General features: G+C 66.3%; 213 protein-coding genes and 6 tRNA genes (1 of these 219 running past the window's edge). 93 read left to right on the forward strand and 126 right to left on the reverse strand.

All coding sequences use genetic code 11. The features are described 5' to 3' along the window. Positions 1-310: prepilin peptidase (locus AX676_RS08715; protein ID WP_197417796.1), on the forward strand; the 310-nt coding region annotated here is incomplete at its 5' end. 15 nt (positions 311-325) lie between these two features. Here AX676_RS08715 and AX676_RS17770 read toward each other — a convergent pair. Together AX676_RS17770 and AX676_RS08720 are read right to left on the reverse strand one after the other, a co-directional pair. Then, positions 326-1,567 carry a hypothetical protein gene (locus tag AX676_RS17770; RefSeq protein WP_156437731.1) on the reverse strand — a complete coding sequence of 414 codons (1,242 nt, stop codon included), beginning with the start codon at positions 1,565-1,567 and terminating at the stop codon, positions 326-328. A gap of 23 nt (positions 1,568-1,590) precedes the next feature. Next, complete coding sequence (locus tag AX676_RS08720) at positions 1,591-3,528, reverse strand: S9 family peptidase (protein ID WP_156437730.1); 1,938 nt, start codon at positions 3,526-3,528, stop codon at positions 1,591-1,593. 131 nt (positions 3,529-3,659) lie between these two features. Here AX676_RS08720 and AX676_RS08725 point away from each other — a divergent pair, with 131 nt between their 5' ends. Next, positions 3,660-5,075, forward strand: a complete 1,416-nt coding sequence (locus AX676_RS08725; protein ID WP_066479807.1) for a coniferyl aldehyde dehydrogenase — start codon at positions 3,660-3,662, stop codon at positions 5,073-5,075. 235 nt (positions 5,076-5,310) lie between these two features. On the opposite strand, the gene AX676_RS08730 is transcribed toward AX676_RS08725, so the two are convergent. From AX676_RS08730 to hppD, 4 genes are all read right to left on the reverse strand, one after another. After that, a complete protein-coding gene (locus AX676_RS08730; RefSeq protein WP_066479801.1) occupies positions 5,311-5,901 on the reverse strand; it encodes a DUF1989 domain-containing protein in 591 nt (196 codons plus the stop codon). Further along, positions 5,901-6,608, reverse strand: a complete 708-nt coding sequence (gene gntA, locus AX676_RS08735) for a guanitoxin biosynthesis heme-dependent pre-guanitoxin N-hydroxylase GntA (protein WP_066479800.1) — start codon at positions 6,606-6,608, stop codon at positions 5,901-5,903. The genes AX676_RS08730 and gntA overlap by 1 nt, the downstream gene beginning before the upstream one ends. A gap of 57 nt (positions 6,609-6,665) precedes the next feature. Then, complete coding sequence (gene hmgA, locus AX676_RS08740) at positions 6,666-7,943, reverse strand: homogentisate 1,2-dioxygenase (protein WP_066479793.1); 1,278 nt, start codon at positions 7,941-7,943, stop codon at positions 6,666-6,668. Positions 7,944-8,138: 195 nt separating this feature from the next. Next, positions 8,139-9,185 carry a 4-hydroxyphenylpyruvate dioxygenase gene (hppD, locus tag AX676_RS08745; RefSeq protein WP_197417197.1) on the reverse strand — a complete coding sequence of 349 codons (1,047 nt, stop codon included), beginning with the start codon at positions 9,183-9,185 and terminating at the stop codon, positions 8,139-8,141. Positions 9,186-9,509: 324 nt separating this feature from the next. On the opposite strand from hppD, the gene AX676_RS08750 reads away from it, so the two are divergent. The 9 genes from AX676_RS08750 to AX676_RS08790 all read left to right on the forward strand — a co-directional run bounded on the left by AX676_RS08750 (position 9,510) and on the right by AX676_RS08790 (position 24,816). Continuing rightward, positions 9,510-9,962: a MarR family winged helix-turn-helix transcriptional regulator gene (locus AX676_RS08750; protein WP_066479791.1), complete on the forward strand. Its 453-nt coding sequence runs from the start codon at positions 9,510-9,512 to the stop codon at positions 9,960-9,962. Between the two features lie 81 nt (positions 9,963-10,043). Beyond that, positions 10,044-12,152, forward strand: coding sequence for a malate synthase G (locus AX676_RS08755; RefSeq protein WP_066480174.1), 2,109 nt, complete (start codon positions 10,044-10,046; stop codon positions 12,150-12,152). Between the two features lie 80 nt (positions 12,153-12,232). Further along, complete coding sequence (locus AX676_RS08760) at positions 12,233-14,452, forward strand: autotransporter assembly complex protein TamA (RefSeq protein ID WP_231726157.1); 2,220 nt, start codon at positions 12,233-12,235, stop codon at positions 14,450-14,452. Next, the gene (locus AX676_RS08765) at positions 14,452-18,681 is read left to right on the forward strand and encodes a translocation/assembly module TamB domain-containing protein (RefSeq protein WP_066479788.1); all 4,230 of its coding nucleotides are present in this window, start codon (positions 14,452-14,454) and stop codon (positions 18,679-18,681) included. Before AX676_RS08760 ends, AX676_RS08765 begins: the two co-directional genes overlap by 1 nt. Before the next feature lie 64 nt (positions 18,682-18,745). After that, positions 18,746-20,224: a flavin-containing monooxygenase gene (locus tag AX676_RS08770; protein WP_197417196.1), complete on the forward strand. Its 1,479-nt coding sequence runs from the start codon at positions 18,746-18,748 to the stop codon at positions 20,222-20,224. A 91-nt stretch (positions 20,225-20,315) separates the two neighbouring features. Then, positions 20,316-21,089 carry a trehalose-phosphatase gene (gene otsB / locus AX676_RS08775; protein WP_231726156.1) on the forward strand — a complete coding sequence of 258 codons (774 nt, stop codon included), beginning with the start codon at positions 20,316-20,318 and terminating at the stop codon, positions 21,087-21,089. Then, entirely contained in the window at positions 21,086-22,885 is a 1,800-nt protein-coding gene (locus tag AX676_RS08780; RefSeq protein ID WP_066479786.1) for a glycoside hydrolase family 15 protein, read from the forward strand. Before otsB ends, AX676_RS08780 begins: the two co-directional genes overlap by 4 nt. Then, on the forward strand, positions 22,882-24,279 hold the full coding sequence (locus AX676_RS08785) for an alpha,alpha-trehalose-phosphate synthase (UDP-forming) (protein WP_066480162.1): 1,398 nt from the start codon (positions 22,882-22,884) through the stop codon (positions 24,277-24,279). Before AX676_RS08780 ends, AX676_RS08785 begins: the two co-directional genes overlap by 4 nt. Before the next feature lie 84 nt (positions 24,280-24,363). Next, positions 24,364-24,816 carry a hypothetical protein gene (locus AX676_RS08790; RefSeq protein WP_197417195.1) on the forward strand — a complete coding sequence of 151 codons (453 nt, stop codon included), beginning with the start codon at positions 24,364-24,366 and terminating at the stop codon, positions 24,814-24,816. A 7-nt stretch (positions 24,817-24,823) separates the two neighbouring features. On the opposite strand, the gene AX676_RS08795 is transcribed toward AX676_RS08790, so the two are convergent. Together AX676_RS08795 and AX676_RS08800 are read right to left on the reverse strand one after the other, a co-directional pair. Continuing rightward, positions 24,824-26,326: an anthranilate synthase component I family protein gene (locus AX676_RS08795; protein WP_066479784.1), complete on the reverse strand. Its 1,503-nt coding sequence runs from the start codon at positions 26,324-26,326 to the stop codon at positions 24,824-24,826. Between the two features lie 4 nt (positions 26,327-26,330). Then, positions 26,331-28,283: a peptidylprolyl isomerase gene (locus AX676_RS08800; protein WP_066479781.1), complete on the reverse strand. Its 1,953-nt coding sequence runs from the start codon at positions 28,281-28,283 to the stop codon at positions 26,331-26,333. Positions 28,284-28,407: 124 nt separating this feature from the next. Here AX676_RS08800 and tpiA point away from each other — a divergent pair, with 124 nt between their 5' ends. Beyond that, positions 28,408-29,157, forward strand: coding sequence for a triose-phosphate isomerase (tpiA, locus tag AX676_RS08805; RefSeq protein ID WP_066479778.1), 750 nt, complete (start codon positions 28,408-28,410; stop codon positions 29,155-29,157). A gap of 176 nt (positions 29,158-29,333) precedes the next feature. Here the strand turns inward: tpiA and AX676_RS18455 are convergent, their stop codons facing one another. From AX676_RS18455 to AX676_RS08865, 13 genes are all read right to left on the reverse strand, one after another. Continuing rightward, entirely contained in the window at positions 29,334-29,567 is a 234-nt protein-coding gene (locus AX676_RS18455; protein WP_051035681.1) for a helix-turn-helix domain-containing protein, read from the reverse strand. 4 nt (positions 29,568-29,571) lie between these two features. Beyond that, positions 29,572-29,784, reverse strand: a complete 213-nt coding sequence (locus AX676_RS08810) for a DUF2274 domain-containing protein (protein ID WP_017499928.1) — start codon at positions 29,782-29,784, stop codon at positions 29,572-29,574. After that, a complete protein-coding gene (locus tag AX676_RS08815) occupies positions 29,777-31,015 on the reverse strand; it encodes a TrbI/VirB10 family protein (RefSeq protein ID WP_017499929.1) in 1,239 nt (412 codons plus the stop codon). Before AX676_RS08815 ends, AX676_RS08810 begins: the two co-directional genes overlap by 8 nt. Further along, positions 31,012-31,863, reverse strand: coding sequence for a P-type conjugative transfer protein TrbG (gene trbG / locus AX676_RS08820; protein WP_006635655.1), 852 nt, complete (start codon positions 31,861-31,863; stop codon positions 31,012-31,014). The genes AX676_RS08815 and trbG overlap by 4 nt, the downstream gene beginning before the upstream one ends. Continuing rightward, entirely contained in the window at positions 31,860-32,702 is an 843-nt protein-coding gene (trbF, locus tag AX676_RS08825) for a conjugal transfer protein TrbF (protein ID WP_026108910.1), read from the reverse strand. The genes trbG and trbF overlap by 4 nt, the downstream gene beginning before the upstream one ends. A gap of 3 nt (positions 32,703-32,705) precedes the next feature. Continuing rightward, a complete protein-coding gene (gene trbL / locus AX676_RS08830) occupies positions 32,706-34,013 on the reverse strand; it encodes a P-type conjugative transfer protein TrbL (RefSeq protein WP_017499931.1) in 1,308 nt (435 codons plus the stop codon). 136 nt (positions 34,014-34,149) lie between these two features. Beyond that, positions 34,150-34,902: a P-type conjugative transfer protein TrbJ gene (trbJ, locus tag AX676_RS08835; protein ID WP_017499932.1), complete on the reverse strand. Its 753-nt coding sequence runs from the start codon at positions 34,900-34,902 to the stop codon at positions 34,150-34,152. A gap of 6 nt (positions 34,903-34,908) precedes the next feature. Beyond that, positions 34,909-37,377: a conjugal transfer protein TrbE gene (gene trbE / locus AX676_RS08840; protein ID WP_017499933.1), complete on the reverse strand. Its 2,469-nt coding sequence runs from the start codon at positions 37,375-37,377 to the stop codon at positions 34,909-34,911. Further along, on the reverse strand, positions 37,371-37,601 hold the full coding sequence (locus AX676_RS08845; RefSeq protein WP_051035683.1) for a VirB3 family type IV secretion system protein: 231 nt from the start codon (positions 37,599-37,601) through the stop codon (positions 37,371-37,373). The genes trbE and AX676_RS08845 overlap by 7 nt, the downstream gene beginning before the upstream one ends. A 50-nt stretch (positions 37,602-37,651) precedes the next feature. After that, complete coding sequence (locus AX676_RS08850) at positions 37,652-38,005, reverse strand: TrbC/VirB2 family protein (RefSeq protein ID WP_017499935.1); 354 nt, start codon at positions 38,003-38,005, stop codon at positions 37,652-37,654. Then, complete coding sequence (trbB, locus tag AX676_RS08855) at positions 38,002-39,024, reverse strand: P-type conjugative transfer ATPase TrbB (protein ID WP_017499936.1); 1,023 nt, start codon at positions 39,022-39,024, stop codon at positions 38,002-38,004. The genes AX676_RS08850 and trbB overlap by 4 nt, the downstream gene beginning before the upstream one ends. Beyond that, entirely contained in the window at positions 39,021-39,446 is a 426-nt protein-coding gene (locus AX676_RS08860) for a hypothetical protein (RefSeq protein ID WP_017499937.1), read from the reverse strand. Before AX676_RS08860 ends, trbB begins: the two co-directional genes overlap by 4 nt. Before the next feature lie 2 nt (positions 39,447-39,448). Then, a complete protein-coding gene (locus tag AX676_RS08865) occupies positions 39,449-41,476 on the reverse strand; it encodes a conjugal transfer protein TraG (protein WP_038292469.1) in 2,028 nt (675 codons plus the stop codon). 342 nt (positions 41,477-41,818) lie between these two features. Between AX676_RS08865 and AX676_RS08870 the strand changes: the two genes are divergently transcribed. From AX676_RS08870 to AX676_RS08890, 5 genes are read left to right on the forward strand one after another with little or no spacing between them, the layout of a single operon-like run. Then, positions 41,819-42,157, forward strand: a complete 339-nt coding sequence (locus AX676_RS08870; protein WP_017499939.1) for a hypothetical protein — start codon at positions 41,819-41,821, stop codon at positions 42,155-42,157. Then, on the forward strand, positions 42,154-42,528 hold the full coding sequence (locus AX676_RS08875) for a helix-turn-helix domain-containing protein (RefSeq protein WP_017499940.1): 375 nt from the start codon (positions 42,154-42,156) through the stop codon (positions 42,526-42,528). Before AX676_RS08870 ends, AX676_RS08875 begins: the two co-directional genes overlap by 4 nt. Before the next feature lie 42 nt (positions 42,529-42,570). After that, positions 42,571-43,542: an ImmA/IrrE family metallo-endopeptidase gene (locus AX676_RS08880; RefSeq protein WP_231734708.1), complete on the forward strand. Its 972-nt coding sequence runs from the start codon at positions 42,571-42,573 to the stop codon at positions 43,540-43,542. Positions 43,543-43,548: 6 nt separating this feature from the next. After that, complete coding sequence (locus AX676_RS08885) at positions 43,549-44,229, forward strand: C1 family peptidase (RefSeq protein WP_017499942.1); 681 nt, start codon at positions 43,549-43,551, stop codon at positions 44,227-44,229. Beyond that, complete coding sequence (locus AX676_RS08890; RefSeq protein ID WP_017499943.1) at positions 44,201-44,980, forward strand: hypothetical protein; 780 nt, start codon at positions 44,201-44,203, stop codon at positions 44,978-44,980. The genes AX676_RS08885 and AX676_RS08890 overlap by 29 nt, the downstream gene beginning before the upstream one ends. Here AX676_RS08890 and AX676_RS08895 read toward each other — a convergent pair. The 6 genes from AX676_RS08895 to AX676_RS08920 all read right to left on the reverse strand — a co-directional run bounded on the left by AX676_RS08895 (position 44,947) and on the right by AX676_RS08920 (position 50,200). Continuing rightward, on the reverse strand, positions 44,947-45,651 hold the full coding sequence (locus AX676_RS08895; RefSeq protein WP_017499944.1) for a uracil-DNA glycosylase: 705 nt from the start codon (positions 45,649-45,651) through the stop codon (positions 44,947-44,949). The two genes, AX676_RS08890 and AX676_RS08895, sit on opposite strands and share 34 nt — an antisense overlap. Continuing rightward, a complete protein-coding gene (locus tag AX676_RS08900; protein WP_017499945.1) occupies positions 45,648-46,826 on the reverse strand; it encodes a nucleoside triphosphate pyrophosphohydrolase family protein in 1,179 nt (392 codons plus the stop codon). Before AX676_RS08900 ends, AX676_RS08895 begins: the two co-directional genes overlap by 4 nt. Further along, a complete protein-coding gene (locus tag AX676_RS08905; protein WP_017499946.1) occupies positions 46,823-47,023 on the reverse strand; it encodes a hypothetical protein in 201 nt (66 codons plus the stop codon). Before AX676_RS08905 ends, AX676_RS08900 begins: the two co-directional genes overlap by 4 nt. A gap of 51 nt (positions 47,024-47,074) precedes the next feature. Beyond that, a complete protein-coding gene (gene rlxS / locus AX676_RS08910) occupies positions 47,075-49,039 on the reverse strand; it encodes a relaxase/mobilization nuclease RlxS (RefSeq protein ID WP_017499947.1) in 1,965 nt (654 codons plus the stop codon). A gap of 346 nt (positions 49,040-49,385) precedes the next feature. Then, a complete protein-coding gene (locus tag AX676_RS18060) occupies positions 49,386-49,547 on the reverse strand; it encodes a hypothetical protein (protein WP_168196079.1) in 162 nt (53 codons plus the stop codon). Positions 49,548-49,879: 332 nt separating this feature from the next. Then, positions 49,880-50,200 (reverse strand): DUF736 domain-containing protein, encoded by a 321-nt coding sequence (locus tag AX676_RS08920; protein ID WP_017499949.1) that lies wholly within the window; start codon positions 50,198-50,200, stop codon positions 49,880-49,882. Between the two features lie 360 nt (positions 50,201-50,560). Between AX676_RS08920 and AX676_RS08925 the strand changes: the two genes are divergently transcribed. Next, positions 50,561-50,788 carry a hypothetical protein gene (locus tag AX676_RS08925; RefSeq protein WP_017499950.1) on the forward strand — a complete coding sequence of 76 codons (228 nt, stop codon included), beginning with the start codon at positions 50,561-50,563 and terminating at the stop codon, positions 50,786-50,788. 53 nt (positions 50,789-50,841) lie between these two features. On the opposite strand, the gene AX676_RS08930 is transcribed toward AX676_RS08925, so the two are convergent. From AX676_RS08930 to AX676_RS08995, 14 genes are all read right to left on the reverse strand, one after another. Continuing rightward, positions 50,842-51,345: a hypothetical protein gene (locus AX676_RS08930; RefSeq protein WP_017499951.1), complete on the reverse strand. Its 504-nt coding sequence runs from the start codon at positions 51,343-51,345 to the stop codon at positions 50,842-50,844. Then, the gene (locus tag AX676_RS08935) at positions 51,338-51,805 is read right to left on the reverse strand and encodes a hypothetical protein (RefSeq protein WP_017499952.1); all 468 of its coding nucleotides are present in this window, start codon (positions 51,803-51,805) and stop codon (positions 51,338-51,340) included. The genes AX676_RS08930 and AX676_RS08935 overlap by 8 nt, the downstream gene beginning before the upstream one ends. A 110-nt stretch (positions 51,806-51,915) precedes the next feature. Next, positions 51,916-53,727 (reverse strand): ParB/RepB/Spo0J family partition protein, encoded by a 1,812-nt coding sequence (locus AX676_RS08940; protein WP_017499953.1) that lies wholly within the window; start codon positions 53,725-53,727, stop codon positions 51,916-51,918. Between the two features lie 85 nt (positions 53,728-53,812). Further along, positions 53,813-54,247 (reverse strand): DUF2958 domain-containing protein, encoded by a 435-nt coding sequence (locus AX676_RS08945; protein ID WP_017499954.1) that lies wholly within the window; start codon positions 54,245-54,247, stop codon positions 53,813-53,815. Next, entirely contained in the window at positions 54,244-55,215 is a 972-nt protein-coding gene (locus tag AX676_RS08950) for an ArdC family protein (protein WP_017499955.1), read from the reverse strand. Before AX676_RS08950 ends, AX676_RS08945 begins: the two co-directional genes overlap by 4 nt. A 515-nt stretch (positions 55,216-55,730) precedes the next feature. Next, positions 55,731-56,174 carry a hypothetical protein gene (locus tag AX676_RS08955; protein WP_136175471.1) on the reverse strand — a complete coding sequence of 148 codons (444 nt, stop codon included), beginning with the start codon at positions 56,172-56,174 and terminating at the stop codon, positions 55,731-55,733. A 66-nt stretch (positions 56,175-56,240) separates the two neighbouring features. Then, positions 56,241-56,882, reverse strand: coding sequence for a lytic transglycosylase domain-containing protein (locus AX676_RS08960; protein WP_017499957.1), 642 nt, complete (start codon positions 56,880-56,882; stop codon positions 56,241-56,243). Continuing rightward, positions 56,870-57,391: a S26 family signal peptidase gene (locus AX676_RS08965; RefSeq protein WP_017499958.1), complete on the reverse strand. Its 522-nt coding sequence runs from the start codon at positions 57,389-57,391 to the stop codon at positions 56,870-56,872. Before AX676_RS08965 ends, AX676_RS08960 begins: the two co-directional genes overlap by 13 nt. Next, positions 57,384-57,695, reverse strand: a complete 312-nt coding sequence (locus AX676_RS08970) for a helix-turn-helix domain-containing protein (protein ID WP_081095412.1) — start codon at positions 57,693-57,695, stop codon at positions 57,384-57,386. Before AX676_RS08970 ends, AX676_RS08965 begins: the two co-directional genes overlap by 8 nt. Positions 57,696-57,725: 30 nt before the next feature. Then, positions 57,726-58,607 carry a phytanoyl-CoA dioxygenase family protein gene (locus AX676_RS08975; protein ID WP_017499960.1) on the reverse strand — a complete coding sequence of 294 codons (882 nt, stop codon included), beginning with the start codon at positions 58,605-58,607 and terminating at the stop codon, positions 57,726-57,728. Between the two features lie 5 nt (positions 58,608-58,612). After that, positions 58,613-59,227, reverse strand: coding sequence for an acyl-homoserine-lactone synthase (locus AX676_RS08980; protein WP_017499961.1), 615 nt, complete (start codon positions 59,225-59,227; stop codon positions 58,613-58,615). A gap of 92 nt (positions 59,228-59,319) precedes the next feature. Beyond that, complete coding sequence (locus tag AX676_RS08985; RefSeq protein WP_017499962.1) at positions 59,320-60,066, reverse strand: LuxR family transcriptional regulator; 747 nt, start codon at positions 60,064-60,066, stop codon at positions 59,320-59,322. A gap of 86 nt (positions 60,067-60,152) precedes the next feature. Beyond that, positions 60,153-60,479 carry a helix-turn-helix domain-containing protein gene (locus tag AX676_RS17260; RefSeq protein ID WP_017499963.1) on the reverse strand — a complete coding sequence of 109 codons (327 nt, stop codon included), beginning with the start codon at positions 60,477-60,479 and terminating at the stop codon, positions 60,153-60,155. A 487-nt stretch (positions 60,480-60,966) separates the two neighbouring features. Then, positions 60,967-62,112 carry a CaiB/BaiF CoA transferase family protein gene (locus tag AX676_RS08995; protein ID WP_026108913.1) on the reverse strand — a complete coding sequence of 382 codons (1,146 nt, stop codon included), beginning with the start codon at positions 62,110-62,112 and terminating at the stop codon, positions 60,967-60,969. A 116-nt stretch (positions 62,113-62,228) separates the two neighbouring features. On the opposite strand from AX676_RS08995, the gene AX676_RS09000 reads away from it, so the two are divergent. Further along, positions 62,229-63,194: a LysR family transcriptional regulator gene (locus AX676_RS09000; protein WP_208598042.1), complete on the forward strand. Its 966-nt coding sequence runs from the start codon at positions 62,229-62,231 to the stop codon at positions 63,192-63,194. 164 nt (positions 63,195-63,358) lie between these two features. Here AX676_RS09000 and AX676_RS09005 read toward each other — a convergent pair whose 3' ends face one another. Further along, on the reverse strand, positions 63,359-65,506 hold the full coding sequence (locus tag AX676_RS09005) for a TonB-dependent receptor (RefSeq protein ID WP_208598043.1): 2,148 nt from the start codon (positions 65,504-65,506) through the stop codon (positions 63,359-63,361). 158 nt (positions 65,507-65,664) lie between these two features. On the opposite strand from AX676_RS09005, the gene tnpA reads away from it, so the two are divergent. Genes tnpA through tnpC form a run of 3 tightly spaced genes read left to right on the forward strand, consistent with a single transcriptional unit; the run spans position 65,665 to position 68,043 of the window. After that, on the forward strand, positions 65,665-66,120 hold the full coding sequence (gene tnpA, locus AX676_RS17265) for an IS66-like element accessory protein TnpA (protein ID WP_066045783.1): 456 nt from the start codon (positions 65,665-65,667) through the stop codon (positions 66,118-66,120). A gap of 26 nt (positions 66,121-66,146) precedes the next feature. After that, on the forward strand, positions 66,147-66,473 hold the full coding sequence (gene tnpB / locus AX676_RS09010) for an IS66 family insertion sequence element accessory protein TnpB (RefSeq protein ID WP_110300478.1): 327 nt from the start codon (positions 66,147-66,149) through the stop codon (positions 66,471-66,473). 31 nt (positions 66,474-66,504) lie between these two features. Beyond that, positions 66,505-68,043: an IS66 family transposase gene (tnpC, locus tag AX676_RS09015; RefSeq protein ID WP_066110541.1), complete on the forward strand. Its 1,539-nt coding sequence runs from the start codon at positions 66,505-66,507 to the stop codon at positions 68,041-68,043. 145 nt (positions 68,044-68,188) lie between these two features. Here tnpC and AX676_RS09020 read toward each other — a convergent pair whose 3' ends face one another. From AX676_RS09020 to AX676_RS09080, 13 genes are all read right to left on the reverse strand, one after another. Beyond that, positions 68,189-69,091, reverse strand: coding sequence for an SDR family oxidoreductase (locus AX676_RS09020; RefSeq protein WP_011415065.1), 903 nt, complete (start codon positions 69,089-69,091; stop codon positions 68,189-68,191). A gap of 105 nt (positions 69,092-69,196) precedes the next feature. Further along, positions 69,197-70,342, reverse strand: coding sequence for an acyl-CoA dehydrogenase family protein (locus AX676_RS09025; RefSeq protein WP_017499968.1), 1,146 nt, complete (start codon positions 70,340-70,342; stop codon positions 69,197-69,199). Between the two features lie 37 nt (positions 70,343-70,379). Then, on the reverse strand, positions 70,380-71,618 hold the full coding sequence (locus tag AX676_RS09030; protein WP_011415063.1) for a thiolase family protein: 1,239 nt from the start codon (positions 71,616-71,618) through the stop codon (positions 70,380-70,382). Between the two features lie 43 nt (positions 71,619-71,661). Next, on the reverse strand, positions 71,662-72,456 hold the full coding sequence (locus AX676_RS09035; protein ID WP_011415062.1) for an enoyl-CoA hydratase/isomerase family protein: 795 nt from the start codon (positions 72,454-72,456) through the stop codon (positions 71,662-71,664). A 66-nt stretch (positions 72,457-72,522) separates the two neighbouring features. Beyond that, the gene (locus AX676_RS09040) at positions 72,523-74,067 is read right to left on the reverse strand and encodes a class I adenylate-forming enzyme family protein (RefSeq protein ID WP_026108915.1); all 1,545 of its coding nucleotides are present in this window, start codon (positions 74,065-74,067) and stop codon (positions 72,523-72,525) included. 129 nt (positions 74,068-74,196) lie between these two features. Next, on the reverse strand, positions 74,197-75,831 hold the full coding sequence (locus AX676_RS09045; RefSeq protein ID WP_082730782.1) for a GMC family oxidoreductase: 1,635 nt from the start codon (positions 75,829-75,831) through the stop codon (positions 74,197-74,199). A gap of 76 nt (positions 75,832-75,907) precedes the next feature. Beyond that, positions 75,908-77,332: an aldehyde dehydrogenase family protein gene (locus AX676_RS09050; RefSeq protein ID WP_157228455.1), complete on the reverse strand. Its 1,425-nt coding sequence runs from the start codon at positions 77,330-77,332 to the stop codon at positions 75,908-75,910. A 231-nt stretch (positions 77,333-77,563) separates the two neighbouring features. Then, complete coding sequence (locus AX676_RS09055) at positions 77,564-80,173, reverse strand: TonB-dependent receptor (RefSeq protein ID WP_223181513.1); 2,610 nt, start codon at positions 80,171-80,173, stop codon at positions 77,564-77,566. Between the two features lie 438 nt (positions 80,174-80,611). Beyond that, positions 80,612-81,937 carry a tyrosine-type recombinase/integrase gene (locus AX676_RS09060; protein ID WP_081095415.1) on the reverse strand — a complete coding sequence of 442 codons (1,326 nt, stop codon included), beginning with the start codon at positions 81,935-81,937 and terminating at the stop codon, positions 80,612-80,614. 190 nt (positions 81,938-82,127) lie between these two features. Next, a tRNA-Met gene (locus AX676_RS09065) sits at positions 82,128-82,204 on the reverse strand. A 58-nt stretch (positions 82,205-82,262) separates the two neighbouring features. Further along, positions 82,263-82,787 carry a 2'-5' RNA ligase family protein gene (locus AX676_RS09070; protein ID WP_066479777.1) on the reverse strand — a complete coding sequence of 175 codons (525 nt, stop codon included), beginning with the start codon at positions 82,785-82,787 and terminating at the stop codon, positions 82,263-82,265. Further along, entirely contained in the window at positions 82,784-84,688 is a 1,905-nt protein-coding gene (locus AX676_RS09075) for a potassium transporter Kup (RefSeq protein ID WP_066480160.1), read from the reverse strand. Before AX676_RS09075 ends, AX676_RS09070 begins: the two co-directional genes overlap by 4 nt. Before the next feature lie 147 nt (positions 84,689-84,835). After that, positions 84,836-85,315 carry an Lrp/AsnC family transcriptional regulator gene (locus AX676_RS09080; RefSeq protein ID WP_066479776.1) on the reverse strand — a complete coding sequence of 160 codons (480 nt, stop codon included), beginning with the start codon at positions 85,313-85,315 and terminating at the stop codon, positions 84,836-84,838. 143 nt (positions 85,316-85,458) lie between these two features. On the opposite strand from AX676_RS09080, the gene ald reads away from it, so the two are divergent. Next, positions 85,459-86,571, forward strand: a complete 1,113-nt coding sequence (gene ald, locus AX676_RS09085) for an alanine dehydrogenase (protein ID WP_066479774.1) — start codon at positions 85,459-85,461, stop codon at positions 86,569-86,571. Between the two features lie 10 nt (positions 86,572-86,581). Here ald and AX676_RS09090 read toward each other — a convergent pair whose 3' ends face one another. The 5 genes from AX676_RS09090 to AX676_RS09110 form a co-directional block, all read right to left on the reverse strand. Continuing rightward, a complete protein-coding gene (locus tag AX676_RS09090) occupies positions 86,582-88,285 on the reverse strand; it encodes an alpha-amylase family glycosyl hydrolase (RefSeq protein WP_066479771.1) in 1,704 nt (567 codons plus the stop codon). 104 nt (positions 88,286-88,389) lie between these two features. Beyond that, entirely contained in the window at positions 88,390-89,037 is a 648-nt protein-coding gene (locus AX676_RS09095) for a tetratricopeptide repeat protein (protein WP_066479764.1), read from the reverse strand. Between the two features lie 10 nt (positions 89,038-89,047). Continuing rightward, positions 89,048-90,100, reverse strand: a complete 1,053-nt coding sequence (locus AX676_RS18065; protein WP_066479762.1) for a Glu/Leu/Phe/Val family dehydrogenase — start codon at positions 90,098-90,100, stop codon at positions 89,048-89,050. 31 nt (positions 90,101-90,131) lie between these two features. Further along, positions 90,132-90,208: transfer RNA gene (locus tag AX676_RS09105), tRNA-His, on the reverse strand. Between the two features lie 77 nt (positions 90,209-90,285). Further along, on the reverse strand, positions 90,286-91,590 hold the full coding sequence (locus AX676_RS09110) for an ATPase, T2SS/T4P/T4SS family (RefSeq protein WP_066667212.1): 1,305 nt from the start codon (positions 91,588-91,590) through the stop codon (positions 90,286-90,288). 209 nt (positions 91,591-91,799) lie between these two features. On the opposite strand from AX676_RS09110, the gene AX676_RS09115 reads away from it, so the two are divergent. After that, complete coding sequence (locus AX676_RS09115; RefSeq protein WP_066479759.1) at positions 91,800-92,471, forward strand: prolyl hydroxylase family protein; 672 nt, start codon at positions 91,800-91,802, stop codon at positions 92,469-92,471. A gap of 82 nt (positions 92,472-92,553) precedes the next feature. Here AX676_RS09115 and AX676_RS09120 read toward each other — a convergent pair whose 3' ends face one another. The 5 genes from AX676_RS09120 to lon form a co-directional block, all read right to left on the reverse strand. Beyond that, positions 92,554-95,295, reverse strand: a complete 2,742-nt coding sequence (locus AX676_RS09120) for a TonB-dependent receptor domain-containing protein (protein WP_066479758.1) — start codon at positions 95,293-95,295, stop codon at positions 92,554-92,556. Positions 95,296-95,377: 82 nt separating this feature from the next. After that, a complete protein-coding gene (locus tag AX676_RS09125; protein WP_066479757.1) occupies positions 95,378-96,979 on the reverse strand; it encodes a hypothetical protein in 1,602 nt (533 codons plus the stop codon). Positions 96,980-97,308: 329 nt separating this feature from the next. Next, positions 97,309-97,383: transfer RNA gene (locus tag AX676_RS09130), tRNA-Val, on the reverse strand. 81 nt (positions 97,384-97,464) lie between these two features. Next, positions 97,465-97,737 carry an HU family DNA-binding protein gene (locus AX676_RS09135; protein WP_066479755.1) on the reverse strand — a complete coding sequence of 91 codons (273 nt, stop codon included), beginning with the start codon at positions 97,735-97,737 and terminating at the stop codon, positions 97,465-97,467. Between the two features lie 144 nt (positions 97,738-97,881). Further along, entirely contained in the window at positions 97,882-100,278 is a 2,397-nt protein-coding gene (gene lon, locus AX676_RS09140) for an endopeptidase La (RefSeq protein WP_066479752.1), read from the reverse strand. A 92-nt stretch (positions 100,279-100,370) separates the two neighbouring features. Between lon and AX676_RS09145 the strand changes: the two genes are divergently transcribed. Beyond that, positions 100,371-102,083 carry a M1 family metallopeptidase gene (locus AX676_RS09145; protein ID WP_066479750.1) on the forward strand — a complete coding sequence of 571 codons (1,713 nt, stop codon included), beginning with the start codon at positions 100,371-100,373 and terminating at the stop codon, positions 102,081-102,083. 281 nt (positions 102,084-102,364) lie between these two features. On the opposite strand, the gene AX676_RS09150 is transcribed toward AX676_RS09145, so the two are convergent. The 6 genes from AX676_RS09150 to serS all read right to left on the reverse strand — a co-directional run bounded on the left by AX676_RS09150 (position 102,365) and on the right by serS (position 109,237). Continuing rightward, positions 102,365-103,771 (reverse strand): leucyl aminopeptidase family protein, encoded by a 1,407-nt coding sequence (locus tag AX676_RS09150; protein ID WP_066479748.1) that lies wholly within the window; start codon positions 103,769-103,771, stop codon positions 102,365-102,367. 8 nt (positions 103,772-103,779) lie between these two features. Continuing rightward, positions 103,780-105,132 carry a 30S ribosomal protein S12 methylthiotransferase RimO gene (gene rimO, locus AX676_RS09155; protein WP_066479746.1) on the reverse strand — a complete coding sequence of 451 codons (1,353 nt, stop codon included), beginning with the start codon at positions 105,130-105,132 and terminating at the stop codon, positions 103,780-103,782. Positions 105,133-105,655: 523 nt separating this feature from the next. Further along, on the reverse strand, positions 105,656-106,000 hold the full coding sequence (locus AX676_RS09160) for a DMT family protein (RefSeq protein ID WP_197417078.1): 345 nt from the start codon (positions 105,998-106,000) through the stop codon (positions 105,656-105,658). Beyond that, positions 105,997-107,025 (reverse strand): potassium channel family protein, encoded by a 1,029-nt coding sequence (locus tag AX676_RS09165; protein WP_066479743.1) that lies wholly within the window; start codon positions 107,023-107,025, stop codon positions 105,997-105,999. Before AX676_RS09165 ends, AX676_RS09160 begins: the two co-directional genes overlap by 4 nt. An 8-nt stretch (positions 107,026-107,033) precedes the next feature. Continuing rightward, a complete protein-coding gene (gene surE, locus AX676_RS09170) occupies positions 107,034-107,804 on the reverse strand; it encodes a 5'/3'-nucleotidase SurE (RefSeq protein ID WP_066479741.1) in 771 nt (256 codons plus the stop codon). Beyond that, positions 107,804-109,237: a serine--tRNA ligase gene (gene serS, locus AX676_RS09175; protein ID WP_066479739.1), complete on the reverse strand. Its 1,434-nt coding sequence runs from the start codon at positions 109,235-109,237 to the stop codon at positions 107,804-107,806. Before serS ends, surE begins: the two co-directional genes overlap by 1 nt. 102 nt (positions 109,238-109,339) lie before the next feature. Between serS and AX676_RS09180 the strand changes: the two genes are divergently transcribed. Further along, the gene (locus tag AX676_RS09180; protein ID WP_066479731.1) at positions 109,340-109,816 is read left to right on the forward strand and encodes a host attachment family protein; all 477 of its coding nucleotides are present in this window, start codon (positions 109,340-109,342) and stop codon (positions 109,814-109,816) included. Between the two features lie 23 nt (positions 109,817-109,839). Continuing rightward, on the forward strand, positions 109,840-110,790 hold the full coding sequence (locus AX676_RS17785) for a hypothetical protein (RefSeq protein ID WP_066479729.1): 951 nt from the start codon (positions 109,840-109,842) through the stop codon (positions 110,788-110,790). 406 nt (positions 110,791-111,196) lie between these two features. Here AX676_RS17785 and trpS read toward each other — a convergent pair whose 3' ends face one another. The 3 genes from trpS to secB are packed head-to-tail and all read right to left on the reverse strand — an operon-like array spanning position 111,197 to position 114,331. Further along, positions 111,197-112,204 (reverse strand): tryptophan--tRNA ligase, encoded by a 1,008-nt coding sequence (gene trpS / locus AX676_RS09190; protein WP_066479727.1) that lies wholly within the window; start codon positions 112,202-112,204, stop codon positions 111,197-111,199. Positions 112,205-112,224: 20 nt separating this feature from the next. Next, positions 112,225-113,787: a murein biosynthesis integral membrane protein MurJ gene (murJ, locus tag AX676_RS09195; protein ID WP_066479725.1), complete on the reverse strand. Its 1,563-nt coding sequence runs from the start codon at positions 113,785-113,787 to the stop codon at positions 112,225-112,227. A 22-nt stretch (positions 113,788-113,809) separates the two neighbouring features. Then, complete coding sequence (gene secB, locus AX676_RS09200) at positions 113,810-114,331, reverse strand: protein-export chaperone SecB (RefSeq protein WP_066480156.1); 522 nt, start codon at positions 114,329-114,331, stop codon at positions 113,810-113,812. A gap of 166 nt (positions 114,332-114,497) precedes the next feature. On the opposite strand from secB, the gene AX676_RS09205 reads away from it, so the two are divergent. The 4 genes from AX676_RS09205 to AX676_RS09220 all read left to right on the forward strand — a co-directional run bounded on the left by AX676_RS09205 (position 114,498) and on the right by AX676_RS09220 (position 118,729). Further along, on the forward strand, positions 114,498-115,142 hold the full coding sequence (locus AX676_RS09205; RefSeq protein ID WP_066480154.1) for a Tim44/TimA family putative adaptor protein: 645 nt from the start codon (positions 114,498-114,500) through the stop codon (positions 115,140-115,142). A gap of 17 nt (positions 115,143-115,159) precedes the next feature. Next, positions 115,160-116,416: a murein transglycosylase A gene (mltA, locus tag AX676_RS09210; protein ID WP_082731303.1), complete on the forward strand. Its 1,257-nt coding sequence runs from the start codon at positions 115,160-115,162 to the stop codon at positions 116,414-116,416. Next, a complete protein-coding gene (locus tag AX676_RS09215) occupies positions 116,397-116,978 on the forward strand; it encodes a Smr/MutS family protein (protein ID WP_066479723.1) in 582 nt (193 codons plus the stop codon). The genes mltA and AX676_RS09215 overlap by 20 nt, the downstream gene beginning before the upstream one ends. A gap of 71 nt (positions 116,979-117,049) precedes the next feature. After that, a complete protein-coding gene (locus AX676_RS09220) occupies positions 117,050-118,729 on the forward strand; it encodes a putative bifunctional diguanylate cyclase/phosphodiesterase (RefSeq protein WP_066479718.1) in 1,680 nt (559 codons plus the stop codon). Here AX676_RS09220 and dapE read toward each other — a convergent pair. From dapE to rpmH, 9 genes are all read right to left on the reverse strand, one after another. Beyond that, positions 118,686-119,843, reverse strand: coding sequence for a succinyl-diaminopimelate desuccinylase (dapE, locus tag AX676_RS09225; RefSeq protein ID WP_066479713.1), 1,158 nt, complete (start codon positions 119,841-119,843; stop codon positions 118,686-118,688). The genes AX676_RS09220 and dapE overlap by 44 nt on opposite strands. A gap of 85 nt (positions 119,844-119,928) precedes the next feature. Continuing rightward, the gene (locus AX676_RS09230; protein ID WP_066479710.1) at positions 119,929-120,597 is read right to left on the reverse strand and encodes a glutathione S-transferase family protein; all 669 of its coding nucleotides are present in this window, start codon (positions 120,595-120,597) and stop codon (positions 119,929-119,931) included. Positions 120,598-120,633: 36 nt separating this feature from the next. Continuing rightward, positions 120,634-121,233, reverse strand: coding sequence for an SOUL family heme-binding protein (locus tag AX676_RS09235; protein WP_066479707.1), 600 nt, complete (start codon positions 121,231-121,233; stop codon positions 120,634-120,636). Positions 121,234-121,307: 74 nt separating this feature from the next. Then, the gene (locus AX676_RS09240; RefSeq protein WP_066479704.1) at positions 121,308-121,649 is read right to left on the reverse strand and encodes a gamma-glutamylcyclotransferase family protein; all 342 of its coding nucleotides are present in this window, start codon (positions 121,647-121,649) and stop codon (positions 121,308-121,310) included. After that, positions 121,646-122,281 carry a ribosome biogenesis GTP-binding protein YihA/YsxC gene (gene yihA, locus AX676_RS09245; RefSeq protein ID WP_066479702.1) on the reverse strand — a complete coding sequence of 212 codons (636 nt, stop codon included), beginning with the start codon at positions 122,279-122,281 and terminating at the stop codon, positions 121,646-121,648. The genes AX676_RS09240 and yihA overlap by 4 nt, the downstream gene beginning before the upstream one ends. 75 nt (positions 122,282-122,356) lie before the next feature. Next, positions 122,357-124,063 (reverse strand): membrane protein insertase YidC, encoded by a 1,707-nt coding sequence (yidC, locus tag AX676_RS09250; RefSeq protein WP_066479700.1) that lies wholly within the window; start codon positions 124,061-124,063, stop codon positions 122,357-122,359. A 28-nt stretch (positions 124,064-124,091) separates the two neighbouring features. Next, the gene (gene yidD, locus AX676_RS09255; protein WP_066479698.1) at positions 124,092-124,304 is read right to left on the reverse strand and encodes a membrane protein insertion efficiency factor YidD; all 213 of its coding nucleotides are present in this window, start codon (positions 124,302-124,304) and stop codon (positions 124,092-124,094) included. Continuing rightward, entirely contained in the window at positions 124,301-124,627 is a 327-nt protein-coding gene (gene rnpA, locus AX676_RS09260) for a ribonuclease P protein component (protein ID WP_231726559.1), read from the reverse strand. Before rnpA ends, yidD begins: the two co-directional genes overlap by 4 nt. Next, complete coding sequence (gene rpmH, locus AX676_RS17275; protein WP_010545931.1) at positions 124,624-124,758, reverse strand: 50S ribosomal protein L34; 135 nt, start codon at positions 124,756-124,758, stop codon at positions 124,624-124,626. Before rpmH ends, rnpA begins: the two co-directional genes overlap by 4 nt. 200 nt (positions 124,759-124,958) lie before the next feature. On the opposite strand from rpmH, the gene AX676_RS09265 reads away from it, so the two are divergent. Continuing rightward, the gene (locus AX676_RS09265) at positions 124,959-126,467 is read left to right on the forward strand and encodes a YifB family Mg chelatase-like AAA ATPase (RefSeq protein ID WP_066479695.1); all 1,509 of its coding nucleotides are present in this window, start codon (positions 124,959-124,961) and stop codon (positions 126,465-126,467) included. Positions 126,468-126,494: 27 nt separating this feature from the next. Here the strand turns inward: AX676_RS09265 and AX676_RS09270 are convergent, their stop codons facing one another. After that, complete coding sequence (locus tag AX676_RS09270; protein WP_197417797.1) at positions 126,495-127,661, reverse strand: hypothetical protein; 1,167 nt, start codon at positions 127,659-127,661, stop codon at positions 126,495-126,497. 211 nt (positions 127,662-127,872) lie between these two features. On the opposite strand from AX676_RS09270, the gene AX676_RS09275 reads away from it, so the two are divergent. Then, positions 127,873-127,957, forward strand: a tRNA-Leu gene (locus tag AX676_RS09275). Between the two features lie 38 nt (positions 127,958-127,995). On the opposite strand, the gene AX676_RS09280 is transcribed toward AX676_RS09275, so the two are convergent. Beyond that, positions 127,996-128,072 (reverse strand) — tRNA-Arg (locus AX676_RS09280). An 83-nt stretch (positions 128,073-128,155) separates the two neighbouring features. Here AX676_RS09280 and AX676_RS09285 point away from each other — a divergent pair. Next, positions 128,156-128,887 (forward strand): queuosine precursor transporter, encoded by a 732-nt coding sequence (locus AX676_RS09285; protein ID WP_066479692.1) that lies wholly within the window; start codon positions 128,156-128,158, stop codon positions 128,885-128,887. Positions 128,888-129,052: 165 nt separating this feature from the next. Here AX676_RS09285 and purQ read toward each other — a convergent pair whose 3' ends face one another. The 5 genes from purQ to AX676_RS09310 form a co-directional block, all read right to left on the reverse strand. Continuing rightward, positions 129,053-129,718: a phosphoribosylformylglycinamidine synthase subunit PurQ gene (gene purQ, locus AX676_RS09290; protein WP_066479687.1), complete on the reverse strand. Its 666-nt coding sequence runs from the start codon at positions 129,716-129,718 to the stop codon at positions 129,053-129,055. Beyond that, positions 129,715-129,945, reverse strand: a complete 231-nt coding sequence (gene purS, locus AX676_RS09295; protein WP_066479685.1) for a phosphoribosylformylglycinamidine synthase subunit PurS — start codon at positions 129,943-129,945, stop codon at positions 129,715-129,717. The genes purQ and purS overlap by 4 nt, the downstream gene beginning before the upstream one ends. An 88-nt stretch (positions 129,946-130,033) precedes the next feature. After that, on the reverse strand, positions 130,034-130,813 hold the full coding sequence (purC, locus tag AX676_RS09300; protein WP_066479683.1) for a phosphoribosylaminoimidazolesuccinocarboxamide synthase: 780 nt from the start codon (positions 130,811-130,813) through the stop codon (positions 130,034-130,036). A gap of 104 nt (positions 130,814-130,917) precedes the next feature. Continuing rightward, positions 130,918-132,108, reverse strand: coding sequence for a kynureninase (gene kynU, locus AX676_RS09305; protein ID WP_066479678.1), 1,191 nt, complete (start codon positions 132,106-132,108; stop codon positions 130,918-130,920). Continuing rightward, positions 132,105-133,019, reverse strand: a complete 915-nt coding sequence (locus AX676_RS09310; protein ID WP_231726065.1) for an alpha/beta hydrolase family protein — start codon at positions 133,017-133,019, stop codon at positions 132,105-132,107. Before AX676_RS09310 ends, kynU begins: the two co-directional genes overlap by 4 nt. Before the next feature lie 48 nt (positions 133,020-133,067). Between AX676_RS09310 and parC the strand changes: the two genes are divergently transcribed. Together parC and AX676_RS09320 are read left to right on the forward strand one after the other, a co-directional pair. Beyond that, positions 133,068-135,314 carry a DNA topoisomerase IV subunit A gene (parC, locus tag AX676_RS09315; RefSeq protein WP_066479677.1) on the forward strand — a complete coding sequence of 749 codons (2,247 nt, stop codon included), beginning with the start codon at positions 133,068-133,070 and terminating at the stop codon, positions 135,312-135,314. A 138-nt stretch (positions 135,315-135,452) separates the two neighbouring features. Beyond that, positions 135,453-137,120 (forward strand): putative bifunctional diguanylate cyclase/phosphodiesterase, encoded by a 1,668-nt coding sequence (locus AX676_RS09320; protein WP_197417097.1) that lies wholly within the window; start codon positions 135,453-135,455, stop codon positions 137,118-137,120. Here the strand turns inward: AX676_RS09320 and AX676_RS09325 are convergent. From AX676_RS09325 to AX676_RS09340, 4 genes are read right to left on the reverse strand one after another with little or no spacing between them, the layout of a single operon-like run. After that, positions 137,093-138,289 carry a CCA tRNA nucleotidyltransferase gene (locus tag AX676_RS09325; protein ID WP_066479671.1) on the reverse strand — a complete coding sequence of 399 codons (1,197 nt, stop codon included), beginning with the start codon at positions 138,287-138,289 and terminating at the stop codon, positions 137,093-137,095. The genes AX676_RS09320 and AX676_RS09325 overlap by 28 nt on opposite strands. A gap of 26 nt (positions 138,290-138,315) precedes the next feature. Next, on the reverse strand, positions 138,316-138,915 hold the full coding sequence (locus tag AX676_RS09330) for a CoA pyrophosphatase (protein WP_066479669.1): 600 nt from the start codon (positions 138,913-138,915) through the stop codon (positions 138,316-138,318). Then, complete coding sequence (locus tag AX676_RS09335) at positions 138,912-139,475, reverse strand: DUF1285 domain-containing protein (RefSeq protein WP_066479666.1); 564 nt, start codon at positions 139,473-139,475, stop codon at positions 138,912-138,914. The genes AX676_RS09330 and AX676_RS09335 overlap by 4 nt, the downstream gene beginning before the upstream one ends. A 41-nt stretch (positions 139,476-139,516) precedes the next feature. Continuing rightward, positions 139,517-140,053, reverse strand: a complete 537-nt coding sequence (locus AX676_RS09340; protein WP_066479664.1) for a GNAT family N-acetyltransferase — start codon at positions 140,051-140,053, stop codon at positions 139,517-139,519. Between the two features lie 100 nt (positions 140,054-140,153). Here AX676_RS09340 and AX676_RS09345 point away from each other — a divergent pair, with 100 nt between their 5' ends. From AX676_RS09345 to AX676_RS09355, 3 genes are all read left to right on the forward strand, one after another. Beyond that, on the forward strand, positions 140,154-140,786 hold the full coding sequence (locus AX676_RS09345) for a glutathione S-transferase family protein (RefSeq protein ID WP_066479662.1): 633 nt from the start codon (positions 140,154-140,156) through the stop codon (positions 140,784-140,786). 68 nt (positions 140,787-140,854) lie between these two features. After that, complete coding sequence (locus AX676_RS09350) at positions 140,855-141,226, forward strand: dihydroneopterin aldolase (protein ID WP_066479659.1); 372 nt, start codon at positions 140,855-140,857, stop codon at positions 141,224-141,226. Further along, on the forward strand, positions 141,223-142,005 hold the full coding sequence (locus AX676_RS09355; RefSeq protein ID WP_066479658.1) for an SDR family oxidoreductase: 783 nt from the start codon (positions 141,223-141,225) through the stop codon (positions 142,003-142,005). Before AX676_RS09350 ends, AX676_RS09355 begins: the two co-directional genes overlap by 4 nt. Positions 142,006-142,022: 17 nt before the next feature. Here AX676_RS09355 and AX676_RS09360 read toward each other — a convergent pair whose 3' ends face one another. Beyond that, positions 142,023-142,871 carry a hypothetical protein gene (locus AX676_RS09360; protein ID WP_231734709.1) on the reverse strand — a complete coding sequence of 283 codons (849 nt, stop codon included), beginning with the start codon at positions 142,869-142,871 and terminating at the stop codon, positions 142,023-142,025. 227 nt (positions 142,872-143,098) lie between these two features. On the opposite strand from AX676_RS09360, the gene AX676_RS09365 reads away from it, so the two are divergent. From AX676_RS09365 to AX676_RS09385, 5 genes are all read left to right on the forward strand, one after another. Further along, positions 143,099-143,773 (forward strand): energy transducer TonB, encoded by a 675-nt coding sequence (locus AX676_RS09365; RefSeq protein WP_066479657.1) that lies wholly within the window; start codon positions 143,099-143,101, stop codon positions 143,771-143,773. An 81-nt stretch (positions 143,774-143,854) separates the two neighbouring features. Then, positions 143,855-144,637: a MotA/TolQ/ExbB proton channel family protein gene (locus tag AX676_RS09370; protein ID WP_066479656.1), complete on the forward strand. Its 783-nt coding sequence runs from the start codon at positions 143,855-143,857 to the stop codon at positions 144,635-144,637. A gap of 122 nt (positions 144,638-144,759) precedes the next feature. Then, positions 144,760-145,227 carry an ExbD/TolR family protein gene (locus AX676_RS09375; RefSeq protein WP_066479653.1) on the forward strand — a complete coding sequence of 156 codons (468 nt, stop codon included), beginning with the start codon at positions 144,760-144,762 and terminating at the stop codon, positions 145,225-145,227. Between the two features lie 27 nt (positions 145,228-145,254). Continuing rightward, complete coding sequence (locus tag AX676_RS09380) at positions 145,255-145,683, forward strand: ExbD/TolR family protein (protein WP_066479652.1); 429 nt, start codon at positions 145,255-145,257, stop codon at positions 145,681-145,683. Positions 145,684-146,053: 370 nt separating this feature from the next. Beyond that, entirely contained in the window at positions 146,054-146,431 is a 378-nt protein-coding gene (locus AX676_RS09385) for a tetratricopeptide repeat protein (RefSeq protein ID WP_066479650.1), read from the forward strand. 87 nt (positions 146,432-146,518) lie between these two features. Here AX676_RS09385 and dcd read toward each other — a convergent pair whose 3' ends face one another. The 5 genes from dcd to AX676_RS09410 form a co-directional block, all read right to left on the reverse strand. Continuing rightward, on the reverse strand, positions 146,519-147,070 hold the full coding sequence (gene dcd / locus AX676_RS09390; protein WP_066479648.1) for a dCTP deaminase: 552 nt from the start codon (positions 147,068-147,070) through the stop codon (positions 146,519-146,521). Between the two features lie 83 nt (positions 147,071-147,153). Further along, positions 147,154-148,158, reverse strand: a complete 1,005-nt coding sequence (locus AX676_RS09395; RefSeq protein WP_066479646.1) for a phosphatase PAP2 family protein — start codon at positions 148,156-148,158, stop codon at positions 147,154-147,156. Positions 148,159-148,221: 63 nt separating this feature from the next. Further along, positions 148,222-148,677, reverse strand: coding sequence for a cytidine deaminase (locus tag AX676_RS09400; protein ID WP_197417098.1), 456 nt, complete (start codon positions 148,675-148,677; stop codon positions 148,222-148,224). Then, positions 148,674-149,369: a glycoside hydrolase family 25 protein gene (locus tag AX676_RS09405; RefSeq protein WP_066479645.1), complete on the reverse strand. Its 696-nt coding sequence runs from the start codon at positions 149,367-149,369 to the stop codon at positions 148,674-148,676. The genes AX676_RS09400 and AX676_RS09405 overlap by 4 nt, the downstream gene beginning before the upstream one ends. A 5-nt stretch (positions 149,370-149,374) precedes the next feature. Next, positions 149,375-149,857, reverse strand: coding sequence for a UPF0262 family protein (locus AX676_RS09410; RefSeq protein WP_066480135.1), 483 nt, complete (start codon positions 149,855-149,857; stop codon positions 149,375-149,377). A gap of 140 nt (positions 149,858-149,997) precedes the next feature. On the opposite strand from AX676_RS09410, the gene AX676_RS09415 reads away from it, so the two are divergent. Both AX676_RS09415 and AX676_RS09420 read left to right on the forward strand, forming a co-directional pair. After that, complete coding sequence (locus AX676_RS09415) at positions 149,998-151,512, forward strand: replicative DNA helicase (RefSeq protein WP_066479643.1); 1,515 nt, start codon at positions 149,998-150,000, stop codon at positions 151,510-151,512. 46 nt (positions 151,513-151,558) lie between these two features. Continuing rightward, entirely contained in the window at positions 151,559-152,509 is a 951-nt protein-coding gene (locus AX676_RS09420; protein WP_066479642.1) for a DUF808 domain-containing protein, read from the forward strand. A gap of 6 nt (positions 152,510-152,515) precedes the next feature. On the opposite strand, the gene AX676_RS09425 is transcribed toward AX676_RS09420, so the two are convergent. Further along, positions 152,516-152,899, reverse strand: coding sequence for a hypothetical protein (locus AX676_RS09425; RefSeq protein WP_066479641.1), 384 nt, complete (start codon positions 152,897-152,899; stop codon positions 152,516-152,518). 132 nt (positions 152,900-153,031) lie between these two features. Beyond that, positions 153,032-155,110, reverse strand: coding sequence for an NAD(+) synthase (locus tag AX676_RS09430; RefSeq protein ID WP_066479639.1), 2,079 nt, complete (start codon positions 155,108-155,110; stop codon positions 153,032-153,034). 145 nt (positions 155,111-155,255) lie between these two features. Between AX676_RS09430 and AX676_RS09435 the strand changes: the two genes are divergently transcribed. After that, entirely contained in the window at positions 155,256-155,903 is a 648-nt protein-coding gene (locus tag AX676_RS09435; RefSeq protein WP_082730846.1) for a L,D-transpeptidase family protein, read from the forward strand. Here AX676_RS09435 and AX676_RS09440 read toward each other — a convergent pair. The 5 genes from AX676_RS09440 to AX676_RS18275 form a co-directional block, all read right to left on the reverse strand. Beyond that, complete coding sequence (locus AX676_RS09440) at positions 155,854-156,069, reverse strand: hypothetical protein (protein ID WP_066479636.1); 216 nt, start codon at positions 156,067-156,069, stop codon at positions 155,854-155,856. The genes AX676_RS09435 and AX676_RS09440 overlap by 50 nt on opposite strands. Before the next feature lie 64 nt (positions 156,070-156,133). Further along, complete coding sequence (locus AX676_RS09445) at positions 156,134-157,390, reverse strand: N-succinylarginine dihydrolase (RefSeq protein ID WP_066479635.1); 1,257 nt, start codon at positions 157,388-157,390, stop codon at positions 156,134-156,136. Positions 157,391-157,404: 14 nt separating this feature from the next. Then, the gene (locus AX676_RS09450; RefSeq protein WP_066479633.1) at positions 157,405-158,415 is read right to left on the reverse strand and encodes an arginine N-succinyltransferase; all 1,011 of its coding nucleotides are present in this window, start codon (positions 158,413-158,415) and stop codon (positions 157,405-157,407) included. After that, positions 158,415-159,620 (reverse strand): hydrolase, encoded by a 1,206-nt coding sequence (locus AX676_RS09455; protein WP_197417099.1) that lies wholly within the window; start codon positions 159,618-159,620, stop codon positions 158,415-158,417. Before AX676_RS09455 ends, AX676_RS09450 begins: the two co-directional genes overlap by 1 nt. 51 nt (positions 159,621-159,671) lie before the next feature. Next, positions 159,672-160,589 (reverse strand): DUF481 domain-containing protein, encoded by a 918-nt coding sequence (locus AX676_RS18275; protein WP_066479630.1) that lies wholly within the window; start codon positions 160,587-160,589, stop codon positions 159,672-159,674. A 147-nt stretch (positions 160,590-160,736) separates the two neighbouring features. On the opposite strand from AX676_RS18275, the gene AX676_RS18280 reads away from it, so the two are divergent. Further along, positions 160,737-161,240, forward strand: a complete 504-nt coding sequence (locus AX676_RS18280) for a hypothetical protein (RefSeq protein ID WP_066479628.1) — start codon at positions 160,737-160,739, stop codon at positions 161,238-161,240. Here the strand turns inward: AX676_RS18280 and AX676_RS09470 are convergent. Further along, on the reverse strand, positions 161,194-161,712 hold the full coding sequence (locus AX676_RS09470) for an RNA pyrophosphohydrolase (RefSeq protein ID WP_066480128.1): 519 nt from the start codon (positions 161,710-161,712) through the stop codon (positions 161,194-161,196). The genes AX676_RS18280 and AX676_RS09470 overlap by 47 nt on opposite strands. 55 nt (positions 161,713-161,767) lie before the next feature. On the opposite strand from AX676_RS09470, the gene AX676_RS09475 reads away from it, so the two are divergent. The 4 genes from AX676_RS09475 to AX676_RS09490 are packed head-to-tail and all read left to right on the forward strand — an operon-like array spanning position 161,768 to position 166,604. Then, entirely contained in the window at positions 161,768-162,697 is a 930-nt protein-coding gene (locus tag AX676_RS09475) for a histone deacetylase family protein (RefSeq protein ID WP_066479626.1), read from the forward strand. Positions 162,698-162,710: 13 nt separating this feature from the next. Further along, the gene (locus AX676_RS09480) at positions 162,711-164,090 is read left to right on the forward strand and encodes a cryptochrome/photolyase family protein (protein WP_066479625.1); all 1,380 of its coding nucleotides are present in this window, start codon (positions 162,711-162,713) and stop codon (positions 164,088-164,090) included. A gap of 52 nt (positions 164,091-164,142) precedes the next feature. Beyond that, positions 164,143-165,399 (forward strand): SAM-dependent methyltransferase, encoded by a 1,257-nt coding sequence (locus tag AX676_RS09485; protein WP_066479623.1) that lies wholly within the window; start codon positions 164,143-164,145, stop codon positions 165,397-165,399. Next, positions 165,396-166,604 carry a serine hydrolase domain-containing protein gene (locus tag AX676_RS09490; protein WP_066479621.1) on the forward strand — a complete coding sequence of 403 codons (1,209 nt, stop codon included), beginning with the start codon at positions 165,396-165,398 and terminating at the stop codon, positions 166,602-166,604. The genes AX676_RS09485 and AX676_RS09490 overlap by 4 nt, the downstream gene beginning before the upstream one ends. Before the next feature lie 181 nt (positions 166,605-166,785). Here the strand turns inward: AX676_RS09490 and AX676_RS09495 are convergent, their stop codons facing one another. From AX676_RS09495 to AX676_RS09505, 3 genes are all read right to left on the reverse strand, one after another. Further along, positions 166,786-167,502, reverse strand: coding sequence for an SDR family NAD(P)-dependent oxidoreductase (locus AX676_RS09495; protein WP_066480126.1), 717 nt, complete (start codon positions 167,500-167,502; stop codon positions 166,786-166,788). Between the two features lie 8 nt (positions 167,503-167,510). Next, the gene (gene purF, locus AX676_RS09500; RefSeq protein ID WP_066479618.1) at positions 167,511-168,956 is read right to left on the reverse strand and encodes an amidophosphoribosyltransferase; all 1,446 of its coding nucleotides are present in this window, start codon (positions 168,954-168,956) and stop codon (positions 167,511-167,513) included. A gap of 118 nt (positions 168,957-169,074) precedes the next feature. Further along, positions 169,075-170,700, reverse strand: coding sequence for a putative bifunctional diguanylate cyclase/phosphodiesterase (locus AX676_RS09505; protein WP_066479616.1), 1,626 nt, complete (start codon positions 170,698-170,700; stop codon positions 169,075-169,077). A gap of 220 nt (positions 170,701-170,920) precedes the next feature. Here AX676_RS09505 and ffh point away from each other — a divergent pair, with 220 nt between their 5' ends. The 9 genes from ffh (at position 170,921) to AX676_RS09550 (ending at position 179,245) form a co-directional block, all read left to right on the forward strand. Then, complete coding sequence (gene ffh, locus AX676_RS09510) at positions 170,921-172,420, forward strand: signal recognition particle protein (protein WP_066479614.1); 1,500 nt, start codon at positions 170,921-170,923, stop codon at positions 172,418-172,420. A gap of 123 nt (positions 172,421-172,543) precedes the next feature. Next, on the forward strand, positions 172,544-173,023 hold the full coding sequence (gene rpsP / locus AX676_RS09515; protein WP_066479612.1) for a 30S ribosomal protein S16: 480 nt from the start codon (positions 172,544-172,546) through the stop codon (positions 173,021-173,023). A gap of 5 nt (positions 173,024-173,028) precedes the next feature. Beyond that, positions 173,029-173,505 carry a ribosome maturation factor RimM gene (gene rimM, locus AX676_RS09520; protein WP_066479609.1) on the forward strand — a complete coding sequence of 159 codons (477 nt, stop codon included), beginning with the start codon at positions 173,029-173,031 and terminating at the stop codon, positions 173,503-173,505. Positions 173,506-173,535: 30 nt separating this feature from the next. Further along, on the forward strand, positions 173,536-173,817 hold the full coding sequence (locus tag AX676_RS09525) for an AbrB/MazE/SpoVT family DNA-binding domain-containing protein (protein ID WP_066479607.1): 282 nt from the start codon (positions 173,536-173,538) through the stop codon (positions 173,815-173,817). Then, positions 173,814-174,194, forward strand: coding sequence for a type II toxin-antitoxin system VapC family toxin (locus AX676_RS09530; RefSeq protein WP_082730953.1), 381 nt, complete (start codon positions 173,814-173,816; stop codon positions 174,192-174,194). Before AX676_RS09525 ends, AX676_RS09530 begins: the two co-directional genes overlap by 4 nt. Beyond that, complete coding sequence (trmD, locus tag AX676_RS09535; protein WP_066479602.1) at positions 174,191-174,928, forward strand: tRNA (guanosine(37)-N1)-methyltransferase TrmD; 738 nt, start codon at positions 174,191-174,193, stop codon at positions 174,926-174,928. The genes AX676_RS09530 and trmD overlap by 4 nt, the downstream gene beginning before the upstream one ends. Then, positions 174,925-175,314, forward strand: coding sequence for a 50S ribosomal protein L19 (rplS, locus tag AX676_RS09540; protein WP_066479600.1), 390 nt, complete (start codon positions 174,925-174,927; stop codon positions 175,312-175,314). The genes trmD and rplS overlap by 4 nt, the downstream gene beginning before the upstream one ends. Positions 175,315-175,569: 255 nt before the next feature. After that, complete coding sequence (locus tag AX676_RS09545) at positions 175,570-177,777, forward strand: S9 family peptidase (RefSeq protein WP_156437727.1); 2,208 nt, start codon at positions 175,570-175,572, stop codon at positions 177,775-177,777. Between the two features lie 7 nt (positions 177,778-177,784). Beyond that, positions 177,785-179,245 (forward strand): ATP-binding protein, encoded by a 1,461-nt coding sequence (locus AX676_RS09550; RefSeq protein WP_066479596.1) that lies wholly within the window; start codon positions 177,785-177,787, stop codon positions 179,243-179,245. A gap of 6 nt (positions 179,246-179,251) precedes the next feature. On the opposite strand, the gene AX676_RS09555 is transcribed toward AX676_RS09550, so the two are convergent. Further along, a complete protein-coding gene (locus AX676_RS09555; RefSeq protein WP_066644463.1) occupies positions 179,252-180,166 on the reverse strand; it encodes a helix-turn-helix domain-containing protein in 915 nt (304 codons plus the stop codon). A gap of 49 nt (positions 180,167-180,215) precedes the next feature. Beyond that, positions 180,216-180,362 carry a hypothetical protein gene (locus AX676_RS17790; protein WP_156437726.1) on the reverse strand — a complete coding sequence of 49 codons (147 nt, stop codon included), beginning with the start codon at positions 180,360-180,362 and terminating at the stop codon, positions 180,216-180,218. A gap of 37 nt (positions 180,363-180,399) precedes the next feature. Between AX676_RS17790 and AX676_RS09560 the strand changes: the two genes are divergently transcribed. From AX676_RS09560 to AX676_RS09575, 4 genes are all read left to right on the forward strand, one after another. Then, on the forward strand, positions 180,400-181,428 hold the full coding sequence (locus tag AX676_RS09560) for an aspartate-semialdehyde dehydrogenase (protein WP_066480122.1): 1,029 nt from the start codon (positions 180,400-180,402) through the stop codon (positions 181,426-181,428). Positions 181,429-181,578: 150 nt separating this feature from the next. Next, positions 181,579-182,226: a 2-hydroxychromene-2-carboxylate isomerase gene (locus tag AX676_RS09565; protein WP_066480121.1), complete on the forward strand. Its 648-nt coding sequence runs from the start codon at positions 181,579-181,581 to the stop codon at positions 182,224-182,226. Positions 182,227-182,237: 11 nt separating this feature from the next. Beyond that, positions 182,238-182,993: an alpha/beta fold hydrolase gene (locus tag AX676_RS09570; RefSeq protein WP_066479591.1), complete on the forward strand. Its 756-nt coding sequence runs from the start codon at positions 182,238-182,240 to the stop codon at positions 182,991-182,993. Positions 182,994-183,051: 58 nt separating this feature from the next. Further along, complete coding sequence (locus AX676_RS09575) at positions 183,052-184,860, forward strand: M2 family metallopeptidase (protein ID WP_066479588.1); 1,809 nt, start codon at positions 183,052-183,054, stop codon at positions 184,858-184,860. 255 nt (positions 184,861-185,115) lie between these two features. Here AX676_RS09575 and AX676_RS09580 read toward each other — a convergent pair whose 3' ends face one another. Both AX676_RS09580 and AX676_RS09585 read right to left on the reverse strand, forming a co-directional pair. Next, complete coding sequence (locus AX676_RS09580; protein WP_066479586.1) at positions 185,116-186,552, reverse strand: AMP nucleosidase; 1,437 nt, start codon at positions 186,550-186,552, stop codon at positions 185,116-185,118. A gap of 82 nt (positions 186,553-186,634) precedes the next feature. Next, complete coding sequence (locus AX676_RS09585; protein WP_066479584.1) at positions 186,635-187,117, reverse strand: peroxiredoxin; 483 nt, start codon at positions 187,115-187,117, stop codon at positions 186,635-186,637. A gap of 114 nt (positions 187,118-187,231) precedes the next feature. Here AX676_RS09585 and AX676_RS09590 point away from each other — a divergent pair, with 114 nt between their 5' ends. The 19 genes from AX676_RS09590 (at position 187,232) to mtnA (ending at position 212,105) form a co-directional block, all read left to right on the forward strand. Beyond that, on the forward strand, positions 187,232-187,792 hold the full coding sequence (locus tag AX676_RS09590; protein ID WP_066479582.1) for a YqgE/AlgH family protein: 561 nt from the start codon (positions 187,232-187,234) through the stop codon (positions 187,790-187,792). A gap of 149 nt (positions 187,793-187,941) precedes the next feature. Beyond that, complete coding sequence (gene ahcY, locus AX676_RS09595; protein ID WP_066479579.1) at positions 187,942-189,354, forward strand: adenosylhomocysteinase; 1,413 nt, start codon at positions 187,942-187,944, stop codon at positions 189,352-189,354. A 326-nt stretch (positions 189,355-189,680) separates the two neighbouring features. Beyond that, the gene (locus AX676_RS09600) at positions 189,681-192,977 is read left to right on the forward strand and encodes a TonB-dependent receptor domain-containing protein (RefSeq protein ID WP_066479576.1); all 3,297 of its coding nucleotides are present in this window, start codon (positions 189,681-189,683) and stop codon (positions 192,975-192,977) included. A gap of 157 nt (positions 192,978-193,134) precedes the next feature. Then, on the forward strand, positions 193,135-195,492 hold the full coding sequence (locus tag AX676_RS09605) for a sensor histidine kinase (RefSeq protein ID WP_066479574.1): 2,358 nt from the start codon (positions 193,135-193,137) through the stop codon (positions 195,490-195,492). Beyond that, positions 195,489-195,941, forward strand: a complete 453-nt coding sequence (gene tsaE, locus AX676_RS09610) for a tRNA (adenosine(37)-N6)-threonylcarbamoyltransferase complex ATPase subunit type 1 TsaE (protein ID WP_066479571.1) — start codon at positions 195,489-195,491, stop codon at positions 195,939-195,941. The genes AX676_RS09605 and tsaE overlap by 4 nt, the downstream gene beginning before the upstream one ends. After that, positions 195,926-196,909: an aminoglycoside phosphotransferase family protein gene (locus tag AX676_RS09615; protein ID WP_066644468.1), complete on the forward strand. Its 984-nt coding sequence runs from the start codon at positions 195,926-195,928 to the stop codon at positions 196,907-196,909. Before tsaE ends, AX676_RS09615 begins: the two co-directional genes overlap by 16 nt. Then, complete coding sequence (locus tag AX676_RS09620; protein WP_066479565.1) at positions 196,906-197,667, forward strand: nucleotidyltransferase family protein; 762 nt, start codon at positions 196,906-196,908, stop codon at positions 197,665-197,667. Before AX676_RS09615 ends, AX676_RS09620 begins: the two co-directional genes overlap by 4 nt. After that, positions 197,660-200,629, forward strand: coding sequence for a double-strand break repair protein AddB (gene addB, locus AX676_RS09625; protein WP_066479563.1), 2,970 nt, complete (start codon positions 197,660-197,662; stop codon positions 200,627-200,629). The genes AX676_RS09620 and addB overlap by 8 nt, the downstream gene beginning before the upstream one ends. After that, positions 200,622-204,017: a double-strand break repair helicase AddA gene (gene addA / locus AX676_RS09630; RefSeq protein WP_066479561.1), complete on the forward strand. Its 3,396-nt coding sequence runs from the start codon at positions 200,622-200,624 to the stop codon at positions 204,015-204,017. Before addB ends, addA begins: the two co-directional genes overlap by 8 nt. A gap of 51 nt (positions 204,018-204,068) precedes the next feature. Then, complete coding sequence (gene trxA, locus AX676_RS09635; RefSeq protein WP_066479555.1) at positions 204,069-204,389, forward strand: thioredoxin; 321 nt, start codon at positions 204,069-204,071, stop codon at positions 204,387-204,389. Positions 204,390-204,741: 352 nt separating this feature from the next. Then, positions 204,742-205,998, forward strand: coding sequence for a dipeptidase (locus AX676_RS09640; RefSeq protein ID WP_066479552.1), 1,257 nt, complete (start codon positions 204,742-204,744; stop codon positions 205,996-205,998). A 41-nt stretch (positions 205,999-206,039) separates the two neighbouring features. Continuing rightward, the gene (locus AX676_RS09645) at positions 206,040-206,828 is read left to right on the forward strand and encodes a sulfite exporter TauE/SafE family protein (RefSeq protein WP_066480118.1); all 789 of its coding nucleotides are present in this window, start codon (positions 206,040-206,042) and stop codon (positions 206,826-206,828) included. Between the two features lie 34 nt (positions 206,829-206,862). Then, positions 206,863-207,984, forward strand: a complete 1,122-nt coding sequence (locus AX676_RS09650; RefSeq protein ID WP_066479550.1) for a pyridoxal phosphate-dependent aminotransferase — start codon at positions 206,863-206,865, stop codon at positions 207,982-207,984. Positions 207,985-208,119: 135 nt separating this feature from the next. Further along, complete coding sequence (locus AX676_RS09655; RefSeq protein WP_066480116.1) at positions 208,120-208,497, forward strand: c-type cytochrome; 378 nt, start codon at positions 208,120-208,122, stop codon at positions 208,495-208,497. A gap of 83 nt (positions 208,498-208,580) precedes the next feature. After that, positions 208,581-209,132, forward strand: a complete 552-nt coding sequence (locus AX676_RS09660) for a cytochrome b (RefSeq protein ID WP_231725992.1) — start codon at positions 208,581-208,583, stop codon at positions 209,130-209,132. Positions 209,133-209,195: 63 nt separating this feature from the next. Beyond that, the gene (gene mtnB, locus AX676_RS09665; protein WP_231725993.1) at positions 209,196-209,864 is read left to right on the forward strand and encodes a methylthioribulose 1-phosphate dehydratase; all 669 of its coding nucleotides are present in this window, start codon (positions 209,196-209,198) and stop codon (positions 209,862-209,864) included. Beyond that, entirely contained in the window at positions 209,861-210,406 is a 546-nt protein-coding gene (locus tag AX676_RS09670; RefSeq protein ID WP_066479547.1) for a 1,2-dihydroxy-3-keto-5-methylthiopentene dioxygenase, read from the forward strand. Before mtnB ends, AX676_RS09670 begins: the two co-directional genes overlap by 4 nt. Before the next feature lie 11 nt (positions 210,407-210,417). Further along, the gene (gene mtnC / locus AX676_RS09675; protein WP_066479545.1) at positions 210,418-211,065 is read left to right on the forward strand and encodes an acireductone synthase; all 648 of its coding nucleotides are present in this window, start codon (positions 210,418-210,420) and stop codon (positions 211,063-211,065) included. Then, positions 211,062-212,105 carry an S-methyl-5-thioribose-1-phosphate isomerase gene (gene mtnA, locus AX676_RS09680; protein ID WP_066479543.1) on the forward strand — a complete coding sequence of 348 codons (1,044 nt, stop codon included), beginning with the start codon at positions 211,062-211,064 and terminating at the stop codon, positions 212,103-212,105. Before mtnC ends, mtnA begins: the two co-directional genes overlap by 4 nt. Here mtnA and AX676_RS09685 read toward each other — a convergent pair. Next, positions 212,092-213,258: an aminotransferase gene (locus AX676_RS09685; protein WP_066479541.1), complete on the reverse strand. Its 1,167-nt coding sequence runs from the start codon at positions 213,256-213,258 to the stop codon at positions 212,092-212,094. The genes mtnA and AX676_RS09685 overlap by 14 nt on opposite strands. Beyond that, positions 213,255-214,106: a class I SAM-dependent methyltransferase gene (locus AX676_RS09690; RefSeq protein WP_197417034.1), complete on the reverse strand. Its 852-nt coding sequence runs from the start codon at positions 214,104-214,106 to the stop codon at positions 213,255-213,257. Before AX676_RS09690 ends, AX676_RS09685 begins: the two co-directional genes overlap by 4 nt. Before the next feature lie 42 nt (positions 214,107-214,148). Here AX676_RS09690 and AX676_RS09695 point away from each other — a divergent pair, with 42 nt between their 5' ends. The 7 genes from AX676_RS09695 to AX676_RS09730 all read left to right on the forward strand — a co-directional run bounded on the left by AX676_RS09695 (position 214,149) and on the right by AX676_RS09730 (position 218,331). Then, on the forward strand, positions 214,149-214,907 hold the full coding sequence (locus tag AX676_RS09695) for a ComF family protein (protein WP_066479536.1): 759 nt from the start codon (positions 214,149-214,151) through the stop codon (positions 214,905-214,907). A gap of 32 nt (positions 214,908-214,939) precedes the next feature. Beyond that, on the forward strand, positions 214,940-215,197 hold the full coding sequence (gene grxC / locus AX676_RS09700; RefSeq protein ID WP_066479533.1) for a glutaredoxin 3: 258 nt from the start codon (positions 214,940-214,942) through the stop codon (positions 215,195-215,197). Next, entirely contained in the window at positions 215,194-216,018 is an 825-nt protein-coding gene (locus AX676_RS09705; RefSeq protein WP_066479531.1) for a carbon-nitrogen hydrolase family protein, read from the forward strand. Before grxC ends, AX676_RS09705 begins: the two co-directional genes overlap by 4 nt. Further along, positions 216,015-216,500: a DUF1178 family protein gene (locus AX676_RS09710; protein WP_066479528.1), complete on the forward strand. Its 486-nt coding sequence runs from the start codon at positions 216,015-216,017 to the stop codon at positions 216,498-216,500. The genes AX676_RS09705 and AX676_RS09710 overlap by 4 nt, the downstream gene beginning before the upstream one ends. A 34-nt stretch (positions 216,501-216,534) precedes the next feature. After that, positions 216,535-216,611: transfer RNA gene (locus AX676_RS09715), tRNA-Arg, on the forward strand. Between the two features lie 814 nt (positions 216,612-217,425). After that, complete coding sequence (gene dksA / locus AX676_RS09725; protein ID WP_066479526.1) at positions 217,426-217,893, forward strand: RNA polymerase-binding protein DksA; 468 nt, start codon at positions 217,426-217,428, stop codon at positions 217,891-217,893. 66 nt (positions 217,894-217,959) lie between these two features. Continuing rightward, positions 217,960-218,331, forward strand: coding sequence for a PilZ domain-containing protein (locus AX676_RS09730; protein ID WP_066479520.1), 372 nt, complete (start codon positions 217,960-217,962; stop codon positions 218,329-218,331). A gap of 130 nt (positions 218,332-218,461) precedes the next feature. Here the strand turns inward: AX676_RS09730 and AX676_RS17285 are convergent, their stop codons facing one another. Continuing rightward, complete coding sequence (locus tag AX676_RS17285) at positions 218,462-218,617, reverse strand: YdcH family protein (protein ID WP_082730952.1); 156 nt, start codon at positions 218,615-218,617, stop codon at positions 218,462-218,464. A gap of 200 nt (positions 218,618-218,817) precedes the next feature. On the opposite strand from AX676_RS17285, the gene AX676_RS09735 reads away from it, so the two are divergent. After that, on the forward strand, positions 218,818-219,015 hold the full coding sequence (locus AX676_RS09735) for a YdcH family protein (RefSeq protein ID WP_066480109.1): 198 nt from the start codon (positions 218,818-218,820) through the stop codon (positions 219,013-219,015). Positions 219,016-219,114: 99 nt separating this feature from the next. Then, a complete protein-coding gene (locus AX676_RS09740; RefSeq protein ID WP_066479511.1) occupies positions 219,115-219,576 on the forward strand; it encodes a DUF1465 family protein in 462 nt (153 codons plus the stop codon). 21 nt (positions 219,577-219,597) lie between these two features. Here AX676_RS09740 and AX676_RS09745 read toward each other — a convergent pair whose 3' ends face one another. From AX676_RS09745 to AX676_RS17290, 8 genes are all read right to left on the reverse strand, one after another. Then, positions 219,598-220,563 carry an NAD(P)H-dependent flavin oxidoreductase gene (locus AX676_RS09745; RefSeq protein ID WP_066480106.1) on the reverse strand — a complete coding sequence of 322 codons (966 nt, stop codon included), beginning with the start codon at positions 220,561-220,563 and terminating at the stop codon, positions 219,598-219,600. 70 nt (positions 220,564-220,633) lie between these two features. Then, the gene (locus AX676_RS09750) at positions 220,634-221,158 is read right to left on the reverse strand and encodes a gamma carbonic anhydrase family protein (protein WP_066479510.1); all 525 of its coding nucleotides are present in this window, start codon (positions 221,156-221,158) and stop codon (positions 220,634-220,636) included. Positions 221,159-221,161: 3 nt separating this feature from the next. Then, positions 221,162-222,013 (reverse strand): AAA family ATPase, encoded by an 852-nt coding sequence (locus AX676_RS09755; RefSeq protein WP_066480104.1) that lies wholly within the window; start codon positions 222,011-222,013, stop codon positions 221,162-221,164. 89 nt (positions 222,014-222,102) lie between these two features. Next, entirely contained in the window at positions 222,103-222,765 is a 663-nt protein-coding gene (locus AX676_RS09760) for a DUF6975 family protein (RefSeq protein WP_066479508.1), read from the reverse strand. Between the two features lie 113 nt (positions 222,766-222,878). Continuing rightward, positions 222,879-223,772: a hypothetical protein gene (locus tag AX676_RS09765; RefSeq protein ID WP_066479506.1), complete on the reverse strand. Its 894-nt coding sequence runs from the start codon at positions 223,770-223,772 to the stop codon at positions 222,879-222,881. A 348-nt stretch (positions 223,773-224,120) separates the two neighbouring features. Next, a complete protein-coding gene (gene rpoD, locus AX676_RS09775) occupies positions 224,121-226,154 on the reverse strand; it encodes an RNA polymerase sigma factor RpoD (protein ID WP_066479502.1) in 2,034 nt (677 codons plus the stop codon). A gap of 46 nt (positions 226,155-226,200) precedes the next feature. Then, positions 226,201-228,084, reverse strand: a complete 1,884-nt coding sequence (dnaG, locus tag AX676_RS09780; RefSeq protein ID WP_066479499.1) for a DNA primase — start codon at positions 228,082-228,084, stop codon at positions 226,201-226,203. Continuing rightward, positions 228,084-228,137, reverse strand: the 3' portion of a protein-coding gene (locus AX676_RS17290; protein WP_082731223.1) for a GIY-YIG nuclease family protein. Its footprint extends 372 nt past the window's final position; the window shows 54 of its 426 coding nt (coding positions 373-426); the start codon falls outside the window, past its right edge; it ends in the stop codon at positions 228,084-228,086. The genes dnaG and AX676_RS17290 overlap by 1 nt, the downstream gene beginning before the upstream one ends.

Genomic DNA, 228,137 nt, shown 5'->3' on the forward strand with positions numbered 1-228,137 from the left:
TGATCCGCGGCTTACCGACCGCCTGATCGGCGGCGCGGCAGGCTTTGCGCTGCTGTGGAGCGTGGCCGCCGTCTATCAGCGCCTGCGCGGCCGCGTCGGCCTGGGCGGCGGCGACCCCAAGCTGTTCGGCGCGATCGGGCTGTGGCTGGGGTGGCGGGCGTTGCCGATGGTCTTGCTGGCCGCATGCCTGATCGGGCTGGCGGTGGCGCTGGTCATGCGCCTGCGCGGGCGTGACGTGACGGCGACGACGCGGCTGCCGCTGGGGACGCTGCTCGCGGTGGCGGGGTTTGGGGTGTGGGTGATGGGGTGAAGCCGATCACGGTCGTCATTGCTTCACGGCTTTCCGCAAAGCTTCACTTACTTCCGCTGGCGTTGGCGCAGGCATTGAGAAAACCCGACGCATCTTTGACCAGCAGTCAACGAAAGGCTGTCGCCATTCATCTGGATGCTTCGAAGAGACGGCAAAGTCCGACTCGAAGGATGAACGCAGGGCGACTGGCGGTTCGCCAATACTAAAGTTGTTCGTGTCCCACTGGAGGCCGCTGAGTCCCGTGACGCCGACGCGAATATGATATGGCCCTACCGCACCGCAATTCGAAAGTAATGCAAGGCTTTCGCCAATCAAATTCGCCCATTGGTGAGGAATGTAGTCACCAAAAAAAACAAGACGTCCTTTATAGTCATCCCCGACCCGATTTTGAAAAGACCAGATCTCTCCAGTATCCTCGAACCACATTGACGCTGCTTCAAGCTCTAAGGGCGCACTTGATCGTACGCTTCCAGCATAGGTCATCAAACCCTCTGCCGTATGCCCTGCCGAAAACCCCCCATAGCTACCTACTACTGGGCCGTGAGATATAGGCTCGAGCCAAGACGCGCTCCAAGCGGTTGGTATTACACGAACATACCAACGTCCACCATATGCGACAGTCTTGTATCCAGAACCCCAAGCCTCGTTGATGGCAATACTCTGGCCTGGCTTCACCCAAATCGACTTATCTTCGTCGATGGAATCATGCCAGCGGGGCTTTGCCTGCGTTGGAGCGGATGGGCTACGAAGGCAGGCGCCAACGCGCTCGGCTAATCCTTGAACGAGCAAAGCGCGAGCCTTAGCAAGCTCAGTGCGGGACGCGTCCTTATCAAGACTGTACGTTAATGGACCGCGTCGCCCTCTCAGGTCAAAGGGTAGATTTTCTGGACGGCTTTTCGTGAAAGCAATGTTCCACACCGTCACGATTTTCGATAAACCCAGCGCTTTTTTTGCGTAACCTAACTCAATGAGAACATTCGGATTAGCAACATGCTTACCACCTTTGGAAATTGCAATCGGCGTAATGTCCGCAACAAATACATCTGCACCGTCAATCTTTTCGAGTATCGATGAAACAATATCCGGCGATCCCGGCATACCTTTTGTGTCGTGATCAATTTCAATGCGCTCATCGAGGGTTGTGCGCCCGGTCAGCATGTTTAATGCTTGCACCAATGACTCGCGAATTAAATGGCGAGTCTCCCGCTCTGCTTGATCACTCTGCCACGACCAAAAAACCTTTCGGACATTTGACATATTTCGCGTAGTCCTCGAAGTCGTTAATTATCTGTTGCGAACAGCTTTTGCAAAAACACCGTCTCCACCTCACGCCGCAGGTCATTGTTCGGCTTCTTCTGGAACCCATGGCCTTCGTCGGCGAACAGGACGTACCAGGTGTCGACGCCGTTGGCGCGCAGCTTGGCGACGACCTGGTCGGACTCGGATTGGGGCACGCGGGGGTCGTTGGCGCCTTGCATTACCAGCATCGGCTTGGTGATCTTCTGGACGTTGCCGAGCGGCGAGATGCGGGCGAAGACCTCGCGCATCTTCGGGTCGCGCTCGTCGCCATATTCGGCGCGGCGATTGTCGCGGCGATAGGCCTCCGTATTGGTCAGGAACGACACCCAGTCGCTGATGCCATAGCGTTCGACACCGCCGACCAGCCGGTCGGAATAATGCGTCATCACCGCCAGCGACATGTAGCCGCCATAGGATTGGCCATAGACCGCGACGCGCTTCGGATCGAGGCCGGGCTGAGTGGCGATCCAGTCGAGCAGCGCGCCGATGTCCTTGACCGAATCCTCGCGCTTCTCCGCATTGTCGAGGTTGAGGTAGCGTTTCCCATAGCCGTCGGAGCCGCGGACGTTGGGGAGGATCACCGTCGCCTTGAGCACGTCGGCGAAATATTGCGCGCCATAGTTCCAGTTGGGACGCGTCTGTGCCTCCGGCCCGCCATGGATGTCGATGATGACCGGGGTGCGCTGGTCGGCGGGAATGCCGGTCGGGCGATAGACGAAGGCGGGGACCGACAGCCCGTCGAACGACTTGAAGCGGATCAGGCTCGGCTCGGCCAGCTTCGCGGGATCGAGTTCGCCCAGTTCGGACTGGGTCCAGCGGGTGAGCTGGCCGCCGGTCACGTCCCAGCTCCACACGTCGCCCGCGGACGCGGTGCCGCTCAGCCCGATCGCCAGCTTGCCGCCATCGGGCGAGAAGTCGAGCGCGGTCAGCACGCCGGTCGGCAGGTCGGGCTGGGGCAGCGCGCGGCGGGTGCGGAAATCCTGCACGACGACCTTCGACACGCCGTCCTGGTTGATCGAATAGGCGAGGATGCGGCCGTCGTCGCTCAGGTCATAGGCTTCGATGTCCCAGTCGAGCGGCGGGCTGACCGGGCGGGCGGCGCCGGTCTTGAGGTCGATCTCGACCAGCCGGCGGACGTCGCTGTCGCCGTCGCTGATCGTCAGGATGCGGGTACCGCCGGGCAGGAAGCGGGGATTCTCGTAACGCGCGGGCGCGGCCTTGGGTGCGATTCGGCTCGCCTTGCCGCTGGCGAGGTCGAGCAGGAACAGCTGGCTTTCACGGTTGGACAGGTTGCGCGAGAAGATGAGCTGGCCCTTGTCGGGCGACAGATCCTCCGGCTGGACCGCGCCGTCGGCCTGATAGAGCGTGCGCGCGGCGCCGCCGGTCGTCGGGTCGGTGGCGAGCAGGGTATAGGCGGCGGTCCCCTTGGTCGCGCGGGTCCAGACGAGCAGGCGACCGTCGCGGCTGAACACCGGCGATCCGTTCCGCGTCGTCCCGCCCTCGGTCAGCCGGGTGGCGGTACCGGCCAGGCCCCGTGCATAGAGCTGGAACCATTCGTCGCCGCCATTGTCGCGGGTCAGGATGAAGCGGTCGGTGCCGGGGATGACCCGCGCATCGGCGACCGGTTCGCTGCCATAGGTGATCTGGGTGCGCGCCGCACCGGGCGCGGCGACGCGGTGCAGCTGCTGGGTCGCGCCGAAGCGAGTGGTGATCAGCATGGAGCCGTCGGGCAGCCAGTCCTCGAAACTCGCCGACCGGCTGTTCTGGTAACGCTGCACCGCCTCACGGACGTCGGCCGGGATTTCCGGCACGTTCTGAAGCGTCGCGCTGCCCTGCTGGCGGGTGGTGACTTGTGCCTGCTGCGCGAGCGCGGCGGGTGCGAGCGCGATCAACGCGGCAGACAGGAACAGATGGCGCATCGAAACTCCCCGGATCATTTGATTATGCGCAACGTCTCGCAATCCCGGGGGTTTGGGTCAATGTCCGAAGCTTGCCGCGCCCTTGCAATGCGTTATTACGTGGCGAAACAAAACTGATCTGGAGAGCCGGGATGACGGAGATTCGCGAACTGCTCGAGCACCAGCGTGCCGCATTCAATGCGGAGCTGCCCGTGACGATGGCCGCGCGACGCGACCGGCTGAAGCGATCGGTCGCGATGCTGACCGACAATTCGGCGCGCTTCTGTGATGCGCTGTCGGAGGATTTCGGCCATCGCAGCCGCGAACAGTCGATGATCACCGACATCGCGGCGTCGGTCGCGCCGCTGAAACACGCCCTGGCCAAGTTGGAGGCGTGGGCGCGGCCCGAAAAGGTGCCGGTGCGCTTTCCGCTCGGGCTGCTGGGCGCAAAGGCGTGGATCGAATATCAGCCCAAGGGCGTGGTCGGCGTGATCTCGCCGTGGAATTTCCCGGTCAATCTGGTGATGTCGCCGCTCGCCGGGGTGTTCGCCGCGGGCAATCGCGCGATGGTCAAGACCAGCGAGTTTACGCCGGCGACGGCTGCCTTGTTCGAGGAGCTGGCGGCGAAATACTTCGCGGCGGATGAGCTGGTGTTCGTGAGCGGCGGGCCGGACGTGGGGAAGGCGTTTGCCGAGCTGCCCTTCGATCACCTGATCTTCACCGGCGCGACCGGTATCGGCCGCCACATCCTGCACGCCGCCGCCGACAATCTGACTCCGGTGACGCTTGAGCTCGGCGGCAAGTCGCCAGTCATCGTCGGCCAGTCGGCGGATGCGACGCGCACCGCCGAACGGGTGACGATGGGCAAGATGATGAATGCGGGGCAAATCTGCCTTGCGCCCGATTACCTGCTGGTCCCGCAGGCGCGCGAGGCGGAGATGGTCGACGCGATCAAGGGGGCGGCTACGCGCTTCTACCCGACCATCCTCGACAATCCCGATTACACGTCGATCATCAACGATCGCCACCACCAGCGCCTGACCGGCTGGATTGAGGACGCGCGCGCCAAGGGCGCGACGGTCGAGGTGGTCAACCCCGCCAACGAGGATTTCGCCAGCTCGAACAGCCGCAAGATGCCACTGCACATCGTCCGTAACGCGACCGACGAGATGACGGTGATGCAGGAGGAAATCTTCGGACCGATATTGCCGGTGCGGACCTATGACGGCATCGATTCCGCGATCGGCGAGGTCAATCGCCGCGACCGGCCGCTCGGCCTATATTATTTCGGCGAGGATGCGACCGAGCGCCGCCATGTGCTCGACCGGACGATCTCGGGCGGGGTTACGCTGGAGGACGTGGTGTTCCATGTCAGCGTCGAGGAACTGCCGTTTGGCGGTATCGGTCCCTCGGGCATGGGCGCCTATCACGGGCTGCCGGGCTTCCGCACCTTCAGTCATGCGCGCAGCATCTATCAGCAGCCGAAGATCGACGTCGCCAAACTGGCCGGCCTCAAGCCGCCCTATGGCCCGGCGACGCGCAAGGCGGTGCAGCGGTTGATGGGGTGAGTTGGATTTCCGAATTAAACCTGTTTCCGAATTAACCTGTTCGTGCCGAGCCTGTCGAAGCGCTGTTGAGCGGCAATCTTTCCACGTCACCCCGGCCTTGCGCCGGGGGCCCGCTGCCTGATCCAGCGCACGAGGGAGCGGGACCCCGGGTCAAGCCCGGGGTAACGGGCCATGGGTTGGCGGGGCGACGTAAACTCCGTCCTAATGCAGGGGCGACAGAGGTGCTGCGTGCGCCTCAGCCTTCGATGCGATAATGGATCGGCTTGAAGCTGCCGCCATTGGACGCCGGGGCCGAGCAAGCGGTCAGGCCGATCAGCAGGTCCATCTGCGCGGTCAGCGCAATATGATCGCCGGCGCGGCTGACCGGCGGCAGGACGCTTAGCCGGCCGTCGGGTGCGACGGGCACGTTCATGAAGCAGTTGAAGGCGACCGGAATCTGATCTGGCTGGATACCATGCGGTTCGAGTGCCGCGGCGAGGTTGCCGAAACAGCCGCGATGGCGGGGCAGGTCGGGGTAGAAATGGTCGAACGTGTCGACCGAACATGGCGTCAGCAGGAAATCATGGACGCCGACGGTATCGCGCACGATCTCCAGCATCACCCGCGAACGGTTGGAGTAAAGGCGGTGCCCGGTGGTCAGCCGGATCGTCTCGGCATAGTCGAGCGTGCGGCCTGACGAGAGGACTTCATCGGAATCCGCGGCGTTGAACGCGAGCAGGTCGGCGACCTGGCATCCGCGCGGATCGATGACGACAAGTGTCTGGCCAGCCCGCAGGTGAAAAGCGGTGCCGCTGCGTTCGGGGATCTCGACGACGGGTGCGTCCATTAGCGCGCGGGGCCGCTATATTCAAAGGGTGCCTGCCAATCCGTGTCGACCATCCGGCCGCTATATTGCCGCGCCTCGCTCACCTCACCGTGGCGGGCAAGCATCGGGTTGCGGCTGCCTGCGATCGCCTCGTCACGGCTCAGGATTTTTTCGCGCATCCCCTCATATTTGCCGTCGGCGCGCAGGCGTTCGAATTGGTCGTGCAGATTGAAGACCATTGCCGGCCGATCAAACCGGCGCGCGGGGCGGCTGGCATGAGGGTGGAGGCCGACGATGAAGAACGCCTCGCCACCGAAGCTCAGCGAGAAATGCGGGTTGGTCGGGTCGGGGCTGACCTTCGCATCATATTCCTGGCCGCGCCAGACATCCTTGTCCGACAGCGATTGGACCCGTCGCCACAATGCTCGCTCGAACCCGGCTTCGCTCAGGTCGCCCGGACCGTCGAAGACGACGGCGAAGCTGCGATACATCGCGCGGTCACGCTGATACGCGGCGGCGAAGCGCAGCAGGGCGTCGTGGATGCGCACATCGTCCCATGCGCTGTCGATGCGGTCGCATGCCAGCACCTCCAGCGTGCCGCGCGCCATTGCCGCCTTGGCACCGACGCACGGAAAGTCCGCTGCAGAAACATGCGCGAACATCATCGCTTCCAGCTGCTGCTGTGCTTCGTGCTGCCAGTGGAACATGAAATTTCGGCCAATCGTCATCGGGTTACAGGACACCGCGACAACGGGCCGATGCAGCCAGGGTTCCGCTGTCCCGGCCTATTCGGGCAGATGCGCCTTGGGAAAGCCCGCCCACGCCGCGTCGTAATCGCTCTGGGCGATTTCGGCCGCGAACCGCGTCGGGCGGAACGGCCAGCGGCTTTCGACCATGAACGCCATGGTACCGTCGATCTTGTGCGGCTTCAGCTCCGCCTCGCTCGCGCCTTTCCAGCTGGCGACGTCGGGCCCGTGCCCGGCCATCTGGTTGTGCAGCGACAGCGCGCCGGGAACGAAGCCGTCAGCCTTGGCATCATAGGCGCCGTGGATCAGCCCCATCGCCTCCGACATCACATTGCGGTGGAACCAGGGCGGGCGGAACGTGTCCTCCGCCACCATCCAGCGCGGCGGGAAGATGACGAAATCGGCGTTGGCGGTGCCCGGCACGTCGCTGGGCGAGGTGAGCACGGTGAAGATCGACGGATCGGGATGGTCGAAGCTGACCGTGCCGATCGTGTTGAAGCGCGCAAGGTCGTATCGGCACGGCGCGAGATTGCCGTGCCAGGCGACGACATCCAGCGGCGAGCGACCGAGATTGGTCGTCCACAGCCGGCCCATGAACTTCTGCACCAGCTCGAAATCGCCCTCGACATCCTCGAACCACGCGACCGGCGTTTCGAAATCGCGTGGGTTGGCGAGGCCGTTGGCCCCGATCGGCCCCAGGTCGGGCAGACGGAACGGCACGCCGTGATTTTCGGCGACATAGCCGCGTGCCTGGCCGTCGGGCAGCGTGACGCGGAAGCGCACCCCGCGCGGGATCAACGCGATCTGGCCGGGCGAGAGCGCGATTCGACCGAGTTCGGTCAGCAATTCGATCCGCCCCTCCTGTGGCACGACGATCAGCTCGCCATCGGCGGAGACGAAGGCGCGCGTCACCATGTCGCGGGTGGCGCGATAGATGTGGACCGCCGCGCCCGACTGGGTCTCCGGGCGGTTCGAGGCGAGCATCGTCACCATGCCGTCGATGAAGTCGGTGTCGGCGTCATAGCCGAGCGGCGACCAGCGCAGCCGGTTGGGCGCGAGCGGGGCATCGCCGGTATCGGGCGCGAACAGGTCCGCGTCGCCATAGGGGTGGAAGGGGGGATGCGTCGCCGACGGGCGCAGGCGGTAGAGCCACGAGCGCCGGTTTTCATGGCGGGGCGCAGTGAACGCGGTGCCGGACAGCTGCTCCGCATAAAGGCCGAAGGCGGGTCGCTGCGGCGAGTTGCGCCCGACCGGCAGCGCGCCGGGCACCGCCTCCGTCGCGAAATGATTGCCGAAGCCGGTCATGTAATCGGTCATAGGTCGCCTCATCGTTCCCTCTCCCCTTGTGGGAGAGGGTTGCGAAGATTTGGCCCGGACTTGGTCCGGGCCTAGTCGTAGCTGGGTGAGGGGAACGCCAAGCTGCGGGCCGCGCTTACCCCTCATCCAACCTTCGCTATCCGCTCGCGCGGCAAGCTGCGGTATCCTTCTCCCACAAGGGGAGAAGGTCTTGCTCTACTCAGCCTTCGCCGGGATGACGCCGCGGCGAATCTGGTCGAGCTCGATGCTCTCGAACAGCGCCTTGAAATTGCCTTCGCCGAAGCCGTCATTGCCCTTGCGCTGGATGATCTCGAAAAAGATCGGGCCGACCATGTTCTCGGTAAAGATCTGGAGCAGCAGGCCGCCGCCCGTCTCCGGCGCGCCGTCGATCAGGATGTGGCGCTTGCGCATTTCCTCCACGTCATGGCCGTGGCCGGGCAGGCGCTTGTCGATCAGGTCGAAATAGGTTTCCGGAGTCGTCTGGAAACGGATGCCGTTGGCACGCAGCGTGTCGACGGTCTTGAAGATATCGTCTGTGGCGAGCGCGATGTGCTGGATGCCTTCGCCCTTATAGTCGCGGATGAACTCCTCGATCTGCGAATGCTCGTCCTGGCTTTCGTTGAGCGGAATGCGGATCTTGTCGTCCGGCGCGGTCATCGCGCGGCTGAACAGCCCGGTCGCGGCTCCTTCGATGTCGAAATAGCGGATCTCGCGGAAGTTGAAGATCCGCTCATAATAGCCGGCCCAATAATCCATCCGGCCGCGCTGCAGATTATGGGTCAGGTGGTCGAGCGTATGCAGCCCGACCGAATGATCGTCGCGGCTCGCGCCCGCCACCGGCTCGAAATCAATGTCATAGATCGTTGCCGCGCCGCGCCGGTCGACCAGATAGAGGTTGGCCCCGCCAATGCCCTCGATCGCCGGGATGTTGAGCTCGGCCGGGCCGACGCGGCCCTCGACCGGCGTTGCGCCGCGCTCGACCGCCAGCTTCAGCGCCTGCGCCGCGTCCTTGACCCGGAACGCCATCGCATTGGCGGAGGGGCCGTGCTGCTCGCGGAACGCCGCGACCTGACCCGAGGGCTCCATGTTGAGGATGAAGTTGATGTCGCCCTGCGCATAATGGCGGACATGCTTCGACCGATGCGTGCCGACATGGGTGAAGCCCAGCTTGACGAACAGGTCGGCGAGCGCGTCGGGGTCGGGCCCGGTGAACTCGACAAACTCGAAGCCGTCCAGGCCCATCGGGTTGTCGCGCGGGGCGGTGGGGTCGGCGGGGCGGGTCGCGGTCATCTGGTCGGTCACAATGTTCTCCGATCGGGTTCGGGTGGGACGCGTAATCAAGCACGCCGCTGACAATCTTCTCGCACCCGCTCATCCTGAGTAGGGACTGAGCGAAGGCGAAGGCCCGTATCGAAGGACGCTCGCCCGGCCCTGGTCCTTCGATACGCCGCTTCGACAGGCTCAGCGGCTACTCAGGATGAGCGGTTGATATTCTTCACTTCAGCGGACAGTGGTTCAGCAGCAACCTATAGTATCAATTGATACCATTATTCGATCGGAGCCCAGATGCCAAGCCTCAGCCTCGACGATTTCCTGCCCTATCGCCTGTCGATCGCGTCCAACCTGGTGTCGGCGGCAATCGCGACCGCGTACCAGACCTTGTTCGGGCTGAAGATCGCCGAATGGCGGCTGATCGCGGTGCTGGCCGAGGGCGGGGCAATGAGCCAGCAGGCGCTGGGCGCGCGCACGCGGATGGACAAGGTGACGGTCAGCCGCGCCGCGATCGCGCTGGTCGATCGCGGGCTGCTGACCCGTGCGCGCGATGAACATGACAATCGCGCGCATGCCCTCTCGTTGAGCGCCGCGGGCCGCACGCTTTACGAACAGGTCGCGCCGCAGGCGATCGAGCTGGAGGCCGAGCTGTTCGCGGACTTCACCAAGGACGAGCGCGCGACGCTGCGCGCTTTTCTGGCGCGGATCGAGGCGGCTGCGGACGCGATGGCCGCGCAACGGGCTTGATCGAGCGGCGCCTTCGCGGCTAACGACGCCTCTGCCTCCCCAGGGCTGTTCGCGAACCGACGGAGGAATTGCCGCATGCCCATGTCCACCCCCCAGCCGGTCGACCGTGCGGGCCTGAAGGTCGCGGGCGTGCTTGCGCGCTTCATTGAGTCCGAAGTGCTGCCGCCGCTCGACCTCGCACCGCAGGCATTCTGGCAGGGCGCGCGCGAAATCTTCGACCGCTTCGTTCCCGAAAACCGCGCGCTGCTGGCGCGCCGGGACGAGCTGCAGGCCGAGCTCGACCGCTGGCACGGCGATCACCCCGGTCCGATCCAGAGCCAGCCGGCCTATCAGCAATTCCTGCGCGATATTGGCTATCTGGTGCCCGAGCCCGACGGCTTCACGATCACCACCGCCAATGTCGATGCCGAGATCGCCACGATGGCGGGACCGCAGCTGGTCGTGCCGTCGCTCAATGCGCGCTTCGTCCTCAATGCGGCGAATGCGCGCTGGGGCAGCCTGTATGACGCGCTCTACGGCACCGATGCGCTGCCGGGCACGCCGACGCCGGGCGGCTATGACGCCGCGCGCGGCGCACAGGTGATCGCGGCGGCCAAGGCGTTTCTGGACCAGGCGGTGCCGCTGGTCGACCTGCGCTGGGCCGAATGGGCGGGCGGCGACCTGCCGCTCGCCAAGCCCGAACAGTTCATCGGGTCGCGCGGCGACAATCTGCTGTTCCGCAATCACGGCCTGCATGTCGAGGTGGTGATCGACCGCGCGCATCCGGTCGGCGCGACCGACCCGGCGGGCATTGCCGACGTGATCCTGGAATCGGCGCTGACCACCATCGTCGACCTGGAGGATTCGGTCGCGGCCGTCGATGCCGAGGACAAGACCGCCGCCTATGCCAACTGGCTGGGCCTGATGCGCGGCGACCTGAGCGAGACATTCGACAAGGGCGGGCGGACCATGACGCGCACGCTCAACCCGGACCGCGACTATGCCGCGCCGGATGGCACGCGCTTCACGCTGCCCGGCCGGTCGCTGCTGTTCGTGCGCAATGTCGGCCATCTGATGACGACGCCTGCGCTGCACCTGAGCGACGGGTCGGAAGCGCCCGAGGGCATCCTGGACGCGATCGTCACCTCGACCATCGCGATGCACGACCTGAAGGGGCTGGGCCGCACGCGCAACAGCCGCGCCGGATCGGTCTATATCGTCAAGCCCAAGATGCACGGGCCGGAGGAAGCGGCCTTCACCAACCGGCTGTTCGACGCGGTCGAGGATCTGCTCGGCCTCACGCGTCACACGGTCAAGGTGGGCGTGATGGACGAGGAGCGGCGGACCTCGGCCAACCTTGCCGCGTGCATCCACGCCGTGCGCGAGCGGATCGTCTTCATCAACACCGGCTTCCTCGACCGCACCGGCGACGAAATCCACACCGCGATGCGTGCGGGCGCGATGATTCCCAAGGCCGAGATGAAAACGACCGCGTGGATCAAGGCCTATGAAGACCGCAATGTCCGCATCGGGCTGAAGCACGGCCTGTCGGGCCGCGCGCAGATCGGCAAGGGCATGTGGGCCGCACCCGACCGCATGGCCGACATGATCGAGCAGAAGATCGGCCATCCGATGAGCGGGGCGAATACCGCCTGGGTGCCGTCGCCGACCGCCGCCACGCTGCACGCGATGCACTATCACCAGGTCGACGTGTTCGCCCGCCAGCGCGAGATTGCCGCGGAGGCGGTGCCGGCGCTCGACGCGCTGCTGACCGTGCCGGTCGCGGTCGACGGGCGCAACTGGAGCGCCGAAGAGGTCACACGCGAACTCGACAACAATGCGCAGGGCATATTGGGTTATGTCGTGCGCTGGATCGACCAGGGCGTGGGCTGTTCAAAGGTGCCCGACATCAACGATATCGGGTTGATGGAGGATCGCGCGACGTTGCGGATCAGCTCGCAGCATCTGGCCAACTGGCTGCTGCACGGCATCGCGACCCCGGAGGAGGTCGACGCGGCGCTGCGCCGCATGGCCGCCAAGGTCGACGCACAGAATGACGGCGATCCCGCCTATCGCGCGATGGCCGGGCGCGAGACGCAGAGCCTGGCCTATCAGGCTGCGCGGGCACTGGTCGTCTCGGGCGTCGATCAACCCAACGGCTATACCGAGCCGTTGCTGCATCATTATCGCCGCGTGCAAAAAGCTGGCTGAAACCCGATCGCGATTGATGCGTTGGCATCTTTCGCGAAGTGCCTGTTCCAGCGGGGCGGGAAGAGCCGAAAGAAGGCGCGGTGCAGGCCAAGGGGTTGACGAGTTGCGCGATAGGGGTGCTGGCGGGCCTGAGCCTGGCGGCATCGCCATGCCATGCGCAGGACACGCCAGACCCGCAATCCGACAAGCCGATCGTCGCCGACAGCGAGTTCGAGGATGCGCTGCCGCCGCTGTCGGACGACCTGAACGCGCCGCTCGAACCGATGGTGCCGGCGTTGCCCACCCAGCAAGCGCCGCCGGTTCAGCCCGACGGCCCGGAGATTGCAGCGCCCGAGGCGCTTCCCGCCGAGATCGCGCAGCCGCTGCCAGGTCTCGCGCAGTTCGACGCGGAGCCGCTTGTCGAGGTGGCTGCGCCCGACGACGAAAATGTCGAGATCCGCTACGACTATGCGGTGCGCGGCCTTGATGTCGTCGGGCTGGAAAATGCGTTCGAGGAATTTTCGGCGCTGGAGAAGGGCGACGGCAAGGCGGCGAACGCGACGATGGTTGCCGCGCGTGCCCGCGAGGACGAATTGCTCGCCGTCCGGCTGATGCAGTCGCGCGGCTATTACGATGCCACCGCGACCGCCGTGCTCGAACAGGGCGCGGGACGCGACGGCCGGCTGCGCGCGGTGATCAACGCGGTGCCCGGCGAACGCTATCGATTGGGCGAGGTGAGGGTGGCCCACGATCCGGTGGTGCCGCCCGGACTGGTGCGCGACGCGTTGCCGCTGACCACGGGCGAGCCGATCGACGCCGATCGTGTGCAGGGCGCGGAGGCCAATGTCAGCCTGCAGCTGGTACAGAACGGCTATCCGTTCGCCGAGGTCGGCCAGCGCGACATCCTGCTCGACGAGGTGACGCTGACCGGCGACTACACGCTGCCCGTCGACACGGGGCCGCGATCGACCTTTGGCGGCTTCGTGTCGCGTCGCGCGCTGTTGCCGGGCGAGCCGAGGTCGCGCGAACGTGTTGGTGCGGGTCCGGGTCCGGGCGAGGAAGGCGCTGACACAGCGACCCGCGCGCGTCGCCGCGTCCCGGACGTGTTCGACGCCGAACATCTCGCGCTGCTCGCCCGTTTCGAGCCGGGCGAGCTTTACGACAGCCGGAAGGTTGACGACCTGCGCCAGGCGCTGGTCGCCACGGGGCTGTTTCGCACGGTGTCGGTCGAGCCGCAGCGGACCGGGCGGCCCGGCCCCGACGGCACCGAGCAGGTCGACCTGCTCGTCCGCCAGCGTGCCGGGCCGGCGCGGACGATCTCCGCCGAGGGTGGCTATGGCACTGGCCAGGGCCTGCGCATCGAAGGCGCGTGGACGCACCGAAACCTGTTCCCGCCCGAAGGGGCGCTGATCGCGCGCGCGGTCGCGGGCACGCAGGAACAGGGCGCGAGCGTGACGTTCCGGCGATCGAATGCGGGCCGCCGCGACCGGACATTCCAGGCGACGGTCAGCGCGAACCGGAGCAATTACAATGCGTTCGAAGCGTTCACCGGCGGAATCGCCGCGCGCTGGTCCTATGATTCCACGCCGATCTGGCAAAAGCGTTTCACTTATGCCTACGGCTTCGAGCTGATCGGCACGAACGAGGATAATTTCGACCTGGCGCGCAGCGTGCCCGATCGCGGCACCTATTTCATCGCCGCGCTGCCGCTGTTCGCCGGTTTCGACACTTCCGACGACCTGCTCGACCCGACCCGGGGCTTTCGCCTCAATGCGACGGTGCGGCCGGAGACGTCGGTGCGCGGCGCGTTCCGCCCCTATGTCGCGACGATCCTGGAGGGCACCGCCTACTACCCGGTGCGCGACGACCTGGTGATCGCGGGACGCGTGCGGGTCGGGTCGATCCAGGGCGTCGAGCGCAACGACCTCGCCCCGTCGCGGCGGTTGTACAGCGGCGGCGGCGGTTCGGTGCGCGGTTTCGGCTTTCAGGAACTCGGACCGCGGGTCGAGATCATCGAGATTGACGAGGAAACCGGCGAACCCAGCTCCACCTTCCGCTACATCGGCGGGCGCAGCCTGAACGAGTTCGCGCTGGAGGCGCGCTATCGCTTCGGCAATTTCGGCATCGTGCCGTTCATCGATGCGGGACAGGCCTATACCGGCACGCTCCCCGAATTTTCGGACATCCGTTTCGGCGTCGGGGTCGGCGCGCGCTACTATACCAATTTCGGGCCGCTGCGGATCGACGTGGCGACGCCGATCAACCGGCGACCGGGCGAGTCAACCCTGACGCTTTACCTCTCGATCGGGCAGGCGTTTTGATGGACGACGCCGCACCCGGACCCGCACCTGCCGAGGCGACGGCGCGTCGTCCGGTGGCCGGGCGCGTGCTGCGCGGGTTGGCAATCGCGATCGTCGCGTTGCTGGCGCTGCTCGTCCTCGCCGCAGTCTTGCTCAACACGTCGCCGGGTCGCCGCTTCGTCGCCGACCGGATCAACGGCTATACGCTCGCATCGGGGCTGAACCTTCAGGTCGGGCGGATCGACGGGTCGATCTATGGCGCGATGGTGCTTTACGATGTGCGGCTGCGCGATCAGCGCGGCGTCTTTGCGACGTCGCCCGAGCTGCGGCTGGACTGGCGCCCGCTGGCGTTCGCGCGCAACCATGTCGACATCCGCGCGCTGACCAGCCCGCTGATCCGCATCGCGCGGTTGCCGGAGCTGAAGGCGGTGCCGAGCGATCCCGACGCGCCGATCCTGCCCGACATCGACATCGACGTGGACCGGCTTGCCATCGACCGCATCGAACTCGCGCCGCCGGTCGCGGGCCGGCGCGCGACGTTGCGGCTGGCGGGGGCAGCGCACATCGCCGACCGCCGCGCCCAGATAAATGCGGAAGCGGTCGCGATCGCCGCGCCTGGACTGGCGGGTGGCGATCAGCTGATGCTGCGGCTCGACGCCGTGCCCGATGCCGACCGCCTCGACCTCGCGCTCGACCTGCGCGCACCCAGGGGCGGCGTGCTGGCCGGCATCACCGGTGCCGACCTGCCCCTGCAGCTGTTGGTTGGCGGGCGCGGCAGCTGGGCGCGCTGGGACGGTCGCGTGCGCGGCGTGATGGGCGGGCAGCCGCTCGCCGATCTGGGCGTTGCGGCACGTGACGGGCGCTTCGCGGTGCGCGGCATCGCCCGACCCGGACTGGTGCTGGAGGGGCCGGTCGAGCGGCTGACCCGCCCGGGCCTCAAGGTCGCGCTCGACGCGACGCTGGGCGACGCGCGCCGGGTCGATGCCGATCTGCGGCTGTCCTCCGACGCGCTGGCGATGACCGCGCGCGGGCTGCTGGATCTCGGTACCAGCCGCTTTGGCGACGTCCGCGTCGACGCGCTGTTGCGCACGCCGGGCGCGATCGCGGACAATCTGAACGGCGACGCGGTGCGCGCGACACTGGCACTCGCCGGACCCTTTGCCACGCCGACGGTCGATTATCGGGTGACCGCCGCCGCGATCGGGTTCGGCACCACCGTTGTCGAGCGTTTGCAAGCCGAAGGCCGGGCGACGGTCGATGCCGACCGCATCCTCATCCCGGTGTCGGCGCGCGCGATGCGGGTGCGCGGGCTCAACGCCGCGGCGGGCGGCTTGCTGACCAATGTCCGGGTCGACGGCGACCTGGCGGTTAACGGCGCGACGATCCTGTCGGACAATCTGCGGCTGCGATCCGATCGTATCGACGCGACCGCGATCCTGGTCGCCGATATCGCCGCGGGACGCTACACCGGTGCGCTGAAGGGGCGGGTGAACGATTATCGCATCGACAGCGTCGGCATCGTCAATGTCCAGACCGACGCCGATCTCTATACCGCCCCTGGCGGCGGTTACGGCATTCGCGGGCGCGTCGCATTGCGCACTGCGCGGATCTTCAACGACGGCGCGCGATCGTTCCTGGGCGGCAACGCCTACGCCAGCGCGCAGGTCGGCATCGCGCCCGACGGCCGGCTGACGCTGGCGCGGCTGCGGCTCAACGCGCCCGATTTCCGCATCACCGACGGGTCGGGCAGTGTGGTCGCCGACGGGCCGATCCGCTTCGCCGCCACCGGCTATTCGACGCAGTACGGCCCGGTGGCCGCGCAGGTCGAGGGGACGGTGGCCCGCCCAATCGTCCTTCTGCGCGCCGCGCGCCCGGGGGTCGGCGTCGGGCTGAGCGACCTGGTCGCGCGCGTGCGCGGACAGGGGGACGGATACGCGATCGTCGCCAATGGCGAAACCGATTACGGGCCCGTGCGCGCTGACGTGCTGCTGCGCACCGCAGGCGCGTTGAGCGTCGATGTCCTCGCCGCGCGCTTTGCCGGCATGGACATTACGGGGCGGCTTCGCCAGGCCCCGGCCGGGCCGTTTGCAGGCGCGCTCGATTTCGGCGGATCGGGCGTCAACGGCGTCGCCCGACTGTCGGCCGCGGGCGCGACGCAGCGGGTGGATGTAAATGCGCGCGCCAGCAACGCGGTCATTCCGGGCGATGCCGGCCTGACCATCGGACGGGCGACGATCACCGGCAGCGCGCTGCTCGCGGAAACCCCGACGATCACGGGTGACGCGCAGTTCGCCGACGTCAGCGCCGGCAATTTCGTGCTCGCGCGCGGGCGCGGCCGGATCAACCTGCGCGGCGGCAGCGGCACCGCGCAGCTGTTCGGCGAAGGATCGTCGGGCGTGCCGTTCCGCATCGCCGCCAATGCGCGCATCGCACCCGACCAATATGTCGTCGCGCTGGAGGGGGCGGGCAACGGCATCGACTTCCGGACCGCCACGCCGGCCCGCCTCGTCCGCAGCGAAGGGGCGTGGCGGCTGGCACCGACGCGGATCGACCTGAAGGGCGGATCGATGACGCTTGCCGGCCGCTATGGCAATGGGCTGGCGATGCAGTCGCGGATCACGTCGCTCGACCTGTCGCTGGTCAACGCATTCCTGCCGGGGCTGGGCATCGCGGGCACCGCCAGCGGCAGCGTCGACTTCACGCAAGGGCAGGGTGCCCGCGTGCCCGAGGCGGACGCGCGTTTGACGATCAAGGGGTTCCGCCGGTCGAGCCTGAGCAGCGTGTCGGCGCCCGTCGACATCGTCTTTGCGGGCAATGTCGATGCCGGCGGTGGCCAGGGGCGGGCACTGATCCGGCGCGGCGACACGACGATCGGGCGCATGGTCGCGACGCTCGCGCCGTTGCCGGCCGGGGCGGGGGGCTGGGTCCAGCAATTGCTGGCCGCGCCGCTCGACGGCGGCCTCCGCTACAACGGCCCGGCGGGCGTGCTGTTCTCCTTTGCGGGCATTGCCGACCAGCAACTGTCGGGGCCGATTGCGGTGGGCGTGGATTTCGGCGGACGGCTGGGCGCGCCGCAGCTGAACGGCGTGGTCCGGGCGACCAACCTCACCTATGACAACGAAACCTACGGCACGCGGCTGACCGCGATGCGCGTGAACGGCCGCTTCACGCGCGACCGGTTCGACCTGACCGACCTGAGCGCGCGCGCGGGCGAGGGCACGGTGCAGGCCACGGGCACGATCGGGCTGGCCGCAGACCGGGGCTTTCCGATCGACATCCGTGCCAAGCTGGCCAATGCGCGGCTGGCGCGCGGCGATTCGCTCGGCGCGACCGCCACCGGGGATATCCGCATCGTCAACGGGCCGGATGGCGGCGACATCACGGGTCAGCTGACGATCCCCGAGGCGCGCTACCAGATCGTCTATCAGGGCGCGTCGGAAGTGCCCGCGCTGACCGGCGTCCGCCGCAAGCGCGAGATTGCGCGCGCGGCCGATGCCCGCGCCCGCCCGCGCCCAACACCGCCGCCGACGCCGGGCAATTTCCGCCTCAACCTGAGGATCAACGCCGACAACCGCGTGTATGTCAGCGGGATGGGGCTCGAATCCGAATGGAGCATCAACCTGCGCGTCCGCGGCACCGCCACCGACCCGCGCGTCGTCGGGCGTGCGGAGGTGATCCGCGGCACCTACAGCTTTGCGGGGAAGCGGTTCGACCTGACGCGCGGCATCGTCAATTTCGAAGGCGGTCCGGTCAGCAACCCGCAGCTCGACATCGCGGCCAGCACGCGCGCGGACGAGGTGACGGCGACGCTCAGCATCACCGGTTCGGGTCAGTCGCCGCGGGTTGTGTTCAGTTCGACGCCCGCGCTCGCCCAGGACGAGGTGCTGTCGCGGCTGCTGTTCGGGCGGTCGGTCACCGACCTGTCGGCGACCGAGGCGATCCAGCTTGCCGCGGCGCTCAATTCGCTGCGCGGCGGTGGCGGCGGGCTCAATCCGCTGGGCAGCCTGCGCTCCGCGGTCGGTATCGACCGGCTGCGCATCCTGGGCGCGGATGAGGCGAGCAATCGCGACATCGCGCTGGCGGCGGGGCAGTACATCACCGACGACATCTATGTGGAGATCATCACCGACGCGCGGGGCTTTACCGCCACGCAGCTGGAAATCGCGCTGACCCGCGCGCTCAGCGTCCTGTCGCAGACCAGCTCGTTCGGTGGCTCCAACGTCAATGTCCGCTACTCGCGCGACTATTGACACCGATGTAAATTCTTCCCTTCCGCGCCGCGATCCCTTACGCTTCCGGGTGAAGAGGATGCGCATGACCGAGCATGTCGACGTGATCGTGGTGGGTGCGGGCCTGTCCGGCATCGGTGCGGGCTATCATCTCCGGGCGCGTTGCCCCGACCGCAGCTTTGTCATCCTGGAGGGGCGTGACCGGATCGGCGGGACGTGGGACCTGTTCCGCTATCCGGGCATCCGTTCGGATTCGGACATGTACACGCTGGGCTTTTCGTTCCGGCCATGGACCGAGGCCAAGGCAATCGCCGACGGCCCGGCGATCCTCAACTATCTCCACGAAACGGTGCGCGAGCACGACCTCGACCGGCATATCCGGCTGCAGCACCGCATGGTGCGCGCAGAATGGTCGAGCGAGGCGGCGCGCTGGACGATCGAGCTGGACATCGGGCCCGATGGCGAGAAGCGGCAAATGACCTGCGCCTTCCTGTTCATGTGCTCGGGCTATTACAACTACCAGCGCGGCTATACCCCCGACTTTGCGGGGATCGACGGCTTTGCGGGGCGCGTGGTGCACCCGCAATTCTGGCCTGACGATCTCGATTATGTTGGCAAGCGCGTGATCGTCATCGGCAGCGGCGCGACCGCAGTGACGCTGGTGCCCGAGATGGCGAAACAGGCAGCGCAGGTGACGATGCTGCAGCGGTCGCCGACCTATATCGTGTCGCGTCCGTCGGAAGACGGGATCGCCAACGCGATGCGCCGGGTGCTGCCCGCGCGCCTCGCCTATGCCCTGACCCGCTGGAAGAATGTGGCGATGCAGCAATTCTTCTATCGGATCGCCCGCAAGCGTCCGGCGGAGACCAAGCAGCGGCTGGTCGGCATGGTTCGCGACGAACTCGGCAGCGGCTACGATGTGGAAACGCATTTCACGCCAAGCTATAACCCGTGGGACCAGCGCATCTGCCTGGTGCCCGATGCTGATCTGTTTGCTGCGATCCGTTCGGGCGCGGCTGCGGTGGTGACGGGACAGATCGACCGGTTCGTTGCCGACGGCATCCGGCTGACCACGGGCGAGCTCCTGCCCGCCGACATCGTCGTTACCGCCACCGGGCTGGAGCTGCAGCTGATGAGCGACGTGCCGCTGTGGATCGACGGCAAGCGCGTCGACCCGGCGGAGACGCTGAATTACAAGGGGATGATGTTCAGCGGTATCCCCAATCTTGCCTACACTTTCGGCTATACCAACGCGTCGTGGACGCTGAAGGCGGACCTGACCTCCGAATATGTCTGTCGCCTGCTCAACACGATGCGCAAGCGCGGGCTGCGCCAGTGCACGCCGCAGCCTTCGGGCGCGATCGAGCCTGCGCCCTTTCTCGATTTCACGTCGGGCTATGTCCAGCGCGCGCTGGCGCGCTTTCCCAAACAGGGATCGCGCAAGCCGTGGCGGCTTAACCAGAATTATATGCGCGACGTAATGACGTTGCGCTTCGGGTCGGTGGACGACGAGATGGTGTTTTCCAACCCCGAACCCCGCCGGGACCGTCAACGCGCGGCGTGATCGCCGACGACCGACCTGTCGCCACGCTTTGGTGTTGCAGTGCGAAACAAATTCGCGCCGGATGCGTTCGTCATCGCGGGAGGCAGAATTCATGATCGAAGCCGATCGGAGAGGCGAGCCGATGGTCGACCTCGCGCGCCCGCCATCGGCGCTGGGCGACGGAGCCGCGCTGTTTCTCGATTTCGATGGCACGTTGGTGGCGATCGCCGCGCGTCCCGATGCCGTATGCGTCTCGCCAGATTTGCCCGCGCTGATCCAGCGCCTGCGCGATCGGCTGGGTGGGCGGCTGGCGATCATCAGCGGCCGCGCGCTCGACGATCTGGATGCGTTGCTGGAGCTTCCGGACATCGCGGCAAGCGGCAGCCATGGCGCCGAGCTGCGCTGGCCGGACGGCACGCGACGGCCGGTGGATCGTCCGGCCGCCCTCGATGGCATCACCGCCGAACTTCATGCGTTCGCCGCCAGTAACCCAGGCACGCTCGTCGAAGCGAAGCCGCTGGGGGTGGCGCTGCATCATCGCGGCGCGCCGGATGCTGCGGATGCGTGCGCAGCAATCATGCAGCATTTCGCGGAGTCGGAGGGGTTTGCGCTGCAGACAGGAAAGATGGTGCACGAGCTTCGCCTGCCCGGATCGACCAAGGGCGATGCCGTGCGCGCGTTCATGGCCGACCCGCAGTTCGCCGGCAGCGTTCCGGTGTTCGTCGGCGACGATGTGACGGATGAGGAGGGATTTTTGGCGGTGGCGGGTTTTGGTGGACTGGGTGTGCTGGTCGGCGAACTGCGCGAGACTGCCGCAAGCGCGCGGCTGGACGATGTCGCGGCGGTGCATGACTGGCTGTCCGGTCTGGCGGGAGCCGGGCATTGAGCGCGGCGACGCTCGACCTCTGGCCGATCGGCAATTGCCAGGTCAGCGCGCTGATCGACCGTGATGCGCGGATGGTATGGGCATGCGTGCCCCGCGTCGACGGCGATCCGATGTTTTCCGCGCTCATCGCCGGGCACGACCCGGGATCGGCTGACGCGACGGGACTATGGGCGATCGATCTGGAGGGATGCGTGTCGGTCGCGCAGCATTACCTGCCCAACACACCGATCCTGGTCAGCACGCTGACCGATGCGGAGGGGAGCGCGATCGAGATCGTCGATTTCTGTCCGCGCTTCGAGCGGCTGGGGCGCACCTATCGTCCGGTCGCCTTTGCCCGTCGCGTCCGCCCGCTGTCGGGACGGCCGCGGATCCGCGTTCGCCTGCGTCCCACGCGCGGCTGGGGCGATGCGGCGATTGAGCGGACCAGCGGGTCCAACCATCTGCGCCATCGCCTCGATGGCATGTTTGTCCGCCTGTCGACGACGGCGCCGGTCGGCCTGATCGAGGCCGAGCGCGCATTCCGGGTCGAGGGGCCGCTGCATTTCTTCCTGGGTCCGGACGAGAGCTTTTCGGGCGATATCGCGACCACGTTCGAGGAGATGCTGAGCTATACCACCCGCCATTGGCAGCATTGGGCGCGGGGGCTGGCGACGCCGTTCGAGTGGCAGGACGTCGTCATCCGCTGCGCGATCACGCTGAAGCTTTGCCAGCACGAGGAAACCGGCGCGATCGTCGCCGCGCTGACCACGTCGATTCCGGAACATGCCGGGTCGCAGCGCAATTGGGACTATCGCTATTGCTGGATCCGCGATGCCTATTACACGGTGCAGGCGCTCAACCGCGTCGGCGCGCTCGATGTGCTGGAGGGGTATCTCGGCTATCTGCGCAACATCGTCGATCAGGCAAAGGGCGGCGACATCCAGCCGCTCTATGGCGTCCTCGGCGAGCAGGAGCTGACCGAACGCACCGCGCCGGGCCTGGCCGGCTATCGCGGCATGGGGCCGGTTCGCGTCGGCAACCAGGCGTATGAGCAGCGCCAGCACGACGCCTATGGCCAGATCGTGCTGTCCAACGTTCAGGCGTTTTTCGACGCGCGGCTGTTCCGCGTCGCCAATGCCGAGGATTTCGAGGCACTGGAACGCGTCGGCGAGCGCGCCTGGGAGTTGTATGATCAGCCCGACGCGGGTTTGTGGGAGCTGCGCACCCGTCAAGCGGCGCACACCTATTCCGCAGCGATGTGCTGGGCAGCGTGCGACCGGCTGGGCAATGCGGCGACGCGGCTCGGTCTCGATGCGCGCGCCGACTTCTGGAACGCGCGCGCCGACGTCATGCGCGCGCGGATCGAGGATGCAGCCTGGCGCCCGGGCACCAACCGGATTTCGGCGACCTTTACGGGCGATGATCTCGACGCCAGCCTGTTGCAGCTGCTCGACCTGCGGTTCCTGTCACCCGACGATCCGCGCTTCCGCGGCACGCTGGACGCTGTCGAGACCGGGCTGCGGCGCGGATCGCACATGCTGCGTTATGATACCGAGGACGATTTCGGCCTGCCCGAAACCGCGTTCAACGTGTGCACCTTCTGGTTGATCGAGGCGCTGCATTTCACCGGCCGCGATGCCGACGCGCGTGCGCTGTTCGAGGAAATGCTGGCGCGTCGCACCGCCGCCGGCCTATTGTCGGAGGATATCGACCCGGCCAGCGGCGAACTCTGGGGGAACTATCCCCAGACCTATTCGCTGGTCGGCATGATCAATTGCGCCGTCCTGTTGAGCAAACCGTGGAGCGCGATCCGATGAACCGGCTGATCATCATTTCCAATCGCGTGTCCGCGCCGACCGATTCGAAGTCGGGGGCGCAGGGCGGGCTGGCAGTCGCGCTCGCGGCGGCGCTGCGCGAATATCGCGGGTTGTGGTTCGGGTGGTCGGGCGAGACGACGGACGTGTTCAGCGGCCATATCAACTTTCAGCGCGCGCATGGCGTCACCACGGCGACGGTCGACCTGGAGGAACAGGACGTCGACGAATATTATAACGGTTTCGCCAATCGTACGCTGTGGCCGCTGTTCCACTACCGCATCGACCTGGCCGAATATGCCCGCGACTTCGCAGGCGGCTACAAGCGTGTGAACGAGCGGTTCGCCGATACCGTCCGCCCGCTGATCGAGCCAGACGACGTGATCTGGATCCAGGATTATCACATGTTCCCGCTCGGGGGCGAGCTGCGCGACCGGGGCTGCAAGAACCGGATCGGCTTTTTCCTCCACATTCCGTGGCCGCCGCGCCGGCTGCTCAATACATTGCCCGAGGCGGGCGAGCTCGTCGCGACGCTGTTCGCCTATGACGTCATCGGCTTTCATATTGAGGAGTGGCTGGAAAGCTTCTGCGATTTCGCGGTCAAGGATCTGGGTGCCGAGCGGATCGCGCCGGACGTGCTGAAACTGGGGGCGCGCACGGTGCGCGTCGTCGCCAACCCGATCGGCATCGACACGCAGGAATTCGTCGCCGCCGCCAATTCGCCGCCCGCACGGCTCAGCTATCGGCGGATGCGCGACAGCGCGGTCGGGCGCGACATGATCGTCGGAGTCGACCGGCTGGACTATTCCAAGGGGCTGGAGGAACGCTTCCTCGGCTACGAGCAGTTTCTCAAGGATCACCCCGAGGAGCGCAAGGAGGTGTTCCTGCTCCAGATTGCACCGCCGTCGCGCGGCGCGGTCGAGAGCTATCAGAAGATTCGCGCCACGCTGGAAGGGCTGTCGGGCCGGATCAACGGCGGCTATGCCGATGTCGACTGGGTGCCGATCCGTTACGTCAATCAGGGCTATCCCCGCGACGTGCTGGCCGGCATCTATCGCGCGGCGCGGATCGGTCTGGTGACGCCGTTGCGCGACGGGATGAACCTGGTCGCCAAAGAATATGTCGCGGCGCAGGATCCGGAGGACCCCGGCGTGCTGATCCTGTCACGCTTTGCGGGTGCGGCCGCGCAGCTGGGTGAAGGCGCGTTGCTCGTCAATCCGTACAGCGCGGAGGAGATGTCCGACGCGATCCTGCGCGCGCTGCGCATGCCGCGCGACGAGCGCCAGTCGCGGTGGCGGCGGATGATGGACAATGTCGAGCAGCAGGACGTGATCTGGTGGCGCAAGCGCTTCACCGACCTGCTGATGGGCGATGTCGAGGTCTCGGCAGAGGCCTGACCGCGCTGACCCGGTTCAGCTTCTGGAAAGCCGGCTTCGTCGAGGATGCGCGGTCACCTTTGACGATCAATGCGGAGTAACGCGATGCTCTTTGCGGTTTTGGCGTTGCTCGCCGCCCCGGCGGGGCAGGATGCGGAGCCGGCTGCGGGCGGTACGCCGCCGCAACGGATCATCAACCTGATCGTTTATGGCGACGATCCCTGTCCGAGCGGCGGCCCCGACGACATCGTCGTATGCTCGCGCGAGGATCGCGACGAGCAGTACCGCATTCCCAAGCAGTTCCGTGAGCGCCCCGTCGAGCCTCCCAGCGCAAGCTGGACGCGGCGCGCCGAACTGATCGAGGAAGTCAATCGCGTCGGCCGTCCCGGCAGTTGCTCCCCGGTCGGAACCGGCGGTCAGACCGGGTGCAACAGCGCGTTGCTTCGGCTGTGGCGCGACGATCGCGACGCGAAGCGGGTCGAGGCGGGGCGGCTGGAGTCCACCCTGCGCCGCGAAGATGCCGAGGACGACGACAAGGACGACGAAAAGGACGATTGAGCGCGGTCTATTGCCCGAAGCCGGGCGCCGCCGCGCGCGCCAGCGCGTCGCGGGCGGCCGCGAGAAGCGCGCCGGCCTTGGCTTCGCACTCGCGCTGTTCATAGGCGGGGTCGCTGTCGGCGACGATCCCTGCGCCCGCCTGAACATGCATCACCCCGTCCTTGACCACCGCGGTACGCAGCACGATGCAGCTGTCCATCGATCCGTCGGGTGAGAAATAGCCGACGCCGCCGGCATAGGCACCGCGCGTTTCGGGTTCGAGCTCCGCGATGATCTCGCACGCGCGCACCTTTGGCGCACCGCTGACGGTTCCGGCGGGGAAGCCCGCGAACAACGCGTCGATCGCGTCACGCGCCGGCGCGATACGCCCGACCACATTCGATACGATGTGCATGACGTGGCTGTAGAATTCGACCATGTAGCTGTCGGTCACCCGCACGCTGCCCGCTTGTGCCACCCGGCCGACATCGTTGCGGCCCAGATCGAGAAGCATCAGATGCTCGGCGCGCTCCTTGGCATCGGCGAGCAGGCTGGCGCGGTTCGCCTCGTCCTCCGCCGCGTTCGCGCCGCGCGGGCGCGTGCCGGCGATCGGACGGATCGTCACCTCGCCGTCGCGCACCCGGACCAGGATTTCGGGGCTCGAGCCGGTCAGCGCGAACCCGGGCAGGTCGAGATGGTAGAGAAAGGGCGACGGATTGATCCGGCGCAGCGCACGATAAAGCTCGAACGGCGGCAGCGGGAAGGGGGCGCGGAAACGCTGCGCCAGCACGACCTGAAAGATGTCGCCCGCGGTGATGTAATCCTTGGCGGCGGCGACCATTGCCCGATAGCGCCCGGCGGGCAGCACGGGTTCGAGCGCGATGTCGCAGGCCGCATCGATCCGCGCGGGCGCGGGCAGCGGCCTGGCGGTGAGCGCGGCGGCGGTCGCCTCGATCCGGTCGGCCGCGCGATCGAGCGTCGCGTCGATGCCGTCGCCGGGCCAGACCGGCGCGACGATGAACAGCGCGTCCGCCAGCCGGTCGAAGATCAGGATGACGGTCGGGCGCACGAACATCATGTCGGGCACGTCGATCGGATTTGCCGGCGGGCGCGGCAGTCGTTCGACGAGGCCGACGGTCTCATAGCCGAAATAGCCGACCAGACAGGCTAGCGCGCGGGGGAGCTCGCCCGGCACGTCCATGCGGCAATCGGCGACCAGCGCGCGCAGCGCGTTGAGACTGGGCGCGTCGCACGGGATGAAGGCGTCGCGGTTGGTCAGCCAGTCGCGGTTGATCGACGCATTATTGCCTTCGGCCCTGAATACGAGATCGGGGGCCAGCCCGATCAGGCTGTGGCGCCCGCGCACCGATCCGCCCTCGACCGACTCGAGCAGGAAATCGCCGCGCCCCGGCTGCATCAGCTTGAGCGCGGCGGCGACCGGGGTTTCGGTATCCGCGACCTGGCGTTGCCACACCAGCGCGGGCACCCCGCGCGCCAGCGCGTCGCGGGCGCGATCGAGCCCCTGGATCATCGGGTCACGGCGTCGGCGCGGACTGGCCGGCAAGGTCGCTGCGGACCTTGTTCAAGGCGCCCAGGTTGCGCTTGACGCCGGCCTCTGCTTCGGCCGCCTTCACGAATTGTTCGGCATATTCGCGACCGATCACCCCGCCCAGCGCGGAGCGGCTTGCGCCGATCAGCTGCGCATTGCCCTTGGCATCGCCGGGGATGATGTCCTCCAGATACACGACGAACCAGCCGCTCGTATTGTCGCCGCGCGCAATCTTGGCGCGCTTCTCGGTCATCGCGAACATCAGCTCGATCGCCGGCGGCACCTGGGCCTCGCGGTTGCGCTGCTGCGCGGCGAGCTGCGCGCGCGAGAGCTTTGCCGGCGTCGGGGCGGGCAGCTTGAGCCCAGTCTGGCGCATCGCGTCGGGCAGCGCGGTGCCGGCATTGACCTTGGCCGCGACCCCCTCGGCAATCGTGCGCGCGCGATCGAAGGCGCGCTCGGCGACGAAATCGCGCAGCACCGCGTCGCGCACCCGCGCCAGCGGCGGCGGGGCGGCTTCCTGGATCGCGCCGAGCGCGACGAGCGCGAAGGTGCCGTCTTCACCGACCTGGACCACTTCGGGATCGTCGCCCTGGTTGGCGGCGAAGCCCGCCTGGATGATCCGGGCCAGCGCCGGATCGGGTTGGGCCGGCGCATCCGGGTTGAGCCCGTTGGCCAGCACCGACCCGGTCGACTGCGCCTTCAGCTTGGCGTCGGTGACCAACTCGTCGAAGGTCGACCCTTCGGAAATGCCGTCGTCCAGCTTGCTCTGCATCGCGTTCAGCGCAGCCACGGTCTTGGCCTGACGCAGTTCGGAAGCCAGCGCTTCGCGCGCCTGGGCGAGCGTCCGCGCAGGGACGACGCGGACCGCCTCGACCCGCACCACGTGCCAGCCGAGCGGCGAGCGCACGGGCCCCGCGACCGCGCCCTGCGCGGCGGCAAAGGCGGCGTCGGCCACGGCTGGCGCGGTCTGGCGGCCGAGATCGGCCTTGCTGACTTCGGTGAACAGCGTCGGTTCAAAGCCGGCGGTGCGCGCCGCCGCCTCGAGACTCGTGCCGCCGCGCACCTGCGCTGCCAGCCGGTTGGCGGCGGCCTGATCGGCGATCACCACCTGACGCACGGTGCGCTGCTCGCTCGCGGCGAACCGCGCGGCATCACGCTGATAGGCCTGGGCGATTTCCGCTTCGCTGGGCGTGGTCTGGCCGGCGACCGATTGCGGGGTCACCAGCGCATAACGCACGGTGCGGCGTTCCGGGATCGTGTAGCGGGGCCGGTTGCGGCCATAATAGGCCTGCAGCGCCTTGTCGTCGGGCGGGCCGCCGGCGTCCACCGCCTCGCTGGGGATGAAGCCGATCAGCGCCTCGCGCCGCTCGAGGAGGAGCGAGGCATAGGGTGCCGCCATCGCCGCCGAAATCTGCCGCGCCCCGATCGTCGGGTTGATCAGCCATCCCGCCAGCGTCTCGCGCCGGATATCGTCGCGAAGCTGTTCGGAGGTGATGCCGCGTTCACGCAGCCGCTGTTCATAGGTCTGCTGGTTGAACTTGCCGTCAAAGCCCTGGAAGGCGGGGATGCTCGCGATCTGGCCATCGACGAACTTCTGGCTCACGACCATTCCCGCGTCCGTCGCGAACTGGCGCAGCACCTGACCGGAAATCAGCTGGTCGAGCACGCTTTCGAGACCCCCCGCCGCGATGAACTGGCTCATGTCGGCGAGCGGGTTGCGCTGGCGTGCGGCCTCGACCTCAAGACGGGCGCGCTGGATCAGTTCGGTCGAGGTAATGTCTTCGTCGCCGACGCGCGCGACGCTGGTCGCCGCCGGGGCACCCGAGCGCAGGCCTGTGATGTCGCCCGCAGCAAACGCCAGCGCGATCACGACCAGGAAGACGAGCGTGACGATTCCACCGATGCGCGAGAAGATCAGGCGACGAAAGACTGAGAGCATTGACGGGAGGCCGATCGGTTGAGGTTCCGGGAAACCGGGTCCTAGGCGGGCGCGCCGGGGCTTTCAAGCTTGTGCGCGTGCCGGACTGCGCTAATCGCGGACGCAACGAGCGGGAGGGACAGGCATGACGCGACGCAAGCTGGTGGCGGGCAACTGGAAGATGAACGGGATGGCGCGCGACTTGGACGCGGTGGCGGCGATCGCGGCCGCTGCGCGCGCGCACCCCGATGTCGACGTCGCGCTGTGCGTGCCGGCGACGCTGATCGCGGCCGCGGCGAGCCGGGCCGAAGGCGTCTGGATCGGTGCGCAGGACGTCCATGCCAATGATGCGGGCGCGCATACCGGCTGCCTGTCCGCGCCGATGCTGGTCGAAGCGGGCGCGCGCGTCGTGATCGTCGGGCACAGCGAACGCCGCGCCGACCAGAACGAAACGAGCCACGACGCCTGGGCCAAGGCGGCGGCCGCGCACCGCCACGCGATGCAGGTCATCCTGTGCGTGGGCGAGACCGAGGCCGAGCGCGAGGCCGGCCGCGCCGAGCGCGTCGTCCAGGCGCAGATCGAGAAGTCGGTGCCCGAGGACGCGACCGGCGACTGGTTCACGCTGGCCTATGAACCGCGCTGGGCGATCGGCACCGGCCGGACCCCGACGCTGGAGGAAATTGCCTGCATCCATGCGATCGCGCGCGCCAAGCTGCGCCAGATGATCGGCGATACTGCGGCGGGCATCCGCATCCTTTATGGCGGCTCGGTGACGGGCGCGAATGCGGGCGCCATCCTGTTTACCGAGAATGTCGACGGCGCCCTGGTCGGCGGCGCCAGCCTGACCGCGGCGAAATTCGTGCCGATCATCGAGGCGGCGGCAGCGGGAAACTGAGCCCGCCGAATATCGCGATGGTAGCGGAGGAGGGATTCACACGAAAAACATAAGATACTGATTTATAACAACGTTCTTGATCGTCGTGCCGATAATTCCGCTCAATCCACCCCCAATTTTACCCCTTCGCGACAGGCCGTGCCGAAATATCGACAGGCCGACATGCGCGATCCCTGCTACGCCCGAGAACGCGGCTGTTTACAGTGTGATCGCAGAAAGGACCGCAGACTATCGACAAACACCACGGTTGCACGGCCGACCTTGGCTGCCTCGATGTCGCCGGAAGCGATGAGCTGGTAGATCTTGGATTTGCTGAGCCCCGTCATCCGTACTGCGTCGGGAATGCGAACGCTTATCGGCCCAATCGGGGGCGCGTCGTCGCCATTCGTTGCAGGCTGCCGGGCCGACATCGGACTATTTCTTACGTGCCCGGCTGAACGAGCGGTCGCTCGCCAGGAAGCCGCTAAGCATGAATGGAATGAGGTCCGGTACGGACTCGCGTCGGCCGTAGGCCGCCTCATAGGCCTCGGCGTAGTCGTTCAGCGCTTCGATGAGATCCGGCATGACGTTGATCGTGATCTTAGCCGGCGTCCGATCGGGCAGCCTTGGCAGCTTCAAATCAGCCATGACGGCCTCCCCAGGGTCCGGGCAATATGATGTCTTTGTGCACGACCACCCGTAGCGGCCAGCCGGGACGCACGCGCAAGGTCGGCTGGATATTGAGATTGCGCGTGACGAGCTGATCGCCGGCGCGCGCGCCGCTCTGCTGCGCTGACTCGCGGATCGCCCGGACAAGGTCGCTTTCGGTGCTGCCGAAGCTCAATTCAGTGCCGACGCCCAGCAGTGTCGACAGGGCGACGCCCTTCAGAAGTTGCCAAGTATGCCGGTCGATCCGGTCGGACAGACCCGCATAGCCCTGCGTATCGGTCGCCGGCACATTGTCGATACGAATCGACGAGCCGTCGGGCAGGATAATCCGCTGCCAGACGACCAGCGCACGGCTCTGCCCAAACGCTACAACGCTGTCGTAGCTGCCGATCAGCCGCGATCCTTGCGGAATGAGCAGACCGCGCCCGGTCACACTGTCATAGACGTTCTCCGTGATCTGCGCGGTGACGAGCCCGGGAAGATCCGAGTTGAGCCCGGTTATGAGGCTCGCGGCAATGATGCTGCCGGCCTGCAAGGTCCAAGGCGATACGGACTGCGCCAGCGCGTGCGGATTGATGTCGTCGTCGCGATTGGCGTGGCCGACCAATTCGTTCTTGCGCCCCTGGGCGTTAGGATCTCGGTCAGGGTCGAGGAGCGGCTTGGCAGTCTCGGCCGATGCTGGCGGAACACTTGCATCGGTAGTCACCGGTGCAGGGGCGGCGGCGCGACCGCCGCCCGCCAATTGCAGCATGACGCCAGACTCGCGTGCGGCCTTCTGCTCAGCGGCGATGCGCTGGCGCTCGGCTTCGGCTTCCTGCGCGGCCCGGCTCACCGCATCGGCAGCGGGGTCAGGGGGAACCATCCCGCCAAGCTGCCGCTGGCGCTCGAGGATCGGCCGCCCGAGATCACCGGGAAGCGGTAGCCCGAGCTTCGGCACGTCGCCATAGCTCGTCGGCGCGCCCGCGAGCGCATCAGGCGGCGCCTTCGCGCCAACCAGCTTTTCATCGCTTCGTGCGATCAGGCTCAGGGTCGCGGGCTTGAGCGCCAGCCAGGCGACGCCGATGATCGCGGTCGAGCCGGCGGCAGCGATGGCGACGATCGCACCGCGGCGAAAACGGGTGACGCGGCCCGGCGCCGCGCGCAGAACGAGCGTTTCGGGGTCGGCTTTGGGCGCCGCGATCGGCGCGGAAGAAGCGGTTGGATCGGTCACGCGCCCCTCCCGGCCTTGCGCTGCCGGCTCTTCGGCTGGGCGGCGGTGATACGGACAATCTGCTGTTTCTTGCCGCCAAGGCGCAGCTCGGCGACACCGAACAGGCGGTCGACCACATAATAGCGGCCGGCGACGCGATAGTTGACGAGCTGGGCCTCGCCATCCTCGCCAATCACGAACAGCGGGGGCGCCTCACCCACGGCGATCGCAGGCGAGAACTCGATGTAGGTCTGCCGCCCATCGTCGAACGCGCGCAGCGGCCGCCAGGCCGGCTTGTCGCCCGAGATCGCATAGTTGAAGTTGAGGCTTTCGACCGAGAGGCCCGACGCGATCGGCGTCGCCGCCACGGCTGCATCGCGCTGACGCCGGAGCGCGATCAGCTCGTCATGTGGATAGGTCCAGGAGATCGCCGCCATCGCGGTCGCGGGCGTGCTTTCGAGCTGGAGATGGTAGGTCCGGCGATCGGTAGCAATGACAAGGTTTGTGCGTAGGCCCGCCGAAAACGGCTTGACGAGGATGTGCACGCGCTTGCTTTCGCCGATGCCGCTGGTGGTATCGCCGACAGTCCAGCGCACGGTGTCGCCGGCGGCGACGGACACAATCGTTTCGCCCGGCTGCAAGGCAATGTCGGTGATGCGCTCGGGCGCGGCATAGAGCCGGTAGAGCACGCCTTCCGCCCAGGGATAGACCTGGACGGCATATATATATCCCGCGCTCGACGGCTCGCGCAGTGCCGCCCGGTTGGCGGCAGTGACGCGCGCGGTGGGTGACGCGGGTTCGCGGCTCTGCGCAGCGACGCCCATGGCAAGCGCCATCGCGCTCGCCGCCAGGATGAGGGCACGGATCATTGGTCGGTCCTTTCGGGGGATGGTGCGGCTGCGGGTTGAGCAAGGGTCGGATCGAGCGGCGAGCCCAGCGGAATGTCGGTGGGCGGCGCGACCGGGAGTGATTGTGCGGGATCGGGCACGGCCGATGGTTGCGGCGAAGGCGGCCGGTCCTGAGGCGTTTCCAGTTCGCGGCTCCAGTCGATCGCGTCAACATAGAGACCGAGCGGGTTTTTTCGGAGCACATCGGCCAAGCGCGGCGGCTTGATCTTCACCGTGAGCATCGCCGTCCAGCGTGACGTGCTGGCGAGGCTTCCCCGCTCATATTGCTGCTCGGTCCATTTGACCTGGAAGCTCGTATCCGACGCGCGGACGACGCTCGTCACCTGCACCGAAACCGTCTTGCGCCCGACATCGGCGAACGGATTGGAGGTGCGGGCATATTCGCCGAGGAACAGTGACGCACGTTCGGTCGCGAAATCATAGGCTGATAGCCAGTTTTCACGCATCAATACCGGATCGAGCGAGCGCGCTCGAACGCCGGTGATGAACCGGCCGAGGAACCATGCGATCTGCGGATCGGTCGGCCGATAGTCCTTGGCGGCAGGCGCGACGGCCTGTGCTTGCCCGAGTGCATCGACCTCGACCACATAGGGCACGACGCGGCTTTGCATCGATTGCCAGACCAGCGCGCCCGACAGACCAGTGGTCAGGAACAGGCCGCCGAAGGCCATCAGCCGCCAGTTCTTCGCCTGTGCGCGAGCCGAGCCGATACGCTCATCCCAAAGCTGGCCCGCTCGTTGGTAGGGTGTCTCGGGTTCGGGCGTTCGCCCATAGCGCTGCAATGCGCGTCGAAATTTCATCGCTCAGTCCCTTTCCTTGATGTCTGGAGTGGCGCCAGCGCCGCCGCGGTCGCCGCCCTGGATTGCGTGGATCGCCATCTGGCGGCGGTGGCGAGCATTCTGGCTGGCATGAAGCTTCTGCGCCCAGGCGGGTGTTCCTTCAGCTGCGCCTATCGGCGCGGCTGCGGGGGCGGCGCCGCCGGCACGGGTGCTTCCTGCTTCCCATGCGGCGCGCTGCCCACGATCGGCGGCAGCGCTAACGCCGAGACCGCCGCTCATCCGGTTGGCAGCCGCGCCGCGCATGGCGGTCGCAACGCCGCCGAGGCCCGCGCCGACGCTGGTCGAGCCCGAGGTTTCCTGCCCGAGCTTGTAGGCAGTGGATGCGGCAGACCCCATCGATGTACCGGCGCGGATCGCGCCGAGACCGGCCCCCGCGAGACCGCGTGCCGCGCCGACGGCGCCAGCGCCTGCCATCGCAAGACCTCCGCCGGCAAGCACGGTAGTGGCGATCACCGATCCGGCGCCGAGCTGCGGCGCGCCGGCGACGAGGCCGGATGCGATTCCCGGGCCGAAGATGGAGAGGCCAAAGATCGCGAGGCTCGCGAGCATCAGCGACACGGCCTGTTCGATCGACACCTCGTCGCCGGTGATCGCACTGGTGAAGTCGGCGAAATAGTTAGAGCCGATGCCGACGATGACCGCGAGCACCATGACCTTGATGCCCGAACTGACGACGTTCCCGAGCACCCGTTCGGCGAGGAACGACGTGCGGTTCCACAGCGCAAAGGGCACGAGCACGAAGCCGGCGAGCGAAGTAAGCTTGAATTCGAGGATTGTGATGAAAAGCTGGATCGCGAGGATGAAAAAGGCGGCGATGACGACGACCCAGGCGATCACCAGCACGGCGATCTCGATGAAATTGTCGAAGAAGGCGATCGGGCCAACCAACTCCTTCGCCTGCTCGAGGAGCGGCCATGCTGCCTCGAAGCCGGTCCCGGCCAGCTTGCCGGGTCGCAATAAATCGTCAGCCGTAATCGCGCTGCCCCCTGCGGTGAGGCCGAGGCCGGCGAAGCTGCGAAAGATGATATCGGACAGTGTCGAGAAGCTGTTGAGGATCAGGGCGAAGACGCCGACATAGAGGATCTTTTTGAGGAACTTGGCGATGACGTCGTCTTCGCCGCCGAGCGCCCAGAACAGCCCGGCGAGCGTGATGTCGATGCCGATCAGGATCGTGGTCAGGAAACCGACGTCACCGCCCAACAGGCCGAACCCGCTGTCGATGTAGGAGGCGAAGGCCTCCATGAACTGATCGATGACATTCAGGTCATCCATATGGGCGGGTTCCTGCTTGAAGTTGAAAGGTGTCGCGGGGACCGGCGGCCATGAGAGGGGCAAGCCCTACGGCCCCCGCGACGAGACAGGTTCGGACCCGGGGGGAGCTGGGGGCGCGGTCCTCGCCTGCCTCAGCTCATTGGCGTGGCGTGTAAGCCTTGCCGTCGCCGAGGAAGCGGCGCGTCGACTCGCGTGCCTCGCGCGCGATCTGGCCCCGCTGCGCCTGCTCGACCGATTCCGCCCGGAACTGCGCCGCCATCATTTGCTGAAGCTGGAGCTGCTGCTTGGCGGTGAGCGCGAGAAGCTGGTTCGTGGCCTGCTGCGCCTGAAGCGAGCCTTCCGCGCCCTGGCTGCGCGCGACGATGTCGGCGAGCGCCTGCGTGTCGCTCCGTACGTTGTCGACGATGCGGTTCTGGACCCCCATCGTCTGGCGAAACGCGGACATCGCGGTATCGAGTTGATCGCGTGCGCGAGCCACACGCTGATCGCGGCGGAACACCTGATCGAACTCCTGCGGGTAGAGCTGGCGGAAGCGCTCGTCGAGCTGATCGATGCGGAAGTCGACGCCCTGCGCCTGGCCCATGAGCTGGTCGATCTGCTGGAGGCGCTGGCGAAGCTCCTGAAGTTGCGGGAAATCGATCCGGGACAGGTTCTTGCCCTGGTTGATCAGCATCTGCGCTTCGTTCTGGAGACTCTGGATCTGGTTGTTGATCTGGGCAAGCGTGCGCGCGGCGGTGAGCAGGTTTTGCGAATAGTTCGATGGATCGAACACACTGAGCTGGGCCGCGACGGGCGTCGAGGTCAACGCGATGCCGATACCGAGCGAGCCGACGGCGCCGAGCGCGAGAGCGGAGAGGCACGCATATTTGCGGATAGGGATACGGGGCACGGGAAATTACTCCTTGTCTTCTGGGGGGCGGGCGGCAGGGTGACGCCCAAGCAGGTCGGCCGCCCAATCGAGGCCGGCTTGGGAGAGAAAGGTCGCGGCGAAGTCGGCCTGGCCCTTTTCGGCCAGCACCGCGTCTATGCGCTTCTGGCTGTCGGGATCGGACGCGCCGCACAACGCCAGCGCGATCGGGCCTAGCCCAAGCTCGAACAGCCGGTTGCCGCGCGCTGATTGCAGATAATATTGCCGCTTGGGCGTCGCGCGGCTGACCAGTTCGATCTGGCGCGCGTTGAGACCGAAGCGGACGTAGACCGTCTGGCCCTGCGGCTCGATCGCCCGATCATTGGGCAGCAAGATGCGCTGCGGACAGCTTTCGATGATGGCCGGCGCGATCGTGCTGTCGGCGATATCGGCTAGGCTCTGTGTCGCGAACACGACGCTGACGTTCTTCTTGCGCAGCACCTTCAGCCACTCACGGATGCGCGCGGCGAACAGCGGGTGGTCGAGGAACACCCAGGCTTCATCCAGTACGAGAAGCGTCGGCCGCCCGGTGAAGCGCTCCTCGAGACGATGGAACAGGTAGGTCAGCACGGGCGCAACGACGCCCGCCTGCCCCATCAGCGCTTCAGTCTCGAAGCACTGCACGTCGGCGATCGCTAGATCGTCTTCGGCGGCGTCGAGCAGGCGGCCGAACGATCCTTCGAGCGTATAGGGCGCGAGCGCCGATCGCAGCGGTGCCGATTGCAGCAGCAGCGACAGGCCGGTGAGCGTGCGTTCCTCGATCGGGGCGGTCGCGAGATTGGTGAGCGCCGACCAGACGGCCTCCTTGATCTCGGGTGTGACCAGTACTTTCTCATGGGCGAGCAGCGCGCCGATCCATTCGGTCGCCCAGGCGCGTGCGTTGGAGCGATCGATGTGGCGCAGCGGCTGGAAGGCGATCGTTCGCCCGCCCACGTCATCGGCATGACCGCTCTCACCGCCAAGCCCGAGCGCGTGATGCGCGCCGCCCATCGCCAGCACGGCCGCGCGCGCCGAAAATCCCTTGTCGAAGACATAGACCTGGGAGTCTGGATATCGCCGGAACTGAAGCGCGAGCATTGCGAGCAGCACCGACTTTCCGGCCCCGGTGGGTCCGACGATCAGCATATGACCGACGTCGCCGACATGCGTGCTGAGACGGAACGGCGTCGAGCCGCTGGTTTCCGCATAAAGCAGCGGCGGACCGTCGAGGTGCGGATTACGCGCCGGTCCTGCCCATACCGAGGACAGCGGCATGAGATGCGCGAGATTCAGGGTGTGGACGATCGGTTGCCGGACGTTCGCATAGACATGGCCCGGCAGGCTCGACAGCCACGCCTCGACCACATTCATGCCCTCGCGGATGCAGGTGAAGCCGAGCCCGTTGACGATGCGCTCGACCGCGCGGACCTTTTCCTCGACGCGGGCGCGGTCGATATCGGCAACGGTGATCGTCGTCGTCAGATAGCCGAACGCGACATGATCGCCGCCGAGCGCCTGCAAGGCGAGGTCGGCATCGACCACCTTGTTGTCGGCATCGCTGTCGAGAAGCTGGACCGGCTGGTTGTAGATGACTTCGCGCAGCAGCGCGGTGATCGACTTGCGCTTGTTGAACCACTGCCGCCGCAGGCGAGTGAGCGCTTTGGTTGCGTCGGTCTTGTCGAGCGCAATGAAGCGCGTCACCCAGCGATAGCCAAAATCCTCATGGTTGAGTCCGTCGAGGATGCCGGGACGGCTCGCGTTCGGAAATCCGAGGATGGTGAGCGTCCGCAGATGCTCGTCGCCGAGCATCGGTTCGAGCCCGCCGGTCAGCGGCGTGTCGGCGAGCAGCCCGTCCAGATAGATGGGCGTTTCGGGCACGGCGACGACATGGCGGCGCGCGGAGATCGCACCGTGGAGAAAGGTCAGCATTTCGCTGTCGCCGAGCGCGCGCACCTCGGGCATGAAGCCTCTGAACAGGTCAAGCGCACGATCCGTCTCGGCGATGAAGCCGGCAAGCGCTTGTCGCCAGTCGCGGCCCTTCGCGTCGTCGCTGCGCTCGATCAGCGCTCGGCCCGCCGTGTCCGCCTGATCGGGCGGAGGCAGGAGGGTGAGCGTCAGATAATAGCGGCTCTCGAAATGCGCGCCCGCGCTTTCGAACGCCGCGCGCCGTTCCTCATCGACCAGCCACGACGCCGCATCGGGAAAGCTGCTGTCGGGATAACCCAGCGCTTCGCGCCGCTCGGCCTCGAAATGGAGTGCCCAGCCCGAGCCGAAGCGCTTCAGGACATTGTTCGCCCGCGCGCAGGCGGCGACAAGCTCGGCTTCGGTGGCGGATTCTAGATCGGGGCCGCGGAACCTGAGGACGCGCAAAAAGCTGCCGTCCTTGTTGAGCACCACGCCGGGCGCGACAAGCGCCGCCCATGGAAGATGATCGGCGAGCCGGTCGGCCTTCTGACGGTATTCGCGCAGATTCAGCATGACAGATGCCCCTTCTGGCGAAGGTGGCGGACAAGGACCGGGGCGAAGTCGGGATCGCGCTTGGCGGCGAACACCGCGAGAGTGTGCCCGAACGCCCACATGGCCAGCCCGGCGATCCACTGCTGGAGACCGAGTCCGAGCGCGGCCGCGATCGTACCATTGACGATCGCGATCGCTCGCGGCGCCCCGCCAAGCAGGATCGGCTCGGCAAGCGCGCGGTGCATCGGCGCCTCGAACCCCTCGATATGGCTGGCGCCATAGGAATTTGGCGCGTTCACGAGATGAGCGCCCCGCCGCCGAAGCTGAAGAAGCTGAGGAAGAAGCTCGACGCCGCAAACGCGATCGACAGGCCGAAGATGATCTGGATGAGGCGCCGGAACCCGCCTGCCGTCTCGCCGAACGCGAGCGTCAAACCGGTGACGATGATGATGATCACCGCGACGATCTTGGCGACAGGACCCTGGACCGATTCGAGGACCTGCTGAAGCGGTTCCTCCCACGGCATGCCCGAGCCGGCGGCCTGCGCGGTGGCGGCGAGCGCAAGCCCGAGGCCGATGGCGGCGCCGGTGAGGAAGATGCTCCGACGATCGGGAATACGGGCAGGAATACGGGACAAGCGCATGGTCATTCTCCTTGGGGTTCGAGGGCGTGGTCGGGAGTAAGGTCGAGGACGGCGTAGCCGCCGTCGGGATCGAGGCCGGCGACGCGCGCGATCGTGTCGACGCGGCGCGCGAGGCCGCGCCCGGCGATGAACACGATCATGTCGATGGCGTCGGCGATCAGCCGGCGCGGAACGGTGACGACGCTTTCCTGCACGAGCTGCTCGAGCCGGTAGAGCGCCGACACTGCCGAATTGGCGTGGACGGTTGCGATGCCGCCCGGATGCCCGGTGTTCCAGGCTTTGAGCATGTCGAGCGCTTCGCGCCCGCGCACCTCGCCAACGACGATGCGATCGGGGCGGAGCCGCAATGTCGAGCGGACAAGATCAGCCATCGTGACGCCGCCGGCTCCGGCAGTGCCAATCGTACGCGTGCGCAGCCCCACCACGTCGGGCGCGGCGCATTGCAACTCACGCGTGTCTTCAATGATGATGACGCGTTCGTCGAGGTGCGCCATCTCGGCGAGCAGCGCGTTGGCAAGCGTCGTCTTGCCCGAACTGGTGCCACCCGCGACCAGGATGTTCTTGCGCTCGACCACGGCCATCGACAGCAGTCGCGCCGTGTCGGCGGGCATGATGCCGTCCCGCACATAGTCGAGCAAAGTGTAGATGCGCGCCGCGGGCTTGCGGATCGAGAAGCACGGCGCGAGGCTGACCGGCGGCAGGATACCCTCGAACCGCTCGCCCGCGCCTTCGCCGTGCGGTGGCAGCTCGGCTGACACGATCGGCGCATTGCCATGAACCTCTGTCCGTGCGTGGCTGGCAACCAGGCGGATGATCCGCTCGACCTGCGCGGGCTCATATTTGGTGCCGGTATCGATCCGGCCTTCGCCGAGTCGATCAAGGCGCAACACGCCGTCCGGGTTCACCATGATCTCGATGACCACCGGATCGGCCAGCGCTGCGGCGATGGTCGGCCCCATCGCGGTGCGCAGCATCGCGCGCCGACGCCCTGCGGAATTATCGGAGCCGAAAAGCGTGTCGCTCATCGCCCACCTCCATTGTCTTTCGCGGAGGCAGCAAGCGTGCGCTGGCCGCTGGCGAGCGCTTCGCCGACGCGGGCAATGAACGCCTCGAAGCGGTCTCGGCCGATCGCACGCGCCGCTTCGTCGGCTTCGGCCAAAGGGGCCTGCACCATCAGTTCATAGCGGATGAACAGCGCCAGGCTCTCGAGCAGCACATGCCCGTCACGCTCGACACGCCCCAGCGCGAGCGACATGCGATCGAGCCGCTGGCTGAACTTGTTCTCCAGCTCGCTCGCCGCCTGCCGGTTGAGCCAGGCGGTGAGCGCGTCGGTGAGGATCGCCGATTTGGACGCGCCGGGCTGGCTCGCCAGCGCCTCGAAGCGGTGGCTCAGATCTTCGGGCAGGAAGAGCTGGTAGCGGACGCGGTTGGGTTTGATCGCGGCCATTGTCAGAAGTCCGGCAGCATGTCGGCGCTGCGACCCTGATTGATCGCGTGAGCGCGGATCAGCGTGCCGGTGGCGCCGGCGCGGTCCATCGCGTGCTTGTCGGCGATCGTGTCGGTGTCGTCGCTGTCCAGGCCGAGCAGGTCGAGCTGCTTTGGCGGCTCGGGTTTTTTGGCGGGTTCTTCGCCGAGGCCGGGGTGGCGCTGCTGTTGCAAGCCGCCGTCCTCATCCGCCTTCGCATCGTCATCGGGCTTGCCGAGCCGGGTATCGGGCGCGCGGACCAGTCCGCTCCAGTCGTTGGGGCGTGCCTGCGGCCGGTCGGGATAGTCTCCGGGCGCGGGCTGCGGCGGCGGTGCGATCCGCTCGCGGAAATTGCGGTCCTCGTAATAGCGCAGCTTCCTCGCGCGGATCGGGGCCATGCCGGAGACAAGGACAAGCTCATCCTTGGGCGGGAGCTGCATCACCTCGCCGGTGGTCAGGAGTGGCCGGGCGGTCTCCTGCCGGCTGACCATGACGTGCGCCAGCCAGGGCGCGAGCCGGTGGCCGGCATAGTTGCGCATCGCGCGCTGTTCGGTGGCGATGCCGAGCGCGTCCGAAATCCGCCGCGCCGTGCGCTCGTCGTTGGTCGCAAACGCGACGCGGACATGGCAGTTGTCGAGGATCGAGTTGTGCTCGCCATAAGCCTTCTCGATCTGGTTCAAGGACTGCGCGATCAGGAAGGCGCGCACTCCATAGCCCGCGAGAAAGGCAAGACTGGTCTCGAAGAAGTCGAGCCGCCCCAATGCCGGGAACTCGTCGAGCATCATCAGGAGCTTGTGCTTGCCCGCCCTGGCGGGATCGGCATCGAGCTTTTCGGTGAGGCGGCGGCCGATCTGGTTGAGCACCAACCGCACCAGCGGCTTGGTGCGGCTGATGTCCGATGGCGGGATGACAAGGTAGAGCGAGACCGGATGGCCGGCCTCGACGAGATCGGCGATCCGCCAGTCGCAGCGCGATGTCACCGCGGCGACGGTCGGGTCGCGATAGAGCCCGAGAAACGACATTGCGGTGGAGAGGACGCCGCTGCGCTCGTTCTCGCTCTTGTTGAGCACCTCGCGCGCCGCCGAGGCGACGACGGGATGGATCTGCGGCGCATCCTTCGTGCCGAGGTGATTGGTGGTCATCATCCGCCGGAGCGTGGCGGTGAACGGCCGCTGCGGGTCCGACAGGAATGTGGCTACCCGTGCGAGCGTCTTTTCTTCCTCCGCATAAAGGACGTGGAGGATCGCGCCGACCAGGAGCGAATGGGAGGTTTTCTCCCAGTGGTTGCGCCGTTCGAGCGCGCCTTCGGGATCGACCAGGATGTCGGCGATGTTCTGGACGTCGCGGACCTCATGCTCGCCGCGCCGGACCTCCAGCAGCGGGTTGTATTTGGCGGAAGCGGGATCGGTCGGATTGAACAGCAGGACGTGGGAGAAGCGCGCGCGCCAGCCGGCGGTGAGCTGCCAGTTCTCGCCCTTGATGTCGTGAACCACGGCGCTGCCGGTCCAGCCAAGCAGTGTCGGTATGACCAGCCCGACGCCCTTGCCCGAACGGGTTGGCGCGAACGCCATGATATGTTCGGGGCCGTCATGCCGGAGATAGCGGCCGCGCGAGCGGCCCAGGAATACGCCGGCATCACCGTAAAGGCCGGCCCGCTCGATCTCGTTCGGCCTGGCCCAGCGCGCCGAACCATAGGTGGTGACGTGACGCGACTGCCGCGCGCGCCAGAGCGAGCCTGCGATCGCCGCGCCGCAGCCGATGAAACCGCTCGCGCCGGCGAGCGCGCCGGCCTTGTCGAAAACATGCGGCGCATAGGCATCGTAGTGATACCACCAGGGGAAGAGCGCCCAGGGACGATAGACCGGCGTGCTTCCAGCCATGAACCAGGCCGGACCAAGTTCGGGCTGGTAGGCGAGCATCGCCGCCGCCCATTGGGTCGCCGCCCAGAGGCCCGCGATCACGATTGCGAACACGACAAGGATCTGGCCGATGAGCAATTTGGTCGGGGTCACGTTGAAGCTCCCGCCCATACCGCCGGATGCGGTCGGGGCGCGGCTTCAAGACTCGGCTATGGGCCGCCCGAAATGAACGGAGCCGCTGGGGGCTGGTGGGTGACCGAAGGAGATCACTCGTCGGCGACTGACTCAATATTCCAGCTCTGTTCTTTTGATCGAGCTATGACCCGAGTTGATGATTCTGCCCTGTCGTTGTCCCTCGAGGTGGCACTGACCACCACACCGCACCGCCGATGACCCGCTACACCCTGCAAAAATCCGAGCTGCAAATTCGGGCTTGCGTGTCGGATTATCAGACATTATATCGCATTTAATGTAGTGAAATCGTGCGAGGCATGCATGGCGACAATCGCTCCTCCGCAGCCCGCGGCAACCGCGTTTCCCAAAGCCGACGCCATTAGGGCGTTGGTCGACGAACTGCTGCAAGTGGCCAGGGCTGAGGCACAGGTGCGCGGAATTGCCCTGCCTCCGGAAAACCCGAAGATCATCCAGGCGCCCGTGCCACTCGACTCCTTGTCCGTGGTCGACACGCTTTGCGCGGTGGAGCAGGTCCTCGACATCGAGCTTCGCGACAGCATCGTCCGCACCGGCGGCTACAATTCGATCGAGAAGGCGATTGACGACCTCCTCCCTAAGATCGAACGCGTCTGGGTTAAGAAGAAAGGGTCGAAGCCATGACCAATCTCGCACTCCGCCAGGAAGGCGACGAGCAGGAGCGGCGGCGCTTGGGCGACCGTCTGCGCGAAGCACGGAAATATCTCGGCCTCAAGCAGGAAGAAGTTGCTGCCTATCTCAAGATTCCCCGGACCGCGCTTACCGATATCGAGAATGGCCAGCGCCGCGTTGAAGCGATCGAACTGACGCGGCTTGCCCGTCTTTACCGCCAGTCGGTGGCCTATTTTACCGGCGAAGACGAGGCCTCCGCGAGCCTTCCCGCCGATGTCGCCCATCTGGCGCGACGCGTTGCGGCCTTGTCGACTGAGGACCGGGCCGAGCTGAGCCGGTTTGCCGAATATCTCCGCTCGCGGTCTGGCGGCGAACGGAGCTGATCGATGGCGTCGGATTATGCGAGCGCGGTTCGCGCTGGTACGATGGCAGCGGGCCGCCTGCATCGCGAACTCGATACGCGCGCACTGATCGAGACCCAAGGCGGCAGCGTCGATGTCTTCGGCGCGATCCATGCCGTGGGTCTACCCTTGCTGCTTCGTCCTCTGAAAGGCCTGCTCGGCGCCTATCTCAGCGCACCTGCTCCTGGCGTTCTCGTCACGACGGAACGACCGATGAGCATCCAGCGCTTCACGGCCGCGCACGAACTCGGGCATTTTTCGATGCGACACGAGCCGAGCCTCGACGATGAGAGCATCCTGCGCCGGATGCCGATGTCGCCCGAACCGGGAAACAACTTCGAGGAAACCGAAGCCGACGCCTTTGCGATCGCCTTCATGATGCCGAAATGGCTGGTGCTCGCGCACAGCGCGCGACAAGGATGGCAGATCGATCATTTCCGGCGCCCCAATGTCGTCTATCAGCTCTCGCTGCGGATCGGCGCCAGCTATGAGGCGACGTGCCGCACCCTGGTTCGCTACAATCTGATTTCGCCATCGGTGATGACCGACCTGCTCCGGACGCAGCCGCGCAGCCTGAAGGTCGATCTCCTCAAGGACTATCGGCCCGACAACTATCGCGGCGACGTCTGGCTGCTGACCGAGCGCGATGCCGGCTCGCGGATCGATGGCAGTCGCAATGATCTTTTCGTGCTGCAGCTCGAAGAACATAGCGGCGGTGGGTATCTCTGGGATCTCGACCAACTGATCGCCAGCGGCTTCGCCGTCGTTCGAGACGAGCGTGAGGCAATCGACGGCGATGGCATCGGTGGTCCCGTTGTCCGCCGTGTCACCGCGGCGCCCGATGCGCCGCGGCGCGGCCGCATGTCGCTCGACGAGCGGCGGCCGTGGCAGCCTGCGCCGGCCCTCACCAGCCTGACGCTCGATTTCGACCTCACCGGCCCGGAACAGACGGGCCTGTCGCGCGCCGAACGGCGGCACCTGCTCGAGGCCGCCTGACGCCCCATGATCGATATCGTCCGTGACCTTCGGCCGCTGTTCGGGCCTGCGCGCGATCAAGGCGCGCGGCCGACATGCCTCGCATTCGCCGCGAGCGACACCCACGCCGGGCTTCGCGACGGCTGGGCACCGCTGTCGTGTGAATTCGCCTTTTATGCCGCGCAGAAACGGGCGGGCAGACCGCCGACGAGCGGCGCACTGCTATCCACAATGCTGGACGCGCTACGGCTCGATGGCCAACCCGACGAGAAAGGCTGGCCGTATCTGGCAGCGGTTCCAGCCGATCATCGACTGTGGACGCCGCCGGCGACCGTTGGCCCGCTCTATGGCCGCAACGGACAGAGGGATGGAACCGACCTGTCATCCATCCTTGCCGCGCTGGATCGTGACACGCCGGTGCTCATGCTGACGATGCTGTCACGGTCTTTCTTCCAGCCGCGCGGTGATGGCGTCGTCGATCCGGCGAACGACGAACTCCCCGAGCCAGCGCAACGGCACGCGGTCGTCGCGGTCGGGCATGGAACCGTGGACGGCACCCCGGCCATTCTCATCCGCAACAGCTGGGGACCAGGTTGGGGCTTGGAAGGCCACGCCTGGCTTACTGAGCGCTTTCTAGCGCCGCGCCTTTTCGCCACGGCAAATTTGACGGAGGAAGTCGATGTATCTTCCCATACCGCCGCAGCCTGACTGCGTTGCTGGCTGGCGCGAGGCGGTCCGGCTCGTCGACCTCGCCACCGGACACCAGGCGCAGAATGTCGTCATCTCCGTGGCCGAGCCGACTGCGCGCGCAACACTCGCCGATCCCGTCGTGGCGGAAGTCGATGCCTTCCTTTCGGGCCATGGCAAGAAGCCCATCGAGACGGTCGCCAACACGATTTTTCCGGCAGCGCTGTACAGGCGCTACGGCGCGCCGCAATTCTTCGACCGGTTTCGCGACAACGTGCTGCCGAAGGTCCGGAGGTCGGGCGCTTGGTCGGGCTATTATTTCGAACGGATGATGGAATTGCCCCGCGCCGACGGCCAGCCAATCAATCAAATCTGGGGCATCGTCGAGCGCCTGCGCAACCCGAACGTCCGAGCGCTCAACAAATTCGAACTGCTGATCTTCGACCCCGCCCGCGACGTGAATGACTCGCCCTACGGCGGTCAGTGCCTGAGCTTTGCCAGTCTCAAGCTGATCGGCAAGGGCGACGATCGTCGCCTCGGCATGACCGCGCTCTACCGCAATCACTACTATATCGAAAAACTGCTCGGCAATCTGATCGGCCTCGGCCGTCTGCTCGAATTCATCGCCAAGGAAGGCGGGGTCGCGCTGGGTCCGCTCACGATCGTCTCGACCAACGCCACGGTCGACACCGCCAACTGGAACCGCGGCGATCTTAAGCAACTCTTTGAACGCTGCGATCAGGCGAGCGCACATCTCCGTGCTGCGGCGTGAGGCGCGCCCAACGGCAGTTCTAGCGGCTCATCGTTGTCATCCGCGACACCGTACAGGCTGAACATGCCCTCGATGAACTCGCGCTGCCCGCCGTAGCTCGGATGGCGGACCGCGGTGGTCGGAATGTCGAGACCGTCCAGCGCCAGGTGAGCGTCGCGCCCGATCGCGACGATCTGGCGGGGCCGGATCATTGACACGAGGGCTTGCAATATCGGCCAGGTCGCCTCGCGCTCGCTTCGCGTGTGGCATCGGTTCGACATCGGATCATCCGCTTCATGGGGATGGAACGGGAAAACGTTCCAGAGCATGACAGGCTGACCGATCCGCTCTAGCACACGCCAGACGATCGCCGCGGTGCGCTCCGCCACGGCGGGTCCCTGCGTCGCACGTTCAAATGCGATGCCGCCCATCAGCGTGCCGGCATGTCCGAGGTGAATTTCGTCGGTCAGCGGTACGCCCGTACGCCGCCCCCCGCGATAGCCGAGATCACGCGCGATCCAGATCGTTTCGACGCGATGATCAAGCGCCGCGGTGAGCAGCATTTCGAGATTGTCGCGGCGCCGGGCGGCGGCGTCGCTGCGGTCATGGACCGTGCAGCGATCGCGCCAGGGATTGAACACTGAGGGAAGTTCGGTCGCCGCCAGGGTGGACACAAAGGATTTCGGGGTCATGACGGCAATTCCTTGATACGCAGGCGGCGATTGGCGAAGTCGATCAGGACGCGGCCGCGCCGATGCTCCTGAAGGAAGCGGAAAGCCGTATAGCCCTGGAGGATCGCTTCCTCCCAAAGCCACAGCGGACAGCGTTCTGATTCGTAGCCGGCGACGAACTGGCGGACATGCTTCAGCATGTCCAGCGGAAGGCCACCGCGCTTCACGTTTTCAAAGTACCGGAGTTGCTGCGCTTGTCCGAAAATCCAGGAAGTTATGCCCTCTTCGATGAGAATCGCCCGAGCACCGTCTTCGGCGTCGTCGAGTTTCGGATCGCTCTTGCGCTTGAGACGGAGCAGCGCACGCAGCACTGGCGACCAGCCAAGCACCGCGACATAAGCGTAGTGAAAGACATCGTGGAAACGATAGTCGTCGGGTTCGAGCGCGTTGTCGGTGAGCCGGTCGCCGACATACACACCGCTTGAGCGTTGATACACGAATGTCTGCCCGCGAACGGTGCGTTCATAGACGTCGATCGCCATCCGCCGCGGCAATTGCTCTTCTGGGTCGAGCGCCGCATCGGTCGGCGCCGGATAGATGCGCTCGCGCGGCCAGCGATCGAAGATCTTGTGAAGATTCTTCACGGCGGCAGCCTCGATGGTAACACCGGATTCGTTTGCCGCCTGGATCAACCGGCGCATGACCGCGACCAGCCGGCCCGCGAGTGCTTCGCGGTCCTTCGCAAGACCGCCCGCCTGGAAATCGTTGATGAGCAGCCCAACGTCGCCTGCCAGCGCGAGCAGGCTATGCTCGAACTGCGGCATCGGTGCCTTGGCAAGCGGAATGTGCTGCGGCTGCAGCGCATGGAAACTGAGCGTTTCGTTGCCGCCCGTCTGCCATTGTCCGCCGTTTGTCGCCGCGGCGGCAGCGATGTCGCTGAGCGCCATGCGGCTGCGCCGTGCGATCGCCGCCAGATACCAAAGGACGTCACCAAGCTCTTCCGCGACGGCGTGAGCGTAACCCAGGTAGGAGGCATCGTCGCGCTGCTTTTTCTTGGCCTCACTGAGCAAGCTGCCGACTTCGCCGAAAAGGCCAAGCATCGAGAAGCCCAGTGCGCGGCCACCGCTGCGTTGATCAGTCCGCGCGGCCTGCTTCGCATAATCCGCAACAGTGAGAGCTTCGAAATCCTCGCTCATCGCCTGCCCTTCCGGCGATCCGATATCGCGTCTGCGGGGACGCTCACGCCATAGGCTTCAAGTGCCCGCAGTACGATCATCCGGATCGGCTCGCGGGAATCGAGCGACCGTTGACCGAGATCGCGTTTCGTAACGGCAGGAATCTGCACCTGAAGATGCTCGTCGCCGACATCGGTTTGCGCTGCGATATTTTTCATGAATCCATGAAAACATAATTTCATGAAAATAGAAAGCCCGAATCCTCCGGATCAGGAGACGCTCGGCCCGCTGCGCTGCCGCCCGAGTGTCCAGTTGATCCCGCCGTCGCGCATGATGCCCGAGACCGATTTACCGACATGGCGATCGAGAACAGAGCGCCACGGCACCAGCGTGAAATCGCGCGACCGTTCGATGAGCGCATGGCGACCACTCGTCATCTCGACTGCGCGCACGAGCCTGCCTTGAACAGCCTCCCCCTCTCTGGCCTCGGCGAACGGAACGCCTAACTTGTCGGAGAGCTGGCGGGCGACACGCAGCAATTCTCGCCGCTGGAGCGCGGCGAGCATCCCTCGCCGATAGACCGTCTGCCCATCCTGTTCGTCTGCAAGCTGTTCGGTGATCAGCCATTGCCGTCGCATCGCCTGCGCTGAACGAACCTCGTGCCCGAACCCAGCATCGCGCACTGGCACCGGCGCTTCGGCGACCAGCTCGCGATCGAGCCAGGTCGCGGCATCGGTTCCCGGTAATTTGTCGAGCGGGATCGCCGACAGGGTTTCAATGGCAACGGGGTGGTCGCGGAACTGCATGGCTTCGAACCTCTCGACCCTGGCGAGATGGTCCGGCGCGATGATCCAGCTTCCGTCGGGCTCGCGCTCGACGACGCCCGAGATTTTTCGCATCGCTTCAAGCCGCCGGACATGCGTTTCGGCGAAGCGTTCGCTGGCGGTCGGATCGTGCTTCAGATGGGCGTCGATCGAATAGCGCCCGCCGTTCGCCGCCGCGATCTCGTCGATCGTCCGATCGACGGCGCGAATGCCGCCCTCGCGTGGCGCGATCCGGACGATGGCATTTTCGGGGATCGTGTCGACCAGCTCGCCCTTGCCGATCTCGGCATAATGGGTGCGCCCGTCGATGCCGTCGACCAGCAGATAATGACGGTCTTCATGTTCGTCGGCGAGCCCGCGCATCACGACGCGGCCGATGATCGGCGTCGCCTCCTTCGCGACCGGGTCGTAGATGACGCGATCGACCGCAGCACGATCGAGCTTCCGCGCGGTCAGCTCGCGCTGCATGGTGCGGATGATGTCGCCGCGCTCGCCGATCTGGCGCAGTGTGTTCGCAAGGTCGGGCTCAAGCCGCCAGGTGCCGTTGCCGACATGCGAGGCGAGTCCCATGCGCCCGAGTTTCTGCAGGCGACCGACGCGAAGCGATTGCTGGAAGGGATCGCCATCGCTCGCGCTGACCAGCCGCGCGGTATCCATGTCGCGGATCAGCCGTCTGTCGATCGCGGTCAGCCGCTCGGCACCCGTATCGCTGCGAAGCCGCTCTTCGATTTCAAGGTCGGTGCGCGGCCCCAGGTCGAGGTTGACGATCTCGATCGCCCGCTGCCGGCTCCCGTGCGAGATATACTCGCGCGCGATCAGCAGATTCTCACCCCGATCGTTTACGCCGCGCACCACGATATGCGTGTGCGGATGGCCGGTATTGAAATGGTCGACCGCCACCCAATCGAGCTTTGTCCCAAGATCCTGCTCCATCTGCGTCATCAGCCGGCGCACGAACGGCTTCAAGTCGGGATACTGGTCGGCGTCCTCGGCCGACACGATGAACCGGAACTGGCGGCGGTCGCCGTCACACCGTTCGAGGAACGCCTTGCCATCGGCGACGTCGCTGTCGGGCGAGTAGAGCGCACCAGCCTCGCCCTCACGGGTCACGCCGTCGCGCTGAATATAGCGAAGGTGCGCCTTCGCACCGCCCATGCCTTTCCCGCCAAGGCCGACAGGCCGTATCTTGACGATCACGCGGCGCGACCGGAACGCGCCCAATCGGTCGCGCGATCTGAGCACCCGCGCAACACTCGCGCCGCGCCCGATCCGGCTGCCGTCGAAACGGCCGCGCCTGCCCGTTTTCATGCCGGCCCGCTTTGCCGCTTTCACGACGCGGCTCAGGTAGCGCTGCTCCTTGCCCCGGCCGCGCATCCGGCCCAGCTGCGGTTCGAACTCATCATCGCGCATAGCGGCGTCCTTCCATGCCGGAATGACGCTCCCCGCCGATAAGAATGGCGCGTCCTCGCCAGAGCGCAAGGAGTCTCGCGATTGGGATCGGAAAAGCCCAGAAAACCGCCACTCCTGGTAACCCTGTCTCGCACTCAAAGGGCGAGTCTCGCAAAAGCCTTCAAAAAACGATGTGCAGACAAACACTTACAAAATCGCGAGATTTTGCCTCTATCTTGCCATCGAGCCCGACTGCCACCTGCCGCCCCAGACGCCCGCTTTGCCTTCCCGCCTTCCCGATCAAAAAAGGGGAGCGGCGCCATGCGGCACCACTCCCGCGAACCTGCCCCTTCAACAGCGCATCGCCTTATTGCCAGCCTGCCTGTTCGGCCTGACGCAGCGCCCGATTGCACCGCTTCAGCCTCTTCTCAGCGGCCCTTAATTCGGCTTCGATCTGCCGCCGTTCTCCCGCGTCATCGCACCATGAAAGCTCCGCGCGAAGCTCCTCGATCTGTTGTTCAACCGACATCTCATCCTCCTGATACAAGCGAAAGATGAGCCATCGCCCGGCGGGGAGCGGGCGGGGTCAACCACCGCGCAGCGGCCGCGAAGCGGGCGACGGGGGAGCCGATTTTCTCGTCGCCGGAGTGGAGCGAAGCGGAACGCAGGTGGCGTGAAAATTGGGGGAACCGTCGATGGTTGAGGCGGTCCGTTCGCCGCCGGATACTCGGTGCTTGCTGAGCGGATTTCTTCCTCTCTGCAGGCCCGCAAGCGCGTTCCGGTGCAGGAAAAGGCCCACGCCAAGCCCTCAAGGCATGAGGAAAGCCCCGCGCCGGGTGACCGGCGCGGGGCCGATCCGGCTCAGTCGCCGGGGTTCCAGATAACGGCGAACGCGTCGTCGTCGTCCTGCCCGGCGGCGCGGCCGAGATTGGCGTAGAGGGTGCGGCCGCCAAGTTCGGGGGCCGACATGGCGAGGCGGACATATTCGCGCTGGCTCACCTCGCCGGTGCGGATCCAGCCGCCGCCCAGTTCGACGCCGTTCGACAGCACGCGGTAGTCGGGCTGGTCCCCGGTCTTACTGCGGTTGGGGATGATGGCGATCTCGGCATTGACCGAAAGCGTCTTCAAGGCGCCCCGGAACGAACCGTCGTTCTGGCGCTGGACATGACCGATTGAGGGCATTTCTCGTCTCCTTGCACATTCGCCCGACCCGATGCCGGGCGATGGGCGGACCGAAGGGACGGCCCTTGAGCGCGCTGCGAACCGCAGGCCGAAGCGAAGCGGAGGACCGGAAGCGCGGGGCTGATTTGGAGCGAAGCGGCCGCGAGGAGCGCCGCCAAAGCGGCGCGGGGAAATCAGTTCCGCGCGATGGTTTCGCGAGGCGCGCGGCCGTCCCAGGTCATGCGCCCAAGGAGCCGGCGACGGGTTGGTGAGACACGAAAGGACGAGATGCGCGCGCGGACAGGAAGCCCAGTCCGGCGTCTTTCCGGGAAGCCATGATTGCTTTCGCGGCCACGAGGCCGCGGCTATAGCCTCACGGCGATGAACGAAGGAACGACGATTGCGGGGCAGATCGAACGGCTGATCGTGCGGCTGGACGGCGCGGCGGTGTGCGATGCCTGCGTGACTGACCGGCTCAACCTGTCGGTTACCGCACAGGCCAATGTCGTCACCTGCGCGCTCGGCGGCACGCGCGGATTCGAGCGGCAGAAGGACGAATGCACGTTATGCGGAAGCGCCCGGACGGTGATCCGCCGCACCGCCCGGTAGGTCAGGCGGCAGGGGTTTTCGGCACGCGAGCGCGCAGTGCGGCGCGATTTGGGCTAGTTGCCGTCGCCCGCGAGCGCGCGCGACAGCGCCTCGTTGGTCGCGTCGATCTCGATGCGGTCTGCGAAAATCGCGCACCAGCCGCCACCGAACTCCCCGATGCGGGGCTTGGAACAGGTCATGGCCCATTCAAAGCCGATCGGCCCCTTGGCGAGCGTTTCGGGGCAACATCGCTGGATCACCACCGCGATGGCAGCGGCATCGAAATCGTCCATGCTGGCGAAACACACGATCCGCGCGGATGGATCGTCGGGGCAGGTTTCAGCGATGAAATCGGCTCCGATGGTGGGAAATTCGGGATCGTTGAACGCCTCGCGAAACCCGCTCCACCGCGCGTTCGCATCGTCCGGCGGAAAGGCTGCGAGCAGCGCCGCGCTCGGCGGATCGGGCGCGTCGTCATTCGCTAGCGCGTAGCCAGCGTTTGCGACTTCCTCGATCAGCGCGCACTCGGCGGCGGTGCAGCGAAAGGCGAAGCTGCCCTGAATCCAGATGTCAGCCATTGCTCGCCTCCTCCCGTTCGGGCGTGATGACAAGCGGGGGCACCGCGAAGTCGGCCGCATCGAAATGCGCGATGATCGCCGCATAGCTGCCCAATCGCTCGGCGGTGCAGCGCCCCATGAGGATATAGTCGTCCTCGTCGGCAGCGTAGCTTTGCGGTTCGCCGCTGCCGGTGAACACGGTGCGTTCCGCACCCCACTGGCAGGCATAGGCGCCCGACCAGCGCGCGAAGAAAAGCCCATGCGCGATGCAGAAGGCTTCGAGTCCCTCGAACCGCCCCCAGGCGACCTCGTGCGCCATGAGCGCCAAGGGCTCGCCCTCGGGCAGATCGCCGAGCGCGAAGGGTTCGCCGTCCCATTCGGTGGACAGCCCTTCGTTCGCGATGGCCTCGGCGAAGGCGGGAAGCTGGCTGGCGGGGAGCGTCCCGCCGATGGTGATGGATGCCGAAACACGGTCGGCCATGACAAGTCTCCTGTCTGAAATCCGCGCCGCGAGGGCCGCTTGCGGCCGAGCGGCGCGGCGATTTTATGGGGGACGGAACGGGCGGCGGGTGCGCCGCCGCCCGTCCAGTTTCATGCGGCTTCGCGCTCGGGCTGTTCCTGCGGCTCGGCCTTGGCAGGGGCCGGAAGCGCAATCACCGCGCCGGGGCCGGTCGGTTCCGGCTCGCGGTCGGGGCGCGCCGCGAGCACCTTGGCATGAGCCGCGACGGTGCCGACGCCGCCGCGCGCCGTATAGGTAGCGGGCGGGAACGCCATCCATTTCGGCACCCAACCCTCGACCTTGGGCCGCCCGTTCGCACCCTCCAGATGGTCGCGGACGATGCGCTTCAAGACCTTGCCCGGTTCCTTCGCATTGGCGGCGGCGACAGGTTCGCCCGCCACCTCGGCGACGATGCGGGTCAGCACCTCCTTGTCGCGGACACACTCGAAAAAGGCGTCGTCGGCCTGCCAGTAGCGGGCCATATCGACGCCGATCTCGCCGCCGACCGCCTCGATGGCGGCGCTGCCGCTGGCGAGCGTTTCGCCCATGACGATGACGATCACGTCCATTACGGCGCGGTCGGGCACGTCGAGCAAGCGCAGGAACACGCCGACCAGTCCGAAGTCGTCGCCGTTGCCGCCTGTGACGGTCGGTTCCTCGGGCGAGAAGCCGAGAAGGTCCAATACGGCGCGGCGCTTCGCGTCGAAGTCGGTTTCCGCGCGGCAAGTTTCGACGCTTTCGCGCACATCGTCGTTGCGCGCGGTCTGCGGCTCGGGCTTGACCGTCCACAGTGGCGACCCGACGATGACATGGGCGACCATCAAGCGCAGCGCGACCTTGGGATGACGGGTCAGCGAGGCGCGGACAGCGGCATGACGGTGCAGGTTGATATAGGTCTGCATCGTGCTCGTCACTTCGGGGCGCGGCACTTTGGGGCCGGTTTCGATTGCCTCGCCGCGTTCGAGCCGCTTGGCCTCCTTGCTCGTCACATAGCCTTCGTGGACCTCGACCTCGCCGCTTTCGCGCACATCTATATACACGCGCCCGCCCTTGCGCTTGGGTGCCTTGGCGAACTCATAGCGGTAGAAATATTCGCCGGGCGGGACGATCACCACGTCGAACCATCCGGCATCCAGATAGTCCTCCTTGCGCGCGTCGATTACGGCGTTCTGCGCGGTCCAGAACGCGTCGGCATCTGCAAAATAGCGGTCTTCGCCGAACAGATCGGCGACGATCGCAAGGCCGCTCGCATCGACGTCGAACAGGGCATGTTCGACCTTGATCGACTGCCCGCCGAACAGCCATGCCTTCAATTGCTGGCCGGTCGGGCAATAGGCGTCGTCATCGTCGTAGAGCGCCAGCCATGCCTTCTGCTGCTGCTTGCTCGCCAGCGTCAGATGCCGGACGGTCGCCGCGTTGATCTTCTCCTTGCGGTAAAGATCGCGGATGCGCGGAAGCAGGTTGCCGAGCGCTAGGATACGCTTCACGCCAAGCTCGGGAATGCCGAACGTCGCGGAGATATCCGCAATGTCGCGGCCCTCCTTGACCAGCCGTGCGAAGGTTTCCCATCGCGTCACCTCGTCGGGATCGAGCCGGGTGTTCTCGAGAAGCGATGCCTCGATGGCGTCGGCGTCGTCCCCGGCGTCGAGGATGGCGACGGGAAGCGGGCCGTGGTCGATGCCCTCGACAAGCGCGATGGCGTTCGCCGTCCAGCGCCGCCGCCCGGCGACGATTTCGTGGACGCCATTATCGTTGCCCGCCTGCGGGCGCACGATCAGCGGCACGATGACACCGCGCTTGCGGATCGAGGGCAGAATGTCGCCCACGTCCGGGGGCTTGGGTCCGTGCCGCATGTTCACCTTGGACGGAACCAGCTTGCTATGGTCGATAAAGTCGAGTTTCATTGGTCTGCTCCTTCTGGAGCGCCGGTCCCGTTTGTCTTGCTGGATGGGCGGGACCGGCACTCAATGCGGCGAAACGCGCCGCGCGTCATCCGGCCCCTCGATCATCAAGAGGCGGCGGAAGCTCGTTGCCGTTCCGGCTATCGGTGATGCGGCGAAGTTCGGCTTCGGCCAGAACGATTGCACCCATGCGCCGCGCGGTATCGGACCATAGCGAAAGCGGGGCCAGCGGCTCGAAATGCTCGTCGCGCTCGATGAACAGGCCGAAGGGCAAGCGGACGCCCGCAATCTCGGTAAGCGAGAACACGCCCATTTCCGGGCATCCGAACCCCAAGTCGGCGAGGCCGAACAGCGTGTCTCCATCGTCGTAAAGCTCGGTGGCGATCCACGTCGCCGCGCCGACCGGATTGAAGAATTTGACCACCGGGAACGGGTCGAACCGTTCGTCGCGCTGCTCGTGGAGGCGGCTGGCGCGCGCATTCGCGCGCAGCGCCGAAAGGATCGCATGGGGGAGCGTAATCATGCCGCTTCCCTCCCTTCGTCCTGCGTCTCGGCGTAGCGGGCAAGCAGCCAATCGGCGGCCTTGCTCGCCTGACTGGCCGCGCGAAAGATCGCGCGATTGTCCTCGCGCAGCACGTCGAGCCATGATGCCAGATAATCGGCGTGACGAACGGTCGGCACGATGCCGAGCGCGGCGCAAAGGAAGGCCGATCCCATCTCGGCGATCAATTCTTCGCGCGCATAGTCCTTGCTGCCGAACGCATTGCGCAGATTGCGATTGAGGCGCGACGGGTGGCCGCTGGCATGACAGAGTTCGTGCAGCGCCGTCCGGTAGAAATTGATCTGTTCGTGGAAGGCCGGTTGCGGGGGCACCTGCACATAGTCGGCGCTCGGGACATAGTAGGCCTTGTCCCCACCGATGCGGAAATCGACGCCCGATGCCGCAATGACCGCTTCGGCGATCGGCACGACTTGGCGTTCGGGAAGCGGTGCGGGGTCGGTGGCAAGGCCGGGGCGCAAGCCTTCGCACTGTGCGACGTTGAACACGGTGAAGCGTTTGAGGAACGGCACCGCGCGGGCTTCGCCGCCGGTCTGGCGCGCGCGTTCCTTCTCGGCTTCGGGGGTGAAGCGGTCGGCATAGACAACCCTTGTCCCGCGCTCGCCTTTCCTGACATTGCCGCCCGCCTCCAAGGCTTGGCGGAAGGTCAGCCACGATTGCGACGGATAGCCGTTCTCGATCACTGCTCCCCACAGGATCAGGACATTGACGCCGCTGTAATTGCGGCTGGTGAGCCCGTTGCGCGGGAGGCCGGGGGCGGCGGAGAAGCCTTGACCATTGGGGCGGCCCCAAGGCTGGACCCAAGGGAAGCGGCCCGCCTCAAGTTCGGAAACAATGCGGCCCGTCACCTCGTCGTAAAGATTGGCGCGCTCCGCCGGGGGCTGGCGTTTGCTGCCCTCTGCGCGCGCGCGTTGGCTGCCGGTCTGGTGCATGGCTATCCTCCAATGCCGCCCCAAAAACCCCAGGGCCTCCCCCGGAGCGGGGGTGGGCGGCGAATTGCGACCTGCCGGGCGCGGCCAGGAGGCGGTCCGCACCCGCAGGGCCGAAATGCAATGGAGGAGCCGGACCCGAGCGCAGTCGAAGGCCGGCTTGCGGGACGCCGGGCCGGGCCCAGAAGGGAGCGCCGCCCACCCGCGCGACGAGGGGAAGGCCCAACGAAAAATGCCGCCGCGCCGGTCAGGCGCGGCGACGACAGGCCGGAGCAAGGCTCCGGCATCCCGCCAGTCCGATCGTCACCTTTGGCCGGGACGCGCGAAGCGTGGCCCGGTGGAGCTTGGCGAACGGATGTGAGCCTAGCGGAATAGAGCGGCGGTCGCGCCGCAGGCGCGAGGCGCCTGAAAACCCGGATGCGTCAGGTCAGACCCTGCCGTCTTGAAGCACTCTCGTCGTGGTCGCCATGCGCGCGGTGACACGAGGAGCGAGCACTCGGCCCACTGGCCCCAACAGATCAACCGTGCAGCGGGGATCCGTTCGAACCGGTGCAAGCGGTCATCGCGGGCAACAGGCTCATCATGGCGGCACCGGCGATGATGATCGCGCCGACCGCCGCGGCGATGCCGGTCGCGGTCGGCCCCGCACCGCCGAGCTGCATCAGGCTGGAGACGACACTGCCGCCGGCGATCCCGGCGGGCACGGCGAAGAGAAGCGCGATCGCTCCGCGAAGCGGAACGGGCAACCGCGACGCGATGAGCATGCGTCCGATCAGCAAGACCGCGACGCCGACGACGAGGCCGAGAAGCAGACCGAGCAACGGCCCCAGTTCGCCACCCCCCGCCCACAGAAATGCGGCCGCACCGAGCCCGACCGGGAGTGCGAAGACGGCGAGCCGGAACATCGCCCAGGCGAAGAGGACGATGCCGGTGGCGGACAGGATCAGACCGAGCAACATCACGACCAACTCCATAGGCTCGGAACATAGCAGAAACACGATTCGGCATGAAGCCCCGATCGGCTCGCACTATGGGCGGTCTGGCGCGTTCTTCTCGGGCGACGTCGATCGCAGCGCGACGAACAGCGTGGCCGCACCGGCTTCGCTCCGGCCGGCAGGGGGCCGGTCGCCGATCGCGAAGAAGATGGCATTGACGGTACGCGGCGTTGCACTGGCGGCCGTGACAGCCGACCGGGAATTGACGGGCACTCCGGCGACGCTCGCGAGATAGGCGCGGGTCTCACCGGGCAGCGCGCGGCCGGTCCGCACGTGCTCGGCATAGCGTGCCGGTCCCGCGTTATAGGCTGCGAACAGTCCGGGATAACCGAAGCGGTCATACATCAGACGAAGATAGAGCGTCCCCGCCAATATGTTGTCGCGCGGGCTATGGGGATCACGTCCGAGCCCGAGCCGCGCGCGCATTTCGGACCAGGTGCCGGGCATGAGCTGCATCAGTCCCATCGCGCCGGCGTGGCTGGTAATCGGGCGCCCGTCCAGCACCGTGCGCCCGCCGCTCTCGGCGCGCATGACGCGCTCGATCCATTCTACCGGCACGCCGAAACGCGCCGAGGCTGCCTCGATATAGGGCCGCCAGTGAACGACCGACTGCGCGTCAGCCGGTGCCGCCGCCAGCAGCGCCAGGGCGGTGATGGCGACCCTCAGCCCAGCCACAGCAGTCGCACCTCGCCGATGACGTCGCCGCGCGATGTCGGTCCGAAATAACGCCCATCGAACGAATCCGGGCTGTCCATCAGCAGGAACAATGCGCCCGAACGCAACATCACGCAGCCATTCCACCACGGCATCGGACGGTCGCGGCCATCGGCTTCGCGGCGTTCGGCCACCGGGTGGCCGTTGACATAGATCTCCCGCCCGCGCGCACAGACGCGATCGCCGGGCGCGGCCGCGACGCGCTTGACCAGCGGGATATTGATCGGAATGTAGCGCCGCTCGGCGGCGAGCCGGCGCCAGCGGTCGGGCACCCGGACCAGCACCATGTCGCCCGATGCGATGTCCTGCCGTCCGCTGACGGCATAGAGACCGATCGGCGCGCTGGCCGATGCGTTCCAGACCAGCCACGGCGTTGGCGGCAGCGCGATCGTGGTCGCCAGCGCGGCCGCGCCGAGACCGATCAGCGCGGTGGGTTTAGCCGGCAGACGGGAGGGTAGCAGCCTAGCCATTGCCTCCCTCCCGCATGTTCGCGCGCGACCAGGCCTCGATATCGTCGATATGGTAGCGCCAGACGGTGCCATGCTTTCGGCACGGCGGGCCGCGCCGCTCCCGGCGCATCTTCTTGAGCGTGTCCCCCGCGAGACCGAGATGGAACGCGGCCTGCTTGGTTGTCAGAAACGGGCAATGCTCGCGTGCCCGCCGAGCGCGCTCCGCGGCCGACGACGCCGTGGCTCCACCGTCCACAGCGGATGAATCCGCCTCGATCCGTGTTCGCGCGCCGCCGCCTGCTTCGGGGTTTGGATCGTGTGTCATGAGTGCAGCGCCCGGTCCGACGAACCCGCGTTACCCGCCGATCAGGCCCGCACGCGCGGCTTCCTGTTCGGCGACATAGGCATCCAGCATGTCGGCCTGGCCGGGGAGCAGCGCGTCGATCGCAGGGAGGCCGTCGATATCGTCCCGGTGAAGCAGCACGGACGGGCACTGGCCTTCGACATTGCCGAGATTGGGGCGATGCTGGGCATAGCCGATGAGCGCGGCCAGATCGGGATCGAACGCTCGAGCGATGGCGGGCGGATAGACGAGATACTGATTCTCGAACGTCCGCAGCCATCCGAGGCAATAGGAGGTGATGACCGCGCGGCGCACATGATCGGACTGGTTAGCGCCGGCACCATGCAGGATCGATCCGAGGAACAGCAGCGCGGAGCCGGGTGGCATTTCGGCGGCGACCGGACGTGCATCGCCCGGTTGCGATGCCGCATCGTGATGGCTGCCCGGCCAGACCAGCGTCGCGCCACTCTCCAGCGTGAACGGATCGATCGGCCAGATGACGTTGATCTGATAGTGCATCCCGGTCTTGACGCCGCCCCAGAGATCCTGGTCGCGGTGCGGCACCTGCGCGAGCGCGCCGGGATGGATTTCGATCGCCTGGGTGAGGTTGAGAACGATACGATCGCACCATTCCCCGAGCACCGTTTCGGCGATACCGCGGATGATCGGGTGCAGCACAAGGCCGGCGATATGCCGTGAACGCCGCAACAACGCGCCAAAGCGCTTGGTGCGGGCTCCGTAGAATCCGCCTTCGCAAAAGGGCGTGGCGACGAAGCGCGGTGCGAGTTCGGCTTCGAGCGCGGTGATTAGCTCGGTCGGCACGGCGTTATCGACAATGACATAACCGTCGGCGAGCAGCATCGCGGCGAGGCGGGCGGGGTCGTGCATCGCCATTCCCTTCACGCGGCTCTTGCCGCCGCATCGGGAGTGATCGCACCCGGTACATAGATGCCGTTCGACGCCAGCAGCGCAGGCGTACCGGCGCAGATCTCGATGCGGAACGCTCCAAGGAACGCGCCATCGATGCGGCGCGCGGGGCCGAGCGGCGCTGCGCGCCAGCCCATCGCCAAAACCTCCTCGCGAAAAGCAGCGGTCACGACGCCGGTTAGCATGGTGATTCCGCTGCCGAGCGCATGATCGACCATCGCCGAGATGAGCCGGTTGCGGACACGCAGGCGTCCGGGGGCGCCCAATCGTTGCGGCAGGCAAAGTCGCGTAATCTCGCGAACCTGCTCCCCCCGGGGCGCATCGCACTCGCAGAGCGACGCGAAACGATCGGCGAGAAGATGTGCGCCCTCTGTCGATAGCAGCCGCATCGACCCCTGGTGAATGCAGCCATCGTCGGTGGCGATCAGATAGACCGCCTTGTCGCCGTCATAGCTGTCGATTTCATAGCGGCCGCCGACGACCGGAACATCCCAGCCCAGCAGATCGACGAACAGGGTCTTGCGGTCCTCGAACATCGAGGCGGCGCGCGCATCGGTAAGCGAGCACCCTTTGACAATATGGATCATGGCAGTAGCTCCCGTTCAAATTGAACAGTCGCGAAGGGAGCAGAGATGAAGGGCTCAAACAGTCGTCAATATTGAGGATGCGGCGATCCCGCTCAGAACCGCGGGACGATCTCCTCGATGCAGACGATTCCGCAGGCGAGCGCGATCGCCGGGAGCTGCGCGCGGGAATAGATTCCGAAATGTTCGCGCAGGTCACGCATGTAGGTGCGCACTGTCGTCGGGGCGATGTTCATCATGATCCCGATCTCGACGTCGCTCTTGCCCATCGCCGCCAAGCGAAAGCATTCGAGCCGCTTTGGGCTGAGATGGGGTAATTTCAGCGGGCGCGCCGGAAAGCCGTGCAAGCGCCGCGCCTCGGTAAACGCCTCGCTCGCCATCAGCGTCGCGATCCGGCAGATATGCGATGGCGGCAATTGCCCGTCGCGCGTTGCGAACGTACAGCATCCGGGCGGCTCGCCGGCGACGCCAATCGGAACGGTGAGGCCGTTGCGCAGGCCATGACGCGCGGCTTCGCGCACGATGCGCGCCTGTCGCCGCGTGAAGCCGCCCAGCAGTCGCTCCATTTCGTGCCAGCAGAACGCCCGGCTTGTCGAGCGCGCCGCGAGCAAGGCGGGATCGTCGCGGTAATAGCCTTCGGCGACGAAAACGTCGCCCCAGCTCTGGAAATTGTCCATGCGGAAATATCGCCCACCGGGCTGAAAGAAGGCCATGCTCTGGACGATCGCGAGCCATGGGAGGCCGAGCTGGCGTGCGGCGGCCTCGCTGCAACTGAACAGCTCGCGATCACTGTTCGCGCGCCTGGCCTGCTTAATATAGGCATCGAGGTCGCGAAACGGCACCGAGGGGCACTCCTTTCGACGCGCGCGTTGCGGGCGCGTCTATCGGGCGCGTGGTTCCAGCCCACGCGCGTGCAGCCCCCGATGATTTACTTGGTCTTGCTCGGCCGCCCCGTCGGCTTGTGCGGATGGCGCCGGAGCGTCACCGCCGGGCGCGCCAGTATCGCGCCGATTTCCAGTTCGTCGTCCGAAACGATCGAGATCGATATCCGGCCGGACAAGAGATAGACGGCATTAACGCCGAGTGCCTTCGCGAGCCGCTCCATTGCTTTCAGCGTCGGGCTCGACCGGCCATTTTCGATCGCACTCAGATAAGAGCTGCTCGTGCCCGCATCATGGGCGAGCGCTTCTTGCGTGATGCGCATCGCAAGCCGCAATTTCCTGAGATTCAAACTGAAGGACTTCGACGCATCCATAAGGGCGTAAGTTCACGCCCTGCGACCATTACTCCACACTGGATACAGGTTGGAGTTATTATCTATATTATTACGTTTTTACAAATATTTAAATGAGATTCCCGAACAACGCGCACTCAACTCTGATGCGGATTCTCAGGCGCGCCAAAAGACCGCATTCGGACGGTCGAATCGGTCGATGACCGAAGCCCTCACGCCAGGACATTGGCCGTGGACGCCGCAGTGGAAATCCCATCGGCGTCGTCACATCCGGGGCGAGCATTGATTTCAAGCGCCGAGCGAATCACGATGCGAACAACGTCCCGTGGACACGTCCGCAATCGCCGTTCCGGCGTGGCGTACAGGAATCATCGGATAGTTTGACGTGCCTGTGTGTCGTTGTCTCCTTTGATTTGAATGCAGCGCAGCGAAGCGGAGCGTCGCATTGGTTCATAGTTATGAAATCACCGTTCGTGTCGGGCCGCTGGCCGCCCACCATGCCAACCGACTACTCGCAACAGTCGGTTCTGGCGGTAATCCCGCAGCGGTCCGGTTTGCTCCAGCCCCGCCGAATTGTACTCGGATCTTCATGATGCAGCGGGATCGGTCCGGGGATCGGTAGTGACGAGCCCGAAAAACGTGGCGCCGGCATTGCCTGGAGGATATTGTCGATCTCCCGATAGACGCCTCGCGCTGCCATATGAGGATGGCGCGCCGCTTCGTCCGGATCAAGCACGGGGGCAAAGCAGGCATCGCTGCCTTCCAGCAGTGTGCGCCATTCTTCCCGTGTCCGCATGGCGAATATCTCGCTAAAACGCTGCTTGAGCTCGGGCCAGGCATCACGATCATAGCCGTCGTCAAAACTGCTATCGCCGGCCAACCCCAGCTTTTTGCAAAGCAGCGCATAGAACTTGGGCTCGAGTGATCCGACTGAGATGAAATTCCCGTCGGCGCACCGATAGGTCGAGTACCAGTGAGGGCCGTCAAGGATGCTGCAGCCGCGTATGCTGGCAACCTGGCCGGCGGCCTTCAGGCTCAGGAGCAAGTTCATCATGTGAGCGCTCCCATCGACGATCGCGGCGTCAACCACTTGCCCATTCCCGGTATCCCGCGCGTGCATTGCCGCTGCGAGGACGCCGATGGCCAAATAGAGCGCTCCACCCCCAATATCGCCTACCAGGCTTGGCGGCGCCATTGGCGGTTCACCGGGATGCCCAGCATACCAAAGGGCTCCTGACAGCGCGATATAGTTGATGTCATGGCCGGCCGCTTGGGCGAGAGGTCCCTGCTGCCCCCAACCCGTCATGCGACCGAATACAAGGCGGGGGTTACGCGCTAGGCAAACCTCGGGACCAAGGCCGAGCCTCTCCATCACCCCAGGCCGCATGCCTTCGATCAGTACATCGCCCCTTTGGACGAGATCCAGGACATGCGCGACGCCTTCGGGGGACTTCAGATCCAAGGCAATTACACGTTTCCCGCGGTTCACAATGGCGCCGCTGCCAAGATCGATATTTTCGGAGTTAGGGCTTACGCGTTCAATGACGACGACATCGGCGCCAAGGTCGGCCAACAGCATTCCGCAAAACGGCGCCGGGCCGATGCCCGCAATTTCGAGTATTTTGAGGCCTGCAAGCGGACCAGTTTTCGTCATTCAGGCATACCTGCGTCTGAGACCTTGGCGCTTTGATCCAGGCCGTTTCGCCGCTCCAGATTTCGAGACGGGTTGCAGTCGTGCTGGGCGGCAGTGTCGAAAGTAAGATTGGCAAAATGACCTTGATTCGCCTAATTCATTCTCTGGAGCAATTATTCCTGTGGGGCATGTCCATGCTCGATTCTCGCCTCAAGCATGCCGTCGCGGTTGGTCAGCTTCGTTCCTTCTCCAGGGCAGCGGATGCGGTTGGTGTCACGCAGTCGGCGGTGACCAAGAGTGTCGCTGAACTCGAACGGCATCTTGGCTATTCCCTTTTCCATCGGACCTCACGGGGCGCGATGCCGACAGAGGAGGGACGCGAATTTATTGATCGCGCAGCGCGCTTGCTTGCCGACGCAGCTGAACTACTCGGAGATACAGCCCGCCGCGCCGACGCCTATGCGGGCCCGCTTCGAATCGGACTGTTCCCAGGGTCAATCGACTGGTTGCTCACCCAACCTCTGGTTTCTTTGCTGCGGCGCCATCCGGCAGTGCGCGTCGAAGTCGTTTCGGGCAACAGCGAAAGGGGCGTGCGACTCCTGTCGCGCGGCGATATCGATGTCGCCTTTGGACTTGAAGCGGCCTTTGCACGCTGGCCGGAATTCAAGTGCGAGCGGGTCGCCTCGATCGAAATACTGCCTTTTGTGCGGAACAATCATCCCATTCTGGGGATAAACCCGACCAGCAAGGAGCCGCTGGTCCAGTTCGAATTCGTAGTGCCCTCATCTTCCGAACCCTACACATCGATCATTCAGCAGATGTACGAAAAAAGCGGTAAGCGTCCCGCTGACTGGATCCACATGACAGACTATTTTCAATTGGTTCGACGGATCGTTGCCACATCCGATGCTATCGGGATGGTTGCAAAACAGTTCACCGAGAACTCATGGTTTCGCGCCAATTTCGTGGCCTTGGAGGGAATCGGTTTATTCGATCCATTGACGCTTTGTTATGCTGTGCGTAGCCGCTGGCAGGTAAAACCGGCTGGCCGTGCGCTCGTCAGCCTTGTTCGTCAGGCATGGCGCACCGCATCATCGGATTAACGGCAAGGGGGCGGGGTGCGATCGGAAATCCGCTGCATCCGTCGCGATCAGCTAGAGCATTTCGCGCAGAAGTGGGAACCGGCTTTCCGGCAGGAAATGCTCTAGCAAATTGATCTTGGGCATTTTCCGAGTTGGCGGGTGATTCCACTCGCCTCGAAAATGGCCTAGAAGCTAATCGCCACTTCTCCGCCGATGACGCGCCCCCTGTTTAGCGGTGAAAGGCTTGCACCCGTGCCCCCGAAGGCCGCCGGCAAAGGTGTATCGCCGCCAATCGTCACCTCATTCAGGAGGTTTCGGCCATAGATGGAGAAGCGCCAGTGCTTGTTGTCGGTCGCCAATGTGAGGCTCGCATCGAGCATATCGGCGCCCTGAAGGAAGCCGACGTTGTTGTCGGTGAATGCCGCCTTGTCGCGATGCGTGAAGCTGACACGCGCCGTTGCTGTCCCCAATTCGCCAAGCTGCTGATCATAAGTCAGCCCCACGCCATAGGTCCATGGCGACAGCCTTGGCAATTTGAGCGCACGATCCACATCGTTGATGACGCCATCACCGCTGAGGTCGAACTGGACGTTGCGATACTGGCCATTCACGTAGCCGAGCTGACCCGAAATCACGAGGTTGGACAAAAGAAAAAACTGCCCCTCGGCCTCGACGCCTTTGATTGTGGCGTCGGCGGTGTTCCGTATGACCTGGCTGACGCCAAGCGGTCCGGGCAGGTTGATCTCGCGCTGCAGGTCCTTCATGCGATTGTAGAAGGCCGCCAGGTTGATCCGGTGGCGCCCGAATTGCTTCTTGGCGCCGAGTTCGAAACTGTCCTGGGTCTCTTGATTGAATGGCCCCGGCGGCACAGCGGGATCGGTGTTGCGCAAATTATATCCGCCGCTGCGGAACCCGCGCGTGTAAAGGCCATAAATCTGCGTGTCGTCATCCGGCTTCCACTGAAGGCCGATTTTCGGCGTAAACCCTCGCCATTTTGCCGCGTCGGCGAAATTGGTTGCACAGATCAGCGTGTCTAGATTGCAACCATTTGCGCGTAAGGCCGAGACCCGAACGGCTTTGCGTTCCCAACTATACCGCGCGCCGAGATTCAAGGTCAGCGTATCGGTGAAATGCCAGTCGGTCGAAGCAAAAATGCCCCATGTTGTCTGGTCTTGCGTACCCCCACCGGAAACGATCCGAGCACCGCCCAAAAGATTCCGCAGCTCGGCGTAACGAAGATCCTGGGAAAAATAGTATAGACCGGTTGTCAATTCGACGTCACCGAACCTTCCGGCATAACGAAGTTCGTCGCTGAGTTGATCCTGGTCGATTTCGAAAAAGGCATGAAAGAAGGACTGTGGTGTTCCATCGATATCAGCGCCCGCGGAGGATCGGAATTTCCGATAGCCAGCGATGTTGGTGAAGACGCCTTCGCCCAGACCGACATCGATGTTGGTTTCCACGATCGCCTGGTCCCATTTGGCATCATAGAAACCTGGGAAATTGATCGAAAACCTGAAGCTGTCGCGGGGAAACAGCGCGTGACTCTGGACAGGGGCTCCATCGCTTTCGACATCGCCATGCTCATAGCGGAGATCCATTCGGAAGCGGTCGCCACCCTTGAGCGAAAGTGCCGGGCGAATGATAAGGTCATGTGATTTACCGAAGCTGCGATTGTCGAAGCGGTTGCGAAACCAGCCATTGTCGTCGCTGTAGTAGACGGCCAATTTGGCAGCCAAAACGTCATCGACGATAGGTCCGGTAACCGTGCCGCTTACGGTCTTTTTCAGTCCCGTTTCAATGGATAGCTTGGCTTTGGCTCCAAAATCGAAGCTGGGCCGCGTGGTCCGCACAACCACGGCACCGCCGGTAACGTTGCGACCGAAAAGCAAGCCTTGCGGTCCACGCAGAACTTCGATCCCCTCAAGGTCGAAGTTGTCCAGCACGACACCAGCGTTGATGCCGAGGTAAATACCGTCAGTGAAAACGCCTACGGTGGGGTCGATCGATGGGATCGTGCTGTTGATGCCGAGGCCCCGGATAGTGAAATTGGCATAGCCCGGTGCCGTACCCACATCCTCGAGCTGGACGTTGGGAACGTCGTAGCTCAGACTTTGAAGATTCTGGACGAACTTGGCATCCAGCTGCGCTTCACCAAAAGCCGTGACCGCCATCGGTACTTTCTGCACGCTTTCGCCATAGCCCTTTTTGGTGGCGGTAACGACAATGTCCTCAGCCAGCGCTTCCGTGGCGCTCCCGGTTTGGTCGTTCGCCTGGGGCGTTGCTTCCTGGGCAAATGCTGTTCCCGAGCACAACAACGCGGCAGAAGCCAATAGACATCCTCTCATGGCTGATCCTCTCTTCCCAGGAGATATTGTGTAGTTCATGCCGTTTGGCGGCATTTGAGTAAGCGGGGCGCTGACCCCACCTTGCGCTGATCGCTGACAGCATCGACTTTGCGCGCCTCTGCAATGATTGAGGCGCTGCTCCTATGATAATCCCTGGTGACGATCCTGTGAGTAAGGGTGCTCAGCGGTTTGAGGTGTTCACCGGCGCTGGCAGGCGCAGGGATTGGCCGCCTGAGGTGAAGGCATCGATTGTCGCGGAGTGCTGGCCTGGAGGGGAGCCGGTCAGCGCTGTCGCTCGGCGCCATGCACTGGATCCGTCGCAGATTTATGGCTGGCGCAAGGAGCTGATCAGGCAGTTCAAGGAACAGGGACTGGACGTTTCCTCATTGGAGACAGAAGGTGCCGCCTTTGTGCCAGCGGTGATCACGCCTGACCCTGTTCCAGAGGCTGGGCCTTCACGTCGCAGCCCACGCCGTCTACGCCGCGCTGCATCTGCCGTGGTCGAGCTGGAGATCGACGGTGTCGCTGTAAAGATAGCTCGCGGTGCCGATGCTGGTGTCATCGCAGCGGTCATTGACGCGCTCAGGACGCGTGCGTGATCGGCCCTGGCCCTGGCACGCGGGTGATGGTGGCAACGCGGCCCGTGGATTTCCGCAAAGGTCCTGACGCACTGGCCGCATTGGTCAGCGCTGAGTATGGCGGCGATCCGTATTCCGGGGTGATCTATGTCTTCCGGGCAAAGCGCGCTGACCGGATCAAGCTGGTCTGGTGGGATGGCACGGGCCTGTGCCTAATGGCCAAGAGGTTGGAGTCCGGAGGCTTCAAGTGGCCTGGTATCCAGGACGGTGTGATGCGCGTTACGGCAGCCCAACTTGGCGCTTTGCTGGAGGGTCTCGACTGGCGGAGGGTGCATGGCGGACGCCGCCCGATAGCGCCGCAGATTGCCGGTTGACGAGGCTTTCGTCTGCTGATTCACTGCCATCATGCTGATGGAAGCGGACCTGCCGGAAGACATCGAAGCGCTACGTGCGCTGGCGCTCGATCAGTCCCGCAAGCTTGCCGACGTGACGGTTGCCAAGGGCGAAGCTGACGCAGAGATCGAGCGGCTGCAGTCGATCATCGATGCGTTCATGCGACACCGTTTCGGCCGCAAGTCCGAACAGCTCGATCCCGACCAGCTCCAGCTGGGCCTTGAGGATATCGAGACGGCACTTGGCGCAGCCCGTGCGGCGCGTGAGGCTGGAACGGCTCAGCCCAAGGGCGATCGTCCCCGCAAGACCAACCGCGGTTCGCTGCCTGCGCACCTCGAGCGGATCGAGCAGATCGTCGATATCGACGATAAGGCCTGCCCGTGCTGTGGCGGCGGGCTGCACCAGATTGGCGAGGATGTTGCTGAACGCCTCGATGTCGTGCCGACCACGTTCCGGGTCATGGTCACCCGCCGGCCTCGCTATGGATGCCGCTCATGCGAGAGCGCGGTCGTCCAGGCCCCGGCACCGGCTCGTATTGTCGAAGGCGGCATCCCCACCGAAGCCCTGATCGCCCAGGTGCTGGTTGCCAAGTATGCCGATCACTTGCCGCTTTATCGGCAGGCGCAGATCTATGCTCGGCAGGGCATCCAGTTGGATCGATCGACCCTTGCAGACTGGGTCGGGCGGTCCGCATGGTATCTTCGCCCCTTGCGGGACCATATCCTGGAACGACTGCGACGATCCGAGCGGCTGTTTGCCGACGAGACGACAGCGCCAGTGCTCGATCCAGGACGAGGGCGGACCAAGACCGGCCAGCTATGGGCGTATGCCCGCGATGATCGCCCATGGGGCGGTATCGATCCGCCGATGATGGCCTATGTCTATGCGGCCGACCGCAAGAGCGAGCGCGCCGAAGCGCATCTGGGGGACTTTGCAGGCATCCTGCAGGTCGACGGCTATGGCGGATATACAGCGCTCGCCAAGCGGCAGCAGCAGATCACTCTCGCGTTTTGCTGGTCACACGTCCGGCGCAAGTTCTTCGATCTCGCCGACAAGTCACCGGTTGCTACCGAGGTGCTGCAGCGGATCGCCGGTCTATATGCCGTCGAGAGCGAGGTTCGCGGCACCGATGCCGATCATCGTCGCGCAGTCCGCAACGAGCACGCCCGCGTCATCGTCGCTGATCTGCACTACTATCTGGAGGCTCGGCTCCGTCAGGTCAGTACCAAGAGCAAGCTGGCCGAAGCGATACGCTACGCGCTCAGCCGCTGGGACGGGCTCACCGTCTTCCTTGATGATGGCCGCGTCGAGCTCGATACCAACACCGTTGAGCGGTCGATCAGACCTCTGGCCCTCAACCGCAAGAATGCCCTGTTCGCGGGCTCCGACGAGGGCGGCGACAACTGGGCGGTTATCGCCACGCTGATCGAGAACTGCAAGATCGCCGGCATCAACCCGCACACATGGCTGACCGAGACGCTCACCAAGCTCGCCCATGGTCATCCAGCAAACGGCGTCGGCGACCTCATGCCTTGGATCGACGTGACCTGAAAACATCGCTTACGCATTTGAGGGCCGTCGTCCAATTCAATTCGCTGCAGAACTATTCCTGCTGCTCATCGATATCTGGCGGCAGCACGACGCCATCGGCAGCCCGACGGCCGCTCAAAAATATCATGGTAATTCATCGGGTTGATTACGCTCTCAGCGCCCGTTCTACCGCCTCAAGGCTGTCATTCAGCCCGAGCGGGTGCTCGGCATCCGTGAAGTCGACAATTCTACCCCAGTGCCGGGCGACATCATCGAGCGTGAACGCCCTGTCCGCTCCGAAGGCGTGCCCAAGCGCGCGCTCCCACCTAAGCTTGGCGATATAGCCGGCTCCAACTTCAAAAAGCCCTTTGGTTTCGCTGCAATTCTCGTGCGCAAGCCAACCGACCAATGGACTGATCGCTTCCGCTCTGAGATTGGCGAGAAACTCTTGTGGAAAGGCAGTCGCGGTCATACGCGATGCGGCGATTGGGGCGATCGTATTAACCTGGATGTTTCTGGACCGCCCCTCCTCCGCCAGCGCGTTCGCAAGCCCCAATATTCCGAGCTTGGCTGCGGCATAGTTGGCCTGACCGAAGTTGCCGTAGATTGCGGCTGCAGACGTGGTCATGACGATGCGGCCATAGCCCTTGTCGCGCAGTATCGGCCATGCTGCCTGCGTCACTGCCCGCGTCCCATTCAGATGGACCCGCTGAAGCAGTGTCCAGTCTTCGTCGGTCATTTTGTGGAAGCTCACATCGCGCAGGATGCCGGCATTGTTGATGACGACGTCAACGGTTCCGAAGTTGTCAACCGCGGCTTGGATGATCAGCGCGCCCTCCTCGACCGACGCATAATTTGCCACCGCCTGACCGCCCGTGGCTCGAATTTCGTCGACCACATTGTCAGCGGCTGTGGAGCAGCTGCCGCTCCCTTTCTCGTCGCCACCCAGATCATTCACCACCACCTTGGCTCCGCGCCCGCCAAACATCAGCGCGTACTGGCGCCCAAGTCCGCCTCCGGCTCCGGTCACAACCACTACCCTGCCATCGAAACGAAGCTCTTCGTCCATCGCTTGTCTGCCTCTTTTACCTGAGCGACGCATCTGCGCATTTGATCCTGTGCGAGTCAGGCACGCGGCTCCATTTCCGTCGACGCTGTCGTTTTCGTCTGAGCCTTACCGAAAGGCTTGAATGCCGGTCAGGGCGCGCGAAACAACAAGCTTTTGAATCTCCGTCGTGCCATCGGGGATGGGGCAAATGATCGCCTCACGCACCAGCCGCTCAACGATGAATTCGCGGGTGACGCCGTTGCCGCCATGGATCTGAAGCGCATCGCGCGTCGCTTCGATCGCCATTTCGGTGGCGTACCACTTGGCCATCGAGCATTCCGTCTCTGCGCGCGTGCCCGCCTGGACGAGGGATATTGCCCGGTGCGTCAACAGACGGGCTGCGTCGATCTTGGTCGCCATGATGGCGATCTTGTCGGCGATCAGCTGATGGCCGGCGATCTTCTTGCCATGCTGCGCGCGATCGCGAGCGTACGCGATCGCCTCATCCATTGCTCGCCGTGCGATGCCGATACTCCACATCGCCATATGGCAGCGGGCAATCTCGAACACTTGCAACGTATTGCGCAATCCATCGCCGACCCGGCCGATCGTGTTTGCCACCGGTACGCGGCAATCGGACAGGAATATCTGTGCAGTCGATTGGCCGTTGAGCGCCATCTTCTGGATATCGCGCACCTCATACTCACTCTCGTCACGATCGACCAGGATGTGAGTGACTTCATTTTCGCCAGTCTTGCACGTACAGATGAAGATGTCCGAGTAGGCTCCGTTGGTGATCCAGGTCTTTTCGCCATTGATGACCCAGAAATCGCCGTCTCGTACGGCGCGTGTCTTGATGGCGGCGACGTCCGAGCCGACATCGGGCTCCGAGATGCCGAGCGAAACGAACTTCTCGGCCGCGACGAGGTCGGCAAGATAGCGTTGCTTGATCGTCTCCGGGGCGAAGCGGCGGATGAGTTCTGCGCCAACCGCGTTGATGAAGCCGGGTATGGCCACATCGAGCGAGGAATAGGCGATCTCCTCGAAAATGAGCAGATGAGTGAGCCATCCCATATCAAGCCCGCCCCATTGCTCCTGATGCGGTGCGGTAATATGGCCATAGCCGGTCAGTGCTTGAGTCCATTCCTTCATGAGCGGTTTGGGGATGAATCGCTCCCCATGCCGGCGGATTTCCGGCTCAAGCTTGTTGTCGAGAAAGCGGCGGACGGTTTCCACCGCCATGCGTTGTTCATCGGACAGCTCAAAGTTCATATCGTGACCCCGTGTTTCCCTAGGCGCGCTCTGACAACTACCGGCCCAGGATCGTGACGGCGACCACCGCCTCTTCCACCCCGATGACACCTCCGCCGTTCTGCGCGATCGCGAACCGGGCATTCGGAACCTGTCGATCTTCCGCCTCGCCGCGCAATTGCAGCGCAAGCTCGTAGATTTGGCCGAGCCCGGTGGCGCCGATCGGATGTCCCTTGCATTCAAGCCCGCCCGACGTGTTTACCGGAATACGCCCACCCAGCGCCGTCTCACCGCGCTCTGCCGCGAGTCCGCCCTCGCCAGGCGGCGTCAGGCCGAGCGCCTCGATTTCAATGATCTCGCCAACCGCCGTGGCGTCATGCACCTCCGCGACGCCAATATCTTCTGGCCCCACGCCGGCCATCGCATAGGCCCGGTTCGCCGCAAGGCGGCTGACATGGTGGTCATAATCAAAGGGATCGCGCGCGGCGCCGGTTTGCAGCACAGACGCCAGGATTCTTAGCGCCCTGTCCGGGGCTGCCGACAGTTTGCGCCGACCGGCTTCGCTGCAGATGATCGCAGCGGCGGCGCCGTCGCTGATCGGGGAGCACATCGGCAGTGTGAACGGGTAAACGATCGGAGGCGCAGCGAGTACACTTTCGACGGTATATGGGAGGCGATACTGGGCAAGCAGATTGCGCGTCGAATGCATGTGATTTTTCGCCGAGACGGCCGCGATTTGCGCTTGCGTCGAGCCGTAGGTCTTCATGTGCGCGCGTGCCATCGCGGCGTATACATCCATGAAAACGCTGTAAGGCTGACTCGATGTCGTTCCTTCCGGAACATCGACGCCATTGCCCATGGCCAGCAGCTGCGCGCGGCCCGACTCGGTTTCATGCACGTCCCAAGCGCCATCGAATGCACTGAACATGAGCGCCTTGTCGGGCGAGTACATCTTCTCCGCGCCGAGCGCGAGTACGACATCCGCTGCCCCCGATCGAACATAGGCGGCGGCCATGTGCAAGGCCGTGGAAGCCGTCGCACATGCGTTTTCGACATTCACCACGGGAACGCTTGAGATGCCCATCGCTCGCGCCACGATTTCGCCGCGGATCATGTCCTGGCCCTCCATATGCCCCTGGACGCAATTGCCGAAGAAGATGGCTTCGACATCGCCGGCGGTGCATCCTGCGTCGGAAAAGGCCTGCGACGAAGCTTCGGCGCAGAGCATTTTCAGGCTCTTGTCGAACTGTTTTCCGAACGGGGTCATCCCAACCCCCATGACGAATATGTCGGTCATTCGTTGATCCATTCTTCCAATGTGTTCCGCATCCGATCAGGTCTCACCGGTCGGAAAAATCGGGCTTCCGCTTCTCCCGGAATGCCGCCAGTCCTTCGACAATGTCGTTGGACAAGGCGTAAGCAGCCATGGTTTCGAGTTCCTGACGCAGCCCGACTTCGAGCGAGCTATCCTGCGCAGCGCGGACTAGCTGCTTCATGTAGGCGAGCCCTGGCCGGCTCTTTTCTGCAAGAGATTCTACCAGCGCTTGCGCTGCCGCAATGAGATCCTCGGGAGCAACCAGTTGGGTCACGAGTCCGGCTTCCTTCATCTCGGCAGCCGAGATGGTCCCGCCGGTCATCATCAGATGTTTCGCACGCGCTTCGCCGATCTTCCTAGGGAGTCGAACCGACCCTCCACCGCCGGGCAACAGGCCGTAATTTGCATGGGCGTCGCCAAATCTGGCCGGGTGCGCGGCAATGACGAGATCACAGCACAACACCAGTTCCAAGCCGCCGGCGAGCGTAAGGCCGTTGACCGCCGCAATTATCGGAAGGCGCGACGTCTCGATCCTGTTAAAAGCCTGACCGAGCGGCGGCAGAAACAGATTTAAGCGTTCGGCGAGAGTTTGTCCGCCTGTTCCATCGCCAATTGCGAGCAGATCCGCGCCAGCGCAAAACGCCCGTCCGGCGCCGGTAAGAATGCAAGCGCGCACCGTCGCATCTGCTTCCGCTGCCTCGATCGCTGCGGCGAGTTCCTCGGCCAAAGCCAACGACAGACTGTTCAACGCTGCCGGCCGGTTGAGGGTCACCCAAAGCGCTGGGCCGCGTTGCTCAACCAGGATGTATTCATAGTCCATTGCAGTCTCCCGCGCGCCGGCAGGCGGTCACCGGAATAGAGGATGTGGCTAGGATGGCTGCGTCGGTCATGCCCCCGAAATGCGCCGGTCCTGGCCCGCCCAATAGGGCTCTCGAAGCTTTGAACGAAGCACCTTTCCGACATTGCTCAACGGCAGTGGCTCGGCGGTAAAAACGACCTTGCTTGGCTTTTTTGCGGAGCCCAGACGCTGGCGCACCAAATCTATTATCTCGGTCTCCGTGATTTGTGCTCCGGGCTTGACACGCACCATTGCAAGCGGCGTTTCACCCCATTTTTCATGGGGCACGCCAAAGACCGCGACCTCGAGTACACCGGGATGGTCGGCAATTACGTTTTCGATTTCGGTGGGATAGATATTGAAGCCGCCTGACACGATCATGTCGTTGTTGCGATCGAGCAGATACAAAAATCCGTTTGTGTCGATCATGCCGACATCGCCGGTTTTGACCCAGCCATCTTCCATGCGCCGGGCGGTTTCCTCCGGATCGTTCCAGAATTCCTCCATCTGGCCATTTTCGAACCGTGCGACGATCTCGCCGGGCTCGTTTGGTCCCAGCACCTTTCCGTCCTCGTTACGGATTTCGATATCGGCGCCACTCATGGGACGTCCGACCGCCCGAATTGGGGCAGAACCTTCAAATTCGCCGAACCACTCGTTGGGCCCCATAGACGCGATGGGCAGGATTTCGGTCTGTCCATAGCCCGAATGAAGAACATGATTCCCGAATATCTGGCACGACTTGCGAAGCGTCGGCTCGGAGATCGGCGCTGAAGCACTCAGCAGAAACTTCAAATTCGGAAAGTGGCGGCCATATGCCCCGTCGTGATGCACTATGGCATTGAGCATGGTGGGGGCTACAAAGGCATGGCTGATCCGTTCCTGCTCGAGAGTGTCAAGAAAGGACGCTGGATCGAAGCCGTCCATCATCACGTTGCGGGCGCCGCAATACCAGGCCGGCACGAACAGGAAGCCCGATGCATGGGACAACGGGCCGACATGCAGAATGGCATCCCCTGGGGCCACTTGGGGGCCGATGCTGAAAAATGCGGCGGAGATCGTCATCCATGAACGGTGCCGATAGGCAACGCCCTTGGGTTTGCCCGTCGTGCCGCCGGTGTGGCGGATGACACAATAGTCCTCCGGCGCGACGACGGGATCAGGATCCCGGTCCGAGGCTGTCGCCAACCAATTCTCATAGTTGTGATCGCGGATAATGATCCGCTCAAGCGTCGGAGCTTGGGCATCCAGCCCCGCCAACTCCGAAGCCAATGCCTCATCGACCAGCGCCAACCGAGATCCGGTACTCGCGATCATATGGGCGTGCGCTTCACATCGGTTGCGCGCATAGAGAGGAACACGCGTATAGTTTCCAATGGCAGCCGCCAGTATGATGTCGGCGGCCTCGATGGAGTTCTTCTCCAGCGTAGCAATCCGGTCACCCGGTTGAAGGCCGCACTCCGCAAGAGCATTTGCGAGCTTCACGCCGCGCAACCAGGCTTCCGAGAAAGTCAACCGCCTGTGGCCGTGAACGAGAGCCTCTTGCTGGGCGAAATAACGTGCGGCGCGACGTATTTGCGTACGGACGTCCATCAGCCGCGCTCCTCTAAGGCGCTCGCCCACAATGGCGCAGTCGACACATAATAAACTGACATGCGATAGGCCTCTCCGGACTTCTTTTCGTAAGCATCTGTGTCTGCAGCATTGATCCAATCGTCCAATTCAATATTCTGCGATGCTATTCTTGCTGCTCATATTATCGTGCCGGATCATGTCGGCGGCTTTCTCGCCGATCATGATGCAGGTTGCATTGGTGTTGCCGTTGACGACTGATGGCATGATCGAGGCATCGGCCACGCGGATATTTGCGAGGCCGTGAACGCGCAGGCGGTTGTCGACCACCGCCATCTCGTCGGTGCCCATCTTGCATGTTCCCACCGGATGATAAGCATGATTGGCTTCTGCCCGGATATAGGCGTCGATCTCTTCATCAGTTTCAAGGTAGCGGTCAGGATAGAGAGGCCGTTTCATCATCGCCTTCATGCGATCCGAATGCAGGATCTCCTGCACGACACGGAAGGCATTGCGCAACGTCTTGAGGTCGTCGGGATGACTCAAGAGATTGAGGTCCATCTTGGGATCGGATTCGGGGTTTGAGTCATGTAAGGCAACCCAGCCGCGGCTCTTTGGGCGCCCAATATTGAGAATGATCGTATAGCCCCATTTCGTCATCAGCTTGTAGTCGCGCGCATGGTCGCGATAGGCGAGCGGCACGACATGGACCTGGCAGTCCGCCCGGTTCTGCCCCGGCGCGGATCGCAAGAAACCGCCTGCAGCCGTGGGCGGCGATGCCAGCCAGCTTTTCCTTTGCGTGAGATACTGGAATAGGTCTCGCACGGTCTTGAGCGCGCCAACGACATTGAGTGCGATCCCGAGCCGCTTCTTCGACTGGTAAACCAGCATCAGGTCAGGATGGTCGTGAAGATTCTGGCCGACACCGGGAATATCATGAATCACTTCGATTCCATGCTTCTCCAACTCATCACGCGGTCCGATACCGGAAAGCATCAACAGTTGGGGCGAATTATAGGCGCCGGCGCTGACAATGACTTCCTTTTCGCACGGGATCGTCTTCAACTGCCCGTCCTGGGAATACTCGACTGCCACCGCGCGGTTGCCCTCAAACCTGATACGATGGACGCGGGCATGTACTTCGACGCGGAGGTTGCCGCGCCTGCCCATCACCGGATCAAGGTAACACGCCTTCACGCTGGCGCGCTTCCCGTCCTTCACGGTAAACTGATAGATGCCGACACCTTCCTGGCTGGCACCATTGAAGTCCGGATTGGCTTGATGGTCCAGTCCAGTCGCCGCCTCGATGAAAGCATCATAGACATCGAATTCGCGCTTGCCGTTGGATACGTGAAGCGGTCCCGACGAGCCGTGAAACTCATCCTCACCGCGCTCATTATTCTCAGCCTTGCGGAAATAGGACAGGACATCGTTGTAACCCCAGCCGTCGTTGCCGAGTTCGGCCCAGTGGTCGAAATCCGACCGGTCGCCGCGGATATAGACCATCCCGTTCATACCGCTCGATCCACCCAGCATCTTCCCGCGCGGATTGTAGAGGCGGCGGTCGTTGAGCGCCTTTGAAGGGTCGGTGTTGAACCGCCAGTTGAGCGTATTGATCCGATAGTCTTGGATCAGCGCCGCAAAAGCGCCGGGCGTGGACACAAGCGGCGAGGTGCCTGGGCCGCCTGCCTCGAGCAGGCAAACGGTGACATCGGGGTCCTCGGACAACCGGCTGGCGATAACGCCGCCCGACGACCCACCTCCAATAATTACATAGTCAGCCATTTGCTTCCCTTGTCATTCGACCCATGCTGGCGACCCGGCGTCATGCAACATGCCAGCATCAACCGCCGCAGCCACGTCAGAGGATCTTTTCGAAGATGTTGAGTAGTCCTTCGGTCTTGCTCGAATAGGGTGGCAGAAGTTGACCAAGCAGGCTGAGTTTCGGCTGAGAGAACACCGGCTTGTAATGAGTGAAGCGCTCGAAACTGGCGACGCCGGTATAGGCACCGATGCCGCTCTGTCCGATGCCACCGAAAGGCAGCCGGCGCTGGAAGACGTGCATGACCGTGCCGTTGAGAGTCACGCCGCCAGCGTGCGTTTCGGAAATGATCTTGCGCCGTTCCTCACTTTCGTCGCCAAAATAATAGAGCGCCAGCGGGCGCTCATGCCGGTTTACGTAGCGAATGAGCTCGTCTTCGGAGCGATATGGCATGATCGGCAGGATCGGTCCGAAAATCTCCTCCTGCATCATCGCCATGTCATCGGTAACGTCGAGAACCGCCAACGGCACGATCCGATGCCGTTCAGGAAGCGTTCCATCGCCGTTGTCCGAGAGGTTGAGCACCGTCGCGCCCTTGGCTTCGGCATCATCGAGCAAACCTTGGAGCCGCGCGAACTGTCGGTCATTGATGATACTGGTGAAATCGGGGTTGCTTGCCGCGTTGGGGTAGCATTTGGCAACCTGAGCGCGGAGTGCGGCGACGAAGCTTTCCATCTGATCGACATGGACGAAGGCATAGTCAGCGGCGATGCAGGTCTGGCCGGCGTTGAGCAGCTTGCCGAACACTAAGCTTTCACAGACTTGTGCAAGCGATGCACCCTTGCCCACGATGGCAGGGCATTTGCCGCCAAGTTCCAGAGTAACAGGTGTAAGGTTGGCAGCCGCCGCTTCATAGACTTTGCGGCCAACCGCGGGTGAACCGGTGAAGAGAATATGGTCGAAAGGTAGGGCCGTCATCGCCTGTGCCATGTCGGGCCCGCCCTGGACAATCGCGAATTCCTCTTCGGCGAAATACCGGCGCACAAGCCGCTCGCTGGCTTCGGCGGCGTTGGCGGAAACTTCGCTCGGCTTTGCGATCACGCGGTTGCCGGCCGCCAATGCACCGGCCGCGCCAACGAATATGGTGCCGAGCGGATAGTTCCACGTGCCGAGAACGCCCACCACACCTAGGGGCTGGGGGACCAGGCGCGATGAACCGGGAAGGCCGAAGATGTCAGTCTTCACCCGCCGCGGCCTCAGCCACGTCTTCAGATTGCGGCGCGCAAATTTAATTTCCGATATGCCAAGCATCAGGTCGAGCAGGATAGTCTCGTAGCGGGATCGAATGCCGAAATCGGCGGCAACGGCATCGACCAATTCGTCTCTGTGCTGCTCAAATATCCGGCCAAGGCGCCCGAGCAGGTCCATGCGTTCTTCGTAGCTGCGCGAAACCTGCTCACGCGTCCCTTCGCGTTGGGTCGCGAAAATTCGTTCCAGCTCAGTTCTGTTCCGAGACGCATCCACGTTAAATCGTCCGGAGGCGCGCTGGCCGCTCGGCGCTGCTCGCCTGGGCGGTGCTTTCAGCTGCGCCGATCTCAGTGATCACAGCGCGCTCGATTCTGTACGCCGTGCCGATGAATGAGGGACCGTTGCCGGTGGAACGCATAATGGATGCTCCTCGGTCTGAAAGTCAGGTCGAAAAAATCGGGGGCAGCGGGCGGGAGAGGATGCCCGCCGCCCCCGTCGCAGCAGCGATCAGAACTTGACTGTCGCTTCGACGCCATAAGTGCGCGGCATGCCGCGGTTCAGATAATCGTAGCCGAACACGTTGATGTTGAGGCCGTAGGTGTAGTAATATTTGTCGAACAGATTCTTCGCCCACAAGCTAACCGACATATTGTCGTGCGCATAGGTTAATCGCGCATTGGCGAGCCAGTAGCCCGGATTTGCGCATGTAATCGCCTTACCCGCGAGCGTTATGTTCGATCCCGCTGGGGGTGTATCGCACGGTGTCTGCCCATAATTCTTGAACGGATCAAAATAGTACTTGCCCATGTAGGACGCATCACCGCGCAAGGTCAGCTTGTTGGTGCCGTCATCGATCATATCCCAGTCGAATCCGGCCTGGAACGTAACCTCCGGCGCGTTCGGGAAGGGATTGCCGTTGACGTTCAATGTCGGGCTGGCCGGGTTTGCCGGATCGATCACATTGCCTTTGTACTTGCTGTTGAGATAGCCCAGCGAAGCATCGAAACGCAACGTATCGGCCACCTGCCAGGCGAGTTCGGCCTCGCCACCGAACAGGCGACCATTGGCGCTGCGCGTGAAGGTTGTAGCGCCGACCACCTGCGTTACTTGGTGATTCGAATACTCGTAGTAGAAGCCCGCGAGGTTAAGTTGGACGCGGCGATCGAACAGCCGGGTTTTGAGCCCCGCCTCATATGCATTCACCTTTTCAGGCTGGATATAATAGACTTGATTGACGCCCTGATAGGCAAGCCCGTTGAAGCTGCCGCTGCGGTAACCGCGACTGTACTGGAGATAGCCCATGATATCATCGGCGAACTCATAGCTGACATTGATACGGCCGGTTAGCCTGTTTGCCTTTTCGCGCTGCTCAAGCGGCGCGAGATTGGGGTTGTATGGATTGCTGTAGGGGATCAGGTTGACAACCGGCGTCGTACCGTCGAGCGCATAGAGGAAAGTGCTGCCGTTAAGGTAATTGACCTTATCCTGGGTGTAGCGTGCACCCACCGCCACGGTCAGCCGCTCGGTCGCTTTCCAGGTTACGTCGCCGTAGATCGCCTTCGAGGGGCGCGACACGTCAAAACGCTGTTCGCCGAGGATCGGGGTGAACGGAGGCGCGCCTGCCCCGGCGCAGCCCGCCGAAAAGCTACCCCCCATGCCGCCATTGCCCGTATTATTGATCGCGATGTCGGTCTGGAGTGCAATCAGCGAGCGTGCATCAAGGAAGCCGTTGGGATTGATCTCGATCGCGTCGCAGAATCCGGCATCGCCAGGCCCCAACGCCGGATTGGCGGCAAAGGCTGGGATATAGCGGATCGCGTCGGGCGTTCCGATTGCGGCGTTATTGTAGCTGCCCGGAAGACCGGCGCCAAGCAGCAGCGGCCTCAGCGCCCCGAAAAAGTCCGGGTAGTTGACCGTCTTGACCTTGTCCCTGCCATAATAAAGGCCGGCAATGATATCGAGGCGGTCGTTCGAATAGCTGAAACGCAGGTCCTGGTTGAAATTCTTGCTCGTCGACGTGAGGCCGATCGAGCAGAGATCGGCTGGGCCGCCATCGCAATCATCAGGATTGTTGATATAGTCGCCGGTGTCGTAGCCGGTAATCGAGGTGACGGAGAATTGGTCGCTGACATCCCATTTGATGTTGAGGGCTATCCCTTTCGACTTGCTGATGTTCTTACCTACCCGATCAACTGCGACCTCATTGTCACGCAGCAACCGCCCGCCTAGGAAAGGTTGCGGATCGTAACGCGAATAGCCGAGCGCATCCTGCCCGCCCGCGAGTTGACCACCTGCATAGGGCGCGGTGCCCCATGGATCGTCCTTCGCGGCATAGAGCTTCAAATTGATGTCGAGATCGGGATCGGGCCGGAAGCGGATCGAGATGCGACCGCCGATCGTATCGGTGGTCCCTAGGTCGCGCTCATTCCCAGGCAGTACATTGCGCTGCCAACCATCCCCTTTTGCAAAAGTACCGGCGACGCGGACGCCCAAGATGTCGGGAACCAGCGTCGCTTCAGCGGCGCCCTGCACCGTGAAAGTGTCGTAATTGGCATAGCCGGCGGTCAGATAGCCATTGGCCTCTCCCAGATCCGGCTTGCGCGTGAAGAAGCTGATCGCGCCACCCGTGGTGTTGCGACCGTAGAGTGTTCCTTGCGGTCCGCGCAGTACCTCGACCCGGTCGATGTCATAGAGTTGCAGGCCATGGCTCGCCCGGAAGCTCTGATAGACTTCATCGACATAGACGCCAACCGGCGACGCAGTGGAGGCGGAAAATTCGTTCGCCACTGAAATCCCGCGCAGCGAGAAATTCGGTTGGGTGCGACCATAGGGAGTGGTGACTTGCAGGCTGGGGATCGCGCCCATCAAGTCTGAGGTCTCCGTGATGCCGCGCGTGCGCAGCGTCTCGCCGCCTATGGCGGAAACGGCGGCTGGAACATCCTGCAAATTCTGTTCGCGCTTCTGCGCCGTGACGACGATTGTCTCAAGGCCACCTTCCTGCGCCTCGGGCTTTTCGCCCTGCGATGCAGCGTCCTGGGCATGTGCCGGCACTGCAAGCGCACACGCGATCGATAGCGCGGTGGCACAAAGCAAATTTGTCCTAAAGGCTGTGACCATGACTGTCCTCCCCACGGCATTTTTTGATTTGGCGCCATTTGCCGCGCCTTGGGGCTCATCGTCCAATTCAATTTGTTGGCGAACTATTCCTCCCACTCATTGATTAAGGACTGATGAGCCTGCACCGCTGACGCTTCGTGGCGACGCAAATAACCCCATATATTTCATTGAATTAGTCACGCTGAGCGCGTCCATCGGGACGGATGCGCGCGTTCTGCTCGCCCCAATCGAGCCCTTCCAGACGATGTATCGGCGTAATTGGCGGTCCCGGCGGTTTCCCTTGTCGAGTTGCAAGGGGAATCAGCTATGATGAGATGTAGTGAGATACGGTTTCTTGGAGTTCATTCTACTATTCGCGGATGCATCTAAGTAGCTGATATTTCTAACAACTATGGCAGAAAACCGCGCCTCTAAATCGGCGGTTCTGACTTTTGAGGCTCATCGCGAAGCCGCCCGAAGGGGGCGTTGCCAATACGGCTGTCTCTGGTCGCTTGGTGGCAGGTGCTGGATGGGAGCGGAACAGCGCATGAATTGTGAGAACTCGATAGGATTCTTCTCGACATTCGACACTGCGGTTGCCGCGTCGATCACGTCGGCCCAGTCTTGGAGCATCCGCCTTCGCGGTGTGAGATAGAGCGCACTGTTGTAAGCGCCGCGCACCTCATCCTCGTCCTCGTGAGCGAGCGCCATCTCGATCCAATCCGGCTTGTAGCGTTCGGCTTCGTTCGCCCAGGTCGAGCCGAGCCCCCTAAACCCATGTACCGTCTGCCGATGGAGATACCCCATCCGATAACAGGCATAGATCATGGTGTTCTCGGAAATAGACTTTCCAGGCTTGGCTCCGGGAAAGAGGAACGCATCGTTCGTCGCCTGCAAGCGGCGCTGAACGATCATTGCGGCCTGGCGGGACAGCGGAACAAGATGCTCACGTTCCATCTTCATGCGCTCCGGCGACAGACGCCATAGCGGGTTCGGTCCATAGAGATCCTCGAACTCGTCCCTGGCCGCGAAGCGGGTTTCGCTGGTTCGGACCCATGTGAGCAAGGTGAACAGCAGCGCGTCACGGGTGATCTCGCGGCGGCGCGGCGTGTCCTCGCCGTCATAGGCGAAGATCGCTCGCACCAGCTTCGGAAACTCCGCGAGCGGCACGCGCGCCATGTGCCTGACGGGCGGCTTGGGCTTGAGCGCATCGTTGAGGCCGAGCGTCGGATCGATGGTCGCCCAGCCGCTCGCGATCGCGAAGCGATAGATCTGGCTGACGTTCTGCTTGAGGCGACGGGCGATATCGAGGGCGCCGCGCGCTTCGACCGCGCGGATCATCTCGAGAATCTCGGGCGGGTCGATTTCCGTGATCGGACGCTTCCCGATGACCGGAAAGACGTCGCGCTCCATCCGGTTGATGACGCGCAGGGCATGGGCCGAGTCCAGCCCTTCAATACGATTGGCGTGCCAGGCCCGCGCAATCTCTTCGAACAGCTTGAGCGCGGCCCTCTGCTTCTTCGCCCGCTTCCTGGCCTCGGCGGGGTCCTCACCCTGATCGAGCAGCCGCTTGGCTTCGGTCCGCTTCTCGCGGGCGATCGCCAGCGTGACGGTCGGATATTTGCCGAAGCTCAGCAGTTTTTCCTTGCCGTCGAAGCGGTATTTCAGGCGCCAGAGCTTCGATCCGTTCGGCTGGACGAGCAGGTGCAGGCCTTCTCCATCGGACAGCTTGTAGGGGCGCTGCCGCTTGGTGGCGTATTTGACCTCAAGTTCTTTCAAAGCCATCTGGGGGTATCGCCTGTTTTGGGGACAGCCGAAAAATACCCCCAAAATACCCCCAATCCAAATCGCCGTGGGTGGCCGCAGCCGGTCGCACCGGGACGCCGGCGTACGCAACGGGACGCGAAAAATATTTGATTTTCCTCGAAAAATGTCTGCCAGTGGCCTCAGTGGGTCACTGGTGGACAATCCGGGTTGGTAGCGGAGGAGGGACTTGAACCCCCGACACGCGGATTATGATTCCGCTGCTCTAACCAACTGAGCTACTCCGCCCCAGAATACCGGCATCGCGGTCGGCGAGCGCGCGACATAGGGGCGTCGCGCGCGACGGTCAAGCGAACATGTGGCGCGACAGCGGGGCCCAGGGCCCGCCGCGATATTCCCATGCGGCAAGGCCGGAAATGACGAGCGGGCGTGGCGTGAAGCCGGCGGCGAGTTCGTCGAGCAGCGCGCGGGCGGCGCGCGCCGGCACCTTGTTCTGGATCGTCACATGCGGTCGCCATCCGGCGCGGTCCTGCGGCACCAGAAGCGGGGCGAACGCCTCCGCCAGTTCGTCGCGGATCGTCGCGAGCCCGGGCGATTCGACGCGAAAGGCAACGCCACCGCCCAGGTTCATCAGCCCGGCGATGCGGGCGTCGGGGCGGGGCTGCCCCCGCGTCGCCGCGTTCAGGCGCTGCTTCAGTTCGCGAAGCAGGTCGGGGGGCAGATGGTGGAACAAGGTAAGGTGCGCGTCGAGCTGGTTGCGTTCGGGCGGGAAGTGACGCTGACGCAGACCATTGAGCCACGCGAAGTCGGCTGGACCGAACAGCGCGCTGACGATCACGGGTCCGCGCGCGACGTCGCGGGCGTCGGTCAAATCTCGACCTGGCTGCCCAGCTCGACGACACGGTTGGTCGGCAGGCGGAAAAACTCCATCGCGCTTTCGGCGTTGCGCAGCATCCAAGCGAACAGCTTTTCGCGCCACAGCATCATGCCCGGCTTGTCCGACGGCAGCAGGGTCTGGCGAGCGAGGAAGAAGCTGGTTTCGATCATTCGGAACTCGGATCCGCAATCGCGCACCTGCTTCAGCGCGGCGGGCACATCGGCCTCCTGCATGAAGCCGTAGCGCAGGATCATGCGATGAAAGCCCTGGCCGAGATCCTCCAGCTCGACCCGGCAATCGTCGGCGACATAGGGTTCGTCCTTGATCTTGACGGTCAACAGGATGACCCGGTCGTGCAGAACCTTGTTGTGCTTCAGATTGTGGAGCAGCGCGTGGGGCACGCCATCGGGGGTGCTGGTCATGAACACGGCGGTTCCCGGCACGCGCGTCGCCGAATTGGCGGCCGACGAGATGAACACCTGGATCGGCATGGCGGAACGGCGCAGTTGCTCGATCATCAGCATCCGACCCTTCGACCAGGTGGTGAGGAAGGTGAAGATGACGAGGCCGACGAGCAGCGGGAACCAGCCGCCGTCGGGGACCTTGGTCAGGTTGGCGAGGAAATAGGCACCGTCGACCACGAACAGCAGCGCGAGCAGCGGCACGGAGAAATACCACCGCCACTTCCACAGCGAGAACAGCAGCACGGTCAGCAGGCATGTGTCGATGAACATCGCGCCGGTCACCGCGATGCCATAGGCCGAGGTGAGATTGGACGAGCTCTGGAAGATGAGCACGAGCAGGATGACCATCGTCATCAGCAGCCAGTTGATGAGCGGGATATAGATCTGTCCCGCCGTCGATGCGCTGGTGTGATCGATGCGCAGGCGCGGCATGAAGCCGAGCTGGATCGCCTGTTGCGTAACCGAAAACGCACCCGAGATGACTGCCTGACTGGCGATGATCGCCGCCATCGTCGCCAGGATGACGAGCGGGAAGCGCAGGCTTTCGGGCGCGAGCAGGTAGAAGGGGCTTTCGAGCGCGAGCACGCCGTCGCGCAGCAGCAGTCCGCCCTGGCCCATATAGTTGAGCATCAGCGCGGGCAGCACGAACCACAGCCACGACAGGCGGATGGGATTGCGGCCGAAGTGACCCATGTCGGCATAGAGCGCCTCCGCCCCGGTCACCGCCAGCACCACCGAGCCGAGCGCCAGGAATGCGGCGAGCGGCTCGTCCGCGAAGAACAGCACGGCATGATGCGGGGACAGTGCGCCGAGCACTGCCGGGCTTTGCGAAATGCTGATCGCGCCGAGCGTCGCGATGGTGATGAAATACGTCATCATGATCGGGCCGAAGAACGCGCCGATCCGCGCCGTCCCGTTGCGCTGGATCGAAAAGAGGAAGATCAGGATGAACACCGACGCGGGCAGCACGAGGCCGCCAAAGCCGGGCGCGGCGACCGCGAGCCCCTCGACCGCGCCAAGCACCGTCACCGCCGGCGTGATCATGCTGTCGCCATAGAAAAGCGCGGTGGCGAACACGCCCAGCAGGATGATCCCGGCCGTCCAGCGCCGGTTTCGCGTCTTGCCGGAAATCAGCGCGAGCAGCGCCAGGCTGCCGCCTTCGCCCTTGTTGTCGGCGCGCAGGATGATGAGGACGTATTTCAGCGTCACCACCACCATCATCGACCAGAACATCAGGCTGATGACACCCATCACATGCTGGGTATCGAGCGCGAGCGGATGGTGGCCCGCAAAGGTTTCGCGGAACGCGTAAAGCGGGCTGGTGCCAATGTCGCCGAACACGACGCCAATCGCCGACACGGCGAGTTTCCACACGGCCTGTTCGCGATGGTGCGGCGCAGCGGCTTCGTCTGCGTCGGGTGTGGCCTGCACTGAGGCGGAGCCGGCGCTGGTCAAGGCCGGAAGTCAGTCGGAAATGAGGTCAAAATCATCGAAACGATACCGTGCTTCCGAAACAATCCGCCCGAAAAGCCTGGCCGCGCCGGTATCACCATGCGTTCGCGCTTGCAACAGGCCGACTCAGGGGCACCGTTCGCCGAACAGTGCATCGGCCTCCGACCGGGTCGGTACCGCGCGGAGCACGAAGCTGGAGCTGATCGTGTGGACGCCGGGCAGGCGGCCGAGATGTTCGCGATGCAGCCGCTCATAATCGTCGAGGTCGCGACACAGTACCTTCAGCCGGTAATCCTGCGATCCGGAAACAAGCGCGCATTCGACGATCCCGTCGATCGCGCCGATCGCGCGTTCAAACTGCGCCAGATCCTCCTCGACCTGTGTGCCGAGCTTGATGTCGACCAGCGCGATGACCTTGAACCCCAGGGCGCGATGATCGATCCGCGCACCATAGCCGCGAAGCAACCCGGCTGCCTCCAGCGCCTGGATCCGCCGCGTGCACGCCGATTGCGACAGCCCGACTCGCGCGGCGAGCTCGCTGACCGAAGTCCGTGCATGCGCGGACAGATGGCTGAGGATGGCGAGGTCGATTCGATCGGTCTGCATGACTTGTGCATCCTAGCGCGGATTGGCGCAGGGTTCATGCAAAAGCGTGGTGCTGCCACCGCTGCCTTTGCAAAGACATCCGCCGCACGCTCGCGCTATGACACGCGCGACCGGCGACGAGGCCAGCGACGAGGAGAGTGACCATGCGCATCGGCGTGCCCAAGGAAATCAAGAACCACGAATATCGCGTCGGCCTGACCCCGCCTTCGGTGGCCGAACTGGTTTCGCGCGGACATCAGGTCGTCGTCGAGACAAAGGCGGGCATGGGGATCGATTTCGAGGATGCCGATTACGTCGCCGCCGGCGCGACCATCCTGCCGGATGCGGCGTCGGTGTTCGCGGGCGCGGACATGATCGTGAAGGTCAAGGAGCCGCAGCCGTCCGAAATCGCGCTGCTCGAATCGCGGCACACGCTGTTCACCTATCTCCACCTGGCCGCCGACAAGCCGCAGGCCGAGGGGCTGATGGCAGCCGGGGCGACCTGCATCGCATATGAAACGGTGACGTCCGACAGCCGGTCGCTGCCCCTGCTCAAGCCGATGAGCGAGGTGGCGGGGCGGATGTCGATTCAGGTCGGTGCGCATTATCTGGAAAAGGAACAGGGCGGGCGCGGGGTGCTGCTGGGCGGCGTGCCCGGCGTTGCGCCGGCCAAGGTCGCGATCCTGGGCGGCGGCGTGTCGGGCATCAACGCGGCGCAGATGGCGACCGGACAGCGCGCCGACGTGACCATCTACGACATCAACAACGACCGCCTCGCCGAACTCGACATGCATTTCGGCAGCACGATCAAGACCGCCTATGCGAGCAAGGCGGCGATCGCGGCGGCGGTGCGCAGCGCGCATCTGGTGATCGGCGCGGTGCTGGTCCCCGGCGCCGCCGCGCCCAAGCTGGTCACGCGCGAGATGCTCAAGACCATGAAGCGCGGTTCGGTGCTCGTCGATATCGCGATCGATCAGGGGGGCTGTTTCGAAACCTCGCGCGCGACGACCCACGACGACCCGGTTTATGTCGAGGAGGGCGTCATTCATTATTGCGTGGCCAACATGCCGGGCGCGGTGGCGCGTACCAGCGCGTTTGCGCTCAACAACGCGACGCTGCCCTTTGTCATCCGGCTCGCCGACCATGGCGCCGAGGCGGCGATGCAGGCGGATCGCCACCTGGCCAACGGGCTCAACGTGTCGGGGGGCAAGATCCGCCACCCGGCGGTCGCCGAGGCGCTTGACCTGCCGTTCGAGGCCTGGCCGGGCGCGCGCTGAGCGGCCCGCGTCAGAGCATTTCGAGCAGGATGACGTCCGCGCTCTTCGTCAATGCCACGCGGTCGCCGCGCACGGTCGACTCCTCGCCGCTATAGGCGTCGCGGACCCTTGTGCCCGGAGCGAACACGTCGTCGACCACGATGCTGTTCGCGCCGGGTGTGACGCCCGCCGCGACGACGATGCGGTCGCTGCCGCGCGAACCCTCCAGCACGCGCGCGAAGGTATAGGGCGCGCGCGACAGTTCACGGTGCTTGCCCGCACCGAGCGCCGGATGCGCCTTGCGAAAGCGCCCGAGCCGCCGCCAGTGATCGAGAAGCGCGGCGTTGCGCTCCACCGCCGACCAGTCGAAATTCGAGCGCAGGGTCGCGTCGCCGCGCGTGCCCGGCACGACCAGCGAGCGCCCGATCTCGTCGCCATAGTAGATCTGCGCGCCGCCCGGGCTCAGCATCAGCCGCGTCGCGTCGTCGCGCGCAGTCGCCCGTGTCGGATCGAACGGGTTCATGTCGTCGTGCGACGCGAGATAGTTGAGCACGCCGCGCCCCGCAAAATTGCCGCCGTTCAGGTCGGCGTCGAAAATGCGGTGCTGTTCGGGCATCGGCAGCGCGGCATGCGTCGGGAAGCCCATGTTGATCAGCGCGTCGAAGCCGTGCTGATAGAAATCGACCTGGCGGTCGCCATAGTCATAGCGGCGCTCGCGCGCGTGGCCGAAGCCGTCGAGGCCGAAATTGAACACCTCGCCGACCATATAGAAGGGCTTGTCGCCGGCGATCCGGTCGGGGTTGCGCGCGCGCCATTCGGCGAGCGCGATCTCCGCCTCACGCTTCAGGACACCCCAGATTTCGGGGTCGGTGTGCTTGGCGGTATCGACGCGAAAGCCGTCGACGCCGTAATCGCGTACCCAGTCGGTCAGCCATTTGACGATGTAGTATTTGGGTGCGCGCGGATAGCCGGTGCGTGCGAAGAAGCGATCGAGCTCCGCCATCTCGCGCTCGTACCGGCCCTCCGCCCGCCAGCGTTCGACCATGAAGTCGGGCAACGCGACCGGCGTTTCGGATTCGGTACGGATGTCCTGGAGCGTGAACGACAATTCGCACGGCACGTTGCCCGCGAAGTTCTTGTAATCGCAGGCCGGGCCGCGGCGGACCCAGTCTTCCGGCCAGCGCGGGTCGCCGCGGTCGGTCACCGCGCCGGCATGATTGATGATGACGTCGGCGATGATGCGGATGCCGTGGCGATGCGCGGCGTCGATCATGCGGGCGAGATCCGCCTCGCTGCCCAGCCGCGGATCGACCTTGCTCCAGTCGCGCGGCCAATAGCCGTGAAAGGGATAGCTGTAGCCCCATTCGCCCTCGATCACCGCGCCATGGACGTTTTCGATCAGCGGAGTGGTCCAGATCGCGTCGACGCCCAGCGCGTCGAAATAGCCTGCCTCGATCCGCTGCGTGACCCCGGCAATGTCGCCGCCTTCAAACCCGCGCAGCAGGTCGGGCTTGCCGACCGCGGGAATGGCGGCGTCGTTGCCGCGATCGCCGTTCATGAAACGATCGGTCATCAGGAAATAGACGGTCGCATTGCGCCAGAAGGGGTCGACCGGCGCGGTCGCATCGGCTGCCGTCGCCGGCCGGGTCGGCGGCAGGGTCGCGCAGGATGCGAGCAACGTCGCAACCATCGGCGCCAGCGCAACGCCAAATCGTCCAAATCCGCGTGCCGTCATCGTCCTCTCCTGCTGGCGCACCGGTATCTTCCGGGCTGCGCGTCCAGCGTAGCGGCGCAACGGCGCACGACGCGATGTATTCGTATGTGATCGCCGGCGTTGGTTCAGGGGCGGGCGGGGGCGAGCGCCTGCATTGCGGCGAAATCGTCGAGCATCGCGAGCCGTTCGGCAATCGCGGCGCGCGCGTTGCTGCCGGGCGCGGTCCGTTCCAGCGCGGCGCGCCACAAGCTGCGGGCGCGGTCGAAATCACCCGTCCGCGCCCGGCCGACGCCATAGAAATAATAGCCGCCCGGTGCCGATGGGTCGACGCGGATCGCCTGTTCGAACGCGAATTGCGCGGGCGGCGACAGGATGTCGCGGTCATGGTCGAGATAGGCGAGACCAAGGCCGCTCCACAGCGCAACGTTGCGCGGATCGCCCTGAAGCGCGCCGATCAGCAGCCGGATCGCCGAACCGGGCGATCCGACCCGGGTCAGCGCATCAGCGGCGACGAAAAACTGCGCGGTGCTGCCGAAGCGTCCGAACAGCTTCAGGCGCATCGACACGGTATCGGGATCGACCTGGCCGCGCGCTGCGCGCGCGCCGGTGGGGCTGCCGGGCAGGGCAGGCCGCCCCTGCAGCGCATAGCCCGCCGCCGCCAGCATCATCGCCGCGCCGGCGAGCGACGCCAGCGTCCGGCTGAACCCCAGTGCCCACAGAGCCGCGCCCGCCGCTGCTGCCAGTCCCGCCAGGATAAGCCAGCCGACGAGCATCGCCGCGCGGTCAGCCCCGCCCGATCAGGCGGCGCGCGATCGCGTCGGCAACATCGGCTTCGGGCTGGCCGGTCCGTGCGCTCTCGTCCCACACCTGGACCAACCGTTCCGGGATGCGCGCGACGCGGGCCTCGACCTCGGCCCGGTCGCCCTGGCCCAGATATTCGAGCGCGACGTTGATGATGCCGCCAGCGTTGATGACGTAATCGGGTGCATACAGGATGCCGCGCGCGTGCAGCCGCGCCCCGTCCTGGGGCGTCGCAAGCTGGTTGTTCGCGCCGCCCGCCACCGCCTTGCACCGCAGCGCGGCGATCGTCGCCTCGGTCAGGATCGCGCCCAAGGCGTTCGGGCTTACGATGTCGGTGTCCAGGGTCAGCACCGCATCGGGATCGGCGATCGCCGCGCCCAGCTCATCCGCCAGCGCCTGCGCGCGCGACCGGTTGACGTCGGCGAGGGTCAGGACGGCGCCGTCGGCCGCGAGCAGCCGCGCGAGCCCGCCGCCGACGCTGCCCACCCCCTGGATCGCGACGCGAACGCCGCGCATGTCATCGGTGCCGAGTGCGCGTGCGGCGGCGGCGCGGACCCCCAGATACACGCCGCGCGACGTGTAGGGGCCCGGATCGCCGCCCGCGCTGCCGGCGCTGGCGGGAAGGCCGGAGACATGACGCGTCGTGGTTGCGATCGCGATCATGTCGGCTTCGGACATGCCGACATCCTCGGCCGTCACATAGCGCCCGCCCAGCGAATCGATCGCGCGCCCGAACGCTGCGAGCAGTCCATCGGCCTTCACCGCGCCCGGCGACGGAGCCAGGATGACGCCCTTGCCCCCGCCCATCGGCAGGCCCGCCATCGCATTCTTGAAACTCATGCCGCGCGACAGGCGCAGCGCGTCGGTGATCGCAGCGTCGCTGTGCGCATAATGCCAGTAGCGCACGCCGCCCGCTGCCGGACCCAGCGCCGTCGAATGAATGGCGATCACCGCGCGCAGCCCGGTGTCACGGTCGGTGAACAGGTGGACGCCCTCATGGTCGTCGAAGTCGTCGAAACCCCAGTCGGTCGGCACGGCTGATTTCCCGGTATTGGGGAAGGAGGAATGGGGCGACCGACGGGGATTGAACCCGCAACCTCTGGTACCACAAACCAGCGCTCTAACCAATTGAGCTACGGTCGCCGCGAAGCCGCGCGCTTAGCGGGCAGGGCCGGGCGGCGTCAAGCATATCAGTCGCGCGCCCAACCCCCAAGTCGCGGCTAGGCGGCGATTGGCGTCCCGCGCGACAGCCGCACCGCTTCCTCCGCACTCGTCGCGCCCTCACGGACCAGCGCACGCGCCGCCGAGCCGAGGTTCGGCGTCTTCAAGAAGGCGTGGCGGGCCAGAATGGATTCGTCGCCGCCATCGGCGATCAGGCGGCGGATCGCATGATCGACCTCGACCAGCTCGAACGCGGCGATGAAGCCCTGGAACCCGGTTCCTCCGCAAGCGTCACAGCCCGCGCCCTGATACACGATCGCGCCGGGATCGAAGCCGAGCAGCGCCGAAACCGACGGCGCCGCCTGGACCGGGAAGCGGCATTCCGGGCAAAGCCGGCGGACCAGCCGCTGCGCCATCACCGCACGCAACGATCCGGCGATCAGAAACGGATCGATCCGGAGCGCGCGAAGCTGCAGGATTGCGCCGATCGCGTCGGCCGCATCGGTGCGCGCGATCATCATCGGTTGGGGCTGGGCGCTCTGGAGCGCAAGTTCCATCAGTGCGCGATCGGCAATGCCGTCGAAAGCGATCGCGTCGGGCTGATGCCGCGCGGCTGCACGAAGCATCTCGGCAATGCCCGAAGCACCGGGTTCGGTGACGGGGACATGGCCCAGGCCCGCGACCGGCGCGGACGGTCGGTCGCCCAGCGCCAGGACGCTGCGCCCGCGCGACGCCATATGCTGCAGCATCGCCGTTATCGTCGAATGCCGGCCCGAACCGGGCAGGCCCCCGACCAGGATGACGCCCTCAGCCCGGTCGAGCAGTCGCGACAGGCGCTGGCGCGTCCCGTGCGACGCCCCGCCCAGTGCGATCATGCGCGGCGCGGTGGCGGCGGCCTTGAACTCGATGTGGATCCGGCGTCCCTCGGCACAATCGAGCGCGCTGACCGACATGAACTCGCGCGCATCCCCGATTGTGCGGGCGACCGTCCGCTCGCCCAGATCGGCCGAGGGCGCGACGATCGCGCGAACCGCGGCGCTGATGGGTGCGCTCAGAATGCTGAGCGTCTGCTGCCGCCCATCGATGCGCGCACGCACGGTATATGCGCCGCAATAGGGCTCCAGATCGAGCCCGGGCGCGCCCTGACTGCGTGCATCATCGACCAGCGCGTCGAACAGCCGGCCCGCGACATCGTCGGCCGATGCACCTTCGGCCAAGATGAAACGAATGGGCTGCTGGCGCGCCCGGCGGTCCTGCAACGCCCCGGTCACCTGTTCGATCGAGGCAACCGGCAGGGCCAATCCTTCCGACGATGCTGCCAATCGATGCGGTTCGGCCGCCACGTCTTCCGGTCGCCGCTCCATATCGCCCACCGTTCAAAGCCCCCGGCGCTGCCGTCCCGCCCGCTGTTGCGGGTCCGCGGACGCGAATTGCCGGCGGATGCGCCGACTTTTCCAACCCGCAATTACGAACAAGATGTGACATTATTCTTTCAAAGGATCGGTGCGGGACGGCGCGGCGGATCGGCCGCCACGACTGGTGCGGCGATGCCGGTTTGGGCATGATAAACGGCATGGCGACGCGCGACCATTCAATCACCCGGCTGGGTTCAGGCCACCCCGGCGAACCGATCATCGCACAGATCATGACGCAACCGCGCGTGCAGCGCGTGCCGAGTCCCAAAGTCACGCTGTTCGTCTGTCGCGATTTCCTCGATGCGGCGCTCTGCGACGCGTTGATCGGCCGGATCGATCGCGATCGACGGCCGTCGACGATCGCCGATCCCAACGGCGATGCCTATTTCCGGACCAGCGAAACCTGTGATTTCGATGCCGCAGATCCGCTGGCCCAGGAGGTGGAGGCACGCATCAACCGCTTCTGCGGCATCGATCCCGCCCATGGCGAACCGCTGCAGGGGCAGCGTTATGCGGTCGGCCAGGAGTTCAAGCCGCACACCGATTATTTCTCGCCCCAAGGTGTCGATTTCGAGCGGTTCTGCGGCCGGTCGGGCAACCGCACCTGGACGGTCATGCTGTATCTCAACGTGCCCGAAGCGGGCGGCGCGACGCGGTTCAAGGCGATCGACAAGACGATTCAGCCCGAACGCGGCAAGCTGCTTGCCTGGAACAACAACCGCCCCGATGGCACGCCCAATCCGGCGACGATTCACCACGGCATGAAGGTGCGTGCAGGGACGAAATATGTCCTGACCAAGTGGTTCCGGGAACGCGCCTGGATCGGGTGACCGGGTAAGCCTGCAAAAAAGACGGGCCCGAACCGAAGTCCGGGCCCAGCGGGGGGAAACCGATCGGCCCTTTAGCCGGCGATCACAGCTTGGCGGTCAGGCCCACCGTGAAAATGCGGCCCAGATCATAGGTGTTGTTGTCGATCCGGACGCCGTTTCCGAAGTCCTGGAACTCCTGATAGCGCGTGCCGGTCAGGTTGCGGCCCTCGAACTTGAGCTCGAATTCGCGCTCGCCGAAGCGGATGCCCTGGCGCGCGACGACGTCGAGGCGGATGCCCGGGCGTTCGGTCAGGTCGGGCAGGCGGACGCCGCCCGAAGCCGAGGTCGGCCCGCGGTTGGTGACGCGCTCGCTCGCATAGTTGAACAGCACGGTCAGCTGCGACAGGCTCTTGGTGTCCTCGATGCCGAGCTGAAGGTTGACCAGATGGTCCGACTGACCGGTCAGCGGCGCGCCGTCCTGGAACAGCAGGTTGGCGGGTCGCAGCAGATTGTTCAGCGGGTCGGGAACACCCTGGTTTCCGATGATCAGTTCCGACTGGGTGTAGGTATAGTTGGCCAGCAGCAGCAGGCGGCGGCTGGCGAAAAAGTCACCCAGCGTGTCGAGCGGCACGTATTTCACAGCTTCGATTTCGCCGCCGTAAAGCTGCGCCGCCGGCGCGTTCGAGAAACCGGTCTGGATCGCGTCGGTACCCGCCGGGAAGAAAGAGACCTGTTCGATCGGGTTCTGGATGCGCTTGTAGAAACCGGCGACGGTCAGCCGCTGTTCGCGCGCGAAGAACCACTCGAAACGCGCTTCCGAATTCCACAGCTGCGAATCGATCAGGAACGGGTTGCCGAGAAATTGGCGATCCGATTCATAATCCTGGTAGATCTGGCGCGCCAGTTCGCGGAACTGCGGACGCGCGACGGTCACCGACGTGTGCAGCCGCAGCTGCATGTCGGATGCGAAATTCCACGTCAGCGTCGCCGACGGCAGCCAATAGTCGTTCGCGATCAGCGTTGCGGGGACATTGCCGCCGGACGGCAGCACTTCCTCGATCGCGTCCTCGTAACGCACGCCGGCGGTGATGCGCATGCCATCGATGATCTCGCCCTCGAGCTGGGCATAGACGCCATGGATGCGCAGCGACGCGTCATAGGCCGCGGCACCGAGCTGGGTCGACTGGTTCTCCAGGAAGATGCAGCTTTCGTCGGCGGCGAGGTTGAGTGCGGCGCGGTCGCAGCCGTTCAGAATGTTGAAGTCCGAGAGCAGAAAGTCCGGGCGCAGCTGCGAGAAGGCGAGGCCCAGGGCACCGCCGCGTGCGCGATAACGGAATTCGTAACGGCTCGAGCTGCGGTCGGAGTCCTGATAGGCATAACCCGCCGACACGGTGATCGGCCGGTCGAAATTGAGCTCGTAGCTGAAATCGACCGCACCCGACCACAGGTCCTCGTTCAGGTCGTTGAACGAGACCGTCGCGCTCTGGTTGCTGCTGCCGCCCAGATTGTTGACGTAATCGCCGACGACCGGGCTGTATTCATAGCGGAAGGCGCGCTCATAGGGTGACTCGCGCTTGGTGTTCGCATAGGCGCCGCGCACGTCGATGTTGAGCTGGCCGATCTCGAACTCGCCGACAAACTGTGTCGTGAACAGCTGGCGCTCGAACCAGTTGGTATTCTGTTCGATGAACGGCGCGTTGCCGTCGATGAAGCCGCCGATGTTCGAGCCGGTGCCCGCACCGAGCCGGCCCTGCTTGAGTGTGTCGTGGACGTAGAGGTTGGTGAGACGCACGCGCTGTTCGCCGAACTCGGCGCCGATCCCGATCAGGCCGTTCACGATGATGCGGTTGTCGGTCAGGACCGTGCGGAAATCGCGGTTGATGCCCGCGCCGGTGCCGTCGTCGGTGGTCTGCTGGATTGCGTCACGCGTCCGCCAGCCGTTGGAGATGCCGCCCGCCGCGATCAGGCCGATCCGCGTCGCGCCGACGTCGAACGACGTGCCCGCGCTGACCTCGCCCGACCAGTTGGCCGGAAGCTGTGCCTGTTCCTGCAACAGCGTGGTCGGCGCGTTCGACAGCGTGGCCAGCTGCGAGAACGAGTTGATCGAGGTGATGTTGCGACCGGCTTCGTTGATGAAGCCCGGCACGCTGCGCTCGCCGTCGTCATAGCCGAAGACATCGGCCGAACCGCCGTCATAGACATAGCCGAGTTCGCTCGACGTGACGGTGTCGAACCCGACGCTGCCACCGAAGTCGAGGAAACTTTCCTTGGGCACCGCACGGGTGGTCAGATTGATCACGCCGCCGCCGAATTCGCCGGGATAATTGGCCGACGCGCTTTTCTGGACCAGCGCCGAGGCGACGAGATTGGTCGGGAAGATGTCGAGCGGCACGACGCGGCGCAGCGGTTCGGGGCTGGGCAGCGGCGAACCGTTGAGCAGCGAGGAGGAATAGCGATCGCCCAGGCCGCGGACATAGACGAAGCCGTTGCCGACGACGCTGAGGCCGGTGACGCGCTGGAGCGCGCCGGCGATGTCGCCTTCACCCGTGCGTTCGATGTCGGCGGTCGACAGGACCGAGATCACCTGCGGCGTCGCGCGGATCACATTGGGGATGTTGCGGCCGACGACGACGATGTCCTCGCTCGAGTCCGACGCGCCGGGCGCGGAAATCTCGACCTCTTCCTCGACCTGATCCGGCTCGGCGGTCTGGCCCGGGTCAACGGTCTGGCCCGCGGGCGGCGTCGACTGGGCGTCACCGGCGGCCGCGTCCTGCGCCAGCGCGATGGGCGCCACCAGGTGCGAGGACAGGAGCAGCAGCGTTCCGAATGCGAGTTGCTTTTTCATCTTTGATATCCGGATCAGGGGTCTGGAAAGCACGAGGGAGCGAGGCAGCGTCGCGCTGCCCCGCTCCCGTGACGTCCGTGGCTCAGGTGCTGGGAACGGTGGTGCAGTTCCCGCTCGTCGCGCCGAAGTTGGCGCGGTTCGAGTTGCACGTCCAACCCTGGTACCAGGTGTCCGTCGGCCCGCTGATTGCGCCGACATAGGTCGTGTTCACCAGGAACGAAGACCCCGCCGGATTGAGCGACGCTGCCGCGAACGGCGTCACCGCCAGCGCCGCCGTGCCGGGCAGGTAGACGTTGGCGACCGCGCCCGCCGCGGTACCGTTGGTCACGTTGTTGGTGCCGGCATTGACGACCGCCAGCTGCTGGGCATTGGTCACCGTCACGCCGCCTTGGGTCGTTTCCGCCGAGAAGGCGGAACCGCAGGCGAAATAGACCGAGTTGAAGGTCGGCGGACCGACATCCTGCAGCGCCGAATTGGCGGCGCGGATGGTGGTGGCTTCGCCGTTCACGACCGCACCGGCGACGATGTTCAGGCAGGGCTGGGGGCTCGCCAGAATGCCGTTGACGAAGGTGAAGTCGGCGCCGCCACGCAGGCGCAGGCCGGCGTTCGTGCCCGTGCTGGTGTGGACGAAGGTGAAGTTCGCGATCCGACCGAACTGACGCGGCAGCGCGTCTTCATTGTTGTTCGAGTCGATTTCCATCACGTAGTTGTCGGACTGCGTGTTGTTCGGCCGCTGGATGACCAGCATGAACTGCAGGAAGCCGCGCCAGCCCACATCGGTATCCAGGCCGTCGTCGTCGGCGCCGGTGATCACCCAGTTGCGGCCGTTGTGCGTGCCGCCGAAGATTTCGACGCCGTCGTCCGAGCTGTTGTGGACCTGGAGGAACTCGATGGTCGTGCCGCTGCCGACGCCGCCGGTGGTCAGGCCCTGAAGCTCGTTGTTCGGGCTGATGACGGTGCCCGAATAGCGGATCTGGACATAGCGCAGCACGCCCGAATTGTCGCCCGGGGTGGCACCGCCGTAGAGCGCGTTGCCGGTGCCTTCGACCACGTTCTCGCAATCGACCGCGCCGCCGGTGACCGTCGAGAGGTTGCAGTTGGAAACCGGCGCGCGACCGGCGATGATGACGCCGCCCCACAGGCCCTGGTCGCTGTCGGTGACCGCGCCGGTCAGGTTCTGCTGCGCGGTGAAGATGATCGGGCGCGCCGCGGTGCCGTCGGCGATGATCGTCGAGCCGCGGTTGACGATCAGGAAGTCGTTCGCCGCATTGGTGGTGTTCGCGTAGATCACCACGCCCGGCTCGATGGTCAGCGAGCCCGCCTGGCCCGCCGTGCCCGCGCCGCCACGATCCACGCCGACGTCGACGCGGCCGTTGATTTCATAGGCCGTGCCCGCGCGGCGCGGCAGGGTGAGGGTGGTGATGAGCGACGGCAGGCGGCACGAGCGGAAATTGCCGATCACGCCCACGTCGGTGGTGCCGCTGGGGCAGTCGGCCGCAGGCCCCGCGGTCGGGGTCGGGGTGGGCGAGGGGGTCGGCGACGGCGTGGGCGCGGGTGCCGGCGCCGGGACGACGATCGTGCCTTCGCCGGGCGAGGCGACGCTGGTCGCGCCGTCGCAGGCGGAAAGCGCGGCGCCAGCCACGCCGGTGAGCAGGATGAGGCTGAGACGCTTGTAGTCGGCCATGAAAATCTCCGTTCCGATCGTTTCGAATTCCTGAGGGTAGGCGTTGTTCGCCGTGATCGACTCGGAGTTCCCCCTGTCGCCCTCTGGCCCCGCGCTAGGCGCGCCCTGTGACCGGGAGATGGGATTTTGTGGTCAGAACGAAGACTTAAACGTTTCAAAACGGTGACAAGTGTTTCGCCCGCATGACGGTTCGGCGAAATCGTGCGGTGTTCTCAGGCTGGCTGTCGCGTTTTGGGTCGATCGGGACCGCGCGCGCCCTGTGGTGTCGGGACGACCGTGCCTGGAAATGAAAAAGCCCGCCGCTCATGCGAGCCGGCGGGCCTTTCGGGTGGTGGGCGCGGCTGGGATTGAACCAGCGACCCCTGCGGTGTGAACACAGTGCTCTACCACTGAGCTACGCGCCCGATCGCGCGGCCAAGGCCTCCCGACGGAGCCGCGCGTGTAATCAAGCGCCGCCCAGCTGTCCAGCCCCGCCGCAGCGAGAATTAGTTGACCGAATCCTTCAGTCCCTTGCCCGCCTTGAACTTCGGCTGGTTGGACGCCTTGATCGTCATTTCCTCGCCGGTGCGGGGGTTGCGCCCGGTCGATGCCTTGCGCTTGCTGACCGAAAAGGTGCCGAACCCGACCAGTCGCACGTCGTCGCCCTTTTTGAGCGCGCCGGTGATCGCATCGAACACGGCTTCGACGGCCTTGCTTGCATCCCCCTTGGCCAGACCCGAATGATCGGCGACCTGCCCAATCAGCTCCTGCTTGTTCATCGCTGTAGAACCCCTGTTTACCCGGTTGTCGTTGTAAAGACTCACGCGGCGGCTCGCGCCGGAGTCTCAGTAAGACGGTGGAAAATCGCGCTGTCAAAGCAAAAGCGTCGATTTTCCGGCCAAACGACCGGATCTCATGGGCTTTTAGTGATGAATGGGCTCGTTCTGACCGGTTACCGGCAAGATCGGCTGCGCCGCCAGATCGTCCGCATCGCTCCAGTCGATCGGGGCGAGCGGTTCGACCAGCGCCAGGCGCAGCACCTCGTCGACATGCGCGACCGGAACGATCTCGAGTCCCTCGCGGATATTCGCGGGAATCTCGGCCAGGTCCTTCTCGTTTTCCTGCGGGATCAGCACGGTGGTGATCCCGCCGCGCAGCGCCGCGAGCAGCTTCTCCTTCAGCCCCCCGATCGGCAGCACGCGGCCGCGCAGCGTCACCTCGCCGGTCATCGCCACGTCGCGCCGCACCGCCACGCCGGTCAGCGTCGACACGATCGACGTGACCAGGCCGATGCCCGCTGACGGCCCGTCCTTGGGCACTGCGCCCTCGGGCAGGTGGACGTGGATGTCCTTGCGCGCGAACACGCTCGGCTTGATCCCATATGAAGGCGAACGGGCGCGCACGAAGCTGAACGCCGCCTCGACGCTTTCCTTCATAACGTCGCCCAGCTTGCCGGTCGTCTTGATCGCGCCCTTGCCGGGCACGGTCACGCTTTCGATGGTCAGCAGCTCGCCGCCGACCTCGGTCCAGGCCAGCCCCGTCACCGCGCCGATCTGATGCTCTTCCTCGCCGATGCCGAAGCGGTATTTGCGCACGCCGGCAAACTCGTGGAGATTTTCGGGCGTGATCGTCACGTGCGCCGCCTTGCCCTCCAGGATGCGGCGCAGCGCCTTGCGCGCCAGCTTCGCGATCTCGCGTTCCAGCGTGCGGACCCCGGCTTCGCGGGTATAGTAGCGGATCAGGTCGCGCAGCCCTTCATGGGTCAGGACGAATTCGCCGTCCTTCAGGCCATGCGCCTCGATCTGCTTGGCGATCAGGTGCCGCTCGGCGATCTCGACCTTCTCGTCCTCGGTATAGCCTTCGAGCCGGATGATCTCCATCCGGTCGAGCAGCGGCTGGGGCAGGTTCAACGTGTTCGCCGTCGTCACGAACATGATGTCGGAGAGGTCGACGTCGATCTCGAGATAATGGTCGTTGAACTTGTTGTTCTGTTCGGGATCGAGCACCTCGAGCAGCGCGGACGCGGGATCGCCGCGGAAATCCTGGCCGAGCTTGTCGATCTCGTCGAGCAGGAATAGGGGGTTGCTCGTCCCCGCCTTGCGCAGGTTGGTGACGATCTTGCCCGGCAGCGAGCCGATATAGGTGCGTCGGTGGCCGCGGATCTCGGCCTCGTCGCGCACGCCGCCCAGCGACTGGCGGATGAACTCGCGCCCGGTCGCCTTGGCGATCGACTTGCCGAGCGAGGTCTTGCCGACGCCCGGCGGGCCGACCAGGCACAGGATCGGGCCCTTCAGCTTGTTGGTGCGCGCCTGAACGGCGAGATATTCGACGATCCGGTCCTTGACCTTTTCCAGCGCGTAATGGTCCTCGTCCAGGATCGCCTGGGCGGCGGCGATGTCGCGCTTGAGCTTCGACTTCTTGCCCCAGGGCAGGCCAAGCAGCACGTCGAGATAGTTGCGCACCACGGTCGCCTCGGCGCTCATCGGTGCCATCGTCTTCAGCTTCTTCAGCTCGGCCTGCGCCTTGGTCCGCGCTTCCTTGCTCAGCTTGAGCGTCGCGATCTTCTGCGTCAGCTCGGCGATCTCGTCGCCGTCACCCTCGTCGCCCTCGTTGCCGAGCTCGCGCTGGATCGCCTTCAGCTGCTCGTTCAGATAATATTCGCGCTGCGTCTTCTCCATCTGCCGCTTCACACGGCTGCGGATCTTCTTCTCCACCTGCAGCACGCCCAACTCGCCCTCCATGAAGGCGAACACCATTTCCAGCCGCTTGCGCGGATCGCGCTCGACCAGCAGCGCCTGCTTGTCGGCGACCTTGACCGCGATATTGGCGGCCACCGCATCGGCGAGCCGCGACGCATCGTCGAGCTCGGCCACCTGAACCGCGGTTTCCGACGGCAGCTTGCGGTTGAGCTTGGCATAATTCTCGAACTGGTCGACGACCGATCGCATCAGCGCCTGGACCTCGGCACCGTCCGCCTCGACATCGGCGACGGGGCTGACATCGGCGACCAGGAAATCACCCTCGCCGCGGACCTGGTCGAGCGTGCCGCGTTCGCGCCCGGCAACCAGCACGCGGACCGTGCCGTCGGGCAGCTTCAGCAGCTGGAGCACCTCGGCCGAAACGCCGGTGTCGTACAGGTCGTCGCGACCCGGATCATCTTCGGCCGGGTCAAGCTGCGCGACGAGAAAAATCTCCTTGTCGTCCGCCATGGCCGCTTCCAGCGCGGCGACCGACTTGTCGCGACCCACGAACAGCGGCACAATCATGTGCGGAAACACGACGATGTCGCGCAGCGGAAGGACGGGGTAAGATTTCTTCATATGAACTCCGGAACGCCGAACGCGGGCGTCTGATCGCTTTATATGGGACAGCCTGTCCCGCGCATCAATCATCCACACCGATGGAGGGTCAAATGGCAGGTCGTTTCGCCGTTGCCGGTCGCCGTTTCGCGGCGGCGATCGCCATGCTGCTGACCGCCGCCGCGCCGGGCAAGGATGGCGAGCTCACCCCGCAGACGGCCCTCTCTGGCGGTCCGACCGATCCCGATCAGGCAAAGCTCCGTTTCGACACGGCCGACCTTGCGATCGAGGTGCTGCCGGAGCGCCAGGCGATCGCCGCGGTTGCGACGTTGCGCTTCACGGCGCGCGCCCCCGTGCAGGTGCTCGTGCTCGATCTCGATCGCAACCTGCCGGTGCGCGGCGTGCGGATCGGCGACGTCGCGCTGGCTGCGGGCCGATGGGCCAATCCGGACGGGCGGCTGCGCATCCAGCTCCCGGCGATGCAGCCGGCGGGCGCGGAAATCGTCGCGCGCATCGATTATGGCGGCGTGCCGCATGTCGCCAGGCGCGCGCCGTGGGACGGCGGCTTCGTCTGGTCGCACACCGCCGACGGTAAGCCGTGGATCGCGACCGCGGTGCAGGGCGAGGGGTGCGATCTGTTCTGGCCGTGCATCGACCAGCCCGATCAGGAGGCCCGGGCGGTCACGCTGCACCTGACGGTACCGGCGGGGCTGGCCGCGCCGTCCAACGGTCGGCTGCTGGGGGTCGACCGCCTGCCCGACGGGCGTTCGACATGGCACTGGCGCGCCGCGCATCCGACGAACTACGGGATCGCGCTCAATATCGGGCCCTATGTGCAGATCGCCGGCGACTATCAGAGCCGGTTCGGCAATGCCGTGCCAATGTCGTTCTGGCACCTGCCCGGCCGTGAGGTGCAGGCGCGCGAGCTGTTCGCCGAATTCGCGCCGACGCTCGATTTCTTCGAGGCCGTGATCGGGCCCTATCCCTTCGCCGACGAAAAGGTCGGCGTGGTCGAGACGCCGCACCTCGGCATGGAGCATCAGACGATCAACGCCTATGGCAACAATTATCGCAAGGCCGCCGAGGGCTTCGACTGGCTGTTCCACCATGAATTCGCGCATGAGTGGTTCGCCAACCAGCTGACCGCCGCCAATTGGGACGACTTCTGGCTCCATGAGGGGTTTGCGAGCTATATGCAGCCGCTTTACGGCCGCTGGCGCGAGGGCGAGGGGCGGTATCTGGCGATGATGCTGACGCAGCGCGAACAGATCGCCAACCAGTTCCCGATCGTCTCGGGCAAGCCCCAGGCGGCCGAACAGGTCTATGATCGCGTCAAGGGGCCGGGCTCCGACATCTATTACAAGGCGTCGTGGATGCTCCACACGCTGCGCGGCCTGATCGGCGACGAGGCGTTTTTTGAGGCGACGCGGCGACTCGTCTATGGCCGGCCCGATCCCCGGCCGGGCAATTTCCAGCCGCGCTATGGCTCGACCGCCGAGTTCCAGCGCATCGTCAATCAGGTGAGCGGGCGTGATCTCGGCTGGTTCTTCGATGTCTATCTGCGCGAAGCCGCCCTGCCCAAGCTGATCGAGCAGCGCGACGAAGCGGGCCTGACCCTGACCTGGCAGGCACCGGGCGGCAAGCCCTTCCCGATGCCGGTCGAGGTGGCGGTGGACGGCCGGGTGCAGACGCTGGAAATGGCAGGGGGTCGCGGCCAGATCGCACTGCCCGCCCGCGCGCACGTCGTCATCGACCCGATGTCCCGCATCCTGCGCCACTCCGACGCGGTGGAGCGGCTGCAGACCCAGCGGGCGCGGGGGAGTTAGGGAAAGTCCATTGCTTGGCTGGGTTGAGCACGGAAACGCAGGTCGAACCTTGCAATGCTCCAATGCTGACGCAGCGCGCACGTTGCCCCCGAGTAACCGGTCTTTCTGCTGTCACCCCGGCCCTGTGCCGGGGTCCACCGGGCCCCCTGGCGCGTCTCGCGCGGATTCCGCGCTGGCTGAAAGCCACAGAGCAATTAATCGACCGCTTTGGCCTGCTTCACGATGGACCCCGGCACGAGGCCGGGGTGACGAATTTGATGCGTGCTCGCGAGAAAAGTTGATCAGGGCCGCCTCTCGGCTCCGTAACGCCCCTTCAGCATCGCCCAGCTCGCGCGCAGACCCTGCGCATCGCCACCCTTGGCTCGGCCCGGCTTGGCCGCCGGTCGCCACGAAAACGTGTCGAAATGCGCCCACGCAATCTCCGCCGGCACGAAGCGGCGCAGGAACAGCGCGGCGGTGATCGATCCCGCGAACGGCCCGTCGGCGGCGTTGACCAGGTCGGCGATGTCGGACTTCAGCATCTCGTCATAGCCGTCCCATAGCGGCAGCCGCCACAGGGGGTCGGACACCGCCTTGCCCGCCTCGAGCAAGGCGTCGGCCAGCGCATCGTCATTGGCGAACATCGCCGGCAGGTCCGGCCCCAACGCCACCCGCGCCGCGCCGGTCAGCGTGGCGAAGTCCAGGATCAGCTCGGGCGCGCCCTCGACTGCGCGGGTCAGCGCGTCGCCCAGGATCAGCCGCCCCTCCGCATCGGTATTGGTATTCTCGACCGTCAGCCCCTTGCGCGTCGCCAGCACGTCGCCGGGGCGGAAGGCGTCGCCCGACACCGAATTCTCGACCGCCGCGATCAGCAGATGCAGCCGCACGGGCAGGCGCGACGCCATGACCAGCTCGGCCAGCGCAAGCGCGTGCGCCGCGCCGCCCATGTCCTTCTTCATCAGCCGCATCGCCGCAGAAGGCTTGATGTCCAGCCCGCCCGAATCGAAGCACACGCCCTTGCCGACGATCGCGATGCGGGGATGGGCGGGGTTGCCCCATTCCAGCTCGATCAGCCGTGGCTCGCGACCCCGCGCGGCGGCGCGGCCGACGGTGTGGATCATCGGATAGCCGCGTTCCAGGTCCGGCCCGTTGGTGACGGTGATGCTTGCGCCATGCGCCTTGCCTAACGCCTGCGCCTCGGCCTCCAGGTCGGCGGGCCCCATGTCGGAGGCGGGGGTGTTGACCAGATCGCGCACCTTGAACGTCGCGCGCGCGATCCTGACGGCTTCATCGACCCGCGCCGGATCGCTGGTCAGCAGCACGCGCGGCCCCGCCGCCTTGTCGTCGCGGCGATAGCGGTCGAAACGATACTGGCCGAGCAGCCAGCCGAGCAGCGCCGGGCCGGGGTCGCGCCCCGCCAGCCGATAACTGCCCTCGGGCAGCGTCTCCGCCAGCTTCGCCAGGCACCAGGGTGACAGGTTGTCGACATTGGCGACCACGCTCACCACCGACCATTGCTCCGGCCCGTCGCCGGGCAGGATCGCGTTGGCATAGCCGGTCGGCGTCAACCGCTGCGCCGCGATCGCGGCGCGATGCCGCGGCGGCTGCGCGGCGAACCAGGCGTCATAGCCCTTGGGATCGATCAGGTGGATGTCGCGCGCGTCCTGCCCGCGATCGGGCTGGATCAGGGAGGTGAGTTCGGGGTTCATCCCGCTATCTAGGTCGCGATCGGAACACCGAACAAGTCGTGATCGTCGGCATCCTCGATTTCCACCCGCACGATGTCGCCCTCGTTCAGGTGTCCTGCGTCGCGCAGATGAACCTCGCCATCGATCTCCGGCGCGTCGGCGGTCGAGCGGCCGGTCGCGCCGCCGCTCTCCGTATCCACCGCGTCGATAATGACGGCGACCGTGCGGCCGACCTTGGCCTGGAGCTTCTCAGCCGAAATGCGCGCGGTCAGCGCCATCAATCTGGCGTAGCGGTCTTCCTTCACCTCCTCCGGCACCGGATCGGGCAGGGCGTTGGCGGCGGCACCCGCGACGGGTTCGAAGCGGAACGCGCCGACCCGGTCGAGCTGCGCTTCCTCCAGCCACTCGAGCAGATACTGGAAATCCGCCTCCGTCTCGCCGGGAAAGCCGACGACGAAGGACGAACGGATCGCGATGTCGGGGCAGATCGCGCGCCAGTTGCGCAGCCGCTCCAGCACCTTCGCCTCGTTGGCGGGCCGCCGCATCCGCCGCAGCACGTCCGGCGCGGCATGCTGGAACGGGATGTCGAGATAGGGGAGCACCAGCCCCTCGGCCATCAGCGGGATGACCTGATCGACATGGGGGTAGGGGTAGACATAGTGCAGCCGCACCCACACCGGCCGCTCCGGCGTGCCGAGCCGGCCGAGTTCGCGGGCGAGGTCGGTCATGTGCGGCACGACTTCGCGCCCCTGCCACATCCGCGGTTCCTTGCGGATATCGACGCCATAGGCCGAGGTGTCCTGGCTGATGACCAGCAGCTCGCGCGTTCCCGCCGCGACCAGCTTCTCCGCCTCGCGCAGGATCGCGTCGGGACGGCGGCTGACCAGGTCGCCGCGCAGCGACGGGATGATGCAGAAGCTGCAGCGGTGGTTGCAGCCCTCCGAAATCTTCAGATAGCTGTAGTGGCGCGGCGTCAGCTTGAGGCCGGCTTCGGGCACCAGGTCGAGATAGGGCGAGGGGGTGTGGGGTGCTGCGGCGTGGACCGCATCGACCACCTGCTCATATTGATGCGCGCCGGTGACGGCGAGGACGTTGGGGAAGCGCGCGCGGATGCGCTCGGCTTCCTCGCCCATGCAGCCGGTGACGATGACGCGGCCATTCTCCGCCAGCGCCTCGCCGATCGCTTCCAGGCTCTCTTCCTTGGCGCTGTCCAGAAAGCCGCAGGTGTTGACCAGCACCACGTCCGCGCCGGCATAGTCGGCGGACAGGCCATAGCCTTCCGCACGCAGCTTGGTCAGGATCCGCTCGCTGTCGACCAGATTCTTGGGACAGCCGAGCGACACCATGCCCACGCGGGGCGGTTCGGGAAGAATGGTTGCCATGATTGGCCGCGCACATAGGCGCTTTGGCGGAAAAAGCGAGTCGGGGGGGATGGTCGGCAACCGGTCGCCCGTCCGGGCAGGTGTCGGGGTCGACAGGTCGCCGGGAAGTCGCTCATGCCGGGCGAACCCCTGTTGCGGCTTCCGGACCCCAACCCGCTCACCCTGAGAAGCTGACCGGGAATAGGCATCGTTGCAAAATCTAGCCCCTTACTTCGCGGCACCCCGGCTCGACCCGGGGTCCCGATGCTTCTTGCGCCGGATCAGGCAGTGGGACCCCGGCTCAAGGCCGGGGTGACGAGAGAAAATGCAGCCCATTCCTCGACCAAATGCACATTCGGAAAACCCGGACACTCTTTCCTCGTCACCCCGGCCTTGTGCCGGGGTCCACCGCGCAACCCGCACGGGTCCATCCTCGACGCGCGCCGCTTGCCCCGCGCATTGGCTCGGCTCCAAATGGCGCGCAACGGCGCTTTGCGGTGCCGTGGACCCCGGCACAGGGCCGGGGTGATGGGAAAGTTCGGGCTCACCCCCGGAACAGGAAGAACGCCCCCGCCGCGATCAGCGCGAAGCCGATCAGGTGGTTCACCGTGATCTTCTGGCCCAGATAGGCGACCGAGAAGATCGCGAAGATGCTCAGCGTGATGACCTCCTGCATCCCCTTCAGCTGGGCCGCCGAATAGACCGCGCTGCCCATCCGGTTGGCGGGCACCGCCAGCAGATATTCGGGCAGCGCGATCAGCCAGCTGATCAGGATGACCGCGACGATCGACGCGTGCTTGAACTTCAGGTGCCCGTACCAGGCGAAGGTCATGAAGATGTTGGAGCCGATCAGCAGCAGGATCGGCAGGATGCGGGCGCCGTCGATCACGCCGACGCCATCCGCCGCGGCACGATTTCGACGATAACGTCGCCCGTCGCCAACGCCTTTGCCTCGGGCTCGGCGAAGCTGAACGGCTTGCCGTCGCGATAGAGGCGGACGCCCAGGCCGGTGGTGATCGCCGATAGCGGCTGGCCGACCTCCTCATCCCGCACCCGGCGCTCGGCGAGCTGGACCCGCCCGTCGATCGAGGCGAGGTCCATCATGTAATCGGCGATGTGCTGGCCGCTGCACGAACTGGCGAGCAGCAGTCCGGCGAAACTGACGGGATTGATGACGGTATTCGCCCCCGCGGCACGCGCCGGAAATTCGTTGTCTTCCGCCTTTACGATGACGCTGATCGACAGGTCGGGCGCCAGGTGCCGGGCGGTGAGCGTGATGAGGATCGAGGTGTCGTCGCGCCCCGCCGCGACGATCAGTGTACGCGCGTCGGCGATGCGAACGTCGGTCAGCAGCTCGTCGCGCGTCGCATCGCCCTGGATCACGTTGCAGCCGCACGCCTCGGCGCGCGCCAGCCGTTCGGGATCGCCGTCGACCACGACGATGCTCGCTGGCGCCTCGCCGCGCGCGATCAGCTCGTCGACCGCCTCCGATCCGGTCCGGCCAAAGCCCGCGACGACGATGTGGTTGGTCAGCTTGCGCTGGATCGAAGCCATACGCCATTTCTCCCAGCTGCGCTTGAGCACGAAATCATAAGTGGTGCCGATGAACAGGAGGACCACGAACACCCGGATCGGGGTGACGACCAGCGCGTCGAACATGCGCGCCTGCGTGGTCACCGGCGCGATGTCGCCATAGCCCGTCGTGGTGATCGAGATCATGGTGAAATAGACGACGTCGAGAAAGCTGATCTCGCCATCGTAATTGTCGCGCAGCCCCGCGCGGTCGAACCAGTGCACCCCGATCGCCAGCCCGAGCAGCGCGAGCACCGCGACCACGCGCCAGCCGATCGATACCCACAACGGCAACCCCGACCGGCGCTTCAGCGTGTGATAGCGGCCGACCGGTTGGCTCATGCCGGCGCTCAGTCCTGCCGGTAGCGCGCTTCGAGCGCGGCCATCGATTCGTGATGGGTGAGGTCGAGGTGCAGCGGCGTCACCGCGACATAGCCGTCGGCGATCGCCTCAAGGTCGGTCGAATGCGCCGGGGTCTCGATCATCGGCCCCAACCCGAACCAGAAATACTCGTAGCCGCGCGGGTCGCGGTTGCTGACGATCTGGAGCCGGCCATAGTCGCGCAGGCCCTGATTGGCGACGCGGATGCCCTTCACCTCTTCGGGCGCGAGCGCGGGGAAGTTGATGTTGACCAGCGTGCGGGGTGCCCAGTCCATGTCGATCAGCGGGCGGATCACTTGTTCGCCCCATGCCTTGGCCGCGCCGAACGGGACGGCGTCGCCCATCCCCTCGCGCCGGTAGACCTGGCTGAGCGCGATCGAGCGGACACCGGCGAGCGCGCCCTCCATCGCGGCGGAAACGGTGCCGGAGTAGGTCACGTCCTCGGCCAGGTTGGCGCCGCGATTGACGCCTGAGAGGATCAGGTCGGGCGGCGTGTCCTTCATGATCCGCGCCAGCGCCATCATCACCGCGTCGGTCGGCGTGCCCATCACCGCGTAACGCTGGTCGCCGAAGCGGCGCACGCGCAGCGGGCGGGTGAGGGTGAGCGAATGGCCCGCGCCCGATTGCTCCTCCGCCGGGGCGACCACCCAGACATCGTCGGAGAATTTGCGCGCGATTTCCTCGAGCACCGTGATGCCGGGGGCGTGATAGCCGTCGTCGTTGGTGACCAGGATGCGCATCAGGGGGTCGGCTCCAGGCGGGTGATGCCGCCCATATAGGGCAGCAACGCGTCAGGCACGGTGACGCTGCCGTCGGCATTCTGATAATTCTCGATCACGGCGACGAGCGTGCGGCCGACCGCGAGGCCGGAGCCGTTGAGGGTGTGGACGAACTCGGTCTTCTTCTGCTCGCCCGCGACGCGATAGCGGGTGTTCATCCGCCGCGCCTGAAAGTCGCCGGTGTTGGAGCACGAGCTGATCTCGCGCCACGCGCCCTGGCCGGGCAGCCAGACCTCCAGGTCATAGGTCTTGCGCGCACCGAAACCCATGTCGCCGGTGCACAGCAGCAGCTTGCGATAGGGCAGGTTCAGTCGCTCCAGGATCGTCTCCGCCGCGCGGGTCATGCGCTGATGTTCGGCCTCCGAGTCCTCGGGGCGGACGATGCTGACCAGCTCGCACTTCTCGAACTGGTGCTGGCGAATGAAGCCGCGCGTATCGCGGCCGGCCGCGCCTGCTTCCGAGCGGAAGCACAAGGTGAGGGCGGTGAGGCGCAGCGGCAGGGCGCTTTCGTCGAGCAGCTCGCCCATGACGCTGGCGGTGAGGGAGACTTCGCTGGTGGGGATGAGCCAGCGGCGCTGTTCGGCGGCCGACTCAAATTGGTCGCGATGCCGAAGAGATTGAACCATGATGCGACGCCACTTTTCGTCATCATCAAAGTCAGACGCTTCGAGCTCGTCTACGGCCTGCCTAAACGCCGCGAAACGCCTAGCAGTTGTGTCGGCCTCTTTGTCGGTCGAAAAGCTATCCTCTGCAAACTTCGGCAGCTTGTCAGTGCCGTACATCGCCTCATCCTTGACGAGCACCGGCGGGTTGCATTCCTGATAGCCATGCTCGCGGGTCTGGACGTCGAGCATGAACTGGCCGAGCGCGCGGTGGAGGCGGGCCATGTCGCCGCGCAGGAAGGTGAAGCGCGCACCCGACAGCCGCGCGCCGGTTTCGAAATCCATGCCGAGTGGGGGGGCGAGGTCGGCATGTTCCTTGGGCGTGAAGTCGAAGGCGCGCGGGGTGCCCCAGCGTGACACCTCGACATTGCCCTCCTCGTCCGTGCCATCGGGCACATCGTCGGCGGGGAGGTTGGGGATGACGTCAAGCGCGGCCTTCAACTGCGCCGCGACGTCCTTCTCCTCCGCCTCGATCGCGGGCAGGCGGTCCTTGAGCGCCGCGACTTCGGCCTTCAGCGCCTCGGCGGTTGCCGGATCGCCCTTGGCCATTGCCGCGCCGATCAGCTTTGACGCTTCGTTGCGCCGCGCCTGCGCCACCTGGGCCTCGGCGATCAGCGCCCGCCGCCGCTCGTCGAGCTTGCGCAAATCCTGAGCCACCGGCGGCAGTCCCCGCCGGGCGAGCATCTGGTCGAAACGGTCGGGATCGTCGCGGATCAGGCGGATGTCGTGCATGGCGGCAGGCTATGGCGACCGCGACGAAGCGACGCAAGGCGCAACCCGTCGCGGTCCCCGGACGTTGGTCGACGGCGAATGAACAGGCAAGGAGGATAAAGGATGCAGATCGCTCATGACGCGCTGGTGCTGGTGGCAGATGGTCGCAAGATGCTGTGGTTGCGCAACGAAGGGGATGCGGTTCACCCCAATCTCGTGGTCGAGGACAAGCAGGTGCAGCCCAATCCGAAGGACAGCGAACAGAAGACCGACGCGCCCGGGCGCACCTTTTCATCGCTGGGCGGTGGCGGACCCGGCGGCAGCCAGTCGGGCGCGGATGGGCCACGCAGTTCGATGGAGGAGACCGATTTTCATCAGCAGGCCGAAGACCGCTTCGCTGCTGAAGCCGCCGAGACGCTGCGGATGGGGGCGCTCGCCAACCAGTATGAACAACTGATCATTGTCGCCCCGCCGCGCACGCTGGGCGAGATGCGCAAGCATTATCACAAGGAGGTCGAGGCGCGATTGGCGGGCGAGCTTGCCAAGGACCTGACCGATCACCCGATCCCCGAGATCGAGCGCCTGCTTATTGCCGCCTAGGGGCTATCCGTCCTCAGCCGAGCATGCGGCCCAGGCGGCGGCGCAGCGCCAGTCCGCCCGCGGCCGCACCGAACAGCAGCAGCATCGGCGGCGCGGGCACCGGCGTCGGCGGCACGCCCGACGAAGTCGAGCTGGTCGAGGTGCTGCCGCTCGTCGAGGTGGAGCCCGAACTCGATGCCGAGGTCGAGCTTGAGGTGGAACCGGAAGTCGAGGTCGACCCCGATGTCGAGCTTGAACCCGAGCTCGACGCGGAGCTCGCGCTGGAGGTGGAGCCGGACGCCGAGCTGGAGGTCGAGCCGGTCGAACCCGTCGAGCCGGATGCAGAGGAGGTCATGTCACCGCTGGAGCTGGCCGAGCTCGAGCTCGCGCTGCTCGCCGAGCTGGCGCTGCTGGCCGACGATGTCGAGGTGGACGACGACACGTCGCCGCTCGAGCTCGACGTCGACGACACTTCGCCGCTGGAGGTCGAGGTGGAGGATCCGCCCGTCGACGAGGTACTCGACACCTCGCCGCTCGATGTCGACGAACCGCCCGTCGACGTGGACGTCGAGGATCCCCCGGTCGAGGTCGAGGACCCGCCCGTCGACGTTGACGAACCGCCAGTCGAGGTGGAGGAGCCGCCGGTCGAGGTCGAGGACCCGCCCGATCCACCCGACGATGTCGAGGTCGAAGAGCCGCCCGACCCGCCGGTCGAGGTGGAGGTCGATCCGCTGCTGGTGCTGGTCGATCCGGTGGACGACACGACGACGCTGCCGCCGCCCGATCCGCCGCCGCCGAAGAACCCCCCCGCGAAAAATCCGCCGCCGCCAAAGCCGCCGCCGCCCGCGAATACCGCGGGGGCGATACCGCCCCCGCCAGTGATCAGCGGCGCCGAATCACGCGGCAACGGCACCGGCGTTCCCTGGGTGGTGACAACGACGGTGGTCGGTGCGGGCGCGGGTCGCGGCTGGGGCACGGGCTTGCGCTTGGCGTAGCGCACCGCCGGGCGCACCGGCCGCTTGGTGATCGCGCGCTTGGTGATCCGCCGCTCCGCGACCTTGGACGAGAAGATGCGGGCACCCTGCGCGGACTCGGCGACATGGACCGCGCCGCCGCCGATCAGGGCACCGCCCGCCGCACAGGCGCAGAGTTTCGTCAAAGCCATCTTCACCGACATAGGTCACTCTTCCATCGTTGCGTGCGCCTGGCGAAAGCAGGTGATGCGAACACCGTTTCCGACTGACAGCAGCACAGAAGCCCGACCTCAGTTCAAGCGGCTTAACCACGTTTACTGTCTCGAATTGGCAAGATCGTGCGCTGCACGGCACGCGACTATGGTTAACGTCCGATTCAGGGACAGTTTTGCCGTGCCGCGTTGGCGCGACGGGCGTCGTCGCGCGATCAGCCGATCTGAAGCCCGACCGCCTGCTTGGCCGCGCGCAGCGTCGGGGCTGCAAGCGCGTGCGCGCGGGCCGCACCCTCGGCAAGCTGCCGCCCAACCTCCGCCCGGTCGTCGAGCAACCGCGTCAGCCGGTCGCGGATCGGTCTCAGCGTCGCGACCGCCAGTTCGGCGAGCGCGGGCTTGAACGCGCCAAAGCCCTGCCCGGCAAAGCGCGCCAGCACCTCCGCCGGTGCCTCACCCGAAAGGGCGGCATAGATCGTCACCAGGTTGCGCGCCTCGGCACGTGCCTCCAGCTCCGCCATCGTCGCAGGCAGCGGCTCGGGGTCGGTTTTCGCCTTGCGGATTTTCTGGACGATCAGGTCGTCGTCGTCGATCAGGTTGATCCGGCTCATGTCCGACGGGTCGGACTTCGACATCTTCGCCGTCCCGTCGCGCAGCGACATGATGCGCGGCGCCTCGGCCGACACCAGCGGCTCGGGCAGCGGGAACAGCTCGACCGCGAAATCGGTGTTGAACTTGGTCGCGATGTCGCGCGCCAGCTCCAGATGCTGCTTCTGGTCCTCGCCCACCGGCACGTGCGTGGCCTGATAAGCGAGGACATCGGCGGCCTGCAGCACCGGATAGGTGAACAGCCCGACGCTCGCGCCCTCGCGGTTCTTGCCGGCCTTGTCCTTCCACTGGGTCATGCGGTTGAGCCAGCCCATCCGCGCGGTGCCCTGCAGGATCCAGCACAGTTCGGCATGAGCGGAGACGCGTGACTGGTTGAACAGGATGGCGCGCGCGGGGTCGATGCCGGCGGCCAGCAGCGTGGCGGCCATCTCGATCGTGCTCGCGGCGAGGTCCGCCGGGTCGATCGCGACGGTCAGGGCGTGCAGGTCGGCGAGGAAGAACAGGCACTGATCGTCCGCACCCATCGCGTCCTGCATCGCCACCCATTGCCGGATGGCGCCCAGATAATTGCCGAGGTGGAGGTTGCCGGTGGGCTGGATGCCGGACAGGACGCGCATGTTCTGAAGTTCCCTGCGGTTCAGGCGCGACGGCGGCGCGCGAGTTGACGAAGATCGGCGACCGCGAACGCGCCGGTCGCAAAGCACGCCGCGGCATAGACCGCGATGCCGCCCGCGACCAGCGCCGCCAGTGCCGCGATCCGCACCCACAGGCTGCCGGCGATGTAGGGCGTGGCGAGATGGTCGAGGGCATAGAGCGCGCCGCCCATCATCAGCGCGGCGAGCGCGAGGCGCGGCAAACGGCGGCGCAGCTGCGCGTCGGCGACGAAATGGCCGCGCCGCACCAGCGTGCGGTAAAGCATCGCCACGTTGACGAGTGCGGCCAGCGCGGTGGCCAGCGGCGGACCGACATGGCCGATCAGGGGGATGAGGATGAGGTTGCCCGCGATGTTCACGCCGATCGACCAGGTTGCATAGCGGACCGGTGTGCGCGTGTCGGACCGGGCGTAATAGCCCGGCGTCAGCACCTTGATCAGCACATAGGCGGGCAGGCCCAGCGAGAAGACCGCGAGCGCCAGCCCTGTCGCGCGGGTGTCGGCCGCGGTGAACGCGCCATGCTGGAACAGCCCGGCGACGATCGGCTCGGCCGCGACGATGAAGGCGACGGTGGCGGGGAGCGTAAGCAGCAGCGCCAGCTCGATTCCCCGGTTCTGCGTCGTCATCGCCACCTCGTCCTCCTTTGCGGCGAGCTGGCGCGACAGCGTCGGCAGCAGGATGGTGCCGAGCCCGATGCCGATCAGCCCGAGCGGCAGCTGGTTCAGCCGGTCGGCATAGTAGATGTACGAGATCGACCCCGCTTCGAGCAGTCGCCCGGCCAGCGCGGTCGAGATCAGCAGATTGACCTGGACCGCGCCCGCGCCGGCGGCGGCAGGGATGATGAGGCGCAGCAGCTCGCGCATTTCCGGGGTCAGGCGCGGGCGGCGGATGCGCAGCTTCACCCCCGCCGCGCGGCAGGCGAGGATGAGCCACCCGAGCTGAAGCGCGCCGCCCGCGGTCACCGCCCAGGCCTGTGCCCGGGCGGTCGCATAGGGATCACCGCCGCGAAAGCCGACCAGCGCGACGATCATCGCGATGTTGAGCAGGATCGGCGCTGCCGCGTTGACCCAGAAGCGGTCGAGCGAGTTGAGGATGCCCCCGAGCAGCGACACGAGCGAGATCAGCATCAGATAGGGCAGGGTGATCCGCGACAGCGTGACCGCATAGGCGAACTGCTCTGGCGTCGGATCGTTGAACCCGCCCGACAGCGCGAAAGTGATCGGCCAGGCGAGCGCGATCATGATGCCGGTGAAGACGATCAGGATCGGCAGCAGCACCGCCAGCGCCTGTTCGGCAAAGGCGATGCCGGCGGCGCGGTCGCCGCCCTCGGCCACCTTGCGGTTGAACAGCGGGATGAACGCGGCCGAGAATGCGCCTTCGGCAAACAGCGCGCGGAACATGTTGGGCAGGCGGAACGCGACCAGAAACGCGTCGGACGCAAAGCCCGCACCGACAAAGGTCGCCTGGAGCGAATCGCGGCCGAGCGCCAGGAATCGGCTGACCAGGGTCAGCCCGCCGACCGATCCGAGCGCGCGCGCGAGCTTCATCGTCCTGCGCCCGGGCCGGTCGTCAGGCGTTGCCGGCGGGCCCGCCGAAATCGCCTTCGCCCGCCTCGACCTGGCGCGCCATCGCCTGCTGCATGAACAGCGCGCCGAAGTCGATCGGTTCCAGCATCAGCGGCGGGAAGCCGCCGTCGCGCACCGAATCGGCCAGCACGCGGCGCGCGAAGGGGAACAGGATGCGCGGCGCTTCGCCGAGCAGGAACGGCTGGAGATGCTCGGCGGGGATGTTGCGCAGCAGGAACAGTCCGGCATAGCTGAGATCGACGAGATACAGCACCTGGCCGTCGATCTCGCCACGCGCCTCGATCTTCAGGACGACCTCGTGCACGTCCTCGCCGACCTGGCCCGCGCCGATGTTGAACTGGACATCCATCTTGGGCTGGCCCTGGCGCTGGTAGATCGCCGGGGCGTTGGGATTTTCGAACGACAGGTCCTTCACATATTGCGAAATGACGCTGGCGACCGGTGCCTGGTCCTCTCCGTCCGGGCCGCCGGCGTTCGGCATCTGCGGGGTGTCTTGCTCGTCCATCGGGAAATCCATCTGTGGTGGGGTGGCGCACGGATGCGCGGTCGAATGATCGCGGCGCGTAGCAGGGGCAGGGGGGCAGTTCAACGCCCGTCGCACCTCGCCCGCGGGGCATTTGAACTCCGGGGCCCTTGCGCCTATGTTGGGGAGCGTGAATGGTGGAGCGATGATGCTGGTTGTAGTTTTGCTCGCGATGGTGGCGGCCTTTCTGGCGCTGCGCCTGTATTCGGTCCTGGGCAAGCGCACCGGGCATGAACAGCCGCTGCCCAAACCTGCGGAAGAGCGTTTCCCGCCCAGCAGCCTGCCGCGTCAGGTCGAAACGCCGGTCGAGCCGCGCGATGCAGGCGCGCGCGTTTTTTCCGACGGGGCCGAACGGGGCGTTCGCGCGCTGATCGCTGCCGATCCGTCGTTCGACGTCGCCCAGTTCCTCGACGGGGCCAAGGGTGCCTATCGCATGGTGCTCGAAGCCTTCTGGAAGGGCGATCGCGCCACGCTCGACTGGCTGACCGAAAGCGACGTGAAGGCGGCGTTCGAGGCGGCAATCGATGAGCGTGAAGCCGCCGGCCATGTCCTCGACAACCGGGTCGTGTCGATCGAGGAAGCGTTGATCGACGGCGCGTCGGTGGAAAACGGCGTCGCGCGCGTCGTCGTCCGGTTCGACGCCGATATCGCTGCGGTCACGCGCGACGCCGATGGCAATGTGGTTGCGGGTTCGCTGAGCGATGCGGTTCAGACGCACGACGTGTGGACCTTCACGCGGCGGCTGCGCAGCGACGATCCCAACTGGAAACTGGCCGAGACCGACGAAGCCTGACCGGCGGGTTCGGGGGAATGCAGATGAAAGGTGTCGCCGGGCCGCTCATCGCGCTGATGCTGGCGGGATGTGCGGTCGTGCCGCGTGATGCGCGGCCGGCTCCCGGAGTTACAGGCTCCACGCCTGCCGCTCGCCAGCCGGTCGCGGCGACGCCGATCAAACCGGTTGCCGCGCCAACGGTCGCGAGCGGCGTCACCACCGCGGCGTTGGCGGGCGTGGTCGCCGGGCCGCCGCTGACCCGCCTGCCGATCGAGGCGGCCGGCGCGGCGCGCGCACTCGCGGCCTTCGTCACCAGCTGCGGCACGCTGACGCGGCGCGCGGACAGTTCGGGTCTGTCGATGCCGGCCGACTGGGCGCCGGCCTGTGCCGCAGCGCGGACCACCGCACCGGGCGCCGCACGCGACTTTTTCGGGAGCTGGTTCGACCCGGTCCAGGTCGGCGACGGCAAGGCGTTTGCCACCGGCTATTACGAACCAGAGATCAGCGGGTCGCGTACCCGCACGGGCCCTTATCAGACGCCGATCTACGCGCTCCCCAAGGATATCGTGGAGGTGGATCTCGGGCTGTTTTCGAACGAGTTGGCCGAGCGCAAGGTGCGCGGGCGCGTGAGCGGCAATGCCCTTGTCCCTTATTTCGACCGGACCGAGATCGAGGAAGGTGCGCTTGCCGGGCGCGGCCTCGAAATCGCCTATGCGGAGGACCCGATCGAGTTCTTCTTCCTTCAGGTCCAGGGTTCCGGGCGGCTGAGGCTGCCCGACGGGGGCGTGATGCGGATCGGCTATGCCGGGCAGAACGGTCGCGAATATACCGGCATCGGCCGGCTGATGCGCGATCGCGGGCTGATCGGCCCAGACCAGGCATCGATGCAAGGGCTGATGGCGTGGCTGCGCGCCAACCCGGCCGAAGGGCGCGCGGTAATGCGCGAGAACAAGAGCTTCGTCTTCTTCCGCGAACTCACCGGCCCGGGGCCGCTGGGTGCGCTGGGCCTGCCCGTCGTCGCGCAGGCGAGCGTCGCTGCCGATCCGCGTTTCGTGCCGCTGGGCGCACCCGTCTTCTTGTCGATGGACCGTGTCGATGCCTCCGGACTGTGGATCGCGCAGGATACCGGCGGGGCGATCAAGGGGCCGAATCGCTTCGATACATTCTGGGGCGCGGGGGCGGAGGCGCGGGCGATCGCGGGCGGCATGTCCGCGCGCGGCACCGCCTTCATCCTGCTGCCCAAGCCGGCGGCGGCGCGGCTGGCCGCGCGGGGCGATGACCGGCCGGCGCCTTAGCCCGGCCGAACAGGCGCTGTGGGCAAAGGTGATGGCGACGGTGCGCCCGCTCGCTCCCGCCGCCGCACGCGCGAAGGCTCCGGTGGAACCCGTCGTCGCCGCCGCGGCACCCACCGAGGTATCAACCCGGCCACGCAAGGGCCGCGTCCCGCCGCCGCCGCCCCTCGCCAAGCCGGCATCGGTACCCAAGTCGCTGGCGGAGGGCGGGCTCGACCGCAGCTGGGATCAGCGCATCCGGCGCGGCACGCTGGCGCCGGACTCCAGCATCGACCTGCACGGCCATACGCTGGCCAGCGCCCATGCCGCGCTCGACACCGGGCTCGCCAACGCAATCGCGCGAGGTGACCGGGTGCTGTTGCTCATCACCGGCCGCCCGCCCGGAAACGACGCGGCGCGACCCTATCCCCGCGGGGCGATCCGGGCGGCGGTTCACGACTGGCTCGCGGTATCGCGCCACGCCGATCGTATCGCCGCCGTGCGTCAGGCGCATCCGCGTCATGGCGGGGCCGGTGCACTCTATCTCGTGCTCCGCCGCCCGACGGTTGCGGCACCGAAATTTTAACGGTTTCCGGGCAAAAACGACGCGCCGTGCCGGACGAGGGCGGTTCGGCAAGCGGAGTTTCGGATCGGTCGATGGAAGTCTTCTCGCTCAAAAGCAAGGCGGTCGCCTTTGCCCTTTGCGCGGGCGGAATCGCCTTCATTCTGGCGCTCGCGGCCACCACCAACGGGCGGATCGACATATCAGGCACCGCCGCCTCGCTCGTCGCTGCGATTGTGTGTGCGACGATGTGCTGGGCCTATGCCGAACACGCTGTCGCCAACACCGCCGCTGCCATCGACGAAGCCATTGCGCGCTTGGCCCGCGCGGCGAACGGCGACCTTGAAGGCGAAGTGCCCGAGCAGGTGAGCCGTTTCGTGCCCACACTCGCCGCCGCGATGGAAAGCCTGTTTCGTCAGATGCACGGCAATCTCGACACCGTCCAGCGCCTGGCCATGTTCGACAGCGTCACCGACCTGCCCAACCGCATCCACTTCAGGCGCTGCTGCGAGCGTGCGCTCGCCGAGCTGCCCGCGGACGCGGCCGCCGCCATCTTCTTCATCGATCTCGACCGCTTCAAGGCGGTGAACGACACGATGGGTCACGCCACCGGCGACGTCCTGCTCGGCATGGTCGCCAATCGCCTGCGAGCGGTGGCGGCGCGGTTCGCCGATGAACCCGCCACAGGCACCGGACCGGTGCTGATCGGCCGGCTGGCGGGTGACGAGTTCACCATGTTTTTTCCCGACATCCGTGAACCCCGGCGGATCGACCGGATCGGGCGCGCCATCCTGTTCGCGCTGGGCGAAAGCTTCGACCTCGGGGGGCAGTCGATCGAGATCGGCGCATCGGTGGGCGTAGCCGTCCGCCCCCGGCACGGCCGGTCGCTGAGCGAACTGATGCGCGCGGCGGACGCGGCGATGTATCAGGCGAAGGCCAACGGGCGGGGCTGCGTCGAACATTTCACCGAGCAGCTGGCGACCGAGATCGACGCGCGGACGCGGCTCGAACAGGACCTGCGCACCGCGGTCGCACGCGACCAGTTCACGCTGGCGTTCCAGCCGCAGGTGTCGGCGATCGACGGCCGGCTGATCGGCGCGGAGGCGCTGTTGCGCTGGCGACATCCCGATGGCCTCCGGCTGCCCGGCAGCTTCATCCAGCGTGCCGAGGAAACCGGCCTGATCGTCGAGATCGGTGACTGGGTGATCCATCGTGTTGCCGAAACGATCGCCCGCTGGGCGAAGCTGGGCGTCGAGCAGCGACTTGCCATCAACATCAGCCCGCGCCAGCTCGATCATGCCGGCTTTTTCCGACGGCTGCGCGACGCGCTGCGTGCGGCCGGCGCGCCGGCGCGGCTGGTCGAGCTCGAGATTACCGAAAGCCTGGTAATGAGCTGTAGCGACGACGTCATCGATGCGATCGCGCAGCTTCGCGCCGATGGGGCGACCGTCGCGATCGACGATTTCGGAACGGGCTATTCGAATCTCGGCCGGCTGCAGATGCTGCCGGTCGATCGCGTCAAGATCGACCGGTCGCTGATCGAGCAGGTCGCCGAACGGACCGAGGCGCGCACCATCGTCCAGGCGGTGATCGGGCTGGTCCACGGGCTCGGGTGCGAGGCTGTGGCGGAGGGGATCGAGAACGCCGCGCAGGCCGAGGTCATGCGCGTGATCGGCTGCGACGTGCTCCAGGGCTATGCGATCGGGCGCCCGATGGAGGAGGCGACCTTCCTCAACTGGGCGCGTGACCGGCAGCTGATGCGGGCGGCAAGCTGAACGCGCCGCGCGCGATGTCGGCATAGATCGCGGCGAGCAACGTCAGGTCGTCGATCGCGACCGCCTCGTCGAGCTTGTGCATCGTCGCGTTGACCAGTCCGAACTCGACCACCGGGCACAGCCGTGACAGGAAACGCGCGTCCGATGTCCCGCCCGTCGTCGACAATTCGGGCGAATGGCCGGTATGTGCGGCGATCCGGTCGGAGACCAGGGTGGACCACGCGCCCGGCGGGGTCAGAAACGCCTCGCCCGACACCATCGCACGTACCTCCGCACCGGGGGCGTGCGCTTCGACGATGTCGCGCACACGCGCGACCAGCGCGTCGCCGCGATGCAGGTCGTTGAAACGAATGCTCAGCCGCGCCTGCGCCGCTGCCGGGATGACGTTGGTCGCCGGATTGCCAACCGTCAGGTCGGTGATCTCGAGGTTGGTGGGCTGGAACCAGTCGGTACCTTCGTCGAGGACGAGCGCGTCGAGCTCAGCCAGCGCCCTGACCAGTCGCGGGATCGGATTGTCGGCGAGGTGCGGGTAGGCGACATGACCCTGCCGGCCCGGGACGTCGATCCAGATATTGACCGAACCGCGTCGCCCGATCTTGATCATGTCGCCCAGCCGGCTGACCGATGTCGGTTCGCCGACCAGGCAGTAATCGGGGCTTAGCCCGCGCGCCTTCATCCGCTCGATCAGCGCGATCGTGCCGTGGATCGCCGGGCCTTCCTCGTCGCCGGTGATGATCAGGCTCATCGTGCCGAGATCGGCGGGCGTCTGCGCGGCTGCGGCGACAAAGGCGGCGATCGCCCCCTTCATGTCGACGGCACCGCGGCCATGCAGCAATCCGCCGCGCAGCTCCGCCCGGAACGGGTCGGTGGTCCAGCCCTTGCCCGGCGGCACCACGTCGAGGTGCCCGGCAAAGGCGAAATGCGTGCCGCCGGCCCCGCGAACGGCGAGCAGGTTCTCGACCGGGCCGTGCGGGGGGCCGCCCGCGATAAAGCGATCGACATTGAAGCCAAGCGGGACGAGCGCGGCCTCGAGCACGTCAAACACGGCGCCGGTTGCGGGCGTGATGCTCTCGGCGTCGATCAGCGCACAGGTCAGGTCGAGCAGGTCGGTCAATCGCGGTTCTTTCGGCAGAGCGGGACACTGCCATCGCGCAAGCCCGCGCCCGACACAATCCCGCCAGCGGTGATCACGCGCGCGGTCAGGTCTGGACCGGCCCCTCGAACTTCTCGATCACCCATTCCTCCTCCTGCGCGGCGGCGAGCCAGTCTTGCATGAACGGATGGGTGAGCACCGCGTGCATATAGGCCGGGGCGAAGCGGGCGACGGGCAGCGAATAGGTGACCAGCCGGGTCACGACGGGGGCGAACATGATGTCGGCCGCGCCGAAATCGCCGAACAGGAACTTGCCCGCGCCGCCATAACGGGCCCGCGCCTGTGCCCAGATTTCCATGAGCCGGTCGAGCTCCTGCAGCACGTCGTCGTCGGGCTGACGCGGCGGATAGACGTGGCGGACATTCATGCTGTGCTTGCGTCGCAGCGCGGAGAAGCCCGAATGCATCTCCGCCGCCATCGACCGTGCCATGGCGCGCGCGGCGAGGTCCTCGGGCCAGAAGCACTGGCACGCGGTCTTCTCGTTCAGATATTCGATGATCGCCAGCGAATCCCAGACGACGATATCGCCGTCCCACAGGATCGGCACCTTGCCCGACGACGGCGCGAACTCGTCGCCCTCGCGCCGTCGGTCCCAGTCGGCGTCGTATAGCGGCACGACCACTTCCTGATAAGGCAGCCCCGACTGCCGCACCGCCAGCCAGCCGCGCAGCGACCACGAGCTATAGGCTTTGTTGCCGATGATGATCTTGAGCATGGTGCGGGGATAGCGGCCCGCATGGTGAGCGGCAACCTAACCCGCAATCGGCAGCAGGATTTCGTTGCGCTTGAGCGGACCCGGCACAAAGGGCGAGTTGTAGAACGCATATTCGACTGGCCCGGTCGGCAGGATGTCGCGCCCGGTCAGCCATTCGCGCAGCGCGCGTTCGTGCGTCTCGAGCGCCATTGCGTCGGCGTTGCCGGAGAACCGGACCGCCGCGACCCGGCGTGGTGGCAACGTCGTCAGCGCGACGTTTCGGTCGGGCGTGGGAAGCGTGGCGCGGCTGCGCGCGGCGGGCATCACGAAGCGCGTGCGCCAGGCCGTGCCGCCGTCCTGATCCTGAAGCACGGGGGCGGTCATCGCGATCTTCTCCCCGGCGCGGTCCTTCGCGAAGATGTAATCGGCCAGGCGCCGGAACCCGGCATTGGTGGCTTCGCGCCGCGCGCCCGCCGCCACGGTTTCGGCGACGGTGATTTCCGGATAGTCGCGGATCTCGAAATCGCCGTCCTGCTCGACCAGCGTGAAGTCGGGCTGCTCGACCGATTTCTCGCGCCAGACGAACCATGCGCCCGCGCCCACCGCCAACGCGGCGATCCCACCGCCGATCTTCGCCCATTGTGCCGTCTTGCTCATCGAGTTTCCTTCCACGCCATACCGCCGTCGGGCATCGGCCGCCCAACGCGCGAACCCGCCGGGCGTTGCGGCCGCTATGCCCGGATATAGACCCAGGCGCTACGCCCCGACATCAGCGTGACTGCGATGCGTCGGTAATTCGCGCTTTCGTAGACATCGGCGGCGGCCAGTTCGGCATCGGTCACGTCGAACACCTGTCCGGGGATCGGCGGGGCGTCCGGGTCGGCCACCAGCGCCGGGTGGGTGGCGATCCCGCTCGCATCGCGCACATCCGGGTCGTCAATCTCGATCATGATCCGGCGGAAGCCGGTCAGTACGTCCGGCGTGCCCGCCAGCAACCGGCCGAACGTCGCACGCTGCACCTCGGGGAGCTGCAGCGTGCCATAGGAGAACAGCGCCTGATCTGCCGCGCTCACCCGATTGCTTCGAGGACAGCGGCGCGCAATTCGGGAATGCCCATGCCCTTTTCGCTCGAGGTCGCGAGGATGTCGGGATGCGCGGCCGGACGTCTGCGCGCCTCCGCGGTGGTGCGCGCGTACATGTCGGCCAGCTCGCTCGCCTTGATCTTGTCGGCCTTGGTGAGGACGACGCGATAGCTGACCGCCGCCTGGTCAAGCATGTCGAGGATCTCGCGATCGACATCCTTGATGCCGTGGCGCGAGTCGATGAGCACCAGCGTGCGTTTGAGCACTGCACGGCCGCGCAGGAAATCGTTCACCAGGAAGCGCCACTGGCGCAACATGTCCTTCGGCGCCTTGGCAAAGCCGTAGCCCGGCATGTCCACCAGGCGAAAGCGCAGCGGATCACCGATGTCGAAGAAGTTGAGCTCTTGCGTCCGCCCCGGCGTGTTCGACGTGCGCGCGAGTGCATTGCGTCCGGCAAGCGCGTTGAGCAGCGAAGACTTGCCGACATTCGACCGGCCCGCAAACGCGATCTCGGGCACCGTGGGCGCGGGCAGGTGCTGAAGCGAGGGCGCCGACTTCAGGAAAGCGACCGGACCCGCAAAGGTCCGGCGTGCGGCCTCGATGAGCTCGATGTCCTCGCTCATAAATCCTCCCCGAGCTCGTCTCGGGGAGGGGGACCATTTGCGTAGCAAATGGTGGAGGGATCTGGATGACCATCCTCATGTCGCCGGCTTTTGCTTGAGCGCGGGATGGCGCGAATAGAGCCATTGCTGCTGCGCGATGGTGAGTACGTTCGAGGTTATCCAGTAGACCTGCAGGCCGACCGCGAACGGTGCCATCACGAACATCAGCACCCACGGCATGATCGCGAACACCTGCTTCTGCGTCTCGTCCATCGGCGCGGGGTTGAGCTTGAACTGGAAATACATGCTGACGCCGAGCAGGATCGGGATCACGCCGATCGCCAGGAAGGCCGGGGGCGTGAATGGGATCAGGCCGAACAGGTTGACCGGTGTCAGCGGATCGGGCGCCGACAGATCCTTGATCCACAGCACGAACGGCTGGTGCCGCATCTCGATGGTCAGCATCAGCACCTTGTAGAGCGCGTAGAAGACCGGGATCTGGAGCAGGGTGGGGAGGCAGCCGGCAACCGGATTGACCTTCTCGTGCTTGTAGAGCTTCATCATTTCCTGCTGAAGGCGCGGTTTGTCGTCCTTCCAGCGTTCCTGCAGCGCCTTCAGCTTGGGCTGGATCGCCCGCATCGACGCCATCGACGCAAACTGGCGCTGCGCGATCGGGAACATCAGCAGCCGCACGGTGCAGGTCAGCAGGATGATCGCGACGCCGAAATTGCCGACCATGCGGAACAGCCAGGTGAGATAGGTGAAGATCGGCTTTTCGATGATCTCGAACCAGCCCCAGTCGATCGCGTTGCCGAACAGGGTGATGCCGCCTTCATCCTCATAGCGGTCGAGCAGCTCGACTTCCTTGGCACCCGCGAAGAAGCGGGTGGTTTGGGTAAAGCTCTGACCCGGCGCGACGACACGGGCCGGGGCCCGGAAGTCGGCCTGATAGGCGTTGGCGCGCGGGCTGCGGAACTGCATTTCGGTCGGCTGCTTCTGGTCGGGCACCAGCGCGGTCAGCCAGTAGATGTCGGTGAAGCCGATCCAGCCGCCGGTCGAATTGTAACGCTGCGGCCCGTCCTCTCCCACGGTCGAATAATCCACGCCGTAATCGACCGCGCCGTTGTGCACGGCCAGCGGGCCGGCGTGGATGGTCCAGGTGTCCGGGTCCTTCGACACGCCCTGGCGGCTGAGCAGCGCATAGGGGGTAAGGCTGATCGGCGCGGCGGCGGCGTTGCGCACGCTCTGGCGGACCGTGAACATGTAGCCCTCATCGACCGAGATCTGGACCTGATATTGCTGGCCGCCGCTGGTCGTCGACAAGGTGACGGGGGTGGCGGGAGTCAGCCGCGCGCCGCTCGCCTGCCACAGCGCGTCGGGGGCCGGCGGCGCGACACCGCTGCCCGACCAGCCGAACGCGGCGAAATAGGCGTCGCGCGCACCCGATGGCGACAACAGACGGATCGGCGGGGATCCGCGCGCGATCGTCTCGCTGTGGCGGACCAGCACGAGATCGTCGATCCGCGCACCCTTCAGGTTGATCGAACCGCGGAGCCGCGGCGTTTCGATGGCAATGCGCGGGGTTTCGCGCAACACGATCGCCCGGTCGCGGATCGCCGCCGGGCTGTCGGCGGTCGGGTCGGCATCGGGGGCAGGGGCGGTCTTGATCTCGCCCTTCTGCACGGTCGCGGGCGGGCGGCTGACCAGGTTGGGAAAGAAGGTGCCGAGGATCGGTTCCCAGGCGAACAGGATCACCGCGGCCAGCACCGCGAAGAGCAGGAAGTTTTTCTGTTCGTCTTTCACCGATCGTCCTCAAACGGAAAATTGCGTCTCACGGCACCGGATCATGGCCGTGCCCGCCCCAGGGATGGCAGCGCGCGATGCGCCGGGCGGCGAGCCATCCGCCCTTCAGCGCCCCATAGCGACGAAGCGCCTCGATTGCATAGGCCGAACAGGAGGGTTGATAGCGGCACGACGGCGGCAGGATGACCGATGGCCCCAGCTGCCAGCCACGCACGAGCAGGATCATGATACGCGCGATCACCGGGCGGTCTTGCGCAGCGCGCGGACCAGCTCGTCGCCCAGCTGGTGAAAATCACGCTCGATTCCGCTGTTTCGCCCGATCAGGACATGGTCGGCACCGCGCACGCCATGGTCGGGCAGGATCGCGCGGGCGAGTTCGCGCAGGCGCCGCTTCATCCGATTGCGGATGACGGCGTTACCGACCTTCTTGGATACGGTATAGCCGACGCGCATGGTCGGGTCGCCGTCATCGCGCGGGCGGACCAGCAGGACGAAGCCGGGGGTCGGCGCGCGGCGTCCGGCGTTCGCCGCCAGAAAGTCGCCGCGCCGGGTAAGTTGGATCAGGCCGACAGCTTCTTGCGACCGCGCGCGCGGCGCGCCCGGATCACGTTGCGGCCGCCCGGCGTCGCCATCCGGGCGCGAAAGCCGTGCCGGCGCGCACGCACCAGGTTGCTCGGCTGAAAAGTCCGCTTCATCGCTCATTCCCTGAAGTTCAAAACGCAAAAGGGCCGCCCATGGGACGGCCGTTGATGGGACGCCGCTACTCGAAGCGCCTGCCCATGTCAATTCGCCATCGGCGTTGCGCGATCCCCCCGCATCGGACGCGATCGCCGGCCGCGCCCCATTCCCCGTCCCGCAAAAGCGGCTATGGTCGCCCGCGCGCAGGGGGAGTTTGATGGTCGCGATCGTTGCCACGGTGGCCTATCTGGGGCTGGAGGCCCGCGGTGTCGAGGTGCAGGTCCAGCTGGCGCCGGGGGTGCCCGCCTTCGTCGTCGTCGGCCTGCCCGACAAGGCGGTGGCCGAAAGCCGCGAGCGCGTGCGCGCCGCGATCGCCGCGATCGGCCTGGCGCTGCCGCCAAAGCGGATTACGGTCAACCTGTCGCCCGCCGATCTGCCCAAGGAAGGGTCGCATTACGACCTGCCGATCGCGCTCGGATTGCTCGCCGCGATGGGCGTCGTCGACGCCGAAACGCTCAGCGAGTATGTCGCGGTCGGCGAACTGGGGCTCGACGGGCGCATCGCCGCCTCGCCGGGCGTGCTGCTCGCCGCGCTCCACGCCTCCGAACAGGAACGCGGCCTGATCTGTCCGGCGGCGCAGGGTTCGGAAGCCGCCTGGGCGGGGTCGATCCCGGTCGCGGCGGCACCCGACCTCATAAGCCTCATCAACCACCTGAAGGGCGCGCAGCTCCTGTCGCCGCCGCGCCCGGGCCAGGCCGACGACATGGCCGCCGGCCCCGATCTCGCGCAGGTCAAGGGTCAGGAAACCGCCCGCCGCGCGCTCGAGATCGCAGCCGCCGGCGGGCACAACCTGTTGATGGTCGGGCCGCCGGGGGCGGGCAAATCGCTGATGGCGGCGTGCCTGCCCGGCATCCTGCCGCCGCTCGACCCGGCCGAGGCGCTCGAAGTGTCGATGGTCGCCAGCGTCGCCGGCACCATTTCCGGCGGGCGGCTGACCCGTGCGCGGCCCTATCGCGCGCCGCACCATTCGGCGTCGATGGCCGCACTGGTCGGCGGCGGGCTGAAGGCGCGGCCGGGTGAGGTCAGCCTGGCGCATCTGGGCGTCCTTTTCCTCGACGAGCTGCCCGAGTTTCAGCGCGCCGTGCTCGATTCGCTGCGCCAGCCGCTGGAGACCGGCACCGTCACCGTCGCCCGGGCGAACGCCCACGTCACCTTTCCCGCGCGTGTCCAGCTGATCGCGGCGATGAACCCGTGCCGCTGCGGGCATCTGGGCGATCCGGCGCTGGCCTGCGCGCGGGCACCGCGGTGCGCCGCCGACTACCAGACCAAGGTGTCGGGCCCGCTGCTCGACCGCATCGACCTGCATGTCGAGGTGCAGCCGGTCTCGGCAGCCGATCTCGTCGCGCCCGCGCCCGCCGAGGGGTCGGCAGCGGTAGCGGCACGGGTCGCGGCGGCCCGGGCCTTGCAACGCGACCGCTATGCCGACGCTGCCGCGCGCACCAATGCCGAGGCCGATGGCGAGGTGCTGGGTGCCCATGCGACCCCCGATGTGGCGGGCCAGGAACTGCTGGCGCGCGCGGCGGAGGCGATGCGGCTGACTGCGCGCGGCTATACCCGCGTGCTTCGCGTGGCGCGCACCATCGCCGATCTGGCGCAGAGCGATCAGGTCGGTCGCGTGCACGTTGCCGAAGCGCTGAGCTATCGCCGCCGCGCGCCGGTCAATTAGCGCCTTGCGTGGGTCACGTGGTGCAGGTCACCCGAACAGATATTGCCGCGTATCCGGATTTTCCCGCCGCCACATGACGGTGTCGAGGAAATAATGGTGCACGTTGATGAATATCCACCCGACGAACAGGAACAGCGTGCTGCCGAACACCGCATCATCATAGGGTATGGTGGCGTTGAGCATGATCGGCAGCCCCCAGAAGCCGACAAAGCCCAGGATCACGCCGCTGAGGGTGAACAGGATCAGGTGGCCCAGCAGCTTGTTGCCCACCAGACGGCGGGCGAGTGACGACGCCTCGGATTCGGACGCGGCAAGCTGCGCCTTCTGGTAATTGGTCTGAAACCGCCAGACGACGACGAGATATTGCAGCGAATGAAGGGCAGGGGCGACCAGCAGCCACAGGGGATGGACGGTCACGAACCACAGCCAGATGTACAGGCTGACCGCATAGGCGATAACCCCGTTCACCGGCAGTCGCCCGGTGGACCGCCACCGCGTCGCGAGCATCCCGACCGCGGCGATCCCCGTGGCCGCCGCCACGACGGTCGAGACGATCACGATCGGATCGGGAAAATCGAAGGTAAAATACTGAAGGCCCCACAATTTCCGCTCGTGGATCGCATCGTTGAAGCCAAGCCACGCCGCAACCCAGACCGCATAGCAATTGACCAGCAGGACCTTCTTCTCGGACGCGTTGAAATATTGGCGTTTCAACGCGGCATCGACCATCAGCATCCCATAGCCCTGCTTGACGTAATGCCAGCCGACAAACAGCGCCATCACATTGGCCGCGTAGCCGAGCAGGCGCGCGTCGGCGGTCAGCAGGCAGAAGGCGAAAAAGGCCGCCAGCATCGCGGGGACGACAATCCCGGAGAAGACGTACCGGACCTGCATGGCGCGGCCGAGGTCGGCAGTGAACGCCTTTATCCGAAACCCGCGATAGAAGATTTGATAGGAATGCGCGAAGTGCGGATGATTGATCAGGTGCGCGATGATCAGCATCGTTCCCGCGACTTGCTCCTGATAACCGGTCACCGGCACCATCAGGATCAGCGGCAGGATGATCAGCGAACTGCCGCCAAGACAGAGGAAATCGACCACCGGATTGAACAGGTAACGCTGATCTCGATCGACTTGCGGCGGCGGCACGACCACCTGCGGCGCAGCGTCCGGCCGGTAATATTGCGTCGCCATAAGCTCCCCCGCGGTCGGGGCGGAGGCATATCGCAGGCATAGCTAATGAATGGTTGAAGCGCGCGCGATTGCCCGTCCAGCGACCATGTCGGTCCGGACGGATCAAGCCCCAAGGCGATGGTGCGAGTTGGTCGCGTCGCGCGATCGAGAGCCGATGCTTGCGGCCCGGCGCGGCATCGGCTAGCGAACCGCGATCCCAGCCAGGGCCTGTGCGGGCGTGGTGAAACTGGTAGACGCGCCGGACTCAAAATCCGGTTCCGCAAGGAGTGTCGGTTCGAGCCCGACCGCCCGCACCATCTTGTTTCCCGTATCGCGCCGCCCCCCACCGGCAGGGTGGCGACCCCGGCGTGACTCGAACACGCAACATCCTGCTTAGAAGGCAGGTGCTCTATCCAGTTGAGCTACGGGGCCCCGCAATCGGGTCGAACGACCCCGGCCGGCGGTCCCTTTAGCGCGGATTGCGCTCGGGCAAAATGGCCATCATAGGTCGGGGCATGAACCAGGGGGCGATTCCGGCGGAGCCGCAGGCGGTGACCGCATCCAGGCTGGCGGGCACGCATTTCCGCTATTTCGATTTCGTCATGGCGGCATTCGTCACCGTCCTCGTACTGTCCAACGTCATCGGCGCATCGAAGCTGGCCGAAGTCGGCGGCTTCGTGTTCGGCGCGGGCATCCTGTTCTTTCCGATCAGCTATGTGCTCGGCGACGTGCTGACCGAAGTCTATGGCTATGCCCGCGCGCGCCGCTGCATCTGGGCGGGCTTTGCGGCGCTGATCTTCCTCGCGGTGATGAGCTGGGTCGTCGTCAGCCTGCCCCCCGCGGCCGGCTGGGGCGGACAGGCCGCCTATGAACAGGTGTTCGGCCAGGTCTGGCGGATCGTCATCGCGTCGATCGTCGCCTTCTGGGCGGGCGAGTTCGCCAACAGCTTCGTGCTCGCCCGCCTGAAGGTGCTGACGGGCGGCAAGCATCTGTGGACGCGCACCATCGGCTCGACCGTGGTCGGCCAGGCGATCGACAGCCTGATCTTCTACCCCATCGCCTTTCTGGGCATCTGGACGACCGAGCAGGTGCTGACGGTCATGGTGACCAACTGGGCGCTCAAGGTCGCCTGGGAGGCGCTGCTCACCCCCGTCACCTATGCGGTGGTCAACGGCCTGAAGCGCGCGGAAGGGATCGACCTGTTCGATACCGACACCGATTTCACCCCGTTCAGCGCGAAGGTTTGAGGAACGCGCCAGTGGTCTGGCTGGCAAGGATCGTCGCCACGGACTTGATCCGGGGCCCCGCTGCCTGCGCCGGCGCAACAAGAAGCGGGACCCCGGCGCGAGGCCGGGGTGACGGGAAGAATGAGGGGTATGTGGTCTCTTGTGCCTGCTACCCGAAGCGTCAACTCACGCGACGGCGGCGAGCAGCCCCTCGAACAACCGGCGGCCGTCGGTGCCGCCATGCGCGGCTTCGATCCGCCGTTCGGGGTGCGGCATCATGCCCAGCACATTGCCGCGATCATTGAGCAGCCCCGCGATCCGGTTGACCGACCCGTTGACGTTGTCCGTATAGCGGAACGCCACCCGGCCATCGCCCTCAATCCGCGCCAGCGTCGCGCTGTCGGCGAAGTAATTGCCGTCATGGTGCGCGACCGGAACGGTAATGCGTTCCCCCGCCTGATAGCCGCTGGTGAAGATCGACTGGCTGTTCTCGACCGTCAATGCGACGTCGCGGCAAACGAAATTGAGGCCGGCATTGCGCATCAACGCGCCGGGCAGCAGCCCGGTCTCGGTCAGGATCTGAAAGCCGTTGCAGATGCCGATCACCGGCACGCCGCGCTCGGCCGCGTCGATCACGGCGCGCATGATTGGCGATCGGGCGGCGATGGCGCCGCAGCGCAGATAGTCGCCGTAGGAAAAGCCGCCGGGCAGCGCGATCAGGCCGAGATTGTCGGGCAATTCGCTGTCACGGTGCCACACCATCTGGGGCGCGCGACCTGTGACCTGCTCCAGCGCGACCGCGATGTCGCGGTCGCAGTTGGATCCTGGGAAGACGATGACGGCGGTGTTCACGCCCGCTCCACGTGGTAATTCTCGATCACGGTATTCGCGAGCAGCTGGCGGCACATCGCGTCGATCGCGTCGTCGCTGGTATCGTCGGCCACTTCCAGCTCGAAATAGCGGCCGGCACGGACATCCTCGACCCCGGCAAAGCCCAGCGCGCCCAGCGCGTGCTGGATCGCCTTGCCCTGGGGGTCGAGCACCCCGTTCTTCAACGTGACGATGATGCGCAGCTTCATGGCGAGCCGATGCTCCAGCGAGGGGCGGTTGGGAATGCCGGACCCTATGCCGCCGCAACTGCGATGCGGCAAGGGTGAAGCCGCGCGACTACTTGCCCCGGCGCTTGCGGTGCGATTCGAGGTCGAGCACGTCCGATTCGACGCCTTCGGGCAACAGGCCAAGCCGGCGCGCGACTTCCTGATACGCCTCGACCTCGCCGCCCAGATCGCGGCGGAAGCGGTCCTTGTCGAGCTTTTCGCCCGACGCCATGTCCCACAGCCGGCAGCCGTCCGGGCTGATCTCGTCCGCCAGGATCACCCGGCCATAGTCATTGTCCCAGATGCGGCCGAATTCGAGTTTGAAGTCGACCAGCCGGATGCCGATCGCCGCGAACATCCCCGACAGAAAATCGTTCACCCGGATCGCCATGTCGGCCATGTCGTGCAGTTCCTCCTGCGCCGCCCAGCCGAAGCACAGGATATGTTCGTCGGTGACCATCGGGTCGCCGAGCGCGTCGTCCTTGTAATAATATTCGATGATCGTGCGGGGCAGCGGCGTGCCTTCCTCGATCCCCAGCTTGGTCGCCAGCGAACCGGCGACGACGTTGCGCACCACGACCTCGACCGGGATGATCTCGACCTGGCGGATCAGCTGCTCGCGCATGTTGAGGCGGCGGATGAAATGGGTCGGCACGCCGATATTGGCGAGCAGGGTGAAGACATGCTCGGAAATGCGGTTGTTGAGCACGCCCTTGCCGCTGATCGTGCCCTTTTTCTGGGCATTGAACGCGGTCGCGTCGTCCTTGAAATACTGGATGAGCGTCCCCGGTTCGGGGCCCTCATAAAGGATCTTGGCTTTGCCTTCGTAGATTTGGCGGCGGCGAGCCATGTCGGCATCTATCCCTGAAATGATCGGCCCCGGCAGCGCGGGTCGAGACGCGCTGGCCGGGGCTCCGTAGCGTTCCCTATACCCAAGCCGCGCGCGTCGCGCAATCAGCGCGCATGCGCCGTTTCCGCCAGTTCGGCGACGGTTTCGACGATCAGCTCGCCCGCGCGCTGGACCTCGGCATGGCTGAGGAACAGCGGGGTCAAGCCAAAGCGCGCGATGTCGGGGGTCCTGAAGTCGCCGATGACGCCCCGCGCGATCAGCCGGTCGATCAGTGCACGCGCGTGCGGATGGCGAAAGGCGATGTGGCTGCCGCGCCGGGCCGGATCGCGTGGCGTCACGCATTCCAGGCCGGCGCGGTCACCTGCCGCTGCCAGCATGTCGAACAATCGCGCGCTCTTTGCCGCGACGTCGGCCATGTCGATGTCCGCGAACAGGTCGACGCCGCTTTCCAGCGCCTGCATCGCCAGCATCGCGGGGGTGCCGACCCGCCAGCGTTCCATGCCCGCGCCGGGGCGATAGGCGTCCTCGAACCCGAAGGGCGCGGCATGGCCCATCCAGCCGCTCAGCGGACTGGTCAGCTTCGCCTGATGCCGCCCTGCGACGAACAGGAACGCGGGTGCGCCGGGTCCGCCATTCAGGAACTTGTAGCCGCACCCGACGGCCAGGTCGGCGGCACCCAGATCGACCTGAACCGCGCCGGTCGAATGCGACAGGTCCCAGCACATCAGCGCGTCCGCCGCCTGCACCCGCGCGGTCCATGCCGCCATGTCGAAGCGTTCGGCGGTCTTGTAATGAACATGAGTGAGCAGCACGATCGCGGTCCTATCGTCGATCGCATCGTCCAACGCCTCGCGCGCCACCGCATGCACCCGCCCGCCGGGGACGCACGCCGCCGCCCCCTCGGCGATGTGCAGGTCGGTCGGGAAGTTGCCGGCTTCCGTGACGATCGTCCGGCGGGTGGGGTGATGGCGCAGCGCCGCGACGAGCAGCTTGAACAAATTGACCGAGACCGAATCGGCGACGATCACTTCGTCGGGGGCCGCGCCGATCAGCGGTGCGATCTTCGCGCCGATCCGCGCCGGGCTGTCCATCCAGCCTTCGTCCCAGCTGCGGATCAGCCGCTCGCCCCATTGCCGCTCGATCATGTCGCGGCCGGCGATCTCGGTTGCGCGCGGCAGCGGCCCGAGCGAGTTGCCGTCGAGATAGATGATGCCCTCGGGCAGCATGAAACGATCGCGCAGGGCGCGCAGCGTATCGTCGGCATCCAGCGCGCGGGCTTCGGCCGGCGTCGTCATCGGCCAAACGCCTTTGCGACCAACGCCCGGGTCCGCGTCCACGAGTCGGTGCCGGGGGCGATCAGCTCGACATGCCCGGTCCGGTCGATGCGATGCAGCGTCGCGCGGTCGCCCGCTGCCTGCGCCCTGGCGACGAAGTCGGTCTTCAGCTCGATCGGGATGATCCGGTCCTGCAGGCCCGCGACATGGTCTTGCGGTACCCCGATCGGCAGCAGCCGCGCGACCGATGTGTCGGCGAAGCGATCGGCCGGATTGGCACCCGCGACCAGCTTGCCGACCACTTCGGTGCCGCAGCCATTGGCGGGGGTCGCGGCGGTGCGCTCGAGGTCGGGCAGGCCACCCAGGCTGATGACATGCGCGATCGGCAAGGGGGCGGCGCTCCGCAGCGGGCTGCCCGCCGGCAGCCTCGGCCGCGCCGCCAGCCACAGCGCCAGGTGCCCGCCCGCCGAATGGCCGATCGCGACGACGCGCCGGGTGTCGAGGCTGTATTGCGCGGCATGGTCCCGCAGCGCATCCGCCGCCGCGGCCACATCGGCAAAGGTGCCGGGATAGCCGCCGCCCGCGCGGTCCTGCCCGCGATAATCGATGTTCCACACGGCATAGCCCGCGCTGCGCAGGTCGGCGGCGGCCCAGTCCATCAGCGTGCGATCGGCGATGTCGGTGGTCCAGCAGCCGCCATGCACCATCAGCACCGTCGGGTGCGGCCCGGCCCCGGCCGGCAGCCACAGGTCGACGCGTTGATACGGGTCGCTGCCATAGGCGATTTCGATCTTTCCCGTCGGCCGCGGCCGTGCCGTCAGGTCGGCCCAGCGCATCAACGCTGCGGCGGGTGCCGCCATTTCGGCGGGCCGCTCGACAGTGGTGCAGGCGGCCGTGGCCAGCAGCGTGGCGGCAAGGATCAGGCGGGTCATGCGGGCTTCCTAGCGCGCGGCGCGCGCCGCTGCTATCCACCCCGCCATATGTCCACCGACTTGACCGATCCCTTCGACCAGATCGTCGATCATCCCTTCGACAGCGCGCTTTCCGAACGCTATCTCGTCTATGCCCTGTCGACGATCACGGCGCGGTCGCTGCCCGATGTGCGCGACGGCTTGAAGCCGGTGCATCGCCGGCTGCTGTGGGCGATGCGGCTGCTGCGGCTCGACCCCGCGTCAGGCTACAAGAAGTGCGCGCGCGTTGTTGGCGACGTGATCGGCAAATATCACCCGCATGGCGACCAGTCGGTCTATGACGCGATGGTTCGCCTAGCCCAGGATTTTGCGCTGCGCTATCCGCTGGTCGACGGCCAGGGCAATTTCGGCAACATCGACGGCGATAACGCCGCCGCCTATCGTTACACCGAAGCGCGGCTGACCCCGGTCGCCATCGACCTGATGGACGGGCTGGACGAGGACGCCGCCGACTTCCGCCCGACCTATAATGGCGAGGAACAGGAGCCGGAGCTGTTTCCGGGCCTGTTTCCCAACCTGCTTGCCAACGGTGCCAGCGGCATCGCGGTCGGCATGGCGACCAGCATCCCGCCGCACAATGCCGCCGAGCTGATCGATGCCGCCATCCACCTGATCGACCAGCCCGCGGCCGACGATGCGGCGATGCTCCAGTTCATTCAGGGGCCCGATCTGCCCACGGGGGGGATCGTCGTCGACCCGCCCGCCGCGGTCGCGGAGGCTTATGCCACCGGGCGCGGTAGCTTTCGGGTGCGCGCGCGCTGGTCGGTCGAGGACCAAGGGCGCGGCACGTGGCAGGCGGTGGTCTCCGAAATTCCCTATGGGGTGCAGAAGGGCAAGCTGATCGAGCAGATCGCGGCGCTGATCAACGACAAAAAGCTGCCCATCCTGGCCGATGTCCGCGACGAATCGGATGCGGAGGTGCGCATCGTGCTCGAGCCGCGCAGCCGCACGGTCGACGCCGCGGTGCTGATGGACGGCCTGTTCCGGCTGACCGACCTCGAAACGCGCGTGCCGCTCAACCTCAACGTCCTCGACGCGACGCGAACGCCACGGGTGATGAGCCTGCGCGAGGCGCTGTCCGCCTGGGTCGATCACCAGTTCATCGTGCTCAGGCGGCGGACCGAGCACCGGCTGGCCAGGATCGCCGATCGCATGGAGCTGCTCGACGGCTACATCATCGCCTTCCTCAACCTCGATCGCGTGATCGAGATCATCCGGACCGAGGACGAGCCCAAGCCGGTGATGATTGCGGAGTTCGCGCTGACCGACCGCCAGGCGGAGGCGATCCTGAACATGCGCCTGCGTTCGCTGCGCCGACTGGAGGAAATGGAGCTGCGGCGCGAGCGCGACGGGCTGGAAAAGGAACAGGGCGAGCTGACGCTGCTGCTCGGCAGCGAGGCACGCCAGCGGACGCGGATGAAGCGCGATCTGGCGAAGATCCGCGACCGCTATGGCCCCGAGACCGCGATCGGGCGGCGCCGCACGACCGTCGCCGAAGCCGCGCCCGCCGCCGACATCCCGCTGGAGGCGATGATCGAGCGTGAGCCGATCACCGTGATCCTGTCGCAGCGCGGGTGGATCCGCGCGCTAAAGGGGCATGGTGATCTGGCGGCTGCCGACACGCTCAAGTTCAAGGAAGGCGACGGGCCGCTGTTCGCCTTTCATGCCCAGACGACCGACAAGCTGCTGCTCGCCGCCGACAATGGCCGCTTCTACACGCTCGCCGCCGACAAGCTGCCGGGCGGGCGCGGTTTCGGCGAGCCGGTGCGGCTGATGATCGACCTTGCCGACGATGTCGGGGTCACCACGCTGCTGCCCGCATCGGCGGCGGCGCGGCTGCTGGTCGCGGCCAGCGACGGGCGCGGCTTCATCGTGCGCACCGGCGACGTCATTGCCGAGACGCGCAAGGGCAAGCAGGTCGTGACGCCGCGGCCGGGCGCGCGGCTGGCGGTGGTGCGAACGGTGCGCCTCGAAGACGATTATGTCGCGGTCGCCGGCGACAATCGCCGGCTGCTCGTCTTTCCGATGAGCGAGCTGCCTGAAATGGCGCGCGGGCAGGGGGTTCAGTTGCAGCGATATCGCGAAGGCGGCCTGGCCGACGTCCGCGCCTTCCGCTTCGCCGACGGGTTGAGCTGGACGATGGGCGGCGAACAGGGGCGTACCCGTACCGAGCCCGACATGAACCCGTGGCGTGCCGCACGCGGTGCGGCGGGACGCATGCCGCCGACCGGTTTTCCGCGCGACAACCGTTTCTGATCAAGGGGATGACCCCGCGATCTTTTCGCGCGCTGCGCAATTTTTGAACAGAGGTTGTTAATCAAGTCCGGTTAGACCGAACCGGTGTTCAAGTTCGGGTCTTCTTCGGTCACGATCGCCGGCGGTAAGGCTGCTGCCTTGCCGCGCACCGTGCAGTTGAGCGACGAAGAGGCCGAGGAAACCCAGGCAACGCTCGATTTGCTGCCGATCCCGGCGGCCGTGGTGCGCCGGTGCGACGACGATCTGGTGCTGATCGCGATCAACCGGCTGTTCCGTCTCGCGGGGCTCGGCACGATCGGCGACCGATCGCTCCTGCTCGATGCGCTCGACGAACGGGTTCGCGGCTATCTCGCCTCCGACCGGGTCGAGGAACGCTTCCAGTGGCAGACTTCGGAAGACATCGACTGCCGCCATTATGCGGTGATGCTCTCGCGCCGGCCGCGCGACCGGGTGGCGAACCAGTGCGTTGTCACACTGGTCGACCATACCGCCGAACAGCGCACCGAAAACAGCCTGCGCCGCGAGATGCTGACGGATGCACTCACCGGGCTGCCCAACCGGGCGGGCTTTGCCGATCAGCTCGAGGCGGCCTGCGCCGAAAGTGGTACCGAGGCGTTTGCCGTGCTGGTGGTGGACCTTGATCGCTTCAGCCGCGTCAATGCCTGTATGGGCAGCCTTGCCGGGGACGAATTGCTCATCTCGGTTGCGCGGCGGATCAAGGGCGCGTTGCGTGGCAACGACATCCTGTCGCGCATCGGCGGCGACGAGTTCGCGGTGCTCATGTCGCTCGAGGAGGGTGCCGAGGATGCGTGCCAGGTCGCACGCCGTATCGAATCCGCGCTCGCCACGCCGTTCCGGCTTTCCGACTTCGAAATCCGGATGCAGGTGTCGATCGGCATCGCGCTGGGTGCCGATGTCGACGCCGATAACGAGGACCTGATCCGCAACGCCCAGTTTGCGGTCAAGCGCGCGAAGTCGAGCGGAAAGATCGAGATCTATCAGGTGCGCGCCTTCGATCTGATGCGCAGCCAGTTCAGCATCGAAACCGAGCTTCGCCGCGCCATCGAACATGGCCAGATGCACCTGTGCTTCCAGCCGATCTGCGATCTCGGCACGGGGCGGATCGTCGCGTTCGAATCGCTGGCGCGTTGGACCACCGATACCGGTCTGGAACTGTCGCCGGGCGAATTCATTCCCGTCGCCGAGGAATCGGGGCTGATCCTGCCGCTGGGACGCTGGGCGCTGGCCGAAACCGCGCGCACGCTGTCGTCCTGGGACGCGCAGGCCGGCGGCAATTGCGGCGTCACCCTGTCGGTCAACATTTCCGCGATCCAGCTTCAGCGCGACAATGTCGCGGCGCTGGTGCGCGACACCGTGGCGAATTACGGCATCGCTCCCAACCGGCTGACGCTCGAGCTGACCGAGAGCGCGATCGTCGCCGACCCGGATCGCAGCGCCAACACGCTGCGCGCGCTGAAGGACATCGGCGTCACCATCGCGATGGACGATTTCGGCACCGGCTATTCCAACCTCGGTTATCTCCAGAAGATGCCGATCGACATCCTCAAGATCGACCGCAGCTTCGTGACCGGGATGCTGGCCGATCGCGACAAGGTGGCGATCGTGCGCGCGATCCTGTCGCTGGCCCAGGCACTGGGGATGCGCACGACGGCGGAGGGCGTCGAAACCGTCGAACTCGAACAGACGCTGGCGGCGCTCGGCTGCACCTTTGGCCAGGGCTTCCTCTATTCGCGGCCAGCCAAGTCAGACCTCGCCTTTCAGCTCATCGGCCTGCGCAACAACTGATCGACGCCGCGCTCGGCCAGCGCGCGCACGCGCGCGTCGTCGGGAAAGCCCTCCGCGATCCACGTCGTTTCGATCTCGCGCAGGATGCGCGCGACATCGGGGCCGGGCGGCAGTCCCATCGCGATCAGGTCGCCGCCGCCGAGCGGCAGGCGGGGCGGTGTCCAGCCGAGGAGCGCAGCCAGGCCCGCCGCAATCTCGCCCGCGTCGCCGTGCAGCAGCAGCCGGTCGCGCGCGCCTTCGACACCCGTCCGATATGCAAACGCGCGCGCGCTAGTGCCGGGTGGAAGCGGCTGAACGGCGTTCTCCAGTCGCTTGCGCCGCGCGTTTGAAAGCTTGAGCCGCGCGGCGACCGCACCCGCAACGCCGGGGTCCGCAGGCAGCAGCGCCGCCAGCCGGCGCACCGCGTCCGGTTCGACCGCGTGCGCGTGTTCGCGCGCGGCGAGTGCCGCCAGCCGCTCGGCCCCCGCGACATCGATTTCGGGCAGCACCGGGCGCAGGATTGCGTGCGCGACCATCAGCGCGACGATGCGCGGCGCGTGGCGGGTGACGAGCAGCTTGAGGACCTCGTCCGCGATACGCTCGCGCGACAATGCCATCAGGTCGTTGGCGCGCGCCGCGCACGCCGCAAGCCCGTCCGCGTCGGGCCGGTCGCCGAAGCGGGCCATGAAGCGGAAGAAGCGCAGGATGCGCAGATGGTCCTCCGCGATCCGGCGCAGCGGGTCGCCGATGAAGCGCACCCGGCCCTGCGCAAGGTCCGCGACGCCGCCGAAATAGTCGTGGATCCGGCCGTTCATCGGGTCGGCATAGAGCGCGTTGATCGTGAAATCGCGTCGCGCCGCGTCCTCGTGCCAGTCGTTGGTGAACGCGACTTCGGCGTGGCGGCCATCGGTCGCGACGTCGCGGCGCAGCGTCGTGATCTCGACCGGGCCGCCCGCCAGCACTGCGGTAACAGTGCCGTGCGCCAGCCCGGTGGGAACGACGCGTACGCCGGCGGCGCGCAACCGCGCCATTACCTCTTGCGGGGGATGCAGCGTCGCCAGATCGATGTCGCTCGCCTCGATCCCGACCAGCGCATCGCGGACTGCGCCGCCGACGAAGCGCACCTCGTCTTGCGCCGCGCCGAGCAGCTGGACGAGCGCGTCCAGCCCCTCGCGCGCGCGCCAGCGCATCGGCGGCAGCGTGACGTCAGACGTGCTCAATGCGGCCAGTCCAGCCGCCGGCCGAGGTTGATCAGCATCGCGGCGGTCGCGCCCCAGATGCGGCGACCGTTCCATTCGATCTCGTAATAATGACGCATCCGTCCCTGCCATTCGCGCGCGCGCCGCACCTGGTTGCCGGGATCGAGCACGAAGGCGAGCGGCGCCTCGAAAATGTCGTGGACCTCCTGCGGCGCCGCCTGCAACGCGATATCGGGCGGGATGACCCCGATCACCGGGGTCACGTCAAAGCCGGTGACGGTGCGATAGCGATCGCCGACGCCCACGACCGTCACATGTGCCGGGTCGAGCGCAATCTCCTCCTGCGCCTCGCGCAGCGCCGCGGCGACCGCATCCGCATCCGACGCATCGATCCGGCCGCCCGGAAAGGCGACCTGTCCGGCATGAGTGCGCAGGCCTTGCGTCCGTTCGGTCAGGATCAGGCCGGGCGCGGCGCGGTCGGTGATCGCGACGAGCACCGCCGCGGGCAGGCCGTCATCGGGCGCTGGATCGGCAGGGTCGAAGGTGTCGCCGGGGATCGGCGCGGCGGCGTCCGACATTTCATCCAGCGCGCGGCGCAGGCGCTCGGCCAACGTCATGCCGCGGCAAACGGAAAGAATGCGCCGTCGCTCCACAGCCCGGGCGGTTCCGATCCGTTGGTTATCGCCGTTTCGGCCAGTTCGTAGAATACCGGTCGGGCGATCAGCGCGTCGAGTGCGTCGCGCACCCTCAGATAAGGGCGTGGCCCTTCGGCCGACTCCGCGATGCGGATCGGATGGGCGGCCCCCGCGGTGACCAGATCGCCGGTATTGAGCTGAAAGGCGAGCCGCGCCGCGCTGCCCGTGCCCGCCGCCTTCACCGCTACGGCGACGAACGGCGCGTCCTCGACCGCGATGTCGAGCTTTTCGACCGGCGTGACGAGGACGAAACCGCCGTCCGCCTCGCGCCGCAACAGGGTGGAGAACAGGCGGACCATCGCCGGCCGCCCGATCGGCGACCCCTGATGATACCAGGTGCCGTCGCGCGCGATCCGCATCTCGCTGTCGCCGCAATGGGGCGGGTCCCATTGCGCGACGGGGGGCAGGCGGCGCGCTTCGACCAGGCGCGCGATATCGGGAAGCGAAAGGCTCGACAGGTCGGGCGGCGGCGGCATCGGCATGGCTGCGTGGATACGCACGAACGGCGCGGCGCGCAAAGCCCTCACACGCCCGGCGGATCAACCAGCGCCGTCAGCCGCGCTTCGACGATGCCGGCGCAGTCGGGTACGTCCGCGCCGCGCGCCAGCAGCCGGTGCCGCTCGACCGGGCCGGGCAGCCGCCACGCGCCGGTCCGATCGGCGGTGAAGCCGAAGAACCGGCCATAATATTCGGGGTCGCCGACCAGCATCAGCCGCTGGAACTCCGGGCGTGGCCTGCGCTCGACGCGCTCGAGCAGCCGCTCCATCAACCTGCGCCCGATGCCGCCGCGCTGGAGGTCGGGCGCGACCGCAACCGGGCCGACCATCACCATCGGGACGGTCTCCCCCGAATCGCACCTGATCTGCACCGGCCAGCACTGGATGCTGGCGATCAAGCTGCCCTCTGCGTCGACGACCGCCTCGCTCAAGGCGGCAATCGCGGTGGTCCCGGCGCGCACGCGATAGGCGGTGCGTTGTATCCGGTCCGTGCCGAACGCCGCGTCGAGCAGCGCATCGACGTCGTCGGGGGCGACCGAGGTCAGCGGGACAAAGCGAATCATCAACGGTTCCGTCTGCCCGGTGGACGCAGCGGGCGGCGCGCCTTAGCGTCGAATCGGTGCGCGGCAAAGCATCGCGCATGCGGGGAGGAACGCCATCGCCATGAAGCTTTATGATTCACCCTGGGCACCCAGCCCGCGCCGGGTCCGCATTTACCTGGCCGAAAAGGGGATCGAGGTGCCGCGCGTCAACATCGACCTGCGCGCCGCGGAACATCTCGGCGCCGATTATCTGGCGGTCAATCCGCGCGGCGCGGTCCCCGCACTCGAACTCGACGATGGCGAGGTCATTTGCGAATCCTCCGCGATCTGTCGCTATTTCGAGGCCCTGCATCCCGATCCCCCGCTGTTCGGCACGACGGCGGTGGAGATCGCCCGGATTGAGAGCTGGACGCGCCGGATCGAGCAGGACGGCTATGCCGCGGTCGTCCACGTCCTGCGCAACACCGCGCCCGCGTTCAAGGATCGCGCGCTGGTCGGCGCCGCCCCGGCCGCGCCGCAGATCCCCGAACTCGCCGCGCGCGGCACGTTGATGTGGCGGGCCTTCGTCGCCACGCTCGACCAGCGGCTGGAGGCCAGCGAATGGGTGGCGGGCGACCGCTTCAGCTTTGCCGACATCACCGCACTGATCACCGTCGACTTCGCCGCGCGGTGCAAGCTCGACACGCCGGAGGATGCCACCCACCTGCGCCGCTGGCACGCAGTCATCAGCGCCCGACCGTCTGCGGCCGCCTGATTTCCGGCTTTGCGTGGCGGGAGGCGAGGATTAAGGGGCGGGACGAAATTGTTTCGGGAACCGCCTCCTTGTCCGATCGCCTCCAGCTTCATGTCCTCGATTTCGACGTCAATGTGCTGACCGGCATCTATTCGGAGGAAACGCACCTTCCCCAGCCGCTGCGCATCTCGATCACCGTCGACCTCGACTGCGCCGAACATTACGCGCCCGACACACCCTTGTCGGCGTCCAAGAACTATCTCGACCTCAAGCACGCGGCATCGACCGCCTTGCCGCCGGGCGTCCACTTCACATTGATCGAAGGGGTGGCGGATCACATCGCCGAAACCCTGTTCGTCCAGGATGATCGCGTGCGCCGGGTCGAGGTAAAGATCATCAAGCTCGCCATCGCCGAAGCCGGCGAATCGATCGGCATCACCCTCGTGCGGCATCGCCGGTGACCGGGCGGCGCCCGATCGCGCTGGTGACCGGCGGGTGCCGCCGCGTCGGCGCAGCGATCGCCGCGCGACTGGGGGAGGGGGGCTATGACCTCGCGCTGCACGGTGGCCACCGCCTCGATCCCGATCCCGAACTGATTGCGCGGCTCGATCGTGCCGGCGCGGCGTACCGATTGCTCCGTGCCGACCTGAGCATCGCGGCACAGGTCGACGGGTTGATCAACGATGCGGCGGCGGCGTTTGGGCGTCCGGTACGTCTGCTCGTCAACAACGCGTCGCGTTTCGACGCGAACGAGGCTGGGCTGCCCGACATGGCGGCGCTGATCGACTATTTCGCGGTGAATGCGGCTGCGCCCTTCCGCCTGGCGGTTCGGCTGGCGGCCCAGGCAGACGACAATGCCGACGCGGCGGGCGGGCGCGCCGTCGTCAACCTGCTCGACCAGCGCATCGACTATCCCAATCACGACCAGATCGCCTACACGCTGTCGAAACAGGCGCTGGCGGCGGCGACGCGCACGCTCGCGGTGGCGCTTGCACCGGGGGTGCGCGTGAACGGCGTCGCGCCGGGGCTGACGCTGCCGACCGCGGATTATGACGCGGTCCAGATGGAAAGACTGGCGTCGATGATGCCGCTGCGCCGTCTACCCAACCCTGCCGATATCGCGGAGGCGGTCCATTATCTGGCGACCGCGCCCGCAGTGACCGGACAGACGCTGTTCGTCGACGGCGGCGCGGCGATGACCGGCTTCGACCGAGATTTCGTCAACCTCGCCCGCGACTGAGCGTCGGGGCGGCGACGTCAGCGGCGCAGCGGGTCGCCACAGGCGCCGACCTGGCGGCGCACGAAGTCGTAATCTTCGCGCGCGGCGTCCGCGGTGCCGGGTTCGGTGTTGGCGAGGCTCGATTCGGGCAATTGCGCGGGCAGCTCGCACGCCAGCCGGTAGCCGAGCAGGCTATCGCGCGGCGGGGGCGGCGCGGCTTCGCCCACGATGTCGCCGAGCGCCACCGACCAGCTGCGCGCCTGGCCCGGACGGCGCAGGACGAGCAGCGATACGGGGGTGCCGTCGGCGGTGTTCAGGAACACCTGTGTCTCACCTTCGCCCGGCAGCGTCCCGGGGACATGAAAGGCGTTGCCCGGCGAAGAGATTGCGGGCGGCGCATCGGGGCTGAGTGCCGCGGTCACCACGGCGCGGACCCGCGCGTCGGCGGGCGCGGTCCAGTCGAGCGTCGCCGACGGGTCGATCAGCTGGACCTGGTCGGCGCGTCCCGAAACGGAACGGGCGAACAGGATCAGGCGACGCTTGGCGAGCTTGGGCGCGCGACCGCGCGCGTCGAGCGGAACGTCGATCAGGAAACCGATCCGCGGCGGCAGGGCGCTGCTCCCGCGAATCAGCGCGCCGACGTCGGCGTTGACATAGAATCGCGTATGCCCGGCCGGAACGCCAGCAGCCTCCGGCCCCGTGATTCGGGCGGTTGACCGCACCGTCGCGTCGATCACCAGCGGGGCGCGAAACACCAGGCCGGCGACGCGATGATAGTCGGGTGCTTCGACAACGGCCGCGGGCGGCCCGGACCGGGTCTGTGCACCGGCCGGCAAACCCGGCAGAATCAAGGCAAATAAAGCGGTTATGGAGGTAAATCGGGACATGACGGTTCCATTACGCGGAAAATCGGGCGTCATATAGCAACAAAAACCAGCCCTGCGGCTTATACATTTGTTGCGCCTGACAAAGCGTTTGCGTCATCCCGGACGGCGGGATACAGGTTTGGCAGACATCATGTCGTGCGCGGCATCGGTGTGTGCGGTGTTGTCGGTGCCTTCGATGAAGGGCCGTCGCCGTGTCCATGTCGGGATTTAGGGAGTTTGGTTGCGGAATGGCCTATGCTGACCGGAACACTGGAAGCAGCCGTTTGGTGGCGATCGTTACGGTCACCATCATCATGGCTGTGCTGGGCTACGCGTTTATAACCGGCCTGGCCTATAAATATGTTAAGAAGGCCCAGGCGGATCTGGAGGCGTTCGATATCATCGAACCGCCGCCGCCGCCGGAGGAAGTGCCGCCACCGCCGCCGCCGCCGGATCAGCCGGTGACCCAGCCGCCGCCGGTCGTGACGCCGCCGCCGATCGTGCGTTCGAACACGCCGCCGCCGGTGGTGATCCAGTCCGTGACGACGCCGCCCGCCAATTATGCGCCGATTCCCACGGCCGCGCCGCCGGTTCCTGCCGCTCCCGTCGCGCCCCCCGCGCCGGTGGTCAGCAAGGCTGCGGGTCCGAAGGGAAATCCCGCCGAGTGGGTGACGACCGACGATTATCCGTCGCGTTCGCTCAGCGCAGGCGAGGAAGGGACGACCGCGGTCAGCTGGGACATCAACGAACAGGGCCGGATCGAGAATTGCCGCGTCACCGCGTCCAGCGGATCGCAGGCGCTGGATCGTGCGGCGTGCGCCGCGCTGACCCGCCGCGGGCGCTACACGCCCGCGAAGGATCAGAACGGCAATCCGATCCGGTCGTCGTCGTCGCGCCGGATCGTCTGGAAAATTCCTCAATAGTCGGGGCCGCGGCGCCGTCGTGGCGCGCGCGATCCACCATGCTGAAACTTAAAAACCGTTGATCAAGGGAAACCATTGAACATGCTGACCACCATTCTTGCCGCTGGCGCTCCGGCCGGTGAAAATCCGTACGGGCTGTCCGCTGCGCTGCGCGAAGGCGGGCTGATCGCCCAGGGTACCTTCACGATTCTGGTGCTGTTCCTATTCGTTTCGCTCTACATCATGATGACCAAGCTGTTCGAACAGCAGAAGATCATGAACCAGGCCAAGCGGGTCCGTGCGACCTTCTGGTCGTCGAACAGCCTGCGTGAAGGTGCGACGAAGCTCGAGCAGAACAGCGCCTATCGCCAGATCGTCGACGACGGCATCGCGGCTCAGGAGCAGCACAAGCTGCTGACCGATCCGGTCGAGGCGCATGACTGGCTGCACGGCTCGCTGGCGCGTTCGGAAGCGGCGATCAATTCGCAGCTCACCGCCGGTCTCGCCTTCCTGGCGACCGTCGGCGCGACCGCGCCGTTCATCGGCCTGTTCGGGACCGTGGTCGGCATCTATCGCGCGTTGATCAAGATCGGTTCGTCGGGCCAGGCGTCGATCGACGCGACCGCCGGTCCGGTGGGTGAGGCGCTGATCATGACCGCGCTCGGTCTGGTCGTCGCGGTGCCTGCGGTGCTTGCCTTCAACTGGCTGCAGCGCCGCAACAAGGCGATCGCGGAAGAGCTCAGCGCCTTCTCGAACGATGTGCTCGGCTATCTGGCGTCGAACGGCGCGGTCCGCCCGGTCGCCGCGACCAAGAAGGGTCCGACCCCGCCGGCCCCGAAGACGACCGCCGGTCAGGCCGGTGGCGTCAAGACCACTGCGGCGTGACGTGAAGCGGCGCGCACATCCGGGCGCGCCGTTCTTGCTGTTGCGCGGAAAAATGGGACATGCCCTTGTTATCCCCTGCGGATCGCCGGGCATGTCTCGCGACATTGTGTAGGAACTGAAGAATGGCAATCAGCACAGGCGGTGGTGGCGACGATGCCCCCCTGTCGGACATCAATACCACGCCGCTCGTCGACGTGATGCTGGTGCTCCTCATCATCTTCCTGATCGCGGTGCCGGTGGTGCTCGAGACGGTGAAGCTGGACCTGCCCAAGGTGGAGTACGAAGTGACTGTCACCAAGCCCGAGAACGTGCTGCTGTCGGTGAAGGGTGGCGCGGACGGCTGCGAGGTCTATTGGCTGACGAGCCGACTGACGAGCGAGGAGCTGCTGACGCGCGCGGTCAAGAAGCTGGAGGACGAGGTCGCGCGTCAGGGCGGACCCAACGCAGCCGGCCTCGAGCTTCCCGAAGTGCATATCCGTGGCGACGTGAACACCCCCTATCGGTGCATCGGCGGCGCCATCTATACGATGCAGCAGGCCGGTTTTCCCAAGGTCGGGTTCATTTCCGAGCCGCAAAAGCTCGGCAGCTGATTTCGTCGCGTGAAGGAGTAGTTTGACATGGCAATGAGCGCAGGCCGCGACGACGGCGAGCCGATGATGGAAATGAACACCACGCCGCTGATCGACGTGATGCTGGTGTTGCTGATCATGTTCATCATCACCATCCCCGTGCAGACGCACGCGGTGAAGATCGATCTGCCGCAGCCGGACCCGAACCAGCAGAAGGACATCATCGACAGCCAGAAGAACAAGGTGCTGATCGATGCCAACGGGAACATCCTGTGGAATGGCGCGCCGGTCGACGAAGTGACGCTCGCCCAGTATCTCGACCAGACGACGGCGATGAGCCCGGAGCCCGAGTTGCACCTGCAGCCCGACGCGGCCGCGCGGTATGAAAAGGTCGACCAGGTGCTGGCGATCATCAAGCGCGCGAATGTGACTAAGCTGGGTTTTGTCGGCAACGAGCAGTATCGCTCCGATTTCTGACCCTGGAAACCATATCACGACAAAAGGGCGGTCCCGCGGGGCCGCCCTTTTTTGTTTCGTCCGCCGTCGTCGACCGTCACCGCACGAGTGAGCGCGACTTTGTAAGCGTTGCGACCGTTGCGCTTTGGCGTGTGGCGGCTGTCACCGGGGTCCGACCCTCGCGGTTCGCCGCATGTTTGAAACCGCGTCGTGGCAACAAATGTCGCCATTTTGTCATATTCGTTGCCGCCCATCGCTGTGCCTCGCGCAGGGCGGTCGTGGAAAAACAGTCGTTTCGGAACAAATTCGCCTAAAATACCGGCTTGTCCTGTCGTCATATAAGTGTCACAACTAAGAAACCGAAACGTAACATTAGGACAGGAGCCCAATCATGAAGCACGTTGTTACCCTCCACCTTGTCGCGGCGCTGGCTGCGGTCTCCACCGCACCAGCGTATGCGCAAGAACGCGCCGATCCCTATGCCCAGTCGCTGATCGCGCGCGGCGACTATGACACGGCGGAAAAGCGGCTGATGGCCGAAGCGCGGATTTATCCTGACAAGCCCGAAGTCCTGATCAACCTTGCCGCCGTCATGGCGCGGACCAATCGTCCGGAAAAGGCGGCGCAACTCTATGCGCGCGTGCTGGCGGGCGAAGATGTCGAAATGCGGCTCGCCGGCGACCGCGTGGTCATGGCGCACCAGATCGCCGCCACCGGCATGTCGCGACTGAAGCCTGCAGTGAGTGCCACCGCGCTCGGCGCACGCTGACCGTCAGACAGCCCGGCATGGTGTCGCACGCCAAGCCGGGCGTACGACCGGGTGTCGCAAGGGCATCCGGCATTACCCTTCGCAAACCTAAAGCCGGGGCAGGGTGACACCACGCTGCCCCATATATTTGCCGGCACGGTCGGCATAGCTCGTCTCGCAGCTCTGATCCCCCTTGAGGAACAGGAACTGGCACGCGCCTTCGTTGGCATAAATCCGCGCGGGCAGTGGGGTGGTGTTCGAAAACTCCAGCGTCACATGCCCCTCCCATTCGGGTTCGAGCGGGGTTACGTTGACGATGATGCCACAGCGCGCATAGGTCGACTTGCCGAGGCAGATCACCAGCACGTCGCGCGGCACCCGGAAATATTCGACGGTGCGCGCCAACGCGAAGCTGTTGGGCGGGATCACGCAGACATCGGTCTGGCGATCGACGAAGCTGTTCGCGGCAAAGTTCTTGGGATCGACGATGGCGCTGTCGACATTGGTGAAGATCTTGAACTCGTCGGCGACCCGTGCGTCATAGCCGTAGGAGGACAGACCATAGCTGATGCAGCCCTCGCGCCGCTGGGCCTCGACGAACGGCTCGATCATGCCGTGCGCCTGCGCCTGTTCGCGAATCCACCGGTCGGACATGATCATCTTAACGTCGCCCCTTGCTCGTGCGCACGGCTTTCGCGGGAATCGCCGGGTTGGGCAAGAGCGGGCGTGCGTGGCAGATCGGACTAGGCCCGCGTCGGGGTGGTCGCGATCGGTCCCGCCTGGCTTTCGGGCGACGCGCTTCCCGTTCGCGTTGACACCCACCAATGGATCGCCGCCCACAACAGCGTCCCTGCGATCAGGTCGATGCCGTAATGCCCGCCGATCGGGATGGTGGAGACGATGACCAGCGCGTTCCACGCCAGCATGAGGATGAAGATCGGCCGCGTCTGTCGCCACGCGAACGCAGTCATCCACGCGAGCGCGGTGTGGAACGAGGGAAAGGTCACGACGCCCTGGAGCTTGAGCATGTCGAGCGTGATCGGTCCGCCGCCGCGAAAATGATCGAAGGCGGGCAGATGATAGACACCGGCCCCTGCCGGCAGGCGCGCGGCGACATCGGGGGCGAGCCCGAGATGAGGAAAGGCACCGATCGCGGGGAACAGCGCCGCGCACCCTGCACAAAGTACGATCGCCGCCGCGAAGCTGAAGATCAGTCCCCACAGCGCCTCGCGGGACCCGCGCAGCGCAAGCACGACGGCGCTCAGGAAGATCAGCGGAAAGGAGCTGAGATAAGCGGCACCGAGCAGCGCGATGCGCACCGGCGACGCCGCCAGGTCCGCCGTCACCGCGGTGCTCGCAAAGCCGGTCGCGCGATCGATGGTCGCCAGCCACGGGTCGATCAGGGGCCGGTGGAGCGCGAGGCCAAGCTGGCTGATCGCACCGGCCGCCGCGCCGGATGCGATCAGCAGGGCCAGCGCGCCCAGCGCTTCACCCAGCCGCTGCGTATCGCCGCGCGCGCGATAGTGCCGATGCGCGCGCCACAAGATGGCGAGCAGGCCGGCCATCGACAATAAAGGCAGCACGGTAACACTCGCACCGACACGAACACACAGCAGCACGGCGATCGGCAGGGCAACCAGCACGACCGCGATCGTCGCGTGATAGCCGCGGACCGGTACGGGCGGTGCGGGCACCGCGCGCGTGTGCGGATCGGCATGGGCGGAATTGGCCGGGGCCATCGTCGACATGGCCTAGGCTCTAGCGGTTACGGGTTAAGGCCGGCTCTACGACGCCCGCGCGTCAGGCGACCGCTACATGCCCAGGCTGGCGGGACCGAAGGCATAGGGCAGCAGGTCGGACAGTCGGTGATGCTCGATCTGGCCCCCCGACAGCCCGGAGCAGTAAATATCCAGCTCGCGATGCCCCATCTGTGCCGCCTCGTTCAGCACCTGACGACATCGCCCGCATGGCCTTACGGGCGTGTCGCCCGCTTCATCGGTCCGCATCATCCCGCCGACAATGCCGACCGCGACGATGTCGGTCAGCCGCCCCTGGCTGTTCGCCGTGGCGCAGGCGACGGTTTCGGCACATAGCGACAGGCCGTAGCTCGCATTCTCGAAATTCGCGGCGCGGATGATCGATCCGTCGGTCAGCAGCAGCGCCGCGCCGACCGCGAAACCCGAATAGGGCGCATGCGCGCGCGTTGCCGCCTCGCGTGCGGCGGCGATCAGGCGGTCGGCGACCGGGTGGTCCGAAATCACGTTCATGGGGCCACCACACTCCATCTGACCGGTCCCGCGACGCCGTCGATCCGGCGCATGTCGCTTGCCTGCCACAATCGCCACGGCCGCGCGAGGTAATCGGGCGCGAACCAGTTGCGCGCAGCCCATAACGGACGGTCGACGGCACGGCTCAGCGCGAAGCGCGCCTCGACCGCGGGCGCGATGCGGATCAGCATCGGCAGCTGCATGTGCCGCTCGGCGATCGCCAGGAAGCGGCGGACATGATTTGCAGCGGCTGCCGGGGTCATCGCGCGCGCGCAGTCGGGGACCTCGTCGATTGCGAGCACGCCCGGCAACGCATCTTCGGTTCGCGGCACCATGCGCAGGTACAGCGCGGCCTGAGCGCCCGCGGGTTCGCACAGCGACAGGACATGTATGGCACCGCGCCGCACATTGCCGTGGGCCAGCGCCGCCCAGTGCGCGGCGAAGCGCCGATCGCGGGTCGCAACGCCCGCGCTCGCCCGGAGATAGACGAAATCGACGCCCTGTGCCGCGACAATCGGCCAGTCGACAGGACCGTCGGTCTCGTCGATCGTCATGCCCTGCAGCGCGAAATCGCTCCGGTCCGGTGCCCATCCCGCCGCCAGCGCGCGCGCGCCCGCGACCAGCAGTGCCGCCGCCACCACGAGCGCGACGACGATCGCGACCTGGCCGCGATAGGATGGGCCGCCCGTCACGCCCGTCAGCCGCGGATGTGGAGGACGCAGATCAGCGTGAACAACCGGCGCGCGGTATCGAAATCGATCGCGACCTTGCCATCCAGCCGCTCGCGCAGCAGCTCGGCCGCTTCGTTGTGGATCGCGCGCCGCGCCATGTCGACGGTCTCGATCTGCATCGGCGTCGCCTGGCGGATCGCCTTGTAATAGCTGTCGCAGATGGCGAAGTAATCACGGATCGGCCGGCGAAACCGGGCCAGCCCGAGCACCAGCGTCTCCAGATGCGCGCCATTGTCGCGCATGATGTCGATGGCCAGCCGCCCTTCCTCGACATGCAGGTGGATGCGATAGGGCCCGGCATAGCCGTCATCATGCGCGCGCGCCGGCTTGAAATAATTGCCCTCGAGCAGGTCGAAGATCGCGATCCTGCGCTCCTGTTCGATGTCCGCGTTGCGCCACAGGATGGTGCGTTCATCCAGCGAGATGTCGATGATGCGCGGGTCGGACATGACATCGTCAGCGATGGCGGTTTCGCCGCGCCAAATCAACGGGCCAATTCGGCGCGCCGATCGCCTGTCCACAGCTTTACCAACCGCAATCTTGCACCACGGCGCTTGAGGTGCGTCGCCCCGTCTGAAAGAGAGGGGGGATGGCGCGTGACGATTCCCCTTCGACCCCTGGCGGCGATCCCGTTCGCCTGCCCCAGAATGTCGAGGCGGAGGCCGCGCTGCTCGGCGCGATGATGATCGACAACCGCCTGGCCGACGACATGATCGAGGAGCTGGAGCCCGATCATTTCTTTGAACCCGTGCACGGCCGGATTTTCGAGAAGATCGCGCGGCTGCGCCAGTCGGACATGCTGGCGACCCCGGTGACGCTGCGGCCGTTGTTTGTCGACGATGCCGGCATGGCGCAATTGGGCGGCCCGGCCTATCTCGCCCAGCTGACCGGCAGCGGCGCGGCGCTGATCGGCGCGCGCCAGTTCGCGCGGCAGATTCGCGATCTCGCCATGCTGCGCGCGCTGATTACCGTCGGTCGCGGCCTGGTCGAAAAGGCGATGGATACCAGCGAGGCGGTCGATCCCGCCGCGCAGATCAAGGAAGCCGAGGAAGCGCTGTTTTCGGTGGCGGGCGATGCCGGGTCGGCCAACACGGTCAAGAGCTTTGCCGAGGCGACCAAGCTGGCGGTCAAGATGGCCGACCGCGCGCTCAATTCGGGCGGCAATCTGTCGGGCATCACCACCGGGCTGGAAAGCGTCAACGCGCGCACGGGCGGCATGCAGCGTTCCGACCTGATCATCCTCGCCGGGCGTCCCGGCATGGGCAAGACGTCGCTCGCCACCAACATCGCGTTCAATGCCGCGCGGCGCTGGATGGACGATCAGAAGCTGGGCATCGGCAAGGATCGCTCGCCCGGCGCCAAGGTCGCGTTTTTCAGCCTCGAAATGTCGGCGGACCAGCTCGCGACCCGTATCCTTGCCGAACAATCGGGGATCAGTTCCGAAGCGCTGCGCATGGGCAAGATCAGCAAGGCCGAGTTCACGCGCCTGGCCGACGCGGCCGCGGATCTCGAGCAACTGCCGCTCTATATCGACGATACTGCCGGGCTGACGATCAGCGGGCTGCACACGCGCGTCCGCCGCCTGCAATCGCGGCTGAACTTCGAACTCGGCTTGGTCGTCGTCGACTATCTCCAGCTGCTGCAGGGCAGCGGGCGCAACTCGGGCGACAATCGCGTCCAGGAAATCTCTGAAATTTCGCGCGGGTTGAAGACGCTGGCCAAGGATCTGAACGTGCCGGTGATCGCGCTGTCGCAGCTCAGCCGCGCGGTCGAACAGCGCGAGGACAAGCGGCCGCAGCTTTCCGACCTGCGCGAATCCGGTTCGATCGAACAGGACGCCGACATCGTGCTGTTCGTCTATCGCGAGGATTATTACGTCGCCGCCAAGGAGCCGAAGCGGCCGCGCGAGGGGGACGATGCGCGAATCTTCGAGGATCACGCGCAATGGGCGCAGGATATGGAGCGCGTCTTCGGCCTGGCCGAGCTGATCATCGCCAAGCAGCGCCATGGTGCGACGGGCAAGGTGACGCTGAAGTTCGAGCCTCAGATCACGCGGTTCAGCGATTATGTCGGCGACGGTTTCGCGGGGGGCATAGGCGACTGATTTCGCCCTCGTGTGTTGAGCGCCGGCCGAAAAGGGGAATACAGAAATGCCGGGTGGTTTGATCGCACTGCTTGACGATGTCGCCGCGCTGACCAAGCTCGCGGCGTCCTCGCTCGACGATGTCGCGGCGGCGGCGGGGCGTGCGGGCACCAAATCGGCGGGGGTCGTCATCGACGACGCGGCGGTCACGCCCAGCTATGTCGTCGGCCTGTCGCCCGATCGCGAAGTGCCGATCATCGCGAAGATCGCGGTGGGGTCGCTGCGCAACAAGCTGCTATTCATCCTGCCCGTCGCGCTGGCGCTCAGCGCGCTGGCACCGTGGCTGATCACCCCGATCCTGATGCTCGGCGGGACCTATCTGTGTTTTGAAGGGGCGGAAAAGGTCTGGGAGAAGCTATCGGGTGCGCATCATGCCGATGAAGTGATCGAGATCACCGATCCCAAGGCGCTCGAAGCGCGCCAGGTCGGCGGGGCCATCCGAACCGACTTCATCCTGTCGGCGGAGATCATGGCGATCGCGCTCGCCGACCTGACCGGCCGCAGCATCGGGACCCAGGCGGCGGTGCTCGCGCTGGTCGGGATCGGCATCACCATCGCGGTCTACGGCGTCGTTGCGCTGATCGTGAAGATGGACGATTTCGGCCTGTATCTCGCCAAGCGCCCGGGCGGTACCGCGCAGATGCTGGGCCGCGGGCTGGTGCGCGGGATGCCGGCGCTGCTCCGCGCGCTCAGCCTGATCGGTACCGCCGCGATGGTGTGGGTCGGCGGCGGCATCATCATCCACGGGCTGGCGGCATTCGGCTTTGCGACGATCGAGCACATCGTACACGACGCGGCGGTGGCGGTCGGCCATGCCGTGCCGGCGATCGGCGGGATCCTCGAATGGCTGGTCACGGCGATCGGCTCGGCGATCGTCGGGCTGGCGGTGGGTGCGGTCGTCGTCCTGGTCGTGTCGCGCTTTCACCACAGTGGACATGGCGAGGCGCAGGTCGCCTGAGCGCGGTCAGCCGAAGGGCAGGCGGTGCCGGATCGGCTCGGGGTCGAGCATGATGCGGATGTCGCGGATCAGCCCCGATGTGTGGCGGACGATGATCGCGCACGGAATGGTGCCAAGCCCGCCATGTTCGGCGTGGAACGTGAACTCGGTTTCGACCAGCAGCGTGTCGGCGCACGACCAATAGTCGAGGAAACTGCCGCCCACCGATTCGAGCGCGTCGAACAGACGCATCAATTGGCGCAGCGAAGCGATCTTCTCCACGGCGGGGGCACGGTTGCCGATGCGCAGATGGCAATCGTCACCCATCAGGACCGCCCAGCCGCTATGGTCGGGATGCTCCAGCAAGGCCGCGAGCGTCTGGCGGATAATATCGTCGTCGGCCCTGGTCACTGCGCCTCCGACTCGATGTGATAAGCTGACCCGCTATACCACCCCGCCGGTTTTGCCGGTGTCGCGTAACTGCTTGAAAGGCGCGACACTTGCGATGTTGTGGTACCGCCGGCGCCGCATCGCACGAATTCGTCAGTCGCGTGGCGGCAGACCCGCGCGCAGCTCGTCCAGCCACGCGGTCGCCACGCTGTCCGACGGCGCGCGCCAGTCGCCACGCGGGCTCAGCCCCCCGCCGGCCGAAACCTTGGGACCGTTGGGCATAGCCGAACGCTTGAACTGGCTCGTCTGAAAGAAGCGTTTGAGGAACCGTTCGAGCCACATCCCGATTTCGCCCAGATCATGGCCGATCCGGCGAGCATCGGGATAATCGGGCGGCCATTCGCCCGCCGCCGCATCGCGCCAGGCATGCCACGCGAGGAACGCGATCTTCGACGGCTTGAGCCCCTGGCGCACGACATGGTGAAGGAAGAAGTCGTTGAGCGGGAAGGGGCCGATCAGCGCCTCGGTCCGCTGGATCACGCCATCCGCGCCTGCGGGCACCAGCTCGGGCGAAATCTCGGTCGCCAGGATCGCGTCGAGCACGCGATCGGTGTCGGCGTCGAACTGGCCGGTCCGGATACACCACCGGATCAGGAACTGGATCAGCGTCTTGGGCACGCCGCAATTCACCGCGTAATGGCTCATCTGGTCGCCGACGCCATAGGTGCACCAGCCCAGCGCCAGCTCGGACAGGTCGCCGGTGCCGACCACCAGCCCTTCGCGCTGATTGGCGATGCGGAACAGATAATCGGTGCGCAGCCCCGCCTGGACATTTTCGAACGTCACGTCGTGCACCGGCTCGCCGGCGGCAAAGGGGTGGCCCAGATCGCCGAGCATCTGGCGCGCGGCGGGGCGGATGTCGATTTCGGCGCCCGTGATCCCCAGTGCGCTCATCAGCGCCCACGCATTGGCGCGGGTCGCCTCGCCCGTCGCGAATCCGGGCATGGTGAAGCCCAGAATGTCGGTGCGCGGCCGGTTCAGCCGGTCGAACGCCTTGGCCGCGACGATCAGCGCATGAGTCGAATCCAGCCCGCCCGAAATGCCGATCACCAGCCGCTTGACGCCGCTTGCGACGACGCGCTGGCGCAATCCCTCCACCTGGACGTTGAACGCCTCATAGCTGTCGGCGTCGAGCGTCACCGGATCGTCGGGAACGAACGGAAAGCGCGCGATCGCCCGGATTACGCCGCGATCGGCGAACTCCGGCCGGTGATCGAAGGTGATGCGCCGGAATCGCTGTTCCGGATGACTCCTGGCGGCGGCGCAGTCGTTGAACGTGCCCGTCCGCATCCGCTCCAGCCTCAGGCGCTCGACATCGACATCGGCGAGCAGCAACTCGCACGCGACATCGAACCGCTCGGACGAGGCGATCTGTTCGCCCAGTTCGTGCACCATCCCCTGGCCGTCCCAGGCGAGATCGGTGGTGCTTTCGCCGGGTCCCGACGCCGAATAGACATAGGCGGACATCGTCCGTGCCGATTGCGCGGCGCACAGCAGCGCGCGCTCGCGCGCCTTGCCGATCAGGATGTTGGACGCCGACAGGTTGCACAGGATGAGCGCGCCGGCCAGCGCCCCCTCGGTCGAGGGCGGCAGCGGTGCCCAGTAATCCTCGCAGATCTCGGCGTGAAACACGAAGTCGGCGAGGTCCCCGGCGGCAAAGATCAGGTCGGTGCCGAACGGTGCCCGCTGGCCCGCCACTTCGATATCCAGGCCGACGAGCCCCATTCCCGACGCGAAATACCGCTTCTCGTAATATTCACGGTAATTGGGCAGGTAGGTTTTGGGGACGACCCCCAGCACGCGCCCCCGCGAAACCGCGACCGCGCAGTTGTAAAGTCGCCCGTTGCGCCGCAGCGCCGCGCCAAGCAGCAGCACCGGGGCCAGATCGCGGCTGGCGGCGATGACCTCGGCGAGTGCTTGCTCACTGGCTGTGCAGATCGCGTCCTGCAGGTGCAGGTCGTCGAGCGCATAGCCGGTCAGGTTGAGCTCGGGATAGACCAGCAGGTCTGCATGGGCGTCGTGCCCCTGCCGCGCGAGATCGATCGCGGTGCGCGCATTATATGCTGGGTCCGCGACCCGGCTGAGTGGGGTGCAGGCAGCGACGCGGATCAGCCCCTGCGCCTGGCCGGCATAGAAGCGGTGCGGAGCGGCGGCGGGGGCGGGACCGGTCATGCGCCGTAGGCTTAAGCCGTTCCGCCGCGCAACGCCACACCCGGCGGCACCTGATCGATCGCGGTGCCGATCTTGAACGCAATGCGTTGAAACGGTTCCGCGCCCCGGTGCATTCCGCTATTCGTGCAGGCGACAGGAGGGTGCGTTGACCCATCTCAGGACGATTGCGGCGGGCCTTGGTGCTGCGCTGACATTGGCGACAGCTACGGTGGCGGATGCCCAGCAAGTCTCCGGGTTGGACGTTGAACGCGCGGCGATATCGATGCGTCCCGGACAGTCCTTCTGGTCAGCCGACCGTGGTGATCCGCGCCAGCCGGTGCGGATCGTCGTCAGCCTGCCGATGCAGCAATTGTTCGTCTATCGCGGCCGGGCGCTGATCGGCGCGTCGACCATCTCGTCGGGCACCCGCGCCAAGCCGACCCCGGTCGGTGAGTTCACCATTCTGCAGAAACGGCCTTTCCACCGTTCCAACCTCTACAGCGACGCGCCGATGCCGTTCATGCAGCGGCTGACCTGGGACGGCATCGCGCTTCATGGCGGCGACCTGCCCGGCTATCCTGCGTCGCACGGCTGCATTCGCCTGCCCACGGATTTCGCGCGCGAGCTGTTCGCGCTCACCGGATTGGGTGCCGAAGTCGCGGTGCTCGGCCGCGCGGTGCCCTATCCGGCGTTCCGGCCCCAGCTGGCCGCACCGGTGCTGAACGTCGCGCCCGACCTGCTCGCCGACGACAGCCTTGCCTCGGTCAGCCTTCCTCGCTTTCGAGTGAATGGAGGATCCGCGCGCCGGCCATGAACACCGCCACCGGGCACAGCGCGAACAGCATCCAGCCGCCGACCCCTGGGTATTGCTGGAGATAATGCACGCCGCGCTCCGTCGCCCCCAGGCTCAGGCCGTAGATCACGGCAAAGGCCTCGAACTTGGTCTTGATGACGAACAGACGCGCGAACTTGGTAAACATGCCGTTAGTAAAGCAAGCCCCGGACCACTCGCGGCAATCCGCGAGTCGTCGCCCAGCGTCCCGTTCAATCTGTCAAAAGTTCCGACAACTCCATGGCGCTGAGCAGGGCATGACGCGCCGATTCGATCTGCAGGATCAGCTCGGGATCGGCGATCTGGTCGGGCGCGATCTCTTCGGGCCATCGCGCGGCGACGATCTCGGCGATGCGATCGAGCCGTGCCTCGTCGACGATGAAGCGCGGATCTACCCGCTCTGGATCGGCGACGACGCGCAGGCGCAGACAGGCGGGCCCGCCACCATTTGCCATCGACTGGCGAACGTCGACGACCTCCAGCCGCCGGATCGGGCCGTTGCCCGCGACATGCTCCTGCAACCAGTCCCAGACGGCCGGCGTGTCGCGTGCCTCGGTCGGCAGGATCAGCGCCATCCCGCCATCGCCGGGCAGCGTCACCAGCTGGGCATTGAACAGATAGGAGCTGATCGCGTCGGCCAGGCTGACCCGAGCGGCCGGCACCTCGACGATCTCGACCTCGGGCATGCGCGCGCGCAGCTCGGCATGGGTGCCCAGCCGGTCGGCAAAGGCGAATTCGTGCGTGAACAGCACCGGACCGTTGGCGACCGCCACCACGTCGTTGTGGAATGCGCCCGCCGCGATCGCGATCGTCGACTGTTCGACGAACAGGCAGCGTTCGGGCGACAGCCCGTGGCGCCGCGCGATCGCCTCGCTGGCATCGCGCGACTGGCGGGCGGGGAAGGGGCCACCCGCCACGCCATAGACGAACACCTCCAGTCCCGCCGCGTCATGCGTGCGGGTCAGCCGCATATGGTTGGCCGCGCCCTCGTCGCCGAACGGCGGCGGGACGGGGGCGTGGACGACAAACGCCGGATCCGCAAACGCCACGCGCAGCTGCGCGAGCGTGCCCGGCCATTCATGGCTGCGATGCTTCATCGTCACCAGATTGGCGACGCTCAAATGGCACTTGCCGTCGGCGGTGTCGGGGGCGGGCGACACGGTCGCGGCATTGGCGGCCCACATCGCGGATGCCGACAGGGCCTGGGCCTGCAAATGCCGCGGCGCGTCGGCGTAGCGCGTGCCCAGCGACGCCAGCCATGCGTGGTCGGGGCGTGCGAGCGGATAGAAGATGCCCTGCGCCAGCCCCAGGCGCAGATTGGCGCGCATCTTCTCGATCCCCTGCAGCGCCGCCGCGCGCGGCGCGGAGACGTTGCCCGAGTTGCGCGTCGCCGCCAGGTTGCCCGGGCTTAGCCCCGCATAATTGTGGCTCGGGCCGATCAGCCCGTCGAAATTGATTTCACGCAGCATGAGGGTCCCCTGTTTCAGCGCGCGACGTGGTGGATGACGTCGCCGGTCGCGATGCCCAGCAATTCCGCGCTGCGCTCGTCGATCAGCACGCCGTCATGCTGCGGCTGGACGCAGCCCTGGGTCGCGCGGAAGCTGCCCAGCCTTCCGGTCGCGATCAGCGCCGGTTCGCCGGCATCGCTCAGCCCGGTGACCTCCGACTGGCGCGCCGAACGAATGCTCTGCACCTGATCGGTGCGCGCGATCATCGTCGGGCCGCCGTCGAAGATATCGACATAATTCTCGAACGCGAAGCCTTCATTCTCCAGCATCCGCATCGCGGCGCGGCCGCTGGGGTGCGGGCGGCCGATCACCTGGCGCGCGGTTTCGGGCAGCATCGCGGTATAGACCGGGTGCTTGGGCATCAGGTCGGCGATGAACTGGTTGCCGTGGATCGCATTGAACTGGTCGGCTTCCTGGAAACTCATGCCGAAGAAGCGGCCCGCCACGCCGTCCCAGAAGGGCGACCCGCCCGCTTCGTCGATCACGCCGCGCAGCTCGGCCAGGATGCGGTCGGCGAAACGTTCGCGATGCGCGGCGATGAACAGGTAGCGGCTGCGCGCCAGCAACAGCCCCAGCCCGCCGGCACGCTCGCCGGGGTGCAGGAACAGCCCGCCGACCTCGCTCGCCCCCTCCAGATCGTTGACCAGCGACAGCAATTCGGCGCGGAACGTGCGATTGAGCGCCTCGCTATGCTTGGTGACGGTGCCCAGTCGATAGCTGTAGAACGGCCAGCGCTGACCCACCTGACTGAAGATCTGGCACGTCCCGCGCACTTCGCCGGTCGCGGCGTTTTCCAGCACCATGACGAACAATTCGTCGGCCAGGCTGTCTTCGTCGCGTGCGAAGGCCGCGTGGCTGCGCGCCAGCTTCGCCTCCAGCGACGGGCGGTCGGGCGGCAGGTTGGTGAAGCCGCCCCCGGTCAGCTTGGCCATTTCATAAAGATGCTTGAGGTCGCCGTCGGTGGCGGCGCGGATCACGAATGTCATCAAAGCCCCTGTGTGACCAGCCGGTGGATCGTCACCGCGCTCAACGCCGCGCGCTCGGGCAGGCTGTCGGGGATCAGAAACTCGTCGGCGGAATGGATGGCACCGCCGCGCGCGCCCATCGTGTCGATGACCGGCACGCCGCACGCCGCGATATTGTTGCCGTCGCACACGCCGCCGGTCGCGCGCCAGCTGACTGGGATGCCCAGGTCCGACCCGGCGGTGGCGACGAGCGCGAACAGCCGCTCCGCGCCGGGATCGATCGGCTTGGGCGGGCGGTTGAAGCTGCCGTGGCGCGCAATCGCCACGTCATGCGCCGCGGTAACCGCGGCGATCGCTTCGTCGAGCAGCGTGTCGGCACGCGCGATCGCGTCGACGCTGCGCGGGCGGAAATTGACGCGCAGGATCGCCAGGTCGGGGACGACGTTGTTCGGTCCGCCGCCGTCGATGCGCGCCGGATTGACCGACAGGCCGTCATCCTTCCCCGCCGCCAGCCGCACCGCCAGCGCCGCCGCCGCGACGATCGCATTGCGGCCATCGTCGGGGTTGCGCCCCGCATGGGCGCTGCGCCCGCGCACGACGATCGAGAAATTGCCGGTGCCGCCCCGCGCGCCCGCCAGCGTCCCGTCGGGCAGCGCGGGTTCGTAGGTCAGCGCCGCGCGCTTTCCAGCCGCCGCGCGCGCAATCAGGCCGGCGGACGAAAGCGACCCGGTTTCCTCGTCCGAATTGATGACGACCTCATAGCCGAAGCGATCGGCGACCGGGCTCGCCTCCACTGCCTCGAGCGCGGCGAGCATCAGCGCCAGCCCGCCCTTCATGTCGGCGGCTCCCGGCGCGTTGAGCGTCCCGTCATCCAGCCACCGCGCCTGCTGAAACGGGTGATCCGCGCCGAACACGGTATCCATGTGGCCGGTGAACAGCAGTTGCACCGGCGCATCGGGGCGGACGGTCAGGTGCAGGTGGTGGCCATGGCCGATCGCGCGCACCTCGCCCTCCGTGCTCACGCTGTCGACTGCATCGGGTGCGACGAGCGCGACGTCGCCGGGCAGTGCGGCGAAGGCGTCGGCGAGTGTCGCGCCCATCGCCGCGACCCCCGCCAGGTTGCGCGTGCCGCTGTTGATCGCCACCCAGCGTTCGGTCTGCGCCAGCATCGGTGCGGCGCGGACATGGTCGACAAGGTCGCGCTCGATCGCGCTCAATCCGCTCATGCCGCGTCCCCTAGCCGGTTCGGCGACGCAACGGAACCCGGCTCGGCGTGCTCAGAACTGATAGACGAGCGACGCCCGGCTGGTCGTGTCGGTGGTCTGCCGGCCGGCGGGCGGGTCGCTTTCATACTGCACCGTATAGGAAAAGCGCCCCGACAGCGGCCCGATCAGCCGCGCGTTGATCGCGCTCACGCTCGATACCGTGCTGTTGGCGCTTTGCAGATAGGCCGATGCGTTCTGCGTCAGCGTCAGACCTGCCGTCGCCTTCCACATCAGGTCGAGCGAACCGCGCGCGGCGACGTTGTTCTCGTCGGGCGAATTGGTGAAGTCGGTCGCGCGATAGGCCGGGCCAAGCTCGAGATCCAGCGTCAGTCGGGGCCGCCGGATCGCGTTGTAGCCAACCCCCAGCGAAGTCGAATAGCGCGAGGAATAGCCGAAGAACCGGTCGCTTTCGAACTGTGCGGCACCATAAGCGTAGAGGCGGTCGCTGATCTTGTAGTTGGGTTCATAGGCGAACAGGTAATGCTCGCGCGTCGGCACGCCGTTGCTTTCCTGATATTCGATCATGCCGCGCAGCTTGTGCCGCCACACCAGCCCTTCGCGCTTCACGTCCAGGATCGCGTGCGCGCCGATATTGTCGGTGTTGCCGGTGGTCTGAAACCCGCCCAGCTCGATCCGCCCCTCAACCAGTTCCCAGAACGTCGCGTCGCGGATGCGCTGGACGGCCTCCTCGCGGCGTTCCTCCTTCCACCGATTGGCAAGCGCGTTGATCGCATCGGTGCTTTCCGGGCTGATCGTGCGCGCATATTTGGCGATCACCTCGACCTCCGCCTCGTTGCCGCTGGCCAACGCGGCTTCGAGCATCCGCGTAAGGTCGGGCGACAGCGGGGCATCCTGGCGCCCCTGTGCGCTCGCGTCGGCGATCGCGAACGAAGTCAGAGCGGCGGCGAACAAGGGGAGGGACGGGCGCACGCGCGCTAACCTAAGCGCGGAATAGGGCAAGATCAAAGCAATCCACCCGCAATCCGCGCGCGTTCCGGCGTGCGCGAGAGCTGAACGACTGGACCCGCCGGCACGGACTTCTAAGGAGGGCCTGGGTGGAACAGGGGCCGGTATCGCATGATCGAGATGCACGAGCGCGTCCTGCTGTCGCACTGGCGTGCCTTGCTTGCCTGCCTTCCGGCATGGCGCCTGCTGGTGCCTCAGGTCGGCGCGGCGAGCTTTGCCAGCCGCACGCCGTTCGACTCGATTTCGGGCTTGATGCGAAATCGCGGCTTTGCGCGCGTTCTGGCGATCGTGGCATCGCGCAGCGATGCCGAGGTGGCATCGCTGCTGGCGCTGGCGCAGATCAACCAGGACCGCCAGACCTATTTCGCGCGGCTGCTGCTGCTCGCCTATGTGACCGTTCCGCTGACCGTCTTTGCACTCGCCGCCCAGATGTCGCCCGCGTGGCTGGCGCGGATTTTCGAACAATATCCGTCGGCGATCGGCGGAGGCATGGCTGGGGCCGGACTGGCGGTCGTAATCGCGCATGTCAACGAAGCCCGTGCCCGGTTGCTGATTGCAATGCTTCAGGTCATCCAGCTTGTCCGGGCGCACCCCGATCCGCAGGGCCCGCGCTGACCCAAGGCGCGAACGCGGCGAGCACGTCCTCATAGAGCGCGCGCTTGAAGTCGACGACGATGGCGGGCAGCTCGCGCGGGTCGGCCCAGCGCCAGGCGCGAAATTCCTGATGCGCCGTTGCGATGTCGATGTCGTGGTCCTCGCCCAGGAAGCGAAAGGCGAACCACATTTGACGCTGGCCACGCCACTTGCCCTGCCACACCTTGCCGATCAGCGCGTCGGGCAGGTCGTACCACAGCTCGTCGGGGGCCTGCGCGATCAGCTCGACGAGATGCGGCGCCACGCCGGTTTCCTCGCCCAGTTCGCGGATCGCGGCGGTCAGCGCGTCCTCGCCCGGGTCGATCCCGCCCTGCGGCATCTGCCACGCCTCCAGTGTCGAATCCATGCGCTGGCCGACAAACACATGGCCGTCGCGATTGATCAGCATCACGCCGGCGCAGGGGCGATAGGGCAGGGTGGAGACGTCGTTCACCGGATGGTCCTTCGGCACGGTTGGAAGCGGGCGGGCCCGGCTCTACCTAGGTGCGGTGATCCACATCGTCCACCATCCCGACTATGTCGCCGCCGCGCCCGCGCGCAGTGCTTATGAGTGGAACAAGAACGGCCTGGTTCGCGACCTGTTGCGCGCCCGGGACGAGGCGATCGTCTGGCACGCGCCCGAGGCGATGCCGCGTGACTGGCTGGAGGCGGTGCACGATGCCGAGTATGTCGATCAGGTGCTCGCGGCGCGCGTGCCGCCCGAAAAGGAGCGCCGCATCGGTTTTCCCGTGACCCCGACCGTTGCCGCGCGCGCGCAGAAGGTGCCGGGCGGCACCTGGCTCGCCGCGCGTCTGGCTCAATCGCACGGTTTCGCCGCCAACACCGCGGGGGGCAGCCATCATGCGCTGGCCGACACCGGCGCCGGATTCTGCGTGTTCAACGATCTGGCGATCGCCGCGGTCCGGCTGGTCGAGGCAGGCGATGCCCGCCGCGTGCTGATTGTCGATTGCGACGTGCATCAGGGCGACGGAACCGCCGCGCTCACCGCCGGGCGGCCGGGCATTGCCACCTATTCGATCCATGCGGAAAAGAATTTTCCGGTGCGCAAGGCGCGCTCGACCCTCGACGTCGCCTTGCCCGACGGGGTCGGCGACGCCGAATATCTCGATGCGCTCGCGACGACGCTCATGCCCCTGCTCGACGATTTCGCGCCCGACCTGGTGCTCTACCAGGCCGGGGTCGATCCGTTCGCGGGCGATCGGCTCGGGCGGCTGGCGCTCAGCCGGGAGGGGCTGGTCGCGCGCGACGCCTGGATTGCGCGGACCCTTGCTGTGCGCGGTGTACCGCTGGCGAGCGCGCTCGGCGGCGGTTACGGCCATGACGCCATGGAAGTCGCCGACCGCCATGTCGCCTCGCTGTTGACGCTCGCCACCACCTACGCCGCGCACATGCCGGCATCGCACGCCACTGCCGCCTGACAGGAAGACTATTTTGACCGCGCCCACCATCGTCTGGTTCCGCCGTGACCTTCGCCTGTCGGATCAGGCCGCGCTTGCCGCCGCCGCGTCGGAAGGCCCGGTAATCCCCGTCTATGTGCTCGACGACGAGACGCCCAAGCACCGCAAAATGGGCGGGGCGTCGCGCTGGTGGCTGCACCACAGCCTGGCCGCACTCGACGCCACCCTCCACGAAAAGGGCTCGCGGCTGATTCTGCGCCGGGGCCGCGTCGACGATGTGCTGGCCAGGCTGGCCGAGGAAACCGGCGCGACGCGGGTCCATGCGTTGCGCCATTACGAGCCTTGGTGGCGCAATGCCGAACGCGCGTTGGCCAAGCGGGTCGAGCTGGTCTGCCATGACGGCAACTATCTGGTCCCGCCCGGATCGGTGACGACCGGCAGCGGTCAGCCCTACAAGATCTACACCCCGTTCTGGCGCGCGCTGCAGGATCATATGCCGCCGCCCGCGCCCGCCAAGCGTCCGCGCGAAATTCCCTCGCCCGCGCGATGGCCGAAGAGCGAGCGGCTCGACGACTGGGGCCTGCGCCCCACCCGACCCAACTGGGCGACCGGCTTCGAGGCCGAATGGACCCCCGGCGAGGCGGGTGCGCGGGCGCGCATCGACTCGTTCCTCGACCGTGCGTCGTCCTATGGCGATGCGCGCAACCTGCCCAGCGTCGAGGGGACGTCGCGCCTGTCCCCGCATTTGCATTTCGGCGAGGTGTCGCCGGGCTATGTCTGGCACCGCACGATGGATCGCGGCGGATCGGTCGCGACCTTTCTGGGCGAGCTTGGCTGGCGCGATTATGCCCAGAACGTCATCCTGCAATTTCCCGACTATGCCTCGCGCAACGCGCGCGACAAGTTCGACGCGCTGGAATGGCGCGCGCTTGGCGATGCGGCGGTGAAGCGGGATTTCGAAGCCTGGACGCGCGGGCAGACGGGCTATCCGATCGTCGATGCCGGGATGCGCCAGCTGTGGGCCACCGGCTGGATGCACAATCGCGTCCGGATGATCGCGGCCAGCTTCCTGATCAAGCATCTGCTGATCGACTGGCGCGAGGGCGAACGCTGGTTCTGGGACACGCTGGTCGATGCCGATTACGGGTCGAACGCGACCAACTGGCAATGGGTGTCGGGGACCGGCATCGATTCCAACATGTTCGTGCGGATCATGGCGCCGCTCGGCCAGTCGGAAAAATTCGATGCCGGCGCCTATATCCGCCATTGGGTGCCAGAGCTGGCCGGGGTGCGCGGCGATGCGATCCATGATCCGGAAGCGGCCGGCGAGCGTCCGTCGGGCTATCCGCGCAAGATCATCGCGCACCGTGCCGCACGCGAACGGGCGCTGGCGGCGGTGAAGGCAATCGCCTGAACGGCGCGGTTGCGACTTGCAGCCGTCATCGTCGCGTGCATTGAGGGGCGCGATGAACGCACCCTCACGCAATCGGGGACGCCGCACCGGCCGCAACACCCACTCGCCGGTCGGGGGGGGCGGCACGCTGCGTTGGCTCGCGCCGGCGTTTCACCGCTTGCTCGACCGGCTCGACCGCGGGCTGGCGGCGGGCACGATCGAGGCGTCGTTGCCCGACGGGACCACCCGCTTTCTGGGCGCGCGATCGCCCGGCCCGGTGGCGGAAGTGCGGGTACACAGCTGGCGGGCGCTGCTGCGCCTCGTCACCGGCGGTTCGGCGGGATGGTATGAAGCCTGGGCGGCGGGGGAGTGGAGCAGCGCCGATCCGGTGCCGCTGTTCGACCTGTTCATGCGCAACCGCGTGCCGCTCGGCAATCTCGCGCGCGCCAGCGGCCCGACGCGCGCGGTCAAGCGCTGGCTGCACTGGCTCCACCACAACGACCGGGCGGGCGCGCGGCGCAACATCCGTTACCATTATGACCTGGGCAATGATTTCTACCGGCTGTGGCTCGACCCGAGCCTGACCTATTCGAGCGCGCTGTTCGACACGAGCGACGATCTCGCGGCGGCACAGGCGCGCAAGCTCGACGCCATCCTGGCGCGCACCGGAACGAAGCCGGGCGAGCGCATCCTCGAAATCGGCTGTGGCTGGGGCTCGTTTGCCGAACGCGCGGCGCGTGCCGGGCGACGGGTTCATGCGATTACCCTGTCCGAACATCAGGCCGAAGCGGCGATTGCGCGCAACGCGGGGCTGGACGGGGTGACGGTGGCGATCACCGACTATCGCGATGTCGATGGGGAATATGACGCGGTCGCCAGCATCGAGATGGTCGAGGCGGTCGGCCAGGCCTATTGGTCCGACTATCTGGCGACGATCGCGCGCGTGCTGAAGCCCGGCGGCCGCGCGGCGATCCAGTATATCGCGATCGACGACGCGATCTTCGACGCCTATGCCGCCAATGTCGATTTCATCCAGACCTATATCTTTCCCGGCGGGATGCTGCTGTCAACGTCACGCTTTCGTGCGCTGGCCGAACGCCACGGGCTTGCATGGCGCGATCCGCACGCATTCGGCGCGGACTACGCCCGCACGCTGCGCGAATGGCGGCATGCGCTCGACCGCGCGGTTGCCGAACACCGCCTGCCGGCCGATCTCGATCGCGGCTTTGTCGACCTGTGGCGCTACTATCTGATGTATTGCGAGGGCGGCTTTGCGGGTGGCGGCATCGATGTGGTTCAAGTCACGCTGGTCAAGGGAGGGAAGACATGACCGTTTGGACGAGACTGGCCTGTGCAGGTGCGCTCGCGCTGGCGCTGGGCGGATGCGGCGCGACGACGCAGGGCACGCGCGTGGCGACGGATGCCGCCATCCCTTCGCCACAGGTCGCGCTGACGCCCGAAAATGCCGACGGTCTGCGCCAGGTCGGCGCACGCGTGCTGTTCTGGTCGCAGGCCGAGCGCGACCGCAATTTCATGGCGATGGAGACCTTGTTCCCGGGCCATATCGTCAAGGCGGGCGGCAAGGTCCGCGCGCTGCCCGCCGGCGAGCCGCTGCCGCTGCCCGCCGCCGACGTGGATGCGTTCATGGCGGCGCAGAATGTGACCGGGCTGATCGTGGTTCAGGACGGCCGCGTCCGGCTGGAACGCTATGCGCGCGGTTTCGGGCCGGACCAGCGCTGGACCAGCTTTTCAGTCGCCAAGTCGTTCACCTCGACCCTGGTCGGCGCGGCTATTCGTGACGGTGCGATCAAGTCGGTCGACGATCCCGTCACGCGCTACATCCCCGAACTGGCCGGCAGCGGCTATGACGGCGTGACGGTGGCGCAGCTCCTCACCATGACCTCGGGCGTCAAGTGGAACGAGAATTATACCGATCCCAACTCGGACGTCGCCCGGCTTTATGCGAAGCCCGCGCCGCCCGGCGTCGACCCGACGGTCGCCTATATGCGAACGCTGGTGCGCGAGGCTGAACCGGGCAGCAAATGGGTCTACAAGACCGGCGAGACGAACCTGATCGGCGTACTCGTCACCCGCGCGACCGGACGGCCGCTCGCCAACTATCTGAGCGAGAAGGTCTGGAGACCCGCGGGCATGCAGCGCGATGCCTTTTGGATGGTCGATCCCTCGGGTCAGGAAATCAGCGGTTGCTGCCTGTCGGTCACGCTGCGCGACTATGCCCGCATGGGGCTGTTCGCGCTCGAAGGCGGGGCGGGCCAGGTGCCGCCCGACTGGTTCAAGACCGCGACCGCGCCGCTCGCCAGCATCGGCGCGCCGGGCTTCGGCTATGGCTATCAATGGTGGACCTATCCCGGCGGGCGCTTCGGCGCGCAGGGGATTTTCGGCCAGGGCATCGTCATCGACCCCGCGACCCGCACCGTGATCGCGATCACTTCGTCCTGGCCGAGCGCGACGGGGCGCGAATTGTCGGGGCAGCGGCTGGGATTCGTCGCGAAGGTGCTGGCGGCGGTGGAGTAGGGGGCGGGGTGGCTCTGCGTCCTTCGATACGCCGCTTCGGCAAGCTCAGCGGCTACTCAGGATGAGCGGTTCTCTACTCTTAATCCAAGACTACTACCGCTCATCCTGAGTAGCGACTGAGCGAAGTCGAAGGCGCGTATCGAAGGACGCGTATGCTCTCATCGAAGGACGCAGCGCAGCCTCACCCCACGCGTTCGAAGTGCCCGGTCTCGAAATCGCTCGCGGCCAGCGCCACGATCCGTTCCGCCACCGTCTCCGGCGGCTTGACGCTGGCGGGGTCCTCGCCGGGATAGGCGCGCGCGCGCATCTTGGTGCGCGTGGCGCCGGGATCGACGATCGCGACGCGAACCTTGCTGACGTTGCGCACTTCCTCGGCATAGGCGAGCAGCAGATTCTCGAACGCGGCCTTGGACGCGCCATAGAGCCCCCAATAGGCGCGCGGCTGCCGCGCCACGCTGGAGGTCAGGCCGATGATCCGGCCGGCGGGTGCCGCGCGCAGCAGCGGGTCGAACGAAGTCAGCAGCGCCGCCTGCGCGCTGACGTTCAGCGTGAATACGCTCGAGACTTCCTTGGCATCGAACGCCGGCACCGCCGCCAGCGACCCCAGGGTCGCGGCGTTGAGCACCAGGAGGTCGAGCGTCGGCCAGCGCCCGGCGATCGCATTGCCCAGCCGGGCCACGCCGTCGGTCTGCGCCAGGTCGAGCGGCGCGATGGTCGACGTGCCGCCGGCGGCGTGGATCGCTTCCTCGACTTCCTCGAGCCCGCCCGTCGTCCGCGCGGTCAGGATGACGTGCGCGCCCGCGGTTGCGAGCGCGCGGGCGGTCGCGGCGCCGATGCCGCGGCTTGCCCCTGTGATCAGCGCGGTCCGGCCGGCGAGCGGCTTTGCAGGGTCGGTCATCGCGTCGCTCACTCCGCCAGCAGTTCGAGCTGCCCGGCCGCGCGTTCGTCGCAATCGGTCAGCGGGGTGGGATAATCGCCGGTGAAACAGGCGTCGCAATAGCGCGGTCGCACGGCCGCCCGCCCGGCCTCGCCCAGCGCCTTGTAGAGCCCGTCGATCGAGATGAACGCGAGGCTGTCGGCATGGATGAAATCGGTCATGCCGCCGACGTCGAGCTGCGCGGCCAGCAGCTTGGCGCGCTCGGGCGTGTCGACGCCGTAGAAGCAGCTGTGGCGCGTCGGCGGGCTGGCGATGCGCATGTGCACCTCCGCTGCGCCGGCTTCGCGCATCATCTGAACGATCTTCAGGCTGGTCGTGCCGCGCACGATCGAATCGTCGATCAGGACCACGCGCTTGCCCTGGATCAGCGCGCGGTTCGCATTGTGCTTCAGCTTGACGCCCAGGTGACGGACCTTGTCGCCCGGCTGGATGAAGGTGCGTCCGACATAGTGCGAGCGGATGATGCCCAGCTCGAACGGGATGCCCGATCGCTGCGCATAGCCCAGCGCAGCGGGGGTGCCGCTGTCGGGCACCGGAATGACCAGGTCGGCGTCGACCGGGCTTTCGTCGGCCAGCTGTGCGCCGATCGCCTTGCGCACCGAATAGACCGATCGGTCCTCCGCGATCGAATCGGGGCGCGAGAAATAGACCCATTCAAAGATGCACGGCCGCGCCGCGACCGGCGCGAAGGGGCGCACCGACGTCACCTTGTCGCCCTCGACGATCACCAGCTCGCCGGGATCGACCGAGCGGACGAACTCCGCCCCGACGACGTCGAGCGCGACGGTTTCCGACGCGAAGATCACCGAGTCGCCCAGCCGTCCCATGACCAGCGGGCGGATGCCCAGCGGGTCGCGACACGCGATCATGCCGCTTTCGGTCAGGCAGATCAGCGAATACGCCCCCTCGACCTGCTTCAGTGCATCGATGAACCGGTCGAGCAGCGTGCGGTAGCTCGACGTCGCGACCAGGTGGATGATCGTCTCGGTGTCCGACGTCGACTGAAAGATCGAACCCGACCGGACCAGCTCGCGCCGCAGATGCGCCGCATTGGAGATGTTGCCGTTGTGGGCGATCGCAAAGCCGCCGGTGGCGAGGTCGGCATAGAGCGGCTGCACGTTGCGCAGCGCGGTCTCGCCGGTGGTCGAATAGCGCACATGGCCGGCGGCGACTCGTCCCGGCAGCGCCTCGATCACCTCCGGACGGTCGAAATTGCCCGCGACATGCCCCATCGCGCGATGGGTGTGGAACAGCGCGCCGTCGAAGCTCGAAATGCCCGCCGCCTCCTGGCCGCGATGCTGGAGCGCGTGGAGCCCGAGCGCCACCAGAGCGGCGGCACCATCGGCGTTCGATACGCCGAAAATGCCGCATTCCTCGCGCAGTTTGTCGTCGTCGAATGGATTGGTCGTCAACATGGATACTCGCCGCGCGTGCTGGTTGGCGCGGCATATAGGCATGGCTGACGGCTTTGTCGCCCTTTTGTCACATCGGCCGCCGGGCGCGGATGTCCCGGTCCGGACGCCAGCGGCGCGATCAGCCCGCCAGGCGGTGCTCGCCGAGTTCGCCGGCATCGTCGCCGCCGCGGCTCGACCCGAGCAGCAGCCGGCGCTCGGCCAGCATGCGGCGCACGCCCGCCGCGCCCAGCGGCTTGCCATAATGCCAGCCCTGGCCCTTGGCGCAGCCGATCGCACGCAGGCGGTCGGCGATCGCCTCGTTCTCGATCCCCTCCGCGGTGACCGGCAGGTTCAGGCTTTCGCCCAGCCGGACGATCGCATTGACGATCGCGGCCGAATCCGGATTCTCGATGATCGAGCTGACGAAGCTGCGGTCGATCTTGATCCGGTCGAATGGCAGCGCGCGCAGATGTGCGAGCGACGAATAGCCCGTGCCGAAATCGTCGAGCGCGATGCGGATGCCCTGGTTCTTCAGACTGCCGATGATCGACTGGGCGAGCGCCAGATTGTCGAACAACGCGCTTTCGGTGACCTCGATCTCCAGCCGGCTGGCGGGGAAACCGCTTTCGGTCAGGCTCTTGATGATCTTCTGCGCCAGCCACGCGTCGCGCAGCTGCCAGGGCGAGATGTTGATCGACAAGACGAGCGCCGGGTCCCAGTCGCGCGCGATGCCGAACGCCTGGCGCATCACCGACAGCGACAGGTCGTTGATCAGGCCCGAATCCTCGGCGATCGAGATGAAACGGTCGGGGCCGATCACGCCCTGCGTCGCGTGCTCCCACCGCGCGAGCACCTCGAAGCCGATCAGCTTGCCGGTTTCGAGCTCCACCTGCGGTTCGAAATAGGGCACGATCTCCTGTGCCGGGATCGCCGAGCGCAGACCGTTTTCCAGCTCGTTGCGGATCTTCAGCTCGCGCTCCATCGACCGGTCGAACCACGTCGCGCGCCCGCCACCCGCGCGCTTCGCACTGGCCATGGCGATGTCCGCGGCGCGGATCAGCGAATCGACCGAGGCGGAGTCGAAGTCGGATCGCGCCATGCCCGCCGACGCGCCGACGTGACAGATGACGCCGTCCGCATCGATCGGCTGGCTGATCCGGGTCAGCAGCCGGTCGGCAAAGCGTTCGACCGGATCGTGATGCGACGGGTCGAAGACGAAGGCGCAGCCGAATTCGTCGCCGGCAAATCGCGCCAGCAACGCGCCCGACGGTGCGATGTCGGAGATTTCGGTGGCGATGCGGCGCAGCAACGCGTCGCCGATCTGATGCCCGTGCATGTCGTTGACATGCTTGAACCCGTCCAGGTCGACGATGACCATCGCGACCGCCTTGTGCTGCTTCTGGGCGCGCACGAACATCACCGTCGCATCCTCCACGAAGCTGCGGCGGTTCAGGAATCCGGTGAGCATGTCCTGCGCCACCAGCAGCGCGGCGCGTTCGGCACTGATGCCCGCCAGCGGCGACAGGCTGCGCGAACCGCCGTTGCGACGCCATCCGAACAGGATGAGCGCGACGTTCAGGATCAGCGCCACGGTCATCACCCGGTCGGGTTGCGCGGCGTTGCCGAAATAGGCCGAGGCGATCTGGGCCAGCACGGTGCTGGCGATCCCGACGAACAACAGGATCGACGCGACCGAAATGGCGATGCGCGTCGTGTCGCGCTGCGATGATCGCCGGTGGGCTGTCGGAACCTGCTGCGAACGCATTCATGCTTCTCCGTGGCGGAACGGCCAAGCTATCGGCGCGGCAGGTATAGATCAGGTTAAACCGGTGCCGGCTTGCGGAATCCGCGCCCTGCGGCTATGTGCCGCGCCAAGCAGTCCCGATGGAATGCGATATCGACGTCCCCAGCGGGGATGAGGCCGGCCGACGAGGTTTCGTTCGCCGGCTCATTTTGCGTTTGGGATCGACGGAAGTGGAGTTGGCATGTTCGACAGTCTGAGCGACCGGCTTGGCAGCGTCTTCGATCGGTTGAAGGGCCGCGGTGCCCTGACCGAGGCGGACGTGCGCGCCGCAATGCGCGAGGTGCGGATCGCGTTGCTCGAAGCCGATGTCGCTTTGCCGGTCGCGCGCGAATTCGTCGACAAGGCGACCGAGCAGGCCGTCGGCCAGCAGGTGCTGCGGTCGGTCACGCCCGGGCAGCAGGTCGTCAAGATCGTCCATGACGCCCTGGTCGACATGCTCGGGCCGGACACGGCGGAACTCGAGATCGGCGTCACCCCGCCTGCCGTCATCATGCTCGTCGGCCTTCAGGGGTCGGGCAAGACGACGACGACCGCCAAGCTCGCCAAGCTGCTGTCGGGCAAGGAGCGCAAGAAGGTGTTGATGGCGTCGCTCGACGTCAATCGCCCGGCCGCGCAGGAACAGCTCGCGGTGCTCGGCCAGCAGACCGAGGTCGCGACTTTGCCGATCGTTCCCGGCCAGCAGCCGGTCGATATCGCCAGGCGCGCGCTGCAGGCGGCAAAGCTTCAGGGCTATGACGTACTGATGCTCGACACCGCCGGGCGACTGCACGTCGACCAGGCGTTGATGGACGAGATGAAGGCGGTCGCCGACATCAGCCGGCCCGATGAAATCCTGCTCGTCGTCGACTCGCTGACCGGCCAGGACGCGGTCAACGTCGCGAAGAACTTTTCCGAACAGGTGCCGCTGACCGGTGTGATCCTGACCCGGATGGACGGCGATGCGCGCGGCGGCGCGGCGCTGTCGATGCGCTCGGTCACCGGCAAGCCGATCAAGTTCGCCGGCATGGGCGAGAAGCTCGACCAGATCGAGGCGTTTCATCCCAAGCGCGTTGCGGGCCGCATCTTGGGCATGGGCGACGTCGTCTCGCTGGTCGAGCGCGCCGCCGAAGCGATTCAGGTCGAAGATGCCGAGAAAATGGCGCAGCGGCTCGCCAAGGGCCAGTTCGACATGAACGACCTGCGCAGCCAGTTGCAGCAGATGCGCCGCATGGGCGGCCTTGGCGCGCTGGCCGGCATGATGCCCGGCATGAAGAAGGCGCAACAGGCCATGGCGTCGGGCGCGGTGGATGAGAAGATCCTGCTTCGCATGGACGCAATGATCACCTCGATGACGCCCAAGGAGCGGGCCAAGCCCGAACTGCTCAACGCCAAGCGCAAGATCCGCGTCGCCAAGGGGTCGGGCACCACCGTGCAAGACGTCAACCGGCTGCTCAAGATGCACCAGGAAATGTCCACCGCCATGAAGAAGATCAAGAAGATGGGCGGGATCAAGGGGATGCTGGCGATGCTCGGCAAGGGCGGGCCCGGCGGCGGCATGGGCGGCATCGGCAATGCGCTGGGCGGTCCGCAGCTGGGTGACATGATGGGCAAGGCGGGCGCGGGCCTGCCTGGCCTTGGCGGGCCGGGGGGCAACATGCCCAACCTGCCGCCCGGGTTCGAGAATTTGTTGAAGAAGAAGTGACTTAACCTGCCGTTGCCGTCACCCCAGCGAAGGCTGGGGTCTCGTGCGGCAACGGCAACCCATGACCACCACGAGACCCCGGCCTTCGCCGGGGTGACGAATTGCAGAAGGAAGAAAGATCAAATGGCAACCAGCATGCGTCTGTCGCGCGGCGGATCGAAGAAGCGGCCTTATTACCGGATCGTGGTTGCGGATTCGCGCGCCCCGCGCGACGGCAAGTTCATCGAAAAGATCGGCACCTATAATCCGCTGCTCGCCAAGGATTCGCCCGATCGCATCAAGCTCGACAACGATCGCGCCGCGCACTGGCTCAAGATGGGCGCGCAGCCGACCGATCGCGTCGCGCGCTTCCTCGACGCCGCCGGGATCAAGGAGCGTCCCGCGCGCAACAACCCGAACAAGGGCAAGCCGGGTGAAAAGGCCACCGAGCGCGCCGAAGAGCGGGCGGAGAAGCTGAAGGCGGCTGAAGAAGCGGCGGCAGCAGCGGCTGCCGCACCCGCAGTCGAGGAAGCGGCACCCGCTGAGGAAGCCGCCGCCGAAGAAGCTCCCGCCGCCGAAGAGACCCCGGCTGCCGAAGCTGCCGGGGAACAGGCCGAGGGCTGATCGCCTTGCCGTCCGACCGCCCCGTCACGCTTGCCGTCGTCATCGGCGCGCACGGCGTGACGGGCGAGGTTCGCCTGAAGGTCTTCGCCGAACGGCTCGAGACCTTCGGCGCTTTCAACGCCGGCACCTTGACGCTGAAATCACTGCGTCCTGGCTCGAATGGTGCCATTGCCCGTTTCGCCGAGGTCACGGACCGCAATGCTGCCGAGGCGCTGCGGGGGACCGAGCTGACGGTGCCGCGATCGGCGCTGCCCCCGCTCGGCGAGGGCGAATATTACCATGTCGATCTGCTCGGCCTGCCGGTGGTCGACCATGCCGGCGAATCCGTCGGCACGGTCGCCGCGATCGACAATTTCGGCGCAGGTGATGTGCTCGAAATCGAACGTCCCGACGGCCGGCGCTTCATGGTGCCGATGACGCCCGCGGCGGTGCCCGAATGGGACGACGCAAGGCTCGTGATTGACGCGCGCTTTGTCGAATAGTATATACATACCGTATATACGGAGGCGGCGATGAGCGAGGAACGTGCGGAGTGGGCGGGCAAGACCTTCAAGTCGGGCAACTCGGTCGCGCTGCGCCTGCCCAAGGGACTCGGCATTCCGGAAGGTACTGAGGTGCGCGTGGTCAAGGAGGCACCGATGACATTTCGGGTGGAGCCGGTCGATGCGCCGAGGCGCAAGATCGACATCAGCGGTTTCGCGGGAAAAGCACCCGGTGCAAGACTCATACCGCATGGCGATTTTGACGAGCGGCCGAGTGCCATCGCGCGCCGATTGGCCGCAACTGAGAAGTGACCAAGTATCTCATTGATGCTGACTCCGCCATCTACGCGATGGCGGAGCGGCACTCAGCTTTGAATCAGAGGTTGGCCGATTGTTATCCGGGCGACGTCGCCATTTCCGTCATCAGCTTTGCCGAGATCGCGGTGGGAAGCTATGTCGGCAAGCCGCCAAGTCCTGAGGTTCTTTCCGCCTTCATCAGGGTTGTGCCGATCCTGTCTTTTGACGAGGTAGCGGCCCACGCTTATGCCCGTTTGCCCTTTAAGCGCGCCCGTTTCGACCGCCTGCTCGCCGCGCACGCGCTGAGCCTCGGCGCGACGATCGTTACCAACAACGAAGCCGACTTCGCGGACGTCCCGGGACTGCGGCTTGAGAACTGGACAATCGTGTGACCTTCGCCGCGACCATCCTCACCCTCTACCCGGACATGTTTCCGGGCCCGCTCGGCCATTCGCTGGCGGGGCGGGCGCTGGCGGAAGGACTCTGGTCGTGCGATGCCCGCAACTTCCGCAACTTCGCCACCGACAAGCACCGCACGGTCGATGACACCCCGGCGGGCGGCGGTGCGGGCATGGTGCTGAAGGCGGACGTGCTGGCGGCGGCGTGCGATGCGGTCGGCTATGACCGGCCGATGCTGGCGATGACGCCGCGCGGCCGGCCGCTGACCCAGGCGCGGGTGCGCGAACTGGCGGCGGGTCCGGGCGTGTCGATCCTGTGCGGCCGGTTCGAGGGGTTTGACGAGCGACTGTTCGACGCGCGCCCGATCGAACAGGTGTCGATCGGCGACTATGTGCTGTCCGGCGGCGAGATGGCGGCTTTGGTGCTGCTCGATGCTTGCATTCGCCTGATTCCCGGCGTAATGGGCGCGACCTTGAGCGGGGAGGACGAGAGCTTCGAAACGGGGCTGCTCGAATATCCGCAATATACCCGACCTGTCGAATGGGAAGGGCGCACGATCCCCGAAGTGCTGCGATCGGGGGATCATGCGAGGATCGCGGCCTGGCGCAAGCAACAGGCAGCGGCCGATACACGGCTAAGGAGGCCGGACCTTTGGGAGCGCCATGACGGCGTTCGGGTCGGTACTCCCTCTGGCGCGCAGCGACGAGAACAGGACGAGACGACATGAACCTCATTCAGACGATCGAGGCGGAACAGATTGCCAAGTTCACCGCCGCCAAGAAGATCCCCGAATTCCGCCCCGGCGATACGCTGAAGGTCGGCGTGAAGGTGGTCGAAGGCGAGCGTACCCGCGTCCAGAATTTCGAAGGCGTGTGCATCGCGCGCTCGAACAAGGGCATGGGCAGCAACTTCACCGTCCGCAAGATTTCGTTCGGCGAGGGCGTCGAGCGCGTCTTTCCGCTCTATTCGCCCAACGTCGAGTCGATCGAGGTCGTGCGCCGCGGCGTCGTGCGGCGTGCGAAGCTCTATTATCTGCGCGGCCGCACCGGCAAGTCGGCGCGCATCGCCGAGCGCCGCGACATGCGCCCCGCCAAGACCGAAGCCGCCGAATAATTCGGCGACTTCGCGACGATCTTACGGGCGTGGAAGCATCCGCTTCCACGCCCGTTTTGCGTCCGGACGCATCGGTTTCACGACATCCCCGCCCGCCGGCAGCCCTTTACCGCGCGCAGCCGAGCCGCAATAACGGTCGCGCCAGCCCTCGCGTTCGTCGGGGTGCCTTTAGCGGAGAGAATGAGGATGTCGAAATGGGCGGCTACGGCCCTGTTCGTGAAATCGGGGCTCGTCGCCTCTCTGTTGAGTGCGGGAATGCTGATCACCATGGATGCTGATGCCCAGACGCCGCAGGCGAACGCAGCCGCTGCCCGTGCCGGCGACCTGACGCTGCAGCGGGTGTTCGCCAGCCCCGATCTGTCGGGAACGACGCCGCGCCAGTTGAAGCTGTCCCCGGACGGCAAGCTGTTGACGCTGCTGCGCAACCGGGCCGACGAACGCGAGCGGTTCGACCTGTGGGCGATGGATACCGCAACGGGCGAATGGCGCATGCTGGTCGACAGCCGGAAGATCGGCACCGGTGCGGAGCTGTCCGAAGCCGAGAAGATGCAGCGCGAGCGCGCGCGCATCGGCGGCACGCGGGGCATCATCGCCTATGACTGGACGCCCGATGGATCGGCGATCCTGGTGCCGCTCGACGGCGACCTGTTTCTCGCCACGCTCGACGGGCAGGTGCGCCGCCTGACCGAGAGCGCTGCTGGCGAGCTCAATCCCGCAATCAGCCCGGCGGGGCGCTATTTGAGCTTCGTGCGCGACCAGAATCTGTACGTCCAGCCGATCGCGGGCGGCGACGCGCGCCGCATCACCCCCGACGGCACGGGCACGGTGCATTGGGGCGAGGCAGAGTTTGTCGCGCAGGAGGAGATGGACCGTTCGGACGGCTATTGGTGGTCGCCCGACGACACCCGGATCGCAGTCCAACGCTTCGACGAAGCGACGGTCGGGATCGTCAGCCGCGCGGCCATCGGTGCCGAAGGTACGCGCGTCTATGACCAGCGTTACCCCAGGGCGGGGACGGACAACGCCCGGGTCGAACTCTATGTCATGGCGCCGGACGGATCGGGACGGGTCAAGGTCGATCTGGGCACCGACCCCGACATCTATCTGGCGCGTGTGGACTGGACGCCTGACGGCCGCGCGCTGCTCGTCCAGCGCCAGAGCCGCGACCAGCGCACGCTCGACCTTTTGCAGGTCGATCCCGCAACCGGCGCGTCGAAGCTGCTGTTCACCGAGCGCGCGGGCGAGCGAAGCTGGATCAACCTCCACTACGCGCTGCGGCCGATGCGCGACGGGTCGCTGATCTGGTGGTCGGAGCGTGATGGCCATGGCCACCTCTATCGCTGGAAAGGCGGGCGCTGGACCCAGCTGACCAAGGGCGATTGGGAAGTCGCCGGGATCGTCGGCGTTGACGAGGCCAAGGGCCGGATCACCTTCCTCGGCAACAAGGACGGCGTGCTCGAGCGTCATCTTTACGCCGTCGACCTGGCGAAGCCGGGTGCCGTGACCCGCTTGTCCGAGCCGGGCTGGTGGCACGGTGCGACCGCGAATCGCGACGCCAGCCGGATGATCGTCACGCGCTCCAGTCCGGATCAGCCGCCGCAGGTCTATCTGGCGGATGCGACGGGCCGACGTACCAGCTGGGTCAACGAGAACAAGGTTGCGGGCGATCATCCCTACGCGCCGTTCATGGCGAGCCACGAGCCCAAGAAGTTCGGGACGATCAAGGCCGCCGACGGCACCGTGCTGCATTGGGAGATGATCACGCCAAAGCTGGAGCCGGGCCGTAAATATCCGGTGTTCTTCCAGCATTATGGCGGCCCGCATGCCCAGACGGTCAGCCGGCAATGGGCGGGCGCGCTCCAGCAATATCTGGTCGACCGCGGCTATATCTGGTTCCAGCTCGACAATCGCGGCGCGGCCAATCGCGGCAAGGCGTTCGAGGACCATTTGTTCCAGGCGATGGGATCGGTCGAGGTCGCCGATCAACGCGCCGGGGCCGAATGGCTGAAGCAGCAGGCGTTCGTGGATGCCGACCGCATCGTCACCTATGGCTGGTCCTATGGCGGCTATATGACGCTCAAGATGCTGGAGGCGGACCCCGGGCTCTATGCGGCCGGCATTGCCGGTGCCCCGGTCAGCAAGTGGGAACTGTACGACACCCATTATACCGAACGCTACATGGGCGACCCGCGCCGCGTGCCGGAGGCCTATGCGACGTCGAACACGGTGGCCGATGCGCTGAAGATCCGCGATCCGCTGCTGCTCATTCACGGCATGGCGGACGACAATGTCGTGCTCGAGCATTCGACCGTGATGATGTCAAAGCTTCAGGGCGGGGCGGTGCCGTTCGAGCTGATGCTGTATCCCGGCCAGACGCACCGGGTCGGTGGGCCGGGGGTGAGCGAACATCTGTGGACAACCATCCTCGACTTCCTCGACAGGCGGGTCGTGAAGCCGCAATAGCGCGGGCATGACGGTTCAGGTGGAAATGGGGGTCGACGTCACGGGCAAGCCGGTGGCGATAGACCTTGAGGAACTGCTTGCCACGCGATTGCTCGTCCAGGGCAATTCGGGGTCGGGCAAGTCGCACCTGCTCCGCCGCCTGCTCGAACGCAGCGCGGGCCGCGTGCAGCAAGTGGTGATCGACCCCGAGGGCGATTTCGTCACGCTGTCGGACGCCTATGGTCATGTCGTGATCGAGACGGGCGACTATTCGGAGCGTGAGGTTGCCCGCTTTGCCACCCGCATCCGCGAGCATCGCGCGTCGGTGGTGCTCAGCCTTGAGGGGCTGGAGGCGGAGGGGCAGATGAAATGCGCCGCAGCGTTCCTCAACGCGCTATTCGATGCGCCGCGCGAGCATTGGTATCCGGCACTGGTCGTAGTCGACGAGGCGCAATTGTTCGCGCCCGCCGGTGGCGGCGAAGTGGCCGAGGACGTGCGGCGCGCGTCGCTGTCGGCGATGACCAACCTGATGTGCCGGGGGCGCAAGCGTGGCCTTGCCGGCGTGATCGCGACGCAGCGGCTGGCCAAGCTGGCGAAGAATGTCGCGGCGGAGGCGTCCAACTTCCTGATGGGTCGGACCTTCCTGGACATCGACATGGCGCGCGCCACCGACCTGCTGGGCATGGAGCGGCGGCAGGCCGAGGCAATCCGCGATCTGGCGCGCGGCACCTTCCTGGCGCTCGGGCCGGCGGTGTCGCGGCGTCCCGTCGCGGTCACGATCGGCGCGGTGGAGACGTCCGCGCGCAGCGGCAGCCCCAAGCTGATGCCGCTGCCCGAAGTACCGAGCGGCGACCTGAAGGAGCTGCTGCTCGATGCGACCGACGACCTGCCGCTGTTTACGCCGCCGCCAGCACCGGCACCGGTGCCTGTCGAACGCGTCATCGCCGACATCGCCGCGCCCGTGGCGACGCCCCGCGATGTTGCGGTCGATCGGCCTGGATTGAGCGCGACCGAGGCGGAAGCGGTCGTCGCGCAGGTGCTGCGCGCCATCGTCGATGAGGCGGGATCATCGACCCGGTCGGCGGCGGTGCTTTTCCAGGATTTCCAGGTCCGATGCCGGATGCTGGGGCTGGCTCAGCCCCCGCTCGACCTCGCCCAATTCGCCCGCCGGCTGTCGGCGGCGCGTGCGGGGATTGTCGAGGGCATCGACGGCGACTGGGCTCCCGCCTTCGATGCGGCGCGCGAGCTGCCCGACGATATGCTCGGCCCGTTCCTGCTCGTCGCCCGCGCGGCCCGAGACGGGGAGCCGTGCCCGACTGATGCCGATATCGCGCATGTCTATGGCACCAGCTCGCTCGGCCGTGTCAAACGGCTGATCGCCTATATCGAGGGGCGCGAGCTGTTCGTGTGCCGCACCGACCTGTCGGGCAAGCGATCGATTGCGATCCCGCGCCTCGGCTGGACGACGCGGCCCGCCGACGCGGCCTGACGTTGCTCAATAGATGTCCCGGTGCGCACGGCGGTATCGGCCGGGCGATACGCCGATTTCGCGCCGGAACGCGGTCGTGAAGTGCGAGACATTGGCGAACCCGCAGGATTGGGCAACCGCTTCGAGCGGTGTCGCCGTCTCGCTCAACAGGCGCGCGGCGCGCGTCAGCCGTTGCCAGGCGACATAGTGATAGGGCGAATAGCCGGTGGCGAGCTTGAACATCCGGCAGAAATAATAGGGCGAAAGCCCTGCCACGTCGGCCAGTTCGTTGAGGGTGAGCGGCCGGGCGAGGTACGCGTCGATATACTCACGAACCCGGCGCAACGCCGCCGGCGCGATGTAGAGGCGGTCCGGCTGTCCGCGGCGGACGCGCGGCTGTCGGGTCACCATGTGGACCAGCGACGCCAGCAGGCGGTCGAGCGCAAGGTCCGAGGCGAAGCCGGGGGCTGCGATCTCGCGGGTGAGCATCCGGAACAGATCGGCGGCACGATCGTCGGGCTCGCACAGCACCGGCTCGGCAAGGCGGTCGGCTGCTCCTGCGGTTGCGGCGAGCAGATGGTCGGGCACGTAAAGCCCGACGCAGCTGTGCTCGGCCGGAAACTCCAGTTCAAGCGGCAGGCCGGCCGGGATAAAGCTGAACTGGTTTCGACGGAACGGCTTGCGGTAGCGTTGTCCGTCGATGGTCGCTGCACAGGTGCCGACGGCGCCGAGATCGAGCGTCAAGGTGGCGATGTCCAGCTTGTGGCTGGCCGCATGGCAGGTGCCCGAGCCGTGCAGCCCGAAATGGCGGATCGCCGAAATGCCGCTGCGCTCGTGAAAGATCAGATCGGCGACGGGCGGTGCGGAAAAACCCACCGCGTCGTAGCCCGCCGCTCCGGTGCGGCCATGATGCCGTGTGGAGGCCTCCGCTCCTGCGTGCATGTCTTCCCCCGGTGCTCGTATCGCCGCACCGGATTCAGCGTAGCATACGCTACGAAATCAAAACAGCAATTCGCGTGAAATTCGGCGCCCATTTGACAAGAAGCGCAATATCCGAAAAACGCGATCCCGGCGTGAAGGTAGCTGACGCACCTTTCAATCTGGCGCCGGATGCGTAAATGACGGCGCGGGCGGTCATGCGGCCGATCGATCATACAGAACGGGACACAAGCTTCATGGGTTACCGCATCGTCGTGGCGGGTGCGACCGGCAATGTCGGACGCGAAATGCTCAATATCCTGGCGGAACGGGAGTTTCCCGTCGACGAGCTTGCGGTGGTGGCCTCGTCACGCTCGACCGGCGACATGGTCGACTATGGCGAAACGGGCAAGCAGTACCGCGTCCAGAATATCGACCATTTCGATCCGGCCGGTTGGGACATGGCATTGTTCGCGATCGGCAGCGAGGCGACGAAAGTCCACGCGCCGCGTTTTGCCGAGGCCGGCTGCACCGTGATCGACAATTCGTCGCTCTATCGCATGGACCCCGACGTGCCGCTGATCGTGCCCGAGGTGAACCCGGAGGCAATCGACGGCTACACCGCGCGCAACATCATCGCGAACCCCAATTGCTCGACCGCGCAGATGGTCGTGGCGCTGAAGCCGCTGCACGACGCCGCGCGGATCAAGCGGGTCGTGGTGGCGACCTATCAATCGGTGTCCGGCGCGGGCAAGGCGGGGATGGACGAGCTGTTCGAGCAGTCGCGCAACATCTTTGTCGGCGACCAGGCCGAGCCCAAGAAGTTCACCAAGCAGATCGCGTTCAACGTGATTCCGCACATCGACAGCTTCCTCGACGATGGATCGACCAAGGAAGAATGGAAGATGGTGGTCGAGACCAAGAAGATCCTCGATCCGCGGATCAAGGTGACCGCGACCTGCGTGCGCGTGCCGGTGTTCGTCGGCCATTCCGAAGCGATCAACGTCGAGTTCGAGGACGAGCTGTCGGCCGAACAGGCGCAGCGGATTCTTCGGGAGGCGCCCGGCGTCATGCTGGTCGACAAGCGCGAGGACGGCGGCTACGTGACCCCGATCGAATGCGTCGGCGAATATGCGACCTATGTCAGCCGCGTGCGCGAGGATCCGACCGTCGACAGCGGCCTTTCGCTGTGGTGCGTCAGCGACAATCTGCGCAAGGGCGCGGCGTTGAACGCCGTCCAGATCGCCGAGCTGCTCGGGCGCAGGCATCTCAAAAAGGCGGCTTGAGCGGCTGCGAGCAAGGTGACATCATCCGTGGATGTCACCGCACCGCATCCAGATCGTTTCGCCGCCGGCGATCACGGTTTTGCGTGGCTGGACCGTTGGCGGTCACTGTTGCCGGGTGGCGGGGAGGATGTCGTCGAGGATCGTGACCGCATGACCTTTCATGCCGACCTCTACTGGTCGTTTCGCAGCCCCTACAGCTATCTCGCCACCGCGCGCTATCGGCGGCTGGTAGAGAAATACGACCTCGAGATCGCGCTACGCCCGGTCTATCCGCTGGCGATCCGCCAGCCCGACTTTTTCGAGCGCAATCACCCAAACTGGCTGCGCTACACGCTGATCGACGTGGTGCGCGTCGCGCAGTTCCACGGCATTCCATTCGGGCCGCCGCGCCCCGATCCGGTCGTCCAGAACATGGCGACCAAGCGCGTCGCGGAGGAGCAGCCGCACATCTTCCGCCTCGTCCGCCTGGGTCAGGCAGCTGCGCGGCGGGGACGCGGGCTCGACTTTGCCGATGAGGTCGGGCGTATCGTGTGGGGTGGCGTCGATGGCTGGAATACCGGCGATCACCTGGCCGGGGCGGCGGCGCGCGCAGGTCTCGACCTTGCCGAACTCGAGCGCGAGGTCGCATCCGAGGTCGACCAGCTGGAGGCCGAGATTGCGGGCAACCAGACCGCGCTGGAGGCGGCGGGCCATTGGGGCGTCCCGACGCTGGTGTTCAACGGAGAGCCGTTTTTCGGCCAGGATCGCATCGATCTGGCGCTGTGGCGGATGCAGACCGCCGGCCTGATCGGGCGCTGAGGCAAGGCGGCATGGCAGCGACGACCAGTAACCGTTTTGCGGGTTTCGACAGCGCCGACCTTGGCTGGACCGAGCTGGGGCAGGGGCGTCCGGTCGTCCTGATCCATGGCTATTTCTCCGACGCCGCGACCAACTGGATCAAATACGGCCACGCCGAAGCGATTGCGTCGCGGGGATTCCGCGTCATCATGCCCGACCTGCGTGCGCATGGCATCAGCGCGCGGCCGCACGATCCGGCCGCCTATCCGCCCGATGCGCTGGCGATGGATGGCGAGGCGCTGATCGCGGCGCTCGGGCTCAGTGATTATGACCTCGGCGGCTATTCGCTCGGCGCACGCACCGTCATCCGGATGATGGCGCGCGGGGCGTCGCCGCGCCGCGTCGTCCTGTCGGGCATGGGGCTTGCGGGTGTCGTCGATACCGGCGCGCGTGCGGGTCATTTCCGCCGCGTGCTCACCGGGCTGGGCAGCTTCGCGCGAGGCTCGCCGGAATGGATGGCGGAGGCGTTCCTGAAGACCACCGGCGGCGACCCCGTGGCGCTGCTGCGCATCCTCGACACCTTTGTCGATACCGAGCCGGCGGCGCTGGCGCGGATCGTCCAGCCGGCGCTGGTCGTCTCCGGCGTCGACGATGCCGACAATGGCAGCCATGCCGAACTTGCCGCCGCGCTGCCGAACGCAACGCTGGTCGAGGTGCCGGGCAATCACATGAGCGCGGTGACGCGGCCCGAACTGGGCGCGGCGATCGCCGACTTTCTCGCCGCTTGACCGCGGGGCGGTCGATCCGCCAGTCTTTGACGCATCAAATCATTTGTCGGGAATTTCAATGCTCCGCACCGGTATCTCCGCGCTCGCCCTGTCGACCATGCTCGCGCCGGCCGCTTTTGCCCAGTCCGCGCCGAACGCCGCGGCCGCCGATGCCTTCGTCGCCAAGGTCGAGGCCGACCTGTACGAATTCAACCAGACCGCGGCCAAGGTCGCGTGGATCAACGCGACCTATATCACCGACGATACCGACGCGCTTGTCGGGCAGGTCTCGGCGGAGGGCACGCAGAAGTCGGTCGATTATGCGATCGAGTCCGCCAAGTTCGCCAGGGCGACCGCGCTGTCGCCCGACACGCTGCGCAAGCTCAATTTCATGCGCAGCGGCCTGACGCTCCCCGCGCCGACCCGCGAAGGCGCGGCGGCGACACTGGCGACGATCTCGACGCGGATGTCGTCGACCTATGGCAAGGGCAAGGGGACGCTGAATGGCCAGCCGATCAGCGGCAGCGACATCGAAGCCGCGATGGGCACCGAGCGCGATCCCGATCGTCTGAAGGAAATGTGGGTCAGCTGGCACGACAATGTCGGCGCGCCGATCCGCCAGGATTATGCCCGTACCATCGGCATCAGCAACGAGGGCGCGCGCGAGCTGGGCTTCAAGGACGTCGGCACGATGTGGCGGTCGAACTATGACATGCCGCCCGAGGAATTCGCCAAGCTGACCGACAAATTGTGGAACGAGGTGAAGCCGCTCTACCAGTCGCTGCACACCTATGTCCGCTGGAAGCTCAACGAGAAATATGGCGACGCGGTCCAGCCCAGGACCGGCCCGATCCGTGCCGACCTGCTCGGCAATATGTGGGCGCAGGAATGGGGCAACATCTACGAGCTGGTCGCGCCGCCGGGGGCGGGCGATGTCGGCTACGACGTCACCGAGCTGCTGACCGCCAAGGGCTATGACCCGATCAAGATGGTGAAGGTGGGCGAGGGCTTCTATTCGTCGCTGGGTTTCGATCCGCTGCCGGAAACCTTCTGGACGCGGTCGCAATTCGTGAAGCCGCAGGACCGCGAGGTTCAGTGCCATGCCTCGGCGTGGGACCTGGACGACAAGGACGACATCCGCATCAAGATGTGCATCAAGGTGAACGCCGACGATTTCGTCGTCATTCATCACGAGCTCGGCCATAACTATTATCAGCGCGCCTATAAGGGCCAGTCGCTGCTCTATCGCGATGGCGCGAATGACGGCTTCCACGAAGCGATCGGCGATTTCGTCGCGCTGTCGATCACCCCCGATTATCTGGTCAGCATCGGGCTGCTCGACCAGGCCAAGGTGCCAAGCGCGGACAAGGATATCGGCCTGCTGCTGCGCCAGGCGATGGACAAGGTCGCGTTCCTCCCGTTCGGGCTGCTGATCGACAAATGGCGCTGGGGCGTGTTCGCGGGACAGATCCCGGCAACCGGCTATCAGGGCGCGTGGGATGCGCTGCGCCTGCAATATCAGGGCGTCGCCCCGCCGGTCGCGCGCGACGAGACGCGGTTCGACGCGGGTGCGAAATATCACATTCCGGCGCACGTGCCCTATACCCGCTACTTCCTGGCGCGCCTCCTCCAGTTCCAGTTCTACAAGGCGGCGTGCGACCAGGCGGGCTGGCAGGGCCCGCTCCACCGCTGTTCCTTCTATGGCAACAAGGAAGTCGGCGCGAAGCTGAACGCGATGCTGGAACTCGGCAAGTCGAAGCCCTGGCCGGACGCGCTCGAGGCGTTCACCGGGAGCCGGGAAATGTCGGGCAAGGCGATGGTCGAGTATTTCGCGCCGCTGAAGGCGTGGCTGGACGAGCAGAACAAGGGGAAGCCGACCGGGTGGTAAGGTCCGTCGCCCCGGCGTAGGCCGGGGCCGGTGGCTAATAGTGTGCTCCGATGGTGAGCGGCCCCGGCCTGCGCCGGGGCGACGCATGTTCCGTGGGTCCTTCGATACGGGTCTTCGCCAGGCTCAGCCCCTACTCAGGTTGAGCGGATAAAGATGGGCAACCGAGCATTGTCTTACGCCCAACCGCTCATCCTGAGTAGCGACTGAGCGAAGTCGAAGGCGCGCATCGAAGGACGCACGCACCCCCGCCAAACCTCACCGAAACGGCGGTTCGTTGAACGCGCGGAGCTTGCGGCTGTGCAGGCGCGGGCCTTCGCGGATCAGTTCCTCGACGGTGGCGATGCCGATGCGCATATGTTCGTTGATCGCGCGTTCGTAGAATTTGTTGGCCTGCCCAGGCAGCTTCAATTCGCCGTGCAGCGGCTTGTCCGAAACGCACAAAAGCGTCCCATAGGGGACGCGGAAGCGATAGCCCTGAGCGGCGATGGTCGCGGACTCCATGTCGATCCCGACCGCGCGGCTCAGGGAAAAGCGCAGCGCCGACTGCGAATAGCGCAGTTCCCAGTTGCGGTCGTCGGTGGTGACGATCGTGCCCGTGCGCAGCCGCCGCTTCAACTCCTCGCCCGACTGGCCGCTCACCGTTTCCGCCGCGCGGGCCAGCGCCTGTTGCACTTCGGCGATCGCGGGCACCGGGATTTCCGGGGGCAGCACGTCGTCGAGCACGTGATCGTCGCGCAGATAGGCGTGCGCGAGCACATAATCGCCGATCCGCTGGCTGGGCCGCAGGCCGCCGCAATGGCCGATCATCAGCCACGCCTCGGGCCGCATCACCGCCAGGTGATCGCAGATCGTCTTCGCGTTGCTTGGGCCCACACCGATATTGACCAGCGTGATGCCCGCGCGATTGGGCGCGATGAGGTGATAGGCGGGCATCTGGTGCCGCCGCCATGCGCTGTCGGTCACCAGCCGTTCGGGATCGTCGCCCGCGCGGATGACGACGCCGCCCGCGCCCGACAGCGCGGTGTACGGCCCGTCGCCCTCGAGCTGCTGGCACCCCCAGCGGACGAATTCGTCGACATAGCGGTGATAGTTGGTGAACAGCACGTAACGCTGGACATGCTCGGGCGGGGTGCCGGTGTAATGGCGCAGGCGCGCGAGCGAGAAGTCGGTGCGCAGGCCGTCGAACAGCGCGAGCGGCCGCACGCCTTCATGATCGGACCAGACGCCATCCGCGATCTCGTCGCCGATATGGGCGAGCTCGGTCGCCGGGAAATGGCGCGCCAGCTCGGAGGCGGACACCTCGTCGAGGCTCAGCGCATGGCCGGGATCGAGCACATAGGGAAACGGGATTTCCTGCCGCCCCGGCACCGCGTCGACCACGACGTCATAATCCTCGATCAGCAGTTCGAGCTGTTCGGTCAGATAGTCGGCGAAAATGGCGGGCTTGGTCACGCTGATGCGGTATTCGCCCGCGGTGACCAGCCGTCCGAACGACCGGAGCGGTGCGGGCCGGTCCGGCCCGCCGGCATAGCGCAGCCGGATCTCGGGATAGGCGAAGCTGCCATCGCCGCGCATCGCGACCGGCGGCGGGGTGCGGTCCGCCAGATAGCGTTCAAGTGCCTCCTGGAGGCGGGACACGGAGGCGCGATAGAGCCGGTCGAGCTCCGCGACGATTGCAGCTGCTTGAGTCATCGACCGTGGTTAGGACGGTGTCGTTACGCTGGCAAGTCAGCCGGCCCCGGACGCGCATCGGCGCCGCCGGGGCCGGAAGGGCTCACAACCGGTCGAGCAGATATTCGGCGCTGCTGACCTTGAATTCGCCTGGTGCCTCGACGAACAGATGCTCGACGACGCCGTCATTGACCACCATCGTGTAACGCTGGCCGCGTGTGCCCATGCCGAACTTGCTGCCGTCCATGCTGAGCCCGGTGGCGACGGCGAATTCGCCGTTGCCGTCGGCCAGCATCGTCACCTTGTCGTTGACGCCCGACGCCTTGCCCCACGCCGCCATGACAAAGGCGTCGTTGACGGCGGTGCAGGCGATTTCGTCGATCCCCTTGGCCAGGATGGCGTCGGCATGCTCGACGAACCCGGGCAGGTGCTTGGCCGAGCAGGTCGGCGTAAAGGCACCCGGCACCGAAAACAGCGCCACACGGCGGCCCGCGAAGTAGCTCTCGCTGTCGGTCGCGTCGGGGCCCTGGTCGGTCACGCGGATCAGCGTGGTCTTGGGCAGGCGGTCGCCCACTTGGATCGTCATGTCATTCTCCCTCGGTGGCGTGCATCATCATCAACGCCTGCAGCGCCTAGTTGTGCCGAACGCGCCGGTTTTCAAGCATGGTCGCGGGCGGCGATCGACGTTATGCTGTAAACCATGTCGACGCCTGCGTTCCTGACCGGCCAGTTCCTGCTTGCGATGCCCGGGATTGGCGATCCGCGTTTCGAGCGTTCGGTCATCGCGATGTGCGCGCATGATGAAAATGGCGCGCTCGGCATCGGCATCGGCAGCGAGATCGAGGGGCTGGGGCTGCACGAGCTGCTGGGTCAGTTCGATATCGCGCCCGGCGATGCGCCCGATGCCCCGGTTCATTCCGGCGGCCCCGTCGAGCCGATGCGCGGTTTCGTGCTCCATTCGACCGACTGGGGCGGACAGGACACGATCGAGGTCGCCGGGCGCTGGAACCTGTCGGGCACGATCGATGTGCTGCGCGCCATTGCGGAGGGCACCGGGCCGTCGCGCTGGCTGGTCGCGCTGGGCTATGCCGGGTGGGGCGAGGGGCAGCTGGACGGCGAAATGACCCGACACGGCTGGTTCAGCACGCCCGGCGAGCTGGCGCTGCTCTATGACATCCCGGCCCGGTCGCGTTGGGAGCGGGCATTTTCGGGCGCGGGCATCGATCCCCGGCTGCTGGCGAGCAGCGCCGGGCGCGCCTGATCGCTTTAGCACCGCATATGCTTTGGGACCGCATATAAAGATATCTTTATATAGCATTTGCGTTGCACCGGGCTTGCCGGTAAAGGCGCGGGCAGGATCGCGCGGGCGCATCGCCCGCGACGGCACCCAACTTGCCCAGGAGATTTGACGTGGCCACCGCGACGCTCGCCCCCGCCCAGGATTATGTGATCAAGGACATCGAACTTGCCGCTTTCGGCCGCAAGGAGATCGAGATCGCCGAGACCGAAATGCCCGGCCTGATGGCGCTGCGCGACGAATTCGGTGCGACCAAGCCGCTGAAGGGCGCGCGCATCACCGGGTCGCTGCACATGACGATCCAGACCGCGGTTCTGATCGAGACGCTGATCGAGCTGGGCGCCGAAATCCGCTGGGCGTCGTGCAACATCTATTCGACGCAGGACCACGCGGCCGCTGCGATCGCCGCGCGCGGCATTCCGGTGTTCGCCGTCAAGGGCGAGACGCTGGAGGAATATTGGGACTATGTCGTGCGCATCTTCGACTGGGGCCAGGACACGACCTGCAACATGATCCTCGACGATGGCGGCGACGCGACGATGTTCGCGCTGTGGGGCGCGCGGGTCGAAGCGGGCGAGGACCTGTTCGTGCCCGGCAACGAGGAAGAGGAAATCTTCGTCGCCACGCTCAAGCGCTTCCTCGCCGAGCGTCCGGGCTACCTCACCAAGACCGTCCAGAGCATCAAGGGCGTGTCGGAAGAGACCACCACCGGTGTCCACCGCCTGTATGAACTCGCCAAGAAGGGCAAGCTTCCCTTCCCGGCGATCAACGTCAACGACAGCGTGACCAAGTCGAAGTTCGACAATCTTTATGGCTGCAAGGAATCGCTGGTCGATGCGATCCGCCGCGCGACCGACGTGATGCTCGCCGGCAAGGTCGCGGTCGTCGCCGGCTTCGGCGATGTCGGCAAGGGTTCGGCGGCGTCGCTGCGCAACGGCGGCGCGCGCGTCATCGTCACCGAAGTCGATCCGATCTGCGCGCTGCAGGCGGCGATGGAGGGCTATGAGGTCGTGACGATGGAGGAAGCGGCCAAGCGCGCCGACATCTTCGTGACCGCGACGGGCAATGCCGACGTCATCACGCTCGATCACATGCGCGACATGAAGAACATGGCGATCGTGTGCAACATCGGCCATTTCGACAGCGAGATCCAGATCGCCGCGCTCAACAACTACAAGTGGACCGAGATCAAGCCGCAGGTCGACGAGGTCGAGTTCCCCGACGGCAAGAAGATCATCGTCCTGTCGAAGGGCCGCCTGGTCAATCTGGGCAATGCGACCGGCCACCCCAGCTTCGTCATGTCGTCGAGCTTCACCAACCAGGTGCTGGCGCAGATCGAGCTGTGGACCAACACCAGCGCATACCAGAACGAGGTGTACGTCCTGCCCAAGCATCTCGATGAGAAGGTCGCCGCGCTCCACCTCGAAAAGCTGGGCGTCAAGCTGTCCAAGCTGACCGAGAAGCAGGCGAGCTACATCGGCGTGCCGGTCGAGGGCCCGTTCAAGCCGGATCATTACCGCTATTGATCGGGATTTGTTGCCAGTGACGTTTCGGGAGAGCGCCGTTCGCGGCGCTCTCTTTTTGTCTGCGGCGAACGGGCTTGCGATGCCTTGCCGTGACCGGCGGCTGCCTTTGCGCACCATTTTTGTCACAACATTACGCCGGAGCCGGTTTTTTCGTAACACTAAGTTGACATTGGCTGATCCTGAGGCATCATTTCCGCGCTGCACAACTTGCGCGGCGGACGAGCCTGGATAGGCTCGACCCGCGCAATAAGTCCGGGGTTGGAGGAGCCCCGGCTGGTCGCCTGATCCTGATGACAGGCAACTTATTGTTAAGCGGGGATTTCCTAATGCGTTTCAATCACATTGCCGGGCGCGCTGGTCTGATGATCGGCAGCGGCCTTTCGCTTGTCCTGTCGACGGCGGCGTTCGCCCAGGATTCGGCGCCGGTCGATGCGCCCACCGGTCAAGCGGAAGCGAGCGGAGAAGACATCGTCGTCACCGGATCGCGCCTGACTCGCGATCCGAATGCCACCGGACCCGCGCCGGTAAGCGCCGTGTCGTCGGCTGACATTTTGGCGACCGGTGCGACTGACGCGAGCCAGGCGCTTCGCCAGATTCCGGCCCTTTTGGCGTCCACGACGGTGGCGGACTCGATCGAACGCGGCGATGCGGATGTCGGTATTGGCCAGGCAACCCTCAATCTCCGCCAGCTCGGATCCAACCGCACGCTGGTTCTGGTCGATGGGTATCGCCACGTGTCGGGCGTTGCGGGCGCGCAGACGGTCGACGTGTCGACCATTCCGACCGCGCTGATCCAGAGCGTCGAAGTGCTGACGGGCGGCGCGTCGGCCGTCTATGGTGCCGACGCCGTTACCGGCGTGGTCAACTATATCCTGCGCAAGGATTTCGAGGGTTTTCAGCTCAATGGCCGGTCGAGCATTGCGACGTCGGGCAATGGCTCGTCGCAATCGATCGATGGGACTTACGGGCGCAACTTCGGCGGCGGCCGCGGCAACATCACCTTGTCCGCAGGCTACACCAATGATCAGGAAGTGCTGCTGGGCGATCGTCCGTTCACGCGTGACAACGGACGTGGCAACAACAGCACCACCTACGCCAATCCGCTGCGCCGTTTCCAGCGCGGGGACATCAGCGCGGCCGCAACGCCGAACTTCGCCCAGCGGTTCTCGAACGCTGCCGGCCGTTTCCCGATCGGTTTCGCGATTCCGACCGCCCAGCAATTTTCGACCTTCTTCCCTGGACGTACGCCAACCGCGGCCGAACAGGCCCTGATCGACCGTGCGGCCAACGCGCCACTGTTCGTGATCGGTGCCGATCCCCGGTTCGCGATCAGCTCCGGCTCGGGGTTGATCTTCCGCAATGATTTTGGGTTCTTCAACGCGGACATCAACAATAACGGCGTCAACGACTGCGAAGAAAGCTATATCGGCCTGACCGGCTTCGGCGGCGGCGGCTGCTACATCTCGACGCCTGGCGGCGGCGTCAAGATTTTCGAGGACGGCGTCATTTCGACCAGCCAGAACCAGTTCGGCGGCGATGGCGCGGTGGAGCGGACGAACCAGACGTCGCTCATTCCCCGGAGCGAGCGCATCTACGCCAATCTGCGCGCCAACTACGAATTTTCGCCCGCCGCGGAAGTCTTCGTCGACGCGAAATATGCCCGCAACAACACGCTGTCGCGCAACAATTACAACACCTTCTATGACAGCCTGCTGATCTTCCCCGACAATCCCTTCATCCCGGATGTGCTTCAGGCCGATGCGGATGACGCAGGCGGTCTGCGGGTCAGCCGCGACTTCCTCGATCTCGGTCCGAACACGCAGGAGGCCAATCGCGATACCTATCGCATCGTCGGCGGCGTGCGCGGCGCGATCGACAGCCATTTGAACTATGAGGTTTCGGGCAATTACGGCCGGACCGAGAGTTCGGTCACCCAGTCCAACCGCGTGCGTTATGACCGCCTGTTCGCATCGATCGACGTGGTCACTGGTCCCAATGGGCAGCCGATCTGCCGTTCGGACATCAGCTCCGTGCCGCATCCGGGCAGCGAAGTGTTTCCCGTGATCGCGCCCGGCTTCTTCACCTTCCGCCCCGGTGACGGCCAGTGCCGCCCGGGCAACATCCTGGCGGGGGAAAACTCGCTGAGCCCCGAAGCGGTCGCGTTCATTACGACGCCGACCACCAATCGGTTCGTGCTCCAGCAGTTCGTCGTCAACGGGATCATCACGGGCGATACCGGCGGGTTCTTCAATCTGCCCGGCGGCGCGGTCAAATTCGCGGTCGGCGGCGAATATCGCGAGGAGCGTTCGAGTTCGCGGTTCAGCGATCTCGAGCTCGGCCTGCTGCCGGAAGGGTCGCCCGCCGGTCCCGCCGGCACCTTCATCGGCGACGTCTCGGACAACCAGCAGCTGGTTTTCGACGCACAGACCCGCACGTTCAACACCGGCGGGTCGTTCGACGTGAAGGAAGTGTTCGGCGAAATCTCGCTGCCGATCCTCAAGGACACGCCCTTTTTCTACGAGCTGACGCTCGGCGCCGCCGGGCGCTATGCCGATTACTCCACGGTCGGTGGCGCGTTCACCTGGAACGTCAACGGCGTGTGGGCGCCGGTCCAGGATATCCGGTTCCGTGGCACGTATGCGCGCGCAATCCGTGCCCCGAACATCGCGGAACTGTTTGAACCCGCGCAGGGCGCGACGTTCCGTCCTTCGGATCCGTGCGATGTGCTCAACCAGAACGCGACACCGAACCGCCTTGCCAACTGTATCGCCGCGGCAACCGCGCTCAACATCCCCAATGCCGCGAGCTTTATTGCAAGCTACAGCGATCCGCTGACCGCGCGCTTTTCGGGCACGAGTGGCGGCAACCCCAACCTGTCCGAGGAAACCGCAACCACCTGGACGGTGGGCGGCGTGATCCAGCCGCGATTCATTCCCGGGCTGACCCTGACCGCGGACTATTACTCGATCGAAATCGAGGATGCGATCGCCGCGGTGACATCGCAGGACATCGTTAATACGTGCTATGACAACACGACCTTTCCGAACCAGTTCTGCGATCTGATCAGTCGCAATGGTCCCGGATCGGGGCCGACGACGTTCGGCTTTAATTTCCTGCGCCAGACCCAGATCAACTTCGGACGCATCGAGACTTCGGGCATCGACTTCACCGCCGCCTATCAATTCGACATCGGCGACCATGATTTCGGTTTGCGGGTCAGCGGCAACTGGACCGAAAAGGTCGATCGTTTCTTCGATCCGATTGACACCACGCTGGTCAATCCGGGCCTGCGCGAAACGGGCGCGCCGGAATGGTCGGGGCTCGGCACGTTCACCTATGGCTATAAGGGCCTCGGCTTCAATTACACCGTCCAGTATATCGGCGAGCAAGCCGTGGCGTCGGCTGTGCAGATCGAACGGGTGGACCGGGAATTCGGTCCGGCGGGTCTGGCGCGGGAGTATTTCGTCCATAACGTCGCGGTCAATTACGACGTGACGGAGTCGTTCTCGCTCAACGCCGGTGTCAACAATCTGACCGATGCGCGTCCGTATCTGTCGAGCTCGGCCTATCCGGTCAGCGGCATTGGTCGCGTCGCGTTCATCGGCGCGCAGGCGCGGTTCTGATCGCGGCTCGCGAAAGCTGACGTGATCCGCTCGCGCGAGCGGGCGGGTCGCTCAGCGTGGCTTCAGCCCCCTTGGTGCCCCGCGGCATCAAGGGGGTTTCGCTTGGGAGCAGTGATGGCTACCCGTTGGCCATGCGTGCGTATCTGGCCCATCCTCAATGACGATCGCTGAGCCGATTGCACTCCTTGTCCTCGGCGCGGTCCTGGCGATCCTTGTCGCGCTGGCGGCCTATGCCTTCTACCGGAGCGTCCAGGGCGCGCGCATCGCGCGGGTTCAGCGTGCCGAGGCCGAGCGCGCGCACGCCCTGATCGGCCATTCGCCGGCGATGGCGATGCGCGTCGATCCGGATCAGCGCGTATCCTTGCCCCTCGCGCTCGTCGACCGGCTGGGCTTCGGCCGTGCGCCGGAGCGGCTTGAGGAATTGCGCAACGAACCGGGCGTGGTCGCTGAAACCGAATTTCCCGACGGTGCGCGGCTGGTGGCCGCGATCATCGAGGCGCAAAGCGCCGCGCGGCCGTTTCGCCTCGCGCTGCGCCCGCCGGGTTCGGCACGGCGGTTGATCGCGATCGGCGATCGCGCGCCCGAAATGCTGGGACCGGCCGGCACCGTCATCGTCTGGTTCTTTGACGCAACCGACATCCAGACCGAGCTCGACCGCGCCGAAAGTGAGGCCGACCGGCTGCGTGCCGCGTTCGAATCGCTGACCGGGCTGATCGAAGCCGCGCCGATGCCGATGTGGTATCGCGGCCCCGACCTCAGGCTCGCGATGGTCAACAGCGCCTATGTCCAGGCGGTCGAAATGTCCGACGCGGCCGGGGTCATCGCGCGCCAGGTCGAGCTGGTCGAAACCGCCGGACATCTGGGTCCGATCGTCAACGCGGCCGAAGCGCGCGACAGCGGCCGCGCGCAGGTGACCGCGCTGCCCGCGACGATCGGCGGGGCACGCCGGATGCTCCGCTTTCACGACGTGCCCATGCCCGACGGCGGCACCGCCGGCTACGCGATCGATATCGAGGAGCTCGAACAGGCGCGCGCGGGGATCAAGCGTTTCGCCGATGCGCAGCGGTCGATGCTCGACCGGCTGTCGTCCGCAGTCGCCCAGTTCGGTGCCGACCGCACGCTCGTCTTCTGCAATCAGCCCTTCCAGCGTATCTTTGCGATGCGGCCCGAATGGCTCGCCGACCGGCCGGAGTTCGACCGGGTGCTGGAGCGGATGCGCGAGGCCAACCGCCTGCCCGAAGTCCGTGACTTTCCGGGCTGGAAAGCCGAGCGCCGCGCATGGTTCCACGCGACGCAGGACGAAATCGAGGAGAATTGGCACCTGCCGGGTTCGGTCCATTTGCGCGTCGTGGCGCAGCCGCTGCCCGAGGGCGGCTTGCTGATGATCTTCGAGGATCGCACCGAGCAGGTCCAGCTGGCGAGCGCGCGCGACACGCTGCTGCGGGTGCGCACCGCGACCTTCGACAATCTGTTCGAGGCGCTGGGCGTGTTTTCCGCCGATGGCCGGTTGCAGATCTGGAACGCCAAGTTCCGGCAGGTCTGGGCGCTCGAGGAGAGTTTCCTCAGCACGCATCCCCGCGTCGATCTGTTGGCGGAGGAAGTGGCGCCGCGTCTCGCCAATCCGGCGCGCTCGTCGCTGATCCCCGACCTTGTCCGCTCCGCCGCCAACGAGCGCCAGCAGCGCGGCGGCCGCGTCGCCTTTGCCGATGGCCGGCACTATGAATTCGGTGCCGTGCCGTTGCCCGACGGCAACGCATTGCTGACCATGATCGACATTTCCGACAGCCGGCGCATCGAACAGGCGCTGCGCGACCGCAACGATGCGCTGGAGGCGGCGGACCGGGTGAAGACCGCGTTCGTCGCGAACATGAGCTATGAGCTGCGCACCCCGCTCACGTCGATCAAGGGTTTCGCGGAGATGCTGCACGCCGGATATGCAGGCGAATTGAGCGATTCCGGGAGCAGCTATGTCGGCGCCATTTTGGAATCGGTCGAACGCCTGGGTGGCCTGGTCGACGATGTGCTCGACCTGACTGCGACCGAAGCGGCGGCGCTCGATGTCCAGCCGGTCGATCTGGATGCGACCGCACGCGCCGCGGCCGAGCATCTGGTGTCTCTGGCCAAAGAGCGCGGGATCGAACTTGCCGTCGACGTCCAGCGGTCGTCAGGCACGGTGCAGGGCGATCCGCGCCGTTTGCGCCAGGCGATCGAGCATATGCTGCGCCACGCGCTCTGCACGCTGGACGAGGGCAATCGCGTGCTGCTCCACGTCGACGGGACGCGTGAAGCCGCGCGCGTGGTCGTGTCCGACGACGGGGCGGGGATGAGCCCGAGCGCGCAGGCGCGTGCATTCGATCGCTTCGCACAGCCCGCGGTGGCGCGGCCCGGCGATCGCCATCTCGGGCTCGACCTGCCGCTCGCGAAGCAATTCATCGAAGTTCATGGCGGGGAATTGTCGCTGGTGTCCGAGCTGGGCCACGGCACCATCCTGACCGCCACGCTGCCGCGAAAATGAGCGCCAACCTGCTCTGGTCGATCGACGACTCGCTGGCGCTTGGCGCGCGGATCGCGCGTGTCGCGCGTCCGGGCGACGTCGTCACGCTCAGCGGACCGCTGGGCGCGGGCAAGACCAGCATCGCGCGCGGCCTGCTGAACGAACTCGGGCTCGAGGGCGAGGCACCGTCGCCGAGCTACGCCATCGTCCAGCCTTATGCGCCGCCCGAGGTGCAGTTTCCGGTGCTGCATGTCGACCTGTACCGGATCGAGGACGCAGAGGAAGCGGTCGAGCTCGGCTTGTGGGAGGCACGCCACGATTCGCTGCTGGTCGTCGAATGGCCCGAACGCCTGCCCGAGCCGACCTGGGTGGACGCCCTGCGGCTGACCCTGTTGATCGAAAGCGATGGCGTGCGGCGCTTGACAGCGATGGTGCCGGAGGCATGGAGGCAGCGATGGTCGCTGATATGAATCCACCCCCCGCCGCCGCGGAATTTCTGGCGGCAAATGGCTGGGGCGATGCCGAATTGCTGCCGCTGGCGGGCGACGCGTCGTTTCGCCGCTATTTCCGCGCGGTCGCACCGGGGCGCTCCGCGGTGCTGATGGATGCGCCGCCGCCGCATGAGGACGCGCGCCCGTTCCTGGCCATCTCGCGCTGGCTGGGCGATCGCGGGTTCGCCGCGCCGGCGATCCTGGGCGAGGACGCGGTCGCCGGCCTGGTGCTGATCGAGGATTTCGGCGACGCCCGCATGCGCGAGACCGTCGATGCAGCGCCGGAGAGCGAGCTTCGGCTCTATGGCGAGGCGGTCGACCTGCTGGTACGGCTCCATCGCGAGGATGCGGCACCGTTGCGCGGCTATGATCGTGCCGAATATCAGCGCGAGGCCGGGCTGCTCACCGAATGGTACTGTCCGGCGGTGGGGATCGAACCCGATGTCGTGGCCTATCGCGCCGCGTGGGACGCGGTGCTCGATCATGTCGAGCCCGCGCCGCCGGTCACGGTGCTGCGCGACTATCATGCCGAGAACATCATGCTGATCGAGGGTCGCGAGACGCTGGGCCTGCTCGATTTCCAGGACGCGCTGACCGGCCACGCCGCTTATGACCTCGTCTCGCTGCTTCAGGACGCGCGGCGTGACGTCGCCCCCGAGCTCGAGGCGCAGATGCTCGACCGCTATCGGCGCACGACGGGCGCGGGTGAAGGGTTCGACGCCGCCTATCATGTGCTGGGCGCGCAGCGGAATGCGAAGATCATCGGCATCTTCACGCGGCTGTGGAAACGTGACGGCAAGCCGCGTTATCCTGGGCTTTGCCCACGCGTCTGGCGTTATCTGGAACGCGATCTGGCGCATCCGGCACTGGCACCTGTGCGCGCCTGGTTCGATGCCAATATCCCCGCGGCCCGGCGCGGCGACCCCATCGTGATCGCCGGCGAATGACGACCGCGCACACGCTGGCGCTGCGCCCCAATCCGGACGCGCCGGTGCCTGAAATCGCGATGGTGATGGCGGCGGGCCTGGGCAAGCGGATGCGCCCGCTCACGGCGACCCGCCCCAAGCCGCTGGTCGAGGTGGGCGGTCGCGCGCTTATCGACCATGTGTTCGACCGCCTGCGCGCGGCTGGCGTGCGCAGGGCGGTCGTCAACGTCCATTATCTCGCCGACACGCTCGAAGCGCATCTGCACCACCGGGTGAAGGGCATCGATATCGTCATCTCGGACGAGCGGCGGCAGCTGATGGAAACCGGGGGCGGGCTGGTTCAAGCGCGCGCGCTGCTCGGCGATCGCCCGTTCCTGTGCGTCAACAGCGACAATCTGTGGATCGACGGGCCGATCGACGCGATCCGGCTGCTGGCCCAGCACTGGGACGATGCCCGCATGGACGCGTTGCTGCTGATGGTGCCGCTGGCTCGCGCCAACAGCCATGGCGGGCGCGGCGATTTTCATCTCGACAGCTTCGGCCGGATCACGGGGCGCCGCGCGCCGGGACGCGTCGCGCCGTTCGTCTTCACCGGCGTCCAGATCCTGTCGCCGCGCGTGATCGCGGACTGGCCGGATGGACCGTTTTCGACCAACCTGTTCTGGCAGCGCGCGATCGAGGCCGGGCGTGCCTGGGGCCTGCCGCATCAGGGATTGTGGTTCGACGTCGGCACGCCGCGCGCAATCGTCGAAACCGAAGCCTTGCTCGCGGATGCCTGATCGCGCCCGCCTGCGCGTCTACACCATCCCGGTTCATCGCGCGTTCGCCGACGCGCTGGCGACAGGGTTGATCCGCCAGCATGGCGGCGAGCCACTCGCCCTGGCCCGCGGCACCATCCTGGTTCCCAACCATCGCGCCCGCCGGGCGATCACGGATGCGTTCGTCCGCGCGAGCGGAAGCGGGCTGCTGCTGCCGCGCATCGTTGCGATCGGCGATCCGGAGCTGGACGAGGCCGCCGGCGCGATGTTCGATCCCGCGGATGCCGCCGACCCGGTACCGCCGGCGGTCGATCCACTCGCGCGCCGATTGATCCTGTCGCGCCTGATCGAGGCCGAGCGCGCAGCGGCCGGTGCACCGGTCGATGCCGCGGAGGCGCTGCGGCTGGCGGGCGACCTTGCGCGTACCCTGGACCAGTTGCTGGTCGAGGATGTCACGCCGCGCGCGCTCGCCGCGCTCGAGCTTGCGGAGCAGCCGTCCGAGCATTGGCAGCGGGCGCTGGAGGTGTTTCGCATCCTGCTCGATCGCTGGCCGGCGGAGCTTGCGCGGCTGGGGTGCATCGACCTCGCCGAACGACGGTCGCGGCTGATGCGTCGTGCTGCGGACCGATGGCGCGCGGGGACATCCGCGGGCTTCATCTGCGCCGCCGGCGTGACGAGCGCGGCCCCCAGCGTCGCGCGGCTGCTCCGCCGCGTCGCCGAGCTCCCGCAGGGGCTGGTGGTGTTGCCGGGCGTCGCGACCGACATGCCCGACGACCAATGGGATGCGCTCGGGCCGCACCCGCGCGACGCCGTGACCGGGAAGCGCCCGCCATCGATTGAAACGCACCCGCAATTTCACCTGAAGCTCGTTCTCGATCGCATGGGGGTGGCGCGCGGCGAGGTGATGGCGTGGCGGCATGGCAGCGACCATGATGCCGCACCCGCGCGCGGCAAGGCGATCGCCACCGCTCTGGCACCCGCCCAGTTCACTTATGGCTGGAACGAGGTACCGGCGCGCGAGCGTCGGTTGACCGGCGTCGCGATGCTCGCCGTCGCGACCCCCGCCGAGGAAGCGCAGGCGATCGCGATTGCGCTGCGCGAGGCGCTCGAGGCACCGGGGCGGACCGCCGCGCTGGTGACTCCGGACCGCGCACTCGCCATTCGTGTTGCCGCGCATTGCCGCCGCTGGGGGATCGCGATCGACGACAGCGCGGGCGCGCCGTTGTCGACGCTTGCGCCCGGCACCTTGCTGCTCGCCATCGCGGAAGCCGCCGCCGCCGGGTTCGCGCCGGTGCCGTTGCTCGCGCTGCTCAAGCATCCGCTGGTGCGATCGGGCGATGCGCGCATCGAATGGTTGGACGGCGTGCGGTCGCTCGACCTGGCGCTGCGCGGGCCACGTCCGGCTGCGGGACTTGAGGGCATCGCGCGGTATTTGTCCGATCCCGACGCCGCGGATGCGCATCGTCGTCGACCCGCCATCGCGTTCTGGAAGCATGCCGAGGCGTTGCTGCGGCCGATCGCCGCGATCTTCGGCCGCGACGCCGCATCGCTCGTCGATCTGGTCGCGGTGCTGCGCGAGTCGGCGGATGCGTTGGCCGGCGACGCCGCCTGGGCGCGACAGGAGGGGCGGGCGGCGGCGGACCTGCTCGCGGGGCTGGAGGCGAACGCGGCGCACGGCCCGGCCCGGATCGCTCCGGCGGCATTGCCCGTGATGCTGCGCACGCTGATGGATGAAATTGCAATCCGGCCGCCGCAGGGCGGGCATCCGCGCCTCGCCATCTACGGCTTGCTGGAGGCGCGGCTGCAGACCGCCGACCTGATGGTACTGGGTGGATTGAACGAGGGCGTCTGGCCGGGATTGCCCGCCCCCGACCCGTGGCTGGCGCCGCGCATCCGCAGCGAACTCGGCCTGCCGGGGCTTGAACGGCGGATCGGGCTGTCGGCGCATGACCTGGCCGGGGCAATGGGCGCGCGCGACGTGTTGATGACGCGGGCCGAGCGCGACGCGAGCGCGCCGACGATCGCTTCGCGCTTCTGGCTGCGCCTGCAGGCGCTGGCGGGCGAGCAACTGCACGCCGCCGATGACCTGGCGCGGTGGTGCGCCGACATCGACGATCCGCGCGAGCACGCGCCGTCGGCGCAGCCCGCGCCCCGTCCGCCCGTCACTGCGCGGCCGCGCATCATTTCGGTGACGGAGGTTGACCGGCTCAAGGCCGATCCCTTCGCCTTCTATGCGCGGCGAATGCTCAAGCTGACCCCCCTCGACCCGGTCGATGCGGACGCGAGTGCGGCATGGCGCGGCACCGCGATCCACGCCGTGTTTGAACGCTGGGCGCGGGAGGATCGCGATCGTCCCGAGCGGCTGGCCGATCACGCGCTGGCGCTGATGCGCGATGATCGCACCCATCCGCTGATGCGCGCGCTGTGGCAGCCGCGACTGATGGAGGCGGTCGACTGGATTGCGAGCCAGCTGGTCGAGTTGCGCGCAGGCGGCAGGCAGCTGATCGATGTCGAGCGGGAGGGGCGGATCGAGATCGCCGGCGTCACGCTCAAGGGCAAATATGACCGGATCGACCGCAATGCGGACGGAACGCTAGCGATCGTGGACTACAAGTCCGGCCAGCCGCCCTCGACACGCGCGGTGCGCGAGGGGTTCAGCCTGCAGCTGGGACTGCTCGGACTGATCGCCGAGCGCGGCGGGTTCGAGGGGATCCAGGGCACCGCGACCGCGTTCGAATACTGGTCGCTGGCGCGCAACCGCCAGGGCGGTTTCGGCTTCGTCGCCTCACCCGTCGATCCCAAGAGGAAGGATCCAATACCTGCCAACCGCTTTGTCGAAATTGCTGCGCACAATTTCATCGAGGCCACCGCAGCATGGCTCACCGGCGACGCGCCCTTCACCGCCAAGCTAAACCCGCTCTACGCGCCCTATGGCGACTATGACCAGCTGATGCGCCGCGACGAATGGTGGGGCCGTGAGTAAGGCCGGCAGCCTCCTGCCCAGGCTGAAGGGCGATCAGGCGCGCGCGAGCGACCCGGAAGGCCATGTCTGGCTGTCGGCGTCGGCGGGGACCGGCAAGACGCAGGTGCTGACCGCGCGCGTCTATCGCCTGTTGCTGCGCGGAGTCGACCCCGCTGCGGTCCTGTGCCTCACCTTTACGAAGGCGGGTGCGAGCGAGATGGCCGGACGGATCAATGGCCGGCTCGCGCGCTGGGTGCGGATGCCCGAGCCCGATCTGCGCAAGGAGCTGTTTGCGCTTGGCGAGAATCATCTCGATCCCGCTGTGGTGGCGCGCGCGCGCACGCTCTTCGCGCGGGTGCTCGACGCGCCCGGCGGCGGCATCCGCATTCAGACGATCCACAGCTTTTGCCAGAGCCTGCTCGCCGCGTTCCCGCTCGAGGCCGGCCTGCTTCCCGGTTTTCGCCCGCTTGAGGGGCGTGAGGAACAGGTGCTGGCGCGCGAGGCGCTGGCGGAACTGCTGGTTGCGCAGGAATCGCTGCACGGTTCCGACGTGCTCGATGCGGTACGGGCGCTCAGCCTGCGCATGGGCGAGGGGCGGGCGGAGGCCTTTCTGCGCGCCTGTGCCGCCCGCCCCGACGCAATGGCGCGGCTGCCCGGACTGATACAGCCCTTCGTCCGCGACTGTCTCGATCTGCCCCCTGGCGAGGTCGAGGCGGCGATCGCTGCGGCGTGCGCGGATGACGCGTGCGACATTGCCGGGCTGCGCGCCGTCGCGGCGATGAACGCGGGGTGGGGGACCAAGAACGGCCTGGCGCGGGCGGACGCGATCGCGCAATGGCTCCGCCGCGATCCGGGCGGGCGCGCCGCGGGACTGGGCGAACTGCACCTTGTCTGGGCAAAGGCGGACGGGGACCTCCGATCGTTCGCCAAAGGTCAGGCGCCACTGGTCGCCGACTATGCCGATCTGGCGACGCGCTTTCACGGCTGGTGCGGCGAGCTGGTCGGGCTGCGCGCCCGTGCCGGCTTTGCCGACCTGCTTGCGCAGGGGCTGACCGCCGGACGCGCTTATGCCGAAACCTATGCGGCGTCGAAGCGGCGGATCGGCGCGGTCGATTTCAACGACCTGATCCGCGAGACCGCCAGGCTCCTCGCGCTGCCCGGCATCGGCGACTGGGTGCGCTACAAGCTCGACCAGGTGACCGAGCATATCCTGATCGACGAGGCGCAGGACACCAACTGGCCACAATGGGAAATCGTCCGCCGCATCGCCGACGAGTTCTTTGCCGGTGAAGGCGCGAAAGGCGACCGGCTGCGCACGCTGTTCACCGTCGGCGACTATAAACAGGCGATTTTCGGCTTTCAGGGCACAGACCCCTATAATTTCGCGCTCGCGCACCGGATGTTCGAACGGCTCGCCGGACCCGATCAGCCGTTCACGACGCTTTCGCTCACCGACAGCTTCCGGTCGACCGAGCCAATCCTGACCTTTGTCGATGCCGCGATCGCGGCGCTGCCCGACGATGCGCTGGGCGCGCACAGCACGGTCGAGCCGCATGGCAGCAACGTGCCGGGGCCGGGGCGGGTGACCCTGTGGGCACCGGTGATCGAAGGCGGCAGCGACGAGGACGCCGAGGGCTGGGCCGACGATGCCGCGCGCGGCATGGCGACCCGGATCGCGACCGAGGTCGCCGCGTGGATCGATCAGGGTCGGATCACGCCGGGGGAGGTGATGATCCTGGTCAAGCGGCGCGGCGAGCTGGCGGCGCTGATCGTCGCCCGCCTCTATGCCGCCGGGGTGCCGGTGGCCGGTGTCGACCGGCTGCGCCTCAACGCACCGCTGGCGGTCCAGGATCTGCTCGCCGCGATCCGCTTCGCACTCCAGCCCGACGACGACCTGTCGCTCGCCAGCCTGCTCGTCTCGCCGCTGATCGGGTGGAGCCAGGACGAGCTGATGGCCGCCGCGGTGCGCGAGCGCGGCAGCCTGTGGCGTCACCTGCGCGCGACGCAGCCGGACGACCGGCTGGCGCCGCTCTATGCGATGCTGGCGCAGGCCGATTTCACCACGCCCTATCGTTTTCTGGAGGACCTGCTGAGCGGCGCGCTCGACGGGCGGCGCAAGCTGATCCGGCGGCTCGGTGCGGAGGCGCGCGACCCGATCGAGGAACTGCTGACCGCGGCGCTGGGTTTCGAGCGGCTGGCGACGCCGTCGCTGCAACGCTTCATCGACTGGTTCGATCGCGGCGATGTCGACATCAAGCGCGACCCGTCGCAGGCGGCGAGCGCGGTCCGCGTGATGACCGCACACGGTGCCAAGGGGCTGCAGGCGCCGCTGGTCATCCTGGCCGATGCGACGGTCGACCCGACGCGCAACCGGCGCGACCTGCTCGACTGGCCGGTGTTCGGCGATCGCGAACCGGCGCTGCCCCTGATCCGGCCGCGCCGTGACGAACGCAGCGCCGCGCTGGAGGCTTTGCTCGATGCGAGCGACGCGCGCGAGATGGAGGAGCATTGGCGGCTGTTCTACGTGGCCGCGACACGCGCCGAACGCTGGCTGGTGATCGGCGGTGCGCTAGGACCCAGGGCGAACGGCAGCCCGCCTGAACAAAGCTGGTATGCCGCCGCCGCCCGCGCTTTCGACCGACTCGGCGTCGCTGAAGCCGATGCCGGCGGTGATCGGGACTTTACCGGGGTCGGCGTGACGCCTGCTGGCGGGGGCGCTGCACGGGCCGAGCGGCCACCGCAGCATGACGCGGTCGATCTGCCCGACTGGCTGCGCGCGCCCGCGCCCGCCGAAGCGCGTCCGCCCCGTCCGCTCGCGCCCTCGGCAATCGGCGACGACGCGATCGCCGACCCGCCGCTTCCCCCGAAAGCGCGCGCGGCGGCGGTTCGCGGTCAGCTGCTCCATCGGCTGTTCGAGCGGCTGCCCGCCGTTTCACCCGCCGCGCGCCGCGATGCGGCGTTGCGCTGGCTGATGCAGGCGGCCGGGGCGTCTGACGTGGCGCTGGCGACCGCGCTGGCCGATGACGCACTCAGGGTAATCGACGACCCGCGCTTCGCCGGACTGTTCGGCATCGACGCCCTCGCCGAGGCACCGATCGCGGCGGTCGTCGACGGCCTCGTCATTTCCGGTACGGTCGATCGGTTGCGCGTCGAGGAGGATCGGGTGCAGGTCGTCGATTTCAAGACCGGGCGCATCGCACCGGCGACCCTGGCCGACGTGCCCGAATATCATCTGCGCCAGATGGCCTCCTATGCCGCCGCACTCGCGGTGATCTTTCCCGGCCGCACGATCGAGGCGTCGTTGCTCTACACGTCCGGACCCGTCCTGCACACGCTGCCCGCTGCGCTGCTGGCTCGGCACAAGCCCGGCTATGAACCCGCGCAGTTAAGGTTGAGCGGCGACGCTTGAGGCGCGCGGGCGCACCGCCTAGATTGTTCGGCACAGTCAAGGAGACAGAATATGGCGACCAAAGCCGTGACCGATGCCAGCTTCCAGAGCGACGTGCTCGAAGCCGAAAAGCCCGTGCTCGTCGATTTCTGGGCGGAATGGTGCGGCCCGTGCAAGATCATCGGCCCGTCGCTGGAGGAAATTTCCGACGAACTGGGCGAGCAGGTGACGATCGCCAAGCTCAACATCGACGACAATCCCGACGCGCCCGGGCGCTACGGCGTGCGCGGGATCCCGACGATGATCCTGTTCAAGAACGGCGAGCCGAGCGCGGTCAAGGTCGGTGCCGAGCCGAAAAGCGCGCTCAAGGCGTGGCTGCAGGGCGCGCTCTAGGCCTCGTCACAGATCCACCGGATCAAGGGCCGCGCGATCGCCCGGATTGCGCGGCCCTTTGCATGTTCATGACGGGACGGCACGAAGCTGCTTGCATTTCTTTCGTTCGCGACGCTAGCTTGGTGGTTGCGGGTTGTGTCGTCGTGGCCCGTGCGCTGGTAACGACATTGCCCGTGTGGGTGTCGATCCAGGTCGCCCAGTTGCGCTGACAGCCGGAAACCGGCGCGCGCGTCTGAACGCGAACGACCGGGGGAGGCCCGAACAGCGATCGCAAAAGCGGGGGCTTTCCGTGTCGATGAACCATGCCGGTCCGTTCACATCTTCCAGAAAATCGTCGCGCCGGTCGCGTGCGATGGGCTACCTGCTCGGCGCGGCGCTGCTCGCCGTGGCGACGGGACCGTCCGTGGCGCAGGATGTGCCGGCCGTCCCTGCGGCGACCCAGCGCCTTCATGACCGGCTGATCACGCTCGACTCGCACCTCGACACCCCGGCGTCGCTCGACTTGCCCGGTTGGTCGATCCTCGAGCGTCACGACGCCACGCAAGACTATACCCAGGTCGACCTGCCCCGGATGAAGGCCGGCGGGCTCGATGGCGGCATGTGGGCGATCTACACGGCGCAGGGACCGCTCGATCCCGCAGGTTATCGTGCGGCGCGCGATTTCGCGGTCATGCGCGGCGTGTCCATCCACAAGATGATCGCCGCCGCGCCCGAACAGTTCGAATTGGCGCTGACCGCCGCGGACGCCGCCCGCATCGCTGCGACGGGCAAGCGCATCGTCTATCTGTCGATGGAAAACGCCTATCCGCTGGGCGAGGATATCGGGCTGATCACGCTCTTTCATCGCATGGGCGTGCGGATGATCGGCTTTACCCACTTTGCCCACAACCAGTTCGCCGACAGCTCGACCGACCCGTCGAAGACGCCGCGCTGGCAGGGGCTGAGCCCGCTGGGACGCGACCTGCTGGTCGAGATGAACCGGCTGGGCATCGTCCCCGACCTGTCGCACAGTTCGGATGCGGCGCTCGACGACGCGCTGGCGCTGTCCAAGACGCCGCTGGTGCTCACCCATTCGGGGTGCAAGGCGATCTATGACCACCCGCGCAATGTCGACGACGCCCGGCTGCGCGCGCTTGCGGCGAAGGGCGGCGTCATCCAGATGAATGCCTATGGCGGCTATCTGCGCGCGCTCAAGCCCAACCCGGCGCGCGAACAGGCGCTCCGCGCGCTGAATGCCGATCGGCCTCCGGGCGCGATGACCGCCGCGCAGCGCGAGGCGATGCTGGCCAAGCGGCGCGAGATCGATCGCCTTTATCCCGAAACCGATCCGGCGACGTTCGAGGATTTCATGGCGCACCTGCTCCACGCGCTCAAGGTCGTTGGCCCCGACCATGTCGGGATTGGGCTCGACTGGGACGGCGGCGGCGGCACGGTCGGAATGCGCGACATCACCGCCTTGCCCCGGATCACCGACGCGCTGCTGAAGGCCGGCTATAGCGAGCGCGACATCGCCAAGATCTGGTCGGGCAACCTGCTGCGCGTGCTGCGCGCCGCCGAGGCCGCCGCCGCACCGGATGCGAGGGCGGCCGCGCCCTCCGAAGGCCATTGAGCGCGGCGGGCGCCGTGCACTGGCTGCTGCCGCTGCTGGCGATGCTCGCCGCGGGGCTGTTCGCCGGCTTTGCGGGCGGGCTGTTCGGAATAGGGGGCGGGTTCGTCGTCGTGCCCGCGCTCTTCGTGCTGCTGCCGCTGCTCGGCGGCAATCCGGCCGAGCTGGCGCACGTCGCGATCGGCACGTCGCTGGCGACGATCGTCACGACATCGCTGCGCTCGGTTCAGGCGCACGCGCGCCGCGGTGCCGTCGACTTCGACGTGCTTAGGGCGTGGGCACCATGGATCGTGCTGGGTGTCGGCATTGGCGTCGTGCTCGCCGCGCGGTTGAGCAGCGATGGGCTGGCATTGATCTTCGGCGCCGGCGTGGCGCTGATGTCGCTGCATTTCCTGTTCCCGCTATTGGCCGACCGGCACCTGGCGACGGACATGCCCGGCGGCCTGACCCGCGCCGGGATTGCCGGCGGGCTGGGCGCTTTTTCGTCGCTGCTCGGCATCGGCGGCGGCACGATCGCGATCATCGTGATGACATTGTGCGGCAAGTCGATCCACCGTGCGGTCGCGACCGCATCGGGGATCGGCGTGATCATCGCGCTGCCCGGCATGATCGGCTTCGTCGCCATCGGCCTCGGCGTGCCCGATCTGCCCTGGGGATCGCTCGGCTTCGTCAACGTGCCGAGCGCGCTGATCGTCACATCGATGTCGATCGTCACGGCACCCTGGGGGGTGGCGGCGGCGCATCGGTTGAGCCCGGCGCTGCTCCGTCGCGCCTTTGGCATCTACTTGTTGTTCGTGGGCGTCGTGATGATCCGCAACGGGATCATCGGATGAGAGATTGAGACTGCAACCAAAGGGAGAAACCGCCATGTCGATCGAGCTTTCCAGACGCGCCTGGCTGGGCGCCGCCGCCGTCGCCGGGGGTGGGGCGATCGCCGCCACGCGCAGCGCCTATGCCTTTCCGTCGGCCGAACCGCCGGTGTTCGGTCCCGCGCCCGGCGTCGCGCTGCTGTCGCGCAACGAAAATCCGTTCGGCCCGGCGCCCAGCGCCATCCGCGCCATGGCCGACGCGGCGGGGAAGGGGTGCTATTATTCCGATGGCGGGCTGCGTCGCCTGACCGACATGATCGCCGAGCGATTCGCGGTGTCGCGCGATCACGTCGTCATCGGCAACGGATCGACCGAAGTGCTTTCCGCCATCGCGCTCGCATACAAGGACAAGGGCGCGATCCTGGGTGCGGACCTGTTCTGGGACACGACGGTCCAATATGCCGAGCGGCAGGGCGCTAAGGTGCTGCGCGTTCCGCTCGCCGCCGACATGGGCGTCGACCTTGACGCGATGGCGGCAGCGGTCACGCCGGACATTGCGCTCGTCCATCTGTGCAATCCCAACAACCCGACCGGCATGCTGATCGACGGCGACCAGGTCCGCGCCTTTGTCCGCAAGGTCGGGCCGAAGGCGACCGTGCTGGTCGACGAAGCCTATAACGAGCTGACCGACCGGCCCGAGCACCATTCGGTCGCCGATCTCGTCAAGGCGGGCGAGAATGTCGTCGTCTGCCGGACCTTCTCGAAGATCTACGGCATGGCGGGCCTGCGCGTCGGTTATGCGCTGGCGCGGCCGGAGGTTGCGAAGCGGGTGAGCGAGCACCTGATGAGCTTCGGCGGCAACAGCGCCGGGCTGGCGGCGGCGATCGGTTCCTATGGCGATATCGCGTTCCTCAATTATTCCAAGGCGCGGATCGTCGAGGGGCGCGGCATGATCATGGATGCGGTCAAGGCGGCGGGGCTTGCCGCGCTCCCCAGCCAGACCAATTTCGTGTTCGTGAAGGTGCCTGACGCGAATGCCGTGCAAAAGGCGATGGCCGCGCGCAGCGTGATGATTCGCGGCAGTTACGGCAAATGGACGCAATGGTCGCGCGTCAGCACCGGCCGGATCGAGGACGTACAGCGATACGCCGCCGCACTGCCCGAAATCATGCGCGCCTGAAGGCAATCGGGGCGGCCAGGGCACATGCCGCAGCAATATCGGCACCTGGCCTTCCGGACCACCTTGTCTGCCCGCCCCGCAACAGGCTAATCGGCGGCAGTGGATGCCCACGAGAAGCGCAAGGAGTGGTTCAAGATGCTGAAGGTCGTGAAGACGAGTTTGAGTGCAGCAGTCGTGATCGGGCTGACGGCGATCGCGTCGCAGGCGTCGGGCCAGGGCGCGCCGAACAAGGCCGCGTTCGCACCCTGCTCCGTCTGCCATGCGGTGACGCCCAAGACGAACAAGATCGGGCCGAGCCTGCACCAGATCGTCGGCCGCAAGGTCGGCACCTATCCCGGTTACACCTATTCCCCGGCGATGAAGGCCAAGGGTGGCGTGTGGACCGAAGCTGCACTTGATACCTACCTGACCAAGCCGCAGGCCTATGTTAAGGGCACCAAGATGGCCTATCCCGGCCAGCCCGACCCGGCGAAGCGCAAGGCGATCATCGCTTATCTCAAGACGCTGAAATAAGCGACGGGCGCCTCGCCCGGCAACGGGCGGGGCGCCGATTGCGCCTGACACCGGCGTGACGGCACTGGGACGAGGAGACGGGCGTGACGAGCGATCTGGGCGGGGCCCTCAGATACAACGCAATTGCGCGTACGCTGCATTGGGTGATCGCCATCCTGATCATCGCCAATGTCGCAATCGGTCTGCTGGGTGACGCGATCGAGGAAGCGGTGGGAAGCAGCCCGTTCCCGCTGCACAAGTCGATCGGTCTGACCGTGCTGGTGCTTTCGTTGCTGCGCCTCGGCTGGCGCATCGCCAATCCGCCGCCGCCGCTGCCCGCACATACCGGCCGCAACGAACGGCGTCTCGCCGCGATCATGCACGGCGTGCTCTATGCGCTGATGATCCTGGTGCCGTTTACGGGTTATGCGATGAGTTCGGCGGGCAAATATCCGCTGTCCTGGTTCGGCCTGGTCACGGTGCCGAAACTCCCGATCGAGCGGGAAAGCGCGCTGGCCGACCTGATGCACGAGGGGCATGAAGTGCTGGGGATCGCCATTGCGATCCTGGCTGCGGGCCACATCGTTGCCGCGCTGCGTCACGGCTTCCTGCTTCGCGACGGGGTGCTCCAGCGGATGACCGGCGGACGCGGCTGATCGCGCCGGGTCATCTGCCTGCAACCCGATGGCCATATCGTGCGAATTGGTTAAACTGTGACGATGCACATCGCCCCCATTTCCCCGCCGCCAGTCCATGGCGATCCCACGGCGCTGGTCGTCGATATGCTGATCGCTGCCGGGGCGCGGCTGGATGCGCGCGGCTTGGCGGCGGCGACGTCGGGCAATTATTCGGCGCGGCTGGCCGACGGCAATGTGCTGGTTACGCGATCGGGGCGGCACAAGGGGCGGCTGACCCGCGCGGATTTCATGGCGCTGTCGCCCGAGGGCGTGGCGCTGGAGGCGGGACGACCCTCGGCAGAGGCCGCGCTGCACCTCATGCTCTACGAGCATTTCCCGCACGCAGGGGCGATTCTTCACTGGCACTCGCCGTCAGCGGTCGCGCTGTCGCGCGCCGTCGGCTCGGAAGAGTGGGTGATCGAGGGGCATGAGATGCTGAAAGCCTTTCCGGGCGTCGATACCCATGCGACGCGACGGATCGTCCCGATCGTCGACAACAGCCAGGACATGGCGGTGATCGACGCGGCGATCCGCCCCCGGCTGTACGGATCGGAATGTGCGCCCGTGTTCCTGATCCGCGGCCATGGGGCCTATGCCTGGGGCGTCGACGTCGCCGAGGCTGAGCGGGTGAGCGAGGCCGTCGAGTGGCTGGTCGCCGCGGAGCTTGCCGAACGCCAGTGGCACGCAACGCGGGAGGCGCAAGGATCATGACGCGCCTGACCATTCGCGGTGCCGCCGATGGCGCACTGATCGCCGAGACGGTCGATCCGGTCCGGATTGCCGAAGATCTGGCCGGGATCGGCGTGCGGTTCGAGCAATGGCCGTTGCGCGACGTCGCAGACATGCCGGCGGATGCCATCCTCGCCGCCTACGCACCCGAGATCGACCGGCTCAAGGCACAGGGTGGCTATCGATCGGTCGACATCGTCGCGCTGACCCCCGACCATCCCGATCGGGTCGCGCTGCGTGCCAAGTTTCTGGACGAGCACCGGCATGCCGAGGACGAAGTGCGTTTCTTCGTCGCGGGCGAGGGGCTGTTCTGCCTGCGCACCGACGATCGCGTTCATGCGCTGCTGTGCACCGCTGGCGATTTGGTTTCGGTGCCCGCGGGGATGCGCCACTGGTTCGACATGGGGCCCGCGCCGCGCTTTACCGCGATACGTCTCTTCACCAATCCCGACGGCTGGGTGGCGAAATTCACCGGCGATCCGATTGCGTCGCGCTTTCCCCGCCACGAGCCGGCCGCGGCCTGACGCTGCCCTTCATGCCGAGCGCCGGGCCCATCCTGCTCGATATCGAGGGCACGACGAGCAGCATCGCGTTCGTCGCCGAGACGCTGTTCCCCTATGCCCGCGCGCGCCTTCGCGCGTTCGTCGCCGCCAATGCCGCGCGGTGCGCACCGATCCTGGCGGAGGTCGCCGCGGTCGCACCGGGGGATCCGGTCGCCACTCTGATCCAGTGGATCGACGAGGATCGCAAGGCGACCCCGCTCAAGACGCTGCAGGGAATGATCTGGGCCGAGGGTTATGCCGATGGCAGTCTGTCGGGGCATGTCTACCCCGATACGCCGCGCGCGCTTGCCCGCTGGCAGGCGCAGGGTCGGCGCATATTCATCTATTCCTCCGGGTCGGAGGAAGCCCAGCGGCTGTTGTTCGCGCACAGCGTCGCGGGCGACCTGACACCCTTTCTCGCCGGTCATTTCGACACCCGGATCGGGGCCAAGCGCGACGCGGCCTCCTATGCGGCGATCGCCCGCGCGATCGATGCCCATCCGTCCGATATCCTGTTCATTTCCGACATTGCCGCGGAGATTGACGCCGCACGCGCCGCCGGGCTTTCGGCGTTGCGGATCGACCGCGAGGGCGGCGCCGACGCCGACATCGCCAGCCTGGACGAGGTGCTCGCGACATGATTCTCGCCGGCGAAACGACCCGGTCGATCCAGCGTACCGCCGATGGGCGCGGCGCGCGCATCCTCGACCAGCGGCTGCTGCCCTGGGAAATTCGCTGGGTGGAGCTGCGCGACGCCGACACCGCCGTGCGGGCGATCCGCGAGATGTGGACGCGCGGCGCGCCGATGATTGGGGCGACCGCCGCCTATGGCCTCGCCATGGCGCTGGCGGTCGACGCGAGCGACGACGGGCTTGCCGCGGCTTATGCAATGCTGCTCGAGACGCGGCCGACCGCGGTCAATCTGCGCTGGGCCCTCGATCGGGTGCGCGAGGCTGTGGCGCCGCTCGCCCCTGCCGATCGTGCGGCCGCCGCCTTCGCACGCGCCGACGCGATCTGTGACGAGGATGTCGCGCTGTGCCGCGCGATCGGCGAGCATGGCCTGGCGCTGCTGCGCGAGCTGGCGGTGGCGAAGGGCGGTGCGCCGCTCAACCTCCTGACGCATTGCAACGCCGGGTGGCTCGCGACCGTCGACTACGGCACCGCGACCGCGCCGATCTATCTCGCGCATGATGCCGGCATCGCGCTGCACGTCTGGGTCGACGAGACCCGGCCGCGCAATCAGGGGGCGCTGCTGACCGCGTTCGAGCTTGCCAATCATGGCGTGCCGCATACCGTCATCGCCGACAATGCCGGCGGGCTACTGATGGCGCGGGGTCAGGTCGACGCGGTGATCGTCGGCACCGACCGGGTCACCGCCAATGGCGATGTCTGCAACAAGATCGGCACCTATCTGAAGGCGCTGGCGGCGGCGGACAACGAGGTACCCTTCTATGTCGCGCTTCCCTACACGACGTTCGATCCCGTCACCGCTGATGGCGCATCGATCCCGATCGAGGACCGCGATCCCGACGAGCTGCGCCTGCTGACCGGCCCGACGGGCGATGGCATGGCGACGGTGCGGGTGACCGATTCACCGGCGTACAACCCCGCGTTCGACGTCACGCCCGCACGGCTCGTGACCGGTTACATCACCGAGCGGGGCGTGCTCAGCCGGCTGTAGCCTTCAGTGCGGGCACGGCGCGGCCAAGCCGCGCGACCGCTTCATCCAGCGTCGCGTCGACCTTGGCAAAGCAGAATCGCACCAGGTGCCGCACCGGATCTTCGGCGTAGAAGGCGGAAATCGGGATGGCGGCGACCCCGACATGGTCGATGATCCAGTCGCAGAAGGCCACATCGTCGATCGCGATCCCCGATCGTTCGAGATCGACCGACAGGAAATAGGTTGCTGCGCTCGGCACGGTGGCAAGCCCGATCGCGTTCAGCCCGCTAGCGAGCCGGTCGCGCGATCGCTCGAATGCCGCGCTCTGGGCGCTGATCCAGTCGCGCTGCGTCGCCAGCCCCTCCGCCACGGAATATTGCAGGTTGGGTGGGGTGGTGAAGGTCAGGAACTGATGCGCCTTGGCCAGCACGGATGCGATCGGCGGCGCCGCGCACATCCATCCGACCTTCCAGCCCGTGAGTGCGAACATCTTGCCCGCCGATCCGATCTTGACCGTCCGGTCGCGCATCCCCGGCAGCGCCATCAGCGGAACATGCACCGCACCGTCGAACACCACCTGCTCCCACACCTCGTCGCAGATCGCGACGACGTCGCGCTCGACACAGAAGCGCGCAATCGCCGCAAGCGCGTCCGCCCCCAGCATCGATCCGGACGGATTGAGGGGGTTGTTGAGCAGCAGGAGCCGCGTGCGCGGCCCGGCGGCAGCGGCCAGGGCGGCAGGGTCGATCCGCCAGTCGGGGGGCGTCAGCCGCACCAGCCGCGCCACGCCGCCGGCGCGCCGCACCAGCGGCAGGTAGGCATCGTAGAGCGGCTGGCACATCAGCACCTCGTCGCCCGGCGCGATCAGCGCGAGCAGCGCCGCCGCCAGCGCCTCGGTCGCCCCCGAAGTAACGATGACTTCGCCGGGGTCGAGGTCGAGCTGTTGCGTGTCGCGATAGAAGTCGGCGACTGCCTGGCGCAGTTCGGGGATGCCGGCCATCGGCGGATACTGGTTCGACCGGTGGTCGAGCGCGCGTGCGGCGGCGGCGCGCACCGCGTCCGGCCCGTTTCCGTCGGGAAAGCCTTGGCCCAGATTGATCGCGCCGGCGGCACGCGCGCGGGCGGACATCGCCTCGAACACGGTCGTCGGCATAGCGGCATAGATCGGGTTCATTCGGTCGGTGCTCCGGGCGGGCGCAGCGCATCGGCGAGCGAGCGCGACGCGCTGCCCCGGCGCGCCGGACGCGGTTGCGAGGGATCGGGTGCCCAGCCGGTCAGATAGACGAGGTTGAAGGTTTCGGTCGTCCGCCCGTCCGCGTCGGCCGCCTGGGTAAAGGCGGCTGCGGCGCGGGCCAACGCGGCTGGCGCCAGCGCGCGCCGATCGCGCAGGATGTTGGTCGCGGCCATCGCGCGCAGATCGTCGAGCAAGCGGCCGAGGTCGCGATAGCGCACCGCCAGTGGCTCGACATCGGCGACCGGCAGCGCAAAGCCCGCGCGCATCAGCAAGTCGCCCGCCGCGCGCACCTCGACCTGCGGATGCAGGCGCGGCGCCGGGCGATCGGGTTCGGCGGCGCGCAGCGCGGCGCGCAATGCGGGCAGCGATCCCGCGCCGGTGAACGCGCCCAGGAACAGCCCGTCGGGTCGCAGCACGCGGCGGATCAGCGCGAGCGCACCGGGCAGGTCGTTGACGCTGTCGAGCACGCCCAGGCTGACCACCAGGTCGAAGCTCGCATCCGCAAAGGGCAGGCGATCCTCATCCGCCTGAACCGCGGGACCGCTTGCGCGTCGGGCAAATCCGAACCCCGCGTCACAGCGGACGATGCGCGTGCCCGGCAGGTCGAAGTCCGCCGCGCCGCAACCGAGATCGAGAATGTCGGTGAAGCGCCGGGCGACCGCGTCGAGCCGGTCGACAATTCCCTCGATCATCTGCGCGCGCAGAAAATCCCCACCCGGCGTCGCCGTCGCCGCACGGTCGCGTCGCAGGCGTCGTGCCCGCCGGTCGAAGATTTCCGCCTGGTCCATGCCGGCGCTTGTGCCGTTGCCGGCAGCGGGCGACAAGCGGGGATGTTGGTTCGCGCCCGCATCCTCGCCCGTCCGCTCCGACGCCTGGTCAACCTCGCGCTGCCGCCGCGCTGTCCCGGCTGCGGGGAGGTGGTCGAGGCGGATCACCGGCTGTGTGCGGCCTGCTGGCGTGACCTTGCGTTTCCCGGCGCACCTGCGTGCGCGGGCTGCGGCACCCCCTTTGCCTTCGACCGTGGCGAGGCTGCCCGTTGTGCGGCGTGCCTGGCGCACCCGCCCGCACATGACGGCGTGACCGCTGCGGTCGCCTATGGGCGGGTGGCGAGCGTCCTCGCGCTCAAGCTCAAATATGGTCGCCGGCTGGGCGTGGCGGCGACGATGGCGCGGCTGATGGCCCGCCATCTCGATCGGTCGACCGAACATGGCCCGCTGCTGGTGCCGGTGCCGCTGCATCGCTGGCGGCTGTGGTCGCGGGGATTCAACCAGTCGCTGCTGATCGCGCGGGCGCTGGCCCAATCGACCGGGCTGAGCGTCGCGCCCGCGGCACTGGTCCGCACGCGATCCACCCGGGCGTTGCGCGGAATGGGACCAGGGCAGCGCGCGCGGACGCTGGCCGGGGCGTTTGCGGTCCCGGCGGCGGCGCGGGCGACGGTCCGGGGCCGCGACATCGTGCTGATCGACGATGTCTACACGACCGGCGCGACGGCCGACGGTTGCGTCCGCGCGCTCAAGCGGGCGGGTGCCGCGCGCGTCCAGGTGCTGTGCTGGGCGCGCGTGCTGCGCGACGCAGAGGTCGGCGATTGACAAGCGGGGTGCGGCACCACAACTCTTGGCGGATGGCGCACATCGAAATCTATACCAAGGCATTCTGCCCCTATTGCAGTAGGGCGAAGAAGCTGCTCGGCGACAAGGGCGCGAGCTATGACGAGATCGACCTGACGATGGGCGGCCCGCGTCGCGCCGAGATGGTCGACCGCGCCGGCGGCCGGACAACCGTGCCGCAAATCTTCATCGACGGCCGTCACATCGGAGGCTCGGACGACCTCGCCGCACTCGACCGGCGCGGCCAGCTGGACGAACTGCTCGCGCAATGAAGATTGCGCTGGCCCAGCTGACCAGCGGGACCGATCCCGCCGCCAATGCGCATGCGCTCGCGGCCGCGGTCGCAGAGGCCGCCGCAAACGGCGCGACCCTGTTGTTCACGCCGGAAATGTCCAACCTGATCGACCGGGACCGCGCGCGTGCGTCGGCCAGCATCGTCGCCGAGGAAGCGGACGCGACGCTCGCAGCGGTGCGCGCGGCGGCGGCAACGCACGGCATCTGGGTACATCTCGGCTCGCTCGCGCTCCTGCGCGCAGACGGACGCTTCGCCAATCGCGCGTTCGTGATCGACGCGACGGGATCGATCCGCGCGCGCTATGACAAGCTGCACCTGTTCGACGTCGACCTGCCGACCGGGGAAAGCTGGCGCGAATCCGCGGTCTATGCCGCGGGGGAGGGGGCGACCGTGGTGGCAACGCCGCTCGGCCTGCTGGCGCCGACCATTTGCTACGACCTGCGCTTTCCCGACCTCTACCGGGCGCTCAGCGACGCGGGCGCGCAGATCATCGCGGTGCCGGCGGCGTTCACCCGGCCGACTGGGGCGGCGCACTGGCATGTCCTGCTGCGCGCGCGTGCGATCGAGGCGGGGTGCTTCGTCGTCGCTGCCGCCCAGACCGGTGTCCATGCCGATGGCCGCGCCACCTATGGACACTCGCTGGTCATCGATCCCTGGGGCGAAGTGCTGCTCGACATGGGGGAAGAATCCGGCATCGGCTACGCCGACATCGACCTCGCGCGCCTGGAAGAGGTCCGTGCCCGCGTGCCGGCACTCCGGCATCGCCGGACCATCCCGCCCGTGGTTCAGGTGTCATGATCGTCTTCGATCTGCGGTGCGGCAACGCGCACGTGTTCGAAGCCTGGTTCGGATCGAGCGCGAGCTTTGAGGCGCAGCGCGCCGAGGGCCTGCTGTCCTGCCCGATCTGCGGCGACGACCGCATCGCCAAGGCGGTGATGGCGCCCAATGTCGCCGCCAAGGGGAACCGCCGCAAAGAGGCGATGCCGGCGTCGCTTCCGGCGGTAACCGGGGCTTCCGGTTCCGCCGTGCCGACTACCGAAGACCAGGCGGCCAAGCTTGCGCTGGCAATGGTCGCCAGGGCGCAGGCCGCGCTGCTCGAACGCTCGCAATGGGTCGGCCGGTCCTTTGCCGACAAGGCGCGCGCGATGCATCTGGGCGACGAACCCGAAGCGCCGATCCATGGCCAGGCGACCGTCGAACAGGCTCGCGCGCTGATCGACGAAGGCGTGCCCGTCGCGCCGCTGATCATCCCCGTCGCCGCCCCCGACACGCTGAATTGACCCGACCGGGTGCACGCGATACCTGCGACCCGCCGCCCCGGTAGCTCAGCAGGACAGAGCAACGGTTTCCTAAACCGCAGGTCGGGAGTTCGAGTCTCTCCCGGGGCACCACATTCCCGAAATTTCCACTGCCAGTCGCAGCATCGGCAGCGTCATCGATACGGCGATAACCGCCGGGGATAGGCCAAACCAAAATTCAAACATCACGCGCCGCGCAGGATATTGGCTCGGTGAAAGAGACTCGGGTGTCCGGAAAGGCGTGAAAGATTGAGCTGGTTAGGAGAATGAAAGTCACGAATATAAGGGTGAGGGTGGTAGAACCATGATCGCGAAGCAAGTTGCGCATATCATTGCAGATTATGTCGTATTTCTTGAACTGACCGATGAGGGCGAGCTCAATCTCGATACGGCCGTTCAAATGATGGAGGTCCTAGCCGGACAGCTCTAGGAGCTTGATAAGGGGTTTCTTCGGGAATTAGTCGACGCCTTTGCGGTGATCAGCGAAGAGTATAGCGGCGAAGCCAAAGAGGTGGTGCAGAACATTGCGCATAATTTCTACCTTGAGGAGGCGTTGGCAGCGGATGACCCCGTCAGGCTAGCCGAGTTGGACGCGTTACGCGAAGCGCGGGAGTGAGGGGCGCAGCGTCGGCAAGGCTAATGGGAGGGAAGCGCATACCCAGGGACCCATGCCTCCCTGACCGTGGCGCCTGACAGAAAGTAACCGACGAACCGATCGCGTCGTCTCCTGCCCACGGGAACACGACCGTGCCGACATCGCCATGTCCGCCGCGTCGGCACGGGTCGATAACGATCAACGTGCCGAAATTGCTCGCTTGTGGTGTGCTTTGCGCCGCTCTATAGGCCGCGGCGTGGAAAGGCGGTGTCCGCCGGCTCGGGTTGGCGGGGAACCGGGACGGAGAGTGGGATGGCGACGGCTTTGGATCATATGCAGCAATCTGAACGGGATCATGCGCCGGCGAATGACGCGGCGGCGCAGGGGTATCGGCCCAGCGCCGACGAGCCGTTCATGAACCCCCGGCAACTCGACTATTTCCGGCAGAAGCTGCTGGACTGGAAGGACGCCATTCACCGCGAGGCGCAGGGTACCCTGTCGCAGCTCCAGTCGGAGCCGCTGCGCGAGGCCGACCTGACCGATCGCGCGTCGAGCGAGACCGACTGGTCGATCGAACTGCGCACCCGCGACCGCCAGCGCAAGCTGATCTCAAAGATCGACGCGGCGCTGCGTCGCATCGACGACGGCGAATATGGCTATTGCGAAGTGACCGGCGAGCCGATCTCGCTGGCCAGGCTGGAGGCCCGTCCGATCGCAACGATGACGGTCGAAGCGCAGGAGCGCCATGAACGCAACGAGAAAATCTCGCGCGACGAATAGTCGTTTAACCGCTTGATGCGTTTGTGGTAGATATCCGAGGACTAGTATCGGCAGGCAGAGCAGGCGATGGAACAGGACAAGACGCGCGCAAGGAGTGAGGCAGCGGCCTCCAGTCGCCAGGTGCGATCGGCGCCGCGCGAGACCGCTTCGCTCAGCGCGAAGTTGCGGGTCGAGGGCGGGCGCGCGGTCACGACCCGGGTCCGCAATCTTTCGACCGGCGGGATCATGGCCGATTATGCCGCGCCGCTGATCGCGGGTACGCCCGTTGAAATCGATCTGCGCGGGCTTGGCCTCGTCTCGGGGACGATCGCGTGGTCGACCGACGGCCGCATCGGAATTTCGTTCGATCGCCCGGTCGATCCCAGCCTCGCGCGGCGTCAGTCGTCGCGTCCGGCCCGCGGGTCGGCCTATGGCGAAGCAGGCGTCGCACACGGCTGAGCGACGTCGCGCGACCGTGAGATCCGCCGCTCATCGTGGATCCGGCGCTTAGCGAGCGAGCGATGCAAACCGCTCGATTTGAGAAATGTCCGGGCGAGCGCGTTTGCGGCCCGCCCGGTGTGGGTGTGGCTCAGCCGGCGGTCATCTCTTCCTTGACGCGGAGCTTGCGGCGCTTCAGATCGCGCAACACCGCCTGGTCGGGCAGCGGACGGAGCGATTCGTCCTGAATCCGACGGTCGAGTGTGGCGTGCTTGCTCTGCAAAGCCTCGAAATGGGCGTCCTGCATTGACCTTTTCCTCCTGCGTTTTGGGGATGAGGGTCGGCAAGTAAATCATGAACGGCCGGGTTTGTCGCCCACCACTTTGCCGCTATTCGATGGGCGGAGCGGAATTTGCTGCGGCGCGTGGCGACTGCCGGTGTTTCGGCGCCGATGCGGGCACCGGTGGCGGCAGGGGCGGGGGCGCGGACGTCGTGGAGGTTCGATCATTGGACGATACGGAACTTCGCCAACGTCTTGAAATCCTTCGGGTCGAGCATCGTGACCTCGACGCGGCAATCGAGGCGCTGCGGGCCGCTGGCTCCCAGGACCAGCTCCAGCTCGCGCGGCTGAAAAAGCGCAAGCTTCGCCTGAAGGACGAAATCGCGCTGATCGAGGACTGGCTGCTGCCGGATATCATCGCCTGAACCCGGCGGCCCGCGAGGCGCTCCAGTTATGCACAGCTTGTTGATACGGCCGCAAAAACGAATGTTCCGGCGAACGGCAAGCTGTGGCAATCATGCGCGATGGACGAAAGCCCCTATCCGGCCCGCCTCGAACCCAGGCTGATCGACGCGCTGTATGTCGAAGCGATGCTTCTTGCGGACGAAGCGCGCGGCTATTTCGACGAGGTCGGGCGGGGCCAGCGCGATACGCTCGATCCGCTGACCAAGGTTGCCTTTTCATGCGAGTCGCTCAAGGTGACGACGCGGCTGATGCACGTTATCGCCTGGCTGCTGACCCAGCGGGCGGTCATGGCCGGCGAAATCCCCCGCCGTGATGCGATGGACCCCTCGCGGCGGCTGGGTGAGGCCCCCACAAGCGATATGAGCGTCGTCGAGCGCATGCCCAGTGTGGCGCGTGACCTGATCGCGGCCAGCGCGGAGCTGCATCGTCGCGTCGCCCGGCTCGACGTCGCACAGGCCGAACCCGCGGTCGCGGGCAGCCCGGCACGGGCCATGATGGAAAGGTTGCGGCGCGCGATCTGATCGCGCGGCGTGCCGGCGGGGTCAGCCGCCGATCTGGAGCCGGGTGCGCGCCGCCTGGTATTCGCTGGCCAGTCGGTCGACACGATCCGCCACCGATTCGACCGCGGTGACTGCGCCGATTCCCTGGCCCGACCCCCAGATGTCGCGCCACGCCTTGACCTTCTGGTTGCCGCCCGATCCGAAGTTCATCGCACTCGGATCGCTCTCCGGCAGATTGTCCGGGTCGAGCCCTGCGGCCTCGATCGATCCGCGCAGATAATTGCCGTGCACGCCGGTGAACAGATTGGTGTAGACGATGTCGCTCGCCCCGCCCGCGACGATCGCATTCTTGTACGCGGCGTCGGCATTCGCCTCGACCGTCGCGATGAACGGCGACCCGATATAGGCGAGGTCGGCACCCGCCGCCTGCGCGGCAAGCACCGCGCCACCATTGGCGATCGCGCCCGACAGCGCGATCGGTCCGTCGAACCAGCCGCGAACCTCCTGGGTGAAGGCGAACGGGTTGAGCAGGCCGGCGTGACCGCCCGCACCCGCGCAGACGAGGATGAGGCCGTCCGCACCCTTTTCGACCGCCTTGCGGGCAAAGCGGTCGTTGATTACGTCGTGGAGCGTAATGCCGCCCCAGCCGTGGACGGCGGTGTTCAACTCTTCGCGCGCGCCGAGCGAGGTGATCACGATCGGTACCTGCCATTTGGCGCAAGTCATCAGGTCCGCTTCGAGCCGGTCGTTCGATTTGTGGACGATCTGGTTGACCGCAAAGGGGGCGGCGGGGCGGTCCGGATTGTCCCGGTTCCAGGCCGCCAGTTCCTCGGTGATCTGGTGCAGCCATTCGTCCAGCAGCGATTGCGGACGGGCGTTCAGCGCCGGAAAGGACCCGACGATCCCCGCCTTGCACTGCGCGATGACGAGCTCGGGAACCGAGATGATGAACAGCGGCGAGCCGATGACGGGAAGCCGGAGGCGATCGAAGAGCGGGGGAAGGGCCATCCCCGTTTCATAGCGCAACCGGAATAGCTGTCCAGTTCGCTACGGAAAGCACGATGTCCGGCGTCGCCGGTCAGTCGACTCGCTTCAACGTGCGGGCGTAATTGGCGCTGCGGTGCACGTAATGCTGCGCGGAAAGGCGCAGCATCGCGCGTGCCCCGTCATCCAGCGTGCGGATGGCACGGGCGGGGCTGCCGACGATCAGGCTTCCCGGCTCGAACGTCTTGCCTTCGGTGACCAGCGCGCCCGCGCCGACGATGCAGTCGTCCGGGATGACAGCATGATTGAGCACGATCGCGCCCATGCCGATCAGCACGCGGTCCCCGATGGTGCAGCCGTGCAGGATGGCGTGGTGGCCGATCGTGCACTCCGCGCCGACCGTGGCCGGCGCGCCGGGGTCGGAATGCAGCATCGCGCCTTCCTGCACATTGCTGCGTTCGCCGACGACGATGGCGGTATTGTCCGCGCGGATGACCGCACCGAACCACACGCTCGCCCCCGCACCCAGCACGACCTCGCCGATCAGGTCCGCGCTGGGCGCCACCCATGCATCGGTGGGAACGACCGGGCGCTTGGCGTCGATCTCATAAAGCGGCACGCGTCAGGCCTTGGGCGCCTGGCGCCGCGCCATGAAGGCAAGCCGCTCGAACAGCATCACGTCCTGCTCGTTCTTGAGCAGTGCGCCGTGCAGCGGCGGGATCGCCTTGGTCGGGTCGCGCGACTGGAGGACGTCGAGCGGCATGTCCTCGTGCAGCAGCAGCTTGAGCCAATCGAGCAGTTCGCTGGTCGACGGCTTCTTCTTGAGCCCCGGCACCTCGCGGACCTCGTAGAAAATGTCCATTGCCTTGCCGACCAGGATCTTCTGGATGCCCGGGAAATGAACGTCGATGATCGCCTGCATCGTGTCGCGGTCGGGAAACTTGATATAGTGGAAGAAGCAGCGGCGAAGGAATGCGTCGGGCAATTCCTTTTCGTTGTTGCTGGTAATCACGACGATCGGGCGCTCGACCGCCTTCACCGTCTCCCGGGTCTCGTAGACATGGAATTCCATGCGATCGAGCTCCTGGAGGAGGTCGTTGGGAAATTCGATGTCCGCCTTGTCGATTTCGTCGATCAGCAGCACGGGCAGGGTGGGGGAAGTGAACGCCTCCCACAGCTTGCCGCGCCGGATATAGTTGGCGATGTCATGGACGCGCGCGTCGCCGAGCTGGCCGTCGCGCAGGCGGGCGACCGCGTCATATTCGTAAAGGCCCTGCTGCGCCTTGGTGGTCGATTTGACATTCCATTCGATCAGCGGCGCGCCGACCGCGCGGGCGATTTCGTGCGCGAGCACCGTCTTGCCCGTGCCGGGTTCGCCCTTGACCAGCAGCGGGCGGCGCAGCGTGACCGCGGCGTTGACCGCAACCTTCAAATCCTCGGTTGCGACATAGCTGGACGTGCCCTCGAACCGCATCGACATCCCCGATCTCCGTACCGATTGTTCGAAGCCGATACCGGTCGGAGGTGGCAATGCGCAAGCGATGATCCGCGTGCGCCGCGGTTTCAGCTCCGGCCGCGCGCCTCGGCCCGGGCCTCGAGCAAGGTCCACAGGCCCTGATGCTGGAGCAGGAGCTGCTGCGCACCGAACAACACCGCGCGTTCGATCGCGGGGCGCGTGACGAGTTCGCTCACCACCGCGGCAGTCGCGGTCGACGCCGGCAGCATGGTGCCCGGCGGGTCGATCAGCCCCAGCCGGTCCGCCGTCGTGTCGAGCAGGCCCCGGATCTCCGCCCAGTCAAGCACGAGCGCCGCCGCCGCCCCCAGGGCGCAACCCGTGCGGTCCGACCGGCCGAGCATTTCGACGGCGTGGCGCTGGGCGATGACGGTGGCTTCGGATTCCGCCTGCCCCGGCGTGCTGGGCATCGGCCCGGCGGCAACCGCGATGCGGACGAGATAGGCCCGCTCGAACGCGAAACCCGCGCGCGCATTCTGGACCCACGGATGATCGGCGGGAATGCCCGAATGCGATGCGACCAGATCGATGACGCCCGGAAACTGGCCGTGGAGGATGCAGATCAGGTGGATGGCGTCGGCCAGGTCGCGCAGGACCGGCGCGCCCGCGACGAGCCGCTTGAAGGCGCGGTGACGACCGCTGCCCTCCGCCGCCGCCAAAGCGGTAAGGGCTTCCCAAGACGCGCCTGATACTACGCTTTCTGCGCGCTCCACCCATACCCCCAAATTCGTTCGTCCGGTCCGGCAAACCGCCGCACCGACGGGCTTGCCGAAACTCGGTAAACCAAAGGGCGTAAAGACGCGGTGTATTGCCCGTTAACCCCTGCTTAGCTGTGGATAAGCGCGGGTGGCGACTGACGCGCGATCACGACCTGCAACGCGGTGATCGCGGCCGCCTCACGGATCGGGGCGAGCCCGATCGAAACCGCGATCGGGTCGGCGCGATTGACCCGCAGATAGGCTTCGGCGCGTGCCGGGGTGCCGGTCCGAAAGGTTTCGTCGATCAGGTCGCCGACGGTGACGCGACTGGCGATGTCGATCAGGCTGACGAACCGCATGTCGATCGTCGCGGCCAGCGCGATCCCCGTCATCGCGGCAAGCGCAGGTGAAGGGGCCGACAGATAGCCGCGCGGGGTGAGGAGCGCGGACGCGACATCCGGCGCGACTTGGTCGATCGCGCGCTGCATGGCGTCGAGCGCGCTGATGCGATCCTGCAGCTGCTGGCCGAGCGACGCATTGTCGATGCGGACCAGCACATGGTCGAGCCAGGGCTGGAGTGCGATTTCGAACGTGCCGTTCCCGTCCACACCGCCACGCACGACGACCCGCTCGGCGATCCGGTGGCGCGCCACATCGACGATGGTCGCCTGCAACGGCGCCAGCCAGGCGTCGGCGGGGGCCATCCACGATTCCGCCGCCGCATTCTTTGCCACGATCGCGCCCATATGGTCGAGAAGCAGCAACGGCGTCGCAAAGCCGTTGAGCAACGCCTCCACCGACGGCAGGCCCGGTCCGGGCGACCGGCCGATCGCTTGCCACTGCCGGACCTGCTCCATGCTGGCCAGCACCAGCTTGGCACGCCCGCGGTGATGGATGAAGACGGGCGCGTGCCCCGCGCGCTCCTGCCATATGCCGAATTGCCGGACCAGTTGCGACGCCGTCACCTGCGCATCCGCGAAGCCCGATCCCGCCGCTGGTTCGATCGCCGCTTCAAATCCCATGCCGTCCCCCCGTTCGGTCGTGCGGGTGGCACAAATGCGTAATTCACGGCCGCGCGTCGCGCGATCGGTCGAAACCGGCGAGATTGATCGCGTTATTTGGTCCGGAACGGAGCAGATCATCGCGCGGAATACGCGATCGGCGCCCACGCATGGCGTAGCGCGATCGCAAGCCCAGCTGGCGCAAAAGGGGCCGGCGCCACAGCGCCTGATCCCCGCTTTCCGGAAGGAACCCCGGTCCCTCCTTCTTCCGGAAACCCTGACGTCGGGCCATCCGGTCCAACGTCGACGCCCCGGGCGCCGCATCCAGCGCCCGGGGCGTTCAAGCGCGTCGCGGGCCGACCAGCGACGCTATTGGTCGAGGAAGCTGCGCATCTTGCGGCTGCGGCTCGGGTGCTTGAGCTTCCGCAGTGCCTTCGCCTCGATCTGGCGAATGCGCTCGCGCGTGACCGAGAATTGCTGCCCGACCTCCTCGAGCGTGTGATCGGTGTTCATGCCGATACCGAACCGCATGCGCAGCACGCGCTCCTCGCGCGGGGTGAGGCTGGCGAGCACCCGCGTCACGGTTTCCTTCAGATTGGCCTGGATCGCCGCATCGACCGGGATGATCGCGTTCTTGTCCTCGATGAAGTCGCCGAGATGCGAATCCTCCTCGTCGCCGATCGGCGTTTCGAGGCTGATCGGCTCCTTGGCGATCTTCATCACCTTGCGGACCTTCTCCAGCGGCATCGACAGCCGCTCGGCCATTTCCTCGGGCGTCGGCTCGCGGCCCTGCTCGTGCAGGAACTGGCGACTGGTCCGGACCAGCTTGTTGATCGTCTCGATCATGTGAACCGGGATGCGGATCGTCCGCGCCTGGTCGGCGATCGAGCGGGTGATCGCCTGACGGATCCACCACGTCGCATAGGTGCTGAACTTGTAGCCGCGGCGATATTCGAACTTATCGACCGCCTTCATCAGACCGATATTGCCCTCCTGGATCAGATCCAGGAACTGCAGCCCGCGATTGGTGTATTTCTTGGCGATCGAGATGACGAGGCGCAGGTTCGCCTCGACCATCTCCTTCTTGGCGATCCGTGCCTCGCGCTCGCCCTTCTGCACCATGTTGACGATGCGGCGGAACTCGGCGAGCGACATGCCCGTCGCCTGGGCGATCTCTGCGATTTCGGTGCGGATCCGGTCGACGGCATCCGCCTCATTCTCCGCGAACGCCTTCCACTTCTTGTCGATGCCCTGGACCGACTGCAGCCAGTTTTCGTCGAGCTCATGGTCGACATAGCTGTCGAGGAACGACTTGCGATTGACCTTGTGCCGCTCGGCGAGGCGCAGCATCTGGCCGCCCAGCGCGGTCAGGCGACGGTTGTAGCTGTAGAGCTGGTCGACCAGATATTCGATCTTGGCCTGGTGGAACTGGACGCTCTCGACCTCGGCGGTCAGCTCCTCGCGCAGTTTCTGGTATTTGCGTTCTTCGGCACCCGGAAACTCGTTGCCCGCCGACATCGATTCGATCCGCGCCGCCTGCACCTTGGCGAACTTCTTGTAGACCGAGGTGATGTTGGCGAACTTCTCCAGCGCCTGCGGCTTCAGCTGCTCCTCCATCTGCGCGAGGCTGAGGGTATTGTCCTCCTCCTCGTCGTCGGACGGGCGCGGCGTTCGCCGCTCGGTCATCGATTCCTCGTCGTCCTCGTCGGCCGACGCTTCCTCGGGCTCTTCCTCTTCCTTGAAGGTCGGGCCGGCGTTCTTCTCGGAAATCTCGCCGTCGCCGCCATCGTCGTCGTCGCTCAGGCTCTCCGGCGCGGGATCCTTCGACAGCATCGCGTCGAGATCGAGGATCTCGCGCAGCTGCATCGTACCTTCGTTGAGCGCGTTCGACCAGTTGATGATCGCGTTGAACGTGATCGGGCTCTCGCACAGCCCCAGGATCATGGTGTCGCGCCCGGCCTCGATGCGCTTGGCGATCGCAATCTCGCCCTCGCGGCTGAGCAGTTCGACCGCGCCCATTTCGCGAAGGTACATCCGCACCGGGTCGTCGGTGCGGTCCATCGTTTCCTTTTTCTTGGTCGTCTCGAATGCCGGCGCGGCGTCGTCCTGACCTTCGGATGCCTCGATCTCGTCGGCACCGTCCTCGTCGGGCTCGGCATCCTCGCCGGCGTCCTCGTTCTCGACGACGTTGACGCCCATGTCGTTGAGCGCGGACATGATGTCCTCGATCTGCTCGGACGTCATCTGGTCCTGCGGCAGCATCTCGTTCAACTGGTCGACGGTGATGTAGCCGCGCTTCTTGGCGCGCGCGACCAGCTTCTTGATCGATCCCTCGTTCAGGTCGATCAGCGGCGCGTCACCCACTTCCATCGTTTCGTCGCCGCCACCATTCGTCTTCGCCATCAATTGCCCTTCGCATTCAGCCGCCTCGATCGAGGCGCGTGCAATTTTAATCGTCGAGTCGCGAACCGTCTTTGTCCGCCAGCACCAGATTTGCAAGACGCGCGTCCAGCGCCTGGCGTTCCTTCACCAGCGCGACCTGGCGCGCGAATGCCGCTTCGTCGAAATCGGCCTGCATTTCCGCCGTCGCGCGCGCCAGTGCCGCATCCACCCGGGGACGCGCCGCCAGCACCGCAATCGCCTCGCCCAGATCGGCGACCGCGCGCACGCGATCGTCCGCCGCATTCCGTGTGAACGAAAAGGGGAGCGAATCAGCCCGAAGCAACTCCGCCGCCATCTGATCGAAGCCCGACCGAGCCAATATGGTGCGCACGCCGTCGCTATCAAGCGCCTGATCCTCGACCGCCAGATCGATCACCGCCTCGAACAGCCGCCCGAGCGCACCGTTGGCGATGCGCAACGATGACAGCACCTCCAGGTGCCGGGCGATCTCGGCCGGGTGCCGGATCAGCCCGGCGAGCACCGCCTTGGCCAGCACCGGGTCGAGCCCGCCTGCCTGGACCGCGTGCGCAGCGGGCGAAGGCGGGGGGTCGGGGGGTGCCCAGCCGCTCCATTTCTGGCCGCGCCGTCCACCCGGCTTGCCCGGTGCGCGGGGCGTGAAGGGCGCGCGCGGCGGTGGCGCGAACGCGGCGCGGGCGCGCTCGCGAAATTCGTGCGCATATTCGTCGCGCACCATCGGATCGCCGATCGTGCTCGCCAGCTCGGCCAATCGTCGCTTCAGCCCGGCGCGCGCCTCGGGCGTGGTCAGCGGCTCGGCGGCGAATTCATGCGCCCACAGCCGGTCGACCAGCGGCTGGGGCGTGGCCAGCAGCGCCTCGAACGCCGCCGCCCCGGCCGTGCGCACGACGTCATCGGGGTCCTGGCCCGGGGGCAGGGTGACGAAAGCCAGGCTGCGTCCGGCGGGCAGCACCGGCAGCGCGCGGTGCGCGGCACGGATCGCGGCCTTCTGTCCCGCCGCGTCGCCGTCTAGGCACAGCAGCGGTACGTCGGCGAGCCGCCACAGCCGCTGCAGCTGCTCCTCGGTCATCGCGGTGCCGAGCGGCGCGACCGCTTCGTCGAACCCTGCCTGAGCGAGCGCGATCACGTCCATATAGCCTTCGACCGCGATCACGCGCCCCGCCTTGCGCGAGGCGGCGGCGGCGCGGTCGAGATTGTAGAGCTGACGCCCCTTGTCGAACAGCGGGGTTTCGGGCGAGTTCAGATATTTGGGTTCGCCATCCCCAATGATCCGGCCGCCAAAGGCAATGACCCGCCCCCGCGGATCGCGGATCGGGATCATCAACCGGCCCCGGAAGCGGTCATAAGGCTCCTTGCCGTCGACATGGATCAGCAGCCCCGCCTCGACCAGCAGCGCGTCGCCATAGTCCTTGAGCGCGTCGCGCAGCCCGCGCCGACTGTCGGGCGCGAAACCCAGGCCGAATGTGCGCGCGGTTTCCGGCCGAATGCCGCGGCGCTGCAGCAGCGCGCGCGCCTCCGCCCCCGCCACCCCGTCGAGCTGTTCGGCGAACCAGCGCGCGGCATCGGCACAGGCTTCGTGCAGCCCCTTCGCCTTTTCGGCGCGTTCGGCGGACCGCTTGTCGGGTGCGGGGACCTCCATGCCCGCCATCGTCGCCAGTTCCTTGACCGCATCCATGAAGGGCAGGCCGCGCTGATCGGTCATCCATCGGATCGCATCTCCGTGCGCCCCGCAGCCGAAGCAATGATAGAATCCCTTGTCGTCGTTGATCGTGAAGCTCGGCGTCTTCTCGTTATGGAAGGGACAGCACGCCTTGTACTCGCGCCCCGCGCGCTGGACCTTCACCGTGCGCCCGATCAGCGCGGACAGCGTGGTGCGCGCGCGCAGCTCGTCGAGAAAGGCGGGGGTGAGGGTCATTATCGGTGCGGGCTTTTGCTTGAGTTCGGCGCGCCCGTAGCAGGTTTCTCGAC

This window comes from Sphingomonas sp. CCH21-G11 (assembly GCF_001555965.1).
GTDB lineage: Bacteria > Pseudomonadota > Alphaproteobacteria > Sphingomonadales > Sphingomonadaceae > Sphingomonas.

What these genes read in the sequence shown, in the direction of transcription:
- AX676_RS17770 (WP_156437731.1), bottom strand. Translation starts at nt 1,567, where the DNA reads ATGTCAAATGTCCGAAAGGTTTTTTGGTCGTGGCAGAGTGATCAAGCA.
- AX676_RS08720 (WP_156437730.1), bottom strand. Translation starts at nt 3,528, where the DNA reads ATGCGCCATCTGTTCCTGTCTGCCGCGTTGATCGCGCTCGCACCCGCC.
- AX676_RS08725 (WP_066479807.1), top strand. Translation starts at nt 3,660, where the DNA reads ATGACGGAGATTCGCGAACTGCTCGAGCACCAGCGTGCCGCATTCAAT.
- AX676_RS08730 (WP_066479801.1), bottom strand. Translation starts at nt 5,901, where the DNA reads ATGGACGCACCCGTCGTCGAGATCCCCGAACGCAGCGGCACCGCTTTT.
- gntA (WP_066479800.1), bottom strand. Translation starts at nt 6,608, where the DNA reads ATGACGATTGGCCGAAATTTCATGTTCCACTGGCAGCACGAAGCACAG.
- hmgA (WP_066479793.1), bottom strand. Translation starts at nt 7,943, where the DNA reads ATGACCGATTACATGACCGGCTTCGGCAATCATTTCGCGACGGAGGCG.
- hppD (WP_197417197.1), bottom strand. Translation starts at nt 9,185, where the DNA reads ATGGGCCTGGACGGCTTCGAGTTTGTCGAGTTCACCGGGCCCGACCCC.
- AX676_RS08750 (WP_066479791.1), top strand. Translation starts at nt 9,510, where the DNA reads ATGCCAAGCCTCAGCCTCGACGATTTCCTGCCCTATCGCCTGTCGATC.
- AX676_RS08755 (WP_066480174.1), top strand. Translation starts at nt 10,044, where the DNA reads ATGTCCACCCCCCAGCCGGTCGACCGTGCGGGCCTGAAGGTCGCGGGC.
- AX676_RS08765 (WP_066479788.1), top strand. Translation starts at nt 14,452, where the DNA reads ATGGACGACGCCGCACCCGGACCCGCACCTGCCGAGGCGACGGCGCGT.
- AX676_RS08770 (WP_197417196.1), top strand. Translation starts at nt 18,746, where the DNA reads ATGACCGAGCATGTCGACGTGATCGTGGTGGGTGCGGGCCTGTCCGGC.
- otsB (WP_231726156.1), top strand. Translation starts at nt 20,316, where the DNA reads ATGATCGAAGCCGATCGGAGAGGCGAGCCGATGGTCGACCTCGCGCGC.
- AX676_RS08785 (WP_066480162.1), top strand. Translation starts at nt 22,882, where the DNA reads ATGAACCGGCTGATCATCATTTCCAATCGCGTGTCCGCGCCGACCGAT.
- AX676_RS08790 (WP_197417195.1), top strand. Translation starts at nt 24,364, where the DNA reads ATGCTCTTTGCGGTTTTGGCGTTGCTCGCCGCCCCGGCGGGGCAGGAT.
- AX676_RS08795 (WP_066479784.1), bottom strand. Translation starts at nt 26,326, where the DNA reads ATGATCCAGGGGCTCGATCGCGCCCGCGACGCGCTGGCGCGCGGGGTG.
- AX676_RS08800 (WP_066479781.1), bottom strand. Translation starts at nt 28,283, where the DNA reads ATGCTCTCAGTCTTTCGTCGCCTGATCTTCTCGCGCATCGGTGGAATC.
- tpiA (WP_066479778.1), top strand. Translation starts at nt 28,408, where the DNA reads ATGACGCGACGCAAGCTGGTGGCGGGCAACTGGAAGATGAACGGGATG.
- AX676_RS18455 (WP_051035681.1), bottom strand. Translation starts at nt 29,567, where the DNA reads ATGTCGGCCCGGCAGCCTGCAACGAATGGCGACGACGCGCCCCCGATT.
- AX676_RS08810 (WP_017499928.1), bottom strand. Translation starts at nt 29,784, where the DNA reads ATGGCTGATTTGAAGCTGCCAAGGCTGCCCGATCGGACGCCGGCTAAG.
- trbG (WP_006635655.1), bottom strand. Translation starts at nt 31,863, where the DNA reads ATGATCCGTGCCCTCATCCTGGCGGCGAGCGCGATGGCGCTTGCCATG.
- trbF (WP_026108910.1), bottom strand. Translation starts at nt 32,702, where the DNA reads ATGAAATTTCGACGCGCATTGCAGCGCTATGGGCGAACGCCCGAACCC.
- trbL (WP_017499931.1), bottom strand. Translation starts at nt 34,013, where the DNA reads ATGGATGACCTGAATGTCATCGATCAGTTCATGGAGGCCTTCGCCTCC.
- trbE (WP_017499933.1), bottom strand. Translation starts at nt 37,377, where the DNA reads ATGCTGAATCTGCGCGAATACCGTCAGAAGGCCGACCGGCTCGCCGAT.
- AX676_RS08845 (WP_051035683.1), bottom strand. Translation starts at nt 37,601, where the DNA reads ATGCACCGCGCGCTTGCCGAGCCGATCCTGCTTGGCGGGGCGCCGCGA.
- AX676_RS08850 (WP_017499935.1), bottom strand. Translation starts at nt 38,005, where the DNA reads ATGACCATGCGCTTGTCCCGTATTCCTGCCCGTATTCCCGATCGTCGG.
- trbB (WP_017499936.1), bottom strand. Translation starts at nt 39,024, where the DNA reads ATGAGCGACACGCTTTTCGGCTCCGATAATTCCGCAGGGCGTCGGCGC.
- AX676_RS08860 (WP_017499937.1), bottom strand. Translation starts at nt 39,446, where the DNA reads ATGGCCGCGATCAAACCCAACCGCGTCCGCTACCAGCTCTTCCTGCCC.
- AX676_RS08870 (WP_017499939.1), top strand. Translation starts at nt 41,819, where the DNA reads ATGGCGACAATCGCTCCTCCGCAGCCCGCGGCAACCGCGTTTCCCAAA.
- AX676_RS08875 (WP_017499940.1), top strand. Translation starts at nt 42,154, where the DNA reads ATGACCAATCTCGCACTCCGCCAGGAAGGCGACGAGCAGGAGCGGCGG.
- AX676_RS08880 (WP_231734708.1), top strand. Translation starts at nt 42,571, where the DNA reads ATGGCAGCGGGCCGCCTGCATCGCGAACTCGATACGCGCGCACTGATC.
- AX676_RS08885 (WP_017499942.1), top strand. Translation starts at nt 43,549, where the DNA reads ATGATCGATATCGTCCGTGACCTTCGGCCGCTGTTCGGGCCTGCGCGC.
- AX676_RS08890 (WP_017499943.1), top strand. Translation starts at nt 44,201, where the DNA reads ATGTATCTTCCCATACCGCCGCAGCCTGACTGCGTTGCTGGCTGGCGC.
- AX676_RS08895 (WP_017499944.1), bottom strand. Translation starts at nt 45,651, where the DNA reads ATGACCCCGAAATCCTTTGTGTCCACCCTGGCGGCGACCGAACTTCCC.
- AX676_RS08900 (WP_017499945.1), bottom strand. Translation starts at nt 46,826, where the DNA reads ATGAGCGAGGATTTCGAAGCTCTCACTGTTGCGGATTATGCGAAGCAG.
- AX676_RS08905 (WP_017499946.1), bottom strand. Translation starts at nt 47,023, where the DNA reads ATGAAAAATATCGCAGCGCAAACCGATGTCGGCGACGAGCATCTTCAG.
- rlxS (WP_017499947.1), bottom strand. Translation starts at nt 49,039, where the DNA reads ATGCGCGATGATGAGTTCGAACCGCAGCTGGGCCGGATGCGCGGCCGG.
- AX676_RS18060 (WP_168196079.1), bottom strand. Translation starts at nt 49,547, where the DNA reads ATGTCGGTTGAACAACAGATCGAGGAGCTTCGCGCGGAGCTTTCATGG.
- AX676_RS08920 (WP_017499949.1), bottom strand. Translation starts at nt 50,200, where the DNA reads ATGCCCTCAATCGGTCATGTCCAGCGCCAGAACGACGGTTCGTTCCGG.
- AX676_RS08925 (WP_017499950.1), top strand. Translation starts at nt 50,561, where the DNA reads ATGAACGAAGGAACGACGATTGCGGGGCAGATCGAACGGCTGATCGTG.
- AX676_RS08930 (WP_017499951.1), bottom strand. Translation starts at nt 51,345, where the DNA reads ATGGCTGACATCTGGATTCAGGGCAGCTTCGCCTTTCGCTGCACCGCC.
- AX676_RS08935 (WP_017499952.1), bottom strand. Translation starts at nt 51,805, where the DNA reads ATGGCCGACCGTGTTTCGGCATCCATCACCATCGGCGGGACGCTCCCC.
- AX676_RS08940 (WP_017499953.1), bottom strand. Translation starts at nt 53,727, where the DNA reads ATGAAACTCGACTTTATCGACCATAGCAAGCTGGTTCCGTCCAAGGTG.
- AX676_RS08945 (WP_017499954.1), bottom strand. Translation starts at nt 54,247, where the DNA reads ATGATTACGCTCCCCCATGCGATCCTTTCGGCGCTGCGCGCGAATGCG.
- AX676_RS08950 (WP_017499955.1), bottom strand. Translation starts at nt 55,215, where the DNA reads ATGCACCAGACCGGCAGCCAACGCGCGCGCGCAGAGGGCAGCAAACGC.
- AX676_RS08965 (WP_017499958.1), bottom strand. Translation starts at nt 57,391, where the DNA reads ATGGCTAGGCTGCTACCCTCCCGTCTGCCGGCTAAACCCACCGCGCTG.
- AX676_RS08970 (WP_081095412.1), bottom strand. Translation starts at nt 57,695, where the DNA reads ATGACACACGATCCAAACCCCGAAGCAGGCGGCGGCGCGCGAACACGG.
- AX676_RS08975 (WP_017499960.1), bottom strand. Translation starts at nt 58,607, where the DNA reads ATGGCGATGCACGACCCCGCCCGCCTCGCCGCGATGCTGCTCGCCGAC.
- AX676_RS08980 (WP_017499961.1), bottom strand. Translation starts at nt 59,227, where the DNA reads ATGATCCATATTGTCAAAGGGTGCTCGCTTACCGATGCGCGCGCCGCC.
- AX676_RS17260 (WP_017499963.1), bottom strand. Translation starts at nt 60,479, where the DNA reads ATGGATGCGTCGAAGTCCTTCAGTTTGAATCTCAGGAAATTGCGGCTT.
- AX676_RS08995 (WP_026108913.1), bottom strand. Translation starts at nt 62,112, where the DNA reads ATGACGAAAACTGGTCCGCTTGCAGGCCTCAAAATACTCGAAATTGCG.
- AX676_RS09000 (WP_208598042.1), top strand. Translation starts at nt 62,229, where the DNA reads ATGACCTTGATTCGCCTAATTCATTCTCTGGAGCAATTATTCCTGTGG.
- tnpA (WP_066045783.1), top strand. Translation starts at nt 65,665, where the DNA reads ATGATAATCCCTGGTGACGATCCTGTGAGTAAGGGTGCTCAGCGGTTT.
- tnpB (WP_110300478.1), top strand. Translation starts at nt 66,147, where the DNA reads ATGGTGGCAACGCGGCCCGTGGATTTCCGCAAAGGTCCTGACGCACTG.
- tnpC (WP_066110541.1), top strand. Translation starts at nt 66,505, where the DNA reads ATGCTGATGGAAGCGGACCTGCCGGAAGACATCGAAGCGCTACGTGCG.
- AX676_RS09020 (WP_011415065.1), bottom strand. Translation starts at nt 69,091, where the DNA reads ATGGACGAAGAGCTTCGTTTCGATGGCAGGGTAGTGGTTGTGACCGGA.
- AX676_RS09025 (WP_017499968.1), bottom strand. Translation starts at nt 70,342, where the DNA reads ATGAACTTTGAGCTGTCCGATGAACAACGCATGGCGGTGGAAACCGTC.
- AX676_RS09030 (WP_011415063.1), bottom strand. Translation starts at nt 71,618, where the DNA reads ATGACCGACATATTCGTCATGGGGGTTGGGATGACCCCGTTCGGAAAA.
- AX676_RS09035 (WP_011415062.1), bottom strand. Translation starts at nt 72,456, where the DNA reads ATGGACTATGAATACATCCTGGTTGAGCAACGCGGCCCAGCGCTTTGG.
- AX676_RS09040 (WP_026108915.1), bottom strand. Translation starts at nt 74,067, where the DNA reads ATGGACGTCCGTACGCAAATACGTCGCGCCGCACGTTATTTCGCCCAG.
- AX676_RS09045 (WP_082730782.1), bottom strand. Translation starts at nt 75,831, where the DNA reads ATGGCTGACTATGTAATTATTGGAGGTGGGTCGTCGGGCGGCGTTATC.
- AX676_RS09055 (WP_223181513.1), bottom strand. Translation starts at nt 80,173, where the DNA reads ATGGTCACAGCCTTTAGGACAAATTTGCTTTGTGCCACCGCGCTATCG.
- AX676_RS09060 (WP_081095415.1), bottom strand. Translation starts at nt 81,937, where the DNA reads ATGGCTTTGAAAGAACTTGAGGTCAAATACGCCACCAAGCGGCAGCGC.
- AX676_RS09080 (WP_066479776.1), bottom strand. Translation starts at nt 85,315, where the DNA reads ATGCAGACCGATCGAATCGACCTCGCCATCCTCAGCCATCTGTCCGCG.
- ald (WP_066479774.1), top strand. Translation starts at nt 85,459, where the DNA reads ATGCGCATCGGCGTGCCCAAGGAAATCAAGAACCACGAATATCGCGTC.
- AX676_RS09090 (WP_066479771.1), bottom strand. Translation starts at nt 88,285, where the DNA reads ATGACGGCACGCGGATTTGGACGATTTGGCGTTGCGCTGGCGCCGATG.
- AX676_RS09095 (WP_066479764.1), bottom strand. Translation starts at nt 89,037, where the DNA reads ATGCTCGTCGGCTGGCTTATCCTGGCGGGACTGGCAGCAGCGGCGGGC.
- AX676_RS09110 (WP_066667212.1), bottom strand. Translation starts at nt 91,590, where the DNA reads ATGGAGCGGCGACCGGAAGACGTGGCGGCCGAACCGCATCGATTGGCA.
- AX676_RS09115 (WP_066479759.1), top strand. Translation starts at nt 91,800, where the DNA reads ATGGCGACGCGCGACCATTCAATCACCCGGCTGGGTTCAGGCCACCCC.
- AX676_RS09120 (WP_066479758.1), bottom strand. Translation starts at nt 95,295, where the DNA reads ATGAAAAAGCAACTCGCATTCGGAACGCTGCTGCTCCTGTCCTCGCAC.
- AX676_RS09125 (WP_066479757.1), bottom strand. Translation starts at nt 96,979, where the DNA reads ATGGCCGACTACAAGCGTCTCAGCCTCATCCTGCTCACCGGCGTGGCT.
- AX676_RS09135 (WP_066479755.1), bottom strand. Translation starts at nt 97,737, where the DNA reads ATGAACAAGCAGGAGCTGATTGGGCAGGTCGCCGATCATTCGGGTCTG.
- lon (WP_066479752.1), bottom strand. Translation starts at nt 100,278, where the DNA reads ATGAAGAAATCTTACCCCGTCCTTCCGCTGCGCGACATCGTCGTGTTT.
- AX676_RS09145 (WP_066479750.1), top strand. Translation starts at nt 100,371, where the DNA reads ATGGCAGGTCGTTTCGCCGTTGCCGGTCGCCGTTTCGCGGCGGCGATC.
- AX676_RS09150 (WP_066479748.1), bottom strand. Translation starts at nt 103,771, where the DNA reads ATGAACCCCGAACTCACCTCCCTGATCCAGCCCGATCGCGGGCAGGAC.
- rimO (WP_066479746.1), bottom strand. Translation starts at nt 105,132, where the DNA reads ATGGCAACCATTCTTCCCGAACCGCCCCGCGTGGGCATGGTGTCGCTC.
- AX676_RS09165 (WP_066479743.1), bottom strand. Translation starts at nt 107,025, where the DNA reads ATGAGCCAACCGGTCGGCCGCTATCACACGCTGAAGCGCCGGTCGGGG.
- surE (WP_066479741.1), bottom strand. Translation starts at nt 107,804, where the DNA reads ATGCGCATCCTGGTCACCAACGACGACGGCTATCACGCCCCCGGCATC.
- serS (WP_066479739.1), bottom strand. Translation starts at nt 109,237, where the DNA reads ATGCACGACATCCGCCTGATCCGCGACGATCCCGACCGTTTCGACCAG.
- AX676_RS09180 (WP_066479731.1), top strand. Translation starts at nt 109,340, where the DNA reads ATGCAGATCGCTCATGACGCGCTGGTGCTGGTGGCAGATGGTCGCAAG.
- AX676_RS17785 (WP_066479729.1), top strand. Translation starts at nt 109,840, where the DNA reads ATGCGGCCCAGGCGGCGGCGCAGCGCCAGTCCGCCCGCGGCCGCACCG.
- trpS (WP_066479727.1), bottom strand. Translation starts at nt 112,204, where the DNA reads ATGCGCGTCCTGTCCGGCATCCAGCCCACCGGCAACCTCCACCTCGGC.
- murJ (WP_066479725.1), bottom strand. Translation starts at nt 113,787, where the DNA reads ATGAAGCTCGCGCGCGCGCTCGGATCGGTCGGCGGGCTGACCCTGGTC.
- secB (WP_066480156.1), bottom strand. Translation starts at nt 114,331, where the DNA reads ATGGACGAGCAAGACACCCCGCAGATGCCGAACGCCGGCGGCCCGGAC.
- AX676_RS09205 (WP_066480154.1), top strand. Translation starts at nt 114,498, where the DNA reads ATGCTGGTTGTAGTTTTGCTCGCGATGGTGGCGGCCTTTCTGGCGCTG.
- mltA (WP_082731303.1), top strand. Translation starts at nt 115,160, where the DNA reads ATGCAGATGAAAGGTGTCGCCGGGCCGCTCATCGCGCTGATGCTGGCG.
- AX676_RS09215 (WP_066479723.1), top strand. Translation starts at nt 116,397, where the DNA reads ATGACCGGCCGGCGCCTTAGCCCGGCCGAACAGGCGCTGTGGGCAAAG.
- AX676_RS09220 (WP_066479718.1), top strand. Translation starts at nt 117,050, where the DNA reads ATGGAAGTCTTCTCGCTCAAAAGCAAGGCGGTCGCCTTTGCCCTTTGC.
- AX676_RS09230 (WP_066479710.1), bottom strand. Translation starts at nt 120,597, where the DNA reads ATGCTCAAGATCATCATCGGCAACAAAGCCTATAGCTCGTGGTCGCTG.
- AX676_RS09235 (WP_066479707.1), bottom strand. Translation starts at nt 121,233, where the DNA reads ATGAGCAAGACGGCACAATGGGCGAAGATCGGCGGTGGGATCGCCGCG.
- yihA (WP_066479702.1), bottom strand. Translation starts at nt 122,281, where the DNA reads ATGAGCGAGGACATCGAGCTCATCGAGGCCGCACGCCGGACCTTTGCG.
- rpmH (WP_010545931.1), bottom strand. Translation starts at nt 124,758, where the DNA reads ATGAAGCGGACTTTTCAGCCGAGCAACCTGGTGCGTGCGCGCCGGCAC.
- AX676_RS09265 (WP_066479695.1), top strand. Translation starts at nt 124,959, where the DNA reads ATGGTCGCGATCGTTGCCACGGTGGCCTATCTGGGGCTGGAGGCCCGC.
- AX676_RS09270 (WP_197417797.1), bottom strand. Translation starts at nt 127,661, where the DNA reads ATGGCGACGCAATATTACCGGCCGGACGCTGCGCCGCAGGTGGTCGTG.
- AX676_RS09285 (WP_066479692.1), top strand. Translation starts at nt 128,156, where the DNA reads ATGAACCAGGGGGCGATTCCGGCGGAGCCGCAGGCGGTGACCGCATCC.
- purS (WP_066479685.1), bottom strand. Translation starts at nt 129,945, where the DNA reads ATGAAGCTGCGCATCATCGTCACGTTGAAGAACGGGGTGCTCGACCCC.
- purC (WP_066479683.1), bottom strand. Translation starts at nt 130,813, where the DNA reads ATGGCTCGCCGCCGCCAAATCTACGAAGGCAAAGCCAAGATCCTTTAT.
- kynU (WP_066479678.1), bottom strand. Translation starts at nt 132,108, where the DNA reads ATGACGACGCCGGCCGAAGCCCGCGCGCTGGATGCCGACGATACGCTG.
- AX676_RS09310 (WP_231726065.1), bottom strand. Translation starts at nt 133,019, where the DNA reads ATGACCCGCCTGATCCTTGCCGCCACGCTGCTGGCCACGGCCGCCTGC.
- parC (WP_066479677.1), top strand. Translation starts at nt 133,068, where the DNA reads ATGTCCACCGACTTGACCGATCCCTTCGACCAGATCGTCGATCATCCC.
- AX676_RS09325 (WP_066479671.1), bottom strand. Translation starts at nt 138,289, where the DNA reads ATGCGCTGGCGCGCGCGCGAGGGGCTGGACGCGCTCGTCCAGCTGCTC.
- AX676_RS09330 (WP_066479669.1), bottom strand. Translation starts at nt 138,915, where the DNA reads ATGACGTTGGCCGAGCGCCTGCGCCGCGCGCTGGATGAAATGTCGGAC.
- AX676_RS09335 (WP_066479666.1), bottom strand. Translation starts at nt 139,475, where the DNA reads ATGCCGATGCCGCCGCCGCCCGACCTGTCGAGCCTTTCGCTTCCCGAT.
- AX676_RS09340 (WP_066479664.1), bottom strand. Translation starts at nt 140,053, where the DNA reads ATGATTCGCTTTGTCCCGCTGACCTCGGTCGCCCCCGACGACGTCGAT.
- AX676_RS09345 (WP_066479662.1), top strand. Translation starts at nt 140,154, where the DNA reads ATGAAGCTTTATGATTCACCCTGGGCACCCAGCCCGCGCCGGGTCCGC.
- AX676_RS09360 (WP_231734709.1), bottom strand. Translation starts at nt 142,871, where the DNA reads ATGTCCCGATTTACCTCCATAACCGCTTTATTTGCCTTGATTCTGCCG.
- AX676_RS09365 (WP_066479657.1), top strand. Translation starts at nt 143,099, where the DNA reads ATGGCCTATGCTGACCGGAACACTGGAAGCAGCCGTTTGGTGGCGATC.
- AX676_RS09370 (WP_066479656.1), top strand. Translation starts at nt 143,855, where the DNA reads ATGCTGACCACCATTCTTGCCGCTGGCGCTCCGGCCGGTGAAAATCCG.
- AX676_RS09375 (WP_066479653.1), top strand. Translation starts at nt 144,760, where the DNA reads ATGGCAATCAGCACAGGCGGTGGTGGCGACGATGCCCCCCTGTCGGAC.
- AX676_RS09380 (WP_066479652.1), top strand. Translation starts at nt 145,255, where the DNA reads ATGGCAATGAGCGCAGGCCGCGACGACGGCGAGCCGATGATGGAAATG.
- AX676_RS09385 (WP_066479650.1), top strand. Translation starts at nt 146,054, where the DNA reads ATGAAGCACGTTGTTACCCTCCACCTTGTCGCGGCGCTGGCTGCGGTC.
- dcd (WP_066479648.1), bottom strand. Translation starts at nt 147,070, where the DNA reads ATGATCATGTCCGACCGGTGGATTCGCGAACAGGCGCAGGCGCACGGC.
- AX676_RS09395 (WP_066479646.1), bottom strand. Translation starts at nt 148,158, where the DNA reads ATGTCGACGATGGCCCCGGCCAATTCCGCCCATGCCGATCCGCACACG.
- AX676_RS09400 (WP_197417098.1), bottom strand. Translation starts at nt 148,677, where the DNA reads ATGAACGTGATTTCGGACCACCCGGTCGCCGACCGCCTGATCGCCGCC.
- AX676_RS09410 (WP_066480135.1), bottom strand. Translation starts at nt 149,857, where the DNA reads ATGTCCGACCCGCGCATCATCGACATCTCGCTGGATGAACGCACCATC.
- AX676_RS09415 (WP_066479643.1), top strand. Translation starts at nt 149,998, where the DNA reads ATGGCGCGTGACGATTCCCCTTCGACCCCTGGCGGCGATCCCGTTCGC.
- AX676_RS09420 (WP_066479642.1), top strand. Translation starts at nt 151,559, where the DNA reads ATGCCGGGTGGTTTGATCGCACTGCTTGACGATGTCGCCGCGCTGACC.
- AX676_RS09430 (WP_066479639.1), bottom strand. Translation starts at nt 155,110, where the DNA reads ATGACCGGTCCCGCCCCCGCCGCCGCTCCGCACCGCTTCTATGCCGGC.
- AX676_RS09440 (WP_066479636.1), bottom strand. Translation starts at nt 156,069, where the DNA reads ATGTTTACCAAGTTCGCGCGTCTGTTCGTCATCAAGACCAAGTTCGAG.
- AX676_RS09445 (WP_066479635.1), bottom strand. Translation starts at nt 157,390, where the DNA reads ATGCTGCGTGAAATCAATTTCGACGGGCTGATCGGCCCGAGCCACAAT.
- AX676_RS09450 (WP_066479633.1), bottom strand. Translation starts at nt 158,415, where the DNA reads ATGACATTCGTGATCCGCGCCGCCACCGACGGCGACCTCAAGCATCTT.
- AX676_RS09455 (WP_197417099.1), bottom strand. Translation starts at nt 159,620, where the DNA reads ATGAGCGGATTGAGCGCGATCGAGCGCGACCTTGTCGACCATGTCCGC.
- AX676_RS18280 (WP_066479628.1), top strand. Translation starts at nt 160,737, where the DNA reads ATGATCGAGATGCACGAGCGCGTCCTGCTGTCGCACTGGCGTGCCTTG.
- AX676_RS09485 (WP_066479623.1), top strand. Translation starts at nt 164,143, where the DNA reads ATGAACGCACCCTCACGCAATCGGGGACGCCGCACCGGCCGCAACACC.
- AX676_RS09490 (WP_066479621.1), top strand. Translation starts at nt 165,396, where the DNA reads ATGACCGTTTGGACGAGACTGGCCTGTGCAGGTGCGCTCGCGCTGGCG.
- AX676_RS09495 (WP_066480126.1), bottom strand. Translation starts at nt 167,502, where the DNA reads ATGACCGACCCTGCAAAGCCGCTCGCCGGCCGGACCGCGCTGATCACA.
- purF (WP_066479618.1), bottom strand. Translation starts at nt 168,956, where the DNA reads ATGTTGACGACCAATCCATTCGACGACGACAAACTGCGCGAGGAATGC.
- AX676_RS09505 (WP_066479616.1), bottom strand. Translation starts at nt 170,700, where the DNA reads ATGCGTTCGCAGCAGGTTCCGACAGCCCACCGGCGATCATCGCAGCGC.
- ffh (WP_066479614.1), top strand. Translation starts at nt 170,921, where the DNA reads ATGTTCGACAGTCTGAGCGACCGGCTTGGCAGCGTCTTCGATCGGTTG.
- rpsP (WP_066479612.1), top strand. Translation starts at nt 172,544, where the DNA reads ATGGCAACCAGCATGCGTCTGTCGCGCGGCGGATCGAAGAAGCGGCCT.
- AX676_RS09525 (WP_066479607.1), top strand. Translation starts at nt 173,536, where the DNA reads ATGAGCGAGGAACGTGCGGAGTGGGCGGGCAAGACCTTCAAGTCGGGC.
- rplS (WP_066479600.1), top strand. Translation starts at nt 174,925, where the DNA reads ATGAACCTCATTCAGACGATCGAGGCGGAACAGATTGCCAAGTTCACC.
- AX676_RS09545 (WP_156437727.1), top strand. Translation starts at nt 175,570, where the DNA reads ATGCTGATCACCATGGATGCTGATGCCCAGACGCCGCAGGCGAACGCA.
- AX676_RS09550 (WP_066479596.1), top strand. Translation starts at nt 177,785, where the DNA reads ATGACGGTTCAGGTGGAAATGGGGGTCGACGTCACGGGCAAGCCGGTG.
- AX676_RS09555 (WP_066644463.1), bottom strand. Translation starts at nt 180,166, where the DNA reads ATGCACGCAGGAGCGGAGGCCTCCACACGGCATCATGGCCGCACCGGA.
- AX676_RS17790 (WP_156437726.1), bottom strand. Translation starts at nt 180,362, where the DNA reads ATGACCGCCCGCGCCGTCATTTACGCATCCGGCGCCAGATTGAAAGGT.
- AX676_RS09560 (WP_066480122.1), top strand. Translation starts at nt 180,400, where the DNA reads ATGGGTTACCGCATCGTCGTGGCGGGTGCGACCGGCAATGTCGGACGC.
- AX676_RS09565 (WP_066480121.1), top strand. Translation starts at nt 181,579, where the DNA reads ATGACCTTTCATGCCGACCTCTACTGGTCGTTTCGCAGCCCCTACAGC.
- AX676_RS09570 (WP_066479591.1), top strand. Translation starts at nt 182,238, where the DNA reads ATGGCAGCGACGACCAGTAACCGTTTTGCGGGTTTCGACAGCGCCGAC.
- AX676_RS09575 (WP_066479588.1), top strand. Translation starts at nt 183,052, where the DNA reads ATGCTCCGCACCGGTATCTCCGCGCTCGCCCTGTCGACCATGCTCGCG.
- AX676_RS09580 (WP_066479586.1), bottom strand. Translation starts at nt 186,552, where the DNA reads ATGACTCAAGCAGCTGCAATCGTCGCGGAGCTCGACCGGCTCTATCGC.
- AX676_RS09585 (WP_066479584.1), bottom strand. Translation starts at nt 187,117, where the DNA reads ATGACGATCCAAGTGGGCGACCGCCTGCCCAAGACCACGCTGATCCGC.
- AX676_RS09590 (WP_066479582.1), top strand. Translation starts at nt 187,232, where the DNA reads ATGTCGACGCCTGCGTTCCTGACCGGCCAGTTCCTGCTTGCGATGCCC.
- AX676_RS09600 (WP_066479576.1), top strand. Translation starts at nt 189,681, where the DNA reads ATGCGTTTCAATCACATTGCCGGGCGCGCTGGTCTGATGATCGGCAGC.
- AX676_RS09605 (WP_066479574.1), top strand. Translation starts at nt 193,135, where the DNA reads ATGACGATCGCTGAGCCGATTGCACTCCTTGTCCTCGGCGCGGTCCTG.
- tsaE (WP_066479571.1), top strand. Translation starts at nt 195,489, where the DNA reads ATGAGCGCCAACCTGCTCTGGTCGATCGACGACTCGCTGGCGCTTGGC.
- AX676_RS09615 (WP_066644468.1), top strand. Translation starts at nt 195,926, where the DNA reads ATGGTCGCTGATATGAATCCACCCCCCGCCGCCGCGGAATTTCTGGCG.
- AX676_RS09620 (WP_066479565.1), top strand. Translation starts at nt 196,906, where the DNA reads ATGACGACCGCGCACACGCTGGCGCTGCGCCCCAATCCGGACGCGCCG.
- addB (WP_066479563.1), top strand. Translation starts at nt 197,660, where the DNA reads ATGCCTGATCGCGCCCGCCTGCGCGTCTACACCATCCCGGTTCATCGC.
- trxA (WP_066479555.1), top strand. Translation starts at nt 204,069, where the DNA reads ATGGCGACCAAAGCCGTGACCGATGCCAGCTTCCAGAGCGACGTGCTC.
- AX676_RS09640 (WP_066479552.1), top strand. Translation starts at nt 204,742, where the DNA reads ATGGGCTACCTGCTCGGCGCGGCGCTGCTCGCCGTGGCGACGGGACCG.
- AX676_RS09645 (WP_066480118.1), top strand. Translation starts at nt 206,040, where the DNA reads ATGCTCGCCGCGGGGCTGTTCGCCGGCTTTGCGGGCGGGCTGTTCGGA.
- AX676_RS09650 (WP_066479550.1), top strand. Translation starts at nt 206,863, where the DNA reads ATGTCGATCGAGCTTTCCAGACGCGCCTGGCTGGGCGCCGCCGCCGTC.
- AX676_RS09655 (WP_066480116.1), top strand. Translation starts at nt 208,120, where the DNA reads ATGCTGAAGGTCGTGAAGACGAGTTTGAGTGCAGCAGTCGTGATCGGG.
- mtnB (WP_231725993.1), top strand. Translation starts at nt 209,196, where the DNA reads ATGCACATCGCCCCCATTTCCCCGCCGCCAGTCCATGGCGATCCCACG.
- AX676_RS09670 (WP_066479547.1), top strand. Translation starts at nt 209,861, where the DNA reads ATGACGCGCCTGACCATTCGCGGTGCCGCCGATGGCGCACTGATCGCC.
- mtnC (WP_066479545.1), top strand. Translation starts at nt 210,418, where the DNA reads ATGCCGAGCGCCGGGCCCATCCTGCTCGATATCGAGGGCACGACGAGC.
- mtnA (WP_066479543.1), top strand. Translation starts at nt 211,062, where the DNA reads ATGATTCTCGCCGGCGAAACGACCCGGTCGATCCAGCGTACCGCCGAT.
- AX676_RS09685 (WP_066479541.1), bottom strand. Translation starts at nt 213,258, where the DNA reads ATGAACCCGATCTATGCCGCTATGCCGACGACCGTGTTCGAGGCGATG.
- AX676_RS09690 (WP_197417034.1), bottom strand. Translation starts at nt 214,106, where the DNA reads ATGGACCAGGCGGAAATCTTCGACCGGCGGGCACGACGCCTGCGACGC.
- AX676_RS09695 (WP_066479536.1), top strand. Translation starts at nt 214,149, where the DNA reads ATGTTGGTTCGCGCCCGCATCCTCGCCCGTCCGCTCCGACGCCTGGTC.
- grxC (WP_066479533.1), top strand. Translation starts at nt 214,940, where the DNA reads ATGGCGCACATCGAAATCTATACCAAGGCATTCTGCCCCTATTGCAGT.
- AX676_RS09705 (WP_066479531.1), top strand. Translation starts at nt 215,194, where the DNA reads ATGAAGATTGCGCTGGCCCAGCTGACCAGCGGGACCGATCCCGCCGCC.
- AX676_RS09710 (WP_066479528.1), top strand. Translation starts at nt 216,015, where the DNA reads ATGATCGTCTTCGATCTGCGGTGCGGCAACGCGCACGTGTTCGAAGCC.
- dksA (WP_066479526.1), top strand. Translation starts at nt 217,426, where the DNA reads ATGGCGACGGCTTTGGATCATATGCAGCAATCTGAACGGGATCATGCG.
- AX676_RS09730 (WP_066479520.1), top strand. Translation starts at nt 217,960, where the DNA reads ATGGAACAGGACAAGACGCGCGCAAGGAGTGAGGCAGCGGCCTCCAGT.
- AX676_RS17285 (WP_082730952.1), bottom strand. Translation starts at nt 218,617, where the DNA reads ATGCAGGACGCCCATTTCGAGGCTTTGCAGAGCAAGCACGCCACACTC.
- AX676_RS09740 (WP_066479511.1), top strand. Translation starts at nt 219,115, where the DNA reads ATGGACGAAAGCCCCTATCCGGCCCGCCTCGAACCCAGGCTGATCGAC.
- AX676_RS09745 (WP_066480106.1), bottom strand. Translation starts at nt 220,563, where the DNA reads ATGGCCCTTCCCCCGCTCTTCGATCGCCTCCGGCTTCCCGTCATCGGC.
- AX676_RS09755 (WP_066480104.1), bottom strand. Translation starts at nt 222,013, where the DNA reads ATGCGGTTCGAGGGCACGTCCAGCTATGTCGCAACCGAGGATTTGAAG.
- AX676_RS09765 (WP_066479506.1), bottom strand. Translation starts at nt 223,772, where the DNA reads ATGGGATTTGAAGCGGCGATCGAACCAGCGGCGGGATCGGGCTTCGCG.
- rpoD (WP_066479502.1), bottom strand. Translation starts at nt 226,154, where the DNA reads ATGGCGAAGACGAATGGTGGCGGCGACGAAACGATGGAAGTGGGTGAC.
- dnaG (WP_066479499.1), bottom strand. Translation starts at nt 228,084, where the DNA reads ATGACCCTCACCCCCGCCTTTCTCGACGAGCTGCGCGCGCGCACCACG.